Origin of the sequence: Agrobacterium sp. V1 (assembly GCF_030518355.1) — a bacterium.
In the GTDB taxonomy this organism is placed as follows: Bacteria; Pseudomonadota; Alphaproteobacteria; order Rhizobiales; family Rhizobiaceae; genus Agrobacterium; species Agrobacterium cucumeris.
The window spans coordinates 1,139,847-1,369,649 of sequence record NZ_JAULSF010000001.1 but is presented as its reverse complement, the minus strand read 5'-3'; the positions used below and the strand labels follow the sequence as shown (position 1 = coordinate 1,369,649).

General features: G+C 58.8%; 206 protein-coding genes, 6 tRNA genes, 2 pseudogenes and 2 riboswitches (2 of these 216 running past the window's edge). Of the genes and pseudogenes, 121 read left to right on the top strand and 93 right to left on the bottom strand.

The genetic code is table 11. The features are described from left to right. Positions 1-539, top strand: partial view of an aminodeoxychorismate synthase component I gene (locus QSV77_RS06640; protein ID WP_302732903.1) — the 3' portion only. Its footprint begins 619 nt before the window's first position; only the last 539 of its 1,158 coding nucleotides appear in the window; its start codon lies beyond the left edge, outside the window; the stop codon is at positions 537-539. On the opposite strand, the gene QSV77_RS06635 is transcribed toward QSV77_RS06640, so the two are convergent. From QSV77_RS06635 to QSV77_RS06615, 5 genes are all read right to left on the bottom strand, one after another. Further along, positions 540-1,817 (bottom strand): type III PLP-dependent enzyme, encoded by a 1,278-nt coding sequence (locus tag QSV77_RS06635; RefSeq protein WP_302732902.1) that lies wholly within the window; start codon positions 1,815-1,817, stop codon positions 540-542. Continuing rightward, a complete protein-coding gene (locus QSV77_RS06630; protein ID WP_302732901.1) occupies positions 1,801-3,330 on the bottom strand; it encodes an AMP-binding protein in 1,530 nt (509 codons plus the stop codon). The genes QSV77_RS06635 and QSV77_RS06630 overlap by 17 nt, the downstream gene beginning before the upstream one ends. Further along, positions 3,327-3,590, bottom strand: a complete 264-nt coding sequence (locus QSV77_RS06625; RefSeq protein WP_142839990.1) for an acyl carrier protein — start codon at positions 3,588-3,590, stop codon at positions 3,327-3,329. Before QSV77_RS06625 ends, QSV77_RS06630 begins: the two co-directional genes overlap by 4 nt. Positions 3,591-3,696: 106 nt before the next feature. Further along, positions 3,697-4,437, bottom strand: coding sequence for a hypothetical protein (locus tag QSV77_RS06620; RefSeq protein ID WP_368045858.1), 741 nt, complete (start codon positions 4,435-4,437; stop codon positions 3,697-3,699). 285 nt (positions 4,438-4,722) lie between these two features. Beyond that, positions 4,723-5,850, bottom strand: coding sequence for an S-(hydroxymethyl)glutathione dehydrogenase/class III alcohol dehydrogenase (locus QSV77_RS06615; protein WP_302732899.1), 1,128 nt, complete (start codon positions 5,848-5,850; stop codon positions 4,723-4,725). Positions 5,851-6,484: 634 nt separating this feature from the next. Between QSV77_RS06615 and QSV77_RS06610 the strand changes: the two genes are divergently transcribed. Genes QSV77_RS06610 through QSV77_RS06600 form a run of 3 tightly spaced genes read left to right on the top strand, consistent with a single transcriptional unit; the run spans position 6,485 to position 8,731 of the window. Beyond that, positions 6,485-7,648, top strand: a complete 1,164-nt coding sequence (locus QSV77_RS06610) for a pilus assembly protein (RefSeq protein ID WP_302732898.1) — start codon at positions 6,485-6,487, stop codon at positions 7,646-7,648. Then, complete coding sequence (locus QSV77_RS06605; RefSeq protein ID WP_302732897.1) at positions 7,629-8,156, top strand: TadE/TadG family type IV pilus assembly protein; 528 nt, start codon at positions 7,629-7,631, stop codon at positions 8,154-8,156. Before QSV77_RS06610 ends, QSV77_RS06605 begins: the two co-directional genes overlap by 20 nt. Continuing rightward, on the top strand, positions 8,153-8,731 hold the full coding sequence (locus QSV77_RS06600; protein ID WP_302732896.1) for a TadE/TadG family type IV pilus assembly protein: 579 nt from the start codon (positions 8,153-8,155) through the stop codon (positions 8,729-8,731). The genes QSV77_RS06605 and QSV77_RS06600 overlap by 4 nt, the downstream gene beginning before the upstream one ends. A gap of 43 nt (positions 8,732-8,774) precedes the next feature. Here QSV77_RS06600 and trmFO read toward each other — a convergent pair whose 3' ends face one another. From trmFO to QSV77_RS06585, 3 genes are all read right to left on the bottom strand, one after another. Continuing rightward, a complete protein-coding gene (trmFO, locus tag QSV77_RS06595) occupies positions 8,775-10,232 on the bottom strand; it encodes a methylenetetrahydrofolate--tRNA-(uracil(54)-C(5))-methyltransferase (FADH(2)-oxidizing) TrmFO (protein WP_302732895.1) in 1,458 nt (485 codons plus the stop codon). An 857-nt stretch (positions 10,233-11,089) separates the two neighbouring features. Continuing rightward, entirely contained in the window at positions 11,090-11,233 is a 144-nt protein-coding gene (locus QSV77_RS06590; protein ID WP_003495735.1) for a DUF1127 domain-containing protein, read from the bottom strand. Positions 11,234-11,716: 483 nt separating this feature from the next. Next, entirely contained in the window at positions 11,717-11,863 is a 147-nt protein-coding gene (locus tag QSV77_RS06585; RefSeq protein WP_013636249.1) for a DUF1127 domain-containing protein, read from the bottom strand. Positions 11,864-12,525: 662 nt separating this feature from the next. Between QSV77_RS06585 and QSV77_RS06580 the strand changes: the two genes are divergently transcribed. The 4 genes from QSV77_RS06580 to QSV77_RS06565 all read left to right on the top strand — a co-directional run bounded on the left by QSV77_RS06580 (position 12,526) and on the right by QSV77_RS06565 (position 15,980). Next, positions 12,526-12,608: transfer RNA gene (locus tag QSV77_RS06580), tRNA-Leu, on the top strand. Between the two features lie 240 nt (positions 12,609-12,848). Further along, a complete protein-coding gene (gene tig, locus QSV77_RS06575) occupies positions 12,849-14,327 on the top strand; it encodes a trigger factor (protein ID WP_046798367.1) in 1,479 nt (492 codons plus the stop codon). Between the two features lie 211 nt (positions 14,328-14,538). Beyond that, entirely contained in the window at positions 14,539-15,066 is a 528-nt protein-coding gene (locus QSV77_RS06570; RefSeq protein ID WP_302732893.1) for an AAA family ATPase, read from the top strand. A gap of 263 nt (positions 15,067-15,329) precedes the next feature. Continuing rightward, positions 15,330-15,980, top strand: a complete 651-nt coding sequence (locus tag QSV77_RS06565) for a hypothetical protein (RefSeq protein WP_302732891.1) — start codon at positions 15,330-15,332, stop codon at positions 15,978-15,980. Positions 15,981-16,271: 291 nt separating this feature from the next. Here QSV77_RS06565 and sthA read toward each other — a convergent pair whose 3' ends face one another. Continuing rightward, positions 16,272-17,675, bottom strand: a complete 1,404-nt coding sequence (sthA, locus tag QSV77_RS06560; RefSeq protein ID WP_302732890.1) for a Si-specific NAD(P)(+) transhydrogenase — start codon at positions 17,673-17,675, stop codon at positions 16,272-16,274. A gap of 240 nt (positions 17,676-17,915) precedes the next feature. On the opposite strand from sthA, the pseudogene QSV77_RS06555 reads away from it, so the two are divergent. Then, positions 17,916-18,074, top strand: a pseudogene (locus QSV77_RS06555) (riboflavin biosynthesis protein RibD); the annotation flags it as partial. Between the two features lie 354 nt (positions 18,075-18,428). Here the strand turns inward: QSV77_RS06555 and QSV77_RS06550 are convergent. Together QSV77_RS06550 and QSV77_RS06545 are read right to left on the bottom strand one after the other, a co-directional pair. Further along, complete coding sequence (locus QSV77_RS06550; RefSeq protein WP_269699672.1) at positions 18,429-18,962, bottom strand: DUF1003 domain-containing protein; 534 nt, start codon at positions 18,960-18,962, stop codon at positions 18,429-18,431. Positions 18,963-19,077: 115 nt separating this feature from the next. Then, complete coding sequence (locus QSV77_RS06545) at positions 19,078-21,018, bottom strand: LTA synthase family protein (protein WP_302732889.1); 1,941 nt, start codon at positions 21,016-21,018, stop codon at positions 19,078-19,080. 221 nt (positions 21,019-21,239) lie between these two features. Between QSV77_RS06545 and QSV77_RS06540 the strand changes: the two genes are divergently transcribed. Continuing rightward, entirely contained in the window at positions 21,240-22,919 is a 1,680-nt protein-coding gene (locus QSV77_RS06540; RefSeq protein ID WP_302732888.1) for an NAD+ synthase, read from the top strand. Between the two features lie 280 nt (positions 22,920-23,199). Here the strand turns inward: QSV77_RS06540 and QSV77_RS06535 are convergent, their stop codons facing one another. Next, positions 23,200-23,577 carry a glyoxalase superfamily protein gene (locus QSV77_RS06535; protein ID WP_142839856.1) on the bottom strand — a complete coding sequence of 126 codons (378 nt, stop codon included), beginning with the start codon at positions 23,575-23,577 and terminating at the stop codon, positions 23,200-23,202. Between the two features lie 192 nt (positions 23,578-23,769). On the opposite strand from QSV77_RS06535, the gene QSV77_RS06530 reads away from it, so the two are divergent. After that, a complete protein-coding gene (locus tag QSV77_RS06530; protein WP_302732887.1) occupies positions 23,770-24,600 on the top strand; it encodes a TolB family protein in 831 nt (276 codons plus the stop codon). Positions 24,601-24,672: 72 nt separating this feature from the next. Beyond that, positions 24,673-24,856: riboswitch (cobalamin riboswitch) on the top strand. Positions 24,857-24,952: 96 nt separating this feature from the next. After that, positions 24,953-25,669 (top strand): 5,6-dimethylbenzimidazole synthase, encoded by a 717-nt coding sequence (gene bluB, locus QSV77_RS06525; RefSeq protein WP_302732886.1) that lies wholly within the window; start codon positions 24,953-24,955, stop codon positions 25,667-25,669. Between the two features lie 705 nt (positions 25,670-26,374). Here bluB and QSV77_RS06520 read toward each other — a convergent pair. Both QSV77_RS06520 and QSV77_RS06515 read right to left on the bottom strand, forming a co-directional pair. Beyond that, complete coding sequence (locus QSV77_RS06520) at positions 26,375-27,478, bottom strand: DUF2865 domain-containing protein (protein ID WP_302732885.1); 1,104 nt, start codon at positions 27,476-27,478, stop codon at positions 26,375-26,377. 138 nt (positions 27,479-27,616) lie between these two features. Next, positions 27,617-29,932, bottom strand: coding sequence for an NADP-dependent malic enzyme (locus tag QSV77_RS06515; protein ID WP_142839854.1), 2,316 nt, complete (start codon positions 29,930-29,932; stop codon positions 27,617-27,619). 228 nt (positions 29,933-30,160) lie between these two features. Here QSV77_RS06515 and QSV77_RS06510 point away from each other — a divergent pair, with 228 nt between their 5' ends. Beyond that, positions 30,161-31,000, top strand: coding sequence for a UDP-2,3-diacylglucosamine diphosphatase (locus QSV77_RS06510; RefSeq protein WP_046798379.1), 840 nt, complete (start codon positions 30,161-30,163; stop codon positions 30,998-31,000). Between the two features lie 520 nt (positions 31,001-31,520). Here QSV77_RS06510 and dgcA read toward each other — a convergent pair. Continuing rightward, a complete protein-coding gene (gene dgcA, locus QSV77_RS06505) occupies positions 31,521-32,504 on the bottom strand; it encodes an N-acetyl-D-Glu racemase DgcA (protein ID WP_302732884.1) in 984 nt (327 codons plus the stop codon). 143 nt (positions 32,505-32,647) lie between these two features. Between dgcA and QSV77_RS06500 the strand changes: the two genes are divergently transcribed. The 5 genes from QSV77_RS06500 to QSV77_RS06480 all read left to right on the top strand — a co-directional run bounded on the left by QSV77_RS06500 (position 32,648) and on the right by QSV77_RS06480 (position 37,725). Then, positions 32,648-33,808: an ABC transporter permease gene (locus tag QSV77_RS06500; RefSeq protein WP_271361298.1), complete on the top strand. Its 1,161-nt coding sequence runs from the start codon at positions 32,648-32,650 to the stop codon at positions 33,806-33,808. Between the two features lie 10 nt (positions 33,809-33,818). Beyond that, entirely contained in the window at positions 33,819-34,655 is an 837-nt protein-coding gene (locus QSV77_RS06495) for an ABC transporter ATP-binding protein (protein WP_302732883.1), read from the top strand. A gap of 7 nt (positions 34,656-34,662) precedes the next feature. After that, positions 34,663-36,033 carry an MlaD family protein gene (locus QSV77_RS06490; protein ID WP_302732881.1) on the top strand — a complete coding sequence of 457 codons (1,371 nt, stop codon included), beginning with the start codon at positions 34,663-34,665 and terminating at the stop codon, positions 36,031-36,033. Positions 36,034-36,048: 15 nt separating this feature from the next. Further along, the gene (locus QSV77_RS06485; protein ID WP_302732880.1) at positions 36,049-36,654 is read left to right on the top strand and encodes an ABC-type transport auxiliary lipoprotein family protein; all 606 of its coding nucleotides are present in this window, start codon (positions 36,049-36,051) and stop codon (positions 36,652-36,654) included. A 102-nt stretch (positions 36,655-36,756) separates the two neighbouring features. Further along, positions 36,757-37,725 (top strand): dienelactone hydrolase family protein, encoded by a 969-nt coding sequence (locus QSV77_RS06480; RefSeq protein WP_302733896.1) that lies wholly within the window; start codon positions 36,757-36,759, stop codon positions 37,723-37,725. A gap of 33 nt (positions 37,726-37,758) precedes the next feature. On the opposite strand, the gene QSV77_RS06475 is transcribed toward QSV77_RS06480, so the two are convergent. Next, positions 37,759-38,193, bottom strand: coding sequence for a PACE efflux transporter (locus tag QSV77_RS06475; protein WP_035223198.1), 435 nt, complete (start codon positions 38,191-38,193; stop codon positions 37,759-37,761). Between the two features lie 373 nt (positions 38,194-38,566). On the opposite strand from QSV77_RS06475, the gene QSV77_RS06470 reads away from it, so the two are divergent. Together QSV77_RS06470 and QSV77_RS06465 are read left to right on the top strand one after the other, a co-directional pair. Next, positions 38,567-38,725, top strand: a complete 159-nt coding sequence (locus QSV77_RS06470; RefSeq protein ID WP_193559498.1) for a hypothetical protein — start codon at positions 38,567-38,569, stop codon at positions 38,723-38,725. A gap of 151 nt (positions 38,726-38,876) precedes the next feature. Continuing rightward, positions 38,877-39,128: a hypothetical protein gene (locus QSV77_RS06465; protein ID WP_302732879.1), complete on the top strand. Its 252-nt coding sequence runs from the start codon at positions 38,877-38,879 to the stop codon at positions 39,126-39,128. A 195-nt stretch (positions 39,129-39,323) separates the two neighbouring features. On the opposite strand, the gene QSV77_RS06460 is transcribed toward QSV77_RS06465, so the two are convergent. From QSV77_RS06460 to QSV77_RS06445, 4 genes are all read right to left on the bottom strand, one after another. Beyond that, the gene (locus tag QSV77_RS06460; RefSeq protein WP_302732878.1) at positions 39,324-39,509 is read right to left on the bottom strand and encodes a hypothetical protein; all 186 of its coding nucleotides are present in this window, start codon (positions 39,507-39,509) and stop codon (positions 39,324-39,326) included. Between the two features lie 296 nt (positions 39,510-39,805). Beyond that, a complete protein-coding gene (locus QSV77_RS06455) occupies positions 39,806-40,036 on the bottom strand; it encodes a hypothetical protein (protein ID WP_142839849.1) in 231 nt (76 codons plus the stop codon). Between the two features lie 201 nt (positions 40,037-40,237). After that, positions 40,238-40,489 (bottom strand): hypothetical protein, encoded by a 252-nt coding sequence (locus QSV77_RS06450; RefSeq protein ID WP_271361293.1) that lies wholly within the window; start codon positions 40,487-40,489, stop codon positions 40,238-40,240. A 124-nt stretch (positions 40,490-40,613) separates the two neighbouring features. After that, the gene (locus QSV77_RS06445) at positions 40,614-40,940 is read right to left on the bottom strand and encodes a hypothetical protein (protein WP_302732876.1); all 327 of its coding nucleotides are present in this window, start codon (positions 40,938-40,940) and stop codon (positions 40,614-40,616) included. 424 nt (positions 40,941-41,364) lie between these two features. Between QSV77_RS06445 and QSV77_RS06440 the strand changes: the two genes are divergently transcribed. Then, a complete protein-coding gene (locus tag QSV77_RS06440; protein ID WP_302732875.1) occupies positions 41,365-41,811 on the top strand; it encodes a hypothetical protein in 447 nt (148 codons plus the stop codon). Between the two features lie 166 nt (positions 41,812-41,977). Here the strand turns inward: QSV77_RS06440 and QSV77_RS06435 are convergent. From QSV77_RS06435 to QSV77_RS06425, 3 genes are all read right to left on the bottom strand, one after another. Then, a tRNA-Lys gene (locus QSV77_RS06435) sits at positions 41,978-42,053 on the bottom strand. Positions 42,054-42,208: 155 nt separating this feature from the next. Then, complete coding sequence (locus tag QSV77_RS06430; protein WP_302732874.1) at positions 42,209-42,463, bottom strand: GlsB/YeaQ/YmgE family stress response membrane protein; 255 nt, start codon at positions 42,461-42,463, stop codon at positions 42,209-42,211. A gap of 26 nt (positions 42,464-42,489) precedes the next feature. Continuing rightward, on the bottom strand, positions 42,490-42,717 hold the full coding sequence (locus QSV77_RS06425) for a hypothetical protein (RefSeq protein ID WP_302733952.1): 228 nt from the start codon (positions 42,715-42,717) through the stop codon (positions 42,490-42,492). Here QSV77_RS06425 and QSV77_RS06420 point away from each other — a divergent pair. The 5 genes from QSV77_RS06420 to QSV77_RS06400 all read left to right on the top strand — a co-directional run bounded on the left by QSV77_RS06420 (position 42,611) and on the right by QSV77_RS06400 (position 50,892). Further along, a complete protein-coding gene (locus QSV77_RS06420) occupies positions 42,611-45,259 on the top strand; it encodes a mechanosensitive ion channel family protein (protein WP_302732873.1) in 2,649 nt (882 codons plus the stop codon). The two genes, QSV77_RS06425 and QSV77_RS06420, sit on opposite strands and share 107 nt — an antisense overlap. A 435-nt stretch (positions 45,260-45,694) precedes the next feature. Next, a complete protein-coding gene (locus QSV77_RS06415; RefSeq protein ID WP_302732872.1) occupies positions 45,695-46,807 on the top strand; it encodes a hypothetical protein in 1,113 nt (370 codons plus the stop codon). Continuing rightward, complete coding sequence (locus QSV77_RS06410; RefSeq protein ID WP_269699653.1) at positions 46,804-47,118, top strand: hypothetical protein; 315 nt, start codon at positions 46,804-46,806, stop codon at positions 47,116-47,118. Before QSV77_RS06415 ends, QSV77_RS06410 begins: the two co-directional genes overlap by 4 nt. 268 nt (positions 47,119-47,386) lie before the next feature. After that, positions 47,387-49,900, top strand: coding sequence for an FAD-dependent oxidoreductase (locus QSV77_RS06405; RefSeq protein ID WP_142839846.1), 2,514 nt, complete (start codon positions 47,387-47,389; stop codon positions 49,898-49,900). Between the two features lie 158 nt (positions 49,901-50,058). Beyond that, positions 50,059-50,892, top strand: a complete 834-nt coding sequence (locus tag QSV77_RS06400; RefSeq protein WP_271361287.1) for a response regulator — start codon at positions 50,059-50,061, stop codon at positions 50,890-50,892. A gap of 16 nt (positions 50,893-50,908) precedes the next feature. On the opposite strand, the gene QSV77_RS06395 is transcribed toward QSV77_RS06400, so the two are convergent. Further along, positions 50,909-52,465 carry a phospholipase D family protein gene (locus QSV77_RS06395; RefSeq protein WP_302732870.1) on the bottom strand — a complete coding sequence of 519 codons (1,557 nt, stop codon included), beginning with the start codon at positions 52,463-52,465 and terminating at the stop codon, positions 50,909-50,911. 156 nt (positions 52,466-52,621) lie between these two features. Here QSV77_RS06395 and QSV77_RS06390 point away from each other — a divergent pair, with 156 nt between their 5' ends. From QSV77_RS06390 to QSV77_RS06380, 3 genes are read left to right on the top strand one after another with little or no spacing between them, the layout of a single operon-like run. Further along, positions 52,622-52,936, top strand: a complete 315-nt coding sequence (locus QSV77_RS06390) for a helix-turn-helix transcriptional regulator (RefSeq protein WP_052819817.1) — start codon at positions 52,622-52,624, stop codon at positions 52,934-52,936. Then, complete coding sequence (locus QSV77_RS06385; protein WP_302732868.1) at positions 52,933-53,289, top strand: SRPBCC domain-containing protein; 357 nt, start codon at positions 52,933-52,935, stop codon at positions 53,287-53,289. The genes QSV77_RS06390 and QSV77_RS06385 overlap by 4 nt, the downstream gene beginning before the upstream one ends. Before the next feature lie 42 nt (positions 53,290-53,331). Further along, positions 53,332-53,940 carry an ATP-dependent Clp protease proteolytic subunit gene (locus tag QSV77_RS06380; protein WP_269699648.1) on the top strand — a complete coding sequence of 203 codons (609 nt, stop codon included), beginning with the start codon at positions 53,332-53,334 and terminating at the stop codon, positions 53,938-53,940. 9 nt (positions 53,941-53,949) lie between these two features. Here the strand turns inward: QSV77_RS06380 and QSV77_RS06375 are convergent, their stop codons facing one another. The 4 genes from QSV77_RS06375 to parE form a co-directional block, all read right to left on the bottom strand. Then, positions 53,950-54,696, bottom strand: a complete 747-nt coding sequence (locus QSV77_RS06375; RefSeq protein WP_302733895.1) for an NAD(P)-dependent oxidoreductase — start codon at positions 54,694-54,696, stop codon at positions 53,950-53,952. After that, positions 54,663-56,072 carry a ThiF family adenylyltransferase gene (locus tag QSV77_RS06370; protein WP_302732867.1) on the bottom strand — a complete coding sequence of 470 codons (1,410 nt, stop codon included), beginning with the start codon at positions 56,070-56,072 and terminating at the stop codon, positions 54,663-54,665. The genes QSV77_RS06375 and QSV77_RS06370 overlap by 34 nt, the downstream gene beginning before the upstream one ends. Continuing rightward, entirely contained in the window at positions 56,069-57,298 is a 1,230-nt protein-coding gene (locus QSV77_RS06365; protein ID WP_302732866.1) for a nucleotidyltransferase, read from the bottom strand. The genes QSV77_RS06370 and QSV77_RS06365 overlap by 4 nt, the downstream gene beginning before the upstream one ends. 196 nt (positions 57,299-57,494) lie before the next feature. Further along, positions 57,495-59,615: a DNA topoisomerase IV subunit B gene (parE, locus tag QSV77_RS06360; protein ID WP_302732864.1), complete on the bottom strand. Its 2,121-nt coding sequence runs from the start codon at positions 59,613-59,615 to the stop codon at positions 57,495-57,497. Positions 59,616-59,823: 208 nt separating this feature from the next. Here parE and QSV77_RS06355 point away from each other — a divergent pair, with 208 nt between their 5' ends. The 4 genes from QSV77_RS06355 (at position 59,824) to QSV77_RS06340 (ending at position 64,048) form a co-directional block, all read left to right on the top strand. Next, complete coding sequence (locus tag QSV77_RS06355; RefSeq protein ID WP_302732863.1) at positions 59,824-60,705, top strand: alpha/beta fold hydrolase; 882 nt, start codon at positions 59,824-59,826, stop codon at positions 60,703-60,705. Positions 60,706-60,921: 216 nt separating this feature from the next. Then, the gene (gene tpiA / locus QSV77_RS06350; RefSeq protein ID WP_142839841.1) at positions 60,922-61,692 is read left to right on the top strand and encodes a triose-phosphate isomerase; all 771 of its coding nucleotides are present in this window, start codon (positions 60,922-60,924) and stop codon (positions 61,690-61,692) included. Between the two features lie 115 nt (positions 61,693-61,807). Continuing rightward, complete coding sequence (secG, locus tag QSV77_RS06345) at positions 61,808-62,260, top strand: preprotein translocase subunit SecG (protein WP_142839840.1); 453 nt, start codon at positions 61,808-61,810, stop codon at positions 62,258-62,260. A 159-nt stretch (positions 62,261-62,419) separates the two neighbouring features. Next, positions 62,420-64,048, top strand: a complete 1,629-nt coding sequence (locus QSV77_RS06340; protein ID WP_161991195.1) for a CTP synthase — start codon at positions 62,420-62,422, stop codon at positions 64,046-64,048. A 175-nt stretch (positions 64,049-64,223) separates the two neighbouring features. On the opposite strand, the gene QSV77_RS06335 is transcribed toward QSV77_RS06340, so the two are convergent. Together QSV77_RS06335 and fumC are read right to left on the bottom strand one after the other, a co-directional pair. Beyond that, positions 64,224-65,156 (bottom strand): alpha/beta hydrolase, encoded by a 933-nt coding sequence (locus QSV77_RS06335; protein WP_302733894.1) that lies wholly within the window; start codon positions 65,154-65,156, stop codon positions 64,224-64,226. Positions 65,157-65,362: 206 nt separating this feature from the next. After that, entirely contained in the window at positions 65,363-66,754 is a 1,392-nt protein-coding gene (gene fumC, locus QSV77_RS06330; RefSeq protein WP_142839837.1) for a class II fumarate hydratase, read from the bottom strand. A gap of 500 nt (positions 66,755-67,254) precedes the next feature. Between fumC and QSV77_RS06325 the strand changes: the two genes are divergently transcribed. Further along, positions 67,255-69,111, top strand: coding sequence for a murein L,D-transpeptidase (locus QSV77_RS06325; protein ID WP_161991219.1), 1,857 nt, complete (start codon positions 67,255-67,257; stop codon positions 69,109-69,111). A 54-nt stretch (positions 69,112-69,165) separates the two neighbouring features. Here QSV77_RS06325 and QSV77_RS06320 read toward each other — a convergent pair whose 3' ends face one another. After that, positions 69,166-69,741 carry a hypothetical protein gene (locus QSV77_RS06320; protein ID WP_302732862.1) on the bottom strand — a complete coding sequence of 192 codons (576 nt, stop codon included), beginning with the start codon at positions 69,739-69,741 and terminating at the stop codon, positions 69,166-69,168. A 26-nt stretch (positions 69,742-69,767) separates the two neighbouring features. Then, entirely contained in the window at positions 69,768-70,469 is a 702-nt protein-coding gene (locus QSV77_RS06315) for an HAD family hydrolase (protein ID WP_302732860.1), read from the bottom strand. A 190-nt stretch (positions 70,470-70,659) separates the two neighbouring features. Between QSV77_RS06315 and rpiA the strand changes: the two genes are divergently transcribed. The 4 genes from rpiA (at position 70,660) to QSV77_RS06295 (ending at position 75,105) form a co-directional block, all read left to right on the top strand. Further along, positions 70,660-71,355 carry a ribose-5-phosphate isomerase RpiA gene (gene rpiA, locus QSV77_RS06310; protein WP_003502924.1) on the top strand — a complete coding sequence of 232 codons (696 nt, stop codon included), beginning with the start codon at positions 70,660-70,662 and terminating at the stop codon, positions 71,353-71,355. Positions 71,356-71,371: 16 nt separating this feature from the next. After that, the gene (locus QSV77_RS06305; RefSeq protein WP_046800065.1) at positions 71,372-71,941 is read left to right on the top strand and encodes a DUF2059 domain-containing protein; all 570 of its coding nucleotides are present in this window, start codon (positions 71,372-71,374) and stop codon (positions 71,939-71,941) included. A gap of 147 nt (positions 71,942-72,088) precedes the next feature. Continuing rightward, positions 72,089-73,477 (top strand): glutathione-disulfide reductase, encoded by a 1,389-nt coding sequence (gene gor / locus QSV77_RS06300; protein WP_302732859.1) that lies wholly within the window; start codon positions 72,089-72,091, stop codon positions 73,475-73,477. Between the two features lie 251 nt (positions 73,478-73,728). Continuing rightward, entirely contained in the window at positions 73,729-75,105 is a 1,377-nt protein-coding gene (locus QSV77_RS06295; protein ID WP_142839833.1) for a class II 3-deoxy-7-phosphoheptulonate synthase, read from the top strand. 69 nt (positions 75,106-75,174) lie between these two features. Here QSV77_RS06295 and QSV77_RS06290 read toward each other — a convergent pair whose 3' ends face one another. The 6 genes from QSV77_RS06290 to phaC form a co-directional block, all read right to left on the bottom strand. Then, a complete protein-coding gene (locus QSV77_RS06290; protein ID WP_302732858.1) occupies positions 75,175-76,914 on the bottom strand; it encodes a TadG family pilus assembly protein in 1,740 nt (579 codons plus the stop codon). Position 76,915: 1 nt separating this feature from the next. After that, positions 76,916-77,338, bottom strand: a complete 423-nt coding sequence (locus QSV77_RS06285) for a TadE/TadG family type IV pilus assembly protein (protein ID WP_142839831.1) — start codon at positions 77,336-77,338, stop codon at positions 76,916-76,918. A 148-nt stretch (positions 77,339-77,486) separates the two neighbouring features. Next, the gene (radC, locus tag QSV77_RS06280) at positions 77,487-78,323 is read right to left on the bottom strand and encodes a DNA repair protein RadC (protein ID WP_271361277.1); all 837 of its coding nucleotides are present in this window, start codon (positions 78,321-78,323) and stop codon (positions 77,487-77,489) included. Positions 78,324-78,336: 13 nt separating this feature from the next. Then, positions 78,337-79,170 (bottom strand): type I methionyl aminopeptidase, encoded by an 834-nt coding sequence (gene map, locus QSV77_RS06275; RefSeq protein ID WP_302732857.1) that lies wholly within the window; start codon positions 79,168-79,170, stop codon positions 78,337-78,339. 31 nt (positions 79,171-79,201) lie between these two features. Then, positions 79,202-79,921 carry a DNA/RNA nuclease SfsA gene (gene sfsA, locus QSV77_RS06270; RefSeq protein ID WP_269699639.1) on the bottom strand — a complete coding sequence of 240 codons (720 nt, stop codon included), beginning with the start codon at positions 79,919-79,921 and terminating at the stop codon, positions 79,202-79,204. A gap of 32 nt (positions 79,922-79,953) precedes the next feature. Beyond that, positions 79,954-81,813 carry an alpha/beta hydrolase gene (gene phaC / locus QSV77_RS06265; RefSeq protein WP_302732856.1) on the bottom strand — a complete coding sequence of 620 codons (1,860 nt, stop codon included), beginning with the start codon at positions 81,811-81,813 and terminating at the stop codon, positions 79,954-79,956. Between the two features lie 140 nt (positions 81,814-81,953). Between phaC and QSV77_RS06260 the strand changes: the two genes are divergently transcribed. After that, complete coding sequence (locus QSV77_RS06260) at positions 81,954-82,379, top strand: hypothetical protein (protein ID WP_302732855.1); 426 nt, start codon at positions 81,954-81,956, stop codon at positions 82,377-82,379. Between the two features lie 505 nt (positions 82,380-82,884). On the opposite strand, the gene fnrN is transcribed toward QSV77_RS06260, so the two are convergent. Continuing rightward, positions 82,885-83,610, bottom strand: coding sequence for a transcriptional regulator FnrN (fnrN, locus tag QSV77_RS06255; RefSeq protein WP_269699636.1), 726 nt, complete (start codon positions 83,608-83,610; stop codon positions 82,885-82,887). A 213-nt stretch (positions 83,611-83,823) separates the two neighbouring features. Between fnrN and hemN the strand changes: the two genes are divergently transcribed. From hemN to QSV77_RS06210, 9 genes are all read left to right on the top strand, one after another. After that, positions 83,824-85,173 (top strand): oxygen-independent coproporphyrinogen III oxidase, encoded by a 1,350-nt coding sequence (gene hemN / locus QSV77_RS06250; protein ID WP_302732854.1) that lies wholly within the window; start codon positions 83,824-83,826, stop codon positions 85,171-85,173. A 114-nt stretch (positions 85,174-85,287) separates the two neighbouring features. After that, the gene (locus tag QSV77_RS06245; RefSeq protein ID WP_003495848.1) at positions 85,288-85,572 is read left to right on the top strand and encodes an acyl carrier protein; all 285 of its coding nucleotides are present in this window, start codon (positions 85,288-85,290) and stop codon (positions 85,570-85,572) included. Positions 85,573-85,663: 91 nt separating this feature from the next. Beyond that, a complete protein-coding gene (locus QSV77_RS06240; RefSeq protein WP_080816951.1) occupies positions 85,664-86,143 on the top strand; it encodes a 3-hydroxyacyl-ACP dehydratase FabZ family protein in 480 nt (159 codons plus the stop codon). A 51-nt stretch (positions 86,144-86,194) separates the two neighbouring features. After that, on the top strand, positions 86,195-86,356 hold the full coding sequence (locus QSV77_RS06235; protein ID WP_193559497.1) for a hypothetical protein: 162 nt from the start codon (positions 86,195-86,197) through the stop codon (positions 86,354-86,356). Then, on the top strand, positions 86,353-87,549 hold the full coding sequence (locus QSV77_RS06230) for a beta-ketoacyl-ACP synthase (protein ID WP_269699632.1): 1,197 nt from the start codon (positions 86,353-86,355) through the stop codon (positions 87,547-87,549). The genes QSV77_RS06235 and QSV77_RS06230 overlap by 4 nt, the downstream gene beginning before the upstream one ends. 12 nt (positions 87,550-87,561) lie before the next feature. After that, a complete protein-coding gene (locus tag QSV77_RS06225) occupies positions 87,562-88,845 on the top strand; it encodes a beta-ketoacyl-ACP synthase (RefSeq protein WP_142839823.1) in 1,284 nt (427 codons plus the stop codon). A gap of 152 nt (positions 88,846-88,997) precedes the next feature. Next, positions 88,998-90,026: a zinc-binding dehydrogenase gene (locus QSV77_RS06220; protein WP_302732852.1), complete on the top strand. Its 1,029-nt coding sequence runs from the start codon at positions 88,998-89,000 to the stop codon at positions 90,024-90,026. Beyond that, positions 90,023-90,961 carry a lipid A biosynthesis lauroyl acyltransferase gene (locus QSV77_RS06215; RefSeq protein ID WP_142839822.1) on the top strand — a complete coding sequence of 313 codons (939 nt, stop codon included), beginning with the start codon at positions 90,023-90,025 and terminating at the stop codon, positions 90,959-90,961. Before QSV77_RS06220 ends, QSV77_RS06215 begins: the two co-directional genes overlap by 4 nt. A 280-nt stretch (positions 90,962-91,241) precedes the next feature. Beyond that, entirely contained in the window at positions 91,242-91,940 is a 699-nt protein-coding gene (locus QSV77_RS06210; RefSeq protein ID WP_142839821.1) for a hypothetical protein, read from the top strand. A gap of 56 nt (positions 91,941-91,996) precedes the next feature. Here the strand turns inward: QSV77_RS06210 and QSV77_RS06205 are convergent, their stop codons facing one another. Further along, the gene (locus QSV77_RS06205) at positions 91,997-92,800 is read right to left on the bottom strand and encodes a TSUP family transporter (protein WP_142839820.1); all 804 of its coding nucleotides are present in this window, start codon (positions 92,798-92,800) and stop codon (positions 91,997-91,999) included. A gap of 184 nt (positions 92,801-92,984) precedes the next feature. Here QSV77_RS06205 and QSV77_RS06200 point away from each other — a divergent pair, with 184 nt between their 5' ends. The 5 genes from QSV77_RS06200 (at position 92,985) to recJ (ending at position 99,184) form a co-directional block, all read left to right on the top strand. Continuing rightward, positions 92,985-93,944, top strand: a complete 960-nt coding sequence (locus QSV77_RS06200) for a nucleoside hydrolase (RefSeq protein WP_302732850.1) — start codon at positions 92,985-92,987, stop codon at positions 93,942-93,944. A 301-nt stretch (positions 93,945-94,245) separates the two neighbouring features. Further along, positions 94,246-95,466 carry an LL-diaminopimelate aminotransferase gene (locus QSV77_RS06195; RefSeq protein WP_046800081.1) on the top strand — a complete coding sequence of 407 codons (1,221 nt, stop codon included), beginning with the start codon at positions 94,246-94,248 and terminating at the stop codon, positions 95,464-95,466. Positions 95,467-95,527: 61 nt separating this feature from the next. Further along, on the top strand, positions 95,528-96,838 hold the full coding sequence (locus QSV77_RS06190; protein WP_269699630.1) for a homoserine dehydrogenase: 1,311 nt from the start codon (positions 95,528-95,530) through the stop codon (positions 96,836-96,838). Between the two features lie 209 nt (positions 96,839-97,047). Further along, on the top strand, positions 97,048-97,272 hold the full coding sequence (locus QSV77_RS06185) for a hypothetical protein (protein ID WP_046800083.1): 225 nt from the start codon (positions 97,048-97,050) through the stop codon (positions 97,270-97,272). Positions 97,273-97,375: 103 nt separating this feature from the next. Beyond that, positions 97,376-99,184, top strand: a complete 1,809-nt coding sequence (recJ, locus tag QSV77_RS06180; protein WP_302733893.1) for a single-stranded-DNA-specific exonuclease RecJ — start codon at positions 97,376-97,378, stop codon at positions 99,182-99,184. Between the two features lie 128 nt (positions 99,185-99,312). Here recJ and QSV77_RS06175 read toward each other — a convergent pair. The 6 genes from QSV77_RS06175 to QSV77_RS06150 form a co-directional block, all read right to left on the bottom strand. After that, a tRNA-Glu gene (locus tag QSV77_RS06175) sits at positions 99,313-99,387 on the bottom strand. Between the two features lie 447 nt (positions 99,388-99,834). Beyond that, positions 99,835-99,909 (bottom strand) — tRNA-Glu (locus QSV77_RS06170). A gap of 422 nt (positions 99,910-100,331) precedes the next feature. After that, positions 100,332-101,105: an amino acid ABC transporter ATP-binding protein gene (locus tag QSV77_RS06165; protein ID WP_046800084.1), complete on the bottom strand. Its 774-nt coding sequence runs from the start codon at positions 101,103-101,105 to the stop codon at positions 100,332-100,334. Between the two features lie 12 nt (positions 101,106-101,117). Beyond that, positions 101,118-102,275 carry an amino acid ABC transporter permease gene (locus QSV77_RS06160; protein ID WP_142839816.1) on the bottom strand — a complete coding sequence of 386 codons (1,158 nt, stop codon included), beginning with the start codon at positions 102,273-102,275 and terminating at the stop codon, positions 101,118-101,120. A gap of 3 nt (positions 102,276-102,278) precedes the next feature. Further along, complete coding sequence (locus QSV77_RS06155; protein ID WP_269699627.1) at positions 102,279-103,475, bottom strand: amino acid ABC transporter permease; 1,197 nt, start codon at positions 103,473-103,475, stop codon at positions 102,279-102,281. Between the two features lie 108 nt (positions 103,476-103,583). Continuing rightward, complete coding sequence (locus QSV77_RS06150; RefSeq protein WP_161991193.1) at positions 103,584-104,606, bottom strand: amino acid ABC transporter substrate-binding protein; 1,023 nt, start codon at positions 104,604-104,606, stop codon at positions 103,584-103,586. A gap of 375 nt (positions 104,607-104,981) precedes the next feature. Between QSV77_RS06150 and QSV77_RS06145 the strand changes: the two genes are divergently transcribed. Further along, positions 104,982-106,169 (top strand): cystathionine beta-lyase, encoded by a 1,188-nt coding sequence (locus tag QSV77_RS06145; protein ID WP_302732848.1) that lies wholly within the window; start codon positions 104,982-104,984, stop codon positions 106,167-106,169. Positions 106,170-106,184: 15 nt separating this feature from the next. Here QSV77_RS06145 and QSV77_RS06140 read toward each other — a convergent pair whose 3' ends face one another. Further along, the gene (locus tag QSV77_RS06140; RefSeq protein ID WP_302732847.1) at positions 106,185-107,366 is read right to left on the bottom strand and encodes an FAD-dependent monooxygenase; all 1,182 of its coding nucleotides are present in this window, start codon (positions 107,364-107,366) and stop codon (positions 106,185-106,187) included. A gap of 28 nt (positions 107,367-107,394) precedes the next feature. Continuing rightward, on the bottom strand, positions 107,395-107,640 hold the full coding sequence (locus QSV77_RS06135) for a zinc-finger domain-containing protein (RefSeq protein ID WP_046800090.1): 246 nt from the start codon (positions 107,638-107,640) through the stop codon (positions 107,395-107,397). A gap of 170 nt (positions 107,641-107,810) precedes the next feature. On the opposite strand from QSV77_RS06135, the gene QSV77_RS06130 reads away from it, so the two are divergent. The 3 genes from QSV77_RS06130 to QSV77_RS06120 all read left to right on the top strand — a co-directional run bounded on the left by QSV77_RS06130 (position 107,811) and on the right by QSV77_RS06120 (position 109,925). Further along, positions 107,811-108,587 carry an alpha/beta fold hydrolase gene (locus QSV77_RS06130; protein WP_302732846.1) on the top strand — a complete coding sequence of 259 codons (777 nt, stop codon included), beginning with the start codon at positions 107,811-107,813 and terminating at the stop codon, positions 108,585-108,587. Between the two features lie 190 nt (positions 108,588-108,777). Further along, complete coding sequence (gene cysE / locus QSV77_RS06125; protein WP_046800091.1) at positions 108,778-109,602, top strand: serine O-acetyltransferase; 825 nt, start codon at positions 108,778-108,780, stop codon at positions 109,600-109,602. A gap of 119 nt (positions 109,603-109,721) precedes the next feature. Beyond that, positions 109,722-109,925 carry a DUF3126 family protein gene (locus tag QSV77_RS06120; protein WP_003502851.1) on the top strand — a complete coding sequence of 68 codons (204 nt, stop codon included), beginning with the start codon at positions 109,722-109,724 and terminating at the stop codon, positions 109,923-109,925. A 68-nt stretch (positions 109,926-109,993) separates the two neighbouring features. Here QSV77_RS06120 and QSV77_RS06115 read toward each other — a convergent pair whose 3' ends face one another. Beyond that, complete coding sequence (locus tag QSV77_RS06115) at positions 109,994-111,367, bottom strand: cytochrome P450 (protein WP_302732845.1); 1,374 nt, start codon at positions 111,365-111,367, stop codon at positions 109,994-109,996. A gap of 111 nt (positions 111,368-111,478) precedes the next feature. Here QSV77_RS06115 and QSV77_RS06110 point away from each other — a divergent pair, with 111 nt between their 5' ends. Further along, entirely contained in the window at positions 111,479-112,138 is a 660-nt protein-coding gene (locus tag QSV77_RS06110; protein ID WP_271361265.1) for a TetR/AcrR family transcriptional regulator, read from the top strand. A gap of 93 nt (positions 112,139-112,231) precedes the next feature. Here QSV77_RS06110 and fdhA read toward each other — a convergent pair whose 3' ends face one another. Continuing rightward, positions 112,232-113,422, bottom strand: coding sequence for a formaldehyde dehydrogenase, glutathione-independent (fdhA, locus tag QSV77_RS06105; protein WP_046800115.1), 1,191 nt, complete (start codon positions 113,420-113,422; stop codon positions 112,232-112,234). Between the two features lie 340 nt (positions 113,423-113,762). Further along, complete coding sequence (locus QSV77_RS06100) at positions 113,763-114,635, bottom strand: ATP-binding protein (RefSeq protein ID WP_142839809.1); 873 nt, start codon at positions 114,633-114,635, stop codon at positions 113,763-113,765. Between the two features lie 207 nt (positions 114,636-114,842). On the opposite strand from QSV77_RS06100, the gene yajC reads away from it, so the two are divergent. From yajC to QSV77_RS06075, 5 genes are all read left to right on the top strand, one after another. Continuing rightward, complete coding sequence (gene yajC, locus QSV77_RS06095; RefSeq protein WP_003495911.1) at positions 114,843-115,190, top strand: preprotein translocase subunit YajC; 348 nt, start codon at positions 114,843-114,845, stop codon at positions 115,188-115,190. 82 nt (positions 115,191-115,272) lie between these two features. Continuing rightward, a complete protein-coding gene (gene secDF, locus QSV77_RS06090) occupies positions 115,273-117,837 on the top strand; it encodes a protein translocase subunit SecDF (RefSeq protein WP_142839808.1) in 2,565 nt (854 codons plus the stop codon). After that, a complete protein-coding gene (locus QSV77_RS06085) occupies positions 117,837-118,229 on the top strand; it encodes an Mth938-like domain-containing protein (protein WP_269699620.1) in 393 nt (130 codons plus the stop codon). Before secDF ends, QSV77_RS06085 begins: the two co-directional genes overlap by 1 nt. Before the next feature lie 23 nt (positions 118,230-118,252). After that, positions 118,253-119,098, top strand: a complete 846-nt coding sequence (locus QSV77_RS06080; RefSeq protein ID WP_302732844.1) for a phytoene/squalene synthase family protein — start codon at positions 118,253-118,255, stop codon at positions 119,096-119,098. Positions 119,099-119,227: 129 nt separating this feature from the next. Beyond that, complete coding sequence (locus QSV77_RS06075) at positions 119,228-119,686, top strand: hypothetical protein (protein WP_302732843.1); 459 nt, start codon at positions 119,228-119,230, stop codon at positions 119,684-119,686. Positions 119,687-119,702: 16 nt separating this feature from the next. Here the strand turns inward: QSV77_RS06075 and QSV77_RS06070 are convergent, their stop codons facing one another. From QSV77_RS06070 to lipB, 3 genes are all read right to left on the bottom strand, one after another. Then, complete coding sequence (locus QSV77_RS06070; protein WP_269699618.1) at positions 119,703-120,638, bottom strand: DMT family transporter; 936 nt, start codon at positions 120,636-120,638, stop codon at positions 119,703-119,705. A gap of 71 nt (positions 120,639-120,709) precedes the next feature. Continuing rightward, positions 120,710-121,777 carry an NAD(P)-dependent alcohol dehydrogenase gene (locus QSV77_RS06065; RefSeq protein ID WP_302732842.1) on the bottom strand — a complete coding sequence of 356 codons (1,068 nt, stop codon included), beginning with the start codon at positions 121,775-121,777 and terminating at the stop codon, positions 120,710-120,712. 66 nt (positions 121,778-121,843) lie between these two features. Then, positions 121,844-122,575, bottom strand: coding sequence for a lipoyl(octanoyl) transferase LipB (lipB, locus tag QSV77_RS06060; protein ID WP_142839804.1), 732 nt, complete (start codon positions 122,573-122,575; stop codon positions 121,844-121,846). 189 nt (positions 122,576-122,764) lie between these two features. Here lipB and QSV77_RS06055 point away from each other — a divergent pair. Beyond that, positions 122,765-122,849 (top strand) — tRNA-Leu (locus QSV77_RS06055). Positions 122,850-123,047: 198 nt separating this feature from the next. On the opposite strand, the gene QSV77_RS06050 is transcribed toward QSV77_RS06055, so the two are convergent. After that, positions 123,048-123,209: a hypothetical protein gene (locus QSV77_RS06050; RefSeq protein ID WP_149897567.1), complete on the bottom strand. Its 162-nt coding sequence runs from the start codon at positions 123,207-123,209 to the stop codon at positions 123,048-123,050. A 198-nt stretch (positions 123,210-123,407) separates the two neighbouring features. Between QSV77_RS06050 and QSV77_RS06045 the strand changes: the two genes are divergently transcribed. Next, positions 123,408-123,833 (top strand): PAS domain-containing protein, encoded by a 426-nt coding sequence (locus QSV77_RS06045; protein WP_142839802.1) that lies wholly within the window; start codon positions 123,408-123,410, stop codon positions 123,831-123,833. Between the two features lie 66 nt (positions 123,834-123,899). On the opposite strand, the gene QSV77_RS06040 is transcribed toward QSV77_RS06045, so the two are convergent. Next, complete coding sequence (locus QSV77_RS06040) at positions 123,900-124,067, bottom strand: Thivi_2564 family membrane protein (RefSeq protein ID WP_003495928.1); 168 nt, start codon at positions 124,065-124,067, stop codon at positions 123,900-123,902. 123 nt (positions 124,068-124,190) lie between these two features. Between QSV77_RS06040 and QSV77_RS06035 the strand changes: the two genes are divergently transcribed. Then, positions 124,191-124,619, top strand: a complete 429-nt coding sequence (locus tag QSV77_RS06035; protein WP_302732841.1) for an OsmC family protein — start codon at positions 124,191-124,193, stop codon at positions 124,617-124,619. A gap of 3 nt (positions 124,620-124,622) precedes the next feature. On the opposite strand, the gene QSV77_RS06030 is transcribed toward QSV77_RS06035, so the two are convergent. The 3 genes from QSV77_RS06030 to QSV77_RS06020 are packed head-to-tail and all read right to left on the bottom strand — an operon-like array spanning position 124,623 to position 127,734. Continuing rightward, positions 124,623-125,117: a peptide deformylase gene (locus QSV77_RS06030; protein WP_269699615.1), complete on the bottom strand. Its 495-nt coding sequence runs from the start codon at positions 125,115-125,117 to the stop codon at positions 124,623-124,625. 17 nt (positions 125,118-125,134) lie between these two features. Continuing rightward, positions 125,135-125,434 carry a hypothetical protein gene (locus tag QSV77_RS06025; protein WP_269699614.1) on the bottom strand — a complete coding sequence of 100 codons (300 nt, stop codon included), beginning with the start codon at positions 125,432-125,434 and terminating at the stop codon, positions 125,135-125,137. After that, positions 125,434-127,734 carry an FdhF/YdeP family oxidoreductase gene (locus QSV77_RS06020; protein ID WP_302732840.1) on the bottom strand — a complete coding sequence of 767 codons (2,301 nt, stop codon included), beginning with the start codon at positions 127,732-127,734 and terminating at the stop codon, positions 125,434-125,436. Before QSV77_RS06020 ends, QSV77_RS06025 begins: the two co-directional genes overlap by 1 nt. 327 nt (positions 127,735-128,061) lie before the next feature. On the opposite strand from QSV77_RS06020, the gene mgtE reads away from it, so the two are divergent. Together mgtE and QSV77_RS06010 are read left to right on the top strand one after the other, a co-directional pair. Next, a complete protein-coding gene (gene mgtE / locus QSV77_RS06015; protein WP_269699612.1) occupies positions 128,062-129,489 on the top strand; it encodes a magnesium transporter in 1,428 nt (475 codons plus the stop codon). A 69-nt stretch (positions 129,490-129,558) separates the two neighbouring features. Then, positions 129,559-129,945, top strand: coding sequence for a MerR family DNA-binding transcriptional regulator (locus QSV77_RS06010; RefSeq protein ID WP_046800119.1), 387 nt, complete (start codon positions 129,559-129,561; stop codon positions 129,943-129,945). A 296-nt stretch (positions 129,946-130,241) separates the two neighbouring features. Here the strand turns inward: QSV77_RS06010 and QSV77_RS06005 are convergent, their stop codons facing one another. Together QSV77_RS06005 and QSV77_RS06000 are read right to left on the bottom strand one after the other, a co-directional pair. Continuing rightward, positions 130,242-131,207 (bottom strand): heparan-alpha-glucosaminide N-acetyltransferase, encoded by a 966-nt coding sequence (locus tag QSV77_RS06005; RefSeq protein ID WP_302732839.1) that lies wholly within the window; start codon positions 131,205-131,207, stop codon positions 130,242-130,244. A 60-nt stretch (positions 131,208-131,267) separates the two neighbouring features. Further along, positions 131,268-131,960 (bottom strand): DUF599 domain-containing protein, encoded by a 693-nt coding sequence (locus QSV77_RS06000; protein WP_142839970.1) that lies wholly within the window; start codon positions 131,958-131,960, stop codon positions 131,268-131,270. Positions 131,961-132,461: 501 nt separating this feature from the next. Between QSV77_RS06000 and cobU the strand changes: the two genes are divergently transcribed. From cobU to ccoP, 5 genes are all read left to right on the top strand, one after another. Further along, positions 132,462-132,983, top strand: coding sequence for a bifunctional adenosylcobinamide kinase/adenosylcobinamide-phosphate guanylyltransferase (cobU, locus tag QSV77_RS05995; protein ID WP_302732838.1), 522 nt, complete (start codon positions 132,462-132,464; stop codon positions 132,981-132,983). A gap of 239 nt (positions 132,984-133,222) precedes the next feature. Next, on the top strand, positions 133,223-134,845 hold the full coding sequence (ccoN, locus tag QSV77_RS05990) for a cytochrome-c oxidase, cbb3-type subunit I (RefSeq protein ID WP_052818410.1): 1,623 nt from the start codon (positions 133,223-133,225) through the stop codon (positions 134,843-134,845). 10 nt (positions 134,846-134,855) lie between these two features. Beyond that, positions 134,856-135,587: a cytochrome-c oxidase, cbb3-type subunit II gene (gene ccoO / locus QSV77_RS05985; RefSeq protein ID WP_137003548.1), complete on the top strand. Its 732-nt coding sequence runs from the start codon at positions 134,856-134,858 to the stop codon at positions 135,585-135,587. Between the two features lie 12 nt (positions 135,588-135,599). Beyond that, positions 135,600-135,752 carry a CcoQ/FixQ family Cbb3-type cytochrome c oxidase assembly chaperone gene (locus QSV77_RS05980; protein ID WP_003502810.1) on the top strand — a complete coding sequence of 51 codons (153 nt, stop codon included), beginning with the start codon at positions 135,600-135,602 and terminating at the stop codon, positions 135,750-135,752. Positions 135,753-135,755: 3 nt separating this feature from the next. Further along, the gene (ccoP, locus tag QSV77_RS05975; RefSeq protein WP_302732836.1) at positions 135,756-136,619 is read left to right on the top strand and encodes a cytochrome-c oxidase, cbb3-type subunit III; all 864 of its coding nucleotides are present in this window, start codon (positions 135,756-135,758) and stop codon (positions 136,617-136,619) included. Between the two features lie 55 nt (positions 136,620-136,674). Here the strand turns inward: ccoP and QSV77_RS05970 are convergent, their stop codons facing one another. The 3 genes from QSV77_RS05970 to QSV77_RS05960 are packed head-to-tail and all read right to left on the bottom strand — an operon-like array spanning position 136,675 to position 137,910. Next, positions 136,675-137,121, bottom strand: coding sequence for a VOC family protein (locus QSV77_RS05970; RefSeq protein ID WP_142839793.1), 447 nt, complete (start codon positions 137,119-137,121; stop codon positions 136,675-136,677). A 16-nt stretch (positions 137,122-137,137) separates the two neighbouring features. Next, positions 137,138-137,494, bottom strand: coding sequence for a VOC family protein (locus QSV77_RS05965; protein WP_302732835.1), 357 nt, complete (start codon positions 137,492-137,494; stop codon positions 137,138-137,140). 11 nt (positions 137,495-137,505) lie between these two features. Then, the gene (locus QSV77_RS05960; RefSeq protein WP_302732834.1) at positions 137,506-137,910 is read right to left on the bottom strand and encodes an SRPBCC family protein; all 405 of its coding nucleotides are present in this window, start codon (positions 137,908-137,910) and stop codon (positions 137,506-137,508) included. 119 nt (positions 137,911-138,029) lie between these two features. On the opposite strand from QSV77_RS05960, the gene ccoG reads away from it, so the two are divergent. The 5 genes from ccoG (at position 138,030) to gndA (ending at position 144,147) form a co-directional block, all read left to right on the top strand. Then, a complete protein-coding gene (gene ccoG / locus QSV77_RS05955) occupies positions 138,030-139,613 on the top strand; it encodes a cytochrome c oxidase accessory protein CcoG (protein WP_137003543.1) in 1,584 nt (527 codons plus the stop codon). Next, positions 139,610-140,110, top strand: a complete 501-nt coding sequence (locus tag QSV77_RS05950; RefSeq protein WP_302732833.1) for a FixH family protein — start codon at positions 139,610-139,612, stop codon at positions 140,108-140,110. Before ccoG ends, QSV77_RS05950 begins: the two co-directional genes overlap by 4 nt. Then, the gene (locus tag QSV77_RS05945; protein ID WP_302732832.1) at positions 140,107-142,398 is read left to right on the top strand and encodes a cation-translocating P-type ATPase; all 2,292 of its coding nucleotides are present in this window, start codon (positions 140,107-140,109) and stop codon (positions 142,396-142,398) included. The genes QSV77_RS05950 and QSV77_RS05945 overlap by 4 nt, the downstream gene beginning before the upstream one ends. Then, positions 142,395-142,553: a cbb3-type cytochrome oxidase assembly protein CcoS gene (gene ccoS / locus QSV77_RS05940; protein WP_035223387.1), complete on the top strand. Its 159-nt coding sequence runs from the start codon at positions 142,395-142,397 to the stop codon at positions 142,551-142,553. The genes QSV77_RS05945 and ccoS overlap by 4 nt, the downstream gene beginning before the upstream one ends. Before the next feature lie 163 nt (positions 142,554-142,716). After that, complete coding sequence (gene gndA, locus QSV77_RS05935) at positions 142,717-144,147, top strand: NADP-dependent phosphogluconate dehydrogenase (RefSeq protein ID WP_127756004.1); 1,431 nt, start codon at positions 142,717-142,719, stop codon at positions 144,145-144,147. A gap of 68 nt (positions 144,148-144,215) precedes the next feature. On the opposite strand, the gene QSV77_RS05930 is transcribed toward gndA, so the two are convergent. From QSV77_RS05930 to QSV77_RS05920, 3 genes are all read right to left on the bottom strand, one after another. Next, entirely contained in the window at positions 144,216-144,542 is a 327-nt protein-coding gene (locus tag QSV77_RS05930; RefSeq protein WP_003525025.1) for an RcnB family protein, read from the bottom strand. A gap of 190 nt (positions 144,543-144,732) precedes the next feature. Next, the gene (mgrA, locus tag QSV77_RS05925; RefSeq protein ID WP_127756005.1) at positions 144,733-145,764 is read right to left on the bottom strand and encodes an L-glyceraldehyde 3-phosphate reductase; all 1,032 of its coding nucleotides are present in this window, start codon (positions 145,762-145,764) and stop codon (positions 144,733-144,735) included. A 125-nt stretch (positions 145,765-145,889) separates the two neighbouring features. Next, entirely contained in the window at positions 145,890-148,355 is a 2,466-nt protein-coding gene (locus QSV77_RS05920; protein WP_368045850.1) for a glycoside hydrolase family 2 protein, read from the bottom strand. Positions 148,356-148,844: 489 nt separating this feature from the next. On the opposite strand from QSV77_RS05920, the gene QSV77_RS05915 reads away from it, so the two are divergent. After that, complete coding sequence (locus tag QSV77_RS05915) at positions 148,845-149,897, top strand: LacI family transcriptional regulator (protein ID WP_142839784.1); 1,053 nt, start codon at positions 148,845-148,847, stop codon at positions 149,895-149,897. 191 nt (positions 149,898-150,088) lie between these two features. On the opposite strand, the gene znuA is transcribed toward QSV77_RS05915, so the two are convergent. Continuing rightward, complete coding sequence (gene znuA, locus QSV77_RS05910; RefSeq protein WP_269699600.1) at positions 150,089-151,072, bottom strand: zinc ABC transporter substrate-binding protein ZnuA; 984 nt, start codon at positions 151,070-151,072, stop codon at positions 150,089-150,091. Between the two features lie 104 nt (positions 151,073-151,176). Here znuA and znuC point away from each other — a divergent pair, with 104 nt between their 5' ends. Genes znuC through zur form a run of 3 tightly spaced genes read left to right on the top strand, consistent with a single transcriptional unit; the run spans position 151,177 to position 153,327 of the window. Then, positions 151,177-152,106, top strand: a complete 930-nt coding sequence (znuC, locus tag QSV77_RS05905) for a zinc ABC transporter ATP-binding protein ZnuC (protein ID WP_302732829.1) — start codon at positions 151,177-151,179, stop codon at positions 152,104-152,106. Further along, complete coding sequence (gene znuB / locus QSV77_RS05900) at positions 152,099-152,917, top strand: zinc ABC transporter permease subunit ZnuB (protein ID WP_142839781.1); 819 nt, start codon at positions 152,099-152,101, stop codon at positions 152,915-152,917. The genes znuC and znuB overlap by 8 nt, the downstream gene beginning before the upstream one ends. Then, a complete protein-coding gene (zur, locus tag QSV77_RS05895) occupies positions 152,914-153,327 on the top strand; it encodes a zinc uptake transcriptional repressor Zur (RefSeq protein WP_065115613.1) in 414 nt (137 codons plus the stop codon). Before znuB ends, zur begins: the two co-directional genes overlap by 4 nt. Positions 153,328-153,365: 38 nt before the next feature. Here the strand turns inward: zur and QSV77_RS05890 are convergent, their stop codons facing one another. Both QSV77_RS05890 and QSV77_RS05885 read right to left on the bottom strand, forming a co-directional pair. Next, complete coding sequence (locus tag QSV77_RS05890; RefSeq protein ID WP_302732828.1) at positions 153,366-153,899, bottom strand: gamma carbonic anhydrase family protein; 534 nt, start codon at positions 153,897-153,899, stop codon at positions 153,366-153,368. A 35-nt stretch (positions 153,900-153,934) separates the two neighbouring features. Further along, positions 153,935-154,624, bottom strand: a complete 690-nt coding sequence (locus QSV77_RS05885) for a fumarylacetoacetate hydrolase family protein (protein ID WP_302732827.1) — start codon at positions 154,622-154,624, stop codon at positions 153,935-153,937. A 138-nt stretch (positions 154,625-154,762) separates the two neighbouring features. Between QSV77_RS05885 and dusA the strand changes: the two genes are divergently transcribed. Continuing rightward, a complete protein-coding gene (gene dusA, locus QSV77_RS05880) occupies positions 154,763-155,773 on the top strand; it encodes a tRNA dihydrouridine(20/20a) synthase DusA (protein ID WP_302732826.1) in 1,011 nt (336 codons plus the stop codon). Positions 155,774-155,945: 172 nt separating this feature from the next. On the opposite strand, the gene QSV77_RS05875 is transcribed toward dusA, so the two are convergent. From QSV77_RS05875 to uvrA, 3 genes are all read right to left on the bottom strand, one after another. Then, positions 155,946-156,485: a GNAT family N-acetyltransferase gene (locus QSV77_RS05875; RefSeq protein ID WP_302732825.1), complete on the bottom strand. Its 540-nt coding sequence runs from the start codon at positions 156,483-156,485 to the stop codon at positions 155,946-155,948. A gap of 184 nt (positions 156,486-156,669) precedes the next feature. Next, entirely contained in the window at positions 156,670-157,470 is an 801-nt protein-coding gene (locus QSV77_RS05870; protein WP_302732824.1) for a DUF72 domain-containing protein, read from the bottom strand. Positions 157,471-157,527: 57 nt separating this feature from the next. Further along, positions 157,528-160,449, bottom strand: coding sequence for an excinuclease ABC subunit UvrA (gene uvrA, locus QSV77_RS05865; protein ID WP_302732823.1), 2,922 nt, complete (start codon positions 160,447-160,449; stop codon positions 157,528-157,530). A 278-nt stretch (positions 160,450-160,727) separates the two neighbouring features. Here uvrA and QSV77_RS05860 point away from each other — a divergent pair, with 278 nt between their 5' ends. Both QSV77_RS05860 and QSV77_RS05855 read left to right on the top strand, forming a co-directional pair. Beyond that, on the top strand, positions 160,728-161,321 hold the full coding sequence (locus QSV77_RS05860; protein ID WP_052760243.1) for a single-stranded DNA-binding protein: 594 nt from the start codon (positions 160,728-160,730) through the stop codon (positions 161,319-161,321). A 39-nt stretch (positions 161,322-161,360) separates the two neighbouring features. Continuing rightward, positions 161,361-161,630, top strand: coding sequence for a hypothetical protein (locus QSV77_RS05855; protein WP_269699592.1), 270 nt, complete (start codon positions 161,361-161,363; stop codon positions 161,628-161,630). A 53-nt stretch (positions 161,631-161,683) separates the two neighbouring features. On the opposite strand, the gene QSV77_RS05850 is transcribed toward QSV77_RS05855, so the two are convergent. Together QSV77_RS05850 and QSV77_RS05845 are read right to left on the bottom strand one after the other, a co-directional pair. Next, complete coding sequence (locus QSV77_RS05850; RefSeq protein ID WP_269699591.1) at positions 161,684-162,832, bottom strand: HPP family protein; 1,149 nt, start codon at positions 162,830-162,832, stop codon at positions 161,684-161,686. Positions 162,833-162,964: 132 nt separating this feature from the next. Further along, positions 162,965-163,594 (bottom strand): MarC family protein, encoded by a 630-nt coding sequence (locus QSV77_RS05845; RefSeq protein WP_142839772.1) that lies wholly within the window; start codon positions 163,592-163,594, stop codon positions 162,965-162,967. A 217-nt stretch (positions 163,595-163,811) separates the two neighbouring features. Here QSV77_RS05845 and gyrA point away from each other — a divergent pair, with 217 nt between their 5' ends. Continuing rightward, the gene (gyrA, locus tag QSV77_RS05840) at positions 163,812-166,604 is read left to right on the top strand and encodes a DNA gyrase subunit A (protein WP_269699590.1); all 2,793 of its coding nucleotides are present in this window, start codon (positions 163,812-163,814) and stop codon (positions 166,602-166,604) included. A 96-nt stretch (positions 166,605-166,700) separates the two neighbouring features. Here gyrA and QSV77_RS05835 read toward each other — a convergent pair whose 3' ends face one another. The 3 genes from QSV77_RS05835 to QSV77_RS05825 form a co-directional block, all read right to left on the bottom strand. Then, complete coding sequence (locus QSV77_RS05835) at positions 166,701-166,961, bottom strand: hypothetical protein (RefSeq protein WP_046800148.1); 261 nt, start codon at positions 166,959-166,961, stop codon at positions 166,701-166,703. Positions 166,962-167,043: 82 nt separating this feature from the next. Next, complete coding sequence (locus QSV77_RS05830) at positions 167,044-168,525, bottom strand: D-alanyl-D-alanine carboxypeptidase family protein (protein ID WP_142839770.1); 1,482 nt, start codon at positions 168,523-168,525, stop codon at positions 167,044-167,046. Positions 168,526-168,664: 139 nt separating this feature from the next. After that, positions 168,665-169,384 carry a hypothetical protein gene (locus QSV77_RS05825; RefSeq protein ID WP_302732822.1) on the bottom strand — a complete coding sequence of 240 codons (720 nt, stop codon included), beginning with the start codon at positions 169,382-169,384 and terminating at the stop codon, positions 168,665-168,667. Positions 169,385-169,521: 137 nt separating this feature from the next. On the opposite strand from QSV77_RS05825, the gene QSV77_RS05820 reads away from it, so the two are divergent. From QSV77_RS05820 to QSV77_RS05805, 4 genes are all read left to right on the top strand, one after another. Then, positions 169,522-169,785, top strand: coding sequence for a hypothetical protein (locus QSV77_RS05820; RefSeq protein ID WP_046800151.1), 264 nt, complete (start codon positions 169,522-169,524; stop codon positions 169,783-169,785). Between the two features lie 14 nt (positions 169,786-169,799). Continuing rightward, positions 169,800-170,027: a hypothetical protein gene (locus QSV77_RS05815; protein WP_142839768.1), complete on the top strand. Its 228-nt coding sequence runs from the start codon at positions 169,800-169,802 to the stop codon at positions 170,025-170,027. 355 nt (positions 170,028-170,382) lie between these two features. Beyond that, entirely contained in the window at positions 170,383-170,535 is a 153-nt protein-coding gene (locus QSV77_RS05810) for a hypothetical protein (protein ID WP_302732821.1), read from the top strand. A gap of 90 nt (positions 170,536-170,625) precedes the next feature. After that, positions 170,626-170,715: transfer RNA gene (locus QSV77_RS05805), tRNA-Ser, on the top strand. Between the two features lie 145 nt (positions 170,716-170,860). Here QSV77_RS05805 and QSV77_RS05800 read toward each other — a convergent pair. Further along, positions 170,861-171,205, bottom strand: coding sequence for a hypothetical protein (locus tag QSV77_RS05800; protein WP_271361226.1), 345 nt, complete (start codon positions 171,203-171,205; stop codon positions 170,861-170,863). Between the two features lie 319 nt (positions 171,206-171,524). Here QSV77_RS05800 and QSV77_RS05795 point away from each other — a divergent pair, with 319 nt between their 5' ends. From QSV77_RS05795 to QSV77_RS05700, 20 genes are all read left to right on the top strand, one after another. After that, positions 171,525-172,613 carry a septal ring lytic transglycosylase RlpA family protein gene (locus tag QSV77_RS05795; protein ID WP_269699586.1) on the top strand — a complete coding sequence of 363 codons (1,089 nt, stop codon included), beginning with the start codon at positions 171,525-171,527 and terminating at the stop codon, positions 172,611-172,613. 72 nt (positions 172,614-172,685) lie between these two features. Beyond that, on the top strand, positions 172,686-173,852 hold the full coding sequence (locus QSV77_RS05790) for a D-alanyl-D-alanine carboxypeptidase family protein (RefSeq protein ID WP_302732820.1): 1,167 nt from the start codon (positions 172,686-172,688) through the stop codon (positions 173,850-173,852). 136 nt (positions 173,853-173,988) lie between these two features. After that, a complete protein-coding gene (gene tmk / locus QSV77_RS05785; RefSeq protein ID WP_302732819.1) occupies positions 173,989-174,663 on the top strand; it encodes a dTMP kinase in 675 nt (224 codons plus the stop codon). Continuing rightward, positions 174,656-175,681, top strand: coding sequence for a DNA polymerase III subunit delta' (locus QSV77_RS05780; protein WP_302732818.1), 1,026 nt, complete (start codon positions 174,656-174,658; stop codon positions 175,679-175,681). The genes tmk and QSV77_RS05780 overlap by 8 nt, the downstream gene beginning before the upstream one ends. Positions 175,682-175,986: 305 nt before the next feature. Further along, positions 175,987-177,537 carry a methionine--tRNA ligase gene (gene metG / locus QSV77_RS05775; protein WP_302732817.1) on the top strand — a complete coding sequence of 517 codons (1,551 nt, stop codon included), beginning with the start codon at positions 175,987-175,989 and terminating at the stop codon, positions 177,535-177,537. A gap of 11 nt (positions 177,538-177,548) precedes the next feature. Continuing rightward, positions 177,549-178,331, top strand: a complete 783-nt coding sequence (locus QSV77_RS05770; RefSeq protein ID WP_302732816.1) for a TatD family hydrolase — start codon at positions 177,549-177,551, stop codon at positions 178,329-178,331. A 1-nt stretch (position 178,332) separates the two neighbouring features. Then, complete coding sequence (locus QSV77_RS05765; protein WP_302732815.1) at positions 178,333-179,157, top strand: MBL fold metallo-hydrolase; 825 nt, start codon at positions 178,333-178,335, stop codon at positions 179,155-179,157. A 100-nt stretch (positions 179,158-179,257) separates the two neighbouring features. Then, positions 179,258-181,039: a chloride channel protein gene (locus QSV77_RS05760; protein ID WP_269699579.1), complete on the top strand. Its 1,782-nt coding sequence runs from the start codon at positions 179,258-179,260 to the stop codon at positions 181,037-181,039. A gap of 424 nt (positions 181,040-181,463) precedes the next feature. Beyond that, on the top strand, positions 181,464-182,765 hold the full coding sequence (locus tag QSV77_RS05755) for an MFS transporter (RefSeq protein ID WP_302732814.1): 1,302 nt from the start codon (positions 181,464-181,466) through the stop codon (positions 182,763-182,765). 59 nt (positions 182,766-182,824) lie between these two features. Beyond that, a complete protein-coding gene (locus QSV77_RS05750; RefSeq protein ID WP_302732813.1) occupies positions 182,825-184,072 on the top strand; it encodes an efflux RND transporter periplasmic adaptor subunit in 1,248 nt (415 codons plus the stop codon). Then, positions 184,072-187,191, top strand: a complete 3,120-nt coding sequence (locus QSV77_RS05745) for an efflux RND transporter permease subunit (RefSeq protein WP_302732812.1) — start codon at positions 184,072-184,074, stop codon at positions 187,189-187,191. The genes QSV77_RS05750 and QSV77_RS05745 overlap by 1 nt, the downstream gene beginning before the upstream one ends. Then, positions 187,188-187,955 carry a 4'-phosphopantetheinyl transferase gene (locus QSV77_RS05740; protein WP_302732811.1) on the top strand — a complete coding sequence of 256 codons (768 nt, stop codon included), beginning with the start codon at positions 187,188-187,190 and terminating at the stop codon, positions 187,953-187,955. The genes QSV77_RS05745 and QSV77_RS05740 overlap by 4 nt, the downstream gene beginning before the upstream one ends. A 24-nt stretch (positions 187,956-187,979) precedes the next feature. Beyond that, the gene (locus QSV77_RS05735) at positions 187,980-188,759 is read left to right on the top strand and encodes an amidohydrolase (RefSeq protein ID WP_302732809.1); all 780 of its coding nucleotides are present in this window, start codon (positions 187,980-187,982) and stop codon (positions 188,757-188,759) included. Positions 188,760-188,854: 95 nt separating this feature from the next. Continuing rightward, complete coding sequence (locus QSV77_RS05730; protein WP_302732808.1) at positions 188,855-189,511, top strand: TetR/AcrR family transcriptional regulator; 657 nt, start codon at positions 188,855-188,857, stop codon at positions 189,509-189,511. A gap of 412 nt (positions 189,512-189,923) precedes the next feature. Continuing rightward, positions 189,924-197,027, top strand: coding sequence for a type I polyketide synthase (locus QSV77_RS05725; RefSeq protein WP_302732807.1), 7,104 nt, complete (start codon positions 189,924-189,926; stop codon positions 197,025-197,027). 132 nt (positions 197,028-197,159) lie between these two features. Next, on the top strand, positions 197,160-201,323 hold the full coding sequence (locus QSV77_RS05720; protein ID WP_302732806.1) for a beta-ketoacyl synthase N-terminal-like domain-containing protein: 4,164 nt from the start codon (positions 197,160-197,162) through the stop codon (positions 201,321-201,323). Next, complete coding sequence (locus QSV77_RS05715; RefSeq protein ID WP_302732805.1) at positions 201,320-203,017, top strand: PfaD family polyunsaturated fatty acid/polyketide biosynthesis protein; 1,698 nt, start codon at positions 201,320-201,322, stop codon at positions 203,015-203,017. Before QSV77_RS05720 ends, QSV77_RS05715 begins: the two co-directional genes overlap by 4 nt. Continuing rightward, positions 203,014-204,378, top strand: coding sequence for an aspartate aminotransferase family protein (locus tag QSV77_RS05710; RefSeq protein WP_205125313.1), 1,365 nt, complete (start codon positions 203,014-203,016; stop codon positions 204,376-204,378). Before QSV77_RS05715 ends, QSV77_RS05710 begins: the two co-directional genes overlap by 4 nt. Continuing rightward, the gene (locus QSV77_RS05705; protein ID WP_269699570.1) at positions 204,375-205,142 is read left to right on the top strand and encodes an SDR family NAD(P)-dependent oxidoreductase; all 768 of its coding nucleotides are present in this window, start codon (positions 204,375-204,377) and stop codon (positions 205,140-205,142) included. The genes QSV77_RS05710 and QSV77_RS05705 overlap by 4 nt, the downstream gene beginning before the upstream one ends. Before the next feature lie 13 nt (positions 205,143-205,155). After that, a complete protein-coding gene (locus QSV77_RS05700) occupies positions 205,156-206,385 on the top strand; it encodes a thioester reductase domain-containing protein (protein WP_302732804.1) in 1,230 nt (409 codons plus the stop codon). Positions 206,386-206,422: 37 nt separating this feature from the next. Here the strand turns inward: QSV77_RS05700 and QSV77_RS05695 are convergent, their stop codons facing one another. Further along, on the bottom strand, positions 206,423-206,617 hold the full coding sequence (locus QSV77_RS05695; RefSeq protein WP_302732803.1) for a hypothetical protein: 195 nt from the start codon (positions 206,615-206,617) through the stop codon (positions 206,423-206,425). 120 nt (positions 206,618-206,737) lie between these two features. On the opposite strand from QSV77_RS05695, the gene QSV77_RS05690 reads away from it, so the two are divergent. The 6 genes from QSV77_RS05690 (at position 206,738) to QSV77_RS05665 (ending at position 212,923) form a co-directional block, all read left to right on the top strand. After that, positions 206,738-207,625, top strand: a complete 888-nt coding sequence (locus QSV77_RS05690; protein WP_302732802.1) for a LysR family transcriptional regulator — start codon at positions 206,738-206,740, stop codon at positions 207,623-207,625. A gap of 210 nt (positions 207,626-207,835) precedes the next feature. Continuing rightward, positions 207,836-208,029: riboswitch (cobalamin riboswitch) on the top strand. A gap of 89 nt (positions 208,030-208,118) precedes the next feature. Further along, entirely contained in the window at positions 208,119-208,910 is a 792-nt protein-coding gene (locus QSV77_RS05685; protein WP_302732801.1) for a (2Fe-2S) ferredoxin domain-containing protein, read from the top strand. Between the two features lie 16 nt (positions 208,911-208,926). Then, positions 208,927-210,423 carry an ABC transporter substrate-binding protein gene (locus QSV77_RS05680; protein WP_302732800.1) on the top strand — a complete coding sequence of 499 codons (1,497 nt, stop codon included), beginning with the start codon at positions 208,927-208,929 and terminating at the stop codon, positions 210,421-210,423. Between the two features lie 6 nt (positions 210,424-210,429). Beyond that, on the top strand, positions 210,430-211,344 hold the full coding sequence (locus QSV77_RS05675; protein WP_302732799.1) for an ABC transporter permease: 915 nt from the start codon (positions 210,430-210,432) through the stop codon (positions 211,342-211,344). Next, entirely contained in the window at positions 211,344-212,105 is a 762-nt protein-coding gene (locus QSV77_RS05670) for an ABC transporter permease (protein ID WP_302732798.1), read from the top strand. The genes QSV77_RS05675 and QSV77_RS05670 overlap by 1 nt, the downstream gene beginning before the upstream one ends. 44 nt (positions 212,106-212,149) lie before the next feature. Next, positions 212,150-212,923 carry a class I SAM-dependent methyltransferase gene (locus QSV77_RS05665; RefSeq protein WP_302733892.1) on the top strand — a complete coding sequence of 258 codons (774 nt, stop codon included), beginning with the start codon at positions 212,150-212,152 and terminating at the stop codon, positions 212,921-212,923. Positions 212,924-213,126: 203 nt separating this feature from the next. On the opposite strand, the gene QSV77_RS05660 is transcribed toward QSV77_RS05665, so the two are convergent. The 5 genes and pseudogenes from QSV77_RS05660 to QSV77_RS05640 all read right to left on the bottom strand — a co-directional run. Then, the gene (locus QSV77_RS05660; protein ID WP_302733891.1) at positions 213,127-214,062 is read right to left on the bottom strand and encodes a TniQ family protein; all 936 of its coding nucleotides are present in this window, start codon (positions 214,060-214,062) and stop codon (positions 213,127-213,129) included. A gap of 5 nt (positions 214,063-214,067) precedes the next feature. Further along, positions 214,068-215,120 (bottom strand): ATP-binding protein, encoded by a 1,053-nt coding sequence (locus QSV77_RS05655; protein ID WP_302732797.1) that lies wholly within the window; start codon positions 215,118-215,120, stop codon positions 214,068-214,070. A gap of 62 nt (positions 215,121-215,182) precedes the next feature. Continuing rightward, entirely contained in the window at positions 215,183-217,420 is a 2,238-nt protein-coding gene (locus tag QSV77_RS05650; RefSeq protein ID WP_302732796.1) for a Mu transposase C-terminal domain-containing protein, read from the bottom strand. Between the two features lie 186 nt (positions 217,421-217,606). Beyond that, a complete protein-coding gene (locus tag QSV77_RS05645; protein WP_302732795.1) occupies positions 217,607-218,443 on the bottom strand; it encodes a TnsA endonuclease N-terminal domain-containing protein in 837 nt (278 codons plus the stop codon). 773 nt (positions 218,444-219,216) lie between these two features. Continuing rightward, positions 219,217-219,469 (bottom strand): annotated as a pseudogene (locus QSV77_RS05640) (IS3 family transposase); the annotation flags it as partial. Positions 219,470-219,611: 142 nt separating this feature from the next. On the opposite strand from QSV77_RS05640, the gene QSV77_RS05635 reads away from it, so the two are divergent. Together QSV77_RS05635 and QSV77_RS05630 are read left to right on the top strand one after the other, a co-directional pair. Beyond that, positions 219,612-219,950 (top strand): hypothetical protein, encoded by a 339-nt coding sequence (locus tag QSV77_RS05635; RefSeq protein WP_302732794.1) that lies wholly within the window; start codon positions 219,612-219,614, stop codon positions 219,948-219,950. Continuing rightward, the gene (locus QSV77_RS05630) at positions 219,947-221,032 is read left to right on the top strand and encodes an ImmA/IrrE family metallo-endopeptidase (RefSeq protein WP_302732793.1); all 1,086 of its coding nucleotides are present in this window, start codon (positions 219,947-219,949) and stop codon (positions 221,030-221,032) included. Before QSV77_RS05635 ends, QSV77_RS05630 begins: the two co-directional genes overlap by 4 nt. A 225-nt stretch (positions 221,033-221,257) precedes the next feature. On the opposite strand, the gene QSV77_RS05625 is transcribed toward QSV77_RS05630, so the two are convergent. From QSV77_RS05625 to QSV77_RS05605, 5 genes are all read right to left on the bottom strand, one after another. Next, positions 221,258-221,962 (bottom strand): hypothetical protein, encoded by a 705-nt coding sequence (locus QSV77_RS05625; protein ID WP_302732792.1) that lies wholly within the window; start codon positions 221,960-221,962, stop codon positions 221,258-221,260. Further along, positions 221,959-222,705: a DNA-processing protein DprA gene (locus QSV77_RS05620; RefSeq protein ID WP_302732791.1), complete on the bottom strand. Its 747-nt coding sequence runs from the start codon at positions 222,703-222,705 to the stop codon at positions 221,959-221,961. The genes QSV77_RS05625 and QSV77_RS05620 overlap by 4 nt, the downstream gene beginning before the upstream one ends. A 116-nt stretch (positions 222,706-222,821) precedes the next feature. Then, positions 222,822-223,892: a CBASS cGAMP-activated phospholipase gene (locus QSV77_RS05615; RefSeq protein WP_302732790.1), complete on the bottom strand. Its 1,071-nt coding sequence runs from the start codon at positions 223,890-223,892 to the stop codon at positions 222,822-222,824. Continuing rightward, entirely contained in the window at positions 223,889-224,332 is a 444-nt protein-coding gene (locus QSV77_RS05610) for a hypothetical protein (RefSeq protein WP_302732789.1), read from the bottom strand. Before QSV77_RS05610 ends, QSV77_RS05615 begins: the two co-directional genes overlap by 4 nt. Beyond that, positions 224,329-225,579, bottom strand: coding sequence for a nucleotidyltransferase (locus QSV77_RS05605; protein WP_302732788.1), 1,251 nt, complete (start codon positions 225,577-225,579; stop codon positions 224,329-224,331). Before QSV77_RS05605 ends, QSV77_RS05610 begins: the two co-directional genes overlap by 4 nt. A 201-nt stretch (positions 225,580-225,780) precedes the next feature. Here QSV77_RS05605 and QSV77_RS05600 point away from each other — a divergent pair, with 201 nt between their 5' ends. The 3 genes from QSV77_RS05600 to QSV77_RS05590 all read left to right on the top strand — a co-directional run bounded on the left by QSV77_RS05600 (position 225,781) and on the right by QSV77_RS05590 (position 228,107). Further along, positions 225,781-226,110, top strand: a complete 330-nt coding sequence (locus QSV77_RS05600; RefSeq protein ID WP_302732787.1) for a helix-turn-helix domain-containing protein — start codon at positions 225,781-225,783, stop codon at positions 226,108-226,110. Continuing rightward, a complete protein-coding gene (locus tag QSV77_RS05595; RefSeq protein WP_302732786.1) occupies positions 226,107-227,009 on the top strand; it encodes an ImmA/IrrE family metallo-endopeptidase in 903 nt (300 codons plus the stop codon). The genes QSV77_RS05600 and QSV77_RS05595 overlap by 4 nt, the downstream gene beginning before the upstream one ends. Positions 227,010-227,768: 759 nt before the next feature. Further along, positions 227,769-228,107, top strand: coding sequence for a hypothetical protein (locus tag QSV77_RS05590; protein WP_302732785.1), 339 nt, complete (start codon positions 227,769-227,771; stop codon positions 228,105-228,107). Here QSV77_RS05590 and QSV77_RS05585 read toward each other — a convergent pair. From QSV77_RS05585 to QSV77_RS05575, 3 genes are all read right to left on the bottom strand, one after another. Next, positions 228,093-228,380 (bottom strand): hypothetical protein, encoded by a 288-nt coding sequence (locus QSV77_RS05585; RefSeq protein WP_302732784.1) that lies wholly within the window; start codon positions 228,378-228,380, stop codon positions 228,093-228,095. The genes QSV77_RS05590 and QSV77_RS05585 overlap by 15 nt on opposite strands. A gap of 144 nt (positions 228,381-228,524) precedes the next feature. Next, positions 228,525-229,556, bottom strand: a complete 1,032-nt coding sequence (locus QSV77_RS05580; protein ID WP_302732783.1) for a metallophosphoesterase family protein — start codon at positions 229,554-229,556, stop codon at positions 228,525-228,527. Between the two features lie 18 nt (positions 229,557-229,574). Beyond that, positions 229,575-229,803 carry the end of a plasmid pRiA4b ORF-3 family protein gene (locus QSV77_RS05575; RefSeq protein WP_302732782.1) on the bottom strand. It continues 1,715 nt past the right edge of the window, so only the last 229 of its 1,944 coding nucleotides appear in the window; the start codon falls outside the window, past its right edge; the stop codon is at positions 229,575-229,577.

Below are 229,803 nucleotides of genomic sequence, written 5' to 3'. Positions count from 1 at the left end.
CGCGCGGGGCGGATGCGGAGGGGGACAGGGCAATCATCGCGGCGATGCTGGCGGATGAAAAGACGCTGGCCGAAAACCGCATGATCGTCGATCTGCTGCGCAACGATATTTCCCGTATCACCGAGGTTGGCAGCCTTCATGTGCCGCGGCTGTTCGATATCGAGACCTATCCCACGGTGCACCAGATGGTCAGCCATGTCAGGGCGAAGCTTCTGCCTGACGTGACGGTGGAAGACATCTTCGCCGCGCTGTTTCCCTGCGGTTCCGTCACCGGTGCACCAAAAATGTGGGCGATGAAGATCCTGCGGGAGCTGGAAGCCGGCCCACGTAACGCCTATTGCGGCGCGATCGGCTTCATGTCTCCTCATGGTGATATGCGGTTCTCAGTAGCGATCCGCACACTCAGCCTGTTCGATGATGGCCGTGCCGTCTTTAATGTCGGCGGCGGCATCGTCTTTGATTCCGATGCGGAAGCCGAATATGACGAGTGTCTGCTGAAATCGAAATTCGTGGTGGGGGACAGGTTGTTGCGGCGGTGATCACCGCCTGATCACCTCGAACGTTCCATCCTCCACCAGCACCTCCTTCGCCACCGCGTGGCTGAGAAAACCCGCAGGGCTGGCGCTGGCGCCATAGGCGCCCGATTGCAGGATGGCGAGTAAGTCACCGGCCTTCAGTTTCGGCAGTGCCGCATTGCGGGCCAGTGTGTCGAGCGGTGTGCAGAGCGGACCGACGATGGTTGCGGTCTCGTCGTAATCTGCCAGCATCTTGGCGGGCGCGACGATGGGATAGTTGCGCTTGACGATCTGGCCAAGATTGCCTGAGGCCGCCAGATGGTGATGCATGCCGCCATCCGTCACCACGAAGGTGGTGCCGCGTGAGGTTTTTACCGAATTTACTTCCGCCACATAGATGCCGCCGGGGCCGGCGAGGAAGCGGCCGGGTTCGACGATGATATGGGCGTCGGTTATCAGCGGATGCGCTTTCACGAGCGCCTTGAGATCGGGAATGGCGGCGCTGACCGTTGCAAGATCAAGCGGCATTTCCCCGGCGAAATAGGGGATGCCGAGGCCACCGCCGAGATCGATGGTTTCAAGCGGTCTGCCCAGCATTTGCGCCATGCGTGCGGCAAGGGAAATGGCGTGTCGCCATTGGGAGACAAGCATGTCGGCGTCGAGAATCTGCGTGCCGCCATAGATGTGCACGCCGACGAGATCAATATGTCTGGCATCCCTGAAAAGCGGCAGGACGTTTTCCAGCTCTTCCTCGTCGAAACCAAAAGCGGTGGCCTTGCCGCCCATGCGCATGGCGCCGGCCTGCGCATCCGGCACGGGGTTGATGCGGATCGAGGCTTTGACCGGTTTACCGATCTCTTCGATACGGGCAATTTCCTCGGCGCTTTCAATATGGATTTCGCCGATGCCGCCCTCGATCACCTCGCGCAATTCGGCCATGCCCTTGCCGGGGCCGGCGAAGATGATGTTCTCAGCTGCGACGCCGGCCTTGATGGCAGCGCGATATTCGCCGACGGAGGCGATTTCTGCACCCGCGCCCTGCTGTCGGAAAAGCGCGATAATGGCGGGCAGGGGATTGGCCTTTACCGAATAATAGATATCGGCAAAGCCCGAGAGCGCCGTTTCAAGGCTCCGATAGGCGCGGCGCATGGCGCTGGCATCATAGAGGAAGCACGGCGTTCCGGTTTGGGCGACGATATCGCGCACCGCAAGCCCGCCGATGAGAAGATCATTGTCAGTGACCGCAAATTGCGCAGCCGCAAGGGCCGGGCCGTGGCTCTGGGTTTTATCCGTGGGCGACATTGTCCGTCCGTTCGCGCACCAGCGCGCGGTAATCCACCTTGCCATTGGCGGTGACCGGCAGCCGGTCGACCAGTTCGATGGCGCGCGGGATCATGAAGGGAGCGAGCATTTCGGCAGCTTTCTTAAGGGCAGCCGAAACGTCGATATTTTCATTGGCGGCGGTTGCCACGGCATGCACCCTTTCACCGGCAAAGGGGTCCGGCAGGCCGATGACGGCAACCTGCTGGAACAGCCCTGTCGACATCAGGCTTTCCTCCACCTCGGTCGGGCTGATGCGATAGCCTGACGATTTGATCATCGCATCGTTGCGGGCAACGAAGCTGAAGAAACCATCCTCGTCTTCCACCGCCAGATCACCGGAATAACAGACGGTTTCGCCGCCCAGCGCCGCTGGAATGAAAGGATGAGGGCGCAGCACTTTTGCCGTGTCTTCCGGCCGGTTCCAGTAGCCGAGCGATACTGTCGGGCCGCGATGGACGAGAATGCCTGGCTCGCCCGGTTTTGCCCGCTGTCCCTTGTCGGTGACGATGAAGATTTCGCATTCCGGAATGGCCTTGCCGATGGAGGTCGGGCGGCTGTCGATTTCTTCCGGCGGGAGGAAGGTGGAGCGGAAGGCCTCGGTCAGACCATACATCAGGTAGATTTTCGTGTCTGGCAGCTTTTCGCGTAGCGCTTTTACGGTTTCCTGCGGCACACGCCCGCCGGAATTGGTGATGTAGCGCAGATGCGGCAGCGGCGTCTTTGCCAGCGACGGGGCCGCTCTGGTCAGGATTGCCCAGACGGTCGGCACGCCGGCGAGACCCGTCACGGCATGGTCGCGCAGATCGCGGACGATATCGTCGCCCAGCCGGAAGGTGGAGATGATCGTGGTCGCGCCCTGTTCCACTGCCGTCAGCAGCTGGTTCAGGCCGTAGTCAAAGCTGAAGGGCAGGAGGGAAAGAATGCGGTCGCTTGCGGTAATTTCCAGATAGGTCCGCACGATACGTGCGCCTGCCAGAAGATTGCGGTGCGAGAGCATGACACCCTTGGGCGAGCCGGTGGAGCCGGATGTGTAAAGGATCGCCGCGAGGTCCTCGCCGATCGCCGCCGAAGGGCGGGCAGGCGTTGCGCGGGTTTCGATCTCTTCCGCCAGCAGCACCGTGACATCGGGAAGGTCTTCCAGCGCCGTCTTCAGCTCATCCATCATCGCCGCGCTGCTGATGACGATTTTCGCGCCGCAATCGCTGACGATATGGCGGATCTGCTGCGCCTTCAGCAGCGCATTGACGGGGACGAAAACGCCGCCGGCCATGCTCACACCAAAGATTGACCAGCATTCCTCAAGGCCGCGCGGTAGATAGATGACGACGCGGTCTCCGCGTTCCGCTCCCTTTGCCTGTAATGCTGCGGCATACCACGCAGCCGCAACGGCGAATGCGTTATAAGTCAGTGAGTGTTCTTTATAAACGAGAGCTGGATCCTGGCTTAGCGCGCGTGCGGCGAGCAGGTGGTGCAGCAGAAAATGGGGTGTCATTTCCTTCGTTCCCTGAGGACGAAGGCGATGAGATCGGCGGGTGTGCCGAGATTGTCAGGCGTGAAATGCTCGTCATCGAGAACGATGCCAAAAGTCTCGCCGAGGAAGATCATCAATTCCAGAAAACCGAGCGAATCGATCACGCCGCCTTCGAGAAGCAATGTATCGTCGGTAAAAGGTGCATAGGCGGGAAAACGGTTCGAGAGATAGGAGTAGATGGTATCAGCAACGTTGGTTTCGCTTTTCTTTGCGGCAAGCATGCTTGTTCTCCGATGTCCCGTTTGTTCCCCATAAAACCCGCCCGGAATGACGCTTTATCTATAAAGGTCGAGAACCTGTCAGGTCAGCTATGGTTCAGTAAAATACCTAGGGTGGCAATAACACCAACTCTGAGTATGTTTCGTTAATAAAATGTGGGTTCCATGCGCCTTTTACTTGTATCGGTGCGAATTTATGTGCGGCAAACCCGCCGGCATTGCGCTCACCATCAAGTGCCGACATGGTCAGGGCAAGCCTGCCGCGGCCAAGAAGATGACGGGCGATTGCGGAAATATGCCTTTGTGCGACCTTTCGGTCCTCGCAATAAATCAGCCGGGCGGAGGGCAGCTTCTTGGCCGTGGTTTTCAAGAATACCAGCGGATGGTGACGGCCATCCGCCTGCATTATGGCGACGATACAGCCGAGCCGCTGGTGATCTTCGAGCATCTCGCGCATTGCGGCCGGCAGGGTATCGGCCGACACGGCGGCAAGTGGGCTGAGCCGCGCGCCCGAGGGACGCAGAGCCTTGAGCGGCAGTGGATAAAAAAGCGTGTGTTCCGTCACCGTATGAAAACCCAGCCGCTCGTTCAGCTTGCAGGCTTCGGGAGACGGGGTGAGGTCGGTAAACAGCTCTTCCTCGGAGGAGGAGGCCATTTGCAGCATGCGCGGTGCAAACCACCGGCACGAAGGCTCGACATACCAGCTGGACAGGTTGGCGACGATCCTGCCGGTTTCGGGCAGGCGGCTTTTGATCGTCAACAGAACGCCCTCCGCGTTCTCATCCTTCATCAGCAATTGCCCGATCGGACCAAGTTCCCGACGCGCATGGTGGTCGCTGATAAGCGCCAGCCCGCGGGACCAGAAGACCTCGCTTTTTTCGGGGAAACCTTTCGCCAAAAGGGCAACGGCGGCGGCGCGGTTTCCGTTGTCAATCGGTACGATTTTCAGGGGTCGCTCTCCGCAATCTGGCGTTAACTGGCCGGGGAAAGAGATTTTTCAACTTCGCCGCGTAGTACTGGCTTACGACGATAGATTTACTGTCCCGTTAATCGCCTGGGCTGCAAGGCGGCGGAGCCGATCACGTTTGCATGAAAGCAGGCGCGCCGAACGCGCCTACCTCCTGTCATTGGCCGATCAATAGACCACAACACCACGTATGCTCTCACCCCTGTGCATCAGGTCGAAGCCCTTGTTGATGTCTTCGAGCGGCATCACGTGAGTGATCATCGGGTCGATCTGGATCTTGCCTTCCATGTACCAGTCGACGATCTTCGGCACGTCCGTGCGGCCGCGCGCGCCGCCAAAGGCGGTGCCCATCCAGTTGCGGCCGGTGACCAGCTGGAACGGGCGGGTCGAGATTTCCTGGCCGGCGCCGGCAACGCCGATGATGACCGACTTGCCCCAGCCGCGATGCGAGGCCTCCAGCGCCTGACGCATGACCTTCGTGTTGCCGGTGCAGTCGAAGGTGTAGTCAGCGCCGCCGATCAGGTCGCCATTGCGCTTCGTCATGTTGACGAGATAGGGCACGATGTCGTCACCGACGTCCTTCGGATTGACGAAGTGGGTCATGCCGAACTTCTCGCCCCAGGCCTTGCGGTCGTTATTGATATCGACGCCGATGATCATGTCGGCGCCGGCAAGGCGCAGGCCCTGCAGCACGTTGAGGCCAATGCCGCCGAGGCCGAAGACGATGGCTGTGGAACCAATCTCGACCTTGGCGGTGTTGATGACCGCACCGATGCCGGTGGTGACGCCGCAGCCGATGTAACAGACCTTGTCGAACGGCGCGTCGGGATTGATCTTGGCGAGCGCGATTTCCGGCAGGACGGTGTAGTTCGAGAAGGTCGAGCAGCCCATGTAGTGATGGATCTTGTCCTTGCCAATCGAAAAGCGCGAGGTACCGTCAGGCATGACGCCCTGACCCTGGGTGGCACGGATGGAGGTGCAGAGATTGGTCTTGCGCGAGGTGCAGGAATAACACTCGCGGCATTCCGGCGTGTAGAGCGGAATGACATGGTCACCCTTCTTGACCGAGGTGACGCCGGGGCCGACATCGACGACGATACCGGCACCCTCATGGCCGAGGATGGCCGGAAACAGACCTTCCGGATCGGCACCGGAAAGCGTGAAATCATCGGTGTGGCAGATGCCGGTCGCCTTGACCTCAACAAGCACTTCGCCGGCGCGCGGACCTTCCAGCTGAACGGTCATGACCTCGAGCGGTTTTCCTGCCTGAATGGCAACAGCGGCGCGTACGTCCATTTTCGATCTCCTGGCGTTGTCTCATGATTGGATGGGGCTGTTTTGCCCGAGCTTGTCGGCAGGGACAAGGGGCAAAAGCGACCTTCACGTCTCAGTTACGACCAAAAAAGTGAAGCTGTCTCCGCACCGGGGGAAGAGGGCGAGCCTCGGCAAGATTGTATCCGCAATCGAATATCGACCTGGCGTATTCAATTGAATATTTCGACTATAATAAATTATGAATATCTGATTTAAATATATGATTTTACATACTATTTTTGATGTTCGAGTGATCTTTAATTTACGAATCTGGTGTTTAATTCGCCATATAAAATGACGAATGAAATTGGGCTGCCATCGATCGGTGGTTCCGGAAAATACCTTTATCTCGCGAGTGCAACTGGCCTTCGCCACTTGTGTCGCGCCGCCATGATCGCGGCGAGCATCAGCGGTTTTGCTGAGTTTGTATCCTGTGGCCCCAGGGCGTTTCGCCCGGCCGCAGTCTTTGTGTGTCCGGCTGGGGAGGAGCCGGGGCGATCCGTGGCGGTTGGATGAAAAGCGATTATTGCAGATGTTTCATATTGAAAAAATCTTGAGCGCGTCGGCGCGTCATTTCCGCCTGCTTCTTCAGGATCGGCGGGGAAATTTTGCGATCATGACGGCATTGCTGATGCCGGTTTTTCTGTTCACATTCGGGCTGCTGTTCGAAGGCGGCCGGGCGCTGGCCTATTACAGCCAGTCAAAGCGGGTGATCGCGCAGGCCTGTGAGCGCTCGACGAAACCGACGCGTACGAATGTGCCTCTCGATGAAGTGCGCCGGAAAAACGTGCTGGATACCTTCGATGCGCTTATCACCTCCACCAAACAGGAGGTGGTGAGCCGCGACGTGACGATCGACTGGCTGACCACCGATATCGACGCGAAATTTACCTACAAGACGGTGTTGGGCGGCCTGTTCAATGTCGAAAAGATGGACTACGCGCTGACTTACCGTTGCGACGGTATTCCTCCCTATCCGTATGACGGCGAGGTGATCGTCAACAACACATTCGACCGGCTGAACGGTAAAGACCGGATTCTCGAAAACGGTAAAGGCCCCAACGCGATGAATGGTTGCTGGGGCGTCCTGAGCTACGAGGAGCTTGGATGGAACGGCGGTACAGGTCCAGGCATCGAGCTTCAGGACTGGAGCAATGCGGCGTGCCGCAAAAAATTCGGCTGGCAGGGTTATGACGAGCCGAAGAAGGATGCTGGACCCGCTTGCGTCAGCGTTTCGCAGCAGGACGTCGCATCGACTGACGTGAAAGATCCGAAAAACAACAAACTGAAAGAATCCGAGAAGGACGCGTCGCAATCCGCGGCAACAAATCCATGTCCGCCCGAATCGGACGAGTTGCAAAAACCTTCCATTCTGACTGCCGCGAATGGCGGGATACCGCCGACCAAATATGTGGTGGAACTGGACAGCCATTGGGAAGGGCAGAAGAGAAGAGACGCCAACAGTTCGATTTTCAAGATTGTGGAACTGCACCCCGGAAAATATGAGGTTTCGGTCTGGTATAATGGCCGCAACGACGCCTATGGCGGCACCAACGACATCGACATATTCCTGCAGCTCCAGCGTCCGCAATTGGGCCCCGAAAAGAAGATCATCGAAATGGCGCAGAAGGGCAAGGTCTTCTGGGAGCGCCGCACGTATTCGATCACGGTCGATACCTATTCCGTCTACAAGCTGACGATTGCCGCAGGCGGCAAAAGCGACAGTCTTGGCGGCATCATCACGGCTTTTGAGGTGAAGTATGTCGATTCACCGAAATAAAGGGCTCGCTCGGTTCCGCTCTTATGCGCTCGATATCCGGGCGGCCACCGCCATCGAGTTCGGTCTGCTTCTGCCGGTCTATTTTCTGCTGGTCTTCGGCATTTTCGAAGTCGGTCTGGCGCTGCTGTTCACTCTCAATCTGGCAACGGCGGCCAATGCCGGCGCGGAAATGCTGCGCAAGGCGGCGGCAAGCCATACGGCGGTTACCGAAATCGATTTCAGGCGGGCCATCGCCTCCAATTTCCTGCTCGGCACGACGGAAAGCGACATGAAGATAACGCTCGTCCCGATCCCGGATGCGGATTTCACCGCCGTGCCACTGACATTTCCCGTCGAGAACAGGTTTCAGGTGCCGGATAAAAACGCCGGGCAATATCTTCTGGCGCTTGGGTACAATTGGCCATTCATACTGCCCACGACGCGTCTGCTGATCCCCGGCGGCGGCGACAAGCAGCCGCAACTGCAGAATATCTCCCTGGCGATCACCGCCGTTCGGGTGACGGAATGATGGTGTTTCGGCTGAAATCCGTCCTCGCCGCCATGCTGCGATCGCGCTCAGGTGTCGCCGCCGTGGAATTCTCGCTGCTATTGCCGATGCTGATCATTTTTCTGGCGGTGATGATCGAGACCGGTCGTGGCTGGCTGAGTTATGACCGGTTCGTCACGGTTGTCGACAATACAGCCCGCTGGTCCGCCCGTTTCCCGGAATTCGAGGAGCGGGTGAGGACAGGGGTGAAAACCTTTGTCATCGACGCCGGGCAGCCGCTCAATCCGGAGGAGCTCGATCTGACCTTGCGGAGCGCCAGGCTGGTCGGCGGTGTCGCAACGGTCGAATTTGCGCCTTACAACTTCTTCGGCTCCGCAGAAGCCGTCACCTGGGACAGGATGCTGAAGGCGGGGAATTTCAAGGAAGAAGAAGCCGTCATCGTGATTTCGGGGCGTTATAAATATAGCCCGTTATTCTCGTTCCTGCACCCTACGACCATCGAGTTCGAATATGTCGCGACGGTCAATCCGTATTTCTCGCGGCACTACAAATACCAGAAGGGCAAGTCGGACTGGTCCTTCTGGAATGTTCGCTGACGGTATTGGCCACGGAACGCTGCCTGACCAATGCTTCGATCATTCAATGATCCTGCGCGGCACCGGCTGCCGGGGCGGTTTCGCCCGTCCCTAGCCATTCCGCACAATCCTTCAGCGCCCGCGCTGCAACCAGCTGGCGCTTCATGATCGTCTTGTCCTTGCCGCGAAAACGTTTCACGCCCTCCGGCTTGACGATGGAACCCGGCTCCAGTTCGGGGAACAGGCCGAAATTGATGTTCATCGGCTGGAAGGAACGCTTGCCCGGCTCATCATCTGAGGAAAGGTGGCCGCCGGTGATGTGGTTGAGAAGCGAACCGAGTGCCGTGGTGGCCGGCGGCAGGCTCAGGACCTCGCCCTTGCGTTCGGCGGCGGCGAAGCGGCCGGCGAGAAGGCCTACGGAGGCGCTTTCCACATAACCCTCGCAGCCGGTGATCTGGCCGGCGAAGCGCAGGTCGGGCCGCGATTTCAGCCTCAGTGACGGATCGAGCAGGACAGGGGAATCGATATAGGTGTTGCGGTGCAGGCCGCCGAGGCGGGCGAATTCCGCATTTTCGAGGCCCGGAATCATGCGGAACACATCCGCCTGCACGCCGTATTTCAGTTTCGTCTGGAAACCGACCATGTTGTAGAGCGTGCCGAGCGCATTGTCCTGGCGCAGCTGCACCACGGCATAGGCCTTGACGGTGGGGTTGTGTGAATTGGTCAGCCCCATCGGTTTCATCGGGCCATGGCGCAGCGTCTGGCGGCCACGTTCGGCCATGATTTCGATCGGCAGGCAGCCGTCGAAATAGGGCGTGCCTTCCCATTCCTTGAAACCGACCGTGTCGCCGGCAATCAGCGCGTCGATGAAGGCGTTATATTGCTCTTCGTCCATCGGGCAGTTGATGTAGTCCTTGCCCGTGCCGCCGGGGCCGACCTTGTCGTAACGCGACTGGTACCAGCAGATATCCATGTTGATGCTGTCGCGGTGGACGATCGGGGCGATGGCGTCGAAAAAGGCCAGCGCATCTTCACCCGTTTCGGCCTGGACCGCTGCCGCCAGATCCGGCGAGGTGAGCGGCCCGGTGGCGATGATGGTGCTGCCCCATTCCTTCGGCGGCAGGCCGGAAACCTCCTCGCGGACAATCGTCAACAGCGGGTGACGCTCCAGCATTTCGGTAACGGCAAGCGAAAACCCGTCGCGGTCGACGGCAAGCGCGCCGCCGGCCGGTACCTGGTGTTTGTCGGCGCAGGCCATGATCAGCGAACCGGCAAGCCGCATTTCGGCATGGATGACGCCGACCGCATTGGCCGTCGCATCGTCCGAGCGGAAGGAGTTGGAACAGACCAGTTCCGCCAAGCTATCGCCCTTATGCGCGTCCGTGCCGCGCACGCCACGCATTTCATGCAGGATGACGGGCACGCCGCTCTGCGCGATTTGCCACGCGGCTTCCGAACCGGCCAGTCCGCCGCCCACGACGTGAATGGGAGAATGGGTCTTGTCTTGCATGCTGGCGTCCATCTGGCGTCCATGGGCCGCATGCGGGGCAGAGGCTCCCGTTCGGCGGCTGTCTCTTGAGTGATTGTTTCGCACGGGTCCCAGAGGACGCGGCATTGTTGCGGGATGCACTAGCATGCATGGCCGGGGCAGCCAAATGTTTTTGGGATTGGGCGGGCGAGGAAGAGGCGCGGGGCATTGTGAAACGAGCGCGTGCCGCCTGCTTCTTCTCCCCGCCGGGGAGAAGTCCGCGGCAGTGGGATGAGGGGGCGAGAGATATTCGGAGAGCTAGCCCCCTCGTCCGACCCTTCGGGCCACCTTCTCCCCGGCGGGGAGAAGAAACAAGCGGCGATCTCGAACCCGATGTGTTTGGCGTAGCGCCCGTATGCGAGATGCGGACCAGCTCTGTCAAACCGAATAATAGCGGCCAAATGTTTTTGCGGGTGGGGGATATGAGGATAGTCAGGCTACCAAGTTCGCGGCAGGGCTAAAAAGCCCGCAAGCATCTGGGGGAGCGAGCGCCTGCCGCCTGCTTCTTCTCCCCGAGGGGGAGAAGTCCGCGGCAGCGGGATGAGGGGGAAAGGGTAGCGATATTCGGAGAGCTAGCCCCCGCATCCGACCCTTCGGGCCACCTTCTCCCCGACGGGGAGAAGAAACAAGCGGCGATCTCGAACCCAATGTGTTTGGCATAGCGCCTGTATCCGAAATGCCGACCGGCTCTGTAAAACCGAATGGTGGCGGATGCCCGGAGTGCATCTTCGGAAAAAGGCTGCTTGCAGCCGACTGCCAGAATCAAAAACGGCGCCAGAGGCGCCGCTTTCTTTACCTGTCGCTCGATCGTCGCGCCCTGGAGGTCGGGCAGCGGGACGATCGTTTACGCCTTAGCGGAACGAACGGGCTGCTACGTTACGGATGTCGTAACGGGTCAGACCGATGTCGCTCAGAGCCTGGTTGGAGAGGCTGCCGAGTTCGTTGATCGTGCGGCGGTAGGAGATCCAGTTCTTTGCAATGCGGATAGGGTTCATGGTCGTTTCCTCAATCTATCTCTGTTGATTTCGTCTGCCGGCTCAGTGTTTCTCTGTGCTCTCGGCTGTTGAGGTTTATATATAGACATTAAGCCATGTTGTGCAGTGCAGAATTTAGGCTACTGCCATGCATTTGTGCACTATGTCGGCTAAATTTGCGGCTCTGAATGGCATCTGAGCAAAATATAAGCGGAAATGCCTGTGTTTCGGGCGGTTTGGATGGGTCTGGTGACCCGTTGCGGCGATGAAGAGGCATTTTGGGGAGGTTTAGTGGAGCGAAAGCGGTTTTAGCCTTGCTCAAGCGTTGTGCGGGCATGGGGGAATAGGGCGATTTTTTCATCCGCTGCTCTTCGCATATGCAGGAGAGAGCCGCTTACGCCGTCAGAAGTGCCCAAAACGAAAAAAAGGCCAGAGGCGGGAGCCTCAGGCCTTTTTGGGAGGGTCGTCTCGCATCCGCCGCGTTTACGCGGCGGCGCGTATCTATTAGATGCCGACGGCGGTGCGGGCGACGCGGCGGATGTCCTGACGGCCAATGCCGAGGTCACTCAGTTCGCGGTCGGTCATGCGGCCAAGTTCGGTTACGGTCTGACGATACTTGCGCCAGTTGGTCAGCGAGCGGGTGATGTTCATGGTCATTTTCCTCTTCGTGCTGTTCAGTCCGCGCGGCCAGTCTTGGGAGGCTTTGGGTCCGGGGCTGAACTGATCTCTGTATGACCATGAATATAATCGGTTTAATCAAAACAAAAACAGACAAAGCAAGATGTCACCTATGCACCCAATGCACGACAGGCTGGTAAATGAGCCCGATTGCGGCGATTCATGCATAATTTGTGACCAATTTATGCGCTTTTGGTGACGCCAGATGGCCTGAAGATGTGCAGCCGTGCGGCAGGGCCGGCCATGCGTGAAGAGGCAGGTGCAGGGCAGGGGCGACGAATCTCATCGGCTGACGGTGACCCGGCTATGGGAGTTGCCGGCGATGCTATATATAATGTCAATGTAGCCGCATAAATGATGTGCGCATTTTCTGCCTGCATAAGTGTCGCTGCGGGGGCAGGGGCGGCGGGCGGGCTGAGGCTCTGGACACAAGCGTGGCCTGCCGTTTTTTAGTCCGGGATCGGTGCTGCCTTCCTTGCTGCATCACACTCCCTTATTGCCGAGGGCAAACGGTGAAAGAGGAATACTCATCCGCGCCCTTGGAGCGGAGCCAAGAAAAGTCCTGATGAAACCGGAGGCAGGGGAACGGCGTGCTTGACCCTTTCTGAACATTGTGACATACCGCCGCCCAACGTGCGGGTATGGCGGAATTGGTAGACGCATTGGTTTTAGGTACCAACGCTTCGGCGTGGGAGTTCGAGTCTCTCTACCCGCACCACAAGCAAAGCATGGCTGTGCCACGCTTGCGCCAGAGTGCATCTTTATAAGATGCGGGGAGCTTCGGGGTTCATCATCCCCTTTGCACCTTTGTCTCCGGCGCGGGCGCAATGTTGCCCGGCAGGCGCTTGTGTAAAGAAATAAGGGAAGCCACGGCCGGGGAACGATGTTTCCGGCGCAGTGCTCGAAAGTAAACCAACGGCTGTCTGAGCACCGCCGCCATGATGTGAAGGTTAGGAAAATGCAGGTTATCGAAACGCTCGCTGAAGGGCTGAAGCGCGAACTCAAGGTCGTTATTCCGGCCGCCGACATGAAGGCCCGTCTGGACGAGCGCCTGGTTGACGCCAAGGACAAGGTTCGCATCAACGGCTTCCGTCCCGGCAAAGTGCCGATGGGCCACCTGAAGAAGATGTATGGCAAGTCCATCATGGCCGACCTCGTCAACGAGCTGGTTCGTGAAAAGCCGACCGAAATCCTTTCCAGCCGCGGCGAGAAGTCTGCTACCCAGCCGGCCATCTCCATGACCGAAGACGAGCAGGAAGCCGAAAAGATCCTGTCGGCTGAATCCGATTTCGAATTCACCGTTGCCTATGAAATCATTCCGGCCATCGAACTGAAGGCCAATGACGGTATCAAGGTTACCCGCGAAGTTGTTGAAGTCTCTGAAGACGAAATCAACGAGCAGATCCTGAAGATCGCTGAGAGCGCCCGCACCTTCGAGGCCAAGAAGGGCAAGGCTGCCGATGGCGACCGCGTCACCATGAACTATCTCGGCAAGGTTGACGGCGTTGCCTTCGACGGCGGCGCTGCTGAAGATGCTGAACTGGTTCTCGGTTCGGGCCGCTTCATCCCCGGCTTCGAAGACCAGCTGGTCGGCGTCAAGGCTGGCGATGAAAAGACCATCACCGTGACCTTCCCGGCTGACTACCCGGCTGCAAACCTTGCTGGCAAGGAAGCCAACTTCGACATCACCGTCAAGGAAGTTGCCGCTGCTGCTGCCGTTGAAATCAACGACGAACTGGCTGAAAAGCTCGGTCTCGAATCGGCTGAAAAGCTGAAGGAAATCGTCAAGGGTCAGATCGAAAGCCAGTACGGCAACATCACCCGCCAGAAGGTCAAGCGTCAGATCCTCGACCAGCTGGACGAAATGTACAAGTTCGACACGCCGGCTGGCCTGGTTGACGCCGAGTTCGACAACATCTGGCGCCAGATCAACACCGATCTCGCCCAGTCCGGCAAGACCTTCGCTGACGAAGACACGACCGAAGAAGAAGCCCGCGAAGAATATCGCAAGCTTGCTGAACGCCGCGTCCGTCTCGGCCTCGTTCTCTCCGAAATCGGCGAAAAGGCCGGCGTTGAAGTGACCGAAGAAGAAATGCAGCGCGCGCTGTTCCAGCAGCTGCAGCAGTTCCCCGGCCAGCAGAAGGAAATCCTCGATTTCTTCCGCAACACGCCCGGCGCTTCCGCTTCGCTGCGCGCTCCGATCTTCGAAGAAAAGGTCATCGACAAGCTGCTCTCCGAAATCTCGGTAACGGACAAGACCGTTTCCAAGGAAGAGCTGCTGGCTGACGACGCCGAAGAAGCTACGGAAACCAAGAAGAAGGCCCCGGCCAAGAAAAAGGCTGCTGCCAAGGCTGACGACGCCGCTGAAGGCGAAGAAGCCGCTCCGAAGAAGAAGGCTCCGGCCAAGAAGAAGGCCGCTGAAGGCGACGCCGAATAATCTTCTTCAGTGCAAGCTGATTGAACAAGGGGCCGTGGCGAAAGCTGCGGCCTTTTTTGTTTGGGCTATGTATGCCTTTGAAAACATCGTCTCATGCCAAGATTTAAAGCGCCCGACATCATTGCGTCATTCTGGATTATTACAATCGAAAACCGTGGCCGCTTGATCAGGTGGTACGGACCCTATTTCAGGAATGTCGAGCGGTAGCGCGATGGGTGCCAGAAACTATTTGATTGAGGGTGTTTCCGGGGCCGGTAAGACTTCGGTTGCAACGGAATTGCAGCAGCGTGGCCATCATGTGATCCACGGCGACCGGGAACTCGCTTATGCGGGTGATCCCGAAACTGGCGACCCGCTTGATCCCCCAGTTTTTCGGAGCGGTGAGGCGGACATCGCATTCCGTCATAGGCATCATATCTGGGATATTGAAAAAGTTCGGGAGCTTGTCGCTGATCGAAGCCACGCAATCACTTTCTTCTGCGGCGGCTCGAGGAATTTTCAGCGGTTCCTCCACTTGTTCGATGAGGTCTTCGTGCTCGATGTCGATGGCGCGACGCTGCGAAAACGGTTGGCGGAGAGGCCGGCAGACGAATTCGGCAGTAACCCGGCGGAACGGGAATTTATCTTGCAACTCCATGCAACGAAAGAAGACCTTCCCGTGCATGCGACGATCCTCAGTTCATCCATGCCTTTGAAATTGGTGGTTGATGATATTCTTAGCCGCTGCGCCTGCCGGTAGCAAAAGATCGGTAAACAGGGCATCCGGCATCGTTGTTCTGATCACAATGCAGTGCAGCATGATTTTTTGCTGCATCTGCTCTTGTTCATCTCCCGTTCATCTGGCACCCTGCGCAGCATGATTTGCCCCGGCCGCCTGAGTGGCCGTTCGGGCTCTACGTGCCGCTCCTTTGTGGCCTTCATCGCTGCCAAACCATTGGCCTTTGCTTTTACCGTGCCTGCCGGCGTCTGCTGGCATGCCCTTAATTTGCCAGGGGACAAGATATGTCGCTCCAAAGGGTTTTTGCCCTTTTCATCATTCTTTATGCCCTTACGGGAACCGCTGCCCATGCCGATGAAGCCGGGCTGATCTGGAAGCCGGTCAAGAATTCCGACCGTTCCTATACGGCGCGCATCGGCGCGAAGCTGCCGGTCGATACGCCGATCCGGGCGGGGCTGGAAATGGGCATGAGTGCTTCAAAGACGGGGCAGGTGGTGGATACGCCGGTGCGGGTGTGGGGCAATGTCACGCTGCTCGCCGAGCAATTGCCCGGTGTTTCGCTTGCCCGTGATGTCGGCGTGCTGTTCAACGCGCTGACGGGCTCGAGCAGCGTTTCCGTGACTTCGCAGCAGAAGCGTATCGTCACGCCGGAACTGGATATCGAGGCGAACCGCAATTTCACCGTGCGTTATGATGGCACGGCGCAGCAATGGAACGGTCTTGATGTGTCGCAGTCGTTGCGGCTTTCCCGCTCCGAGACCGGCACGGCCTTCGTTCTGACGGGGGCCAGCCGCAACAGTTTCAATGAGTTCAGCAGCGGCGTGGCGGTGGAGCAGAAACTGGGCGATCACCTGACTGTGCGGGGGACGCTCGACCAGGGTTTTGCGGATCATTTCCGGCCGGGGGTGAGTGCGCGGTATAGCATTAGATGGTGAGCGTGGTTCCACCCATAGTGGGGTGGCTGAAAAATCGTCGTCATCCTCGGGCTTGACCCGAGGATTCATGGTGCGCCGGTTTGTGGATCCTCGGGTCAAGCCCGAGGATGACGACGGAGAAGTCTGCTATCTCTGCAGCGGGAAGAGGCTTTTCGACCCAAGGACTTGGGTTGGCTGAACCCCGGATCAAGTCCCGGGTGACGGAGTGGGGATGCTACGACCTTGCCACAAGCGCGCAAGGCAACCTGCCATGCCTCTCGGCAGCTTCGCACCCCTTCGAAAATCCATCGATCAATCCTTCTTGATCTCACCCATGCGGTTCCAAGCATCCAGCCCGGCAATCTTGTAGGCCTCAGCCAGCGTGGGGTAATTGAACGTATTCTCCACGAAATATTCCACCGTGCCTTTGAGGTTCAGCACCGCCTGGCCGATATGCACCAGTTCGGTTGCGCCTTCGCCGACGATGTGGACGCCCAGCAGGCGGCGGGTTTTCAGCGAGAAGATCATCTTCAAGAGGCCGCTGTCGAGGCCCATGATATGGCCGCGGGAGGTCTCGCGGAAATGAGCGATGCCGCATTCATAGGGAATGCTGCGTTCTATGACTTCTTCTTCCGTCAGCCCGCAGGTGGAGATTTCCGGCACGGCATAGATGCCGTAGGGGAAGAATTGCGGCGGTTCGCCGGCCGGTGCGCCGACGGCATGGCGGGCGGCGATGCGGCCCTGTTCCATTGACGTGGATGCAAGGCTCGGGAAACCGATGATATCGCCGGCGGCATAGATGTTCGGCACCGAGGTCTGGAAGGTTTCGGGATCGACCTTCAGGCGGCCACGGCTGTCGGCTTCCAGCCCGCAGGCCGAAAGGTTGAGCGTATCGGTGGCGCCGACACGGCCGGCGGCAAACAGCACCGTCTCGGTTTTGAGGACGCGGCCATTGCCGAGCGAAACGAGGCATTTGCCGCTCTCGTCGCGTTCCACCTTTTCCGCCTTCTGGCCGAAGATCAGCTTCATGTTGCGATCGCGCAGCTGATAGGTGAAGTCCTCGACGATTTCCTTGTCGATGAATTCCAGCATGGTCTCGCGCGGTTCCACCACCGTCACCTGCGTGTCGAGCGCGCTGAAGATCGTCGCATATTCGATGCCGATGACGCCGGCGCCAACCACGACCATGGAGCGCGGCAGTTCCTTGATTTCGAGAATCTCATCCGAATCGAGCACCGCCTGGCCGTCGAAGGGAATGTGCGGTGGCCGGTAGGGCCGGGTGCCGATGGTCAGCAGGATGGAGGTGCCGGTGACATTCATGATTTCGCCGTCGTTCTTCACCACCTTCATGGTGTTGGCGTCAACGAAGCTTGCCGTGCCGCGAATGTGCTGCACGCGGTTGCGGGCGAACTGGTGCTCCAGCACCTCGACCTCGTGATCCAGGGTAATGAGCAGGCGGCGGCGCAGATCGTCGGCGTCGATCTCCTGCTTGACGCGGTAGGAACGGCCGTAAAAACCGCGCTCACGCCAGCCGGTAAGGTTGAGCGCGGTTTCGCGCAGGGTCTTGGAAGGAATGGTGCCGGTGTGCACGGAAACGCCGCCGACGCGGCTGCCTTTCTCGATGACCAGAACTTTCTTTTCGAGCTTGGCGGCCTGAATGGCGGCCCGTCTTCCCGCCGGACCGCTGCCGACAACAATCAGATCGAACTGGTGCATGAAAAACCCCGGAACAGAATGCATTGCGATAACCGGATGTCGCATCCGGCACGGCGTCGTCGCGAAATGGTCGTGATGCCATTTTGACGATGGGGAGTGATTCCCCTGTCAGCCTTGCCCGCAAGAGTGCAATGCAACAAACGCCTGCGTCAATCTGTAGCGCAAGATTCTGACGGATTCGTAACTGGGGGTGAATTTTCGGGAGGTTGTTTGATTCATAGCGGAGCGGAGGCGAGCGTGGCTTTACCCCCCTCTGCCCTGCCGGGCATCTCCCCCTCAAGGGGGGAGATCGGCAAGAAGCCTTTCGTCGCTTCATTCTCAAGCTTCGAGAGGGGCGAGACCTCGCCGCAGATCGATCTCCCCCTTGAGGGGGAGATGCCCGGCAGGGCAGAGGGGGGGTAAGGCCACACGCGCCTCTGTCCACTCTGCTCCAAACCCCCAACACCTTCATCCCGCACGGCGTTGCCGGACGGGGAATAGCGGGAGCACTTCGGGCGATTGCCCGGCTGCGCTTTAGGTTGAGGTTGGTGTGGGTCGGATGCGTTGCGCAGCCGGGCCATTCCAGAGCGCCGTATCTCGCAAAGGGCTGTGCACCGCACTTTGCGAAATGGTTCTGTCGTCACGAACGCGCCACCGTTCCCATCAGAACCGTCCCTTGGTTTTTACCACGTCTGGCTTCCACCCGGCAGGACTGCTTGCAGGATAACAGCACGCAGCAGGGCGGGGAAAAGCGGGGATGAATTTTTGCCGGTATCAGCCGTCTTTGCGGGTGACGTGGTGGTGGAGTGCGGCGAGGTCCTGTCTCAGCGCCGCAAGCTCGGCCAGCACCTTAACGTCGATCTTTTCATGCAGCGACAGCACTTCCAGCTCGGCCTTCAGGTTCACCTCATAGTCCTTAGCGGCCTCGAAACGGTCGCGCGCGGCCTGGCGGTTCTGCGACATCATGATGATCGGCGCCTGAATGGCGGCCAGCATGGAAAGCAGCAGGTTGAGGAAGATGAACGGATAGGGGTCGAAGGCGCCTGTTGTCAGTATTATGGTGTTGATGATCGCCCAGAAGATCAGGAAAAAACAGAAGCCGAGGATGAAACCCCAGGAGCCGCCGATCTTGGCAATATTGTCGGCCAGCCTGTCGCCGAGACTGGCGCCGGCGGAAAATTCCGCATTGATGTCGCTCGAAACCAGCTTCTTCTGGTGCGACAGTTCCAGAATGCGGCGCTCCACCTCACCGATTTCGCGGGAGGAACGTTTGAAATGCGACGTGATGTAGTCGGAGATATCTGACACGGTGTGTCTCCGGTTTTGATGAGATGCCTGCGCTCCGTGCGAGATAAACCCGCATGGCGGCGGAATTCAAACGATTTCCGTCGCCATGCGGTTCAGGCGTCCCCGCCACACATCATCAGACGGCCGGCGCACCCTCGTGCAGCCAGTTGAAACCGGGGAAGAAGCGCTCGCGGCCATATTGGGCGCCGAACATCATGTCGAACTGCAGCAGGCGGTAATCGCGCACCACGTCGGGAACGGCGTTCGGGGCGATAGACCAGTCGGGCAGGGCCTTGCCATCGGTTGCCACCAGCATATGCCGGTCGATGACGGAAAAGGCCTGCTGCACCTCGCCGAGCGTGCCGGTATAGAAGGGATCGGAGAAGCCGGCGGTCCTCAGCACGTGATAGGGCAGAAGCGCCGGGCTGATGGTGCCGATTTTCTTGCGCACGCCCTTTTTCGAAGACCAGACAACGAGCGGCGTCTCATGCTCCTTCTTCATCACGTCAAGTGGTGCACGGCGGCTGGCGACCATGCCCGGCATATAACCGCTTTCCACGAAGGCCTGGCCAAGCGGCGGCAGGTGATCGCCAAAGAGGACGATGATGGTTTCACGGTCGCGCTTCTTTGCCCAGCGCATCATTTTTAAAAGCGCATCATCGGCTTCCACGACGCCTTGCGAATAGGTGGAGAGCGCCTGCGAGGCCGATGCGGAGAGATCGCCTTCGACGCCGATGGTGTTTTCGGCGTAACGGGTCGCCTCGTAAGGCCCATGTCCCTGCAGGGTGACGGCGAAGAGGAAGAGCGGGTTCTGCGCCTTGTCGGCCGTCGCCATGATCTCGTCCATCAGCGCATCGTCAGAGGCGAAGTTGCCGCGTTTTTCCATGGCCGGCAAAGTCTCTTCGGAGCGGAATTCCTCGAAGCCGAAATTCTGATAGACCTGCTTGCGGTTCCAGAACCATTCCTGGAACGGGTGCATGGCGATGGCCGAATAACCTTCACCGCGGAAGAAGCTGGCGAGCGAGGGCACGGGGCGGCGGATATATTGCTGATAGGGAATGCTGCCATAAGGCAGGAAGGCGTTGGAAAAGCCGGTCAGCGCCTCGAATTCCACATTCGCCGTCATGCCGCCGAACTCGGGTGAGAACACGTTGCCGGACTGCTTGGCGCGGATCGTCGGCATCGGATCGGCGGAGAGCTTCACATTTTCAAGCCGGGTCGGGTCCCACAGCGACTCGCTCATCAGCATGATGACGTCAGGATAATCGCCCTTGTTGGCGGCGAAGGCGGCAGGTTCCGAGGTCAGGTCGGCAATGCTGTTTTCACCATAACCCTGCGGCGCCGAAACATTGGCCATGGGAATATTGAAAGCGAAGGCCATCAGGAAGCCGTTGTGACGGTAATTTTCCTGCTGGTCCCACATCATCGGAATGATGTTGAGGCGATCGCGGACCCAGGAATAATGCGAATAGTCCATCAGCGAGGCGAGGCCGGCAAGAAGCGGCAGCGCCAGTGCAAGCCCCGCGGCGCGTTCACGCCAGCTCAATGACGGGGAATGCCGGCGCGCCAGCAGCCAGAGCGCCACGAGAGCGGCAATGGCGGCGCAGATGCCAAGACCGACCAGTACTGCCGTCAGCGGTTGCGCCTTCAGCATGGTGGGCAGAAGCTCGAAAATCTGGCGGCCGAACAGCAGGTCGGATGGGTAAAGCGGATCGGAGAGATAGGTCTGTTTCTGCGCGGAAATAAGCCCGGTCAGCGCGCAGAGCGGCGCAACTGCGATGAGGGACAGATAACGCCGGCCAAGGATCGCATCCAGCGCGACCAAAAGAGTGAGCACGGCGGCAATGGTGGTCATGCCCGGGCGGGCGGAGGAGGTGAGGAAAGCACCGACATCATGGAGCGAACCGCGGGCGATCCATTCCAGCGCCACGACGAGCACGATGGAGGCGACCGTCAGATTGGCAAGCGTATAGGCCGCGGCCGAAAGCTTCGAAAGGCTCCTTGTCCATGCAGGCGAAAAGACGAAACCAGCCTTTTCGGAAGCCGTTGTTTTTGGCGCCGAATCTCTCAAACTCATACTCCGGTATTGCAGGCGTCCGCCCAATCCGGGGAGATGAATCAGGCGTCGCAAAAGTGTCATGTAACTGTCACATAAGCGCGATGAACGCGACATGAACTTTGCGGAGGATGGCTGGAGCGGTGATAACCTTAGCGTGAACGCAGCCGTGGCGCATCGCCCATGCGGTGGCATGCAATTGCCGCGTTGCGGAGCGGCCACAGGCGCGGTATTGAAATGGCATGAGCGACAGACACGATATCCAGAACCATCTCCGGATTGCCGTCGGGCAGTTCAATCCCACTGTTGGCGACGTGGCGGGCAATCTCGCCAGGGCGCGTGAGGCAAGGGCCGATGCGGCAACGCAGGGCGCCGATCTTCTGCTTCTGACCGAGCTGTTCATTTCAGGTTATCCGCCTGAGGATCTGGTGCTGAAGCCGGCTTTCCTGAAGGCCTGCCTGAAGGCGGTGGAAGAACTGGCGGCAGACACCGCCGATGGCGGGCCGGGTGTCGTCATCGGTTTTCCACGCCAGGGCGAGACGGGCCGTCACAATTCGGTGGCGCTTTTGGATGGCGGCAAGATCATTGCGCTGCGCGACAAGATTGACCTGCCCAATTACGGCGAGTTCGACGAGAAGCGGGTTTTTGCCGAAGGTTCGATTTCCGGCCCCTATAATTTCCGTGGGGTCAGGATCGGCATTCCGATCTGCGAGGAAATCTGGAACGACATGGGCGTGTGCGAGACGCTGGCCGAAAGCGGCGCGGAAATCCTGCTGGTGCCGAACGGGTCGCCCTATTATCGCGGCAAGCTGGATGTGCGCCATCAGGTGGCGCTCAGGCAGGTTATCGAAAGCGGCCTGCCGCTGGTTTTCGCCAACCAGCTGGGCGGGCAGGACGAGCTGGTGTTTGACGGTGCAAGCTTTGGCTTTAATGCCGACAAGACGCTTGCTTTCCAGATGAGCCAGTTCGAGGCCACGCTTGCCGTTACCGACTGGAAACGCGCGGCCGATGGCTGGCATTGCGAGAGCGGGCCATTTTCGAAAATACCAGAGGGCGAGGAGGCGGATTACCGCGCCTGCATGCTGGGCTTTCGCGACTACGTGAACAAGAACGGCTTCAAGAGCGTGGTTCTTGGCCTTTCAGGCGGCATCGATTCGGCGATTTGCGCCGCACTGGCCGTTGACGCGCTTGGCGAGGAGCGGGTGCGCTGCATCATGCTGCCTTACCGTTATACCTCGGAAGAATCGCTGAAAGACGCCGCCGATTGCGCGAAAGCGCTGGGCTGCCGTTACGATATCGTGCCGATCGTCGAGCCGGTGGAAGGTTTCCTTTCGGCGCTTTCCGATCTCTTCGAGGGCACGGAAGAGGGCATTACCGAGGAAAACCTGCAGAGCCGCACGCGCGGCACCATTTTGATGGCCGTCTCGAACAAGTTCGGCTCCATGGTGGTGACGACGGGCAACAAGTCGGAAATGTCGGTGGGTTACGCCACGCTTTATGGCGACATGAATGGCGGTTTCAATCCCATCAAGGACCTCTACAAGATGCAGGTCTATGCCATTTCCAGCTGGCGCAACGCCCACGTGCCGCCGGGTGCGCTCGGCCCTTCCGGCGAGGTGATCCCCGCCAATATCATCGCCAAGGCCCCATCGGCCGAATTGCGCCCCAACCAGACCGACCAGGATTCGCTGCCGCCTTATCCGGTGCTGGACGATATTCTCGAATGCCTCGTCGAGAAGGAAATGTCGGTCGAGGAAATTCTGGCGCGCGGCCATGATGTGGCGACCGTGCACCGGGTGGAGCATCTGCTTTATCTCGCCGAATACAAGCGCCGGCAATCGGCGCCGGGCGTGAAGATCACCAAGAAGAACTTTGGGCGTGACCGGCGTTATCCGATCACCAACCGGTTCCGGGATCGGTGATTAAGGCGGTTTCCGGAGGGGGGCCTTTAACGCTGGTCCGGTGTCATCCAGAGTAATTGCCTGTGAGACGGTGCGGCATATTTCTTCTCCCCGCCGGGGAGAAGGTGGCCCGAAGGGTCGGATGAGGGGACACCGTTGCCGTATCTCACTACCCTTGCCCCCTCATCCCGCTGCCGCGACCTTCTCCCCCTCGGGGAGAAGAAACACGTGGCATGCGCTCGGTCCACGATGGGGGTTCATGAATGGCGCAGAGAAACCCCCGCGCCACTCTTCACTCACCTCAAATAACCTGCCCGACATCGATGCGATTGCCGTCAGGGTCTTCAAACACGAAGGCCCTGAGGCCATAATCCTTGTCCTGCAGGGCCTTGATGATGCGCAGCCCATGGCTTTTGCAAATCTCATGCAGCGTATCGACATCGCTGACCATCATATGCGCCACGTTGAAGGGCGCTGCCTTATGGGTGGGCTGCAATGTCAGGTGCAATTCGGCATTGCCCTGTTTGAGGATCATGAAGCCGACGGGAGTGCCGTTTTCGAAGGTTTTTGTGAAGCCCAGCACACCGACATAAAAGTCATGGGCCTTTTCGATATTCTTGACAGGAAGCATTGCGGCGATCCGTCCGAAGCGGATGCCGTGATCGGCGATGGTATTCATCGCGGAACCTCGGATCTGGGAGAAACGGGAAGGGTTACGGGCGGTGCCGGAACGCTGGCGTTTTTTCCGATTTGAATTTGCAGGACGGTGCCTGCGGCCATAGGATCATAATCACCATGGCGGCGAAAGCAAACGGAATGTCTGCGTCCGCCAACGATCAGAGCCAGACTATCGACAGTCCCGGGAGGCAGCATGCGCAGTTCCATCGAAATCTTCAACATCCGTACCCGGCAGATGCGGGTGGTGTGGCAGACGCCGGAACTGTTCGAAGCGCCGAACTGGTCGCCGGATGGCAAATATCTGCTGTTGAACAGCGAGGGGTTGCTCTATCGCCTGTCCCCATCCGGTGACACCTCGCCGGAGAAGGTCGATACCGGCTTTGCGACGCAATGCAACAACGACCACGGCATTTCGCCTGACGGTTCGCTTTATGCCATTTCCGACAAGGTGGAATTCGGCAAGAGCGCCATTTATCTTCTGCCATCGGCGGGCGGTGCGCCAAGGCTGATGACGAAGAACCTTCCTTCCTACTGGCATGGCTGGGCGCCGGACGGCAAGAGCTTCGCCTATTGCGGCATTCGTGATCAGGTCTTTGATATCTATTCCATGGATATAGAGAGCGGCATCGAGACGCGCCTGACCCATGGCGAGGGCCGCAATGACGGGCCGGATTATTCGCCTGACGGTGCGTGGGTCTATTTCAATTCCAGCCGCACCGGGCTGATGCAGATCTGGCGGGTGCGGGTGGATGGCTCCGCTGTGGAGCGCGTTACCGATAGTTCCTATGGTGACTGGTTTCCGCACCCGTCTCCCAAAGGTGACAAGGTGGTGTTCGTCTCCTATGACGGCGACGTTTTCGACCATCCGCGTGATCTCGATGTGCGGGTGCGGCTGATGGATATGGATGGCGGCAATGTCGAAACGCTGTTTGAGCTTTTCGGCGGGCAGGGCACGATGAACTCGCCCAACTGGTCGCCGGACGGGGATGAATTCGCTTATGTGCGTTACTTCCCTGTGGCGTAATGTGATTTGGCTTTCGTTAAGGTCACATTGCCGCACCGGCCTCGCGATACTTGCATTCGCAAGCCTTCTTGCTCATAGCTTCCTCAGTCAGGTGCCCGCCCTTGTGGCGGGAGAATCGGGAATCCGGTGAGAAACCGGAACGTGCCCAGCGCTGTGAGGCGGATGCCCTTTTTAAAAAGCCACTGAAGTCATTCGGGAAGGCGAAGAGGGCGGATGAAGCCGAGTCAGAAGACCGGCCTGGCAGGATAGACCGAACCGCGCGGACGGCGGCAGGTTGCTGAAGAGGCGCGTCGTGCATGCGAAAACCGGCATGGTTTCGGCATCCGCGCGCCCGCATTGTTGGGGTTAAACGATGCCGACCGACCCGTCCGCTGGCAATCCATTACAAAGCGATCCATTTGACCATGCGCTTTCGTCTGCCCAGCCGTTTTCCGGTGCGGAGCGCGAGGCGATCTACCGCGCCATCGAGACGCGCCGCGACGTGCGCGACCAGTTCCTGCCTGATCCGCTGCCGGATGATCTTGTCGAGCGTCTCCTGAAGGCGGCGCATTCGGCTCCCTCTGTCGGTTTCATGCAGCCGTGGAATTTCACGCTCGTCACCGATGGGGCCGTGCGCCAGGCCGCCTTTGTGGCCTTCAGCCGCGCCAATGAAGAGGCGGCGGCGATGTTTACGGGCGAGCAGCAGGCGCTCTATCGCAGTCTCAAGCTCGAAGGCATCCGCAAGGCACCGCTCAGCATCTGCGTGACCTGCGATCCCACACGCGGTGGCAAGGTGGTGCTGGGGCGCACCCACAATCCGCGCACGGATGTCTATTCCACCGTCTGCGCCATCCAGAACCTCTGGCTTGCCGCCCGCGCCGAAGGCATCGGCGTCGGCTGGGTCAGTATTTTCCACGACAGCGATATTCGCACCATTCTTGATATTCCCGAGCATATCGAAATCGTCGCCTGGCTGTGCCTTGGGCGCGTCGATACGCTTTACACCGAGCCGGAACTGGCGGTGAAGGGCTGGCGCCAGCGTGTGCCGCTGGAGGAGCTGGTGTTTCGCGACCGCTGGGGTGGGCGGTAAGGCACTGATAACGGTCTGCGGATGAAGTGAAGCGTTGCCGCTTTTTCTTCTCCCTGAGCGGGGAGAAGGTGGCGCGAAGGGTCGGATGAGGGGGCCAGCTCACCGAATATCGCTGACGTTGCCCCCTCATCCCGCTGCCGCGGACTTCTCCCCCTCGGGGAGAAGAAACTTGTGGCACCCGCCCGGTCCTAACCGCCGGCTTACTGCGCGACGGGGAACCCCGTCGCCGTTTCGATCTGCTTTGCGGCAAGCCCGGCCCCGGTTCTGGGGAAGTGCCGTCGCAAGGCGGTGCTGCGCGTTTCTTCTCCCCAAGGGGGAGAAGGTGGCCCGAAGGGTCGGATGAGGGGGCTAGCTTACCGAATATCGCTGACGTTGCCCCCTCATCCCGCTGCCGCGGACTTCTCCCCCTCGGGGAGAAGAAACTTGTGGCACCCGCCCGATCCTAACCGCCGGCTTACTGCGCAACGGGGAACCCCGTCGCCGTTTCGATCTGCTTTGCGGCAAGCCCGGCCCCGGTTCTGGGGAAGTGCCGTCGCAAGGCGGTGCTGCGCGTTTCTTCTCCCCAAGGGGGAGAAGGTGGCCCGAAGGGTCGGATGAGGGGGCTAGCTCACCGAATATCGCTGACGTTGCCCCCTCATCCCGCTGCCGCGGACTTCTCCCCTCGGGGAGAAGAAACGAGGGTCGCGCGCTCGCTCACGACACATATTACTGCTGTGGCTGAATGCCCTTCAGAGCCGGGTTCTTCAGGTCGATCCGACCGGTCTGGTCCGGCAGGAATTTCGGACCGATGACGCGGACTTTTGCGTCGTTCGGATCATAATCGCGTTCGGGAACCGGTTGCTCCGGTGGTTTTGCCGCCTGTTGCTGTTCGGCCGGTTCCTTCGGCTTGTCGCCCTGCGGTGACGGAATGGTGGTGATGCCGGAATAGGGCTTTTCGGCCTGTGGCCGGGCGGCCTCTTCCTGCTTCTGCATGTCCTCGTGATAGGCGGCCATGTTGCAGGCGCAGCCGGGCGCTTTCGTAGACGCGTTGCGATAGGCGAAGGCGGTGGGCAGGTCCCTGTAGGGTTTGCCGGTTTCGGCCGAGACCATATCGGAGGTTTCCTGATCCGTCATGGAGTGGAAATAAAGCTCGGTCTGCGTGCCCGGGCACATTTTCTGGCATTGCTCCGCCTGGGCGCGGAAATCGAGCGGCGAGGCATTGGAGGCGATCGGGAAAAACGAGCCGTCGCAGGTGCGTACGCAAAGGGTGCGCAGTCCGCCCTCGGCGGCGGCATTGGGGTAAGGCGACAGGCCCGTCCGTCCCGGCTCACGGTCGCCCTGGCGGAAAGCATCGGGATAACGGGTGACATCCGGGGCCTGCGGCGATTGCCTGTCCGTTTCCGGCATTGCGCTGCAGCCATTGGCGTCGAGTGCGGCGAGAATGCGCTGGCGCCTGATGCCGCCATCATCGCTGCGCTGAGCCGCCATCGCGTCATCACGGTCACGAATGATGGCGTCACGTTCGGCCTCGGCATCCACCAGCGCGTCGCCGATCTCGGCGCAGAGGCCGGCATTGGGGTTGCCGTAGACAATGACGCTGCCGGATGAACAGCCGTAGCTGCGCAGATCGTTCCTGATCTTGCGCACGACCATGTTCTGGCGGGCGAGCGCATTGGCGTAACGCCGCACCTCCGCCGTGTTGCCGATGACGCGTGGTGGTTCGCGTAGTTGCGCATAAAGCGTATCGCAGACCTGATCCGCGAAGGCGGCGGCCGGGGCGAGGAAAACAAGGGGAAGCAGGAGGCCGATGATGCGGCTGCGCCGGGTCAATTGTGCGATCCGTTTAATGTCCCCGGCCGGTGGCAGGGGCGTTATACTTCACGAAATCCGTGTTTCAGGAAGATAACACAAGCTGTTGCCGCAATGCGGCAACAGCTTGTTCAAAATTGCGTTAATGCGCCCGCAGCATCACACCGAAGGGTGCGAAGCCTGGACCACGGCAAAGGCCGCCATGTTGACGACGCCGCGCGAGGTGACGCTGGGCGACAGGATGTGGGCGGGCAGGGCCGTGCCGAGCAGGATCGGGCCGACATGCAGGCCTTCCGTCAGGGTGCGGGTGACGCCGAGCGTGATGTTGGCGGCATCAAGGTTCGGGAAAACCAAAAGGTTCGCTTCGCCGGTCAGCACGCTGTTCGGCATGGCGCGCTTGCGCAGCGCTTCCGAAAGGGCTGAACCGCCCTGCATTTCGCCGTCCACTTCCAGCTCGGGGGCCGCCGCCTGCACGATCTTCAGCGCGCGGCGCATCTTGCGCGCACTTTCAGAATCGCGCGAACCGAAATTGGAGTGGCTGGCGAGCGCGATCTTCGGCGTGATGCCGAAACGGCGAATTTCCTTGGCCGCAAGAATGGCCATTTCCGCCACTTCTTCTGATGTCGGATCGTTATTCACGAACGTATCGGTGAGGAAGAGCGCACCCTGCTGGGTGATGAGCAGGCTGAGGCCTGCAAAGGAGCGCACATTTTCTTGTTTGCCGATAATCTGGTTCACGTCGCGCAGATGCCGGTCATAACGGCCTTCCAGACCGCAGATCAGCGCATCGGCTTCGCCGCGCTTGACCGACAGCGCGCCGATGACGGTGGAGTTGGTGCGCACGATGGTGCGCGCCGCTTCCGGGTTGATGCCGGCGCGGCCGACCAGCGCGAAATAATCATCGACATAATCGCGGTAGCGCGGATCGTCTTCCGGATTGACCACGGCGAAATCCGTATGCGGGCGGATGCGCAGGCCGAAGCGCTTCAGGCGCGTTTCGATGATCTGCGGGCGGCCGATGAGGATCGGGATGCCGGTGCCTTCTTCCAGCAGAACCTGGGCGGCGCGCAGCACACGCTCGTCTTCGCCTTCGGCAAAGATGATGCGCTTCTTTTCGGCAGCCTTGGCGGCATTGAAGACCGGCTTCATGATGAAGCCGGAGCGCCAGACGAAACGGTTCAGCTGGTCGAAATAGGCTTCGAAATCGGTGATCGGCCGGGCTGCGACACCGCTTGCGGCGGCGGCGCGGGCAACGGCCGGCGCAATGCGCAGGATGAGGCGCGGATCGAAGGGCGAGGGGATGAGATAGGTCGGGCCGAAGACCGGGGTTTCGCCGCTATAGGCTCTGGCCGCCACTTCCGAGACTTCCTCGCGGGCAAGCTCGGCGATGGCCTGCACGGCGGCCATCTTCATTTCTTCGTTGATGGTCGTGGCACCGCAATCCAGCGCGCCGCGGAAGATATAGGGGAAGCAGAGAACGTTGTTGACCTGGTTCGGGAAATCCGAACGGCCGGTGCAGATCATCGCATCCGGGCGCGCCGCACGCGCCACTTCGGGCATGATTTCCGGATTGGGGTTGGCAAGCGCAAGAATAAGCGGATTTTCCGCCATGCGCTCCAGGAGTTCCGGCTTCAGCACGCCGGCCGCCGAAAGGCCGAGGAAGACATCGGCGCCATCGATGGAGTCAGCCAGCACGCGTTTGTCGGTCTTCTGGGCGTAGACTTCCTTCCACTCGTCCATCAGCTCGTTGCGGCCGTCATAAACCAGGCCTTCGATATCGTGGACCCAGATGTTTTCCTTTTTTGCGCCCATGGCGACAAGCAGGTTGAGGCAGGCGAGGGCTGCCGCACCGGCGCCGGAAGCGACGATCTTGACACTGGAGAGTGACTTTCCGGCCAGTTCCAGCGCGTTGGTGACGGCGGCGGCAACGATGATCGCGGTGCCATGCTGGTCATCGTGGAAGACGGGGATGTTCATCTTCTCGCGCAGCTGGCGTTCCACCTCGAAACATTCCGGCGCCTTGATGTCCTCAAGGTTGATGCCGCCGAAGGTGGGCTCCAGCGCTGCGATGGTCGACACCATGTCATTGATGCCGGGCGCGTCGATCTCGATGTCGAAGACATCGATGCCGGCGAATTTCTTGAAGAGGACGGCCTTGCCTTCCATGACAGGCTTGGAAGCAAGCGGGCCGATATTGCCAAGGCCGAGCACGGCGGTGCCGTTGGAGATGACGGCGACGAGATTGGCGCGCGCTGTATAATCTGCTGCCATTTCCGGATTTTCATGGATGGCGAGGCAGGGAGCGGCCACACCCGGCGAATAGGCGAGCGCCAGATCGCGCTGGTTGCCGAGCGGCTTGGTGGCCTGGATCTCCAGCTTGCCGGGGCGCGGATAGCGGTGGAAAAAGAGCGCCTGTTCCTCGATGTCGGCCTTTGCCGTGTTGGCGGGCGTATTGTTCTTATCGTGAGAGGTCATTCTTCCACCGTCATATCTGGTTTCATTCCGGCCCCCTGAATACAACAAACTTCCCCATGGTACAGCCGTTATTTGACGCACATTCATGCAAATACGGGCATGGCTTATTCGCGTTTTCGTGAAGCCATCAGTCATATTCCATACAAAAACCGGCCTCTGTCATGTTGCTGAAACACGAGTCTGGTTCTGAGAGGTAAGAAAGCCGCAGGGACGCAACCGAACAGGGGGATGAAATCCGTGGCCGGTCAAATCGAAACCAGACAGTTCAGAACGCTTTTCATTTCGGATGTTCATCTTGGCTCCAAGGCGGCCAAGACGGATTTCCTGCTCGACTTCCTGAAGTATCACGAAGCCGAAACGATCATCATGGTCGGCGATATCGTCGATGGCTGGCGCCTGCGCCGCAGCTGGTACTGGCCGCAGGGCTGCAACGACGTGGTGCAGAAGCTGCTGCGCAAGGCCCGCAAGGGCACGCGCATCATCTATATTCCCGGTAACCACGATGAATTCCTGCGGGAATTCCCGGGCATGCATTTCGGCGGCATCGAAGTTGCCGAGCGCATGATCCACGAGGCGGCCGACGGCAAGAAATATCTGGTCATCCATGGCGACGAGTTCGACGTGGTGGTGCGCAATGCCCGCCTGCTCGCCTATCTCGGCGACTGGGCCTATGACGCGGCGATCGCCATCAACATCGCCATTGCCGCCGTGCGCCGCCGCATCGGCCTGCCTTACTGGTCGTTCTCGGCCTGGGCGAAGCTGCAGGTCAAACACGCCGTCAACTTCATCGGCGAATTCCAGCGCGTGGTGGCCGACGAGGCGCGACGCAACAATGTCGACGGCGTGATCTGTGGGCACATCCACCATGCTGTCATGGAAGACATGGACGGCATCCGCTACATCAACACCGGCGACTGGGTGGAAAGCTGCACGGCGATTGCCGAAAATGCCGATGGCAGCTTCGAGTTGATCACCTGGATGCAGACCAGCGACGCCACCGCCGGTCAGGCATCGGACGAGATGGAGCCGGTGGATATTCCGGGGTTGATTGGCAAGCACGCGGCCTGATTGGGCCTGCGAGCTAAAGGTATACCTGGCCTTCGGTGTTTCCTTGCGATCAATGCGCGCTCGTGTGGGACGAGTGGACGCCGCTGGTTTCTTCTCCCCGCCGGGGAGAAGGTCGCGGCAGCGGGATGAGGAGGCAACCTCTCCGAATTCCTGCAACGGTGCCCCCTCATCCGACCCTTCGGGCCACCTTCTCCCCGACGGGGAGAAGAAACCAGCGGCGGCCTCGCGCCTCATCAGGCTTTAATTTCAGGGCTTACCCCTGCAATTTCGGACGGGCTGGATAACTTGCGATCTTTCATATCGGAGCACCGACTCTCGCCTGTATGGCGAGTGGATGCCGCGTGCTTCTTCTCCCCGTCGGGGAGAAGTCCGCGGCAGCGGGATGAGGGGGCAAGGGTGCGATCTATCGCTGACGTTGCCCCCTCATCCGACCCTTCGGGCCACCTTCTCCCCGGCGGGGAGAAGAAACAAGCGGCGAGGTCGCGCCTTATCGTGTTTCTCTGCCTTCAATATCCACGACTTACCCCCACAATTCCGGCCGCGCCGGATAAGCCAGCGAACCCTCATAAACCAGCCCCGGCTCACGATCCTGCGCCAACAACAGCGGCCCGTCGAGATCGGCAAATGCCGTGCCCTGCGCCGCCAGTACGGCGGGCGCCATGCCGAGCGAGGTGCCGAGCATGCAGCCGACCATGATGGTGAAACCGAGCCGTTCGGCCTCCGCCTTCATGACAAGCGCTTCGGTGAGACCGCCGGTCTTGTCGAGCTTGATGTTGATCGCATCGTAACGGTCGCGCAGGCCGGCGAGGTCCTTGGTCGAATGCACGCTTTCGTCGGCGCAGATCAGCACCGGATGATCGATGCTGGAGAGGATGTCATCCTTGCCGGCGGGCAGCGGTTGTTCGATCAGCGATATCTTCAGTTCCGCCGCAAGCCGCAGATAATATTCGATATTATAATCGTTCCAACCCTCATTGGCGTCGATGATGATGCGCGCTTCGGGTGCGGCGGCGCGCACGGCCCTTAGACGCGCCTCGTCATCCGCTGTGCCGGTCTTGATCTTCAGCAGCGGGCGGCCTGCGTTTTCCGCCGTCTTCGCGGCCATGGTCTCGGGGTCGGCAAGCGAGATGGTGTAAGCGGTGACGAGCGGCTTTGCCGCCTGTCCAAGGATGCGCTCGGCAACAGTTTTGCCGCTGATCTTGGCTTCGAGGTCCCACAGCGCGCAATCCACCGCATTGCGGGCGGCGCCGGGTTGCATCGCCTGCTGCAATTCCTGCCGCGTCAGGCCGGCGGCGATCCGCTCTGCCATCGCCTCGATATCGGCAACAACACCCTCGATGCTTTCGCCATAACGTGGATAAGGCACACATTCGCCTCTGCCGGTGAAGGAACCTTCGCGGATGATGCACGTTACGACATCCGCATGCGTGCGGGTGCCGCGTGAGATGGTGAAGCTGCCGGCGACGGGGAAGCGTTCTGTTGTGGCTTGCAGGTAACGGGGCATATTTTTTCACTTCCGATTGGGCGACAAAAGACACATGACGCCAAATTTATCACGAATTGTCAGCCGTCACTGTGGCTTGCCGGAGGCCAAAACGTTATGAAACCTTTAAGAATCTCGTGACGGCTGCACTCGCTCGGAGCATTATGCAAGAACAGGACACACGGCAACAGGCGAACCCGGCCGCAATCACCGAAGACGGTTCCGTCTCCGGCGGCGGCTTGCGTTATGTCATGAGCGGCTCCTGGCGCAACAGCAATCTCTCCGGAATTTTTGAAAGCCTCGACAGGATCGAAAAGAGCAAATCCGGCGGCTCCGTCGAGATCGATCTTTCCGCCGTCGAAGCCATCGACACGACGGGTGCGTGGATCATCCAGCGCCTGCGCAAGGATCTGGAGGCGAACGGCGCGACCGTCACGCTCACCGGCAACGACCGGATCGAGGATGTCATCGGTCAATTGCCCGACAAGGCGGAGATGCAGGGCGAGCCAGCCGCTAGGCCGGGGCTGGTGGAGCGCATCTTCGCGCCGATCGGCCAGGCCGTGGTTCAGAATGGCGCGGACTTTCTGGCGGGCATGTATATTCTTGGTTCCGCCGTGCGCGGCGCGCAGATGAAGCTCGGGCGAGGACGTGGCGTATCGCCGGCGGCGATCGTCAACCAGATCGACCATATGGGCGTGCGCGCCGTGCCGATCATCATGCTGATGTCGTTCCTGATCGGCGCGATCATCGCCCAGCAGGGCGCGTTCCAGCTCAGATATTTCGGTGCGGAAGTCTTCGTCGTCGATCTGGTCGGCATTCTGCAATTGCGTGAAATCGGCGTTCTCTTGACCGCGATCATGATCGCCGGCCGTTCCGGCAGCGCGATCACGGCGGAAATCGGCTCGATGAAGATGCGCGAGGAAATCGACGCGCTGAAGGTGATCGGCCTCAATCCGGTCGGCGTGCTGGTATTTCCGCGGCTGGTGGCGCTGACCATCGCGTTGCCGCTCTTGACCATTCTTGCCAACTTCGCAGCGCTTTTCGGTGCTGCCATCGTGGCATTGCTTTATTCCGGCATCACTTTCGAAGTGTTCCTGTCACGCCTGCATGGCGCTGTCGAGGAATCGACCATTGCCGCGGGCATGATCAAGGCGCCGTTCATGGCGCTCATCATCGGCATCGTCGCGGCGGTGGAAGGCATGAAGGTGGGCGGTTCGGCGGAATCGCTCGGCCAGCACGTCACCTCGTCGGTGGTGAAGTCGATCTTCGTCGTCATTCTGGTCGATGGTCTTTTCGCCATCTTCTACGCAGCCATCGATTTTTAGGGAGGGCGCGTTGGAGCAGCAGGACCAGACACAGCAACAGATCAAGACCGGAAAAAACGGCCGCGAGGTGGTGCTTTCCGTCGAGGGCGTGACCGTTGGTTTCAACGGCCGGAACGTGCTCGAAAATCTCGATCTCGATGTCTATCGCGGCGAAATCCTCGGCTTCATCGGTCCCTCCGGCGCGGGTAAATCCGTGTTGATGCGGGCGATCTTGCGGCTCCTGCCACGGCAGGCGGGCGCGATCCGCATTCTCGGCACCGATTACGACAAGGCGAGCGAAGACGACCGCATGATGCTTGACCAGCGGCTCGGTGTGCTGTTCCAGCAGGGCGCGCTGTTTTCCGGCCTGACGGTGAAGGAAAACATTCAGCTGCCGATGCGGGAATATCTCGACCTGCCGAAGAAGCTGATGGATGAGCTTGCTTATCTTAAGATCGAGATGGTCGGCCTGAAGCCAGATGCCGGCGACAAGTATCCGTCGGAACTGTCAGGCGGCATGATCAAGCGTGCGGCTCTTGCCCGGGCGCTGTCGCTTGATCCCGACCTCGTTTTCCTCGATGAACCGACATCCGGCCTCGATCCCATCGGGGCGGCGGAATTTGATATGCTGATCGCGCGCCTGCGTGATTCGCTCGGCCTGACCGTTTATATGGTGACGCACGACCTCGACAGCCTGTTCTCCGTCTGTGACCGCATTGCGGTTCTCGGCGACAAGCGGGTTCTGGTGGAAGGGACATTGCAGGACATGTTCGCCTGCGACGACCCGTGGGTTCAGTCCTATTTCCGCGGCAAACGGGCGCGCTCTGTCGTTCTTCCGGACGGCAAACATGAAAATCCGGTGGAGTAACAGAAGCATGGAAACCAAGGCGAACTACACCATAGTCGGAATTTTCACGCTGATCGTGATCGCCGCCGCATTCGGCTTCGTTTACTGGATGGCGGAATTCGGCCGTGGCGGCCCGACGGCGCAGCTTGTCGTGCGTATTCCCGGCTCCGCCAACGGTCTTTCCGTCGGCTCGCCGGTGCGCTTTAACGGCATTCCTGTCGGCACCGTGCGCGGGCTCGCCATCGACCGCGACGACCCCGCTTATTCCATTGCCTTTACCGAGGTGCAGGCGGATGCGCCGGTTTTCCCTTCGACCCGCGCCGTGCTTGAAATTCAGGGCCTGACGGGCGCTGCCTATATCGAGCTTTCCGGCGGCAACAAGGATGGCGAGCGCATTTTGCAGAAATCCGCAGAGACCGGCGTCCCCGCGGAACTGACGGCCGATCTTTCCAGCGTCACCAACCTGCTTGCCACCGCCGACAAGATCTTGAAGCGCGCCGATGGCGCCATCGGAGAATTGCAGGGCTTCGTGCAGGATGCGCGTGGCCCGCTGACGCAGACGGTGCGTAACGCCGAGAAATTCTCCGACGCGCTGGCGGCCAATTCCGATGGCATCAGGAATTTCATTGCAAGCCTCAGCTCGCTTTCCACCACCGTGCAGTCTGTCTCGGTGCGTCTCGACGGCACGCTGACCGCCATCGAGGATCTGGTGAAGGCGGTGGATGCCGGCAAGATCGATTCCATCCTGTCGAATGTCGACAAGGTGACGAAGGATGTAGCGTCGGCTTCCAGCGATATTCAGGGCATCATGGAGACGGTGCAGAGCACGGCGCGCAATTTCGAGGCGGCGAGCACGGAAGTGCAGACTGTCGTGAAGCGTGCGGATGAGCTTCTGGCCTCCGTCGATCCCGCCAAGGTCAGCACCGTGGTCGGCGATGTTTCCGCCGCAACCGCCGATGCGCGTGATGCCGTGGCGAATTTCAAGCGGATTGCCGATGATGTCGGTGCCCGCCGCGCCGATATCGACCAGGCGGTTTCCGACTTCACCGACATGGGCCGCAAGCTGAACCTCGCCTCCAGCCGTGTCGATGGCATTCTTGCCAAGGTGGACGGCATGCTGGGCACCGATGATGCCAATTCGCTGTTTGCCAAGGCGCGCGAGACGCTTACCTCGTTCAAGGCCGTGGCCGACAATCTCAATGCCCGGATCGGGCCGATCGCCGACAATCTGACCCGCTTCTCCAGCTCTGGCCTGAAAGATTTCCAGGCGCTGATTGGCAGCACGCGACAGACGGTCGACAATCTCAACAATGCCATCACCAATATCGACCGCGATCCGCAGCGGTTGATTTTCGGCGGTGAAACCGTGAAACAATATGATGGCAGAACAAGGCGCTAAGAGGGGTATGGGCCAATGACACGATCGATGACCGGCCATAAACGCCGTACCCTTATTCTGGCTCCGCTGCTTGCCGCGCTGCTGGCCGGCTGTGCCGGCGCGCCGAAGAACGACACGTTCGATCTTTCCGTGTCTTCGGCGACGGTGACGCAGGGACCTTCGCTGAAAGGCCGGCAATTGCTGATTGCCGATCCGACCGCCCTTAAGGCACTCGACAGCGAAAACATCGTGGTGCGCCTTTCCGGCTCGGAGGTGCAATATCTCGGCAATTCGCAATGGAGCGACCGCCTGCCGCGCATGGTGCAATCCAAGCTGGTGGAAGCCTTCGAGGATACCGGCAAGCTCGGCGGCGTCGGCCGGCCGGGGCAGGGGCTGGCGATCGACTATCAGGTCGTGACCGATATTCGCGCCTTCGAAATCGATACGGCGAAGAATATCGCCAATATCGAAATGTCGGTGAAGCTTCTGAACGACCGTAACGGCACGGTCAAGGCGCAGGACGTGTTCCGCGCCAGCGCCCGGGTCAGCGGTTCCGGCAACGCCAGTTTCGTGAAGGCGCTGGATCAGGCCTTTGCCGCCGCCACACGCGAGATCGTGGCCTGGACGCTGAAGTCACTCTAAGTCTTCGCGACGGTCATTTCCGATATAAGAAATTAGCCTGTCTTCGGGAGAGGCCGGGTGATGCCCGGCCTTGCGCGCAGTCTCTCCATCTGTGGGTTCATCATGCGATTTCCGGCGTTGCTTTGCCTCATGCTTCTTTCCGTCCTCTCGGGAACCGGTACCGCTCTTGCGGCCGGGCTGCGGTTGATCGAGGTTCCATCCGCTGATGGCAAAGCTTCCATCAGGGCTGCCGTCTGGTCGCCCTGTGCGGCAGCGCCGGTGGAGACAAGGATCGGCCCCTTCGTGCTGCCTGCGGTGCGCGATTGCCCTGTTGTCGACGGGCAATATCCGCTTGTCGTCATTTCCCATGGTTTCGCAGGCACCTATTTCAGCCATCGGGATATGGCGGCGGCGCTGGCGGATGCCGGTTTCATTGTCGCGGCTCTCAATCATCCCGGCGACAATGCGCTTGACATGAAGCGGGCAGGCGAGCTTTCCGCGCTGACCGAGCGGCCGGCGGACGTCGTTCGGTTGCTGGATCATATGCTGGCAAACTGGAAAGAGGCGCGGTTCATCGATGCCGGGCGTGTCGGTGTCTTCGGATTTTCGCGGGGCGGCTATACGGCGCTGGTGCTTGCTGGCGGCGTACCGGATTTCGCAAATGCGGGCCTGACGTGCCCCGATGAACAAGCGGCGCTGTGCGCGCAGATGCGGGACAGGGGCGCGGTTCCCGGGGATCGGGTTCACGATGCGCGGGTGAAGGCCGTGGTCGTGGCTGATCCCCTGAACGTCTTTCCGGGTTCGGACGACCTGCGGAACCTTAACATTCCCGTCCAGCTCTGGAGTTCCGAGCGCGGCGGTGATGGCGTTGCGCCGCAGGATATTGCAAGGCTGCGCGATGATCTGCCGGTGAAACCGGATTATCGGACGGTGACGGGCGCGGGACATTTCTCGTTCATCACGCCTTGCCCCGCCGAGATGGAAAAGGCCGCGCCGCAAATCTGCGGCGACATTCCAGGCTTTGACCGGGCGGAGTTTCACCGCAGCTTCAATGCCGATGTCGTCCGCTTCTTCAAGGCGTCGCTGCGCTGAAACGCAGCCTTCTCCTGCCTTCGTCCGTGCCGATCAGACGGCATCCTGCGACTGCCATTCCGGCAGCGGGAAAATCCGGTCGTAGCTCCAGTTGAAGACGAAGGCATAGACCACGTAAAACAGTGCGAAGGAAATATCCATGACCAGCGCGTGGGCGAGGCTGATGCCGAGATACCAGGCGATGAAGGGCATCAGCACGATCAGCAGCCCCAGTTCGAACAGCAGCGCGTGTGCGACCCGGATGGCGGGTGTCTTCAGCGTCGTGCCTTTCAGGCGCTGCATGGCATGGTCGAAGCCGAGATTGTAGATATAGTTCCAGGCGGTGGCGAGTGTTGCGCTGACCAGGCCGACAATGCCGATATCTTCCATCGGCATGCCGAAAATGAGCGCGCCAAGCGGCACGACCAGCAGAAGGCCGATGATTTCGAAGCTGAGAGCGTGGCGGATACGATCTTGCAGGGAGCGCAATTTATTCTCCGGTATGTGACCGGGCCGTCCCGCATGCTGTCGCCATGATGGCCGAGGTCGTCCTCGCGGTGACGCATATAGAGGCTTTGGGCGACATTTTCAAGCGTTGGGGGATTACGGAGGCAGGCGATGTCACGGGGAGGGTACCACTGGTTTCTTCTCCCCGCCGGGGAGAAGGTCGCGGCAGCGGGATGAGGGGCAAGTGTAGAGATATCCGGAGAGCTAGCCCCCTCATCCGACCCTTCGGGCCACCTTCTCCCCGGCGGGGAGAAGAAATACGCGGCGTACACTGCTTCTCCATTGGCCGCTGTTTCACGTCGATGCGGAACTAGAACGGTGTTTTTTCGTTATCGCTCATGGAAGGAGGCGCGCCATGCAGCAGAATTCCTCTGATGGAAGAACGATCAAGGCCGCCAACACGGCAAAGGTTTCGACTTACACGCCCAGCCTCATTTCCCTCAAGGGAAGTTATGTGGCGATGATATTTCGCCGGCCGCTTTGCCAAAATCCGCTGGATGTGCGGAAGAAATGACGGCGATACAGTCAGCATATCGCTGCCATGCACATCGATGACGACGACTGCCGAAATGATCTGGTGCTTTAGATGTCTCTAAAGTGTGATTTTCAATCCGGTTCGTCTCCACCTAGACTGGAGAGCGCCACAAAAGCGAAGGGAGAATGACATGAAATCAGTTCTCATTATCGCCGCTGTCTTTGGCTTTTCCGCCAGTGCAGCGCTTGCGGAATGCGCGGGTCATGAAAAGATCAACGCTTCCGCTCCTGCCGTCGACCGTGAATTTAAAACCGCAAGCATCGTTCCGCCGACGGAACCGGTGGACAAGCCCGTTGTCATCCTGAAAAAGACCGACCGCCTTCCAGCGGCAACGGTTGCGACGACCGGTGAGCCCGAAGCCGCAATGCAACGCATGCAATAAGACAAGACGATGATCTCTTCATTCTGAAAATCCCGTGTGTGAGGTGATCCGCACGGGATTTTGCTTTCGGGAGCAAGGCCGTGAGAGGAGAACTCCGTTGTGGGAGCACTGTGCCTGCCATCATTGCGTCAGAACTTCCGTAGCCACACGCCCCGTGTTTTTGCCCCAAAGCAGAGCTGATGTTCGCAGGCATGCTTAGCTGTCGAGTTTCAACAACAGCTGCTTCGGCTCGTTCTTTTTCAGCACGTAAAGCGGCCGGGTGATGATGACTTCCGTTCGCCGCTGCAACTCGCGGCGCCGTTCCAGCGCACGCTCGCGCATATCGCGGGAGCGGGCGACGACGGAGAGGGCATTTTCTATGGTTGCGTCTGCAGTGTTCATCGCTGACCTCCATAATGTTCACTTTATGTTCTCATTATTGGTGGTCTGTGTCAACACTATGGCGCGGTTTCCGACCGGCAATCGATGCGTTCTGCGGGATTGTGCTGACCCGGAATATGGTGGGGGGCCTTGCTGCGATATTGGCGTGCGAGGCAGGATTCGCCCTGGGTGAAGGCGTCCCGACGCGACCAAGGGTTCCGGCAGCGTCTATGAGGACACTCCGGGCGCGCAGGGTTGGTTTTCGTGATGATGTGTGGACACAAGGCGGGCGCTGGTTCCGCCCGCTTCGGCGGCGGTCAGGAAAGGGAACGTTGATCCAGCAATGCCGGGCCACCGGCAGACAACAGGTCGGTCAGATGTTCGCTGGCGAGTGCTACGATAGCAAGTGCAGCCTGCTGGCGGTTCCAGCCGGCGCTCTCCGCCTTTTCAATAAGGCCCTGGATGGATGGTTCCAGCGCGAACTGGCACTCGGCCTGATAGTCCATCGTGTCGATCGAAAGCGACGGGGAATTGATTGCGGCCCGCATCCTTTGGTCTCCCTGTTTTCCGTCATGCCCAGCAAACGCAAAACGCAAATCGGAACATGCACATTCAGAGGCCTGTGATATAGGGAATGCCCATCGGGCCCATATATCACTGGCAGCGAATCCCCCAGCAGGCGGAGTTAACGGTAAGTGCTTATCGCTGTCAACGAACGCGCGGTAGCGATGGCGGCGTAACGCGCTTTTTCAGAAACGTCCATTGCGGAACGGTTTTCGTCTCCAGACGAGCAAAGCCATGACATAAAGCGCAAAAAGTATGAACCATGCGACCGGAAGCACCATAAACAGCGCCGCATAAGCGCAATTTCCTTCAAAACAGGAACCCAGCAGCCCGGAATCGGCAAGCGCTGCCGATAATAAAAACGCACATATTCCGCTCCCGACCGCGCCGAGGACGAACAGCAATATGTTGATGATCAATCTCATCGTGCCAATCATAGGGATGATTGAGACAGCTTTGGGGAAAAGGGCGGTGCTGCAATGCCTATAATTGCCGTACCGACTTTTTTTCGGAGCTTGGCCGCCGCAGGCCCTGCCTTTGCCGGGCAGGGCCGTCACTGGATTATTCGGTGATGGTATATTCGCCGAGCTCGCAGAGATTCTGCGTATCCTCCAGATCCTCCAGCGCATCGCCCTGGAATTCGAAGCGCATGTCATATTTGCAGACGCTGCGGCCATCGGCGATGGTGATTTCCATCTCTTCGCCGGGGCCAAGCGCCTTCTTGCCGAATACATCGTCTTCCCAGTCATCAACGCCCACCGGTGAGGTGTAAAAGGCGTTGAGAACGGAGCCCGTGCCGTTCTTCAGCGTGAACACCAGGTCTTCCGCCTGCGCCGCACCCGCAACCGCTGTGCCGAAAAACACTGCCAATACCCATTTCGATGTCATGATATCCCCCTTTGCCCCTGTTCTGGCAGGCCATGCATACAGCCAACTCACCGGCTTGCAATGCAAACCACGGCCATTGGTTAAAATGCGAAGCCGCATTTCCTGAGAATATTTTGAGGATGTCTGTATATTCAATGATATAGGATTTACTAATTAGCATTCCGAATATTACTTTTATTTTTGTAATTTTTATGTAAATATAATTTTATATATTTTGTTGGTGTTTTCGGTTTTTAATTTATTTTTTCTGAAATACGTATTTTTATCTATTTAAGTATTGTTTTTATTGATGTGTTTGTGCTTTTGTTTATTTATGTTTACATCACGTCACATGGAGCTTTCAAGATATTTACGAAAAAACCAATTTTTTAAAATGGTTAGACCGACGGACCAGAGCAGCCGGATTGCTTCCTGATAGAGGATATTGGATTTGATCAACCATACTTCTTTGGTGTTCCGTCGTTTCAGGCTGCCCGGTCTCGTGGTGTCGAGCATCTTGGCTGGAGGCATTCTGGCGCCGGCTTGGGGTCAGTCGCGAATCTGCAATGATCCGACGCCTGCCAGTAATCTCAACGAAATGTTCGATGCGATCTATGCCTGCTGGGTGCCGCCGGAAGACACGGAGGGGCTGGTGGTGACGCTGCGGTTCATTTTGCACAAGGACGGGCAGATACGCGGCAAGGTGGTTGTCCTCGCATCGCGACCTCAGGAGGAGAGCCCGAGACGGCAGGCGTTTATCGATTCCGCAATCAATGCGGTGAAGCAGGCAGCGCCCGTTCGTTTCACGGAAGAATTCGGAAGCCGTATTGCCGGTCGGCCTTTGGAGCCGCGCTTCATCGGGACAAAAAGCGTATCTGAAACGAATTTGTAGACTTGCCGGGGAGCTGTTGCGCTAGCGGGCCTGCGCGGCTCGGCGTTATCCGTGACGGGTAACGTTTCTTTCGCTGGCATTGCTGGGAAAGGGCGATTGCAAAAGCTCAATCGCTCGGGCGATGCTTTAAGTAAGCATCGCAACATTCTGTCATTTAAAGAGAATTTGGTGGGTGATGTAGGGCTCGAACCTACGACCCGCTGATTAAGAGTCAGCTGCTCTACCAACTGAGCTAATCACCCGACCGGCACCGTGTGGCGGTGTGAGGGGGGCTATAAAGGGGAAGTTTGGGCTTGTCCAGCGCGGAAATGAAATTTCTTCGATTTTTGTGACGGAAAAATTTCAGTCGCGCTGGAAAAGGCTGGAAATCCGGGGTTTTACGGATTTTACTTTTTGCTCAGCCGCGTCTGAAGACCCGCCCGATAAGGATGAGGATGCAGGCGCCGATGAAGCCGGCGATGAGATAACCGAGCCAGCCGGTCAAAACGATTCCAAACACGGACAATATGGCGTTGGCGACGATGGCGCCGACGATTCCAAGAAGGATGTTCATGAAAACACCCATATTGCTTTTCATGAATTGTTCGGCGAGCCACCCGGCGACACCACCGATGATGATAGCTGCGATCCAGCCAATACCAGCAGATTCCATGATTTCCTCCCATGTTTGCTGCACTATCAAAGGTGATGATTCTCGTGGTGAAAAGCAAGGTAAACTCCGGAAAACCTCGCTTCATGCGGGTGGTTTTCCCCGGCGCAGGCGTTAAAAAGCCTGGGACGGCGTGAAGAGACGAAAGGCATGGATGTGCGGTTGATGTTCGGCGGATTGATGAATGGCAGACGGGTGTTCGGTGAACCGGCATCTGGTCGGGGGCGAAGCAGTGTCATGGCCATGATATTGGTCATGATGGTTTCGCTTTTCGGCGGTTTTCTGTTGCCCGCAATGCCGGCATCCGCGCAAGGGGAGACAACACCGCCGGCGCCTGCCGTGATCCAGGCCACCACAGTCGAGCAGGCGCGGGCGGAACTGGAAAAATGGAAAGCCGATGTTGCAACCATCGCCGGGCAGGTGGAGGCGGGCGGCAGCGACGACGTGCATCTGGTGGATATGAAGGGCCGTGCCGATGGTATTGCCGCCGATGCCGCAGCGGCCAACACCAAGCTGCGCACCCGGCTGGACCAGATCAAGACTCGTCTCGATGCGCTTGGCGAGCCGCCAGCCGATGGCCAGCCGCCGGAAGCGAGCATGGTGACGGAAGAGCGCGCCCGGCTGACGGCGGAGCGTGCCGAGGTGAATGCGATTGCCGGTGAGGTGGAAAGCACCGCCACCAGTGCCGCGCAGATTTCCAACAATATCACGGCGGTGCGCCGGGCGCTTTTTGCTGCCACCCTGTTTAAGCGCACGGAAGTTTCTGCCCAGACGCTGGGCGACGCCTCTTCGGCTTTCGTTACCGAGGTGACCAACCTCAACAACGCCTTCAGTAGCTGGGCGGGTTTCGTTTGGAGCTACAAGCGGTTGCCGATGTTCGGGGCCGTGATGCTGTCGATCATGGCAGGACTGCTGTTCCTCGTCGGCGGTTACCGGTTTTTCGGCAGCCGCATGGACCGGCGGGCCTTTACCGGTGAGCCATCTTATCTCAGAAGGCTCTCCGTGGCCTTCTGGTCAACCATGGTGCAATCGCTGTCGCTGTTCCTGTTTCTGGTCACCTCGGCGTTTTTCCTCGATAATTTCAACGTGCTGCGATCCGATATAGCGCCGATCCTGTTCGGGGCCATGGCCATCCTCGGCTTCGTTTATTTCGTATCGCGGCTGAGCTACGCGATCTTTGCACCCACCCAGCCGGAATGGCGTCTGTTGAAAGTATCCAATCGCGGCGCGCATACGCTGTCGTCTGCGGTGCTGTTGATGGCGCTCGTCAATGGTCTCGACTATCTGTTTGGAACGATCAGCGAGACGCTTTATTCGCCCTTGATCGTCACCGTTGCCAAGAGTTTCGTCGCCTCGATCATCATCGGCATCATCCTGCTCACCGTATCATTCCTGCGGCCGATGATTGGCGAGGGGCAGGATTATGAGACCGGCAACCAGCGGCTGCCGCGCTGGCTGGTCATCCTGCTGCGCGTTGGCGGTCTCATTCTCATCGGCGCGTGTCTGACGGGTTATGTCGGTCTTGCGCGCTTCCTTGCCACGCAGATTGTCGCCACCGGTGCCGTGCTGGCAACCATGTATATCGGCATTCTGTCCGGCAAGGCGATTTCGAGGCAGGGCGCCTTTGCCGAATCCCTTGCCGGGCGTTATCTCGCGCGGCGCTTCGGTCTCGGTCCGGTTGCGCTTGATCAGGCCGGTCTTGCCGCCGGGCTTGGCATCTATGCCGTGGCGCTTGCCTTCGGTGTGCCGCTCATCCTGTTTTCCTGGGGCTTCCAGCCGGGCGATATCGAAAGCTGGGCCTATCGTCTGCTGACGGGCATTACCGTCGGCAACGCCTCGATCTCGCTGATCGGCCTCTTCGGCGGCGTTCTGGTTTTCGCCATCGGCTACATCATCACGCGCTGGTTCCAGAAGTGGCTGGATAATAACGTCATGGCGCGGGGCCAGGTGGATGCCGGGGTGCGCAACTCGGTCAAAACCGGCATCGGTTATCTCGGCATCGCGGTTGCGGCGATCTTCGGCGTGTCTTCCGCCGGCCTCAACCTCTCCAGCCTGGCGCTGGTCGCTTCCGCCCTTTCGGTCGGTATCGGTTTTGGCCTGCAGAACATCGTCTCCAACTTCGTGTCCGGCCTCATCCTTCTGGTCGAGCGTCCCTTCAAGGTGGGCGACTGGGTGGTGACGGGTACGACCGAGGGCACCGTCAAGCGGCTGTCCGTGCGCGCAACCGAAATCGAAACCTTTCGCGGCCAGTCGATCATCGTGCCGAATTCCGAGTTCATCAATTCCTCGGTCGGTAACTGGACGCACCGAAACCGCATCATGCGTGCGGAAATTCCGGTTTCCGTGGCTTATGATTCCGATCCGCAGCGGGTCATGGATATTCTGCTGGAACTGGTGCGTGCCCAGCCGCCGGTGCTGCGCAACCCCGAGCCGCATGTTGAGTTCCTGCGCTTTGGTGATTTTTCGCTGGATTTCGAATTGCGGTTCCACCTTGCCGATCTGTCGACCGGGCTTGGTGTAAAGAACGCGCTGCGGATCGCCATCCTCCAGCGCTTCCGCGAGGAGGGCATCGCCATCCCGTTCCCGCAGCGCAATCTGAACATCCATGTGGAAGGTGACGCCAACCCGCAAATGCTGGCGGCGCTGCTTTCGGAGGAGGGTGACAAGGCGGTGGTGGCCCATACGGGTGCGGCGGCGCCTGCCGCGGCCACTGTAGCCGAAAAGGATGCGGCCAAGGCGGGTGACAAGACCGTCGTGGAGCCGAAGGCAACGCCAAAGGTGGCCGGCAAGGACAATTGAGCTGAGAGGCTAGCGCCGCTGCGGCAACGCAACCGTTATGGGGCTTTGACGGGCGCGGGGAATTATCCTCGCGCCCGATTGCATTGGTGCGGATGAGGAGCCAAGCAGGGGAGAGATTTTCCGTGGAGGGAAGCCGGTTTTTGTCAGACGTCTTCATGAAAATATAATAGAAATTCCCTTCATGACTGTATTGTTGTTTAAACTATAAGTTGATATGTTGCGTTATATTTAGATCATTTCTTTCCTGTCGGGGTTCACATGCCGGATCCAGTCGATGAAAATGCCCAGCCTGCCCAGCCTGCCCAGCCTGCCCAGCCTGCCCAGCCTGCCCAGCCTGCCCAGCCTGCCCAGCCTCCGGGCCAACTTCCCGCAAAAACGTCCCTGCGGGAAAAATTAAGGAGTGCCTGGAGGTGGCTGACACCCCATGCGGCCAGATTGTCCTTGCTGGCGGCGGGTGTCGTTATCGGTTCTGCCGGTCTGTTTTTCCTGATGGGCGAAACCGATGTGACGGATGATTACCTGCCGAAACGCTGGAATGAATCCATCCGCAGATTGGGCATCGAGCCGGTCTATCCTCCGCAGGAGGATATCTATGTCGGAGACATTATCGCCGAGGTCGTGGATTCAGGCCACAAGTTCAAGTCTTTGCCCACGGATCTCGAAAGCGAATCCTTCATCGGCCGCTACGTCAAGATTACCCAGATACCGAATTTGCGGGGATATCTGGGGGTCAAGTCGGAGGCGCCTTATTTCGGCGACAGCACCTGGTCGGAGGATAAAAAGTCTCTCTTGATTGCTCAACCGCGTACCGAGGTTGCGGTTGATGGGACGACGTCCGGCCTGGTGGTGAAGGACGCGCTGTTTCCCGTCATCAAGATAGAACGCAAGGAAGGAATGGCAGGACTTTTGCGCAATATCGCCTTCGGTGGTGCACGGGCGGATATCGAGGAAATCGAGCTTCAGAATGTGCAGACCTATGCGATCAATCCCTTCCACGCGCAAAATGCGTTGATGGGATTTTGCAATGATAGCGACACCAAGGTCTATTGCGCCGACGACTACCTTCGCGAAAAACTCTCCTACATTCTCAGTCGCGATATTTTGAGAACCGCAGAGACGGAGGATTGTGGTTCGCGCTATATTTACGACATCCGCCTGCTGGTCGTGCGTCAGGCGTTTCTGACACGCGGGGTGAAGGTCACCAACGGCCGGGCACGCGCCGCTTTCCTCGATGCGGGGGGTAACAAGGGCGACGTCCAGAAGACTGTCGATGGTGCGGCCGTTGCCGCGACCACAGGCCCGCAGGGCCAGCAGCCGGTGGCCGAAAACATGGCCGGCAATGACAACAGCATTCGCAGCACGAACAGTTCCGGCCTCTTTTCCGATAGCCAGTTTGCGAGACCGCTCGTCATTGGCTTCAACAGCGTTTCCATCGGTATGCGCAACAGCACGCCCGCATGGCTGGACGCAGCGGCAAAAGCTGCCGCCGGCAAGGACGTGAAAGACCGGGCCAAGATTTGTGCATCTTCGCAGGAGGTTGCGAAATGAGAAGGGCCATTTTTCTTTTCGGTATGTTTTTTCCGTTTCTGGCAGGGGCACAGGATGCTGTTCGCCCTTCTGTGGCCGCAGGTGGGCTTGAGCAATTCACTGGCGATTGCATCTATCGCATTCCGCCCTGTGGCAGCAGTGGCTATCCGCCGCCACCGCCACCGCCCGGTGGGGGCGGCGGAATACACAATCTGCCAGGCGGTCCTGTCCTCAAGGACTCGATCATCGTTCCCGGCAATGATGTTCTCAAGGGTTTGAAGCTGGATGGCCCGGATGTCCGGGGGCTGCAATTGCAGCTGCAGAACAGATAGCCGGTTGATCCGGTGCTTCAGCTTCAATCCGTCATTGGCTGACACCTGATCTGTCTCGGTTGGTATTTTCCGATATGTTCGCCGCCGTCGTCTTCAAAAGGCGACGGCGGTCTCAATCCTATCCCCAGCGACGGCATTTTTGCGGCTGTCGCAGCACCCTATGGCCATGTCGCAATCAGGCGGCTGAACCGCAGCGGAGCGCTTCATATTCCCCTCATCGATTTGGCAGCACGACAGTCAATGCCGGCGCTTTTTAGGGGTTCTGTAAATGAAGACACATGCACGGGCGGTGGTGATCGGTGGCGGCGTGGTCGGCGTCTCGACGCTTTATCATCTTGCCAAAAAGGGCTGGAGCGACAGCGTGCTCATCGAGCGCAAGGAGCTGACCTCGGGCTCCACCTGGCATGCGGCCGGCCTTCTGCCGTTGTTCAACATGAGCTATTCGGTGGGGCAGATCCACAAATATTCCGTGAAGTTTTATGAGGAGCTGCAGGAAGAGACCGGCATGAATGTCGGCTTTTCCAAGGTCTCGAACATCCGTCTCGCCCGCACCAAGGATCGCTGGGACGAATATATGTATTATGCCGGCATTGCCGAGACGATCGGCGTGCGCGTCAACATGCTGACGCCGGAGCAGGTGAAGGAAATCTGGCCGCTCTGTGAGACCGACGGGCTGCTCGGCGCCATCCAGCATCCCGATGATGGCTATATCCAGCCGGCAGACCTCACGCAGGCGCTGGCCAAGGGTGCGCGTGACCGTGGAGCAACGATCTATCGCAATACCACCGTCACCGCCATCGAGCAGACGGAAGACGGTCACTGGAAGGTGACGACGGATAAGGGCGAGATCATCGCCGAACATATCGTGTCCTGCACCGGCTCGTTTGCCCGCAAGACCGGCGAAATGGTCGGTATCGATATTCCGGTCATTCCGGTCGAGCATCAATATATCGTCACCGAGCCGCATCCGGCCATTCAGGAACGTCGCCGTCAAGGCCTGCCGGAAATGGGCGTTCTGCGTGAATCGGACTCGGCCTGGTACATGCGCGAGGAGGCCGGCGGCCTGATCCTCGGTCCTTATGAAGTCGGCGCGCCGGTCTGTTATGTCGATGGTCCCTCTGATGACAGCGAATATGAGCTGTTCCAGGAGGAACTGGACCGCTTGATGCCGCATATCGAAACGGCGATGGTGCGCGTTCCGGCCTTCGGCGAAGTCGGCATCAAGAAGGTTTATAATGGCGCGATCGCCTATACGCCTGACGGCAATCCAATCGTCGGTCCCGCACCCGGCCTCAAGAATTTCTGGCTGAATGAAGGCCATTCCTTCGGCATCACCGCTGCCGGCGGTGCCGGCTGGCAGCTGGCCGAATGGATCGTCGATGGCGAGCCGACACTTGATCTGATGGGCGTCGATCCGCGCCGTTTCGGGCCTCACGCGACGGAAGGTTACCTCATTGCCAAGAATGAGGAGGCCTATGCCAATGTCTTCACCATGCATTATCCCGATGAGGAGCGTTCCGCCGCCCGTCCCTTGAAGACGACGCCGGTTTACGACCGTCTGAAAAAGCTCGGCGGCGTGTTCGGCTCCGTCTACGGCTGGGAGCGCGCCAACTGGTATGCGCCGGAAGGTTATGCGCTCAAGGAAGAAGAGCTCGGCGTCGGCGCCGATGTCATCACCAGCCATAACCATGCGCCGCCGCTGGAAGATGGCCGCATCGTCGAGAAGTGGTCGTTCCGCCGCTCGAATTATTTCGAACATGTCGGCAACGAGGTGAAGAACGTCACCAACAATGTCGGCGTGCTTGATATGTCGGCCTTCGCCAAGATGGAGGTTTCCGGCCCCGGCGCGCGTGCCTGGCTGGACAGTATCCTGGCCAATATCGTGCCGAAGAAGCGCGGCCGCATCGCGCTGACGCATCTTCTGACGCCGAATGGCGGTGTGAAGGTGGAGTTCACCGTTTATGAATGGGCGCCTGGCCGGTTCTATATGGTTTCGGCAGGCGGTCTTGAGGCCCACGATCATGACGTGCTGCGCCGCCTTGCGCCGACCGACGGTTCCGTGGTGCTGCAGCCGATCACCCAGAAATACGGCGTGCTGGTGCTTGCCGGCCCGAAGTCGCGCGATCTGTTGAAGAAGCTGACCCGCACCAGCCTGGAGAACAAGGATTTCCCCTGGCTGACGGCAAAGCAGATTTCCGTCGGCGTGGCGACGGCGCATGCGCTGCGCGTCAACTTCGTGGGCGAACTGGGCTGGGAGCTGCACCATCCGATCGAGATGCAGAATTATATCTTCGATCGGCTGATGGAGGCAGGCGCGGAATTCGGCATCAAGCCATTCGGCATCCGGGCCATGGTGTCCATGTCGCTCGAAAAGTCCTATCGCAACATGGGCCGCGAGCTTTCGGTGGAATATAACGCCTATGAATCCGGTCTCGACCGCTTCCTGCGTCCGGAAAAATCCTTCATCGGCCGCGATGCGCTGGTGGCCTATAAGGAGGCCGGCCTGAAGTCTGTGTTTTCGACGCTGACCGTGTCGGGCAATACGGATGTCGATGCGCGCGGCTCGGAAGCGATCTCCGATGAGAACGGCAATCTTGCCGGCCGTGTCACCAGCGGCGGCTTCGGCTGGCGTCTTGGCAAGTCGATTGCGCTCGCCATGCTCAAGCCGGAATATGCGGCGGTTGGCACCAAGCTGAAGATCCGCATTCTCGGCACGCTCTACGATGCCGAGGTGGTGGAAGAGAGCCCCTTCGATACGGAAAATGCGCTGCTGCGCGCCTGAGACCATCCCCTCCCGAAGCTGGAATGCGGCCCCTTGTGGGCCGTATTTCCGTTTAGGTAAGCATATGCTTGCATTCCTTTCCTGCAAAAGTGCTATTAATCATTCTGAAAAATGCGCCTGATATGTTTTCCTCACATACGATGGGGGATCGGGGCAGAATGAATTTCCTGGGCATTACGGGCATGCAATATTCTGGCGTGCCTTTTACCAACAACCGCATTTTACTGGCGGAAGACAGCAATGTGTTCACCCAGATGGTGAGCATGCGGCTCAAGGAAATGCTGGGCGTTTCCGTGGAGGTATGCCGTTCTTTCGAGGAGTTGCAGGCCTGTTACGAACATTCTCCAGAACCGGTGACGCTGGCGATTTCCAACATCAACCTGCCGGGGGCGGAAAAGGGTGAGGCGCTGGAATATCTGATCGATCTTTCGATCCCGACCATCGTTTTTACCAGCACGTTTCATGAGGCGACGCGCGAGACGCTGATCGCCAAGGATGTGGTCGATTACATCCTGAAGGACAACATCTTCGCCGTGGACATGCTGACGGAATCGGTCTGCCGGTTCCTCACCAACCACCGCCACCATGTGCTAATCGTCGATGACAGCCCAACGGCGAGGGCGCTGCTGTCGAGCCGCCTCAAGCGATATAATTTCCGCGTCAGCCTTGCTGACAGCGGTGCGAAGGCGCTGGAAATCCTCAAGGCCAATCCCGATATCGGCCTTGTGGTCACAGACTACAACATGCCCGACATTGATGGTTTCGAACTGACGCGGCGCGTCCGCACCGTGCGCGGCTCGCATGAGCTGCGCATCATCGGCGTGTCGTCCTCCACCAACAGGCTTTTGTCGGCGCGGTTCCTGAAGGCGGGCGGCAATGATTTCATGCTGCGGCCCTTCATCGACGAGGAATTTTATTGTCGCGTCAACCAGAACCTCGATACGCTGGTGCAGATACAGCTGGCCAAGGCCGGGGTGAGGCCGGCGGCCTGAGCGAGGCCTTCTTTCATCAAAGCTGTGATTCAAGCGGCAGGAAACGCATGATGCCGGCGATGATCCGCCGGCTGATGGCCGCGTCCGGTTCGCGCCGGTAGGTCTTCGGCTGGCCCTGTTCTTCCGTCATCCAGACGATGCGTTTGCCGTTATCGACGTCGAGTTCGAAACTCATCGTGCGGCGGATTTCTTCGGTGAATATTTCGTCCATGCGGGCCACCAGCGGTGGCGAATTGAAAACAACGCCCATTTCCGTGTTGAGCGAGGCGGAGCGCGGGTCGAAATTGAGCGAGCCGATATAGCCGGTCTTGCCGTCGCGGGTGAAGGCCTTGGTGTGCAGGCTCGCCTGTCCCGAACCGCGCAGGGTGAAGCTGCCCTGGTCGGCCTGCGAGCGCAATTCATGCAGGCGCACCCCACCCAATAAAAGCGGCTTTCGATAACGGGCATAACCGGCGTGAACGGCGGCGACATCGGTTGCGGCCAGGGAATTGGTGAGGATGGCGAGAGACACGCCGCGTTCTGCAAGATCGAGGAAGATCTCCACGCCCTGTTTGCCGGGAATGAAATAAGGGGAGGTGATGTGCAGGCTCTCGCCTGCGGCCTGCATCAGCGGCAGCAGGCTCTCCATCAGGAAATTATGGCCCTTGCGGCGTTTCCCGGCTGCTTTCTCCGGCGGATCGGCCAGCACATCTGCGGTATCGACCCAGTGCAGGCGATCCGACATCAGGAAATGATCGCGGCCGTACTGGCTCTCGACACGCTCGAGATAGGGTCTGGCGGCTTCACTTTGCGGCAAGGCATCCAGTTCGCGCCGCAATTTGGCAAGCTTGTTCGGTCTGCGTGCCAGCAACGAGCGTACCGGCACGGAAACGGCGCTGTTCCAGTAATCGTCGAAGATTTCGGTGGCGTCGCCAACGATCCTGCCGAAACCGAGAATGTCGAAATCGTGGAAATTCGCCCGTTCGGCTGCATCGAAATAGGCATCACCGATATTGCGACCACCGACGATCACCGCCCGTCCGTCGGCAATCCATGCCTTGTTGTGCATACGCCGGTTGACACTTCGAAAGCGCAGCACCAGTTCGAGGCTGCGATGCAGGATGTTTTCCCGTGCCCTTGTGGGATTGAACAGCCTGAGTTCGATATTGGGATGGCTGTCGATGGCGTGGAAGATACGGTCGGACATGGAGACGCCGAGGTCGTCGAGAAGCAGGCGCACGCGCACGCCGCGATCAGCGGCGGTGATGACTTCACGCATCATCAATCGCCCGGTCAGGTCGGCATTCCACATGTAATACATAAGGTCGAGGCTGCGCCCGGCGGCGCGTGTCGCCGCCACGCGCACGGCAAAGGCATCGAGATTGGAATGCAGCAGGCAAAGCGCATTCTTCTCGTTCCAGCCGTTCCTGATCGACTGCCAGTGGCGGTCCAGCGCTGTTTCATCGTCGTCAACGGGAAGGGCGGTGGAGGGGCGTTTGGGAATGGCCTTTTCCCGCTGTTTACCGATGACGACAAACAGGCTCGGCCCAATGAGGATGAGAAGAATGATGATGAAGGCCGTAAATGCAGTCACTTGTTTTTATCGCTCCCGGCCCGAAGATATCAGGCGCGATGCAAACGCGCGAGGGGGTAAAGCGTTCACTGCCAGGGTAATGCGGGGACGAAAAATATGGTGCTCGTGAACGGGTGAGGCTTGCGAATCACATAAGTGCGTGCTTATGTGTTGGTCATGACTGAGAATGATATTTTCCGGGCGCTGGCTGACCCCACGCGCCGTGCCATTTTCGAAAAGCTGGCGGATGGCGCCATGAATGCTTCCGCGCTGCGCGAAGGCATCGACATCAGCCAGCCGGCCATGTCGCAGCATCTTTCGGTGCTGCGGGGGGCCGGGCTTGTGGTGGAAAGGCGACAGGGCCGTTTCGTCAATTACGAGGTCGATCCGGACGGGTTGACGCGCATTGCGGCGTGGCTTGGCAAATACCGCGCCTATTGGCCACAGCGTATCGAAGCTCTGAAGCTGCTGCTGAAGGATATGGATCAATGAACAGGCAAAAGCCCAAATCTTCTGATGCTATCGAGCTTGAATATGATCTTGACGAACCGCCGCAGAAGGTGTGGCGGGCGATCAGCATTCCGGCGTTTCGCGCCATATGGTTGCCGGCAGAGGCTCTGTCGGAACCGGAAGCAATTGACAGCAAGCCCGGCGAGGAGGTGCGCTACAGGCTGCGCGACGATAATCCGCCCTTTCTGGAAAGCACCGTCACCTTCACGATCGCATCGAATGACCGGGGCGGCACCAGCCTGCGGATCATTCATGATATGCCCGCCATCACGCCCGCACGGGTGGTAAAGGCGGCCGCCAACCACAACGGTTCGCCGATCAAGCTCGCCGCCTGACAGGCAGGTTCCTCGACATTTTCAAACGACAGGAGTTCGCCGATGCGCGAAGCGATGCAACTCGTCCCCATGGTAGTCGAACAATCCTCAAGGGGAGAACGGTCTTTCGACATCTATTCCCGCCTGTTGCGGGAGAGGATCATTTTCCTCAACGGAGAGGTCAACGATACGGTTTCCGCGCTGGTCTGCGCGCAATTGCTGTTTCTTGAGGCGGAGAACCCGAAGAAGCCGATCCATCTCTATATCAATTCACCGGGCGGCGTAGTGACCAGCGGTCTGGCAATGTATGACACCATGCATTACATCCGCGCCCCGGTTCACACACTGTGCATGGGAACGGCCCGTTCCATGGGATCGTTTCTGCTGATGGCGGGTGAACCGGGTGAGCGCACGGCGCTTCCCAATGCCAGCATCCACATTCACCAGCCGCTGGGCGGCTTTCAGGGGCAGGCTTCGGACATGCTGATCCATGCCGAGGAGATGCGGCTGACCAAGCACCGCATGACGCGGCTTTATTCCGAGCACTGCAAACACGGCTATGAAAAATTCGAAGCAGCCATGGACCGGGATTTTTTCATGACGGCGGAACAGGCTCTGGAGTGGGGATTGATCGACCGCATTCTGGGTGTTCGCGAGGATGTTGCGGCATAAGGCCGGCGCTTACTCGGATTTTCTGCTGATGCTGGCGCCTACAGGCAGGACTTCCAGGCTGCGCCGGGCAAGCCCGGCCAATACGTCCTCGAAGCCGAACCGGGATGTCCAACCAAGCCCCTTTGCGGCGCGGGCGGGTGAATAGATCCGATCGATGGTCATCGGCAGCGCCCAACCCTCCCGCGTGAACGCGTCCGCAAGGGCCGGGGTCCGCTGCCGGAAAACGGAGGGTGCATCCCTGGCGAGGGCGTCGCAATCATCAGCGGAAAACGGGGTGGCTGCCGATATGATATAGCGCTGGAAACTTTCTCCCGCGTTGCCGAGTGCCAGTGCATGAGCATCTGCGACATCACGGATGTCGACGCCGCGATGCAGCCGATAGGCGGCCATTACGTCAGCGGGCTCCGGGAAACTTCTGGACATGCGCAGCACGCGCACGGCGAGACGCGGGCTGGCCATTTCTTTGAGCAGATGCTCGGCTTCGAGCTTCGTACGGTGATAGATGCTTTTTGGCTGGGGCGGCGTATCTTCATCGATAAAGGTGCAGCACCCCGCTGAAACCGCGTGTCCGTAGAGCGCCGTCGTGCTGGTGAAGACCAGCCGCTCAACGCCTGCCGCCATTGCCGCTTCCGCGACCATGCGGGTGCCGTCGACATTGATACGCTGAAACTCGGAGTCTGGCACGCAGCCGACATGCGGGGCATGAAGGGCCGCGGTATGGATTACCGCATCAGCCCGCTCGAAAGCTCTCTGCAGAAGCGCCTTGTCGGCGAAATCGCCGACGATAGGGGAGGCGGATCTACATCCGGCCGTGATCGAGCCACAAGCCCGCCGATTCCGCCACCGAACACTTCAGCCCAGATCATCGGCTTCCGGTGCCGCCTTGCTGCGCCTGCACATAGATTGAACGAGGTTGGGTCGGCTGTTGCATCGATGATGAAATCCGCCTCGCCAATAGCTTCCAGAACCGAATCCAGCATCAAGGACGATGTCTGGCTTCCCAGTTCGACGCGGTGCACCACAATGTCGGTATTGGATGCGAGTTGTCCGATGCGGTCGGCCAATGCATCGACCTTGTGCCACCCAATCGCCCATGCATCGAGTTCATTGCGGACCAGGTTTCCGGTCAAGAATATGTCTTCGTCAACGAGGACGTATTTCTTCACACCCGCTCGTGCGAGAGAGGCGGCGATTTTCGAGCCGATCGAGCCGCAGCCGACGATGGCCACACGGTTGCTGGAGACGGACTCGCGGTTCGAAGCCGACCGTTTCGATAGCTCCTGCTCCTCGATGATCCGGTACGGGACAAAGAACGGCTGGCCGTCCTTGCGCACTATATCGAAAGCGGTACGCCGTCCACTCTGCTCGAAGAGAACGATGAACGGTAACTGCGGCCCGGCAAGGAGTGAAGCGAGTTCAGGGACCCGATTGCTGAGATCGTTGAAGTGTCCACCCGGGTGCAGCGCCAGCGAATCCATGTTCTGGGCGGTCCGCATCAGATATCCGACACGCTCCCCTGGGGCATCCGGAGCAGGCCTCGGTGTTTTCCAGATCTCGTTACCCGTCGCGCCGATGGCGGTCAGGTGAGCTACCCTCTGTGTTCTACGGACGGTCATCGTGACCGCGATCTGAAGAATAGCTTCCGGGAGCTGGCCATCGAGTGATCGCCAGGCACCTTCCGGAACCATCAGTCGCCAGGTCTCGAACCGCAGCTCTCCCGCAAGCGTCGAGCGATGCTCCGACGGGACCGTACCGGACGTACCGTCCGAAGGTCGCTCGCCAGCAATTAGGCCGTAGGCGCTCTCAAGCATCATCGCACCGGTAACCGAGGGATCCCAATTGTCCGGCCGCCATTGCAAGCAAAGTTCGCCACCGGGGCCATACTGATGGGAGGACAACCGCTTCTCGCCGTAGGGCATCACGACGGGTGGTGTGTCTGGGAACGTGCCCGGGTAGATTACGGCCAGCTTGAACGTTTCCCCAGCGTGTATGACCTCGACATCCACACAGAGCTGGAAATCGGCGAGGTGCCTCGTGCGCACGCTTGTCAGCCAATCATGTTCTTCTTGGAGAGTGACGAAAGCTGCCTTCTCAGCTTTCGCCCTCTGCTGATCGAGCCACCACCAGATCATGCATAGCCCTGGGGCTTCGATGGGCGACGCTCGGCATTTGCAAAGCTCGGGGCCGCAACCGACCCAACAGCCGCAGCCGAGGCACCAGTGGCAGCCCGAAGCAGACGAGAGCCACCCGTGAGCCGATCCATCGCCCGCATTGAAGGCGCGTAACCCATTCTCGGGATAAGTGCGTTGGCCATATCCTGGAAGGTCGCGGCCTGCGCCGCTGCATAGAAGTCTGCTCGCGCCTGGCGAAGCCAAGCATCGAAGGCTTCTTTCTTCTTAGGATCACGATTCCATTTGTCGGCGAAATTTTCCATCGGGTCAGTGGGATTCGCTACGATCCACTTGGCACCGTCATAGACGATGAACTTGTCCATGTCGTTCAGGATGGCGAAGAGCGCACCGGAAACGGTGTCCTGGTTGTTGTAGGCATGAGCCGAAAGCGTGGTGATGATGACCGAGATCGGACGGAGGTCCAGTTCCCGCGCGAACATGTTGTCGCGATGCCTCTTCAGGATCATGATGGCGGACTGAAGGGGTGTCTTGACCTTGAAAGCGGGGAGGCGTTCCACGCTTGCGGTGACGAGGCCCTGCCTTCTGAGGGATTCCAGAACTGCACGCTGCCGGCGCTCGAATACTTCGGCCTGCCGCGACGCGAACCAGTTGGCGTAGCCCTTGGGATTCGACCGAGGCCAGTCATCGGTGAGCAACGTGTAGGTCGGCTCCCGTCGGTCGGTGATCGCAATCGCCGTGGATGCCCATCGGGCATCGAGAAAGCTCGCGGTCAGGAGCCTGTGCTGCTGGTCGTGGTTCGGCACGGCAGGGACAACATCCATATGGAACTGGGCACCGTCGGCATAGTCGAGGATCCAGCAGCGGTTCCCTTCACGGACAGGTTTCACCATCGCCATGGCATCATGATAGGCCTGTATCTCGACACCGAGCATGGCCTTCAGTTGCTGCTGTGTCTTGTCGCGTTTCGTCAACAAACGAAGCTCGACGACGGAGTCGACATCGTACTCTTCGGCATCGGTGTGCGGTCGGATAGCGGTTCCGAGACGGAAGGATCCCTGGCAGTAGACCTGCGGATCGAATTGGCGAACGGTGCTCGCCTCGCGATGGAGCCACCTTCCGAGGGAGGTGTAGCTCTGCTCTGCCTGCTCGTAGCGATAGTCAGGAACCTCGAGTTCCTTACGGAGGGCTTCGAGGAATGTTTCGATGGAATTCACATGCACGTTCATGACTGGGAGACCTCATGGCTACGCGTGAATAGGGTGGCTTAACTACAACTTCTGCTTGGTTTCACTGTTTGTTCTGAGGGGCATTTTCCGGGCACTTTTCGGTGCCCGGAAGTAGTCATTTGAGGCGTTGGCCAGTTTCAGTTTCCAAAATGGCCAGTACTAAGGCTATTTGGCCAGTACTAGAGTTGGTTTCTCATCAGATATCCAGATTATCCGCAAAGGCCGCTCGTTCCTGAATGAAGCGGAAGCGGGCATCGGCCTTGGTGCCCATCAGATTGTCGACGGCCTCGCGGGTGCCTTCGAAATCCACGTCGTCGATCTCGACGCGCAGCAGGGTGCGCTTTTCGGGATCCATGGTGGTTTCCTTCAGCTGCTGCGCCATCATTTCGCCAAGGCCTTTGAAGCGGCCGATTTCGACCTTCTTGCCCTTGAAGACGGTTTCCATCAGCTCGGCGCGGTGGGCGTCGTCGCGGGCATAGGCGCTCTTGGCACCCTGACGGATGACATAGAGCGGCGGCACGGCCAGATAGAGATGGTTGCCGCGAATGAGTTCCGGCATTTCCTGGTAAAAGAAGGTGATGAGCAGCGAGGCGATATGGGCGCCGTCGACATCGGCATCGGTCATGATGATGATGCGCTCATACCGCAGGTCTTCTTCGCGATATTTCGTGCGGGTGCCGCAGCCGAGCGCCTGAATGAGATCGGCGATCTGCTGGTTGGCGGAGAGCTTTTCGCGGCTGGCGCTGCCGACGTTGAGGATCTTACCGCGCAGCGGCAGGATGGCCTGATTGGCGCGGTTGCGCGCCTGCTTGGCGGAGCCGCCAGCCGAGTCACCCTCGACGATGAAGAGTTCGGCATTTTCGGCGGTGTTCTGGGCGCAGTCCGCCAGCTTGCCGGGCAGGCGCAGCTTGCGCACGGCGGTCTTGCGGTTGACTTCCTTTTCCTTGCGACGACGAAGGCGCTCTTCCGCGCGCTCGATCACCCAGTCGAGCAGCTTGTCCGCTTCGCCCGGATTGCCGGCGAGATAATGGTCGAAGGGATCGCGCAGCGCATTTTCAACGATGCGCTGGGCCTCGACGGTTGCCAGCTTGTCCTTGGTCTGGCCGACGAATTCCGGCTCGCGGATGAAGACGGACAGCATGCCGGCCGCCGAAATCATCACGTCATCGGTGGTGATGTCCTTTGCGCGCTTGTTTTGCGTCAGCTCGGCATAATTCTTCAGGCCCTTGGTGAGCGCGATGCGGAAACCGGCCTCATGCGTGCCGCCTTCGGGTGTCGGAATGGTGTTGCAATAGGAATGGATCTGCGTGTCGCCGCCATACCAGGTGACAGCCCATTCCAGCGCGCCGTGGCCGCCGGTCTTTTCGGTGCGGCCGGAGAAAATCTCGCGGGTGACGGTGAATTCCTTGCCGAGCGTGGCGGCGAGGTAGTCCTTGAGGCCGCCGGGGAAATGGAAAACCGCCTTTTCGGGTATATCGCCATCGGCCGGCACCATGCCGGGATCACAGCTCCAGCGGATTTCAACGCCGCCGAAGAGGTAGGCCTTGGACCGGGCCATGCGGAAGATACGGGCCGGTTCGAACTTGGCATGATCACCGAAGATCTGCGGATCGGGATGGAAACGCACGCGGGTGCCGCGGCGGTTGTGCACATCGCCCAGTTCCTCAAGCCCGCCAATCGGCGCGCCGCGCGAAAAACGCTGGCGATAAAGCTTGCGGTTACGCGCCACTTCCACTTCGAGAAGATCGGACAGCGCATTGACCACGGATACGCCGACGCCGTGCAGACCGCCCGATGTCTCATAGGCCTTGCCGTCGAACTTGCCGCCGGCATGCAGCTTGGTCATGATGACTTCGAGCGTGGATTTTCCGGGAACCTGCGGATGGTTTTCCACTGGAATGCCGCGGCCGTTATCAGTGACCGTCAGAAAACCTTCGGCATCGAGATGAACCTCGATGAAATTCGCGTGGCCGGCGACGGCCTCGTCCATGGAGTTGTCGATGACTTCGGCAAACAGGTGGTGCAGCGCCTTTTCATCGGTGCCGCCAATATACATGCCGGGACGCATGCGCACCGGCTCCAGCCCTTCGAGCACGCGGATCGAGGAAGCGCCGTAGTCGTCACCGGAAGGAGACACTGGCGCGGGCGGGGCAGGCGGCGTGACGGCCGCAACGGCTGCGGGTTTCGGCTGCACGTTCACATTCGCGGCTGCGGTCGCCGGGGCCTTTACGGGTTTGCCCGCGTCCTCGTTCGTTTCCGTTTCGCTGTTTTGTGCCGCCGGAAGACCGGAGAAGAGATCGTTGCTGTCGTCCATCATGTCCAAGGTTCAAAAATAGTGTCGTCAGAATTTCGCCAGGCGAATCATTTTGTATATGAGGCGATTATAGCGCCAAACGTGTAAGCCATGTGGCCGAACGCGGCGCGCCATACGCCAAGACCCATGTCAGGGTTTCGCAACAGGAGGATTGCGCCGCCGCCTTTGTGATGGCAAGTCTCGCAGCCACGAATGAACGGTTAACCAAGTCATGTCCACAGCTCATTTCACGTTTTGTACTCTTTTCTGCCTGACTGTTGCGGTGATGCCGGGCGCTGCTTCCGCTGCCGATGGGCCGCTGCGCCCCTTCAAGGACGAGCTGTTTTCCAGCCAGACGGTGCTTTCCACCGGAGATGGCGGCGCGTCGGAAGTCATCGATTATCAGGAGATGCGCGACATCAACGGCCGCGACGAGGTGCCGGAGCGGCGGGTGAAGCGGCAATATGTGGATATGACGCCGAAGAAGACGCAGGCGCTGGAAACGGTGTCGATTGAGGGCAGGGCGCTTGAGGTCGGCCGCGTCGGGCCGGCAAGCGGGCAGGCCTTCACGGTCATCTTCATCCATGGACGCGGCGGCGACCGGCGGCTCGGCATGAACGACTATACGTTCGGCGGCAATTTCAATCGGCTGAAAAATCTCGCGGTGGCCAATGGCGGAACCTATTATGTGCCAAGCGTGCGCTCCTTCGATGAAAACGGCGTTGCCGATGTTGCGGCGCTGATTGCCGATGCGGCCAAAAAGTCGGGCGGAAAGCCTGTTGTGCTCACCTGCGCCTCGATGGGCAGTTTCATCTGTTATGGCATCAGCCGCGACAAGCTTGCGGTCGCCAATCTCAAGGGTATGGCGATCCTTGGCGGTGCGGTCGATCCCGATTTTCCGAAAAGCGCCTTTGCCAAAGCGAAGAAACCGGTCTGGTTTACCCATGGCAGTGCTGACAAGGTCTATTCGGCCGACAGCCAAGCGACGATCTTTCGTGCATTGCTGAAGGCCGGGGAGCCGGCGCGGTTTACGCGGTTCGAGACCGGCAGTCACGGAACGCCGGTGCGCATGACCGACTGGCGGGCGGTTTTGAACTGGATTTTAAGTCGCTGAGGCCGCTGTTTTGGGTCAGCGGTGGCGAATTCTCAGAAATTGGCCGTCGTTTTGAACCTTCGGACCGCTTTTTTGTACCATTTATCGCCGGGGCCGTTTAAAGGAATATCCCGGGATTTCCGGCAGTGTTTCTGTCGCGATTATGGGCCGTGAGACGGCTGAGGGAAGGGGTGCTGCCAAAGGCGGCAGCCTCGAGACAAAGGGAATGGGATACGCATGACGCCGAATGTTCGACCGCTTGTTGCCGGAAACTGGAAGATGAACGGCACGCGTGCCTCGCTCGATCAGATCAAGGCCATGGCAGAGGGCGTCAAGGGCGCGCTGTCCGAGAAGGTGGATGCGCTGATCTGCCCACCCTCGACGCTGCTTTATGTGGCAACGGCGCTGTGCGATGACAGCCCGCTGATGATCGGCGGACAGGATTGCCATCAGAATGCATCCGGCGCACATACCGGCGATATTTCCGCCGAAATGATTGCCGACTGCTTCGGCACCCATGTCATCGTCGGCCATTCCGAGCGCCGCACCGACCATGCAGAGACGGATCATCTGGTGCGCGCCAAGGCCGTGGCCGCCCATCAGGCCGATCTCATCGCCATCGTCTGCATTGGCGAGACCGCCGATGAGCGCAAGGCTGGCCAGACGCTCGATATTCTCAAGCGCCAGTTGGCCGGCTCCCTGCCGGATGAAGCGTCGGCTGAAAATACCGTCATCGCCTATGAGCCTGTCTGGGCGATCGGCACCGGTCTCACACCCACCACGCAGGACGTGCGCGAGGCCCATGCCTTCATGCGCGACGAGCTCGTCAAGCGCTTCGGTGAAGCCGGCAAGACCATGCGCATTCTCTATGGCGGTTCGGTGAAACCCGCCAATGCGCTGGAACTGATGGGCGTTGAAAACGTCGATGGCGCGCTGATCGGCGGCGCCAGCTTGAAAGCCTCGGACTTCCTTTCCATCTATGCGGCATATGAGCAACTGACGGCCTGAGACCAGCTTTCCTGTCACAGGGGTTGGAAAGGGGCTTGGAATAAACCTTCGCCTCATGTAAAGAGCCGCGAAACCTTCTTTGTAGTGCTCCGCGCGGGGCATGGAATGGATTGTCATGCAGACCGTTTTGATTGTTATTCACCTCATGATCGTGCTGGCGCTTGTCGGCGTGGTCCTGATCCAGCGTTCCGAAGGCGGCGGCCTCGGTATCGGCGGCGGTTCGGGCTTCATGTCCGCGCGCGGAACGGCCAATGCGTTGACCCGCACGACGGGGATCCTCGCCGCGCTGTTCTTCCTGACGTCGCTCGGCCTTGGTCTTATGACCCGCTACGAATCGCGCCCGACCGACATCCTGAACCGTATTCCGGCCACACAGGGCCAGGGCAACGGCATTCTCGACACGCTCGGCCCGGCAACGACGCCCGCAACACCGGCTCCGGCTGGAAATGGCGTTCCGACCAATAGTGGCGCAGCCGCACCCGCACAGACGGCTCCGGCCGCTTCCGGCACGGCCGCTCCGGCACCGGCGCAGCCCGCCGATCCGAACGCAGTTCCGACCGGTCAATAAGCCCGGTTCTGATTTAACGCTCCGGCAGGCCAAAAGCCTGCCGGTTTTCTTTTGTTCGTATTCCGGCCAGTTGAATTACACATTCGTCAACAGCGAATTTGTAACAGCATGAAATTTGGGCTGGCGGAATCAGAGGTAAAAAGGTATCCGGTGAATCCCATGGCGCGATATGTATTCATCACAGGCGGCGTGGTCTCCTCTCTCGGTAAGGGCATCGCAGCTGCGGCACTCGGAGCTTTGCTGCAATCCCGTGGTTATCGGGTGCGGCTTCGCAAACTCGACCCCTATCTGAACGTTGATCCCGGCACCATGAGCCCGACACAGCACGGCGAAGTGTTCGTGACGGATGACGGTGCCGAGACGGACCTCGACCTTGGCCACTATGAACGCTTTACCGGGCGTTCGGCCACCAAGACCGACAACATCACCACCGGTCGCATCTACAAGAACATCATCGACAAGGAACGGCGCGGCGATTATCTCGGCGCAACGGTTCAGGTCATTCCGCATGTCACCAACGAGATCAAGGATTTCGTGATCGAAGGCAATGACGATTACGACTTCGTCATCTGTGAGATCGGTGGCACGGTGGGTGACATCGAGGCGATGCCGTTCATGGAAGCGATCCGTCAGCTCGGCAACGACCTGCCGCGCGGCACGGCGATCTATCTTCACCTGACGCTGATGCCCTATATTCCGGCGGCTGGCGAATTGAAGACCAAGCCGACCCAGCATTCCGTCAAGGAACTGCAGGCACTCGGCATTCATCCCGACATCCTGCTGGTGCGCGCTGACCGGGAAATCCCGGAAGCCGAACGCCGCAAGCTTTCGCTGTTCTGCAACGTGCGTCCTTCCGCCGTCATCCAGGCGCTGGATGTGGCGAATATCTATGACGTTCCGATTGCCTACCACAAGGAAGGCCTCGATTCGGAAGTGCTGGCCGCGTTCGGCATAGAGCCGGCGCCAAAGCCGCGCCTGGAGCAGTGGGAAGAGGTTTGCAACCGTATCCGCACGCCGGAAGGCGAGGTCACGATTGCGATCGTCGGCAAATATACCGGCCTCAAGGATGCCTATAAGTCGCTGATCGAGGCGCTGCATCACGGCGGTTTTGCCAACCGCGTCAAGGTCAAGCTGGAATGGATCGAGTCGGAGGTCTTCGAAAAGGAAGATCCGACGCCCTATCTCGAAAAGGTCAACGGCATTCTGGTGCCCGGCGGCTTCGGCGAGCGCGGTTCGGAAGGCAAGATCATGGCGGCGCAGTTCGCGCGTGAGCGCAATGTGCCCTATTTCGGCATCTGCTTCGGCATGCAGATGGCGGTCGTGGAAGCGGCCCGGCATCTCGCCGGCATCGAGAATGCCTCCTCGACCGAATTTGGTCCGACGTCCGAGCCGGTTGTTGGCCTGATGACCGAATGGGTGAAGGGCAACGAGCTGGAGAAGCGTTCCTCCAAGGGCGATCTCGGTGGCACGATGCGTCTCGGCGCCTACAAGGCGGCGCTGAAGAAAGACACCAAGATCGCCGATATCTATGGCACCACGGATATTTCCGAGCGTCACCGTCACCGCTACGAGGTGAATGTGGACTACAAGGACCGGCTGGAAGAATGCGGCCTGGTCTTCTCGGGCATGTCGCCGGATGGTGTGCTGCCGGAAACGGTGGAATATCCTGACCACCCGTGGTTCATCGGTGTTCAGTATCACCCTGAACTGAAGAGCCGCCCGCTCGACCCGCATCCGCTTTTCGCCAGCTTCGTTGAAGCGGCGGTGGAGCAGAGCCGGCTGGTTTGATGGTTTGAAGAATATGAAAAGGGTCGCGACAGCGGCCCTTTTTTTCGTGCACGCACCCACCGCCAAAGTTTCGACGATGCGTCTTGCTCGGTCATCCTCGGGCTGACCCGGGGATGACGGAGGAGAGGGTACGACTAGTCCGAAGATGCACGGTGCGGTGGATCGCCGGGCTGCCTCATGCCAGAAAGTTCTGTCTCCGCAACCACGCCTCGTACCAGCTTGGCCACTTTTCCGATGGGGTGCCGGCCTTGCCCATGCCAAAGCCGTGGCCGCCGGACGCTATTGGATGAAGTTCAACATCCACACCAGCCTTTTCACAGGCCTCTCGCATGATACGGCTGTTGGCGGGATTGGAAATCCTGTCATCATCCGCCTGTGTGAGGAAGACCGGAGGGCAGTCTTTGCTCACGTGACTTTCCACCGACCATTGCCGCGTTGCTTCATCTGCCGGGTGCCCGCCGACGAGAGATCTGCGGGTTGATGTGTGGTCATAGGGAGCTGCAAGCGTAATGACCGGATAGATCAGCGCTGCGACATCCGGCCGGGCTGATTGCCTGTCGATGTCATCGACGCCTTCGTAAGACGTGAACGCCGAACGGGCGGCCGCGAGCCCCATCAAGTGCCCGCCAGCAGAAAAGCCGAGCGCGCCGACCCTGTGTGGATTGATCTGCCATTCCGGAGCGCGTGCACGCACCAGACGAAATGCCCGCTGCGCATCCTGGAGCGGTGCGAGCGGCCCGGCGGCCCATGCTTCAATTGGCAGGCGATAGCTGAGGACAAAAGCGTAAATGCCTCTGGCCGCGAGCCAGCGTGCAGCGGGATAGGATTCCTTGCCTTCCTCTATGCGTTTATATCCGCCACCACCGGCTATGATCATTGCGGCCCCATTGGGCCTGTCAGGGGCAAATATCTCAAGGCTTGGTACGGCGATATTGGTGACTGCGCCTTTTTTGCTGATTTCCGCAGGGCCGTCCGGGCCACCGCCACCGGGAGGCAGGCCGGGCCAGAGGGCAATGCGAGATCGATTGTTCTCAGCGAACAGGTTGGGGACTTTCATCGCTGTTGTGAGGAATGCGCCCGCAAGAAGCAGGCTGCGGCGGCAGATCATGACGTCATCCTCATCGCGCATTTGGATCCGGTATTCCCCCGGAAGAGCAGTGTAAGAGGCCGATATAAAAAACCAACAGGACAATATGGAGGCAACCGGATATTCCGGTTCGCGCCAGCGATGTCACGGCCGGCCTGCGGCGTGTCAATCGAACAAACAAAAACGGGCCCGAAGGCCCGTTTCCATGTCCGTTGCATGTGACCGGCTTATTTCGGGCCGATCATATTTTCCGGGCGTACAAACTGGTCGAATTCCTCGTTGGTGAGGTATCCACCACCAACGGTTTCTTCGCGCAGCGTCGTGCCGTTCTTGTGTGCGGTCTTGGCGATCTTGGCGCAGATGTCGTAGCCGAGCTTGCCGTTCAGCGCCGTCACCAGCATCAGCGAGTTTTCGACGCCCTTTCTGATATTGTCTTCGCGGGCCTCGATGCCGACGACGCAGTTGTCGGTGAAGGAGACGGCGGCATCGCCCAGAAGCTGGACCGACTGCAGGAAGTTGTAGGCCATCATCGGGTTATAGACGTTGAGCTCGAAGTGGCCCTGCGAACCGGCAAACGAGAGCGCTGCGTTGTTGCCGAAGATGTGGGCGCAGACCTGGGTCAGTGCTTCCGACTGGGTGGGGTTGACCTTGCCCGGCATGATCGACGAGCCCGGCTCGTTTTCCGGCAGCGACAATTCACCGAGACCGGCGCGCGGGCCTGAACCGAGGAAGCGGATGTCGTTGGCGATCTTGAAGAGTGCAGCGGCAGCCGCATTGATCGCGCCATGGGAGAAGACCATGGAATCATGCGAGGCGAGCGCTTCGAACTTGTTCGGCGCGGTGACGAAGGAAAGGCCGGTGATCTTGGAAATCTCGTCGGCAACCTTTTCGGCAAAACCGATGGGAGCGTTGAGGCCCGTGCCGACGGCCGTGCCGCCCTGGGCGAGCTTGGAAAGCGCGGGCAGGGTGGTTTCAATGTTGGCGATGGCGGAGGCGACCTGCGCGGCATAGCCGGAGAATTCCTGGCCGAGCGTCAGCGGGGTCGCATCCTGCGTGTGGGTACGGCCGATCTTGATGATCTTCTCGAACTGCTTGACCTTGGCTTCCAGCGCCTTGTGCAGGTGCTTGAGGGCGGGCAGCAGGTGGTGAACGATCTCTTCCACGCAGGCGATGTGCATGGCCGTCGGGTAGGTGTCGTTCGAGGACTGGCTCATATTGACGTGGTCATTGGGGTGGACGGGCTTCTTGGTGCCCATTTCGCCGCCGAGCATTTCGATTGCACGGTTGGAAATCACCTCATTGGCATTCATGTTGGACTGGGTGCCGGAGCCGGTCTGCCAGACGACGAGCGGGAAATGCTCGGTCAGCTTGCCGTCGATGACTTCCTGTGCGGCGGCAATGATGGCGTCGCCGACCTTGGGGTCGAGACCGGCCAGCGCCATGTTGGCGCGGGCGGCAGCCTGCTTGACGATGCCCAGCGCACGAACGACAGAGGCGGGCTGCTTTTCCCAGCCGATCTTGAAGTTGCCGAGCGAGCGCTGCGCCTGCGCGCCCCAATAGCGATCGGCCTGAACTTCAATGGGTCCAAATGTATCGGTTTCCGTCCGTGTGGCTGTCATCAATCTTGCCTTTTTACTCGTGTTCCTCCGCCAAAACGGCGCCTTCGCCCGCCTTGCGCGGCCGATATATAGAATCATCGCGCCGGCAATGAAAGCGCTGCAATGCGGCAGAGGCAGATATTTCCCGCCGCGTTAGGGCGATTTCGGCACGAGCGCAGGGCCGGGGTGAAAAACGAACCGGCGTGGCATTTTTACTACGTCCCGAAATGACCGGAAAACCGGGCTTTCGGTGGCATGTGGGTGGTGCTGGGAGCCACGGCAAAGTGAATGAAATAAATAGAAATTTAACCATTCTCGCCAATTCTGGAAATTACGTTTTTATGGCTTTGGCTGTATCATAAGGTTCATTTCGGCACGGTTGTGAACTTTGGGCGTTTCTTTTCAACGGGCCGTTGATCGGCTAGACAGGCATGAAACTGATGCCCGCCGTTTTCCTGGCGGTGCTGGGTGCTACGAGGATCAAATTGCAAGTCACATCTGGAAAAACATCGGCAGCGCTGGTGCTGGTTCTCGGTCTTTCCGTTTCCACCGCTCTTCCCGGCAGCGCCGGTGCGGTAACGCTGATGGACCTTCTGCGCGGCGGCCCGGGCAAGGTTGCGCGTGACCGTGGTGAATTGCCGCCGGCCGGTATCGTCACCTCGCCGTCGGTTTCAGGGCCGAGCGCCGATGCTTCCGATCCCGAGCCCCTGCCGCGCGTTTCCGGCCCGCGTTATTACGACTACAAGGCGGATACCGCCCGCGCCGTGAACACGGCCAATTTCAGTGACGATCTCGCCAATCTGAAGTTCAGCGCCACGCCGGAAATCGCCAAGGCACTGGAAGCCTATTACGGCGCCGGCGGCAAGACGCTGTGGGTTTCCGGCGGCGAGCTGACCGAGCGTGCCAACGCCGTCATCGCCTTCTTCGAGACGGTTGGCGAAAGCGGCCTTGATCCGGCCGATTACAGCATTTCCGCACCGGCAAAGGATGTGACCGCCAGCATCAGCAGCAATGCCACGGGCACGACGGCAACCGGTACACCGGTGGAAACGGCATCGGCATCGACCTCCGACGCCTATCAGCGGGCGCAGATGCGGTTCGAACTGGCGCTGTCTGCCAAGGTTCTGGCCTATGTGCAGGATACGACCCGCGGCCGTGTCGATCCGAACCGGCTCTCCGGTTACCATGATTTCAAGCGCAAGACGGTAAACCTCGCGCCGGTGCTGAAGCTTGCGGGCCTCAGCCCCGATGTCGCTGCCTATCTGCGCAGCCGCGAACCATCGAGTGCCGAATATCAGGCGCTGAAGGCTGACCTTGCCCGCCTGCGCGGTGAGGGCGATGCGGCTCATACCGTCCGCGTTCCCGCCGATCTGGTGCTGAAGCCCGGCAATAGCAGCGCCGACATGGCCAATGTGGTCAAGGCGATCGAACATCGCGCTTCGCCGGCCTTCAAGGCCGAACATGCGGCGATCATTTCCGGCTACCAGCAAACGCAGGACTATACGCCTGATCTCGTCGATCTGGTGAAGGCGTTCCAGAGCGAAAACGGCCTCAAGCCAGATGGCGTCATCGGTCGCGCCACCGTTCGCGCCATGGTTGGCGAAAGCAACGAGGCGAAGATCGCCAAGGTGCAGGTGGCCATGGAGCAGATCCGCTGGCTGCCGGCCGATCTCGGCCAGCGTTACGTCCTCATCAACCAGCCCGCTTTCATGGCCTATTACCACAATGATGGCGTGGAACAGTTCGGCATGAAGGTGGTCGTCGGCTCCAAGGCCAACCAGACCTATTTCTTCCAGGACGAAATCCAGACCGTCGAGTTCAATCCCTATTGGGGCGTGCCGCAGTCGATCATCGTCAACGAGATGCTGCCGAAGCTGCGCCGCGATCCGTCCTATCTCGACCGGCTGGGTTACGAAGTGCAGGTGGGTGGCCGTGCGGTCTCCTCCACCAGCGTCAACTGGTACGGCTCGACCAACGCCGTTTCAGTGCGCCAGCCGCCGAGTAGTGACAATGCGCTGGGCGACCTGAAAATCCTGTTCCCCAATGCGCATGCGATCTACATGCATGACACACCGGCCAAGAGCTTCTTCAACCGCGACATGCGGGCGCTGAGCCACGGCTGTATCCGTCTGGTCGATCCGCGCCGCATGGCGGCTGCGGTTCTCGGCACCAGCGTCGACAAGGTGGGCGAGCAGATTGCTTCGGGCAAGAACCGCGCCGTGCAGGTGCCGGTGAAAATCCCGGTCTATGTCGCCTATTTCACCGCCTGGCCGGACAAGGATGGCAAGGTGCAGTTCTTCGATGACGTCTATGATCGTGACAGCTATGTGCAGAAGGCGTTTGCCGTGACGACAAAGGCGCGGGCCGCGTCGATCTGATAAATCGCATTGAGAGAAAAGCGCCGGAAACGGCGCTTTTTTTGTTTCGCCCGCTTATGGTTCCGGGGTTTGTGGCTTGAAGAGTTCGAACGCCAGTTCGTCATCGCTATCAAGCAGGCTGGCGAGCCTCAGCGCTTCTTCCAGCGGCGATTTGCGGACGAGCAGTTCATAAAAGAACAGATGCACGAACAGCGGTGTCGCGGCGCCGTCTGGATAACCTGATGACGCCACATAGGCTTTTGCGCCGCCCTCGATGAAGGCTTTGGCGAAAGCCCCTGAGCCCGTGCAGCAGGCCGTGCTGAAAACCACGGTGTCGCGCAGATCGACGGTTCCGAGGAACGCTTCGGCGGGCATGCTGCCGTCCAGCAATTTCATCCGGGTCACTTCAGGGTCGAATTCGCCGACCACAAGCCCGTTTTCATCGCCATGGCCGCTGATGATGAGATAGGGCGGCGGGTTGTCGGGTTGTTTCAGGCACACCAGAATATCTTCAGGGGTGCCGGGAAGGTGCAGCCGGACCGATGCGCCAAGGCTTTCCAGCACCGCTCTCAGAAGCAGGGCTTCGCCGGTATCGCCAATGGCGATGATGCTGACGGCGGCGCGGGGAAAGAAGAATTTGTGATCGACCATGGCGAAGCTGCCGATATCACGGCGGTTTACGCCGCCGCGTCGCGTCCGGTCAGCAACCGGCCCACCAGATCGGGCGTCAGTGCTGCAAAACCATCGATCACGACGTCAGGCTCCAGCTCGGCCATCGGCACATCCGTGTAACCGAAGGTCACGCCGATCGACGGTACGCCGGCGTTCTTTGCGGCGAGAATGTCGTTGATGCTGTCGCCGACCATGATCGAGCGTCTGCTATCGCCGCCGGCCTTTTCGATGGTGCCGAGAATATGGCGGGCATCCGGTTTGCGGAAGGCGAAGGTGTCGCCGCAGGTGATGGCCGCGAAATATCGCGTCAGCCCCAGTTTTTCGAGCAGCGGCACAGCGAGGATTTCAGTCTTGTTGGTGCAGACGGCAAGCGTGATACCGGCTTCCGAGAGCGCATCCAGCGTGTTGACGATGCCGGGATAGGGGCGGCTTTCACCCGGCATTTCGGCGCGGTAATGGGTGATGAAACGCTCATAGAGCGGATCGATCTCGGCTTCCGGCAGTTCCGTCTGGCGCAATGCGAAAGCCCGCTTGATCATCACCCGCGCACCCTGGCCGACGAGGTGGGTCAGGTCGTCATAGGTGACGGGCGCAAGGCCGGCAACGGCGATGGTGTGGTTGAGGCTCGAGACCAGGTCGGCGGCGGTATCGACGAGCGTGCCGTCGAGATCGAAAATGGCAAGCGGAGAGAGCGGGCGGGATGTCACGGGAACGGGCCTCTTGGAGAATGCGGGTGTCGAGGTGTCGGTGCTTTCATTCGCGCCAAGCCTAGGCAAACGGGCCTGTCTTTGCAACCGCGTCACAACGTTCTGTTCGTTGGCTTGAAAAAGGCTTTCGTTTGGCTTTCGACCCGTGTAAACAGCACGGCGACGACAAAGCTACCGGAGTTTCAGGCACATGGATGCCCGCCAGATGAAGATCAAGGCCGCCGAGGCCGCATTGTCCCACGTGCAAGACGGGATGAGGCTTGGTATCGGCACGGGTTCGACGGCCGAGGAATTCGTCAGGCTTCTGGCCGAGAAGGTTGCTGCCGGCCTGAAGGTCGAGGGCGTTCCGACATCCGAGCGCACCGCGCGTCTCTGCGTCGAGCTTGGCGTGCCACTGAAATCTCTCGATGAATTGCCGGAACTGGATTTGACCATCGACGGCGCTGATGAAGTCGATCATGCGCTGCGCCTCGTCAAGGGCGGCGGTGGTGCTCTTCTGCGCGAAAAGATCGTTGCGGCGGCATCTGCGCGCGTGATCGTCATTGCCGACCAGAGCAAGGTCGTCGAGACGCTGGGCGCCTTTCCGCTTCCCATCGAAATCAACCCGTTCGGCCAGGTGGCGACACGCATCGCCATTGAAAAGCTGGCGGCTCGATCCGGTCTTTCGGGCGCACTGACAATGCGTTCATCCGGCGACGGCGCCTTCATGACGGATGGCGGACACCTTATCCTCGACGCATCTTTTGGCCGTATTCCTGATGCAGAAGCGCTAGCACGCGAGCTGAACACGATTCCCGGTGTCGTCGAGCACGGACTTTTCATAAATTTGGCATCGCTTGCCATTATCGCGGGTCCTGAAGGCGCCCGCGTGATGCAGGCAGTATAACAGGAGCGAGATTTTCATGATCAAACTAGCGGGACTGGGCAAAGCTGCCGCTGCTTCGATCCTCATTTCCGGCGTTGTGTTCGGTACTGCCGTACGCGCTCAGGAAATTTCGGAAGCGCATGTTGCTGCCGCACGGCAGGCAATCGCCTCTCTTGGCGTTACCGACCGTTTTGACGACATTCTGCCTGGACTGGCCGAGCGTCTGAAGGCCGAACTCATTCAGGCCTCGCCGAACGTCGAAGACGCCATCACCGAGACCGTCGATGCCAAGGCTCTCGAGCTTGCGCCGCGCCGCGCCGATCTGGAGCGCGAGGCTGCACTCACCTATGCGCGCGCCTTCAGCGTTGAAGAGCTGAACGCCATTTCCGCCTTCTACAGCAGCGAGGCGGGCAAGAAGCTTCTGAAGGATGGCCCGATCGCCACGCGCGAACTGATGAAGGCCGCCGATATCTGGGCTGCCGGCATCAACCGCGATCTCAACGCGTCCAGCATGTCTGAACTGCAGAAGGTTGCCGGCGCTGATCTGAAGCCGCTTCCGGCCGACCAGAACGCCACGGGCGGCGCTCCGGCTGCTCCCAAGCCCTGATTGAATGAACAGACAATTCAGAAATATTCAAAGCCCGGTCGCAAGACCGGGCTTTTCATTTGTGCGTCGCAGCACCTATATGTGCCGTGAAGACGCCACCATTCGCCTTGAGGGCTGATGGCGTGGTTTTGATCAGGGGTTTTGACTATGACAGCTTATGACTACGATCTTTTCGTCATCGGTGGCGGCTCGGGCGGCGTGAGAAGCGGCCGCGTGGCGGCCTCGCTCGGCAAGCGCGTGGGGATTGCTGAAGAATATCGTTATGGCGGCACCTGCGTCATTCGCGGCTGCGTGCCGAAGAAGCTGTTCGTCTACGCCTCGCAGTTCCCCGAACATTTCGAGGACGCCGAAGGTTTCGGCTGGAGCGTCGGTGAGCGCAGCTTCGACTGGAAAAAGCTAATCGCGGCGAAGGACAAGGAAATCACCCGTCTCGAGGGGCTGTATCGCAAGGGGTTGGAAAACGCCAAGGCCGATATTTTCGACAGCCGCGCCGAACTGGTCGATGCCCATACCGTGAAGCTGACAAAAACCGGTGAGACCTTCACGGCCGAGCGTATCGTTATTGCCGTCGGCGGCACGCCGAACGAGCACAGGGCGTTGCCCGGCCATGAGCTGACGATTTCGTCCAACGAGGCGTTTAATCTGGAAGAACTGCCGAAATCGATCCTGATTGCCGGCGGCGGTTACATCGCTGTTGAATTCGCCAATATCTTCCACGGGCTCGGTGTTGAAACGACGCTGATCTATCGCGGCAAGGAAATCCTCTCACGGTTCGATCACGACATGCGCAAGGGCCTGCATGAGGCGATGGAGGCCAAGGGCATCCGCATCATTCTCGAAGATATCATCGAGGAAGTCAGCAAGGATGGTGCCGATGGTTTCGTGGCGCGCACCAAGCAGGGCAGCTCGCTGCATGTCGGCCTGGTCATGCTGGCGCTCGGCCGTGATCCGAATACCAAGGGTCTGGGTCTGGAAAATGCCGGTGTGAAGCTGGATGCGCGCGGCGCGATCATCGTTGATGATTATTCGCGCACCAACGTGCCGAGCATTTTCGCGCTGGGCGACGTCACCGACCGGGTACAACTGACGCCGGTGGCGATCCATGAGGCCATGTGCTTCATCGAGACCGAATACAAGAACAACCCGACCAAGCCGGATCACGAGCTGATTGCAACGGCGGTGTTCTCGCAGCCGGAAATCGGCACCGTCGGTCTTTCGGAAGAGGAAGCGGGCAAGAAATATCCGGAGCTGGAAGTCTATCGCGCTCAGTTCCGGCCGATGAAGGCAACGTTGTCCGGCCGCCAGGAAAAGACGATCATGAAGCTGATCGTCAATGCCGCCGACCGCAAGGTTGTTGGCGTGCATATTCTCGGCCACGAAGCGGGTGAGATGGCGCAGCTTCTCGGCATCACGCTGAAAGCCGGCTGCACCAAGGATGATTTCGACCGCACCATGGCGGTTCATCCGACGGCCGCTGAAGAGCTGGTGACGATGTATTCGCCGAGCTACCGCGTGGTGAATGGCGAGCGCGTGTAGCGCTGACACAAGCGTGATATGATCGCTGTCCGAATTCGCCCGCCGCCCTTCGAAAACGGATGTTTTCTGGATGGCGGCGGGTCGGTTAAATCGTTTGAATTGACTTTTGTGCATCTGGAGTGCCCAAAAGGGGCAGATTGAGCCCGATAGCCCTGACATCGGCTATGCAAAGCCGATGCTTGGAGCTATAAGCCGCTCAATTTTTCGAGGCGGTCGCGCGACAGTCGCGCGGGCGAAAAAAGGGTAAGAACATGGCACAGAATTGGACACCCGGCAGTTGGCGGCAGAAACCGATCCAGCAGGTTCCCGAATATCCTGACGCAGCAGCGCTTGCTGCAACGGAAGCCACACTTGCGACCTATCCGCCGCTGGTTTTTGCCGGTGAGGCCCGCCGCCTGAAGAAACAGCTCGCCAATGTGGCTGAAGGCAACGCCTTCCTGCTGCAGGGCGGCGATTGCGCCGAAAGCTTCCTCGAGCATGGCGCGGACAATATCCGCGACTTCTTCCGCGCTTTCCTGCAGATGGCCGTTGTGCTCACCTATGGCGCGCAGCTGCCTGTCGTGAAGGTGGGGCGTATTGCCGGCCAGTTCGCCAAGCCGCGCTCTTCCAACGTGGAAGTGCTCGATGGCGTGACGCTGCCGTCCTACCGCGGTGACATCATCAACGGTATCGAATTCAACGAAGGTTCGCGCATACCGAGCCCGGAGCGCCAGCTCGACGCCTACCGCCAGTCGGCCGCGACGCTGAACCTGCTGCGCGCTTTCGCGATGGGTGGTTACGCCAACCTTGAAAACGTTCACCAGTGGATGCTCGGCTTCATCAAGGACAGCCCGCAGGCGGATCGCTACCGCAAGCTGGCCGACCGGATTTCCGAAACCATGGACTTCATGAAGGCGATCGGCATCAGCGCGGACAATAATCCGAGCCTGCGCGAAACCGACTTCTTCACCAGCCACGAGGCCCTGCTGCTTGGCTATGAAGAGGCGCTGACCCGCATCGATTCGACCTCCGGTGACTGGTACGCGACATCAGGCCACATGATCTGGATCGGCGACCGCACGCGTCAGCTTGACCATGCGCATGTGGAATATTTCCGCGGCATCAAGAACCCGATCGGCCTGAAATGCGGTCCGTCGCTGACGCCCGACAATCTGATCGAGCTGATCGATGCGCTGAACCCGGCAAACGAGGCCGGCCGCCTGACGCTGATTTGCCGTTTCGGCCATGACAAGGTGGCGGACAGCCTGCCGAAGCTCATTCGCGCCGTCGAGAAGGAAGGCCGTAAGGTCGTCTGGTCCTGCGATCCGATGCATGGCAACACGATCACGCTCAACCACTACAAGACGCGTCCGTTCGAGCGCATCCTGTCGGAAGTCGAAAGCTTCTTCCAGATCCACCGCGCCGAAGGCACGCATCCGGGCGGCATCCACATTGAGATGACCGGCAAGGACGTGACGGAATGCACGGGTGGTGCACGGGCCGTGACGGCGGATTCGCTGTCGGACCGTTACCACACCCATTGCGATCCGCGCCTCAATGCCGATCAGGCACTGGAGCTGGCGTTCCTTCTCTCCGAGCGCATGAAGAGCGGCCGGGACGAGAAGCGTCTGGCGATTGCCAACGCCTGATACAAAGAGCGATCAAATGAAAAGCCGCCGGGATATTTCCCGGCGGCTTTTTTATGTCTATCTGCGGGGTTATTGCACCAGCGCCGGCTGCTGGCAGCGCACATCGGTGACGCGCACATCGGCTTCGCCGATCTTTACGCCGAGAACCAGAAGCACGTTGTAGAGCAGCTGATCGACCGGAGCGGTAACCACCGCAAGCGTGTTGGCAAGCGCTGCCTGAATGCCCGCCAGGCCTCCCAGATCAAGGTTGAGGAAGAGCAGCCTGATATCCAGATTGAGGTTCTTCAGCAGCGAGCTGACAAGAGTGGTGACGGTGTCCTTGGTGGATACGCTCTTGATCTTGGCCTGGGTGATATCCGACTGCGTGAAGGTCAGCTTGGTCTTCGTCATGTTGGTGGCATTGATGAGGGCACTGCCATTGATGGCAAGCAGCGCTGAATCGACGATTGCCGCCTTGGTGACACGCGGGTCCTTGCCGAAATTGGCAAAAGCGGAGGTATCGACATTGCCGAGCGCGATTTCCGCGACGCCGGGAACGACCTCTACATCGACCGTTCCCTGTCCGCCGCCCGTGCAGCGAATATCGGCAAGCCGTGCTTCGGCATGGGCGACTTCCACATAAAGCGGGATATTGACCTTGAGGCCGGCAATGGCCTGAAGCCCGTCCACCACGACACTGACGGCCAGCCGGGTCTGTGCGGTGCGGACGATGGTGCCCTGACCACCAACGGCGAGCGACGGGGTTTCGACCGGCGGCTCACCTATGGCAAGCGTTGCCTTGACGGAGGCGAGACCGAGAACGTTGGCGTTGAGATTGAGCGCCAGCTGGTTGCCGCCATTGCCGGCAACGGCTGCGGCATTGAGGAGATCGAAGACGCCGGCGGTGACCTTGAGGTTTTCACCACTACCGATCAGCTTGTCCGAGAAAGGTCCGAGATTGAGGATTTCCTCCAGCTTGAGCTTGATATTGCTCTTGTTGGCGGTTTTTTCCAGTGTCTTCAGAATGTTGGCGACAGCCGGCTGCAGGCCGGTGGTTTTGGTCAACGCATTGAGGAACTGACCGTAGGTGATTTCCGTCTTCAAAACATCCTTGTAGGTGCCGGCGGTGAGCTTGAGATCGATGGCAAGCGCCTCGACGACATGCAGCGCGTTGACATCGGCGGCAACCAGCCCCTGGTAATCCATGAGTTTGAGCGATACCGTGGTGCCGAGCAGGCCGCCGAGCAGGCTGTTCAAGATGCCTTCATCGAGACTTGCCAGTCGCGAGCCTACCGAAAATGCCGCGATCTTCTGGGACGAGGCCGTTCCGACCGCAGAAATCTTGGGCGGGGTGGTGAAGGCGGCAGCGAAGAATATCTGGCCCTTTTCGACGATGTTTACTTTCACCGCATTGGTGGGCAGGGCGTTGTCCACGAACCGTGCGCCGACAGGAATGGTTGCATCCGGCTCATAATGGCCCTTGATGACCTCGGCGTAACCGTTGCTGCTTGCAAATTCGTTTGCGGGATCGAAGGGTTGAAGACCGTTTGGAGTGAGCAGGCCCTGCGGCGTCTTGACGCCGAGATCCATGCCGTTGAGGGCGAAATATTGCTGGACCGCCTTTTCCGGATCAGCGGCATTTGCGGCCGCCGATATGGCTGCGAGATCTGCGGTCTGCTGCAACTGCCGTTTCTGCAGGGTCAGATAACCGTAGTCGACGCCAAGCGCCAGGACGCCGATGAAAAGCGGCGCGGTAAGCCCGGCCGAGATGGCGATGTTGCCGGCCCGATCCTTCAGGAAAGCGGGGAGCAGGGAAGGAATAGTCCGCATGTCATGCTCCTCCGATCCGGATAGTGGAAAAACGCCGGATGACCGGCTCTGGCATGGTGTAGCTGTAGAGGCTCCAGATCGGCAGATCGCGGGCGTCATATTCGACCTTGACCGTGAACTGGTTGGCATTGGCGGGATCTGTGGCGACATCGACGGTGAAACGTGCCTTGTCCATGAAAGCGTAACTGAGATCGCTTTTGGTGACGAAATCCCGGGCAAGCTGCTGGCGCTCGGTTGTATTGAGGCCGGCAACCGCCGTTCTCGCCGCATCTGCGGCGATCTGCTGCACCGAATAGGCCGCCATCAGGTAGATGCCGTAGGCGATCATGGTCAGAAGGACGAGAAAGAAGATCGGCGCGACGATGGCGAACTCGACAGCGTTCGAGCCGGACCGATCGCGAAGGAAACGCACTGCATTACGCATAAAGCACCCCCGTTCCTCAAGGCACCAAGGTTCGATGCCTTGTTTTATTATTTTCGGAAATGCTAATTTATAGGTGTTAATTTTTTGTTGATGCCGCCCTTATGGGTTGCATGCGCGTTAAAGCCTTCGCGTCAGTACCAGTTGATTTTCAAATAAGCCGAAGCCCTTTGAAGCTGGCATGGCCATCCTTGCCGATGATGATGTGGTCGTGGACGGTGATGCCGAGCGGCTTGGCCGTATCGATGATGGTTTTGGTCATCTCGATATCCGCCCGCGAGGGGGTGGGGTCTCCACTTGGGTGATTGTGAATTAAAATCAAGGCCGTAGATGATAGTTCAAGGGCGCGGCGCACCACTTCACGCGGGTAGACCGGCGTGTGGTCCACGGTTCCCTGACCCTGTACCTCGTCGGCGATCAGGACATTGCGCTTGTCGAGGAACAGGATGCGGAACTGTTCGCGCGTTTCATGGGCCATGGCGGCATGACAATAATCAATGACCGATGACCAGGAGCCGAGAACCTGCTTGTTGCGGATTTCGCTTTTCAGCATGCGCTGGGAAACGGACGCAACGAGTTTGAGATCGAGCGCCACGGCCTCGCCGACGCCCTTCACCTCCTGCAACAGTGGCAAAGGTGCGCCGAGGACACCGCCGAGCGTTCCGAAACGGGCAATCAGCGCCTTGGCGATCGGTTTGGTATCGCGCCTCGGGATCAGCCGGAACAGCAGGAGTTCCAGCAATTCATAGTCGGCAAGCGCGGCGTCGCCGCCATCGCGGTAACGTGCCCGCAACCGGTCCCGATGGCCGTGATAATGCGCGGTCTCCGCTTCCTGTTCGGCAATGGCGACGGTGGGTTTTTTCGGAGCGCTTCGCGGTTCGGCAAAAAAGCCTCGCTCATCCACCGCATCGAACAGGTCGCCTTCGCCCGCCTCAAAGCCTGACGTCGGGGAAAGATCGGCGGGAGGCGGGGCAGGGCGTTTTGCCATAGGCGGTCTGGCCTTATGCGAGTGGCGGCAGGCCCGGGCGATCAAAGCCGCCCGGTGACAGCGTGAAGATTTCGCAGCCGGTGGCCGTGACGCCGACGGCATGTTCATATTGCGCGGAGAGAGAACGGTCACGCGTCACCGCGGTCCAGCCATCCGAGAGCACCTTCACATGCGGCTTGCCGAGATTGATCATCGGCTCGATGGTGAAGATCATGCCCTCGCGGATCTCCGGCCCTTCCTCCGACTGGCCGTAATGCAGGATGTTCGGCGTGTCGTGGAACAGGCGTCCGACGCCATGGCCGCAGAAATCACGCACTACCGAGCAGCGCTCGGCTTCCGCATAGGCCTGGATTGCCGCGCCGATTGCACCGGTGCGCGCACCGGGCTTGACCGCCGCGATGCCGCGCATCAAGCATTCATAGGTCACTTCCATCAGCCGCTCGGCGGCGCGCTTGATCTGGCCGACCGGATACATGCGGCTCGAATCGCCATGCCAGCCGTCAAGCACATAGGTCACGTCGATATTGACGATATCGCCGTCACGCAGCGGCTTTTCATCCGGAATGCCGTGGCAGACCACATGGTTGATCGAGGTGCAGACGGATTTCGTATAACCGCGATAATTCAGCGTCGCCGGCAGCGCTCCATTGTCCGCGCCGAATTCGAAGACGAAACGGTCGATGGCGTCAGTCGTCACGCCGGGCTTGACGATCGCCGCCAGCTCATCGAGGCAACGCGCCGTCAGCTGGCACGCCTTGCGCATCCCGTCAAAATCCTCAGGCGTATAAAGGCGGATGACGCCGGTATTCTTGAGGGGGGCGGAGGCTGCGTCGATATAGGTAACCATCTTGGTGCTTTCTGTCTCTTTACGTCCCTGTTCATAAAACAGCGGGACGCCATTCGTCCATCTTAACCGTTCCGCTGACCGAAATTTGTGTCGGGGAGACCGCGCATTTCACCGCATAGGCCTCGACACCACGCGCCATTGCCCGCTGAAACGCCAGCGCGTAGACGGGATCGAGATCATCGCAGATGCGCATCCGCTCGCAATCGTCGCGCTGAATGAGATAGAGCATCACCGAGCGGTAACCGGCTTCCGCTGCGTCACCCAACTCCTCCAGGTGCTTGGCACCGCGTTTGGTGGCGGTATCGGGGAATTCGGCCAGACCCCTTTCGCGCATGAAATGCACGTTCTTCACCTCAACATAGGCATCCGGCCGGCCGGGTTCGGACAACAGGAAATCGATGCGGGAATTGCGGCCGTATTTCTGTTCGCGCCGGATCGTCGAATAGCCGGCAAGTTCAGGGATACGGCCGTTCAGGATCGCCTCTTCTGCCAGCCGGTTCGGCATGCCGGTATTGATGCCGACCACGGTGCCATCGGCCTCGACCATTTCAAACATGTGTCGGTATTTGCGGGTGGGGCTGTCATGTTCGGATAGCCAGATACGCGAGCCCGGTGTCGTCAGCCCGCGCATGGAGCCGGTATTGGGGCAGGAACCGGTAATCGCCGTGCCGTCATCGAGGACGGCATCGAAGAGGAAACGCTTGTAGCGGGAAATCAGCGTGGCGGGAACGAGTGGGGGCGTGAAGAGCATGTGGCCTGAAAGATGTGAGGTGATGGAACTGGTCAGGAAAGGACGTAGGTTCCCGGCGCATCGCCGAGCACGGGCCGCTTGCCGTCTTCCGGCTTGCGCGCCTTTACCTTTTCAGCGTTCTGGCTTTCGATCCAGTTCTGCCAGTGCACCCACCAGGAGCCCTTGTGGGCGGTGGCGGCAGCCTGCCATGCATCTAAGTCTCCAGCCGGTGATGACCCCGTCCAATATTGGTATTTTTCAAGCTGCGGCGGATTGACGACGCCGGCAATGTGGCCGGAAGCGCCAAGCACGAATTCCACCGGTCCGCCGAACAGCGCAGCACCCGTGAAAACCGATTTCGCCGGCGCGATATGGTCGTCGCGGGTGGCGAGATCATAGACGGGTATCTTGATATCGCCGAGATTGATACGCTTGCCGGCAACACGCATCAGCCCGCGGGCGAGATTGTTCTCGAGGTAACAATTGCGGAGATAGAAGGAATGGCTGGCGGCCGTCACCCGGGTCGAATCGGAATTCCAGTAGAGCAGATCGAAGGGCAGGGGCTCGGTGCCGCGCAGGTAATTATCGACCATGTAGGGCCAGATGAGATCGGAAGCGCGCAGCATGTTGAAGACGGTGGCCATGATCGAGCCATCGAGGTAACCGACCGCCTGCATGTGCCTGTCGAGTGCGGCAAGCTGGCCCTCATCGATGAAGACCTTGAGATCGCCGGCATGGATGAAATCTGTCTGGGCGGCCAGCAGCGTGGCGCTTCGTATGCGCTCATCGCCCTGCTGCGCATGCAATGCCAGCGCCGAGGATAAAAGCGTACCGCCGACGCAATAACCGATGGCGTTGATTTCCTTCTCACCGGTCCGTTCCTCGATGGTGTCGAGGGCGAAATCGATACCTTCGCGGATGTAGTCGTCCCAGCCCTTGTCGGCGAGGCTGGCATCCGGGTTGATCCAGGAAACCATGAAGACGCTGTGGCCCTGCTCAAGGCACCAGCCGACGAAGGATTTTTGCGGATTAAGATCGAGAATGTAGAATTTGTTGATCCATGGCGGCACGATCAGCAGCGGCCGTTTGAAGGCCTTTTGCGTTGTCGGCGCATAATGGATGATTTCGCACAGCGGACTTTTCGCCACCACCTTGCCTGAGGTCACCGCGATATTCTGGCCGATGACGAATTTGCTGTAATCCGTCTGGCGCAGTTTCAGGTGGCCATTGCCGGCCGCGACATCTTCCGCCAGCTGCGCCATGCCCTTGACAAGATTGGCGCCGCTGGAAGCCACCGTCTCGCGAAAGACCTGCGGATTGGTGAAGACGAAATTGGCGGGCGAAAGCGCCTCAGTTACCTGCCGCATGTAAAACAGCGCCTTGGTGCGGGTATGTTCGTCCAGCCCTTCGGCTTCGGTCACCATCCGGTCGGCGAAGCCCACGGTGGTCTGGTAGGCTTTCAGGAGAAAATCAAAAAACGGATTGGCCTGCCAGTCGGCATCGGCAAAACGCCGGTTGCGGCGTTCCGCTGAGCCGGTCTCATTGGGTTTTTCCGAGGCCGAATCGGCATCGCCGGAAAACTGCGCCACCGATTTTGCCCAGAGATCGTAATAGCTGGAGAGCAGATGGGTCTGTGCCTCGAGTGAACGCTTCGGTTCGGCCATCCAATATTCCGCGACATCGGACAGCGTCTTGACGAGGTCGGTCATGGGGTCGGCGCTGTTTTCGGGGATTTCACCGCGTTCGCGCGGCGCCAGCCATTCGGAAGCGGCCTTGCCGAGATTTTCAAGCGCGCGGGCAATGTTGACCGCGAAGGCTTCAGGGTCGCGGATCAGGTAGGCTTCGGCGGATCCGGCGTCGAAACCGGGCGTTTTGCCGCCCTTTTTCTTCTGCCCGCCGTCAACACCCGCCATGCGCTGTCCTCCGCCAAATTTGTGTTTGCACATTCTGCATGAAAACGAATACAAGTTCCACCAGCAAGGGGAGGCCGCAAAGGGCCGAACCGCAGTCGAATTCGATATCGGCAGATATCCTTTACAGGCGGAACATGACGATGGGCAAGCACGTGGGCACATGGGGAACATACGCGGAAAATACTGCGAGAATCGCCGTGCTTTCCCTGTCCGGCGTCCTAGTTGTTACCGGGCTCGCCGCCTGCAAGGCTCCCGAACCAATCGTGGCACCGGCCCATATGCGCCGCCCGACAGCCGAAATCGTCGGTCCGCGCCCCGTCAGCGACAATGCGGTGAGCCAGAAGCGCGACACCGGCACCTATCCGACCTTCTCGGCGCCCATGACGGCGGCCGGCACCCAGATGGGCGACGATGAGGCCTCCACCATGGAAACCAGCCTGTCGCGCCTTGGCGCGGCACGCCGCAACGGCCAGATTTCTGAAGCCGAATACAAGCGCCGGGTCGCCGAACTGCGGGCGCTTGGCGAAAACCAGAAGCCGGTTGCGACGCCTGCTGCTTCGCAGTGAGATCATACCGCGCGTTATGCGTGATATAATGCTTGAGATGGAGCGAGCGCATGCCGCTGGTTTCTTCTCCCCGCCGGGGAGAAGTCCGCGGCAGCGGGATGAGGGGGCAAGCTCTCCGCATATCGCTAGCGTTTCCCCCTCATCCGACCCTTCGGGCCACCTTCTCCCCGGCGGGGAGAAGAAACAAGCGGCGATGCCGAGCCCGGGATGGTGGCACTTACCGCTAACGGGTCAGGCCGTCGCGACATCATAACCCCTTCTTTACCCTGCCTTTGAACCATCCGCTTACCGAAGATTTTAAGCGGATGGATGCGGTTTGGCGCTTATGATGCAGCCATAACAAACAGGCTGCTGAAACAGCGGCATACAGGGTGAATCATCATGAAATGCATCGCCGCTTTGCTGGTTCTTGCCGGGTTTGCGCTCGCCCCCGCTCAGGCGCGGGCGCCGCACATCAATATTGGAGCACCCGCGCTTCAGGGTCGATGAAAATTGCGGATGCCGGTCAGTCGTTGCCGGCAGCTTCGTTCAAGACGTCGAGATCGGGCACCGTGATATGGCGGTTGTTCTCGATGCGGATAATGCCTTCCTTGCGCAGCTTGGTCATTTGCCGGCTCACCGTTTCGATGGTGAGGCCGAGAAAATCGGCGATGTCGGCGCGTGAAAGCGGCAGGTCGAACGCGGATTTGTCGTCGTTTTCCGGGTCGATATGGGTGGCGATCATATAAAGGAAGCTGGCAACCTTCTCCTGCGCCGATTTACGGCCAAGCGTCAGCATCCAGTCGCGCGCCTCATCCAGTTCCTTCAGGGACTGGTTATGTAGCTTGCGCTCCATATCAGGGACTTCCGAGACCATGCGGTCGACGATACGGCGCGGGAAAAGGCAGATTTCGACATCCGTTGCCGCTTCCGCCGTCATCTTGCTTTCCGCCATGAACGGGCGGCCGAGAAAATCCGGTGCGAATTGCAGGCCGACGATCTGCTGGCGGCCATCCGACATCATTTTCGAAAGCTTCACCACGCCGTTGAGGATGTTGCCATAGGAGGTGACAAGTTCCCCCTGGCCGAGCAGCTCATTGCCGGCCTCCAGCTTTTTGCGGCTGGAGTAACGGTTGAGATCGCAAAGCTGCTGTGGCGTCAGCGTGCTGCAAAGACCGCCGTGACGCGCCTCGCAGGAGCGACAGACAACGGGCTCTTCCGAATTGTGGATGGTCTTCTGCAGCGTATCCATAAGCCTTTTCCAATGCTGGCTTTTTCGGGACGATTGCGACCTTGGGTATCAAATCCGGTCTCTTTAAAGGCTTGCGCCGCGTAGCCGTCGTCCCCGCGTCTACTTTAGGAAGAACTTATGGCGCAATTTGATTGAAGTCAAAGTTGCAAACTGTCGCAGCCGTTACTGAAAGGGAGGAAATCGACATTTTCTTGATAAAAGGCAAAACCGGTGATGAATACCGAACTTCTTCGCAAATATTCTGGCGCCGTACCCCGTTACACGAGCTATCCGACCGCGCCACATTTCCACGAGAGAATCGATAATGCGACCTATCGGCAATGGCTGAGCGAGCTCAATCACAGGAACCGGATATCGCTTTACCTGCACATTCCCTATTGCGACCGGTTGTGCTGGTTCTGTGCCTGTCACACCAAGCACACGCTGAAATACGAGCCGATTGCCGTTTATCTGGAAGCACTTAAGCAGGAGATCGAAGCGGTCGGCGCACTCGTTTCCCCTGATGCGGTGGTGAGTGCCGTGCATTTCGGCGGTGGTTCTCCCACCATGCTGAAACCGGAGGATATGGTCAGTTTGATGGACTGTCTGAGGCGTCATTTCACCTTCGGGCTTGCGCCGGAAATCAGCGTGGAAATGGACCCCAACGATCTGGATGACAGCCGTTACGACGCCCTTGCCGCCGTCGGCATGTCGCGGGCAAGCCTTGGCGTGCAGGACTTCGATGACAAAGTGCAAAAAACCATCAACCGCATCCAGTCTTTCGAACAGACGAAGTCGGTTGTGGATGCGGTGCGGGCGAGGGGCGTTCACTCGGTCAATTGCGACATTCTCTACGGCCTGCCGTTCCAGACCTGCGAGACGCTGAAGAAGACGGTGGATCAGATCGTCTCGCTCGATCCGGACCGGGTGGCGCTTTTCGGCTATGCCCATGTTCCGTGGATGAAAAAACACCAGTCGCTGATCCCCGAACATGCGCTTCCGGATATTGCCGAGCGGTATCGCCAGATGACGATGGCGGGCGAGATGCTGCAAAAGGCGGGTTACAAAGCGATCGGCATCGATCATTTCGCCAAGCCGGCCGATACCTTATGCCAGGCGGCCGAAGCGGGCGCGCTGCGGCGGAATTTCCAGGGCTATACCACCGATACGGCCGATGCGCTGATCGGGCTTGGCGCTTCTTCCATCGGCAGGCTGCCGCAGGGTTATGTGCAGAACATGGTGGCGACCGGAGAATATCAGCGGATGACCGGCGAGGGCGGCCTTGCCGTCGTCAAGGGAATAGAACTGTCGGAAGAGGACCATCTGCGCTCACATGTCATCGAGCGGCTGATGTGCGATTTCGCGCTCGATTTTTCGGATCTCGACCGGCGCTTCGGCAAGGCAAGCCATTCCGTGCGGACACAGGCACAGCATTTTGCCGCCGGCAACAGCGATGGCGTGGTGCGCATGGATGCCGATATTTTTGCGCTCACGGAGCTCGGAAAGCCCTTCGTGCGTAATATCGCGGCAATCTTCGACACTTATCTCGGCAATGGACGCGGCCGCCATTCGGTTGCTGTTTAGGCAACAGTTTTGGGGCAAATTTCAAAGTTACGTCACGAAACCATTGGCTTTTTTGTGCGACTTGCCTATGTGGTGCGTCAGACAGGATAATTCATACGAACGACAATAAGGATTATGGGCGTGACAGCTACATTCGACAAGGTTGCCGACATCATCGCCGAAACCAGCGAAATCGACCGCGAAACCATTACGCCGGAAAGCCACACGATCGACGATCTGGGCATCGACAGCCTCGACTTTCTGGATATCGTTTTCGCGATCGACAAGGAATTCGGCATCAAGATTCCGCTCGAGCAGTGGACGCAGGAAGTCAACGAAGGCAAGGTTTCCACCGAAGAATACTTCGTGCTGAAGAACCTCTGCGCCAAGATCGACGAACTGCGCGCAGCCAAGGGCTGAGATGATGATGCCCGCTTCAGGCGGGCATTTCTCTTTCTGGACCCGGCCTTTCATTGGGCGGGTCGCAACCGACCAGAGACGGGCCGGACGGATGTTGCTTGAATATTTTCAGATGATCGACAAGGTCGAAGCCGTGGATATGGCGACGCGCACGTTGAAGGCGCAGTCCGTCGTTCCCGACAAGAGCCCGGTTTTCGAAGGCCACTTTCCCGGCATGCCGCTGGTTCCGGGTGTCCTCCTGATCGAGACCATGGCGCAGGCTTCAGGCATGCTGGTTCTGGCATTCAGCGATTTTGCCTCCATGCCGTTCCTGATGTCGGTCGATGGCGCCAAGATGCGCACCTTCGTTGAGCCGGGCGCGGTTCTCGACATCGAGGCCGTGCTCGAGCATGACGGTTCGGGCTTTGCGGTCACCAAGGCGAAGATTACCAGCGATGGCAAGAAGGTCTGCGATGCGCAGCTGAAACTGCGCACCATGCCGTTCAGTGAAATTCCGCTCGGTCCCATCGTCAAGAAGCGGGCCGAAGAAGTCGGCCTGATGGCGGCCATTGCCGCGGATGCGCAGAAATAAGCGCTTCCGCCCGTTTCGAAAGAGGGCGTTTTTCCCGTCGGCCCGGTTTCGATGCATGAAAATCGTGGGCTGGCGATGGCCGAACGGGCCTTCACCATTGCCAATCCGCACCGCGCGCTTTATTCCGCAACGCATGAAGTGGTTGTTCGCAACCGCTGTTGGATAGCCGTGACCGTTTCGGCGGGGCCGGCTGCAAAGGATGACAGACGATGAAATCTGACAATGATGTGGTGATAACAGGGGTCGGCATCGTGACCTGTCACGGCGTCGGCAGCCAGGCGCATGTGGCGCTTCTTTCTGGAGCAGCCGCGCCGGCGACGATTGTCGAGACCGAAAAATTCAAACCCTATCCGGTCCATCCCATGCCTGAGATCGACTGGTCCGCGCAGATCGCCAAGCGCGGTGACCAGCGCCAGATGGAAAACTGGCAGCGGCTCGGCGTGTTCGCCGCCGGCCTCGCGCTCGATGATGCCGGGCTGAAGGAAAATGCCGAGGCCTGCGCCACCATGGACATGATCGTGGCGGCCGGAGGCGGTGAGCGTGACATCAATGTCGATACGCTGATCGTCGATGAAGCGCTGAAGCGCAACGACCGCGAAGTGCTGCTCAATGAGAAGCTGACCACGGAGCTGCGCCCGACGCTGTTTCTCGCCCAGCTTTCCAATCTGATGGCCGGCAACATCTCCATCGTGCACAAGGTCACCGGTTCGTCCCGCACGTTCATGGGCGAGGAAGCGGCAGGTATCTCCGCCGTCGAAACCGCCTTTCACCGCATCCGTTCCGGCGAATCGAGCCATGCGCTGGTTGGCGGCGCCTTTTCGGCTGAACGTCCCGACATGATCCTGCTGTTCGAGGCGATCGGCGCGCATGCGCAGGGTGGCTGGCAGCCGTTGTGGTCGCGTGGCGACCAGGACGGCGGCGGCATGATTTCCGGTTCGCTCGGTGCATTCCTGGTGCTGGAATCACGCAAGCACGCCAGCGAGCGCGGCGCGCGCATCTATGCCCGCATCGACGCCATAGAGGGCGACCGCGGCAGCCGTGATGACGGCCGCATGGAAAAGCGCATGGAGCGGCTGCTTGCGCCTGCAAAGGACAGCGCTGCGACCGTCGTGTTTTCCGGCGCGAGCGGTTATGACGAGGTGACCCGGCGCGAGAAGGATATTCTCGAAAAGGCGCTGCCAAAGGCCGTCATTCGCGGTTTTGGCGGTATCACCGGCCATGGACTTGAAGCGCAGTTTCCGCTCGGACTGGCGCTGGCGGCGCTGACGCTTGAAAGCGGCGCGAAGGTTCCTGCCTTCGACGCGGCTGCGGAAAAGCAGATGGGCGAGGCGGCTAGTGAAGCCGTCGTCACCACTGTCGGCCATGTGCGTGGCGAAGGTGTCGCCGTTCTGTCCCGCGACGTTTGAGGAGAATAGACCATGACTTCCAATTTCAAGGATCATCTCGGTCGCCCGATCGTCGCCGTGACCGGCATGGGTATCATCACCTCGCTGGGACAGGGGCTTGCCGATAACTGGGCGGCGCTGACATCTGGCAAGTCGGGCATCCACAAGATCACCCGTTTCCCGACCGAGGGGCTTTCCACCCGCATCAGCGGCACGGTGGATTTCATCGATATCCCGGTTCCGAACTCCGTTGAGCGTTCCTATGCCTTCGCCCGCGAAACCACCATCGAGGCTCTGGCGCAGGCCGGTATATCCGGTGATTTCGATGGGCCGCTGTTTCTCGCAGCACCGCCGATCGAGCCGGAATGGAGCGCCCGTTTCGAGCTTGCCGATCGTTCGCCGCCGGCCGCACAGCCGGGCGACGCCTATGAGCGGTTCATGACGGCGTTGCGCCAGCGTCCCGATCCGGCGTTCCAGGAAGCGGCGCTTTTCGGTGCTATTTCCGAGCGTCTTTCCGACCGCTTTGGCACACGCGGCCTGCCGGTCACGCTGTCGACGGCCTGTGCATCTGGTGCGACTGCGATCCAGCTCGGCGTTGAGGCTATCCGCCAGGGCCGCACCGAGCGGGCACTGACGGTTGCGACCGACGGTTCGGTCAGCGCCGAGGCACTGATCCGCTTCTCGCTTCTCTCCGCGCTTTCGACCCAGAATGATCCGCCGGAAAAGGCCTCCAAGCCGTTCAGCAAGGATCGCGACGGTTTCGTTATCGCTGAAGGTGCCGCAACGCTGGTATTGGAATCGCTCGAAGCCGCGGTTGCACGTGGCGCGAAGGTTCTTGGCATCATCAAGGGTGCCGGTGAAAAAGCCGACAGCTTCCACCGCACGCGGTCTTCGCCTGACGGCGGCCCGGCGATTGCGACGATCCGTGCGGCACTGGCCGATGCGGGCGTGGCCGAAAGCGATATCGGCTATATCAATGCCCATGGCACCTCGACGCCTGAGAACGACAAGATGGAATATGGCTCGATGCTCGCCGTCTTCGGCGAAGGCCTGAAGAATATTCCGCTGTCTTCCAACAAGTCGATGATCGGCCATACGCTGACAGCGGCAGGTGCCGTGGAGGCCGTGTTCTCGCTGCAGACGATGCTGACCGGCACGCTGCCGCCGACGATCAACTACAACAATCCCGATCCGACCATTTCGCTCGACGTGGTGCCGAATGTGAAACGGGATGCCGAGGTGAGTGCGGTTCTGTCCAACTCCTTCGGATTTGGCGGGCAGAATGCAAGCCTTGTCATGACGCGGGAACCGGCTTAACCAGTTCCGCCACAAACAGAAGCGTTTCCAGGCCTGAACAGAACTCTGGAAACGCTCTCGCTTCTTTGATTACGCATTCCGGCCGCAAAACCGTTACAGAGGTTTGCTGGAATAGCCCTTTAGATAGACGCCCTCGGGCGAAGGACTGAAATATGCGCGCTCTTCAACTCGTGGACGACCGGAAGCTCGAAAAAGTGGACCTGCCTGAACCGGATGCACCGGGCCCGGGCGAGGTGACGCTGCGCGTCAAGGCCGTGGCGCTCAACCACATCGACGTGTGGGGCTGGCGCGGCATGGCTTTCGCCAAGCGCAAGATGCCGCTCACCATTGGTGCCGAGGCTTCCGGCGTGGTGGAAGCCATCGGCCCGGGTGTTTCGAATGTGCTGCCTAGTCAGCTCGTCGCGGTTTATGGCGCGCGCACCTGTGGGCTGTGCAAGCCCTGCCGCGAAGGCCGTGACAATCTGTGCGAACACGTCCAGGGCGTACACGGTTTCCATCTCGACGGTTTTGCGCAGGAAAAGATCAATATTCCCGCTCGCCAGCTCGTGCCGGCGCCGCATGGCATTGACGCCGTCGCTGCAGCGCTTGCGCCGGTGACCTTCGGCACGGTCGAGCACATGCTGTTCGACAATGCCAAGCTTGAGCCGGGCGAAACAATCCTTGTGCATGCCGGCGGTTCCGGCATCGGCACGGCGGCGATCCAGCTTGCCAAGAAGATGGGCTGCACCGTCATCACGACAGTCGGCTCCGATGACAAGATCGAGCGGGCAAAGGCGCTCGGCGCCGATCACGTCATCAACTACCGCACCGACCGTTTCGAAGGTGTCGTGCGCAAGCTGACGAAAAAGAAGGGTGTCGACGTGGTGTTCGAACATGTCGGCAAGGACACGTTCGTGGCCTCGATGTTCTCGCTGAAACGCGGCGGCCGCCTCGTCACCTGCGGCTCCACCTCTGGCGTGTCCACCGACATCAACCTGATGATGCTGTTCCAGCAGCAGCTGAAGCTGCTCGGCTCCTTCGGCTGCCGCATGGAAAACATGGCCAATGCCATGCAGAAGATGGCGCGCGGCATCGTTCATCCCGTCATCGACACGGAAGTGACCTTCGATGATATCGATCGGGCACTGGAGCGCATGGAAACGCGCCAGGTGTTCGGCAAGATCGTTCTGCGGATGGACTGACCAACGTGAAGCTGTTCCTGACGCGGATCGTCCTTAAACTGGACCACTTCCGGCAGTGGCTGATTGCGACATTCGCCTTCGGCCTTCTCAACCTGCTGAAGCTTTTCCCTGCCGATGCGGGCATTCGCGCCGCCGACCGGCTGGCGCGCTTCGTGGGGCCGAAAACCGGCCGCCACAAGCTGATGCTCTACAATCTGGCCCGTGCCTTTCCGGAAAAGTCCGAGGAGGAGCGGCTGGCGATCGCCATGGACAGCTGGGCCAATATGGGCCGGCTTGCGGCGGAATACGTGTTTCTCGACCGGCTGTTCGATTTCGATCCGGAGAAGAACGAGCCCGGCCGCATTCAGGTTGAGGGCATTCCGACATTCCTTGAGCTGCGCGACAATCCGCGACCCTTCATCGTCTTTACCGCCCATAGCGGTAATTTCGAGCTGCTGCCGGTGGCGAGTTCTGCCTTCGGTCTTGATGTCACGGTGCTGTTCCGTCCGCCCAACAATCCTTACGTCGCCGACAAGGTGTTCAATTTCCGCAAGGAGCGCATGGGCAATCTCGTGCCGTCGCATGCCGGCTCGTCCTTTGCGCTGGCGCGGCAGCTGGAAAGGGGCGGCGGTGTCGGCGTTCTCGTTGACCAGAAGTTCAGCAAGGGGCTGACGACCAGGTTCTTCGGTCTTGAGGTTCGCACCAATCCGCTGCTGGCCAAACTTGTGCGGCAGTTCAACTGCGATGTTTATCCCGCCCGCTGCGTGCGTCTGCCGGATAATCGTTACCGGCTGGAGATCGAACCGAAGGTCGAGATTCCGCGCGATGAAAAAGGCAATGTCGACATTCAGGCGACGGCGCAGCTTTTGAACGACAAGGTGGAAAGCTGGGTGCGCGAATATCCCGGACAATGGTTGTGGTATCACGACCGCTGGGACGTAAAGCACCAGATCTGAGGTATTTGCCGCCGGGTTCGATTGCGCCTGATTTTTACAAAATCAGGCTGTGAATTTGTGCGTTTTGATATTTTTTCATATTAGTGGAACCTCATTTCTCGTTCATGGATTATCGAAATTGAAAAAATAGCGGCGGCTGTGATATTTTGAACAATAATCCCTGCGGCGTTTCTGTGTTTCGTTACGTCATTTTTAAGCGCGCAGACGTTATGATTGAGGGATATAGGGTCTATCCTTTTGGATTGGGAGCGGGGTGTTTGCCCGTTCAGGGAGAGTTGGGTTGAAAGATTTGATTGAGCTGTTCTGGCTGCGTTACACGGAACTGCAATCTGCCGTTGGTAAAAACGAGACCGACAAGATTGCGGTACTGGAGCGTGAACTGGAGCAGCTGCTCGACCGGGTCATCGGGCGTCAGACCGGCAGTTCCGAGGACATTCGCGAGCAGTTCCGTTTCGCCATCGATCTCCTCAACCATGAGGCGGAAGACCTTGGTTGCGTGCAGCGTAATTCCGAGCTTTTGCGAACGCTTGTCGATCGTTATGTCGGCATGCCTCTCAAGGCTAAAGTCATCGGCGACGAGGACCAGGACAGTCTGGAGTGGCATCACCGCCATCTGATCCTCGATGAGGATATGCTGAACGACCTCGACGAACCCGTGATGGTGGTTTCGCCCGGCTACCGCGTGTCCTTCGCGAACGGGCTGGATGCGTTTCCGCACAACAGACCTGATGGGCTTATGGGGTGCCATATCGCCGAGCTTGTCGGGGTGCACCGCTTCCAGAACGACCTGCGAGAACGGCTCGACAATTGTTTCAAGGGCGGTACCTCGAAATATACCTATGCCGAAGATCACGACGGACAGACGATCGTGAAGTCGCTCGAAATGTCACCCTGCTACTCCTCCAGCTACAAGCTTGTCGGCGCCATGGTGGTCATCAGGGAAATCGCCGATCGCAGGCGCGGTCGCGCCACCGGGTGAACCAGCGGATAATTTTATCAGCGTTTCCGTTTTCAACGGAGCGTTTCGCCTGAGGCTTACGTCGGGAAGATGGTTTCCCAGATCGTGGCGATGGACCAGGCGGATGATGCATCGACAAGAAGCTTCGTTGCCATTGCCAGACACGAAAGCACCAGAAGCGGGCGGATGATCTTCGCGCCGTTTTTCATCGCGAAACGTGAGCCGATCTGCGCGCCGACGAATTGGCCGAGACCCATGGCGAGCCCGAGTTTCCACAGCACCGCGCCGCCAATGGCGAAGACAATGAAACCGCCGAAATTCGAGCCGAGGTTCAGAAGTTTGGTATGAGCGGTTGCCTTCAACATGCCGAAGCCGGCAAGCGCTACGAAGGCCAGCATGTAAAACGAACCTGCGCCGGGACCGAAAACCCCGTCATAAAAGCCCACCAGCGGCGCGACCGTAAGGCCGAAGACGAAGGGGGTGATGCGACGATGGCTGTCGATATCGCTGAGCTGCGGTTTAAAGGCGAAATAAAGCGCGATGGCGATCAGCAGGAACGGCATGATGGTGCGCAGCAGATCGGCCGGCACGAAAGCGGCGGTAACGGCCCCCAGCATTCCGCCGGCCATGGCCATCAACCCCATCGGTAATTGCTCTTTCAGATTGACGTGGCCGCGTCTGGCGTAAGCAAGGGTGGCGGAGGCCGAACCGAACTGCGCCTGCAGCTTGTTGGTGCCAAGTGTGTCGAGCGGTGCAATGCCCATGATCAGCATGGCCGGAATGGTGATGAGCCCACCGCCACCGGCAATGGAATCGATAAATCCGGCAAAGATGGCGACGCAGAAAAGAACGACGAAAACGTTGAGAGCGATGTCTTGCACTTGGGATGTCCGGGCAGGCGGAAGGGAGAGAGCCCCTTCTTTCACCGAAAACAACGCCGCGCAATATTTTTCTCTCCGATCTGCGACGGGCAGGGGGATTGCGGTGTTGCCGCTTATGGGTATGTTTCCGTGGCGCGTCGGCAATAGAGGCCGATGACGCTCAGGACATACGGATGAGGGCATTATGCATAAAGTGATTTTCGATACGGATCCCGGTGTAGATGACGCCATGGCGCTGCTGTTCCTGCATCGCCATCCCGATATCGATCTGATCGGCGTCACCACGGTTTTCGGTAATGCCCCCATCGATATTACCACACGCAATGCGCTGTTCCTGAAGCGGGAATGGCAGATGACAGCGCCGGTTGCGAAAGGCGCCGGTGTAACGTTCGATCCCGCCCGCAAGGAAGGCCACTGGCCGACCTTCATCCACGGAGAAAACGGTCTCGGCGATATCGACATTCCAGAGACCATCGATCTGCCGCTCGATTCGCGTCCGGCGCATCGTTTCATCATCGAGACCGTGAAGGCCAATCCGGGTGAGGTGACGCTGATTGCCGTCGGCCGCATGACCAATCTGGCGCTTGCGCTGCGCGAAGAGCCGGATTTTGCGGCGCTGGTGAAGGACGTCATCGTCATGGGCGGCGCCTTCGACATGAACGGCAATGTGTCGCCGGCGGCCGAGGCCAATATTCACGGTGACCCGGAGGCGGCCGATCTCGTCTTCACGGCACCCTGGCGCGTCGTCGTTGTCGGTCTCGACGTAACGACGAAAACGGTAATGACCAGCGCCTTCATGGCTGAGATGGCAAAGGCCGGCGGCAAGCCGGTGCAGCTCTTGTCCGACCTGTCGCAATTCTACATCGATTTCTACAAGACCCGCACCGGCGACGGCATGGTGGTGCATGACAGCTGCGCCTGCGTCTATCTCGTCGCGCCTGAGCTTTTCGAGACCCGCAGCGGCCCGGTGCGCGTCGTCTGCGGCGGCCTTGCTGACGGCCAGACCATTCAGAAGCCGGACGGACGTGCCTTCCCGCCGGGTGACTGGGACGGGCATCCAAGCCAGCTTGTGTGCACGGATATCAAGCCGGAGCGCGTGCTTTCGGTCATCCGCGCGGCAATTGTGACGGGTGAGCGCGGCTGAACGACAGGAATGGCCGTTCTTGAGCATGGCTTGCCTTGCATTTTCCAAGAATCTGGCGTTATGCAAGTTCCTTGATCCTATTGCGCGATCCGCCTTGCCAAAGGGGCCGAAAAGGCTGTTCCGAAGCACAGGCGGATGATCGCGATGGCGTGTGGGCCGAGAAAAGCCTTGTAGGTTTTCCCGTGCTTTGCGCTACAATGAATAACGCCTGCCGGATCGGTTCGTGTCGGCGGCGTTTAAAAACAAAAAACGAACCTTCGTTATGGGCCGGCAGAACCGGTCCATTCCCATGAGGAAAGTGATGGAAGAGTTTCACAAGGTCCGGCGTCTGCCGCAATACGTCTTCGAACAGGTCAACCGTTTGAAAGCGAGCGCGCGAGCGGCCGGGGCCGATATCATCGATCTCGGCATGGGCAATCCCGACCTTCCGACCCCCAAGGCGATCGTCGACAAGCTTTGCGAAGTCGTTCAGGACCCGCGCACCCATCGTTACTCCTCGTCCAAGGGCATTCCCGGTCTTCGCCGCGCGCAGGCCGCCTATTATGCCCGTCGTTTCGGCGTGAAGCTGAACCCCGATACCCAAGTTGTTGCCACGCTCGGCTCCAAGGAAGGTTTCGCCAATATGGCGCAGGCCATCACGGCACCTGGTGACGTGATCCTGTGTCCGAACCCTACCTATCCGATCCATGCCTTCGGCTTCCTGATGGCGGGCGGCGTTATCCGCTCGATGAATGTCGAGCCGGATGAGAGCTTCTTCGGGCCACTGGAGCGTGCGGTGCGCCACTCCATTCCCAAGCCGCTGGCGCTGATCATCAACTACCCGTCGAACCCGACGGCACATGTGGCTTCGCTGGATTTCTACAAGGACGTCATCGCCTTTGCGAAGAAACACGAGATCATCGTGCTCTCCGACCTTGCCTATTCGGAAATCTATTTCGACGACAACAACCCGCCGCCTTCAGTTCTTGAGGTTCCCGGCGCAATCGACGTTGCGGTGGAATTCACTTCCATGTCGAAGACCTTCTCCATGCCCGGCTGGCGCATGGGCTTTGCCGTTGGCAACGAGCGGCTGATCGCGGCCCTGACCCGCGTGAAGTCCTATCTCGATTACGGCGCCTTCACGCCGATCCAGGTTGCGGCCACCCATGCCCTCAACGGCGACGGTTCCGACATCGCCGAAGTGCGCAGCGTTTATCGCCGCCGCCGTGATGTCATGGTCGACACCTTCGGCAAGGCCGGTTTCGAGGTTCCGCCGCCGGCGGCGACGATGTTCGCCTGGGCTAAAATCCCGGAAAAATTCCGCCATCTCGGCAGCCTGGAATTCTCCAAGCTTCTGGTCGAGAAGGCTGATATTGCCGTTGCTCCCGGCATCGGCTTTGGCGAGATGGGCGATGATTACGTCCGCCTTGCGCTCGTGGAAAACGAGCATCGAATTCGTCAGGCAGCGCGCAATCTGAAGCGTTTCCTGTCGAGCGCAGACGAAACGATGCACAATGTCGTTTCGCTTAACGCCCACAGATAAGGGCAACCGAAGGCGGCCGGGCCTCGGCCGCCACCATCACCAGCAAATCAGGAACATACCCATGGCAGATTCATTGAGAATCGGCATAGCGGGGCTCGGCACTGTCGGCGCTTCGCTCGTGCGCATCCTCCAGCAGAGAAGCAACGAACTTGCGATTACCTGCGGACGCGCGATTGAGATTATTGCGGTGAGCGCGCGCGACCGTTCGCGCGACCGCGGCATCGATCTCAAGGGTATTACCTGGTTCGACACGCCGGAACAGCTGGCGAGCGAAGCCGATATCGACGTGTTCGTCGAACTGGTCGGTGGCGCTTCCGGCCAGGCGGAAAATGCAGTGCGAGCCGCACTTGCACGTGGTCTCCATGTGGTGACAGCCAACAAGGCACTGCTGGCCAAGCATGGCGTGGAACTTGCGACGATTGCCGAAGACAAGGGCGCGCTTCTCAATTTCGAAGCGGCGGTGGCCGGCGGTATTCCCGTTATCAAGGCGCTGCGTGAGTCTCTCACCGGTAACCATGTGTCGCGCATCTACGGCATCATGAACGGCACCTGCAACTACATCCTCACCAAGATGGAGAAGGAAGGGCTGTCCTTCGAGGCCTGTCTGAAGGAAGCACAGCGGCTCGGTTACGCCGAAGCCGATCCGGCTTTCGATATTGAGGGCAACGACACCGCTCACAAGCTCGCCATTTTGACGACGCTTGCCTTCGGCAACAAGATTTCGGCCGATGACATCTATCTCGAAGGCATCACCAATATTTCGAGCGAGGATATTCAGGCGGCCGCCGAACTCGGTTATCGCATCAAGCTTCTCGGCGTGGCGCAGGTCACTGAATCCGGTATCGAACAGCGGGTGCATCCAACCATGGTGCCGCTCGATTCCGTCATCGCCCAGGTCGATGGCGTCACCAATGCGGTGGCGATCGAATCCGATATTCTCGGTGAGTTGCTGATGGTCGGTCCGGGTGCCGGCGGTAACGCCACGGCGTCGGCCGTGCTGGGTGACATCGCCGATATCGCCAAGAGCCGCCCCGGCGCCCAGCAGGTGCCGGTTCTCGGCCGTCCGGCAAAATCGCTGGCCGATTATCGCCGCGCCAAGATGAAGAGCCATGAGGGCGGTTATTTCATCCGTCTGACGGTGAAGGATCAGGCCGGTGTCTTCGCCTCCATCGCCGGCCGTATGGCCGACAATAACATCTCGCTGGAATCCATCGTGCAGCGCCAGCGCGTGCATGTGGAAGGCGCGCCGCAGACAATCATCCTCGTGACCCATGCGACGATGGAAGATGCGATCCGCAAGGCCGTGAAGGCGATCAAGAACGAGAAATATCTGGTCAGCGAACCGCAGGTCATCCGCATCGAGCGGACCTGAGACAATCCACGATTTTTCTGAAATTGAGGACCGCGCCTCCACATGGAAGCGCGGTCTTTTTTGTCATGGGGAGACCTTGGGGGGTGTAAAAAACGCCCCCGAAACACCGGCTTTCAGCCGTCATAAAATTTTAGAAAACGGCTGCGGAACCGCTGGAATGCGACACGATTCGGCCCTATGGTTAATCCTGTTCACCAAGCGAGGGAGGCGTGGCCGTGACATCGATCATCCTGTTCAAGGACAATAAGCGCGCAGACGTTCCGGTCGCCCATCATCGGGCACGGCCTCACACTGCCAACGACAATATTCGCAGCATGGAATTCGATATGGCCGAACACGAGCGCAACTGGTGTTCGCTTGCCGTGTTCTCGCTGCTGCTGCTGGTCGGTGCGGTATCGATCGTCAGCCCGTTTTTCTCGATATTTGCAGTGTGAAAGCCGGAACAGGCGTTTTTGCTTGAAAAACGCGCCATCGCCATTTAGCCCGTTCTAAGCATTAAAGCGCCGATATACGCGCATGACAGGACGAATGGACAGGATGGCAATGATGGAGCCGGCCGACACCGTGGCCCGCGCATTTTTGAGCGTGGAGCGGTCGGCGACAGAGCAGCGCTGGGTATCACGGCTGGATCAGGCCGGACAGAACCGCGCGCTGGCCATGTCCCAGATTCATGCCATTCCCGAGCTGATTGCCCGCGTGCTGGCCGGACGCGGAGTAGGCGTGGATGACGCGCTGGCTTTTCTTGATCCGACCATCCGTTCGCTGATGCCCGATCCGCATATGTTGACCGATTGCGAAAAGGCGGCCGAGCGGCTGGTGCGCGCCATCGAGACCGGCGAGAAGGTGGCGATCTTCGGCGACTATGATGTCGACGGGGCTGCCTCTTCCGCCTTGATGTACCGGTTTTTCGCGCATTTCGGGCTGACACCGGAGATCTATATTCCTGACCGTATTTTCGAAGGCTATGGCCCGAACCCGGCGGCGATGCAGCAGCTTGCCGCCAATGGCGCGACCCTGATCGTGACGGTCGATTGCGGTTCCACCAGCCATGAATCGCTGCAGGCCGCCAGGGATGCAGGAACGGATGTGGTCGTCATCGATCACCACCAGGTGGGTTCGGAACTGCCGCCGGCTGCCGCACTGGTCAATCCCAACCGGGAAGACGATCTGTCAGGGCAGGGGCATCTGTGCGCCGCCGGCGTGGTGTTTCTCGTGCTGGTCGCCACGCTGCGGCTGCTGAAGGACCGACGCAACCGGCAGGCCTTCACGCTCGATCTGCTGTCGCTGCTCGATATCGTCGCCCTTGCCACGGTATGCGATGTGGTGCCGCTGAAGGGGCTGAACCGCGCTTATGTGGTGAAGGGGCTGATCGCCGCGCGCCATATGAACAATGCTGGCCTCGCCGCCCTGTTCAAGAAGGCTGGATTGGGCGGACCTGTCACGCCCTATCATTTCGGTTTCCTGATCGGGCCGCGCATCAATGCCGGCGGCCGCATCGGCGATGCCGCTCTCGGCAGTCGTCTGCTGACCATAGAGGATCCTTCGCAGGCAGAAGTGATCGCGGAACGGCTGGATGAGCTGAATCGTGAGCGGCAGGCGATGGAAGCGGTGATGCTGGCGGAAGCCGAGGCGGAGGCGTTGTTTGAATATGGTGATGGGTCTGGCGCCGGTGTCATCGTTACCGCCCGGGAAAACTGGCATCCGGGTATTGTCGGCCTGCTTGCATCGCGGCTGAAGGATCGCTTCCGTCGTCCGGCCTTTGCCATCGCTTTCGATCCTTCCGGCAAGGGCACCGGTTCTGGCCGTTCGATCAATGGTTTCGATATGGGCCGCATGGTGCGCGCCGCCGTGGATGCGGGTTTGCTGGTCAAGGGTGGCGGTCACGCGATGGCGGCCGGGTTGACGGTGGAGCGTGCCAATCTCGGCAAGCTCAGGACGTTCTTTGAAGAAGCGGCCGTCAAGACGGTGAGCGAACTGGTGGAAAGCAGCGTGCTGAAGATCGACGGCGCCATAGGCGCGTCGGGCGCGACATTGCAGCTTGTCGACCAGCTGGAGCAGGCCGGTCCTTACGGATCAGGTCACTCACAGCCGATCTTTGCCGTCCCGGCGCATCGTCTGCGTGATGTGCGCCTCGTCGGCACCGCGCATGTGAAGATCACGCTCGAGGCCATGGACGGCTCTCGGCTGGAGGGCATCGCATTCCGGGCCGCAGAAGCGCCTCTGGGGCAGATGCTGCTGAATGCGCGCGGCAGGTCCATCCATGTTGCAGGCACCGTGGGTGCCGATCTCTGGCAGGGCCAGAGGCGTGTGCAGCTGCGCGTTCTGGATGCGGCTTTCGCGCCCTGACGGGGTTGCCAATCTGTCTGAATTTTCGGGGAACAGCTGGTAGACGAGCCATAAACGGCAATCGTCACCACATTCACGTGCTACGTGAAGTTTTTTATGCAGAGTGCTGATTTTTAAGGAGAAGCAAGTGGCACGCCCTAGGGGAGTCGAACCCCTCTTTTCAGAATGAAAATCTGACGTCCTAACCGATAGACGAAGGGCGCGTGCGCTTGTGGTGTGGCGCCCTTATAGTCAGGCTCCCGTTGGTCCGCAAGCGTAAAAATTGATTTTTTTCGCTTCGGGACGAGATTTTTTGAGGAAATCCGAAGGGCTGTGGAAAACCATGCACGATCTGGCCAAAGCCTTGAAATATCGCCCCTATCACTTGCCGGAAGTATTGTCATTTTGCCTCGTAAGAGGTCGGAGACGCCGTTTTTATCCCTTAGCTGGCATCTCTGCCGGGGGAATCGGAAAGGCGCTGTCATCGGATCAAGGGGGAAAGGCAAGCCGGTCGATCTGCCCGTTGGCGTTTCCCCCGGCTTGCCTTCCATCGGGGGGACAGCATTCTAACGTGCCGATCGGGAATCGGTTCCGACGCATCGGTTTCCCACGGCAAATTTGCCGGCATGAAGGATATCTGTGTATTTTTTTGAGGGTAACACAAAGGCAAGTGGCACGCCCTAGGGGAGTCGAACCCCTCTTTTCAGAATGAAAATCTGACGTCCTAACCGATAGACGAAGGGCGCGTGCGCTTGTGGTGTGGCGCCCTTATAGTCAGGCTCCCGAAGGTCTGCAAGCGGAAAAATGCATGATTTGACAAAAAAATGACATGGGCGGCCAGAAGGCTTGGAAAACAAGGATTCTTGTTTCGTAACAAATGGTTAAAGCGTCTGAGTATTGCTGTTTTCGAGGCCTTTCGCTCGGGAGGCAGCACAAGTGATGACGACTCAGCACGATTGTTGGCTGGATTGGAACCCTACCGTGACGCAGTCATGAGGGAGAACACGTTTACCGTCATCCTTGCCCTTGAGGCGAGGGATCCACTCTTCAGCCGCCCATGGATCCTCGCCTCAAGGGCGAGGATGATGGGGTGTGTGGCGAATTGTCCCTGCAACAAAAAACGGGGCCGAAACGGCCCCGTTCGATGATGCATTGATGGTAAAAGGTCTCAGTGCAAAATCTGGCTGAGGAACAGACGTGTACGTTCGTGCTGCGGATTGTCGAAGAATTCGGCGGGCGAATTCTGTTCGACGATCTGGCCCTGATCCATGAAGATGACGCGGTTGGCGACCTGGCGGGCGAAACCCATTTCGTGGGTCACGCACAGCATCGTCATGCCGTCTTCGGCAAGGCCCACCATGGTGTCGAGCACTTCTTTCACCATTTCCGGATCGAGCGCCGAGGTCGGCTCGTCGAACAGCATGATCTTCGGCTTCATGCACAGCGAGCGGGCAATCGCCACGCGCTGCTGCTGGCCGCCGGAAAGCTGGCCCGGGTATTTGTGGGCCTGCTCGGGGATCTTCACGCGCTTCAGATAGTGCATCGCCACTTCTTCGGCTTCCTTCTTGGGCATCTTGCGAACCCAGATCGGTGCCAGCGTGCAGTTTTCGAGGATGGTCAGATGCGGGAAGAGGTTGAAGTGCTGGAACACCATGCCAACTTCACGACGGACTTCATCGATCTTCTTCAGGTCGTTGGTCAGTTCGATGCCATCCACCTGGATCGAACCGGACTGATGTTCTTCCAGCCGGTTGATGCAGCGGATCATGGTCGATTTTCCCGATCCCGAAGGACCGGCGATGACAATGCGCTCGCCCTTCATCACTTTCAGGTTGATGTCGCGCAGCACGTGGAAATCGCCATACCACTTGTTCATGCCGGTGATTTCAATTGCCACGTCCGTTGTCGAGACGGCCAGTTTTTTTGCTTGGTTTTCTGCCATTTTGAGCGTCCCTTATCGTTTATGCCCGGTGTCGAGGTGCCGTTCCATGAACAGCGAATAACGCGACATGCCGAAGCAGAATATCCAGAATACGAAGCCTGCGAAAATATATCCAGTCATGGCGGTGACGGGTGTCGCCCAGTTCGCATCCGATTGGTTGAGTGTGACAATGCCGAGCAGGTCGAACATGCCGATGATCGAGACCAGCGACGTGTCCTTGAACAGCCCGATGAAGGTGTTGACGATGCCCGGAATGACCAGCTTCAGCGCCTGCGGCAGCACGATCAGCCGTGTTTTCTGCCAGTAGTTCAACCCGAGCGAATCCGCCCCTTCATATTGTCCCTTCGGAATGGCCTGCAGGCCGCCGCGGATCACCTCCGCCATATAGGCCGAGGAGAACAGCGAGACACCGACCAGTGCGCGCAGGAATTTGTCGAAGGTCCAGCCGTCAGGCAGGAACAGCGGCAGCATGATGCTGGCGAAGAACAGCACGGTGATCAGCGGAATGCCTCTGATGACTTCGATGAAGAGCACGCAGAGCATCTTGATGACCGGCATGTTCGACCGGCGGCCGAGCGCCAGAAGAATGCCGAAGGGCAGGGATACCGTTATTCCGAAGAATGACAGGATCAACGTGACCATCAGGCCGCCCCAGAGCTGTGTTTCTACCTTCGGCAGGCCGAAGACGCCGCCGATGAGCAGAAAAAACGCAATGAAGGGCAGGATGATGAACAGCACCAGAGCGTTGAGGCGCTTGAACGGCGCTTTCGGGATGAGCATCGGTATCAGCAGGATGGCGAACGTCACCATCACGAGAATGGGACGCCAGCGTTCATCAAGCGGATAACGGCCAAAGACGAATTGTCCGAGCTTGGCCGAGACGAACGCCCAGCATGCCCCGGACTGACCGTCCGGAAGCGCGCCGCCCTGCGAGGCGGTTAGGCAGGCGATACGATCGCTGCCGGTCCATACGGCATCGATGAACAGCCACTTCACCACCGGTGGCAGAATATAAGCCAGAAAGGCGATGGCGAGAACCGTGAGAATGGTGTCCTTCGGTGTGGCGAAAAGTTTGGTGCGCAGCCAGTGGCTGAAACCAACGGCACTGGAAGGGGCGGGTTTCGCCTCTTCGATGGTGTGTCGCACGAATGCGGGATTGCTTGATGTCATCGATTATCTCTCCACCAGCGCCATTTTCGCGTTGAACCAGTTCATGACCACGGCCGTGAGCAGGGACAGCGAGAGATAGATGACCAGCCAGATCGCGACGACTTCGACTGCCTGACCCGTCTGGTTGAGGATCGTGCCGCCGACGGAGACGATATCGGCAAAGCCGACCGCGACCGCAAGCGAGGAGTTTTTGGTCAGGTTGAGATACTGGCTCGTCAGCGGCGGGATGATGATGCGCATCGCCTGCGGCACGACGATCAGACGTGTCGTCGTGCTGGAGCGAAGCCCCAGTGCTTCCGCAGCTTCCGTCTGGCCCTTCGCCACGGCCTTGATGCCGCCGCGAACGATTTCGGCGATGAAGGAGGCTGTGTAGAAGGACAGCGCAAGAAACAGCGACATGAATTCAGGTGCGACGACTGCGCCGCCCGACAGGTTGAACCGCCCGGCAATCGGGAAGTCGAATGTCAGCGGTGAGCCGAGCGCCAGAAATGTCACGGCGGGAAGGCCGATGAGGAGGATGGTAAGGGTGATCCCGGTGCGAAACTGCTTGCCGGTCTGCTCCTGTCTGGCCTTCGCCCAGCGATAGACAAAAAAGCTGATGACGATGGCGACCAGGAAGGAAAGCGGTATCAACCACGTGCCGTCTCCCCAAAGCGGCTTCGGAAAAAAGAAGCCGCGATTGTTGAGGTAGCTTCCGAGCGGAAGCTCCAGCGAATCGCGCGCCTGCGGCAGGACGGAGATAACCCCCTTGTACCAGAAGAAGAGAACAAGCAGCGGCGGGAGGTTGCGGAAGATTTCCACATAGGCCTGCGCCAGCTTGGCGATGAGCCAGTTGTTGGACAGCCGCGCGATACCGACTAGGAATCCGATGATCGAGGCGGCGATGATGCCGAAAAATGCAACCTGAAGCGTGTTGAGAATACCAACGAGCAATGCCCGGCCATAGGTCGCGTCGCTGGTATAAGCGATCAGCGACTGGCCGATATCGAAACCGGCGCGTCCATTGAGGAAGCCGAAGCCGGATGAAATGTTTGACCGTTGAAGATTGGTGATCGTATTCGTCACGATGATCCAGACGAAGGCGGTCAGGATGACGACTGTCAGGACCTGATAGAAAATTCCGCGTATGCGTGGATCGTTGATAAGTGACGACGCGCTTTGCGCGCGCGATCGTTGCGAACTGACCGCGTTGCCTGCCATAGGCACCTTTCCCTTTTATATGCTCTTTGCGAGCTTATTTATATAATTTTAAATGGAGGCCGGGCGTTGCCCAGCCTCCTGTCATGATCTAGCCGATGATGGGGTCGATCAACGGACCGGCGGTGCGTATTGCAGGCCGCCCTTGGTCCAAAGCGCGTTCTGGCCACGCTCGATCTTCAGCGGCGAGCCCGCACCGACGTTGCGGTCGAAGACTTCGCCGTAGTTACCCACCAGCTTGACGATGTTGTAGGCCCAGTCGTTGGTTACGCCGAGGTCGGTACCGATCTTGGTGCCTTCTTCGGTGCCGAGCAGACGCTTGATATCCGGATTGGCGCTGGACTTCTGCTCATCGACGTTCTTGGAGGTGATGCCCAGTTCTTCGGCATTGACCATGGCGTAGTGAACCCAGGTCACGATGTCGAACCACTGGTCGTCACCCTGTCGAACGGCCGGTCCAAGCGGCTCCTTGGAGATGACTTCCGGAAGAACGATGTTGTCGTCCGGGTTCTTCAGCTTCAGGCGGATGGCATAAAGGCCGGACTGGTCGGTGGTGTAGACGTCGCAACGGCCCGAATCATAGGCGGAGGTTGCGTCGGCTTCCTTTTCGAAGACGACCGGGTTGTACTGCAGATTGTTGGTCTTGAAATAGTCGGCGAGATTGAGCTCGGTGGTCGTGCCGGTCTGAACGCAGACGGCGGCGCCGGAAAGCTCAAGCGCGGACTTCACGTTGAGGCCCTTCTTGGCGATGAAGCCCTGGCCGTCATAATAGTTGACGGTACGGAAGTTGAAGCCGAGCGACGTGTCGCGGCTGATCGTCCAGGTGGTGTTACGGGTCAGAACGTCGACTTCGCCGGACTGGAGAGCCGGAAAGCGGTCCTTGCTCGAAAGAGCGACAAACTTCGCCTTGGAAGGGTCACCGAAAACCGCTGTGGCAATACCACGGCAATAGTCCACGTCGATGCCGGACCATTCGCCCTTGTCATCGGGATTGGAAAATCCCGGAATGCCGGCGCTTACGCCGCAGGTGACGAAACCTTTTCCCTTCACGTCCTGAAGCGTCGCAGCCGAAGCGACCGAGGCTCCTCCCAAAACTGCTGCGCCGATAGCGGCTGACAGAATTGCCTTTTTCATTTTTCCCAACCTTTGTTTGTTATCGTCAATAGCAAGGGGACCGGCATGTTTGTTTTACCCCAGCTCCCCCCTCGGCGAGATCTTTTCGATCCGCTTTTTCTATCACAATCGCAATTGGCAGCGGGGTCAAGACATGCCGGCGATAATTGTGCCTATAAAACGGAATTTTCGGAATTTTGGTCGGGAAGTGTGCAAAGGGTGAAAATATAAGCATATTTTTGCGGAAATTTGCACTTGCACGATTTTTGTATACTTCTTGTATGCTGTTTTACGATGGATCAATCGAGCCATCCCGCGTCGCCTTACGGGGCTTGACCTTGCCCCTGGCTCTCAGCATTGTCGCACGCGTCAATATTCTTCGAAAGCTGATCTGAAATGACCAAGACAAATGACCTGCTTTCCACCGCAGGTGTGAATACGCGCCTGACCCATGGCGGCAACGATCCCGCGGACTGTTTCGGTTTCGTCAATCCGCCCATCGTGCGCGGCTCGACCGTGCTTTTTCCCGACGCGGAAACGCTTTCGACTGAAAACCAGAAATACACCTATGGCACCCATGGCACGCCGACGACGGACGCGCTGTGCAACCTCGTCAACGAGCTGGAAGGTTCGTTCGGAACTATCCTCGTGCCGTCGGGCCTTGCGGCGATCACCGTGCCGTTCCTTGCCTATCTCGGTGCGGGCGATCATGCGCTTGTCGTCGATTCCGTCTATTTCCCCACACGCCGCTTCTGCAACACGATGCTGAAGAAACTCGGCGTGGAGATCGAATATTACGATCCGGCGATCGGGGCCGGCATCGAGGCACTGATCCGGCCGAATACAAAACTCGTGCATCTGGAAGCGCCGGGGTCCAACACGTTCGAGATTCAGGATGTCCGGGTAATCACGGAGATCGCCCACGGGCATGACTGCGTGGTCACGATGGACAATACCTGGGCGACACCGCTCTATTTCAAGCCGCTTGATTTCGGCGTCGATATTTCCATTCACGCCGCCACCAAATATCCCTCGGGGCATTCCGATGTGCTGATGGGCTTCGTCTCGGCCAATGAAAAGCACTGGAAAGCGCTTTATCAGGCCAATACCAATCTCGGCATCTGCGTTACCTCCGATGACGCCTACCAGATCCTGCGCGGCATGCGCACCATGGGCATCAGGCTGGAACACCATCAGAAAAGCGCGCTCGATATTGCCCAGTGGCTGGAAGGCCGTGACGATGTCGTGCGTGTTCTGCATCCGGCCTTGCCGAGCTTTGTCGGGCATGAAATGTGGAAGCGCGATTTCAAGGGCGCGAGCGGCGTGTTCTCCTTTGTCTTGAAGGCGGAAGAGGGCAAATACAAACAGGCGGCGTCGGCCTTCCTCGATGCCTTGACCTTCTTCGGGCTTGGCTATTCCTGGGGCGGATACGAATCGCTTGCGGTTTCCGTGTCGCTCATCGACAGGACCATTGCGAAGGGGCCTTCGGAGGGACCGGTCATCCGCCTGCAGATCGGGCTTGAAGACATAGCCGATCTGAAAAAGGACCTCGAAGTCGGCTTCGCAGCCGCGGCTGGGGTCTAATCAGCACCCAGTTGCTCAGCCCTTTGCGTGATAGTCGTAGAGCCAGTCGAAATCGCCAAGGAAGGCCTCTGAGGGACGTGTGGAAAATACGAAGTCCCTGGCAATACGAACCGGGCCTTTTGCGTGATAGGCAAAACGATTGAGAGAGGCCCGCTTGCGGGCCTTTTCTATTCGCGGCAGGCGCAGAGCCTCAAAGGCGGCAAGGGCTTGCGGCACGGGCAGGGAGGCTGCGCCACCGCTGCCTGCCATTGTTCCCGCAAGTTCAAATGCATCCTCTATTGCCATGGCGGCCCCCTGTGCCGCGAAAGGCATCATGGCGTGGGCCGCGTCGCCGATCAGTACCGTGTCGCGGCCATTGTGCCAGCGTCCGGGGCCGGCCTGATAGAGCGGCCAGAAGGTGGGGTTCTCAGCCTTTTCCAGCAGCCGCAGCAGATCAGGGCTCCAGCCGCGAAACTGCTCGAGCAGCATGGTTTTCTGCCGTCCACTCGATTCGGCCCGCCATGTGGCGCCGGGATCGGCGCCAAGCGCGATTGCGACGATGTTGAAACCGCCGACTTCCTTCAGCGGATAGGCGACGATATGGCCGCCCGAGCCGAGATAGGCCGTGACGGCGCTTTTATTGATGGCCGGTGGAACGTCGTTTTCGCTGACGGTGAAGCGCCAGGCGATATTGCCGGAAAAGGTGGCTGTCGGCGCGGAAGGCACGGCAAAGCGGGCCGCCGACCAGACGCCGTCGGCACCAACGATCAGATCGTGATCGCGAAAGGTGGTTGCGGCGATGACATCGACTGTCGCGTTTTCGATGCGCTTGCCGAGATGCAGCCGGCAGAGCGGATTATCCTTGACCGCATTCAGAAGTGCGCTTTGCAGCGTCGAACGATGCAGCACGCCATAGGGTGCGCCCCAGCGGGTGCGGGCCACCGCGCCCATTGGCAGCGACAATAGCGTGGCCAGTGACTTGCCGGAGGCGAGATCGACGCTGACCGGTTCGGTCCAGCGCGCCTCGATCTCGGGCAGCACACCGAGTTCGGCGAGAATGCGGGCGGCGTTGGGGGAGAGCTGCAGGCCGGCACCGACCTCCGTCAGCTCGCCTGCCTGCTCGATGATGTCACAGTCGATACCGTGCCGGGCAAAGGAAAGGGCAGCGGTGAGACCGGCGATGCCGGCACCGACAATGGCTACGGATTTTATGGGCATGATGCGGCCCGATCAGCAAAAGTGGAGGTCAGGCGGCCTTCACATGGAAGACGCAACCCGGAGGATTGGTCTGCTCGGCCTTCAGCGACGGATTGTAGCGGAAAAGGGTGGAGCAGTAGGAACAGACCTTCTCGTTGTCGTCGCCCATGTCGATGAAGATATGCGGGTGATCGTAAGGCACGGAAGCGCCGGTGCACATGAATTCCTTGACGCCGATCTCGATTACGCTGTGTCCGCCATCGTTCTGGAAGTGGGGAATGGAATGCCCGGCCATGTTCGTCTCCAAATGCAATATCGTTATCGAGCCGCAATCCATCGTCGCGCAGCGGCTCTTCGTTGCGGATATGTAGCCTCAAACGCATTGCATCTCCATAAAAATCGTCAGGAAAACATGTTCAATCTTGTGCTTTCCTGCCATATGGTCCGGCAAAAAGGATGTCCTTGATGAATCTCAACGTGCCGCAATTTTCAGATTTTTCCCATGACGGCCTGCGCCTTGCTTATTTCGACGAGGGCGATCCGGCGGGTGATCCGGTTTTGCTGATCCACGGCTTTGCCTCCAGCGCCAATGTCAACTGGGTGCATCCCGGCTGGCTGAAGACGCTGGGCGATGCGGGTTACCGGGTGATCGCCATCGATAATCGCGGCCATGGCGCAAGCGACAAGCCGCACGATTCTGAAGCCTATTATCCGCCGGTGATGGCCGGGGACGCGGTGGCGCTGCTCAATCATCTCGGCATCGCGGAAGCGCATGTGATGGGTTACTCCATGGGTGCGCGGATTTCGGCCTTCCTCGCCATGGCCCATCCGGAGCGTGTGCGTTCGCTGGTCTTCGGCGGGCTCGGCATCGGCATGGTAGAAGGCGTGGGCGACTGGGATCCGATCGCCGAGGCGCTTCTTGCGCCCTCGCTCGATGTCGTCACCCATGAGCGCGGCCGCATGTTCCGGGCCTTTGCCGACCAGACGAAGAGCGACCGGCTGGCGCTTGCCGCCTGTATCGAAACGTCGCGGGTTCTCGTCACGCCTGAACAGGCGGCAAAGATCGATGCGCCGACATTGATTGCGGTCGGAACGAATGACGATATTGCCGGATCGGGCGCGGAACTTGCCGCGATCATGCCGCATGCGCGGGCAATCGACATTCCCGGCCGTGACCATATGCTGGCCGTTGGCGACCGGGTGTTCAAGGCGGCTGTGCTGGAATTTTACCGCTCGCTTTGATCCGGAGCATTTCCGGGAAAGCGGAACCGGTTTTCCGTGCGGAAATGCTCGAGGCGGCAAGAAACGGTTTTTCATGCTGCATGAAGAAAAACTGAAGCTTTGCCGTCTTTAAAGTCGTCATTCGAATCCCATTTCTTATGCACGTCTTTTTCTGTATAAAGAACGACCACTGCAAACGAGGAGACCGTTCATGGTCGCACGTACCGAGGCCCGTCAGCCCGAACAGCTGGCGATCGTCGATCCGATCTGGGGCAGCCTGCTGCATGAAGCGCGTAGCGCCGCAGCTCAGGACCCGCTGCTTTCCGCTTTTCTTTATTCGACGATCCTCAATCACCGGTCTCTCGAAGAATGTGTGATCTATCGTATCTGCGAACTCCTCGATCATCCCGATATGCAGGCCGTGCTTCTGCGCCAGACCTTTCAGGACATGCTGGATGACTGGCCGGAATGGGGCAGCGTGCTGCGCGTCGATATTCAGGCCGTTTACGACCGCGACCCGGCCTGCACGCGTTTCATGGAGCCGCTGCTTTATTTCAAGGGCTTCCACGCCATCCAGACCCATCGCCTCGCGCACTGGCTGCTTGCGAAGGGCCGACGGGATTTTGCGTTTTACCTGCAAAGCCGCTCATCGAGCATCTTCCAGACGGATATCAACCCCGCCGCACGCATCGGCAAGGGCATCTTCCTCGACCATGCCACCGGACTGGTGGTTGGTGAAACCGCCGTTATCGGTGACAACGTTTCCATCCTGCATGGCGTGACGCTTGGCGGCACCGGCAAGGAGGGGGCAGATCGCCATCCGAAGATCGCCAATGGCGTGATGATCGGGGCAGGCGCCAAAATCCTCGGCAATATCGAGATCGGCAGCTGCTCGCGCATTGCCGCCGGTTCGGTGGTGTTGAAACCGGTTCCGCCGAAGACCACCGTGGCCGGTGTGCCGGCGCGCGTGGTAGGAGAGGCAGGGTGTTCGGAACCCTCGCGTCTGATGGACCAGGTTATCGGGGCCGATATTTGACAGGTCGTGAATATTGCGCTCGTCCGTGTGGAAGACATGGATGATGCGCCGCTTTCACTTTACTTTGGCCTTTGTCCCATGCCAAAAGCGGCCAACCCGAACCGCACAGGAGAATACTGGTGAAAGCCGACGAAATCAAAAAACTCGACGCCTATTTCAAGCGCACCTTCAACGAGAAGATGATTGTCAAGGCGCGTCCGCGCAAAGACGATTCCGCCGAAGTGTATCTTGGCGAAGAGTTTCTCGGCGTCGTCTACATCGATGACGAAGACGGCGACCGCTCGTACAACTTCTCCATGGCGATCCTCGACGTCGATCTGTGATCGTCACCTTCAGGTGATATATTCAGCAATCATAGTCGCCCGCGGTATCACACCGCGGGCGATTTGTTTTAGCGCTGGGTGATCTTCATCATCAGCCGGTCCTGCGGCCGCAATGTCACCCGCATCAGCGGCTCCGCCGCAGTCGTGGACCTGTTTTCGAGATGGAGGGTCTGCAGAAGAACGGCAAGGATCGCCACGGCCTCCATCATGGCAAAGGCATTGCCGATGCAGACGCGCGGGCCGGCGCCGAAGGGCATATAGGCATAACGGTGGCGGGTCTTGACCCTGTCGGGCTCGAAACGGGACGGGTCGAAGCGTTCGGGTTCATCCCACAATGCGGCGTGTCGGTGCACGGCATAGATCGGCACATAAAGAACCGTTCCGGCCGCAATATCATGCTCTCCGAGCCTGAAATCCTGCAGCGCCGTGCGCGTGATGACCGGGGCAGGCGGGTAAAGCCGCATCGCCTCCGAAAACACCTGTCTCGTATAGGTGAGATTGGCGATATGTTCGGCCGCGACAGGCTCGCCGCCGGTGACGGCCTCAATCTCCTCGACAACTTTTCTTTCCGTTTCCCTGTTCTGCGACAGAAGGTGGAAGGTCCAGGCTAGGCCGAGTGCCGTCGTTTCATGGCCGGCGGTGATGAAGGTCAGAAGATTGTCGATGATTTCCTCATCGCTCATCATGCGTCCGGTCTCCGGGTCTTTGGCTTCCAGCAGCATGGAGACGAGATCGGTTCGGTCGGTGGGGTTTTGCCGCCGGCCGGCGATCACCGTTGCAAGGCTGGCGCGCAGATAATCCACGGCGGCGCGGGATTTGCGCCGGCCGGGATGGGGCAGCCATTCCGGTGCGCCCAGCATCGCGAGCGCGAAGGTCCAGCCCGTCGGCTTCAGATAATCGGTGATGCTCTGTTCGACACGCGCGATATCGATGCCGTATCCGCCGGACATCATGGTTTCGACGATGATGTCGAAGGTGGTGCGCATCATTTCATGGCCGATATCGATGTCGCCGATTGAAGGGGAGCGCCAGCGCGCTTGCGTGCGCCGCGCCGTCTCGATCATGGCCGGCAGCAATTCCAGCAGCTTTTCATGCCGGAAGGCGGCCGCGACGGATTGCCTTTGCCATTTCCAGTGGTCGCCATCGGCGGTCAGCAGACCCTGCCCAAGCGCGGGCCCGAGCACCCGGCGGACATCTTCGCCCTTGCCAAGCAGATTGGCATTCTTGACCAGAGCTTCGTGGATCAGCACGGGATCGGCGAGATGAACGCGCATCGTGCCGCCCAGCCGGGTGAAGACGGCGGGTTGGCTGAAAATATCCGGCGGCAAGGCTTTTAACGGGTTACGGACAAGCGAGATTGCAAGACGCGCCGTGGCCAGTTTTGACAGGGGCGCCGCCCCGGTCTTATCCATGGGCGGGGTGTGAAGGCCGGTTCCGATCATCGACAGCTCCTTATTCGCGTTTGAACAATGGGGTTTTGCTGTTAAGGTGCATACCTTATTTTAGGTATTTAAGGTGTATGCCTTAGGTTTCAATGGCGGGACAGGATTTTGATGAAGAGCAATGAGCCGGAGCGACCACGCAGAGCACGTACGCGCGACAGAATTCTGGACGCCGCCCTCGAACTGTTCAACGGGCGCGGGCCTGATCGCGTAACGACGGCGGAGATCGCCCTTGCGGTCGATATTAACGAGGGCAATCTTTATTATCATTTCCGCACCAAGGAAGCGCTGGTTCTCGCGCTGTTTGCGCGGTTCGAAGCCGATGCGATGATGCTGGTCACAACCGTTGACGGGGCAGACGAGGGGGCGGCGGCCACCTATGCCGGTTTTCTTCGGCAATGGTTCTCGCTGGTGTGGAATTACCGCTTTCTGTTTCGCGATCTGGTCGGCTTGATCGCGCTGGCACCCTCACTGGTGGAGCCGGTGAGAACCATAAGCGCCGCAATGCGACTGGCAGTTGGCGACATTGTCGGCCGCATGCAGAAAGCGGGTCTGGTGACTATTCCCGAGAGCGAGCGCGACGCGGTTTTGACCAATCTATGGATCGTCTCGACCTATTGGGCGGCCTATCTCAATCTGCAGGAAGGCGTCAGCGAATTCGGGCAGCAGCAGCTGGATTGGGGGCTGCAGCAGGTCTCCAGCCTGTTCAGGCCTTATCTTTCCGCTGAGGCGGTGGCCGAGCTTGAAGCGCTTGCCGAGAGCGAAGCCTAATATCTCCGGCCGGAGACATGCCTGGCCATGCAAAAACGCCCGCGACGGGATGTGTCGCGGGCGTTCTATTATTCTTGCCTGTTGATCGAGGCGTCAGGCCGCTTTCAACAGATCACCGTGCGGGTCGAGCACGAACTTGGTTGCCGCGCCCTGATCAAAGCTTTCATAACCCTGCACGGCATCGTCGAGCGCGATGATCTTGGCATTGACGATGTCGGCGATGGGCAGGCGGTCATGCAGGATCGCCTGCATGAGCTGGCGGTTATATTTCAACACTGGCGTCTGGCCGGTGTGGAAGGATTGCGCCTTGGCCCAACCGAGGCCGAAACGCAGCGACAGGGCGCCCTGTTTCGCCGCATTGTCAACCGCGCCGGGATCCTCGGTGACGTAGAGGCCGGGAATGCCGATGGAGCCGGCGGCGCGGGTGATTTCCATCATCTGGTTGAGAACGATGGCCGGCTGTTCGCCGCCGGAATGGCCGCGTGCCTCGAAACCGACGGCGTCGATGGCGCTGTCGACCTCGTTGGTGCCGACGATCTCGGCAATCATGTCGCCCAGGCGGTCACCCTTGGAAAGATCGACGGGCTCGAAACCGACGCGGGCGGCGTGGGCGAGGCGATCCTTGTTGAAATCACCGACCATGACGACGGCTGCACCCAGAATGCGGGCGGAGGCGGCTGCGGCAAGACCGACCGGGCCGGCGCCCGCGACATAGACCGTGGAACCGACACCGACGCCCGCCTTGACGGCGCCGTGGAAGCCGGTCGGCAGGATATCTGACAGCATGGTGAGGTCGCGGATCTTCGACATCGCCTTGTCGCGATCGGGGAATTTCAGAAGGTTGAAATCGGCATAGGGGATGGTGACATAACGGGCCTGTCCGCCAATCCAGCCACCCATATCGACGTAACCGTAGGCGCCACCGGCGCGTGACGGGTTCACCGTCAGGCAGACGCCGGTATCCTGCGACTTGCAACAACGGCAACGGCCGCAGGCAACGTTGAACGGCACCGAAACGATGTCGCCGATTTCGAGCATTTCGACATCGACGCCTTTTTCGATGACTTCGCCGGTAATTTCATGGCCAAGGACGAGACCCGGCATGGCGGTGGTGCGGCCGCGCACCATATGCTGGTCGGAGCCGCAGATGTTGGTGGAAATCACCTTGAGAATAACGCCGTGTTCGATACGGCGGCCATCCGGTGCCTCAAGCTTGGGGTCGTCGATGTCGCGGACCTCGACCTGTCCGGGCTTCAGGTAAACGACGCCTCTGTTCCTGCTCATATCCATCTCCTCCTCGGGTTGAACGCCAATGCCGGCCCGCTCCTCCGCGGACAGGATATCGTCGAAATACGCGCCTGAACCGATGTCCGGTTCGAGCGGAATTTTTCGGCGAAGGGATGGAAAGGGGAATGGTCATATGTCCATAAAGGACGCAGCCTGCCTCCGATCACCGCCCGCCGCAGCCACCGGCATTTCGCCGGTGTTCCGACTGTTCCGCCTTGAAATTCAAAGCGGAACCGGATGGCTGCAGCAAACCATGCGGGACGCGGCTTGTCGTTCGGAAATACGACACGCTTTGTGGCCGTAACGACACCGGCTTTCGCCAGCCGTCACTGTCGCGTTATCGGTCGATGGATTTCCTCAAGCGGCCGGCGGCGTCCTGAATATATTGCCAGGCAACGCGGCCAGAGCGGCCGCCGCGGGTGGTTGCCCATTCCAGCGCTTCGTGATGCAGGGTTTCGCGGTCCACACCCAGATCGAAGTGTTCGGCATAGCTGTCGATCATCGTCAGATAGTCTTCCTGGCCGCATTTATGGAAGCCGAGCCACAGGCCGAAGCGATCGGACAGGGAGACTTTTTCTTCGACTGCTTCCGACGGGTTGATGGCGGTCGATTGTTCGTTTTCCATCATGTGGCGTGGCAGCAGATGGCGGCGGTTGGAGGTCGCATAGAAGAGCACATTATCCGGCCGCCCTTCGATACCACCATCGAGCGCCGCCTTCAGCGATTTGTAGGCCGTGTCGTCGTGATCGAAAGAGAGGTCGTCGCAGAACAGGATGACGCGCTGATCCGAGGTTTTCAGTATGTCGAGCAAAGCGGGCAGGGTGTGGATATCCTCACGGTGCACTTCCACCAGTTTCAGGGGAACGCCGCTTGCGGTGCGCACATCTTCGTGAACCGCCTTGACCAGCGAGGACTTGCCCATGCCGCGCGCGCCCCACAAGAGCACGTTGTTGGCAGGAAAACCATCGGCGAAACGCAGGGTGTTTTCATGCAGGATGTCACGCACATGATCGACGCCGCGAATGAGTTTGAGTGCGATGCGGTTGGGGCGGGGGACCGGCTGCAAAAAGGAGTTGACCGGCGACCAGACGAAACAATCGGCTGCATTCCAGTCGTTTACCGCGGGGGCCGGGCCGGCCAGCCGCTCCACGGCAACGTTCAGCCGGCGCAGTTCGGCAAGAAGCAGGGTGGCCGTTTCTTCTCGAATCATGGTGTTTCTTCCGCTTGTCTGGTGTTCAAAACTCTGTTTTGCGACCGGCCTAGCATGGCGTTTCCGGCCCATAAAGGTTAAGAGGTCCGGAATCGGTACGGCGTGGGCCTTGCATCTGTTGCAATCCCGGCGTTCCCCACTATATTCCGGCGGCTTGAAAGCTGGGGCGGCATACGAGGTCGTGCCGTAATCGTTGAGGAGTTTTATATGTTCATTAGTCAAGCTTTTGCCCAGGACGCAACGGGCGGCGCATCGGCCTTCGGTTCCGGCCTGGAAATGCTTTTCCTGTTTGCGCCCCTTATGGTCGTCTGGTACTTTTTCCTCATCCGCCCGCAGCGCGCGCAGATGAAGAAGCGCCAGGAAACACTGACCAGCATTCGCCGTGGCGATCAGGTCGTTCTTGGTGGCGGCATCGTTGGCAAGGTGACCAAGGTCATTGACGACAATGAACTCGAAGTCGAAATCGCCGAAGGCGTGAAAATCCGCGCTGCCCGCGCTTATATCGCCGAAGTGCGTGTGAAGGGTGAAGTGGTCAAGACGGAAGCCGCTTCCTGATCCTGCCGGATAACCGGACGCCCGATTGCGAATTTTGACGGGTTGCGCTGTCCGCGCAACCCCAACCCTGACCGAGATCGAAATGCTTCATTTTTCCCGTTGGAAAACAGTCTTCATCTGGCTGCTTGTGCTGGCAAGCGTCTTTATCGCCTCTCCTAACCTGTTTTCGGAAAAACAGCTGGAGAGCATGCCTGCCTGGTACAAGGACAACAAGGTAACGCTCGGTCTCGACCTTCAGGGCGGCTCGCACATCATGCTCAAGATCGAGCGTTCCGACATTGTCAAGGAACGGCTTGAGACGATTGTCGGCGATGTGCGCACGCAGCTTCGCGACGCCAATATCCGCTATTCCGGGCTTGCCGGTAACGGCCAGCAGATTCAGGTTCGCATCAGCGATCCCGCCCAGCTGGAAGCCGCCAAGACGGCGCTTCGCGATCTGACGCAGCCGGTTTCCGCCGGAACGCTGGTCGGCGGCTCCATCACCGAAGTGACGATGAGCGACGGTGGCGACAACCTGCTGCGGCTCAACCTCACCGACGAAGGCGTTGATTACCGCCTGTCATCGGCCGTATCGCAGTCGATTGAAGTCGTGCGCCGCCGCGTCGACGAAGTCGGCACCACCGAGCCGCTCATTCAGCGTCAGGGTTCCGACCGCATCATCGTGCAGGTGCCGGGCCTTCAGGATCCGCAGCGCCTGAAATCGCTTCTCAACCAGACGGCAAAGCTGTCCTTCCGCATGGTGGACACCACCATGCCGGTGCAGGAAGCGATGAATGGCCGTCCGCCCGCTACCTCCGAAGTTCTCTATTCGCAGGACGATCCGCCGGTTCCTTATCTGGTGGAGCGCCGTGCTCTCGTTTCCGGCGACAACCTCGTGGATTCGCAGGCGAGCTTCAATCAGCAGACCAACGAGCCGGTCGTCACCTTCCGCTTCGACAGCCGCGGCGCGCAGCGCTTTGCGCAGGCGACGCAGCAGAATGTCGGCAAGCCTTTCGCCATCGTGCTGGATAACCAGGTCATTTCCGCACCTGTCATCCGCGAGCCGATCATCGGCGGTTCGGGACAGATTTCCGGTAACTTCTCGGTGCAGGGTGCAAACGACCTCGCGGTTCTGCTGCGTGCCGGCGCACTTCCGGCCACGCTGACCGTCGTTGAAGAACGCACCGTCGGCCCGAGCCTTGGTAACGACTCCATCACCGCCGGCCTGACGGCAAGCGCCATCGGCGCCGTCGGCGTTCTCATCTTCATGTTCGTCTTCTACGGCTTCTTCGGCCTGCTGGCGAATATCGCCCTTGTCGTCAACGTCGTGATGCTGCTGGCGGTCCTCAGTGTGATCGGATCAACGCTGACATTGCCAGGTATCGCCGGTATCGTTCTGACGATCGGTATGGCGGTGGATTCCAACGTTCTGATCTATGAGCGAATACGCGAAGAGGTGAAAAGCGGCAAACCGCTGATCCAGTCATTGGATAACGGCTTCACCCGCGCCTTTGCGACCATTATCGACGCCAACCTGACGACGCTGATCGTGGCGAGCGTGCTGTTCTACATGGGCACCGGTCCGGTCAAGGGTTTTGCGGTGACGCTGGCTGTCGGTATCATCACCACCGTCTTTACCGCCTATACGCTGACGGCGTGGATGTTCGGCTACTGGGTTCGCCGCAGCCGTCCGAAACACCTGCCGAAGGGTGTCCGCACCGCCATGTTCGATGGCCGCGACATTCCCTTCATGCGTTATCGTCGCGTGGTGTTCATGATCACCGGCGCCATCATGCTGGCCTGCATCGGCGGTTTCGTTGGCAAGGGCCTGAACCTCGGCATCGACTTCCAGGGCGGTTCGGTCATCGAAGTGCGCGCCAAGCAGGGTGAGGCAGATCTCGCAGAAATCCGCGATCGTCTGAACCAGCTGAACCTTGGTGAAATCCAGGCGCAGAACTTCGGTACGCCGCAGGATGTTCTCATCCGCATTCAGGCGCAGGAAGGCGGCGAGAATGCCGAACAGTCCGCCATCACCATGGTGCGTGGCGAGCTTGAGGACAAATACGATTTCCGCCGCGTTGAAGTCGTCGGTCCGGCCGTGTCGGGTGACCTTACCTTCACCTCGACGATCGGCATCCTGCTCGCGATGACGGCGATCATGGTCTATATCTGGGTTCGCTTCGAATGGCAGTTCGCGCTCGGTGCGGTCATCTCGATGGTGCACGACGTGGTCTTCACCATAGGCCTCTTCGTCTTCCTTGGGCTTGAATTCAACCTGACGAGTATCGCGGCGATCCTGACGATCATCGGTTATTCGCTGAACGATACCGTCGTCATCTATGACCGTATCCGCGAAAACCTCCGGCGTTACAAAAAGATGCCGCTGTCGATGGTCATCGACGTGTCGCTGAACCAGACGCTGTCGCGTACGATCCTTACCGGTCTGACCGTGCTTCTGGCATTGCTCGCGCTTTACCTCTTCGGTGGCGAGGTTATTCGCTCCTTCACCTTCGCCATGCTGTTCGGTGTCGGTATCGGCGTGTTCTCCTCGCTCTATATTGCCGCGCCCGTGCTGATCGCCTTCAAGCTGCGTCCCGATAACAAGGATGCGGAAGACGAGAAGGATGAAAAGCCCGGCAATGCCATCGGCGGCAAGCCTGCCGTCTGATGGCCGGCGGGATAGAAATACGCCCGGCCCATTTTCCCGGCCGGGCGCCCATCGATGCCTATGGCAATGGCGGTTTCCGTTTTGCCGAGATGTCGCATCGCGGCTCGCTTCTGCTTCTGCCGTCCGGCATTCATGGCTGGGAGCCGGTCGATGCGAAAGAGTTGACCATCGGGCATTTCGAAAAGGTTCTGGCGGAAGCGCAAGACATCGAGGTGCTGTTGATCGGTACGGGTGACGGCATGCGTGTTCTGCCGAAGGAACTGCGCGCGGCCTTCAAGGAAGCGGGCATTTCGGTCGACCCGATGAGCACGGGTGCTGCCGTGCGCACCTATAATATCATGCTTTCGGAATCGCGCGCCGTCGCTGCGGCGCTGATTGCCGTCGAAGGCTGACAGGACGTTTCGCGCGGGGAACCATGGCACCCACAGAAAATCTCGACGTCTGCCTCGCGACGCTGCGCGACACCGATCGTGACCGCTATCTCGCCTGTCTTCTGTCGCCTGCCGATAAACGCAATTCTCTGGCGGCGCTTTACGCTTTTAATGCCGAGATCGCCCGTATTCGCGATTCCGTGCGTGAGGCGCTGCCTGGCGAAGTGCGCATGCAATGGTGGCGGGATCTGCTTGAGGGCAATGCGCATGGCGACAGTCTGTCCCATCCCGTTGCTGCGGCTCTCTTGACCGCTATCGAGCAATATCGTCTGCCGCGCCCGGTGCTGGCCAATATGATTGAGGCGCGTATTTTCGATCTCTATGACGATCTGTTCGAGGATCGAAACGCGCTTGAAGGTTATGCCGGGGAGACCGCCTCGGCGCTGATCCAGCTGGCGAGCCTCGTGCTCTCGGCGGAAGACGCGACCGCAAGTGCGGAGGCGGCCGGACATGCGGGCGTCGCGCAGGCCATGGCCGGCATTCTGCTGCTGATGCCGCTGCATCGCCGTCGCGGACAGGTCTATATTCCCGCCGATATGCTCGCGGCCGCCGGGCTCGATCGCGAGACCTTTCTTGAAGGCGATGACCGACAACGCATCGGCATCGCCATAGAGCTATTTGCCGCCCATGCGCTCGATCATCTGGAAAAGGCAAGACGCGCGAAAATCCCAAGGTCCGTCTTTGCCGCCTATCTGCCCGTTGCCCTGTCCGGACCGGTCATCCTCGCTGCAAGAAAGGCCGGGGTGGGCGTGTTCGAGGGCGAGTTGCAGCTCTCGCAGCTTCGCCGGCAATGGGCTCTTGCAAAGGCATCGTTCCTGAAGCGGTTCTGATTTTCCATCCGTCCCGGGTCTTCGGACAAGCCACACTTCACACAAGCCTCGATCTCTATGAAGCTGAATCAGGTTCGCGTCGTTTCGATTCGCGAGTCGTGATGTTTCAGTGCTGAGGGAGCGTCCCCGATGAATATGGCGATCTGGATTATCGTCTTCGTGCTGCTGTCGGTCTTTGCCGTTTATGCCTGGCGCATGACGCGGGCAACGGATGAGGACAACAGCCATGATGTGGGGCAGGCGATCATGGATTTCGCCCGGGCTTTTCCCAATGAGGCGATCCGAAGCCTGCATATGACGGTGGATGGCGGTGCGGCCTTCGTGCGGCTGCACGACAACAAGGCCGGCTTCATGCGCAATATGGGATCGCACTATGTCTGCGTGATGATCGACCCTGAGCGGATCAGGGTCGAGAGCCTGGAAAGCGGCGACGGCTTTGTCGTCACCTTCTTTGACATGCCGAAATATAGCGGCTCATATCGCTTCAAATCCGCCGGTGAAGCGGCCGAGGTTTCCCTCTGGCTGCTTGGCAGCCTCGTGGAGGCGCAGGATCATCACGACGAAGGACCGCTGTCCTCGGGCACTTGAACGCGGGCTTGGCGTCTCATTGCCCGTCAAGCGGCGGGGTGGCATGCGCCTGCTTGCTTTCCCGCCAGATGATGAACAGGCCGGATGCGACGATGATGAGGATGCCGAGCCATTTTGACGGCGTCGGGAAGTCCGAAAACAGCGCATAACCGAGAACCGTCGCCGAGATGATCTCGAAATACTGGAACGGCGCCAGAAGCGATAGCGGCGCGAGCCTAAAAGCCCTGACGATCAGCAGGTGCATGTAGCCGGATATCGATCCCAACAGGATGAGCAGGACAAGCGCAAAGCCGGATTGCGGAAGCGACATGGTGAAATCCTTGTCGCCCAGCGCATCGCCGGCCAGAAGCACCACACCCATGAATATCGTGCCGGCAATGCCGGACATGGTCTGCATGACAAGCGGGCTGTCGGCGTCACCAATGGCACGGTTCAGGAACAGGTAAAGCGTATATAGAAAGGCGCAAGCGACCGGCAGCAGTGAAGTCCAGCCGAAGATTTCGAAACTCGGCTGAATGACGATCAGCGCGCCGCCGAAACCGACGACGATCGCCGTCCAGCGCTTCCAGCCGACTTTGTCACCCAGGAAGAGGGCCGACATCATCGTCAGCATGAAGGGCTCGACGAAATAGATGGCAAAGACATCGGCAAGCGGCATGTATTTGACGGCGGCGAAGAACATCAGGCTGGCCGAGGCATGCAGCACGCCACGCAGGCAGTTCATCCACGGCCGTTTGGCGCTGAACAGGGCTTTCGGCGAGACCAGGAGCAACAGCGGCAGGGTGCACACCACCTGAAAGAAGAAGCGGTAAAAGGTCACCTGCGCCGGCGACATGCCGCCGCTGACCGCCATGTATTTGGCAATCGCATCCATGACCGGCAGCACGAACATGCAGCCCGCCATGATGGTCATGCCCTTGGCGACATCGCTGAAACCGGTCTGGCTGGTCATGGTTCGGGCTGCGCTTTCGACCGGAAGGTCCAATGAGGAAGGGGACGCCCACAAGGCCGCCCCTCTCAGGATCAGGCGGCTTTCTGGCGTGGCAGGCTCTTCATATCAATGACGAAACGATAACGCACATCGCTTTTTATCATGCGTTCATAAGCGTCATTGATCTGACCGATATCGATCATTTCGATTTCGGCGGCTATGCCTTTTTCGGCGCAGAAATCCAGCATTTCCTGTGTTTCCGGAATGCCGCCGATCATCGAACCGGCAAAGGTCTTGCGGCCGGGGATAAGGCTGAAGGCGTGAACGGAGAGCGGCTTTTCCGGCGCGCCGACCTGCACCAGGGCGCCATCGCGCTTCAGCAGTGCAAGATAAGAATCGATGTCGTGATCGGCCGCAACCGCGTCGATGATGAGATCGAGGCTGGAAGCGGCTTTCTTCATCTGTTCGGCGTCGCGCGAAACGATAACCTCGTGGGCACCCAGCTTCTTTGCGTCTTCCGCCTTGCCGGGCGAGGTGGTGATCATCACCACCGTTGCGCCCATGGCGTTGGCGATCTTGACGGCCATGTGGCCAAGACCGCCGAGACCAACGACGCCGACACGTTTGCCGGGGCCGGCATTCCAGTGTCGTAGCGGGGAATAGGTGGTTATCCCGGCGCAGAGCAGGGGTGCCGCGGCTGCCGGATCGAGCCCTTCTGGAATATTGAGCACGTAGCGGTCATCCACCACCACATGGGCGGAATAACCACCCAGCGTATGCGCGCCGCCGCCCATGGCCTTGTCAGGCGAGTTATAGGTGCCGGTCATGCCATTTTCGCAATATTGTTCGAGCCCCTCGGTGCAGCTTGCGCATTCACGACAGCTATCGACGATACAGCCGACGCCGACCCGGTCGCCTGCCTTGAACTTCGTGACGTCCGAACCCAGCCGGGCGACGCGGCCGATGATTTCATGGCCGGGAACGCAGGGGTAGAGAGACCCCGGCCATTCGCTGCGGGCCGTGTGGATATCCGAGTGGCAGACGCCACAGAATTCAATCTCGATTTCGACATCGCGGGGACCTGGATCGCGACGTTTGATCGTCGCGAGCTTCATCGGTGAAGAACCGTCATCGCAGGCATAAGCGGACGTTGTGAACATGGTCGTTCCTCCTCTTGTGGTGATCGATGCATCAAACACCGGCCTGCGACAAAGGTTGCGGTGGGATTAGCCGCCTGCGCCGGTTTCGGGCGCTGCCGGTCCGAAAACCTCCTCGAAGGCCTCACGCAGCAGAACGTCGACATCGCCGATCATAACCGGCAATCCGAGATCGACAAGGCTGGTGACGCCATAGGCGCTGATGCCGCAGGGAACGATGCCGGAGAAATGCCCGAGGTCAGGGTCGACATTGATCGATAGCCCGTGGAAGCTCACCCATTTGCGCAGCCTGATGCCGAGGGCGGCGATCTTGTCCTCGGCCATGCCGCCGCCCGGCAGTAACGGTTTTTCAGGCCGCCTGACCCAGACGCCGACCCGATCTTCGCGCCGCTCGCCGCGAACATTCATCTTGTCCAGCGTGCGGATGATCACGTCTTCCAGCGCCGCCACATAGGCGCGGACATCCTGCCGGCGTCGTTTCAGGTCCAGCATGACGTAAACGACCCGCTGCCCCGGGCCATGATAGGTATATTCGCCGCCACGACCGGTGGCGAATACGGGAAAACGGTCCGGCTCGATGAGATCGGCGGCATCGGCGCTGGTGCCGGCGGTATAAAGCGGCGGATGCTCCAGAAGCCAGACAAGTTCGTCCGCCTCGCCGCTGGCGATGGCTGCAACTTCGCGCTCCATTTCCTCGATCGCCTGTCCGTAAGGGACGAGACCTTCCGAGATTCGCCAGCGAACGGGCGGCGAACCGGCGAGGGGGAACATATTTGTCTCGATATCCGTGCGTGTGAGCATGAAAAAGTCCTTTCCACAGCCTTCTCGCAAAATGGCGACAAGGCGGCAACCCCAGCATTTCCGGGCTTCCTGCATATAGGGTGGGTCGGGGCGATTTTTAATTTCAAAAAACTGTCACGACGCTCTTGTGCACCGAAAATCCTTTTGCTACATGCACCCCCGTCGGCGCAAGTTGACATCTACCACGATGCGGTCGTGGCGGAATTGGTAGACGCGCAGCGTTGAGGTCGCTGTGGGGCAACCCGTGGAAGTTCGAGTCTTCTCGACCGCACCAAAGAAACCCGCTTCGGCGGGTTTTTTCTTTTTTAGCCAATTGGTTAGCTTCACGTCCTGCGAAACAGCGAGGTCCGTCGGCGCGCGTTGCGGGCACCCCTAGCAGCATGAATGTTTTTCTTTCAGCCACCTCGTGCTATAATCTGGAGGCGGCAAAACATGGAATTGCCGCCGTCCGGATCGAATGAATGGGACGGTCTTAGCGTCGGTTTCGCTGTCCGTCGCCGACACGGTAGGGGTCGCCATCCATGACCTGATCCATCCGCCACTCATTTCCACGATATGGGCTGTGCCACGTCTGGCAACCGGTAAGAACGACGGTCACCGTCAGCAATCCAAAAGTAAGAGCGGTCCGCAGCATATTCACCTCCTTCGAAATATCATCGAAAGGCTATTTAGGTGCAGGCAGTTGGCTTTGCGATGTCTATTCAGGATTTATCGTGGGTTTGAGAACGATATATGGATTCACTCATTATAAAATTTCGGTGGATATCGATGCACGCTGCAGTAGCTGGGCGGTTACCCCTACAAAAACGAGGGGTGGAATATTAGAGGTCTGGTGTTAGCTTTTGTCAGAAAAAAATGTCCGGGGGTTTTCGTGCTGGGAGACAAGACGGATTCGGACGATGCGCTCGGTTATTACATGTGGAGCATTTCCGATAACAGGCTGATCATGGATGCGGTGACTGCGGAATGCCACGGTTTTTCCGAACCGGCGGCGTCGCGCGGGGTTACGATCGAAGAAGTCCTTGAAAAAATTGATGTGGAAATGCGTGATCGGGTGGCCCAGGCCATTTTCGACAGCATAACCACTGGTGTGTTCTTCGATCAGCGTTACAAGGTCAATTTGCCAGATGGTTCAGTCCGCTGGATTTTGGCGAAGGGCAGGGCGATTTTTGATGCCGACAATACGCCGTTTCTGGGTATTGGCAGCGTTCGGGATATTACGCTCAAGAAACCCTATCAGTTCGAGCCTCGACAGTAGGTCGAGAGTCTCCAACAAAAAGAGGCGGCTTTCGCCGCCTTTTTCCGTTCGCGCTTCACCGGGACATCAGAAGACCGCGAGATATTTCAGCAGTGAAATAATGCCGATGATGATGACGATGATCTGCGCGATCTGTTTCGCGCCGCCGCCGACTGGCAGTCGTGCGATGAGCCACAATACGAGCACGATCACCAGGAAGGTGATCAGAATGCTGACGAGCGTAGATGTAACCATATGTCCCAGCTCCCTGTAAAATAAAGGTTTCAACGGTCGTTCACCGTTGTGTGAGTAAAAAGCGCCAGATAGATTTTTGTTCCATGCGTTCAGTTGCACGCGATTAAATTAGGATTTGTTTGAATGGCTGATAGTGCGAAGGTGAGGTCGAGACCGGTAGGCGCTGCCGCCAAACTCGGGCGGCTTGGTCGCCCGGTTATTTCGACGGTGACCGGCGGCGCGCTGGAGATCGTCACCGGTGTCTCGGAACCGGGGTTTAACCCGATCGATCTCCTCTACTCCTCACTCGCCGCCTGTCTGGCGCTCAGCGCCCGAATCGCGGCAAGCCAAATGGGATTGCTTGATCGTTTCGAGGGTGTCGTCGTTGAGGTCTCCGGTGAAAAATCCGCCGCGGAGCCCTATCGCATCATCCGTTTCGATATCAAGGTCGAGTTTGCCGGGGATTTCGACGACGCGACCCGCAACGCGCTCGCCCATGCGGCCGAGGATATCTGCACCGTCAGCAACACATTGAAGGGTGACGCTGAATTCGTGCTGTCGATTGCCGACTGATCATCACGGCTTGCGAGACTTTTCCCATTTTTTCACCAGCCGGTCGCGCTTCAGCTTCGAAAGGCGTTTAAGCCAGAAAATGCCATCCAGCTGGTCGATTTCATGCTGAATGCAGATGGCGTGAAATCCTTCGGCGGTCTGCCGGTGCTCCGCACCTGATATATCCTGAAACCGTACCTCGACCTTATCCGGCCGCTCCACCTCATCCGTAAAACCGGGCATGGAAACGCTGCCCTCCATATGGCGCATGGTCTGGGTGGACCGGGTTATGATTTCAGGATTGACGTAGGTCAGAACGGTACCCGGCGTCAGTTCCAGCACGAAAACGCGTTGTTTTATGCCGATATGGGCCGCGGTGATGCCGACACCGGGGGCGGCGCGCATGGTGTCGATCAGATCCGTCACCAGATTTTGCAGATGATCATCAAAAGCGGTGACCGGCGCGCAGATTTCGGACAGGCCGGCATGAGGATAGGGCAGGATTGGCCTGATTGCCAAGGGATGCTCCGTTCGTTTCAAATCCGGGAGGAGGACGCGGCCAGTGCCTGTCCTTCCGCCGTTGCCTGCAAGAAGCTGCGCTGCGTGCGGGCATCGCGTTTCGTGACCCGCACAAAGCGGGGTGACAGGGCAGTGATTTCGCGCAGAACGAGGGCATGCGCAAGCCCCAGCCGGTTGGCGATGCTGCGGCTGTCGGTGGCAATATCGAGATGGATTGCCAGAAGGATTGCGGCACCCGTGGCCGTCATTTCCTGCGATTGCCCTTTAATCTGTTCCACCGCCGCCATGAAGGCGGCAGCGGATTGCTCGTCATCCATCAGGAAGCATCCGGTCGCAGGCGGATGGAGACCAGCACCGATTTCGATGTTGGTGTGAAGCTGCCATCACCATAACTCGACAGCGGCACCAGCACGTTCAGTTCCGGATAATAGCCGCCGACGCTGCCCTGCGGGATATTATAGGGCACCAGCCGGAAATTCTCGGCTATGCGCTCGACGCCGTCGCCATATTCGCCGATGACATCCACACGCTGGCGGGAATGGGCGCCGAGCGTCTCCATGTCCTTCGTGTTCATGAAGATGACGTGGCGTTCGCCATAGACGCCGCGATAGCGATCATCCATGCCGTAGATGGTGGTGTTGTACTGATCGTGGCTGCGGAAGGTCTGCAGCACGAAGAGGTCGTCGCGCGTCAGCGCCTGCTGGTGTTCGGTCTTTTCGGGCAGTGGGCCGCTATAGAAGGTCGCCTTTTTCGCCGGCGTGTTCCATTCCCGTTCAGACGCCGTGTTGCGCAGACGAAAACCGCGCGGCACGCGGACGCGTTCGTTGAAATTGTCGAAACCGGGAATGACCCGCTCGATCATGTCGCGAATGAGATCGTAGTCATCGGCGAGTGCCTTCCAGTTCACATGGACATTGCCGAGGGTTGCCTGTGCAATGCCTGCGACGATGGCGACTTCGGAACGCAGTTCGTTCGAAGCGGGCGGGTTGATGCCGCCGGAACCATGCACCATGCTCATGGAATCTTCGACGGTGACGATCTGCGGACGGCCCAATGAATTCAGATCGATTTCCGTTCGCCCGAGACAGGGCAGGACGAAGGAGGTTTCGCCCGGCACCAGATGCGAATGGTTGAGCTTGGTGGCGATATTGACCGTCAGCTTCTGCTTTTCGAACGCCTTGACGATCAGCGGGCTGTCGGGTGTCGCCCGCATGAAATTACCGCCAAGCGCGATAAAGGTCTGAGCCTCGCCATCCAGCATGGCGGCCACGGCCTCGACGGTGTTGTGGCCGGGCTTGCGTGGCATGGGAATGCCGAGTTCCTTCTCCAGCGCATCGAGAAGGGCAGGTGGGGCTTTTTCATCGATGCCGACGGTACGGTCGCCCTGCACGTTGGAGTGGCCGCGCACCGGGCAGAGGCCGGCGCCGGGACGGCCGATATTGCCGCGCAGCAACATGAAATTGGTGATTTCGCGGACAATGATGACCGAGTGGCGGTGCTGGGTGACGCCCATGGCCCATGTGGCGATGACGGAACCGGCATTCATGTAGATGCGTGCTGCTTCCTCGATTTCCGCGCGGGTGAGGCCCGACTGGTCGAGAATGGTTTCCCAGCTTGTCGCCTCCACGGCAGCGCGGTAGGCCTCGAACTCCACCGCATGTTCGGCGATGAAATCGTAATCGATGATGGCGTCTTCACCCGCAGCCCTTGCGGCATCGTCGGCGGCGAAGACCGCCTTGCTCATGCCGCGCACGGCCGCCATGTCGCCGCCCTGTCGCGGCTGGTAATAGTTGGTAGCGATCCTGGTGTTGCTGCCGGTGATCATCTCGATCTTGTCCTGCGGATCGGCAAAACGCTCCAGACCTTTTTCGCGAATGGGATTGAAGACAGCAATCCTCGCGCCACGAAGGGCTGCCCGGCGCAGATCACCCAGCATGCGCGGGTGGTTGGTGCCGGGGTTCTGGCCGATGACGAAAATCGCATCGGCGTGCTCGAAATCCTCCAGCAGCACCGTGCCCTTGCCGACACCGATCGAGGCTTTCAGGCCAACACCGCTTGCCTCGTGGCACATGTTGGAACAATCGGGGAAATTGTTGGTGCCGAAAAGCCGGACCATCAATTGATAAATGAAGGCGGCCTCGTTGGAGGCGCGGCCGGATGTATAAAATTCCGCCCGGTTCGGATTGTCGAGGCTGTTGAGAATCCGGCCGATTTCGGCAAAGGCGTCGTCCCAGGAGACAGGCAGATATTTGTCGGTCGCCCGGTCGTAACGCATCGGGTGGGTTAGGCGACCCTGTTTTTCCAGCTCATAGTCGGACCAGCCGCGCAATTCGGAGACGGTGCGGGTGGCGAAGAAATCCGGCGGCACCCGGGCTTCCGTCGCTTCCCATGCCACCGCCTTGACGCCGTTTTCGCAGAATTCGAAGGAAGATCCGTGTTCGGGATCGCCCCATGCGCAACCGGGGCAATCGAAACCATCAGGCTGGTTTGCCTTCAACAGCGCACGCGCGCCAGAAAGCGGCGCACCGGATTCCATAAGCCGTTTGCCCACGCTTTTCAGCGCGCCCCAGCCGCCTGCGGCCGAAGATGCCTTGCCGATGAAATCCGTCTTGCTCATTGCTGTATTTTTCCTGAAATCTGCGTGATCGGCCATGTGGCGAATGAGGCCGATCATATGTAAAGAAGCTTTTTCAGAATCGTCTTTAGGCGACATATGTCAATCTTTAACTTGCCGTTTTCTGCGGAACAGTCGGGCATTGCGGGGCGTTGTGCGAAGTGCGGCGCTCGTGGATTATTGTCGCGCGAAAGGGCGGTTCATGACATTTTCGTCGCAGTTGCGAGGCTTGTTGTTTTCCGCCTATCCGGTTGTTGACAATGCGCTTTTTAACGCCATTCTGCCTGCGCATTCGTGCACTGCGGCATTTTAAGAACAGGGGGACGCCAGATGACAGACCGTGACGACGATCTTGCCGCTCCCGAAGAGTTGAGGCCGACAGAAGCACCCTCCGACATCTATGCCGAGGACGGGTCCGTCCGTTCGGATTTTCTGGCGATGGTGGGGGCGGCGATTGCCGATCGCGACCTGCTTTTCCTGCGCAAGAATGTGGCGCGGCTGCATGAGTCCGAACTCGGCGACGTGCTGGAATCCATTCTGCCCGAACAGCGCCACGCACTCGTGCGGCTTCTCGGTTCCGATTTCGACATGACGGCGCTGACCGAGGTGGATGAAGGCATCCGCCTCGATATCGTCGACCAGATGTCGAACGAACAGATCGCCGCCGGTATCGGCGAGCTGGATTCGGACGACGCCGTTTACATTCTCGAAGATCTCGATGATGACGATCGCGAGGATATTCTCTCGCAGCTGCCGTTTACCGAGCGGGTGCGACTGATGCGGGCGCTGGATTATCCGGAAAGCTCGGCCGGTCGCCGCATGCAGACGGAATTCGTCGCCGTGCCGCCGTTCTGGACCGTCGGCCAGACCATCGATTATCTGCGCGAGGAGGAGGAACTCCCGGAATCTTTCTCGCAGATATTTGTCATCGATCCCACCTTCAAGCTGGTCGGCGCGCTCGATCTCGACAAGGTGCTGCGCGCCAAGCGGCAGGTGAAGATCGAAACGATCATGCACGAGACCAACCACTCCATTCCGGCCGAAATGGACCAGGAAGAGGCGGCGCAGCTTTTCGAGCAATATGACCTTCTGTCCGCCGCCGTGGTCGACAATAACGGCCGGCTGGTCGGCGTGCTGACCATCGATGATGTGGTCGACGTCATTCAGGAAGAGGCTGAAGAGGACTTGCTGCGCCTCGGCGGTGTGGGTGATGAAGAGCTGTCGGATAGTATCGTCAGCACCTCGCGCTCGCGTGTGCCGTGGCTTGCGGTCAACCTGCTCACCGCCTTTCTGTCCGCCTCGGTCATCAGCCTGTTCGATGCGACGATCCAGCAGATCATTGCACTGGCAATCCTGATGCCGGCGGTGGCCGGTATGGGCGGCAATGCGGGATCGCAGACCATGACGGTGTCGGTGCGGGCGCTGGCCACCAAAAGCCTCGATATTCACAACGCCGCGCGCATCATCCGGCGCGAAGCGGGTGTCGGTATCCTGAACGGCATGTTGTTCGGCTGCGCCATTGGCATCGTTGCCGGAATCTGGTTTCAGGATATCCATATTGGCGGCATCATTGCCACGGCCATGTGCCTCAACATGCTGGCGGCGGCGCTGGCCGGCATTCTCATTCCGCTGGTTCTGGACAAGTTCGGGGCTGATCCTGCCGTTTCTTCGGCGGTGTTCGTGACTGCTGTGACCGATATCGTCGGCTTTTTTGCCTTTCTGGGCATCGCAACCTGGTGGTATGGTATTTCCGGGTAGGCGGATGGCAAAAATTGACTTTTACGTGAAGGTCAAATAACATTATCCGGTGATGAATCGGATAGGCCCTTGGACAAGTATTATAGCATAACCGAACTGACACGCGAATTCGGTGTTTCCACCCGCACCTTGCGTTTTTACGAGGATGAGGGCCTCATTCACCCTGAGCGCCGCGGTCGCACACGGCTTTTCAGGGCCGCCGACCGTCGTCTCATTCAGGAAATCCTGCGCGGCCGCCGTATTGGATTTACGATCGCCGAAATTCGCGAGATCATTCACGTCTACAAGGAGCCGCCAGGCGAATCGGGTCAGCTTGTGCTTTTGATGAAAAAGGTCGACGAAAAGCGCGCCGATCTCAGGCAGAAGCGCAAGGACATTGAGGAGACGCTGGCGGAACTCGACAATGTCGAAGAGGCCTGTCTGACGCGGCTTGCCGAAATCGGCGTCGGGACGTGAGCATAGCTCGATAGCTCCCGCTTCATAAAAGATAAAACATCTGCGCCTCTGATTTCACTTCTGAGACAGCAAATTGTGATGTGATATCTGGAGCGGGCGATAGCCGCTTGTTTCTTCTCACCGCCGGGGAGAAGTCCGCGGCAGCGGGATGAGGGAGCAAGCTCTCCGAAATCCGGCAACGTTTCCCTATCATCCGACCCTTCGGACCACCTTCTCCCGGCGGGGAGAAGAAACGAGGGGCAATGTCGCCGCCCTTATCGTGCGTCCGGTAAAGCGGCGGCGGCCCTGACTCCTTTTTACTGCGCCTCAACCGTACACTGCTGTGCCAGTTCGCTGACCTTCGTCTGCTGATCGGCGCTGAGCTTGCCTTCCATCATGATGTCAAACAGGCTTTCCGCCTGCAGTTTTTCCAGCGTGCAGCCGCAGAAACGTTGGCACAGCTCCACCCCGTTCGCCTGTTCGACACAGCTTTTTTCGCAGCTGGATTTGTAAAGCTCCACCTGATCCACGGGAGGAGGCGGTGCCACGACCGACAGGACATAAACGAGGCCGATCAGTACCGGCTGATGGATGAGGTAGAAGGCCAGGCTGTGCCGGCCGGCGCTGGCAACCAGATTGCGTGGTGAGCTGGGGTTGCGAAAGCGATCCAGCCAGCCGCGAGGGGTAACAAATTGCGAAACGCCAAGTCCGGCGAGGAATGGGGCGAGCCAGGGCAGCAACGGCACATAGTCGTTGGAGCGGGGCGGCATGGTGGAAAAGCCGATCCAGGCCAGCCATTTCGCATTAAAGAGATCGGATTGCAGATATTGCGGCAACGCGAAGGCGATCACCGCGAAAAGCAGCGTCACCAGCGCTGGTGCGCGCAGGAACAGCAGCCCGACGAGGCTTGCGGCGGCGATATTATGCAGGATGCCGAAGAAGATGAAACTGTCGGGAAAGGCGAAATAGGTGGCGGCGGTAATCAGCAGCGCCGAACCTGCCACCATGGCGAAACGCTTGCCGAAGGACGGCCAGTTCAGACCTTTGCCATGGGCGAGAAACAGGCTGAAACCGGCCAGAAACAGGAATGAAGTGGCGATGCCGCGGGCATAGAGCTTCCACAGGCCCGTGGTTGCCGTGCCGGGTTCGAGATAACCGAAATATTCCAGGTTCCACGTGAAGTGGTAGGATGCCATGGCGAGAAGCGCCAGCCCGCGCAGGGTATCAAGACCGCCTATGCGGCCCCTGCGGCTGGTTTCGGTGATGGCTGCGTTTTTATCCATGTTTTCCGCTTTTCACGAGACCGGTATTCATTCGGGCTTGGCCCTTGAAGTGCGGCTATTTCAAGGCCTGCTGTCTTCCATGATGGCGCGACGCGCCTCGGAAAAGAACTGCCGGCGCAAGAGCGCCACGATGATGATGACGGTGCTGGCAATGAAGACATAGGGGCTGATGAACCAGCCGAGATAACCGATGGACAGAAAGATCGTCCGCAGGCCATCATTGAAATTCTTAGCAGCGATGATGTTCATCTTTATGACGTTTTCGGCGGCGCGCTCGGCCGCCTCGCGGTCGGAACTCGCATCATGGACCATCGGAATGGCGCCGAACAGGATCGTGCAATAGTTGAACAGTCGGTAGGACCAGCCGAATTTGAAGAAGGAATAACCGAACAGACAGGTCAGCCCGATGACCTTCAGCTCGAAAGCCGTGCGTCCGGAATAATGCACGAAAGGCATGTCGCGAAACACCGATTCGACCTGCTCGGTGGCGCCGAGCAGGGCAAAACAGCCGCCGATTGCGAAGATGGAGGTGGAGGCGAAGAAGGCCGTGCCGTTCTGCAGACCGGCCATGATCTGGGTGTCGATCATCTTCAGATCGCGTTTGAGCGAATTCATGATCCAGTCACGCCGGCGTTCGGCCATGGCCTGGTTGAGGCTGGCGCGCGAAAACAGCCGCGATCCCGTCGTGATATGGGTATAGGCAGCCCACAGCACGACGAAAATGACGATCGATATATAGTCCATGACGGTCATCACGGGCAGGTCACCTTGCTGTTTGCGAATCTTCGAAAGCATATTGATTTGAAGGTCATGGCAAGGCAATGGCGGCCGCCCCGTCGCGAGAATATTCTGCGGCCGCGTTGCAGCTTCGTCATGGCGCGATTTCGCTAACCTTCCGGTAACCCTATGGCTTTATCAATCGCTTCGCGGACGGAAGGTCTGCCGGTTCCGGGTGAGGTTTTGCGTACCGGTTCCGTGTAAATTCCCGGCACTATCCCCGGCCGATTGACAGAACAGCCATTCGCACCTAGCCTTTCATGAGGACCGGTGTTTCCGGTATCCGGAGTTGCCAAGGCTGATATGTCCCGCATCCCGCAGGCAGGTTTTGTCTCTCCGGTCCGGTATCAGCGGCAGTCCGGCATGAACAACCGGGGGACGCCTTTTTCTACGAATCGTTCCCTTCATGGCCGCCTGTTTCTGGCTTGCGACATCGCAAAGACGCCGGTCCGTTTATTTTCCTCATTCAGGTTTCCGATGACAGATAAAAACCGCTCCGTTTTCATTCTTGGCGGCGCGCGCTCCGGCAAGTCGCGTTTTGCGGAAGAGCTCGCGGTAAATGCCGGCGGAAGCCTGCATTATCTGGCCACCGGCAGGCCATGGGATGAGGAGATGCGTGACCGCATCGGCCATCATCAGGCGCGGCGTGGCGGCGAGTGGACGACCCATGAAGCGCCGGTCGACGTAGTTTCGGTGCTCGCGCGCCTCGACCGGCCGGAGAATGTCATCCTCATTGACTGCCTGACATTGTGGCTCACCAATCTGATGATGGAAAATGCCGATATCGAGGCCGCCTTCGACGTTCTGGCGGCGGCGGTGGCGTCGGCAAAAGCGAAACTGATTCTCGTCTCCAACGAAGTCGGTCTTGGCATCGTGCCTGAAAATCGCATGGCGCGTGAATTCCGCGATCATGCCGGCCGGCTGCACCAGCGTATCGCGGCCATTGCCGACGACGTCTTTTTTGTCGCCGCCGGGCTGCCCCTCAAGATGAAGGGCTGACGCGATACCTGCAAAAGCAGGATCGCCATCACCGCGCACTTTTGCTCTTCCGCAAATTCCCTCCATAAAGCCGCGCCCTGTTTTACCGGGGCTGCGACAGCTTTGCTTTCTTGATCTGGATCAAGGTGGCGTTGCCCTGCCGGTGGCAATGCTCCAACCGACGCAAAGGCGCGTTTTCGCTCTCCCAGGCGCACAACCTGCCTTTCGTCGGTCGGCTTGCACGTTGGGGGAAACCAACAATGAATTACACGTTAGAAACCGCGATCGTGGCCCTTGGGGCCTTTCTCGCGTTGCTTGGGGCAGCTTTTGCCCATGACAGTCTTTTCGCCGCCCATATGTGGGTGCTGTTCTTTACACTGCTGGTCAGCACGGTGCTTCTGTTGCGCCGTGTCTCCTTCGCGCCTGTCGATCCGGCCGCGCTCGCCCGCCGCAAGTCGGAATATTTCGACGAGGTGGTGAAATACGGCGTCATCGCCACCGTGTTCTGGGGTGTCGTCGGTTTTCTGGTCGGGGTCGTGGTGGCGCTTCAGCTTGCCTTTCCCGATCTCAACATCGCACCCTATTTCAATTTCGGCCGCATGCGGCCGCTGCACACCTCGGCGGTGATCTTCGCTTTCGGCGGAAATGCGCTGATCGCCACGTCTTTTTACGTGGTGCAGAGAACCTGTCGCGCGCGCCTGTTCGGCGGCAATCTCGGCTGGTTCGTGTTCTGGGGTTATAATCTCTTCATCATCATGGCCGCCACCGGTTACCTGCTCGGCATCACCCAGGGCCGCGAATATGCGGAGCCGGAATGGTATGTCGATATCTGGCTGACCATCGTCTGGGTCGCCTATCTCGTGACCTTCCTCGGCACGATCTTCATGCGCAAGGAGCCACATATCTATGTGGCGAACTGGTTCTATCTCGGCTTCATCGTCACCATCGCCATGTTGCACATCGTCAATAATCTGGCGGTGCCCGTGTCGTTCCTGGGCGTCAAGAGCTATTCGGCGTTCTCCGGCGTGCAGGATGCGCTGACGCAATGGTGGTACGGCCATAACGCCGTCGGCTTCTTCCTGACGGCCGGCTTCCTCGGCATGATGTATTATTTCATTCCGAAGCAGGTGAACCGCCCGGTCTATTCCTACCGCCTGTCGATCATCCACTTCTGGGCGCTGATCTTCATGTATATCTGGGCCGGCCCGCATCACCTGCACTATACCGCGCTGCCCGACTGGGCGCAGACACTCGGCATGGTGTTCTCGGTCATGCTGTGGATGCCCTCGTGGGGCGGCATGATCAACGGCCTGATGACGCTTTCGGGCGCATGGGACAAGATCCGCACCGATCCCGTCGTGCGCATGATGGTGATGGCGGTGGCCTTCTACGGCATGGCGACCTTCGAAGGTCCGATGATGTCGATCAAGGCCGTCAACTCGCTCAGCCACTATACCGACTGGACCATCGGCCATGTTCATTCCGGCGCGCTTGGCTGGAACGGCATGATCACCTTCGGCGCGATCTATTACCTGACGCCGAAACTCTGGGGCAGGGACCGTCTCTACAGCCTGCAACTGGTCAACTGGCACTTCTGGCTCGCCACGCTCGGCATCGTCGTTTACGCCGCCGTCATGTGGGTGGCCGGTATCCAGCAGGCTCTGATGTGGCGCGAATATGATAGCCAGGGCTTCCTCGTCTATTCCTTTGCGGAATCGGTCGCGGCCTTGTTCCCCTATTACGTGATGCGTGCCCTGGGCGGTCTGATGTTCCTCAGCGGAGCGCTGATCATGGCCTACAATGTCACGATGACCATCCTCGGTCATCAACGCGAGGAGGGCGCCCGCAAGGACGCGGCTCCTTCGCTGCAGCCTGCTGAATAAGGAGAGGCCGATGTCCATACTTGACAAACACGGCGTCATCGAACGCAACGCCACGCTGCTTCTGGTCGGCTCGCTGCTGGTCGTCTCCATCGGCGGTATCGTGGAAATCGCACCGCTCTTTTATCTCGAAAACACCATCGAGAAGGTGGAGGGCATGCGACCCTACACGCCGCTGGAACTGGCCGGGCGCAACATCTACATCCGCGAGGGATGTTACGTCTGCCACAGCCAGATGATCCGGCCGTTCCGCGACGAGGTGGAACGTTACGGGCATTACAGCCTGGCGGCGGAATCCATGTACGACCATCCGTTCCAATGGGGTTCCAAGCGCACGGGGCCGGACCTCGCGCGCGTCGGCGATCGCTATTCGAACGAATGGCACGTGCAGCATCTGGCCGATCCGCGCTCCGTGGTGCCGGAATCGATCATGCCGTCATACGCCTTCCTCAAGACGACGCCGCTGAAGATCACCGACATCTCGATGGAGCTGAAGGCCAACCGCGCCGTTGGTGTGCCCTATAGCGATGAGATGATTGAGAAGTCCGCGGCTGATCTTGTCGCCCAGGCCGATCCGAATGCGGATTCGTCGGAACTTCTGGCGCGTTACCCGAAGGCGAAGGTCGGCGATTTCGACGGCGATCCGGCCAAGCTTACCGAAATGGATGCTCTGGTCGCCTATCTGCAGATGCTCGGCACGCTGGTCGATTTCTCGACCTATGACGATGCCGCCGGATACCGGTGAGGAGGCGAAACGATGGAAACCTATACGGCCATGCGCCACTTCGCCGACAGCTGGGGCCTGCTTGCCATGACCCTGTTCTTCGCCGGCGTCGTCGTTTTTACCCTTCGCCCCGGCTCCAAGAAGGCCGCGGACGATGCCGCCAGCATTCCGCTCAAGGAGGACTAGGATATGTCCGAAAAACACATTGATGACATCAGCGGCGTCGAAACCACCGGCCACGAATGGGACGGTATCCGCGAGCTGAACAATCCCATGCCGCGCTGGTGGGTCTGGACCTTTTATTTCACGATCCTCTGGGCCATCGGTTATACCATCGCCTATCCGGCTTACCCGCTGATATCAGGCGCAACAAAAGGGCTGCTCGGCTGGAGCAGCCGCGGCGAAATCGCCGCCGAAATCGCGGATGCGAAACAGGCGCAGAGCGTTTATGTCGACAGAATCGCCAATTCCTCGCTTGCCGAAATTCAGGCGGACCCGACCCTGATGCAGTTTGCGCTTTCCGGCGGTGCAGCCGCGTTCAAGGTCAATTGCATTCAGTGTCACGGTTCAGGCGCGGAAGGCGGGCAGGGTTATCCCAACCTCAATGACGATGACTGGATGTGGGGCGGCAGTGCCGACGATATCTACACGACGGTGAAGCACGGCATCCGTTTTGCCGATGATCCTGATACGCGCGCTTCGGAAATGCCGGCCTTCGGCGACATCCTCCAGTCGAATGAAATCCGCGAGGTCGCCGCCTATGTCGTCAGCCTTACCGGCACGCCTTCCAACCCGGCGCTGGTGGAACCCGGCAAGCAGCTCTTTGCCGATAATTGCGTCTCGTGCCACGGGGAAGACGCCAAGGGTAATCGCGAATTCGGCGCACCCAATCTGGCCGACGCGATCTGGCTGAAGTCGCATGGGGAGGAGGGGATCGTCTCGCAGATCCGTTCGCCGAAGCACGGCGTCATGCCCGCCTGGGGTGAGCGTCTCGGTGACACGACCGTCAAGCAGCTGGCGATCTTCGTGCATTCGCTTGGTGGGGGCGAATGAGGCAACTAGAATGCAAAGAAGGGCGCCGGGGAGGCGCCCTTTTTTATTGTTCAGATCAGGCGCTTTCCGACCGTCCATCCGGATATTCGGCCGGTCCCTTCAGCTCGATCTTGTTGCCGAAGGGATCACGGAAATAGAACGAATGTCCCATCCCTCTCGCGCCGCCGTGAAAGGCTTCCTGTTCTATCATGACGTTAAATTTCGCCAGATGGGTGCGAAGCGCATCATGGTTCAGGGGACCGGTCGCTATGCAGATGTGATCGACATTACGACCTCCGGAGACGGGCGGAGCGGCCTTTGTGCCACCGGGGTGCGTGACATCCCACAGCACGATCAGGGCATTTCCGCACCAGACTTGTTCCATCCCAAGAGCAGGGTAAGAGTAACCATCCCTGCATCCCAGCACGTTCCGGTAAAAATCGAGCGCCCGCGTCATGTCGTCGACGATGAAGACGATATGATCGATACCGACCAACGAAAAAGGCGGTGTTGTCAAAGTCATGGCGAGCTCCTGCCGATCAGCTTTTCGACCAGACGGCCAGTTCATATCCGTCCGGATCGGTGAAGTGAAAACGCCGTCCGCCCGGAAACTCGAAAAGTGCTACGCTGATCTGACCGCCGGCGGCTTCGACACGCCGCTGCACACCCTCGATATCGGCGGCGTAGAGAATGACGAGCGGTCCGCCCCTGGCCGAAACCGGCGCCGTGGTGGTGAAACCGCCGGTCAGCCGGCCATCGGAAAACTCGCAATATTGCGGACCGTAATCCTTGAAGGTCCAACCGAATGCGCCGCCGTAAAATTCCTTGCTGCGTTCGATGTCGGCGACGTTGAATTCGACATAGTCGATGCGCCGGTCATTGGCATTTTCTGTCATCATTTACTCCATCAATCCGCTTCGAGCAGCGACTTCAGCGTTTCGAGATCGGCCGTGATCGCGCTCGCGTCCTGCTCGAACTCCTCGTCCGTCATGCCGTCAAGCCGAAGCAGCGTGAAGCTCACTTCCGCGCCGCTGCCATTCGGCGTTACCCGAAGCGCGTTATAGACCTTCAGGCCGTCAGGCAATGTGACGACATGATCTATGACGCCGAATTCGTTGGCGGGCGCGAAATTCACCCGCACCTCGCCAAGCGGTCCGCCATCGGCGATCCAGTCGTTGCCATCCGGCTTCAGGCCGCCGCCCAGACCTGCCGCCCAGCGCGGCATGTTCTGCGGGTCGGAGACGAAACCATAGACCTGTGCCCACGGCTTTTCGACTGACAGGTGAATGATTCTCGACTGCATGACAGGCATCTCGTCCTCCCTCTGCGGCGCGGTCCCTCCCTGCGCCACTTTGTCGTCACTTGATGTAAGTCAAGGATGTTTCCCCGCTGAGATGGGAGAAAGCAAGGAGATAAAAATGGACTCCTATCATGAACATCTATCGCGCCGGACAGGATCGCCCGCAGCAGCCCGTCGAAAGGCTGGAGGCGGAAGCCGTCAATTCTGCAAAAACGCGCAAACCGCTTTACGAAGCGCGCAAGAAGATTTTTCCGAAGCGCGCCGAGGGCAGGTTCCGGCGGTTCAAATGGCTGGTGATGCTGGTCACGCTCGGCATTTATTATCTGACGCCGTTCCTGCGCTGGGACCGCGGTCCCTATGCGCCCGATCAGGCGGTATTGATCGATATCGCCAACCGGCGCTTTTATTTCTTCTTCATCGAAATCTGGCCGCAGGAGTTCTTTTTTGTTGCCGGCCTGCTGGTCATGGCGGGGCTGGGGCTGTTTCTCGTCACATCAGCCGTCGGGCGCGCATGGTGCGGTTACACCTGTCCGCAGACCGTCTGGGTCGACCTGTTTCTGGTGGTCGAACGGGCGATCGAGGGCGACAGGAACGCCCGCATGAAGCTGGATGCGGCGCCCTTCACATTTGGCAAATTGCGCAAGCGGGTGCTGAAACATGCGATCTGGCTGGTGATTGGCGTTCTGACCGGCGGCGCCTGGATTTTCTATTTCGCCGATGCGCCGACGCTGGCGATGCAGTTCATGACCGGGCAGGCGCCGATGATCGCCTACTCGACCGTCGCCACGCTGACCGCCACTACCTATGTCTTCGGCGGGCTGATGCGGGAACAGGTGTGCACCTACATGTGTCCCTGGCCGCGCATCCAGGCGGCGATGCTGGATGAGAATTCGCTTGTCGTCACCTATAATGACTGGCGCGGTGAGCCGCGCTCGCGGCACGCCAAGAAGGCTGCGGCAGCTGGGGAGAGCATCGGCGATTGTGTCGATTGCAATGCCTGTGTCGCGGTCTGTCCCATGGGCATCGACATCAGGGACGGGCAGCAGCTGGAATGCATCACCTGCGCGCTCTGCATCGATGCCTGTGACGGGGTGATGGACAAGATCGGCAAGCCGCGCGGGCTGATCGCCTATGCGACGCTGTCCGAATATCAGTCCAACATGGCGCTGGCGACCGGCAATGGCGAATATGCCATCCGCCCCGCCAATGTGCGTGAAGAGGACGGCAGTTTCAGCAAGCGTGTCCGCCACTTCAACTGGCGCATCATCTTCCGGCCGCGCACGCTGCTTTATACCGCCATCTGGGCTGCCGTTGGCATCGGCATGCTGTTTGCGCTGGTGACGCGCGAGCGGCTGGCGCTCAATGTCCTGCACGACCGCAATCCGCAATATGTGCTGGAATCGAACGGGTCGATCCGCAACGGCTATACCGTGCGCATTCTCAACATGGTGCCGCAGCCGCGCATAATGAGCCTGACGATAGAAGGCCTTCCCAATGCGGTGATGAAGATAAACGGCATGCCGGATACGGCCGCGCGCGCCTTCGAGGTGACGGTGGAGCCGGATGAGGCGACGACGCTGAAGGTCTTTGTCACCCTGCCTGGCAAGGATATCGCGCGGACGGCGGAAAACTTCGAATTCATCGTCAGCGATACGGCCGGCCACGAAACGGCCCGCTACGATGCGGTCTTTAATGCTCCGGGAGTGAAAAAATGACAGTCAACAATCGCCAGACATCCGGCTTCGTTTTCACCGGCTGGCATATGCTCGGCGTCATGGTGCTGTTCTTCGGCACCATCATCACCGTCAACATGATCATGGCCTGGAATGCGGTCCACAGCTGGAGCGGGCTCGTCGTGCCCAACACCTATGTCGCCAGTCAGCAGTTCAATGCCAAGGCGGAAGCCGCCAAGGCACGGGCCGCAACCGGCATCAAGGGCAGGCTCGTGGTGGATGAGAAGACCGTGCGTTACGAGGTTTTCCATCCGGAAAAAGGTCCGATCGATACGGATACGGTGACGGCGCATTTTCGTCGGCCTGTGGGTGAAAGCCAGAATTTCGACATGGAACTCACCCCGGCCACCACCGGCGTCTTTACCGGCGCACGTGACATGCTGCCGGGGCAATGGATCGTCGAGGTTACCGCCGTCAAGGACGGCCGGATCATCGTGCATGAGGGCACGCGGATCGCCGTTATCAGGGGACGTCAATGAGCTGCTGTGCACCGGGAACGGAAGGCTCGCTTCAACTCGGCGAGCCGGTCAATCCACCATCGTCGGAGGAATTGCTGCTGGCGAGCCGCGATCTGGGGCAGGGGCTGCGTCAGACCGATCTCAGCGTGCCGGATGTTTATTGCGGCGCCTGCATCACAACCATCGAGACTGCGCTTAACCGTTTGCCACAGGTGGAACGCGCGCGGGTGAACCTGTCATCCAAACGTGTGGCGGTTGTCTGGAGGGAAGAGGTCAATGGCGTCAGGACCGATCCCGCCGAGATTGCCCGTGCAATTCTGTCGACGGGATACCGCACTCATCTTTTCGCCAGCGGGCAGGATGCTTCCGACGCGTTGCGCTCGCAGCTGATCAGGGCGGTGGCGCTGTGCGGTTTTGCCTCCGCCAATATCATGCTTCTGTCCGTCTCCGTCTGGTCGGGGGCGGATGCGGCGACGCGCGACATGTTCCACTGGATTTCGGCGATGATTGCCGCGCCGGCGCTGATCTATGGCGGGCGTTTCTTCTATCAATCTGCCTGGAACGCGCTGAAACACGGCCGCACCAACATGGATGTGCCGATCGCGCTTGCCATCACGCTCTCTTATGCCGTTTCGCTGTGGGAAACGATCCATCACGGTGAACATGCCTGGTTCGACGCGACCGTATCGCTGCTGTTCTTCCTGCTGATCGGCCGCACGCTGGACCATATCATGCGCGACAAGGCGCGCTCGGCCATTGCCGGATTGGCCCGGCTGTCGCCGCGCGGCGCGACCGTCATCGGTGAGGATGGAACGCGGGAATATCGCCAGCTTGCCGATGTCCAACCCGGAATGTCGATTGCGATTGCGGCAGGTGATCGTGTGGCGGTGGATGCCGTGGTCGTCTCCGGCAGCAGCGATCTCGACATGTCCATCGTCAATGGTGAAAGCGCGCCGCGTCGCGTTGCGGCAGGCGACAGCCTGCAGGCCGGCACGCTCAACCTCACCGGTTCGCTCACCGCTCGGGTGACCGCCTCGGCCAGGGACTCCTTCCTGTCGGAAGTGATCGGGTTGATGGAGGCGGCCGAAGGCGGGCGGGCGCGTTACCGCCGTATCGCCGACCGCGCCGCAAGCTATTATTCACCCGTGGTGCATCTTCTCGCGCTGGTTACATTCCTCGGCTGGGGCATTTTTGGCGGGGACTGGAAACAGGCGATGCTGATTGCCATTGCGGTTCTCATCATTACCTGCCCCTGTGCGCTGGGCCTTGCCGTTCCCGTCGTGCAGGTGGTGGCCGCTGGACGGCTCTTCCGGCACGGCATCATGGTCAAGGAAGGCTCGGCCATGGAGCGGCTGGCCGAAATCGACACAGTGCTGTTCGACAAGACCGGCACGCTGACCGTTGGTAAACCGAGACTGGTCGAGACAGGGGATGTGAAGCCGGCCACCATGGCAATTGCGGCGGGACTTGCTGCCCATTCGCGTCATCCTCTCTCGAAAGCCCTACATGCCGCCTATAACGGTGCCTTGCCGGCCTATGAGTTGGTGCGGGAAATTCCAGGCTCGGGCGTCGAGGCCGAGACGGAAGCCGGCATCTACCGGCTCGGCAATCGCCGTTTCGCCTGCCCGGATGAGGCACGGACCGACAATGGCGATGCGCGGTCGGAAGTGGTGCTGTCGCTCGATGGCCATCAACTGGCGAGCTTCGGTTTCGAGGATAATCCGCGCGCGGGTGCGGTTGCGGCTTTGCGTAATCTCTCAGTGCGGGGCCTGATGCAGGAAATCGTTTCGGGTGACCGGGCCGCCGCCGTCAGCGCCATGGCGCAGCGGCTGGGGATCGGCAACTGGCGTGCGGACCTGTCGCCGAAGGAAAAGGCGGCGCGCTGCGCCGAACTTGCCAGCGAGGGTCGCAGGGTGCTGATGGTAGGAGACGGTATCAACGATGCGCCGGCGCTCGCCGCCGCCCATGTTTCCATGGCGCCCGCCACCGCCGCCGATATTGGCCGTCAGGCCGCCGATTTCGTGTTCATGCAGGAGGATCTCGATGCCGTGCCTTTTGCGATCGAGACATCTCAGCGGGCCGGAAGGCTTATCCGGCAGAACTTCGCGCTTGCCATCGGCTATAATATCATCGCCGTGCCGATTGCGATTGCCGGTTATGCGACGCCGATGATTGCGGCCATTGCGATGTCGACATCTTCACTGATCGTCGTTGCCAATGCGTTGCGCCTTGCCGGTGCGGCGGAAACCATCCGTCGCCGGAACGACGTAAAAACAGGATTTGCGGGCGAGGGGGCACAACTGGCATGAACATGCTGATCTATCTCATTCCCGTCGCGCTGTTTCTGGGCGCGCTCGGCCTTTTCGCCTTCCTCTGGTCGGTTCGATCAGGGCAGTATGACGATATGGACGGGGCCGCCTGGCGGGTAATCGATGATGGTGACGACCGGCCACGGCCCTCTTGAGGGGGAAGCAAAAGGTCAGTTTTGAACTGGTCTTGACCTGTCGCAAATATGCAAAGCTGACTTGCGTCATCAAAATTTAATCGTTTCAGTCCCGGCTAGCCTTGCCGTTTGTCCATTACAGTGCCACAACACGACCACCTAAAAGCAAGATGGAGGCACATCCGTGGAACAGGCAGAAATCGGTTTGATCGGTCTCGGCGTCATGGGCTCGAACCTGGCGTTGAACATCGCGGAAAAGGGCAACAAGATTGCCGTATTCAACCGAACCCCGGAAGTTACACGAAAATTCTACGCCGATGCGGGCGAACTGCAGGGCCAGATCATTCCCTGCGAAACCATCGAGGAATTCGTCGCTGCAATTCGTCCTCCGCGCCCGATCATCATCATGATCAAGGCCGGCGATCCGGTTGACCAGCAGATGGAAATCCTGAAGCCCCATCTCGCCAATGGCGACATCATGATCGATGCCGGCAATGCCAATTTCCGCGATACGATCCGCCGTTTCGACAATCTGAAGGATAGCGGCCTGACCTTTATCGGCATGGGCGTTTCCGGCGGTGAAGAAGGCGCGCGTCACGGACCGTCGATCATGGTCGGCGGTACCGAAGACAGCTGGAAGCGTGTCGAGAAGGTGCTGACCTCCATTTCCGCCAAATATAATGACGATCCGTGCGTGGCATGGCTCGGCAATGACGGCGCCGGCCACTTCGTCAAGACCATCCATAACGGCATCGAATATGCCGACATGCAGATGATTGCCGAAATCTACGGCATCCTGCGTGATGGCCTTGGCATGAGCGCCGTCGAAATCGCCGATGTCTTCGCCGAATGGAACAAGGGCCGCCTGAATTCCTACCTGATCGAAATCACCGAGAAGGTTCTGCGTGCCGCCGATCCGATCACCGGCAAGCCGATGGTCGATCTGATCCTCGACAAGGCCGGCCAGAAGGGCACCGGCAAGTGGTCGGTCATCGAGGCGCAGAACATGGGCGTCGCCGCAACCGCCATCGAGGCGGCCGTGGCTGCCCGTATCCTGTCGTCGCAGAAGGATGAGCGCGAAGCTGCCGAGAAGATCTTCGGCCTGCCGACCCTCGCGGCGGCACCGGCTGACAAAAAGGCCTTCATCGCCGATCTGGAAAGCGCGCTTCTGGCCGCCAAGGTCGGCGCTTATGCGCAGGGCTTCGCCATCATGTCGGCCGCTTCGAAGGAGTTCAACTGGAACCTGCCGATGCCGACGATCGCCCGCATCTGGCGCGCTGGCTGCATCATCCGCTCGGAATTCCTCGATGAGATCACCTCGGCCTTCACCAAGGATCCGCATGTGGCCAACCTCATCGTGACGCCTGCCTTCGCCGCCATCGTCAAGGATACCGATGCGCCGCTGCGCCGCGTGGTTTCCTACGCCGTGCTCTCCGGCCTGCCGGTTTCGGCGCTGGCTTCGGCACTCGGCTATTTCGATGCCTATCGCCGCGGTCGCGGCAGCGCCAACCTCATTCAGGCGCAGCGCGACTTCTTCGGCGCGCATGGTTTCGAACGCACCGACGGTGTGGACAAGCCGCACGGCCCATGGGGCAGCGGCGCCGACATTTTCTGATCGGCTGAAACGATAAACGACAAAAGGCCCGCGCAAGCGGGCCTTTTTCATTTCGTTGCTGCTTCAACTCAGCGGGCAGCGGCGAGGCCGACGATGAGGCCGCTGACGGCGTTGATCAGCAGGAACTGGTTGTCGACGCGGACCCAGCGCTGGTCGCGGCGCGGCTCTGCAAGGTGGTAACGGCGGTAGTCACGGCGGTCCACCATGTTGCGGCGCTCACGGGCCGAGAGGCGCTGGCCGCGATCCCAGCGGTGCTTCTTGACGATGACTTTCTTGGTGGTGACCTGACGCTCGACGGTGACGCCGCGATGGCGATCGTCGTGGCGGCTTTGGGCCTGTGCCATCGGAGCTGCAAGAACGGTGGCTGCCAGAAGAATGGTGACGAACTTTTTCATGGAAGTTTCCTCTCGGGTTTCGATGAGAAGAACTTACGAATAAACGAATGAACGGAAACTGAATTTAAAATTACATTTATGTAATGGTTGTTAATGCTTAGGGGCGGGAGTTAATCTTTTGTTTTGAGTTTCTTGGCGCAAGTTTCGGAGCGTGCAGGCCGCCCGGTGTAACCGGGCGACCCTTTCTGTATCAGACCCGTTCGGCGGATTTTGCCCAGAGGTTGATATCCGCATCCCTGGCGTAACGATCGATTTCCGCCAGCTCCTCGGTGGAGAACTCGGCATTGTCGAGCGCCTTGACGCAATCCTCGACCTGTTCGACACGGCTTGCGCCGATCAGCGCCGAGGTGATGCGGCCGCCACGCAGAACCCAGGCAATCGCCATCTGCGCCAGCGTCTGGCCGCGGCGTTCGGCAATGCTGTTGAGGGAGCGGATGTTTTCAACATTGCGCTCGTTGAGGAAGGCCGGGTTCAGCGACTTGCTCTGCGATGCACGGCTGCCATCCGGCACGCCGCCGAGATATTTCGTCGTCAGCATGCCCTGCGCCAACGGCGAAAAGACGATGGAGCCGATGCCCAGTTCTTCCAGCGTATCGACGAGACCGTCTTCCTCGATCCAGCGGTTGATCATCGAATAGCTCGGCTGATGGATGATGCAGGGCGTGCCGAGGTCCTTGAGGATGGCGGCGGCCTCACGGGTGCGCTTCGAATTATAGGAGGAAATGCCGACATAAAGCGCCTTGCCCGAGCGCACGATCTGGTCCAGCGCGCCGCAGGTTTCCTCAAGCGGCGTGTTGGGGTCGAAACGGTGGGAATAGAAAATATCGACGTAGTCCAGCCCCATGCGCTTCAGGCTCTGGTCGCAGGAAGAGATCAGATATTTGCGGCTGCCCCATTCGCCATAGGGGCCGGGCCACATGTTGTAACCGGCCTTGGAAGAGATGATCATTTCGTCGCGATAGCCGGCGAAATCCGTCTTCAGGATTTCACCGAAGGCGGTTTCGGCGCTGCCGGGCGGCGGGCCGTAATTGTTGGCGAGATCGAAATGGGTGATGCCGAGATCAAATGCGCGGCGGCAAATGGCCTGTTTCGTCTGATGCGGCGTATCGTTGCCGAAATTGTGCCAGAGCCCCAGCGAAATCGCCGGCAATTTCAGGCCGGTCTTGCCGCAATGATTGTATTTCATGGACGCGTATCGGTTTTCGGCCGGTTGCCAAACCATGGGTCTTCCTCCACTTGCTGATGACTGGCTGCCGGAGAACCCGGCAACCCTTTGAACCGATGAAAACAGGTGCGGGCGCACCTGTCATTCCCGAGAGGGATGGTTATGCCTTTCTCCGCATGGTTTCAATGCCGGGATTGGCAGGTATGAAGATCGAAGATGCGGAAATGCGGCTGGGGGCCATCCGCCTTCGGGGTGAAGATGATGCGGCGTGTTTCACCGGCGGAAAGATCGAACAGATTGTCCGAATATCGTCCCGGCTGGTCCGCCTCCAGCATGACGAAGAGGGCGAGACCGGCGGCGGTGACATCGATTTCAAACTGACCGTTCTTCAGCGGGCCGACTGACAGATCCAACCCGGCGGGCTGAAGCTCCAACGCCTTGTAGGTGTCGCGCACGTGATGGCCTTCGCCGGTCATGCCGTTGGAGGCAATGAAGCTCCACGCAAGGATGGCGCCATCCGGCAGGCTGTCCATGTCGATTTCGGTCAGCGTCGCGGCCTTATCCGTCGCGCATGTGCCGTTGGCGGATTTCAGCGGCACGCGGTTGCCGTCCATGGTCAGCGCAACGATGTTCATGTCTATCTCGACATCTTCCGCCGTGTCGTTGACCATGGAAAAGCTCACCTGTCGTCCATCCCTGGAGGGAATGGCTGAGACCGTGACCGGCTGGAAAAAGCGGCGGGCAGCATAATGCAGCGCCTTCCAGCCGCCGCCATAATCGAGGCTCGACCATGAGGCGACCGGCCATGTGTCGTTCAACTGCCAATAAAGCGTGCCCATGCAATGGGGTTTCAGCGAGCGCCAGTAATCGACAGCCGTGCGGATGGCCAGCGCCTGCTGGACCTGGCTCAGATAGACGAAGTTCTCGAAATCCCTGGGGAAGCGGAAATAACGGAACATGGTGCCGGCGATCCGCTCATTGCCGCCGACATTCTTCTGGTGCAGTTCGATGACCGGGGAGGCGATGTTCATGTCCCTGTCTTCGGCATAGGTGCGGATGACGGGCATTGATGTATAGGACTGGAAACCGAATTCGGAGCAGAAACGCGGTTTGACCGACCGGTAATTGTCGAACGACTTATTCTCGTGCCAGACGGACCAGTAATGCATGTCGCCGGAGCCATCCGCGTGCCATGCATCGCCGTAATCGAGATAACCCGACGCGGGACTCGATGGCCACCAGAGCGCTTCGGGGGCGGCTTTTTTCAGGGCCCGTTCGATGGTGCGGTTCAGACGATCATAGGCGACGAGATAGCGGTCGCGATTGTTGCGGGATTCATCGAACCAGGTCAGCGCGCCCACCAGCTCGTTATCGCCGCACCACAGAGCGATGGAGGCATGCGAGGACAGGCGTTTCACCTGGTAATCGACCTCGTGTTCGACATTGTCGAGAAAGTCCTCGTTGCAGGGATAAAGATTGCAGGCGAACATGAAGTCCTGCCAGACCAGAAGGCCAAGGCGATCACAGAGATCGTAGAACCAGTCCTCTTCATAAAATCCGCCGCCCCAGACGCGGATCATGTTCATGTTGGCCTCGACCGCGGAGCAGAGGAGGTCTTCGGTCTTTTCCCGGCTGGTCAGCGAATGGAGCGCATCTGCCGGAATCCAGTTGGCGCCGCGGCAGAAAATTTCCCGGCCGTTGATGCGGAAAGCGAAACGGCTGCCCGCTTCATCCTTGTCGGTCAGTAGTTCGATGGTCCTGAAGCCGATCTGGCGGGTGACGATCTCGTCGGGCAGTTCCACCGTCAGCCGGTAGAGCGTCTGCTCACCACTGCCGGCCGGCCACCAGAGTTGCGGATTTTCCACGAAGAAGACGTGGCGCACCACCGTCTCGCCCGCGCCGACGCCGCAATCGAGCCGCAGTCTTTCATCGTTGAGGGAGAGGTAGACCGGCAGGCTTGCCGGACCTTCGGCAAACAGCGTCACGGCCACATGCAATTCAACGCCGCCTTCGACATGATGCTGCGAGGTGACGACATGCTCGATGCGGGCCGTATCGAGGCGTTTCAGCAGGATTTTGCCGTAAAGCCCAAGCGGCGCAATGGCGATGTTCCAGTCCCAGCCGAAATGGCATTGCGGCTTGCGCAACATGTTGCCATTGGCGATCGGCGAATTTCCGGGGTGATAGGGAATATAAAAGGGCTGCCGCGCCTGACGCTCCGCACCGGCCACGATGTTGGAATGGAAATGGATGCGGATGGTGTTTTCACCCGGTCGCACGGCGCGCGAAATATCGGGGCGGTAACGGCGGAAGCAATTGTAGGCGCTCAGGACGGGGACATCGTTGACGAAGACGATGGCGACGGTGTCGAGATAATCGATATCGAGATACCAGCTGGCATCGGCCTCATCGAGGATGAATGTGCGCTCAATGATCCAGTCCCGCTGCGCCACCCATTGCACCGCGTTTTCATTGGCGCCGTGATAGGGGTCGGGAATGATGTCCGCATTTTTGAGCGCGGTGTGAATGTCGCCGGGGACGGAAAGCTCGGTGGCATGGTCTCCCTCCACCGAGCTCAGGCGCCAGAGCCCGGCCAGATCGATGGTGGTTTCGGGCGTGGAAGAAGAGATCATGGTGGGACCCTGCATAATATGAATTCAACAAAGACGGCCCGGCATTATGAAGCAGGCTTGTGTCAGAATCTGGGGGAACCGCATGCCGGCAAAACGGCTTTTGCCGGTTCACTCCACGTCACGATCTTCTCCCTTCGGCAACGTTACCGTAAAACAAACGTGCCGTCATGCCTTTGATCGCCAACTGGCGAGGTTAAATGCATCTGCCATCAACGTCACGCGGTGAAGAGGTAGTCTTATTCTAATTCTTCGATAATTGATTTATATATATCAATAAGTTATTTTTGTTTTTTAATTTAAATAATTAATTTCTGTATGTTTTCGAGGCTTGGGTTTCATGGCTGCGGGAACAGTTTCATGGGAGGAAATATTTTCTGCACCTGCATCGTTATAGCTGAATTGAGGCGTGATGGGATGAGGCCGAGCGGTGCGAGGGGACGTTTGCCTTTGCAACAGCGCAAAAGCTATCTATGATTATCGTTCGGTAAAGCGTGGCGAAATGACATGAACGATACTGGTAAATCCGGCGGGGGCGAAGCACCCGCGACGACGGGCGAGCGCCCGACCTTGAAGACCATCGCCTATATGACAGGTCTTGGCATCACCACAGTCTCGCGTGCATTGAAGGATGCGCCCGATATCGGCGCGGAGACCAAGGAGCGCGTGCGGCTGATCGCCCGGCAGATCGGCTACCAGCCCAACCGGGCCGGCGTGCGGCTTCGCACCGGCAAGACCAATGTCATCGCGCTGGTGCTGAGTGTCGACGAAGAGCTGATGGGTTTCACCAGCCAGATGGTGTTCGGCATCACCGAGATACTCTCCACCACGCAATATCACCTCGTTGTCACGCCACATATCCACGCCAAGGATTCCATGGTGCCGATCCGCTACATTCTCGAGACCGGCTCGGCGGATGGGGTCATCATTTCGAAGATCGAGCCGAACGATCCGCGCGTCCGTTTCATGACCGAGCGCAACATGCCCTTCGTCACCCATGGGCGGTCCGATATGGGCATCGAACATGCCTTTCATGATTTCGACAATGAGGCCTATGCTTACGAGGCAGTCGAGCGTCTGGCGCAATGCGGGCGCAAACGGATTGCCGTGATCATGCCGCCATCGCGATTTTCCTACCACGATCATGCGCGCAAGGGGTTCAATCGCGGGATCAGGGATTTCGGCCTTACCGAATTTCCCATCGATGTCGTCACCATCGAGACGCCGCTCGACAAAATCCGCGATTACGGCCAGAGGCTGATGCAATCGGATGATCGCCCCGATGGCATCGTCTCTATCAGCGGTAGCAGCACCATCGCGCTGCTGGCGGGCTTCGAAGCGGCGGGTGTGAAGATCGGCAAGGATATCGATATTGTCTCGAAACAGTCGGCCGAGTTCCTGAACTGGATCAAGCCGCAAATCCATACCGTCAACGAGGATATCAAGCTGGCGGGCAGGGAGCTTGCGAAAGCCCTTCTGGCACGTATCAACGGCGCTCCGCCGGAAACCCTGCAGAGCGTCAGCGAGCCGGTCTGGTCTTCCATGGCGCCGAAGCCGTAAAGAGCAGCGTCGGAATCGATGCTTTGCACCCGACTCTGTTGCGGGTTGCCACTTACTCGCCGTCATGCCGGCCTCGAGCGGGCATCCAGCCAGCCCAAGTCCTTGGGCTGAAAGGAGGCTTCCCGTCGCGCGGACGCGCGTCGGCTGGATTCCGGCTCAAGGCCGGAATGACGGAAAAGAAGCGTTATCGCTTACGGCTGGGCCAGGCAATCCTTCAGCGAGCCGGCAATACCGCGCATCAGCTTGAAATAGAGGTCTGGACCAGGCTCCAGCGTGGCCGCTTCCGGATCGAGCGTCGCGGACTTTGCGGCCGTGCCTTCAGTGATGACCGAGATCAGTTTCGGCTCGAATTGCGGTTCGGCGAAAACGCAGGTTGCGCCCAGTTGACGAACCTTCTCCTGCATCTGCTTGACGCGGTCCGCACCGGGCAGGGTCTCGGGGCTGACGGTGATCGACCCAGCCGTCTTCACGCCATAACGATGCTCGAAATATTGATAGGCGTCGTGAAAGACGATGAAAGGCTTGTCCTTGATCGGCTTGACCGTTTCAGCCAGTTCCGTGTCGAGTGCATCGAGATCGTCGATCAGCTTTTTGGTGTTGGCCTGATAGGTCGCGGCATTTCCGGCATCGGCCGCAATCAGTGCGGTTTCGATCGTCTGCGCCATGGCCTTGGCATTGGCGGGATCAAGCCAGAGATGGGTATCATAGGCGCCGTGCCCATGGTCATGGTCACCGTGGTCATGGCCATGATCGTGTGCCGCCTCGCCATCCGCATGGTCTTCATGACCTTCTTCGCCGTGGTCATGCGCCTCGAAGGGGCCGCCTTCACGGAAAGGCAGCTTTTCCAGCCCCTTGGCGTCTTCCAGTTCCACCACCGTCGCTTTGCTGGCCAGTGCCTCCAGCGGCTTTTCCAGGAAAGCTTCCAGCCCGGGCCCAACCCAGAACACCACATCCGCCTTTTCCAGCTTTCGGGCATTGGAGGGCCGCAGATTATAGGTATGTGGCGAGGCGGCACCCTCAACGATGAGCTGCGGTTCACCAACACCGCGCATGATGGCCGCCACGAGCGAGTGTATGGGCTTGATCGAGACCACGACATCGGGCGCGGCTGTGGCGCCCGAAGCGGCGGCCGCGATTGCCACCGACGCCATGAGCGGGATCAGGATCGATTTCATGCAATGCACTCCACTTGAAGAAGTATAGTTATGTTATTACATTTATTGCGTAACTCTATAACGTATGCAATAGCGGTAGGCAACATCGCCGAACGGACAATCCCATGCTTCATTCCACCCGTCAGGGTAACGATATACTGGTTTCCCTTGCCAATGCCGGCGTGCAGCGCAATGGCCGCTGGCTGGTGCGCGGCGTGGAGTTTTCCGTCAGCAAGGGCGAGATCGTGACGCTGATCGGCCCGAATGGCTCCGGCAAATCCACAAGCGCGAAAATGGCGATCGGCGTAATGAAACCAACCGAGGGTGAAGTCTCGCGCATTGCCGGCCTGCGCGTCGGTTATGTGCCGCAGAAGCTTTCGGTGGACTGGACCATGCCACTTTCGGTACGGCGGCTGATGACGCTGACCGGGCCGCTGCCCGCCCGCGAGATTGATGCGGCGTTGAATGCGACAGGCATCGCACATCTGGCGAACGCCGAAGTTCAACACCTTTCCGGCGGCGAGTTCCAGCGTGCGCTTCTGGCTCGCGCCATCGCCCGCAAGCCCGATCTTCTGGTTCTTGACGAGCCCGTGCAGGGTGTGGATTTCTCCGGCGAGATCGCACTTTACGATCTGATAAAAAATATCAGGAATTCAAGTGATTGCGGGATTCTGTTAATCTCCCATGACCTGCATGTGGTGATGGCGGAAACCGATACCGTGATCTGCCTGAACGGCCATGTCTGCTGCCGGGGAACACCGCAGGCGGTAAGCCAGAGCCCGGAATATATGCGGCTGTTCGGCGGTTCTGCCGCAAAGGCGCTTGCCGTCTATAGCCACCACCACGACCACACCCATCTGCCCGATGGCCGGGTGCAGCACGCGGATGGTTCGGTGACGGATCATTGCCACCCTGAAGACGGCCACCACCATGCCCATGCCCATGATCATGGCCACCATCATGATGACCATGGCGACGAATGCGGTTGCGGCCATGAACATGAACATGGGGACCATGCGCCCTCGAAACACGCGCAGGGAGAACGGCATGTTTGACGATTTCTTCGTTCGCGCCATGGTCGCCGGCATCGGCGTTGCCCTTACCGCCGGACCTCTCGGCTGTTTCGTGGTCTGGCGGCGCATGGCCTATTTCGGGGATACGATGGCCCATTCGGCACTGCTTGGCGTCGCGCTCTCGCTGCTGTTGCAGCTCAACCTCATCATCAGCGTCTTTCTGGTGGCGTCCGCCGTTTCGATCCTGCTGATTTTTCTGCAGCGGCGGCAGGCACTATCGTCCGACGCATTGCTTGGCATCCTGTCCCATTCAGCTCTCGCCATTGGCCTCGTCATCGTCGCCTTCATGAGCTGGGTGCGTATCGATCTCGTCTCGTTCCTGTTCGGCGATATTCTCGCTGTCACCCGCAGCGATATCGCGCTGATCTGGGGCGGCGGGCTGGTGGTCATCGTCTCCATGGTGTTCCTGTGGCGGTCGCTGCTCGCCTCCACCGTCAATACCGAACTGGCTGAAGCCGAGGGGCTGAACCCGGAGCGGGCGAAGCTCATTTTCACGCTGTTGATGGCGCTGGTGATTGCCATTGCGATGAAGGTGGTCGGCATCATGCTCATCACCTCGCTGCTGATCATCCCGGCTGCCACCGCCAGACGTTTTTCCGCCACGCCGGAGGTGATGGCCGTGGTCGCGTCGCTGATTGGCGCCATTGCCGTTATCGGCGGCCTGTTCGGCTCGCTGACCTATGATACGCCGTCCGGCCCCTCCATCGTGGTTGCCGCGGTGATCCTGTTCGTTATAAGCCTGTTGCCGGCGCCGGGTTTTTCCCGCTCCGCGGATGAAGGAGGCAAGTCATGAATGCTCAAACCCAGCAGAACCTCACCAAGAACCAGTCGCTGGTCATGAATGCCCTGTCAAACGCGCATCAGCCGCTCAGCGCCTATATGATCCTCGACAAGCTGCGGGATGACGGGTTCCGCGCGCCGCTGCAGGTGTACCGGGCGCTGGAAAAGCTGGTGGAATTCGGTCTCGTGCATCGGCTGGAAAGCCTCAACGCCTTCGTTGCCTGCACGCATACGCAGGCCGAGTGCTGCTCGCACCACCATGGCACCGTGGCGTTCGCCATCTGCGAATCCTGTGGGCAGGTGACCGAGTTTCATGATCACGAAATCGACCACCGTCTTGAGCGCTGGGTGAAGGACAGCAAGTTCAAGGCGGAAAAGACCACCATCGAGATTCGTGGTCTCTGCGCAAACTGCGCGTCATAGGCTTTGTTTGCGGGGTGGGCATGGCTGCCCACCGTTGCTCAGCCGTCGACAATCGCCAGATCTTTCGAAAAACGCTTCCAGTTCTCAATGTATTTTTCCGCGGAACGGCGCAGGCCGGCGACGGCTTCGTCATCCAGCGTTCGGATGGTCCGCGCCGGCGAGCCGACGATCAGCGAATTATCCGGAAATTCCTTGCCTTCCGTCACCAGCGCATTGGCGCCGACGAGGCAGTTGCGGCCGATCTTTGCGCCGTTCAGGATCGTTGCGCCCATGCCGATCAGCGAATTGTCGCCGATGCTGCAGCCATGCACGATGGCGTGGTGGCCGATGGTGCACATTTCGCCGATGGTTGCGGCAAAGCCGGGATCGCTGTGCACCATCGCGCCTTCCTGAATATTGGTGCCGCGCCCGACGCTGATCGGCTCGTTATCACCGCGCAATGTCGCGCCGAACCAGATGCCGACATCTTCGCCGAGCGTTACCGAACCGATGACATTGGCATCGGGGGCGACCCAGTAACGATCCGGGGCAGGGGTTTGCGGCACCCGTTCGGCGAGGCGGTAAAGCGGCATTCGGTTTCTCCCTCTGGATTATGCGCCGGCAGCGATCAGGCGACCGTGACGGACAGCGTACCGACACCATCGACGCCGCAGTCGATGCGGTCACCGCGCACGATCGGGCCAACCCCGGCCGGCGTGCCGGTCATGATCACGTCGCCGGCGGCAAGCGTGAAGAGCTTGGAAAGCTCGGCGATCACTTCCGGTACCTTCCAGATCATCTGTGCGAGATCGCCCGTCTGCTTGCGCTCGCCATTGACATCAAGCCAGATCGCGCCGGTCGCGGGATGGCCGATCTTGTCCGAGGGAACGATGGCGGAAACCGGGGCGGAATATTCAAACGCCTTGGCGCCTTCCCAGGAACGGCCCATCTTCTTCAGCCCGTCCTGCAGGTCGCGGCGGGTCATGTCGATGCCGACGGCATAACCCCAGACATGGTTCAGGGCCTCGTCCGCTGGAATATCCGCGCCGCCGCTTTTCAGCACCACGACGCATTCAACCTCGTAATGCACGTTCGAGGACAGCGACGGATAGGGGAAATCATTGCCGGCGGGCAGAAGATTGTCCGGGTTTTTCTGGAAATAAAAGGGCGGCTCGCGCGAGGGATCGTGACCCATCTCGATGGCGTGATCCGCATAATTTCGACCGACGCAATAGACCCGCCGCACGGGGAACATGTCGCCTGTGCCTTCAACGGGCAGGAGAACGGGTTTCGGGGCGGGAATGACTGTGGCGGCCATGGGAATTTCCTGTCGTCTCTTTAAGGTGCAATTCTTGTCCCGCGATTCCGGGCTGATTTCCAGTTGAAAATGCTGTCGAGTGCAAAACTGGCTTTTTCCGGTCCTTTGCTGTAGAAGCCGGCGCAAAGAGGTTAATCCATGTACAGACAAGCGCTTGAAAACGGCGAAAAAATCTTCGCCGTGGCCCCCATGATCGACTGGACCGACACGAGGTGCAGATTTCTGCACCGGCAATTGTCGAAGCGCGCGCTACTGTTTACCGAAATGATCGTTGCCGACGCCATCATCCATGGCCAGCGCGACAGGCTGCTCGGTTATCATCCGCAGGAACATCCCGTCGCGCTGCAGCTTGGCGGATCGGACCCGGCCAAGCTTGCCGAGGCGGTTCGTATTGCCGGCGATTACCGCTATGACGAAATCAACCTCAATGTCGGCTGTCCATCGGATCGGGTGCAATCCGGCACCTTCGGCGCCTGCCTGATGCGCGAGCCCGAAGTCGTGGCGCAGTGCGTTTCGGCGATGAAGGCGGTTGCGGCTGTGCCGGTGACTGTCAAATGTCGCATCGGGGTGGATGATCAGGAGCCGGAAACCGTGTTGCCGGATTTTCTGGCGCGTGTTGTCGCGGCCGGCGCGGATGCCGTGTGGATCCATGCGCGTAAAGCCTGGCTACAGGGGCTCTCGCCGAAGGAAAACCGCGAGGTGCCGCCGCTCGATTATGATCTCGTCCATCGTATGAAGCGGGAAAATCCCGATGTCTTCGTCGGCATCAATGGCGGTATCGCCGATCTCGATCAGGCGTGTGACCATCTGCAACATATGGATGGCGTGATGCTCGGCCGCGCCGCCTATCACAACACCTCCATTCTCGCCGATGTCGATCACCGCATCTACGGTGACGAGGCCCGGCAAGCCGACTGGATGGGGTTGCGCGACGCGATGATGGCCTATGCCGCCGATTATATTGCTGCTGGTGGGCGTCTCAACCACGTCACCCGCCATATGGTCGGTCTGTTTCAGGGCATGCCGGGCGCGCGCCGTTTCCGGCAAATCCTCTCCAGCGATGCCACACGGCCGGGGGCAGGGACTGAGGTGATCGAGGCGGCTTTCGCAGCGATCGATTTCAACCCGACGAAGGAGCTGGCGGGCTGAAGACTGGAAACGGCATTCTTGCGATCTTATGCCGTCGGCGACCAGGGCGTTGCGAAGAGTTCCGCGGCCTCAATCGGGAGATATCCTGGAGCATTTTGAGTAAAACTGTGTAGTGGTTTTACGTCCGGAAAGTGCCCGAAAACAAGGGTTGGAGCAGATCCGGTTGTTCCATTTAGACCGGACTGCTCCAGGGAGCGACCCAGACGAGCCCGCGCCATTCCCTGTCCGTATGACCGGGCATGGAGAAATCGCGCGTTGGTTCGCGGATCAGGCCAAGGCGCGACATGACGGCTTGGGAGCGAAAATTATCGGGGCTGGTATAGGCGATGATCCCAGCTATTCCCGCGTATCCGGTAGCATGGGTCAGCGCGGCTTTTGCGCTTTCAGTCGCATACCCTTTTCCCCAGGCCTGTCTTATGAAACGCCAGCCGATTTCGTGGTGCCGGCCGAGTGGATGATCTTCGGACAGGCGCGGCATGACACCGGCATAACCGAGAAACAGGCCATCGGGATTTTCAATAGCCCAGCGGGCGATGCCCTGTTCGCGCTCTGCCATGCGGTAGCGCTCGAATTTTTCCCGGCTCCGCGCCTCGTCCGCCGGGCCGCCCTGATCGGCCATCACCTCCGGATCGGACTGCATCGCGGCGAAGGCTTCAAAATGGTCGTCCCGCCAAAGGCGCAGGCGCAAACGTTCCGTCTCGATCATATTCATTCCGGCCAGCCCTCTGATAACGACAGCCTTTTGCCGGCGAAGCGCCTTGTGCCGTCATTGGCATTCTTGCCGGCGTGGGATGACGGGAGTGCGACGTGGGTTGTTTATTCTGCGGATACCGTTTTCCGACACGATGATTTATCGGTGACGCCGCAACATCCGGTGTTCGGCGTCAACGTGTCACTCAGACAGCCTTTTGCAATTCCTGTGCACCGTTGGGCGCATTGACCTTGCCACCGGTGATGAAGAAGGCGAAAACGTCACGCGGCGTTTTTTCCGCTTTCCGGTCGGGCGCGATCAGCGGCAGGTCGTCGGGTACGCCACCCGCCGCATAGGTCTTGACCCGTTTTGACCAGTGGCCGATCTCCGCCTTCGGGTAACAGGTTGCGATGTCGTCTTCGCCCTTTTGCAGGCGGCAATAGACGAAATCGGCCGTGACGTCAGGCAGCATCGGATAATCGTGGTGATCGGCGCAGACGACGGCGACCTTGTGTCTGGCGAGAAGATCGATGAATTCCGGCACTTGGAATGTTGGGTTGCGCACCTCGACCACATGGCGAAGGCGGATACCATCCTGCTTTTCAGGCAGGAGCGCCAGAAAGGCGCCGAAATCATCCGCGTCGAATTTCTTCGTGGGGGCGAACTGCCAGAGGATGGGGCCGAGATGGGAGCCGAGTTCCGTCAACCCTTGAGTCAAAAACTTCGTCATGGATTCCCCGGCTTCGGCCAGAACCTTGCGGTTGGTGACGAAGCGGCTGGCCTTCAGGGAGAAGATGAAATCCTCAGGCACTTCGGATGCCCATTTGGCGAAGGTCTCGGGCTTCTGGCTGCTGTAATAGGTGCCATTCACCTCAATGGCCGTCAATTGCCGGCTGGCATGTTCGAGCTGGCGCCTCTTCGGCAGCTTTTCCGGATAAAACGTGCCTTCCCATGGCTCGAATGTCCAGCCGCCGATACCGGTGCGGATCGTGCCTGATGTCGACATATGCTGTTCCTCCTTCGGCCTTTGGCCCATTCGACCTTTGCTGTGAAAGACTGCGGATTACTCCGCAGCCTCGCGTTTGCCGGCCGGCCGGCGTTCCAGAAGTTCCTTGAGGAAATGACCGGTGTAGGAGCGCTCGACCTTGACGATGTCTTCCGGCGTGCCGGTCGCCACAATTTCGCCGCCGCCCGTGCCGCCTTCGGGGCCGATGTCGATGATCCAGTCAGCCGTCTTGATGACTTCGAGATTGTGTTCGATCACCACGACGGAATTGCCTTGGTCCACCAGCGCCTGCAGCATTTCCAGCAGCTTGTTGACGTCGTGGAAGTGAAGGCCGGTCGTCGGCTCGTCGAGGATATAAAGCGTGCGGCCCGTCGAGCGTTTTGACAGTTCCTTGGCAAGCTTGACGCGTTGCGCCTCGCCGCCGGATAGCGTGTTGGCCTGCTGGCCGACCTTGATATAACCGAGGCCGACATCGAACAAAGCCTGCAGCTTGTCACGCACCGCCGGCACGGCAGCGAAGAATTCCACGCCTTCCTCCACCGTCATATCCAGCACGTCGGCAATGGACTTGCCCTTGAAAGTCACGTCCAGCGTCTCGCGATTGTAACGCTTGCCGTGGCACACGTCGCAGGTGACATAGACGTCAGGCAGGAAGTGCATTTCGATCTTGATGACGCCATCGCCCTGGCAGGCCTCGCAGCGGCCGCCCTTGACGTTGAAGGAGAAACGGCCGGGCGCATAACCGCGCGCCTTCGCTTCCGGCAGGCCGGCGAACCAGTCACGGATCGGTGTAAAGGCGCCGGTATAGGTGGCCGGGTTGGAGCGCGGCGTGCGGCCAATCGGCGACTGATCGATATCGATCACCTTGTCGATGAATTCGAAACCGTCGATGCGATCATGTTCGGCCGGAATTTCGCGCGCGCCCATCACCCGGCGTGCCGCTGATTTATAAAGCGTCTCGATCAGGAAGGTGGATTTGCCACCGCCTGAAACGCCGGTAACCGCAGTGAAAACGCCAAGCGGGACCGCCGCCGTGACATTCTGGAGATTATTGCCGCGTGCGCCATGGACCTTGATCTCGCGGCCCTTCTTGGGCTTGCGGCGCTCTGCCGGCACGGCGACCCCGAGTTCGCCGGAGAGATATTTGCCGGTTAGCGATTTCGGATTGGCCATTACGTCCTGCGGCGTACCTTCGGCGATCACCTGACCGCCGTGAATGCCGGCGGCGGGGCCAATATCGACCACATAATCCGCCGTCAGGATGGCGTCCTCGTCATGTTCGACAACGATGACAGTATTGCCGATATCGCGCAGATGCTTCAGTGTCTCGAGCAGGCGGGCATTGTCGCGCTGATGCAGGCCGATCGACGGCTCGTCCAGAACGTAGAGAACGCCCGTCAGGCCTGAGCCAATCTGCGAAGCGAGGCGAATGCGCTGGCTTTCGCCGCCGGACAACGTGCCGGAGTTACGCGACAGGCTGAGATAATCCAGTCCGACATCATTGAGGAAACGCAGGCGTTCGCGGATTTCCTTGAGAATGCGGACGGCGATCTCATTCTGCTTGGCGTTGAGACTTTCCGGCAGCACCTCGAACCAGTCGCGTGCCTTGCGGATCGACATCTGGGTGACTTCACCGATATGCAGCTTGTTGATCTTGACGGCAAGGGCTTCGGGTTTCAGGCGATAGCCGGCGCAGGCCGGGCAGGGCGCTGCCGACATATAACGCTCGATTTCCTCGCGCGCCCAGGCGCTGTCGGTCTCTTTCCAGCGGCGCTCCAGATTGGGAACGATGCCTTCGAAATTTTTCACCGTCTTGTAGGCGCGGGCGCCGTCCTGATAGTTGAATTCTATCTTGTCATCGGTGCCCTGAAGAATGGCGTGCTGCGCTTCCTTCGAAAGCTCCGACCATTTGCTGGACAGTTTAAAACCGAAGGCCTTGCCGAGCGCTTCCAGCGTCTGGTTGTAATAGGGAGAAGACGACTTGGCCCAAGGCGCGATGGCACCGTCGCGCAGCGTGCGCGCCGGTTCAGGAACAATCAGGTTTTCATCCACCTTCTGCTGCGAGCCGAGGCCATCGCAGCTGGGGCAGGCGCCGAAGGGATTGTTGAAGGAAAACAGCCGCGGCTCAATCTCCGGAATGGTGAAACCGGAGATGGGGCAGGCGAATTTTTCCGAAAACAGCACACGCTCATGGGTTTCATTGAGCGACTTGTTGGCGGAGCCGCCGGCGGCGGTTTCTTCCGGCGGCAGAGGCTTGTCGGCGAATTCGGCGATAGCCAGCCCATCGGCGAGCTTGAGGCAGGTCTCGAGACTGTCGGCAAGGCGTGCGGCCATATCCGGGCGCACCACCGCACGGTCGACGACCACATCGATGTCGTGTTTGTATTTCTTGTCGAGCGCCGGCACATCGGCGATTTCGTAGAACTGGCCATCCACCTTGACGCGCTGGAAGCCCTTCTTCATCAGCTCGGCAAGTTCCTTCTTATATTCGCCTTTGCGGCCACGCACGATCGGCGCAAGAATATAAAGACGCGTGCCTTCCTCAAAAGCGAGGATGCGGTCCACCATCTGGCTGATGGTCTGGCTTTCGATCGGCAGGCCCGTGGCCGGCGAATAGGGCACGCCAACACGCGCAAACAGCAGGCGCATGTAGTCGTAGATTTCCGTGACCGTGCCCACCGTGGAACGCGGGTTCTTCGAGGTGGTCTTCTGCTCGATGGAAATGGCCGGCGACAGACCCTCGATACGGTCGACATCCGGTTTCTGCATCATTTCCAGGAACTGGCGCGCATAGGCCGAAAGGCTTTCGACATAACGGCGCTGACCCTCTGCATAGATCGTGTCGAAGGCAAGCGACGACTTGCCCGAGCCGGAAAGCCCGGTCATGACAATCAGCTTGTTGCGTGGCAGATCGAGGTCGATACCCTTGAGATTATGCTCACGGGCACCACGGATGGAAATCGTCTTCAGTTCACTCATGACAAGGCTCGTGGCAAGGCTCGGACAAAAATAACAGGCTTGATGGCGGCGTGTCCTTATGTAGTGACGCAGCCGGAGGTGTCGAGGTCTATTCCCCATCGGTCGGAGCTTTTCAGCCCACTTGACTCGAATTTCGCGATTAAATAGAACAAAAAAGGAACAAATAGCAAGTGCGAATATCCGCTGTTCGAAGCTCTGGATTATTCGTTGTGGATAGTTCCACGCCTGCGGTGCCCTTTGCGGGCCGTGATGGTTATTGTGTGTGGAATTTTTTTGAAATGCAATTGCCGGTCATGATGGCCGGCGGACAGGATGACGAGATGGCTGGTAGCGTAAACAAGGTAATTCTGATCGGGAATGTCGGCGCAGATCCCGAAATCCGCCGTACGCAGGATGGCCGCCCCATCGCCAACCTGCGTATCGCCACCTCGGAAACCTGGCGGGACCGCAATAGCGGCGAGCGCAAGGAAAAGACCGAATGGCACACGGTCGTGGTTTTCAACGAAGGCCTGTGCAAGGTCGTCGAGCAATATGTCAAGAAGGGCGCCAAGCTCTATATTGAAGGCCAGCTGCAGACGCGCAAATGGCAGGACCAGACCGGGAACGACCGCTACTCCACCGAAATCGTGTTGCAGGGCTTCAACTCCACGCTCACCATGCTCGATGGTCGCGGTGAGGGTGGCGGCGGTGGCCGTAGCGGCGGTGGTGATTTTGGCGGTGGCGGAGATTACGGCAGCAGCGGTGGCGGCTCCAGCTCCGGTTATGGCGGCGGTTACGACCAGCAGTCGTCATCGCGCGGCGGCTCTTCACGCGGCGGCGGCCAGCCTTCCGGCGGCTTCTCCAACGATATGGACGACGATATTCCGTTCTGAGCCGACGACGAATGATGTTATGCGTCACAGGAGGCGGGCATGAGTGATGATACGGCACCGAAACAGCCGATCTCAAAACAACCGGCTTCCTGGCGCATCATTCTCGCTTTTTTCCTCGATTTCTGGACAGCGTTTTTCGCCGCCGGATTTCTCGTCGCAGCGGTCGCAGGCGGGCGCACGCCACATGGTTTCGCGCTGAGCGGCCTGCCTGCCTTTATCGCCTTAGTGCTGATCATCGCCTATTTCATCGTGCTCGGCCGGTTTTTCGGCGGCACGCTGTGGCAGCGGCTTTTGAAGGCTAAACGTTAGCCAAACGGCTTTGCCGGTTTTTACGGGAGCCGGTTATTTCGATGTCGCGGTGGTTACGCCGCGACTTTGTCGGCCAGCATCGCCACCATGACGTCGGATTGTGAGACAATCCCCACCATCTTGCCATTGGCGTCGATCACCGGCAGGTAATGCAACCCTTCTTCCGCAAAACGGATGATGGCTTCTTCGATCGAGGTTTCCGGTTGCACGGTTCTGACCGGCGATGTCATGATGTCCTTGACGGTATCGTTGGGGGCACTTGCACCGGAAAGAATGAGGCGCAGACGCTGCAGGAAACCGATGGAGGGGCGGCCGTTTCTCCAGCTTGCCTTTTCCAGAAAATCCGTCTGGGTGACGATGCCGACGATTTCCGCCCTGTCATTGGTGACGGGCAGGGCCTTGAAATGGTGGCTGTGCATCAGCGCATGGGCATGGCGCAGGCTGTCGTCAGGGGCAACGCCGACCACATCGCGCGACATGACGCTGGCGCAATCGAGATGCAGCGCGCGGCGGCGATAGGAGCGCAGCTCGGTCTTGCGCAGGATGGTCTCCAGTTCCTCGCGATCGATATCGAGAACTTCGTCATATTCCTTCAGCACCTCGTCGAGGTCGGTGGAGGAGAAGCCGATTTTCTGGATGGGGGTCGGATCCGTCGTGCCGTGGGCGGCCTTTCCGAGCTTCAGACCATGCGGATAGGCGCGGCCGGTGGCATTGTTATAGGCGAGCGCCAGCGCAAGAAGGATCAGCGAATTTCCAGCGACCGGCCATAGAAGGAAACCATATCCGAGGCTGTGAACGGCGGGACCGCCGAGAACTGCCGTCAGCGCTACAGCACCGCTTGGCGGGTGCAGGCAGCGCAGCGCCATCATGGCGGCGATGGCAAGGCTGATGGCGAGCGCGCTGGCGAGGAATAGATCCGGAACCAGCAGCGCCACCGTGACACCCACGAAAGCCGATACCAGATTGCCGCACATGATGGACCAGGGCTGCGCCAGCGGGCTCGAGGGCACCGCGAATAAAAGCACGGCCGATGCGCCCATCGGTGCGATCATGGCGGGCAGGGTGGGGTCGAAGCTGAGTGCGAGACTGCCCAGAAATCCGGTCAGGAGAATGCCCACGAAGGCGCCGGTCGCGGAACGCAGCCTTTCCCTGATACTGACAGGTGCGGCATCCGGGATGAGGCGACGCAGCGTGGAGCGCATGAAGAGAACTTTCGAATCCGGAAAAGATGCGCGTCTTTTAACCGAAACGATGGCCGGATTTAAAGGATGGATTTTTTACAGTTTCAGCGGGATGCGGGATTTTGTTGCGAGATATCGCCACCATGCCGCGTTTCAGAAGGCAAAGGCCGATTTTATGCCGTCGACCACGAATTGCACCGAAAGGGCTGCAAGCAGCACGCCAAGCAGCCGGGTGAGGATCGCCCGGCCGGTATTGCCGAGAAAACGGTCCATGCGTTCCGCAACGATCAGGGCCGCGTAGACAAGGGCCATGGCGAAAGCGAGGATCAGGATCAGTACGACCATCTCGATGGTGGTCTTCATCGTGCCGGCAAGAAGCACGGTGGCGGAAATGGCGCCCGGCCCGGCAATCAGCGGCAAGGCCAGCGGAAAGACCGCCAGATTGTGCAGATGGTCCTTGGTTATGGCGATTTCGGAGGTCTTTTCCTTGCGCTCCTGACGCTTCTCGAAAATCATCTCGAAAGAAATCCAGAACAGCAGAAGGCCACCGGCGATGCGGAAGGCGCCAAGCGAAATGCCGAGCAGGTTGAGGATGGTAAGGCCGAACAGGGCGAAGACGGCGAGAATGCCGAAAGCAATCAGCGAGCCGCGCAGGGCAACCTGACTGCGCTGGCTGCGCGTCATCCCTGCGGTAAGCGCAAGGAATACGGGCGCAAGACCGGGCGGATCGAGCGTGACCAAAAGTGTGGTAAGCGCGTTGATGAGCGTTTCGCTGCTGGCCATTCTTTCCCCGCTTATTGCCTTTTTGTGCGCGAGCCTACGCAAGTCGCGGCTGCTTTGAAAGGGAGCGGCGTTGCTTTTGCCGGGCTAAATCGCGAAAAGCGGTGTTCGTCTTGCAAATGACGCAAAAGACTGTTCAAAACTCGCCGGGAAATTGGCTTAACGTGGCTGTTTCCGCTATAAAAATCCATCCGATTCTTAACAGAGAATGTGATCCGTTTTGACTGACCAGAGCCCCCCCGGCGGCGGAAAACTTCCGCCAGGCATTGAACCGATTTCCATCATGGAGGAAATGCAGCGGTCCTATCTCGATTACGCCATGAGCGTCATCGTGTCCCGCGCGCTTCCCGATGTCCGTGATGGTCTGAAGCCGGTTCACCGCCGTATTCTTTACGGCATGTCCGAACTCGGCATCGACTGGAACAAGAAATACGTCAAATGCGCCCGCGTCACCGGTGACGTCATGGGTAAATTCCACCCGCACGGCAATTCGGCGATCTATGATGCGCTGGCGCGCATGGCGCAGGACTGGTCGCTCCGCCTGCCGCTGATCGACGGCCAGGGCAATTTCGGCTCCATCGACGGCGATCCGCCGGCGGCCGAACGTTATACCGAATGCCGCCTGGAAAAGGCCGCGCATTCGCTGCTCGACGATCTCGACAAGGAAACCGTCGATTTCCGTGACAACTATGATGGCACGTTGCAGGAACCGGTGGTTATTCCGGCGAAGTTCCCGAACCTGCTGGTCAACGGGGCAGGTGGCATTGCGGTGGGCATGGCCACCAATATTCCGCCGCACAATCTGTCCGAGGTCATTGACGGCTGTATTGCGCTGATCGAGAACCCGGCGATCGAGCTGCCTGAACTGATGCAGATCATTCCCGGCCCGGATTTCCCGACCGGTGCTCTGATCATGGGCCGCTCCGGCATCCGCTCGGCTTACGAGACGGGTCGCGGGTCGGTCATCATGCGCGGCCGCGCCACCATCGAGCCGATGCGCGGCGACCGCGAGCAGATCATCATCACCGAAGTTCCCTACCAGGTGAACAAGGCCTCGATGATCGAGAAGATGGCCGAACTGGTCAAGGAAAAGCGCATCGAGGGCATTTCCGACCTGCGCGACGAATCCGACCGTCAGGGTTATCGCGTCGTCGTCGAGCTGAAGCGCGATGCCAATGCCGACGTCATCCTGAACCAGATTTATCGCTACACGCCGCTGCAGACCTCGTTTGGCTGCAACATGGTGGCGCTGAACGGCGGCAAGCCGGAACAGATGACGCTGCTCGACATGCTGCGCGCCTTCGTCGCGTTCCGCGAGGATGTCGTCAGCCGCCGCACCAAGTACCTGCTGCGCAAGGCGCGCGACCGCGCGCATGTGTTGGTGGGTCTGGCGATTGCGGTTGCCAATATCGACGAGGTCATCCGCGTTATCCGTCACGCGCCCGATCCGGCTTCGGCCCGCGAGGAGTTGATGACGCGGCGCTGGCCGGCGCGGGATGTGGAAAGCCTGATCCTGCTCATCGACGATCCACGCCATCGCATCAACGAAGACGGCACCTACAATCTGTCCGAAGAGCAGGCGCGTGCCATTCTCGAATTGCGTCTTGCCCGTCTGACGGCGCTGGGTCGCGATGAAATCGGCGACGAACTGAACAAGATCGGCGCGGAAATCAGCGAATATCTCGACATCCTGTCTTCACGCCTGCGCATCATGCAGATCGTCACCGAGGAGCTCATCGCCATCCGTGACGAGTTCGGCACGCCGCGTCGGTCCGAGATCGTCGAGGGCGGTCCCGACATGGACGATGAAGACCTCATCGCCCGGGAAGACATGGTCGTCACCGTTTCGCATCTCGGCTATATCAAGCGCGTGCCGCTCACCACCTACCGGGCGCAGCGTCGTGGTGGCAAGGGTCGTTCCGGCATGGCGACGCGCGACGAGGATTTCGTCAACCGTCTCTTTGTTGCCAACACCCATACGCCGGTGCTGTTCTTCTCCTCGCGCGGCATCGTCTACAAGGAAAAGGTCTGGCGCCTGCCCATCGGCACGCCGCAGTCCAAGGGCAAGGCCCTTATCAACATGCTGCCGCTGGAACCCGGCGAACGCATCACCACCATCATGCCGTTGCCCGAGGATGAAACCACCTGGGAAACGCTTGATGTGATGTTCTCGACGACTCGCGGTACGGTTCGCCGTAACAAGCTCGGCGATTTCGTCCAGGTCAACCGCAATGGCAAGATAGCCATGAAGCTCGATGAAGAGGGTGATGAAATCCTCTCCGTTGAAACCTGTACGGATCGGGACGACGTGCTTCTGACCACGGCGCTTGGCCAGTGCATTCGCTTCCCCGTGGACGATGTGCGCGTCTTTGCCGGCCGTAACTCGGTCGGCGTGCGTGGCATCAACATGGCCGAAGGCGACCGCATTATCTCCATGACCATTGTCGGCCATGTGGACGCTGAACCGTGGGAGCGTGCCGCTTACCTCAAGCGCTCGGCAGCCGAACGGCGTGCCGCAGGCGTTGATGAAGACGACATCGCGCTCGTTGGTGAAGAAGTGACGGAAGAGGGCGAACTCAGCGAAGAGCGTTATCAGGAGCTGAAGGCACGCGAAGAATTCGTGCTGACGGTATCCGTGAAGGGCTACGGCAAGCGCTCGTCCTCCTACGACTTCCGCACATCGGGCCGCGGCGGCAAGGGCATCCGCGCCACCGATACCTCGAAAACGGCGGAGATCGGTGAACTCGTCGCGGCTTTCCCCGTGGACGAAGGCGACCAGATCATGCTGGTTTCTGATGGCGGCCAGCTTATCCGCGTGCCGGTCAACGGCATCCGCATCGCCAGCCGCGCCACCAAGGGCGTGACGATCTTCTCCACCGCCAAGGATGAGAAGGTGGTTTCCGTGGAACGCATCAACGAGCCGGAAGGCGACGAAGAGGCGGAAAACGGCAATGGCGACGAGGCGGAAGACAATCTGCCGGATACGCCTGAGGCACCGGAGAGCGAGGCGTAAGCCGCCTCGTTTCCCTTTCGTCAATCAACGGAAAACCCCGCGGCGCTCAGGCACCGCGGGGTTTTTCTTTGGGTCTTATCTGGCCAGTTCGGTTTGTTAGCGAATTCGGATATGGATCGGCGCACGTCCGGAACGGCGGGCCACGTGAAGGTGGATGCTGGCTTCCGGCTGGTTGGCGCGCCAGGCGCGGGCGCCATGCGACAGGAGCAGGCTGACCAGATCGCGCGTCTTTGCCTTGGAACGGTTGAGACCGAGATCGGCGATCCGCATCGCCGCTTCATGAATGGGATGCAGAACCGACAGACTGCTTTGCCCGTTGCCAGACGCAATGTCCGAATAATTCTCGTTAACTGCCATCTTGGAAAGCCTCGCTACACATTACACAATTCGAGGAGACAGGCGATGTTGCGACAATGAACACCGCCTGCGGAAACGTCGGTTACTGGAGTGACGCCCAGCAGCTGACGCCTTTCTTTTTCAATGCATTGCATGCATTTACCGCGGCGTTCTGGCCATCAAAGCCGCCGAAACGGGCGCGGTAGATCTGGGAGCCGTCCTTGCTGAAGGCGACCGTGAAGGGCTTTGCGGAACGCAGGGCCGCACCACCTTTTTCCTGTGCGTTCTGCAACAGGCCGCGGGCGGAGTTTTCGTCCGGCGATGCGCCGATCTGGATTACCCAGCCACCCTGAGGTGCGGCAGACGTAGCCGACGCCGAAGGGGCAGGGGCGACGGAGGCGGTAACGATATTATCCACCTTGGTCGAGTTGGTGATCATGCTGCGATCCGGAGCGATCGGCGCCCGAACAATCGGATCCTTGCCCTTCTGCCAGGTAGCGGCTTCCATGGCCTTGACGGCGGCATTGGAAGAGGAACCTGCAAAGGCGGTGACCGGCGCTTCTTCATAACGGGCCTGCGGTACAGGGCCGGCATTGGGCAGGCCGGCATTGGTAGCCGCAACCGCAACGGAAGGAACAGCTGCCGCCACGGCGACGGGCTCTTCGACGGGTGCAGACCGCGTCTGGGCGATCAGGTTGCTGTTACCGCCACGCGATGCCTGCGGCAGATAGGTTGCGACAAGCTTGCGCATGGTGGCGTCACGGGCGGCGCTGGAGCGACCGCCGAGAACGACGGCAACGATGGAACGACCATCGATCTGCGCCGAAGTGGCAAGATTGCTGCCGGCTGCACGGGTGTAACCGGTCTTGATGCCATCCACGCCCTTGACGGTTCCGACAAGACGATTGTGGTTGCCGATGACCTGCTTGCCAAAATTGAAGGTGCGGGTGGAGAAGTAACCGTAATATTGCGGATAATGCTGGCGAAGGGCGATGCCGAGGCGGGCCTGATCGCGTGCCGTCGTCATCTGCGCCGTGTTGGGCAGGCCGTTGGCATTGCGGTAGGTCGTGCGGGTCATGCCGAGCGCACGGGCCTTGGCGGTCATCATTCTGGCGAAACGGTCTTCCGAGCCGCCGAGATATTCGCCGAGCGCCGTCGCCATGTCATTGGCGGAGCGGGTGACGAGAGCCAGAATGGCCTGTTCGACCGTAATGGCACCGCCGGCGCGCACGCCAAGCTTGGATGGCGGCTCCTTGGCGGCATTGGCCGAGACCGGCACCTTGGAATCAAGTGAGATGCGTCCGGAATTAAGTGCCTCGAACGTCAGATAAAGCGTCATCATCTTTGTCAGAGAGGCGGGATAACGCAAACCGTCCGGATCCTCGCCGTAGAGAACCTTGCCGGTCTTAGCGTCGATGACGATGCCCGCATATTTCGGTTCCGCCTGCGCGGTGCCCACGGATGTTGCGGTTATGAACGCCGCAGCAAGGGTCAACGCCAGAAACCTTACAAAAGACGTCGCACCCGCTTTGCGCGAATGTGCCCATGATACACTTTTCAACACTGCTGAACTCTTCAATCGCATATTTCTGTTCCGCTCGGACACGCCCCGCCCGATAGCTCCGGGGAGAAACTTTATCGGGATGGCGTTACCAAGTGGTTTATGAAAGGTATCCACCCTCCATAAAATGCGACTTTTCGCACGCAATCTGTGCCATGCCGTGTCACGGATTTCCGTCTTTTGCGAGCCGCTGCTCAATATAATGTTTCACATCGGTGTCGAGCTTTTGCCATTGCGGCAGCAGGCCGGAGGAGAATCGGTAAAAAAGACTGAGATCCTGCCCGACGTGGATATCCCTCTGGCAGTCGCTGCCCGTGGCCTCCTGGGGTGTCTGCGGCAGAAGGCAGCGCACAACATAGTCGCTTTCGCCTTCGCGCCGTCCAGTCAGGATAACTTCCTTGCCGTAACCGGAATCGGCACGCAGGCGGTGTAGCAACAATCCGTGCTTCAGCTGTACGGGGTCTCCTTCCGTCAGCCGTGTATAGATCGGCCCGAACCGGCCGGACATGTCCTGTGACATGGTGCTTTGCGACAGCTGAATATAAATCAGCCCCGTTGCCTCAGCCGGATCGTCGAATATTGCGCGATTCCCTTCCTCGTATCCCTTGAGGCCAGGCCAGGTCAGATAAAGATCGACCCGCTCCTGTTCGCCGCCCTCACGACCGGAGGGCAGGCGCAGCGTGTTCTTCGCGAGCTTCAGCCGGTCGTTGCCGATTACTATCTGCACCTCGTCGGTCGCCGTCGTGTGGCCCGCCTTCAGTATGCGTTCGCCATATAATTTGACGCCGAAATTAAGAGCGACGACTAAAACGAGAAGGATACCGGCGATGATGGCGGCGCGGCGCATCAGCGACGATGAAAGCAGGGGTGTTCCGTTCTGCATGGGCGTCCAGATTCGTTCTTGTCGCGGGCGGGATTTCCAGGCCGAAAATTGGCTGACAAAGCTTTAACCTGCGGCGATCGCCATTGAAATGCTGTTTTGCCGCTGCTACCTGATAGGGCGCAAGCAAAGGACGGCATATGGCAGCGCGCGACAGATATTCCCGGAAACTCGAATGTTCCAAATGTGGTCATCAGGGTTTTGCCGAAGTGTCGGAATCAGACGAGAAGAGCCGCGCCGATGTCGATTTTCGCGTCGATGAAATGCCGCGGGGGTTTCGCACCGAACGCGCCTCGGGAGATCCGACCGATTTCATGATCCGTTGTGGCCAGTGCGGCAACATATTTCGTTTCCTGCAGAAAACCGCCTATGCGCCCGGAGGCGAACCGCGCGTGAAGGCCTGAACGGGAGGTGCCGGATGACCATGCCGCAACAACCGAACGGAGCGCCGCCAAGGCGCAAGCCAATCTGGCCGTGGATCGTGCTTCTGGTGCTGACGCTCTGCGCCATCTACTCCTATAATCGCGCCAACGAAATCCTTGCCGAATTGTCTGACACGTTGCCGCCAGCGGTGCTGAACCTGTTCGAGGATATTCTCCGGGGTGGCGGACGACACGGTGATGGCGGCCCCAGCATCGGGGTCTGAATAGACAAACCGACAATAGGGTTTGCCTGCAGGCTGGGCCTCTCGCACACAGACGTTTTTTAGAGGCTCATTAAAGAAAAAAAGCCCCGCAAACGGGCGGGGCAGGTTGATCGCTCGGGGAAAGTTGGGCAATGCCCGGGAGCGATGTGACTATATAAGCGACAATATTGCTGACGCGATAGGCCACTTCCGTCCCAAACAGTACGCCGGCGCATAAAATTTGCTCAAGTGAGGGGGATTTAAAGAGATGAACTCGCTAAATCTGTCAGGCAACTTGACAGCAAGCCATCCTATTCTTTCGCTTGCCTCGAATTGCACATATTTGCTCCTAACATAAAGAGACATGAGCAGACGCATGGATAAATCCGGAATCTTCTTCGTGGCGCTTTTGCTGGTGCTTGTTGCAATCGTTCTCAGCCTGACGCTGTTTGATTCGGCCGAGCAAGGTCCAACGGTTCCCGCGGGCGAGGGGTCTCTGCTGCCGCCGGCGACAACGCCCAGCCAATGACCGTGTGACTGCGAGACAAGGGACGGCAACGGTGTGCGCCTGCCGGGATTGACGGCCCTTTTCAAACCGCTATAAAGCCTCACCACCGAAGGATGGGTGTCCGAGTGGTTTAAGGAACCGGTCTTGAAAACCGGCGTGCGTGAGAGCGTACCGTGGGTTCGAATCCCACCCCATCTGCCATTCAGCTCAAAAGTGCCCCTTTAAAACGCGCAACGATTGCCGATCCTTGTCGCGTCGTCTCGCCGGTGCTGCTTTAATCTTATTCACAACGAAGAAACCCGCCTTTCGGCGGGCTCCAGATTTCACATTGAAACAGATTTCGTCATCAGATTTCGGGGCAACCCCGTTCGTTGGCGAAGGTGATGCGATCCGGGCCGCGGCGGGTGAAACCCTGAACAACGACGCGGCCGGGGGTGACACGCACGACTTCAGGATCTCGAAGGCCAGCCTCACGGGCGGCGGCGCGGGCTTCGCGTTCGCTGCAGCCGCGCATGCGGGGCGGGCCACGGCGGTCAACGTCTCTGTCGCGATCTCGATCGCGGATGACGGGGCGGACGCCATCGGGACCGATCCTCAATTCCATGTCCTGTGCCCCGGCCGGGACCGGCGCTGCGATGGATACCAGGGCGATGCCAAGCGCCAGACCCGTAGCTTTTATTGACTTGATCATGGTTTCCTCCCTCAGCCGAAAACCGGCGGAAGCTTGTTTGTTTGCGGGGAAGAAACGCGGTCGCACTGCCTTTGTTCCGTAATGACGGATGCCGGGTAAGGTGCAGATGAGCGTCAACGGCAGATTTCAGGCACCCAAAAAAGAGATAAATCATTAACCACGTTCATTACAATTTTATCGAATTTGCAGAAGTCGTTCGCATTTTCGCCACGTTATGCACAAGATTAAGCGACTGTTAGGTGCTTCGATGGCAGGGGCAATTAATCGAGGCAAGTGAGGGTGCGGTTCTCCGAGCCAATAGCAGCGTGGGGCAGACGATTTGAATTCTACGGTCAAGAAACTCGGCATCAGCACCAGATCGGGTGCGAAGTGGCTTGCAATTTCCGTGCTTTGCGCTGCGACAGCGTCGTGTTCCACCACGACCGAGACCAAGCCTAAGCCCAAGCGCAGCAAGGAATATTTCTCTGAATCGGAATATGGCGTCAAAGCCAGCCCGCGCGTTGCCGATGGCAAGAGCATTCCCAAGGGCGGCGGGCGAGAGCTGATCGGCAACGCCTATACCGTCAAGGGCCGTCGTTATTTTCCGAAAGAAGAGCCGGGTTATAACAAGACCGGTCTTGCCTCCTGGTACGGTTCCGCCTTCCATGGCCGCCTGACGGCGAATGGCGAAGTGTACGATAAAGAACATCTTTCTGCCGCACATCCGACATTTCCCCTGCCGAGCTATGCGCGCATTACCAATACGGAAAATGGCGCTTCGGTTCTGGTGCGCGTCAACGATCGCGGACCTTTCCATGAAGGCCGCCTGATCGACGTTTCCAGCAAGACAGCTGATCTTCTCGACATGAAGGCGACAGGTACGGCGAATGTGCGTGTGCAATATGCCGGCCGTGCCCCGCTTGACGGTCACGACATGCCCTATCTGATGGCGTCTTATATTCCGAAGGGCTCGCGCTCGCCGGGTGTGGCGCCGGAAGGGCAGATCGCAACGGGCGTGATGGTGGCTTCGGCCTCTCCGAATTTCGTTCCGGCTCCTGCCTCCAATCCGAATTATAGCGGGTCGACGCAGACGGCGCTGGTCGGTTCCAAGAAGAATGCGGCCCTGCAGGCCATGCCGCTGGTCAATGGTCCGGCACCGGTATTCGAGCAATTTGCGATCCTGCCGGAAATCGGTCCGTTCCTGGCCGAGCGTCCCGAAGGAAACTTCATGCGTGAGCCGGCAGCACCCGGCGGCAATTATCTGCGCGTGCCGACACCATCGTCCAAATATGCGGCGGCTTATTCGGAAGAATCTGCTACGGTTTCCCGGACCGCACGTGCCTTCGACAGCGTGCTGGTCGATCGTGGCGCGCTCAACGAGCAATCGATACTCGCCCATGTGAAGCGTCAGCAGGCGAAGTCTCGCTGACGGATTGAAGGGTAGGGCTGCATCCGTTTCATTTCGGGCGGCCGGTTGCGGCAGGCAGGACTGGGCGGTTTCATGCGCAAGGCCATTTATCGCTCCTATTGTTCGGTCGTCGTCGCGGCCGGACTGGCGTTTTTCAGTGCGGGTGCGGCGCAATCGCAGACTGCACCCTTCATCGCCAAGGCCGAACAGGCCTATATGATCGATGCCGAAACCGGCACCGTGCTTCTCTCGCAAAATGAGGATCAGTCGTTTCCACCGGCTTCGCTTGCCAAGCTGATGACGGTGGAGGTGGTGCTGGATGCGCTTTCCAAGGCGCAGGTGACACCGGAGACCGCTTATCCCGTCTCTGAATATGCCTGGCGCACGGGCGGTGCGCCGTCACGAACCTCGACCATGTTCGCGGCGCTGAAATCTTCCGTCAGCATCAACGATCTCCTGACCGGCATCATCGTGCAGAACGCCAATGATGGCTGCATCATCATCGCCGAAGGCATGGCGGGGTCGGACCCGGCATTTGCCAAGCGCATGACCGCGCGGGCGGGTGAACTCGGCATGAACCGCAGCAGGTTCACCAATTCCACGGGGCTTCCTGATCCGGGCAACCAGACGACGGCCAGGGATATGGTGCGTCTTGCCCAGCATCTGCACGATACCTATCCGGATCGTTACGGGCTTTTCACCAAGCCGGATTTCGAATGGAACCGGATATTCCAGCGCAACAAGAACACATTGCTTGGGAGCGGCATAGATGGGCTCGGGCTTGGCTTTGCGGAGGGCAGCGGCTTTGCGGCCGTGGTTTCGGCTGAGCGGGAGGGTCGGCGGGTCTATCTAGCGCTGTCAGGCATAACAGACGACAAGACGCGGCAGGAAGAAGCCCGCCGTGTAGTCGAGTGGGGCCTCACAGCCTTCGAAAAGCGCCATCTTTTCAGCAAGGATGAAGTGGTGGGGTCGGTCAGCGTCTATGGCGGTGATGCGTCCTATGTCGATCTCTCGCCGAAGGAAGATGTCAGCGTGCTGGTGCCGGTCAACAATCCGGAGCGAATTTCCGGACGGATTGTCTATCGCTGGCCATTGAACGCGCCGCTGGACGTGGGCGCCATTGCGGGAACGCTCAAGGTCTTTTCCGGTGAGCGGCTGCTGCGCGAAGTGCCGCTTTATACCAAGGGTTCGGTCGGCAAGGGCTCGTTGACCCAGAATGCAGCGGGTGCGTTGAAAGAACTGCTGCTGTTCTGGCTCTGAAAATCCGCGCTTTGCGCCACTTTCCTCTATGCTTTTGTTCAGGCACCGGATTTTCTGAAAAGCGCTTCACACTTTTTGGTTCGATGCTGTAAACAGGCATTTCAATATTTCCGGGAATTCCTCGCAGGACGTGACATTGGCCGAAAAGACTGGATTGTTCATCAGCTTCGAAGGCGGCGAGGGCGCCGGCAAGTCCACGCAGATTCGCACACTTGCCGAGGCGCTTCGTGGTCGGGGCTTCGAGGTGGTAGTGACGCGTGAGCCGGGAGGCTCGCCGGGTGCGGAGGCCGTGCGGCATGTGATTTTGTCGGGTGCGGCGGAATCCTTCGGTGTGCGCATGGAAGCAATCCTGTTTGCGGCGGCGCGCAACGATCATGTCGAAGAGGTCATTCGCCCGGCGCTGGCGCGTGGCGAGATCGTGCTCTGCGACCGGTTCCTTGATTCCTCCCGTGTCTATCAGGGCGCGACCGGCAATCTGGAGCCGGATTTCATCGAGACGCTGCAACGCATTGCCATCGATGGTGTGGTACCGGAACTGACGCTGATCTTCGACATTGCCGCCGAAAAGGGGCTCGCCCGCGCCAGAAAACGGGCGGATGAGGGGGCTGCGCCTGACCGGTTCGAAAAAGAGGAAATCGAAACCCACGAGAAGCGGCGGGAAGCCTATCTTGATATAGCGCTTGCCGAGCCGCGTCGCTGCCGTATCGTCAATGCCGACCAGCCGGAGGAGAAGGTAGCGGAGGATGTGAGGTCCTTTGTCGAGCCCTTGCTCGAACAACTGGGAACTGCGGCGGGCGCGGCGCATGAGTGAGGTTCAGGGCGTTCTCGACGGCGCGATTGCGCCGCAGCAGAACACGAAGCTTTTCGGGCATGAGGAAGTCGAAGCGTTCCTCGCCCAATCCTATCGTTCCGGCAAGGGCCATCACGCCATTCTCATCGAGGGGCCGGAAGGGATCGGCAAGGCAACACTCGCCTTCCGTTTCGCCAATCATGTCCTCAACCATCCCGATCCGTCTTCGGCACCGGATGTCCTTGCCGATCCCGATCCGCAATCGCTTGTCAGCCGGCAGATCACGGCCGGGGCGTCGCACAACCTGTTGCATCTGACCCGTCCGGTGGATGAAAAGACCGGCCGCGTGAAATCCGCCATCACCGTGGATGAGGTGCGGCGGGCCGGGCATTTCTTCTCACAAACCTCGGGCACCGGCAACTGGCGCATCGTCATCATCGATCCGGCCGATGATCTCAACCGCAATGCCGCGAATGCGATCCTGAAAATACTGGAGGAGCCGCCGAAGCGGGCGATGTTCCTCGTCCTGTCGCACGCGCCGGGCAAGTTACTGCCGACCATCCGCTCGCGCTGCATGCCGCTTCGTCTGCTACCGCTTTCCGATGCGGATATGGTGCAATCACTCGACCATCTCGGCATCGGCTCCGCCGGCGAAAAGCGCGATGCCCTGATTGCCGCCTCGAAGGGCAGCGTGGCGCAGGCGCTCAAGCTGATGAATTACGGCGGCTCCGACATTGTCGAGGCCTTCGCCGAGGTCATGGCTGCCGAGGGGCCGGGCGCACGCAAGAAGATGCACAAGCTGGCCGAGGTTCTGGCGCAGAAGGATGGCGATATCGTTCTCGGCTTCTTCATGGAGCATGTGACGGAAGAGTTGATGGAGCGGGCCCGGGCGGCCGCCATGGCGGGCGACATCGCGGCGGCGGAAAGACATGCGCGGCTATCTTCGATGCTTGCGGAGCGCATCAGCGTGGCGCAGGCCTATAATCTCGACAAGAAGCAGATGGTGCTTTCCATTCTTGAAGATGTTCGGGGTGTTTGACGGGCGAGGGATCGTATGGAACGTACGATTTCGATGGCGTATAAACCTCTTCCGTCATGCCGGCCTTGAGCCGGCATCCAGCCACGGCGCGTCTGCGCCGTGAGATGAGTCTTTTGCGATCAAGGACTTGATCGCGCTGGACCCCGGATCTCGTCCGGGGTGACGGAGTGCGGAGCCGAGCGTTCGCCAAAATCCACTTTGTCTGCAAGCTGTCGTACAAAACGTACGCTTTTTCTTTCGCTGCTGCGAACAATGGTTTAAGAGCGGTCTATCCAAAAAACAGCCTGTAAAGTCGATAGACCGTCATGACAGACAAGACACCATTCTACATCACCACTGCGATCTCCTATCCCAACGGCAAGCCGCATATCGGCCATGCCTATGAGTTGATCGCGACGGACGCCATGGCACGTTTCCAGCGCCTGGATGGAATGGATGTTTTCTTCCTGACAGGCACCGATGAACACGGCCAGAAGATGCAGCAGACGGCGCGGGCGGAAGGCATTTCGCCGGAAGAGCTGGCGCAGCGCAATTCCGACCAGTTCCGCGCGATGGGCAAGCTGCTCAACGCCTCGAATGACGATTTCATCCGCACCACGGAAGAGCGTCACCACGAGACCTCGCGCAATATCTGGAACCTGATGGCCGATAGCGGCGACATCTACAAGGACAGCTATGCCGGCTGGTATTCCGTGCGCGACGAGGCCTATTACGGCGAAGACGAAACGGAAGTGCGCGCTGACGGCGTCCGTTATGGGCCGCAGGGCACACCGGTGGAATGGGTGGAAGAGGAAAGCTACTTCTTCAAGCTCTCCGAATACCAGGACCGGCTGCTGAAGCTCTACGAGGAAAACCCTGAATTCATCGGCCCGGCCGAGCGGCGCAACGAGATCATCTCCTTCGTCAAATCCGGTCTGAAAGACCTGTCGATTTCCCGCACCACTTTCGACTGGGGCATCAAGGTTCCAAACGACCCCAAGCACGTCATGTATGTCTGGGTCGATGCTCTGACCAACTACATCACCGCCACGGGTTACATCGAAGACAGGAACGGTCCGCGTGCGAAATATTGGCCCGCTGACGTGCACATCATCGGCAAGGATATCATCCGCTTCCACGCCGTTTACTGGCCTGCCTTCCTGATGAGCGCCAAGCTGCCGCTTCCCAAGCGCGTTTATGCGCATGGCTTCCTGCTCAACAAGGGCGAGAAGATGTCGAAGTCGCTCGGCAATGTCGTTGATCCCGCCAATCTGGTTGCTCACTTCGGCCTTGATCAGGTGCGGTATTTCTTCCTGCGTGAAGTTTCCTTTGGCCAGGACGGCAGCTACAGCGAAGAAGGCATCGCCACCCGCATCAATGCCGATCTTGCCAACGGCATCGGCAATCTCGCCAGCCGTTCGCTATCGATGATCGTCAAGAATTGCGATGGCCAGATCCCGGCACCCGGCGCGTTTACCGACGAAGACAGGGCGATGCTCGCTTCGGCCGATGGCCTGCTGGCGGTGTGCCGTGAGGAAATGGGCAAGCAGCTCATCCATCGCGCGCTCGCTGCCATTATCGCCGTCGTTTCGGAAACCGACCGTTATTTCGCATCGCAGGAGCCATGGGCTCTGAAGAAGACCGATCCGGAGCGCATGGGCACCGTACTTTACGTCACGGCGGAAGTGGTGCGCCAGATCGGCATTCTCCTGCAGCCCTTCATGCCGGAATCCTGCGACAAGCTGCTTGATCTTGTGGCAGCGGCCGCTGGCAAACGCGATTTCACAGCGCTCGGCGAGGCTGGTCGTCTGGTTCCGGGCACGCCGCTCGAAGCACCGAAGCCGGTCTTCCCGCGTTACGTTGCGCCGGAAGCGTGAAGGCGAGACCGATGCTGATCGATACCCATTGCCATCTGGATTTTCCTGACTTCGATGCTGAGCGCGACGATATCATCGCCCGTGCGCATGCTTCAGGTGTCAGCCAGATGGTGACGATCTCGACCCGGGTGCGCCGTCTGCCCGAGCTATTGAAGATCACGGAGAAATACCCGTCGGTCTTCTGCTCGGTCGGCACGCATCCCAACAGCGCAGCCGAGGAACTGGATATCTCGGCTGACGATCTGGTGCGGCTGGCGGAAAGCCACGACAAGATCGTGGCGATCGGCGAGGCGGGACTGGATTATTTCTACGATACGCAGAAGCCGGAAGACCAGAAGACCGGCCTCATTCGCCATATCGAGGCGGCAAGACGGACGAAGCTGCCGCTCGTCATTCACAGCCGCAGCGCCGATGACGACATGGCCGCTATTTTGCGCGCGGAAAGCGACAAGGGAGCATTCCCCTTCATCCTGCACTGCTTCTCCGCTGGTCCTGAGCTGGCGAAAACCGGTGTCGAACTGGGCGGTTATGTTTCCTTTTCGGGCATTCTCACATTCCCGAAATCACAGGATATCCGCGATATTGCCGCAACCGTCCCGCTTGACCGGCTGCTTGTCGAAACCGACGCGCCTTATCTTGCCCCCAAGCGCTGGCGGGGAAAACGCAACGAGCCTTCCTACGTGGTCAATACGGCGGAAGTTCTGGCCGAAGTGCATGGTGTTTCTTTCGAGCGCATGGCCGAAATCACCACCGAGAACGCCTTCCGCTGCTTTTCGAAGATGACAAGGGTGTAGCGTGGCAATCTACCGTCGTCGCTTCACGGTTCTCGGCTGCGCGTCTTCGCCCGGTGTGCCGCGCATCAACGGCGACTGGGGTGCCTGCGATCCCGAAAATCCGAAGAACCGGCGCACGCGCACGGCCTTCATGGTGGAGCAGATCGGCCCGGATGGCGGCAAGACAACTGTCGTCATCGATACTGGCCCGGATTTTCGCGAACAGATGATTGCCGCCAAGGTGGAGGCCGTCGATGCGGTGCTTTACACCCACGCCCATGCCGATCACCTGCATGGCATCGACGATCTGCGCATCTATTTCGCCATCCAGCAAAATCGCATTCCGATCTATGCCGATCCTGTCACCATGGCGCGCATATGGGATGGTTTTGCCTATTGCCTGGAGACCCCGCCGGGCAGCAGTTATCCGCCAATCGTTGAACCGCGGATCATCGCCGACATCAACGCGCCGGTGACTATTAACGGGGCAGGTGGGCCGATAGCTTTCAATGTGCATATGCAGCAGCATGGTGATGTACATTCGCTCGGCTTCCGCATCGGTGACGTTGCCTATTGCACTGACGTCAGCGATTTTCCGGCTGAAAGCCTGCCCAAGCTTGCCGGCCTTGATATTCTCGTCATCGACGCGCTGCAGCACCGTTACCACCCCAGCCATCTTTCGCTGGAACAGGCGCTTGGCTGGATCGAAAGATTCGCACCCAAACGGGCGATCTTGACCCATATGCATATTCCGCTCGATTATGAGACGGTAATGCGTGAAACGCCCGATCACGTCGAACCGGCTTACGACCAGATGCGTTTTGAAGTGGAGTTCGAAGCGCCCTGAGCAAGTCTCTCAAAACCGGTTGCCGGTTCTGGAACAGAGACGTGCTTTGAAACACTAGTACAGGCGCGTCGCGCTTTGACGTTGCCTGAGAAGGAACAGCATGTCGACCCGGCCTTTCCGTGCACCCAGTATGGCGAGCTTTTTCGACAATCTGCGCGCCAGCCGGTTGCGGGCAATGTTCCGTCGCGGCGAACTGGGGCTGGTGGCTCTTGCCGCTCTCATCGGCATTGCAGCGGGCCTTCTGGTAGCGCTGATCGGCGCGTTGAGCACGGCGCTGCATGTGCTGGTGTTCGGTACCGAGCGGCTGAGCAGCAGCGATCTCTCAGGCCCCGTCGTGCTTGCCGGACCGATCGTCGGCGGCATCGTGCTTGGCGTGATTATCTTCATTCTTTCAAAGACCCGCAAGAAACCGATGGTCGACCCGATCGAGGCAAATGCCCTGCATGGCGGCCGCCTGTCGCTGACGGACAGCATCATCGTTTGCGTGCAGAACATCGTCTCCAACGGTTTCGGCGCGTCCGTCGGGCTTGAAGCCGGTTATACGCAGATTGCCAGCGGTGTGGCCTCGAAGATCGGCATCAAGCTGAAACTGCGGCGAGGGGATATGCGCATCCTCGTCGGCTGTGGTGCTGCGGGTGCGATTGCGGCGGCCTTCAATGCGCCTCTGACGGGGGCGTTTTACGCCATCGAACTCATTATCGGCACCTACACCGTCGTGACGCTTGCGCCGCTCATTGTGTCGGCGCTGGTGGCCACCACCGTTATCGGAATTATCGGCGGTCATGGCCTGTCGATCGATATTGTCGATGCCAGCCGCGTGACGCCTGCGGATTATGTGCCCGCCATCTTTCTGGGAGTCGTGTGCGCGGCGATCGGTATCGTGCTGATGCAGACGGTTTCCTTCATTGAGGAGACGGCCCGCAAAAGCGCCATTCCCGGCTGGCTGCGTCCGGCGATTGGCGGCATGGCGGTCGGCGCTCTTGCGCTGATTTCACCGCAGGTCCTGTCGAGCGGCCACGGCGCGCTGCATCTCAATATTGATGCCGAACTGACGATTTACGGGCTGGTCGGGCTCTTCCTGCTGAAAGCGGCGGCCAGCGCCATTTCCATCGGTTCCAATTTTCGCGGCGGCCTGTTTTTCGCCTCGCTGTTCATGGGGTCGCTTCTGGGTAAAGTTTTTGCGCTCTGCGCCCCCTATATCGGCTATGGCTCGACAGCGCCCATCGTTTATGCGGTGATCGGTATGAGCGCCTTTGCCGCCGCCATCATCGGTGGCCCTTTGACGATGACGTTCCTGGCGCTGGAACTGACGGGTGACTTCCAGATCACGGCTCTGGTGCTCGCCGCCGTCATCACAACGTCGCTGGTGGTGCGCACGACCTTCGGTTATTCCTTCGCCACGTGGCGTTTTCACCTGCGCGGAGAGAGTATTCGCAGCGCCCATGATATTGGCTGGATCCGCGACCTGACGGTCGGCAAGATGATGCGTGCCGATATCCGCAAGGCCAATGTCAGCATGGGGCTCCCGGCCTTCAAGGAGAAGTTCCCGCTCGGTTCGACGCAGCGGGTGATCATGACCCATGATGACGGGCGTTATGCCGGCATCGTCCTCGTGCCGGAAATTTACGCCGACCCGATGGATCGTGATCCAAGCAAGATCAGCCTTGAGACCTATCTGCAATATAAGAACGACGTGCTGTTGCCGACCATGAATGCGCGTCAGGCAGCAGCCGCCTTTGATGCCACGGAAAGCGAAGCGCTGGTTGTCGTTAACGACAAGATAGAGAACCGCCCGGTTGGTCTGCTTACCGAGAGCCATACGCTCAGGCGCTACAGCGAAGAGCTGGAACTGAGACGCCGGGAGGCATCCGGAGAACTATAAATTTGGATTAGAAAATTCTTTTTATATATTGATATAATTCGCATTTCTTTACGAATACGGAAATTAGCACGGCTTGATATGTTCACGCGTGAAAACCATGCAAGCGCAAGTGTCGAACCTGTGACGCCCTGACCTTCAAGCCATCTCAACGTCCTGCATTCATGCACGGTCCAATGTCTGGAGCGCGCTAGCCCGCACGGCGTTCTCGCTGCCTTCCTGATTTTTCTCGTGCCAGCTTGACAAAAAAGACTTCTCCATAATAAATAGACTGACTACTTAATTAATGAAACATTTGATGCTTGTGAGTGGGCGAGCGGGGTTGCTGACGTGACCTGTCGCGCGCCTTGGCGCAGCCGTGCGCTCAAGTCATTTGCCGCCGTCATCATCGCCCGCAGCACTGGTTCGGTGAAATTTGGAGATCGTAATGCCTTCAGACAGCAGCCCTGCCGAGACGATGCGCCTTGCGGCGGCATATGCTGATCTCGACGCCGGCTCCGAGGCGGGGCCTCGCGGACTTGGTCTTCCGCACAGCCGCATTCCGCTCTATGGCATCATCCTTGCCGGCGCCCTGTCGCTTTTCGGGAATGCGGTGGCCGGCGTCGTGCTGCCATGGATCGTGCTTTCCCTGACAGGCAATGCCGCATGGACCGGGATTGCGGCGGCGGCCGGCATGATGCCGCTGGTGATCGGCGCTTTTTTCGGCGGGCCGATCGTTGACCGTTTCGGTTCGCGTGTCGTTGCCGTTACTGCCGATCTTGCCAGCGCATTGAGCGTTGCAGCCATTCCGTTGCTGATGATGACCGGACAGCTGGATATCGGCCTGCTGATCGGCCTGATCGTGATCGGCGCGCTTCTCGATGGGCCGGGCATGATCGCCCATGATGCAAGGGTGCCGGAACTCGCCCGTGTTGCACGCATGCCGATCGAGCGGGTGACGTCGATTGATGAACTGCTGGAAAACACTGCGCTGATCTTCGGCCCGCCGGTCGCCGGCATCGCAATCGCCGCTTTCGGCATTGAATATGCCCTGCTGATCACGGCCGGCTGCTCGCTGCTTGCCGCCGTCATCGGCGCGATCTGCCTGCCGCGTCATCGCCGCAGGATCACCGATCCGGACAAGGGCGGTGCGGCGCTTGCGGGCCTGCGCTTCCTGCTGACCGAACCGCTGCTGCGTCTCATGCTTGTCGTCGCCATGGTGATGCTGGCGGTTTTCGGTGCGCTCAACGCCGTTGTTCTACCGGTCCTGTTCAAGGCAAGCGGGGCGGATGTTCTCGACCTCGGGCTGTTCCTCGCGGTTTCCGGGGCAGGGGCGGCCTTTTCGGCTGTCACCTTTGCCATATGGGGCCATGGCTGGAACGGACGCTTTGTGCTTCTGGCGGGCATATCCGGCGCCACGCTGGCGATCGGCCTGATAGCCTTCATTGAGACCGGTCCATATCTATTTTTCGCGGCTGCCTTGATCGGCTTGTCGACCGGGGCGCTTGGCCCGCTCGCCAATGCGATGTTCCTGAAACGCGCACCGGCCTCGATCCGGGGCAGCGTGCTTGGGACGACCGCGGCAATTGCCATGATGGCGACGCCGCTCGCCGTGCTGATCGCCGGTTTCGGCATGGAGGCTGTCGGTCCCGCATTGTTCCTGTGGGGGCTGACGGCGACCCTCTGTTTGCTGGTGCTCTGGGTGCTCCTCAGCCGGGCGGCGCGGATGCTCGGCAAATCGCCGCCATGATCGGAGAGCCGTCGCAATCCTCCCATCTCCTTCAATTTCCCATCCGGACAGCTTCCATCATGACCGAACCGAACTCTATCGCTGAAAATTCCACCGGATATACCGAGCCCACATCTGCCGAAAAACGCAGGCGGGGTTCCACCACCAGACTGTTTTGGTGGGGGGCAGCAGCTGCCGCTTTTTTGGGTGTCACTGTGTGGCTGATGCTGGCTGGCGAAGAAACACCGGCAGCGGCGCAGAATGCGCAGGCCGCCAAAGTGTTGCCGCATGTGTCCGTCGTTGCGGCAGCGTCCTATGACTTCAACGCCAGCCAGGATGTTGCCGGTCTTCTGGCCGCCCGCAATGATATCTCGATTGGAACGGCCGTGACCGGTCAACGCATTGTCGAGGTTTCTGTTGATGTCGGCGATACCGTCGCCGCCGGGCAGCTGCTGGCGCGGCTGGAGAGCAAGACGCTCGCCGCACAGGTCCAGCAGACCGAGGCCAATGTTGCCCGTTCGCGTGCTGCGCTTGCGGAAGCCGAGGCCGCCGAGATCGAGGCAAGCGAAAACCTGCGTCGCGCCGAAGGGCTTTCCGGCTCCAGCGTCAGCAAGGAGCAGCTTGGCCAGCGTCGCGCCGCGGCGGCCATGGCGACGGCGAAAATCGAAGGCGCGCGGGCGGAACTTGCCGGCACGCAGGCGCAGCTTATCCAGAACCGTCTTGAACTGGAACGTACCGAAATCCTGTCGCCCAAACCCGGCGTCATCACCCAGCGCCACGCCCGCATCGGCGCGATGCCCGATAGCACCGAACCGTTGTTTCGTCTGTTGCAGGATGGAGAGTTGGAGTTTCTGGCCGAAGCGCCGGAACGGGTGCTGCCGTCGCTGCAGGCCGGCCAGTCGGTGACGATCACCGTCAATGGTGTCAGCCGGCCCATTCAGGGCACCATCCGTGTCGTCGAACCGGCGGTCAACACCCAGAGCCGCCTCGGTATCGTGCGGATCGCCGTTCCTCCGTTCGCCGATCTGCGCGCCGGCGCATTTGCCCGTGGCAAGGTCGATCTTGGTGAGCGCCGGTTCCGTGTCGCCGTGCCGGAGGCGGCCCTGCGGCTTCGCCGTGAAGGCACCGCACAGCTCGTCGTGGTTGATCACAATGACAGGGTGGCGCGACGCACCGTTCGCCTGGGACAGGCACAGAATGGCATCATCGAAATCCTTGAGGGGCTGGAGCCGGCCGAACGCCTCGTTGAAAGCGCCAGTGCTTTTCTGCGTGACGGCGACCAGATCGTCGGCGTGGATGAGATGGCGCAGAAAGGGGAGGGTCGTTGATGACCAATATTTCGTCCTGGGCCATCCGCCGTCCGATCCCCACTCTCGTTCTCTTCCTGCTGTTGACGATCGTCGGCATTCAGTCCTTTTTGAAGCTGCCGGTCAACGCCAATCCCCGCGTCGATTTTCCGATCGTCACGGTGTCCATCGCCCAGGCCGGTGCTGCCCCGGCCGAACTGAAAACACAGGTGACCCGGCGTGTCGAAGGCGCGATTTCAGGCCTTGCCGGCATCCGGCATATCCAGTCGACCATCGGTGACGGCCTGTCGACCACGACGGTGGAGTTCCAGCTCGGCATTGACACCGCCCGCGCCACCAATGATGTGCGCCAGGCAGTCTTGCAAATCCGTACCGAAATGCCGCGCGACATCGAGGAGCCGATCATTGCCAGCCTGGATGTCGAGGGTGGGGCGATCCTCTATTTCGCCGTTCGTGCACCGCAGATGTCGCCTGTCGATCTCTCATGGTTCGTTGACGAGACGATTGCGCGGGAACTCCTGACAACCAAGGGCGTGCAGCGCGTGCAAAGGCTTGGCGGCGTCAGCCGCGAAATCACGGTGCAGCTTGACCCCGACCAGCTCATTGCCTTCGGCATTACCGCCGAGGATATCAACAATCAGGTTCAGGCGTTCAACACCAATGTGCCCGGCGGCAGAAGCCGGCTCAATGAAAAGGAACAGTCGATCCGCGCCGTCGGCGGCGCGATTACCGCCGGCGAGCTTGCGGAACGGCCGATCAGCCTTCCCAACGGCCAATGGACGACACTCGCCACGCTTGGCAAGGTAACGGACGGATCGGCCGAACCGCGCGAGTTGTCGCGCCTTGATGGTGAACCGGTGGTCGGCTTTTCGGTGTTCCGGACCAAGGGTTCGAGCGATACGGCCGTCGAAAATGGCGTGAACGCCACCATCGCACGGCTGATCGACACTTATCCGGGCGTCGAAATCGATCGGGTGCTTTCGACGGTCGATTATACGAGGGCGAGCTACGAGGTTGCCATGGAAACCCTGATCGAGGGCGCGGTGCTGACGGTCGTGGTGGTGTTTTTCTTCCTGCGCGACTGGCGTGCAACGCTGATCGCCGCCGTTGCCATGCCGTTATCGATCCTGCCTACGTTTGCGGTGATGCTGTGGCTTGATTTCACGCTCAACAGCATCACCCTTCTGGCGCTGACGCTGGTGATCGGCATTCTCGTTGATGACGCCATCGTTGAGGTGGAGAATATCGACCGCCACCTCCATATGGGCAAGCGGCCGTTTCAGGCGTCGATCGATGCGGCGGACCAGATCGGTTTTGCGGTTCTGGCAATCACCGCCACCATTGTTGCAGTGTTTCTGCCGGTCAGCTTTATCGGTGGGGTGATCGGGCAATATTTCAAGCAGTTCGGGCTTACCGTTTCGGTCGCAGTCCTTGCCAGCATGCTGGTTGCGCGTCTCGTCACCCCGCTGATGGCCGCCTATCTTCTGGCGCCGAAGGCGGTGAAAGTGGAGGAGCATGGAGCGCCGAAATCACGCCTTGGCCGGGCTTATGTTGCGCTTCTCGAGCTTGCGCTGCGCCACCGGTTGAAAACCTGTGGCATTGGCGTTCTGGTGCTGGTGGGTTCCTTCCTTCTCGTTCCACTCCTGCCATCGGGCTTCCTGCCGAGCGACGACCGCAGCCTGTCGCGAATCCAGATCGAACTGCCGCCGGAATCGACGTTGCGCGATACGGATGATGCCGTGCAGTCGGTAACGGCGGCGCTCCGGCAAATGCCGGAGGCCAAAAGCATCTTCGCCTCTGTCGGCCGCACTGATGACGGGCCGGATGTTGCTCGCGCTTCGCTGCTGGTCAATCTGGTGCCTTCGTCCGAGCGGACGCTTTCCCAGCGCCAGTTCGAACTGGCTGCCGCAAACGTCATAGCCCGCACGCCGAATATTCGCTTTGCATTCCAGAACGAAAATGCGGCGCGCGATATTTCCATCATTCTCGTCGGCGATGCGCCGGAGAAGCTCGCGGCCGCGGCGTTTGCCGTCGAAACAGGAATGCGCGGCCTTGCCGGCATTGCCAATGTGCAGACCATCGAACCCCTGCCACGCGCCGAATTGCAGATAAGGCCACGTTTCGATGAAGCGGCCCGGCTTGGCATTTCCACGCAGTCCATCGCCGCCGTCATGCGCATTGCAACCACGGGCGATACCGACGCCAACTCCGCCAAGTTCAACATTGGCGACCGGCAGGTGCCGATCCGCGTGATGATCGACAGGGATGCGCAGAGCAATCTCGATACGCTCGGCATGCTCAGGGTGTCGGGAGCAAATGGCAGCGTGCCGCTGATGTCCATCGCCGATCTTTCAGTTTCGGAAGGGCCGGGACAACTCAACCGCTTTGACCGTCAGCGCCGTGTGACAATCAGTGCCGATCTTGCCGGCATTCCGCTGGGCGTGGCGCTGGAGCGCATTCACGCCTTGCCTGCCATGGCGTCGCTTCCTGCGGGGGTGCGGGAGGTGCAATATGGCGATGCGGAATATATTGGCGAGATGTTCCAGAGTTTTAGCGCGGCCATGCTGTTCGGCCTGCTGATGGTGCTCGCCGTACTGGTCGTTCTGTTCAAGGACTTTCTCCAGCCGATCACCATTCTCGTGGCGCTGCCGCTTTCGGTGGGGGGAGCGATCGTCGGCCTCATGCTCTACGGCGGCGCCCTCGATCTGCCGGCCGTCATTGGCCTGTTGATGCTGATGGGCATCGTTACCAAGAACTCCATCCTGCTGGTGGAATTCGCCATCGAGAAGCGAAATAGCGGCCTTGACCGCCATCGGGCGCTGGTCGAATCCGGGGTTGAACGTGCCCGGCCGATCATCATGACCACGCTTGCCATGGTTGCCGGCATGATGCCGGCGGCGCTGGGCGTGGGGGCGGATGCCGGTTTTCGCGCGCCGATGGCGATTGCCGTCATTGGTGGCCTTATCACCTCCACCCTGTTGAGCCTCGTTTTCGTGCCTGTCGTCTTCACCTATATGGACGACCTGCGCGGCTGGCTGGGCTGCAGATTGCAGCGCCTCACTTCCGTCACGGCCGCTGACCGGGCAGGGGCGGAACAGCTGATGACCGGCGGGGCTGAAACGTTGCGGGGGCAGGGATGATGCCCGGCCACCAGATTTCAGGCACCAACGCACCCGTCATGCGAGACGATATTGCCGCCGCCGTTTGCCGTTCGGACGGTTTCCTGTCCGGCCCGGTTTTTCTCGATACCGGCTCGGAAAATGTCGTCGCGCTCGAAGCGCAATATCATCTGCCCTGCTATCGGCCGGCGCTGTTCGACAGGCTGGAGGTGGTGATGCCAACGCTGCTTGCCGAGGCTGTTCCCAAACGGCAGGCCGAGTTTCTCGCAGGGCGTTTTCTGGGGCAGGCGGCGATGAAGCTTCTGGGCAGACCTTCCGTTCCGATCGGCATCGGCAACAAGCGCGAGCCTGTGTGGCCGCCGGGCATATCCGGTTCCATCAGCCATTCCCACGGCATATGCGTCAGCATGGCGACGCTGGACGGTGAAGCGATGGTCGGCGTTGACATCGAGAAAATAGAACCTGGCGCGGTTACCGAGATCATCCTGAAACGCGCCCTCGACACGCTGGAGCGAGAGCTGATTGCCGATCGGGAACAATGCGACGGTCGGGTGCTGCCTTTTCTGGTGTTTTCCGCCAAGGAGACGCTGTTCAAAGCACTTTATCCGATCGTTGGACGTCACTTCGATTTCCATGCCGCACGTCTTTTCGAGAGGCCCGACCGTGACGAATTGCGGCTGGAGTTGACACGCCCGCTGCATCGGTCGCTTCCGGCCGGCAGCCGTTTCCATATTCGTTTTTCAGTGACAGGCAGTTTCGTCCGCACCTGGCTGATTTGTCGTTAAAACCATGTTTTCAAGGAGATATTCATGAGTGACAGGGATCTTCGCATAACGCTGGTGCAGGCGGATCTGGCCTGGGAAAATGCCGTGCAGAACCTGCAGCAATTCGACCGTCATCTGGATGAGATCGGTGCGACGGACCTGATCGTTTTACCGGAAATGTTTACAACCGGCTTCAGCATGAATCCGCAGGCTGTCGCGGAACCCATGGACGGGCCAGCGGTGGAATGGATGCGGGAGACTGCCCGTCAGCACGATGCCGACATCGTCGGGAGTGTGGCGATTAGAGAGGACGGCCGTTATTTCAATCGGCTGCTCTGGGCCCGCCCGGATGGTGCGCTCATTCATTATGACAAACGGCATCTCTTCACCTATGCCGGGGAGCATGAGCACTATACGCCGGGGCAGGCGCAACAGGTAGTGCATTTGAAGGGCTGGAACATCGCGCCCTTCATCTGCTTCGACCTCAGGTTTCCGGTCTGGTCGCGCAATCGCGGTCAATATGACGCGGCGCTTTATATTGCGAGCTGGCCCGCCCGCCGGGCTGCGCATTGGAAAAGCCTGCTGCCCGCACGCGCCATTGAGAACCAGGCCTATGTCATAGGGGTGAACCGCGTCGGCATTGACGGCAACGACCTTGCTTATGACGGCGACAGCATGGTCATCGATCCCCTGGGAGACATATGTTTTCACGCCAATGTGAATGCTGTCGTGCACCAACAGCAGCTTTCGCGCCGGATGCTCGACGATACAAGGGCGAAATTGCCGTTCCTGCGTGAATGCGAGCAGTTTGAGTTGACCGTTTAACGTGTAATCGGCGCGCAGGTCCAGTCGGGGCGGGTTGACAGTTCGCCTCGATATAATTAATGGACTAAGCGCTCAGTTAATTTATGGGAGCAATCATGGCCCGCAAGCTCGATCCGGCAAAGCATGAAGCCAAGCGGCAGCAGATACTTGAAGCTGCCATAAGCTGCTTTGCGCAAAACGGGTTTCACCAGACCACCACGGCGCAGATATGCGCGGCGGTCGGCATGAGCTCCGGCAATCTTTTCCATTATTTCGCCAGCAAGGAAGCGATCATCGAAACGATCGTTGCCGAAGAGCGGCGGGAAACCGCCGCCTATTTTGCCGAACTTGGCGCGGCGGATAATCAGTTCGGTGCGGTTCTGGGCTTTGTCGATGCATCGCTGGAACTTGCCACCGACCCCACCTATGCCCGGCTGGTGCTGGAGATCGCCTCAGAAGCGATCCGCAACCCGGCTATTCATGCGCTTGTCAGGGCAGCCGATCAGGAAATCCGGGCAGGGATCACCGATCTTTTGCGCAAGGGAATGGAGCGTGGCCAGATTGACGCCAATCTCGACGCCGAGCGTGCTGCGACATGGATCGCGGCGCTGATAGACGGCGTTTTCTCACGCCTGGCGGTCGATCCCGATTTCCGGCCACTCGAAGAAGCCGACATGATGCATTTGATTATCAGCCGCTTTCTGGCTGCGAGACAATCTGCCGGTGAAATGGCTGAGATCGGGCAAAATCCGATGCCGGCAACGGCTGGTTGATAGGCCTGCAGGGAATGCCCAGGGAAAACCGGTCCGCGGTTTTCTGTTCCTTTGCTTCCGGCAGTCGCTGACAGGCGGCTCCGGGTTCGCGGATATTTACGAGAAAATCCGAGATTTAAAGCGGGGCTTTTGACAGCCAGTTTTCACTAATTCAACTGAAGATGTCGGATTTATGAAAACTTCAACGCAAAGTATATTAATGCTTTTCAAATGAATGAATGTATGTTTTATACAGCCTCAGACGCATAAAGGCGAAATGAACTGAGAAAACTCTCATATTAATATTCCGAACTCGGAGTATTAATAATATTTTTTGCATGCGATACGGCCTCCATTTCTGAATTACATCGTAATTTTTCTTGTCTCTGACGGGAGCGTTGCTTCTCGTCCCCAGGGAAGGACTATTCCTGTGATGCTGCAAAACCGTAATTCCGCACCGCCACCTCTCGATATCGCCATTGTCGGCATGGCCAGCCATTTTCCCGATGCGGCCGATCTCTATGATTTCTGGTCCAATATCGTGAACGGTCATGATGCGATCCGCGACATAGGCACGGTCGATCCTGTGGAATATTGGCGGCCGGAGGACTTCTACGATCCTGATCCGCGCGCCGCTGACAAGGTCTATGGCCGCAAGGCCGGCTTTGTGCCGCCGATCGATTTCGATCCCGCCGGTTTCAAGCTGCCGCCGCTGATGCTTCAATCAATCAGTACGGCGCAGCTTTTCGCGCTGCATGTTGCAAAACAGGCGATGGCGGATGCCGGTCTGCTCGGCGCGGGCGCTGAAAAGACCGACCGTGACCGCATCGGTGTCATTCTGGGTGGCTCCGGCAACGGCAATACGGCGTTCTCGCTCGCCGTGCGGCAGCAGGTTCCGTTCCTGCGCCAGATTCTCGTAAATAGCGGCCTGTCCGCCGAAGTGGCGGAAGAAACGATTGAACGCTTGCAGGGGCTGTCGCTGGAATGGAACGAGGATAGTTTTCCTGGCTTTCTCGGTAACGTGGCCTGTGGCCGTATCGCCAGTTACTTCGATCTCGGCGGCACGTCCTATATGGTGGATGCCGCCTGCGCGAGCAGTCTCGCCGCCATCAAGGCCGCCATTGGTGAACTGACGGATGGCAGCTGCGACGCTGTTCTGACCGGCGGCGTCAATCTCGAGAACTCGATTTTCTCGTTCCTGTGCTTCAGCAAGACGCCGGCTTTGTCGAAAAGCAACCGTTCGCGGCCATTCGACAAGCAGTCGGACGGCATGATGCTGGGTGATGGCGTCGGTTATCTGGTGCTGAAGCGGCTTGCGGATGCCGAGCGTGATGGCGACCGCATTTATGCGGTGATCCGCGCGCTTGGCGCCTCCAGCGACGGTCGTGCCAAAAGCATCTTTGCGCCGCGTTCCGAGGGGCAGGTGAAGGCTTTGAAGCGCGCCTATAGCCAGGCCGGGCTAACGCTTGCCGATATTCAGCTGATCGAAGCGCATGGCACCGGCACGGAATCCGGTGACGAGACCGAGATTAAAAGCCTTATCAGACTGTCTGAGGAACAGGGCATCGATGCGGGTCATGCCATTGCGATTGGCAGCATCAAATCGCAGATCGGGCATACGCGCTGCGCGGCAGGTGCGGTGGCAATGATGAAAGTGGCGCTTGGCCTCTATCACAAGGTCCTGCCGCCAACCATCAATGTGGAAGACCCCACCGATGTTCTCGCAAAACCCTTTTACGTCAACAGCCTCGCACGGCCATGGATGCGCCCGGCTGGCGGCGAGCTGCGGCGCGGCGCCCTTAGCGCCTTCGGTTTCGGCGGCACCAATTTTCACGTCATTCTCGAGGAATACGAACAGGAAACGCGGGAACAGACATACCGGCTGAACCGCACCGCTGAGGTCTTCGTGTTTCATGCGGCAAACCCGGCTTTGCTGGAGGCGACCTGCCGTGATGCGCTTTCGCAGCTTTCCGGCGAGGGCAGGGCGGCGTTCTTCGACGCACATCTGGCCGATGGTGGCAGGCTTTCTCCACCTGCGGCATCCGCTCGCCTCGGTTTTGCGGCCGCGACGCCCGAACAGGCGCGCGCGTTGCTGACGGAAGCTCTGGCGCTGTTGCAATCCAGTCCCGATCAGGGTTTCGATCATCCGGCCGGAATTTACTACAAGCCTGAGGCCGCCCCAGTGGCAGGCCGTGTCGTCGCGCTTTTCCCCGGGCAGGGCGCGCAATATGTCAATATGGGGTCTGGGGTCGCGGTCGATTACCCGGAGTTGCGCCATGCCGTGGAAACCGCGGATGCCGTGGCTGTAGAGGCAGGCCTGCCAGCCCTTTCGGGTGTGATCTATCCGCCGCCGGCCTTTTCCGACGAAGAGACCATGCGGCAGGCCCGTGAACTTACCCGCACCGCCAATGCGCAGCCGGCTATCGGTGCGGTAAGCGCCGGTTATTTCCAATTGTTGAAACGGCTTGGTTTCACTCCGGATTTTGTTGCCGGACACAGCTATGGCGAGCTTACAGCCCTGTGGGCGGCAGGCGTGCTTTCGGATGGGGATTTTCACCGGGCCTCGCTTGCCCGTGGTCGGGCTGTCGAAACTCCGAGCGGGCTTGACGATCCCGGTGCGATGCTTGCGGCACAGATGCGCCGGGAGGAAGCGGCGGAATTGCTGGCGGCCGTGCCGGATATCGTAATCGCCAATGATAATGCGCCGGAGCAGCTGGTATTCGGCGGCGCCACCGAGGCGATTGCCCGCGCCCAGGCCTGGCTAACCGAACGGGGCCGCCGTTGCCAGACGCTTCCGGTTTCGACGGCCTTTCACACATCTTACGTCAGACATGCGGCGGATCCGTTCCGGGATGGAATTGCCGGAATTGAATTCTCGCATCCAAGCTGCGCGCTTTATTCAAGCGCGACGGCGGAGCCCTACGGCAGCGACCCCGCGCTTTATGGTGATGCGCTTGTCCAGCAACTGGTGCAGCCCGTGCGGTTCCGGGACATGATCGAGCGACTGCACGCCGATGGCGGTTATCTGTTCGTCGAGATCGGGCCGAAAGGCATTCTCGGTAAACTGACCGGTGACATACTGAAGGGCAAACCGCATGCGGTGGTTTCGCTCAACCCGAGCGCCAATGGCGAGGAAGCATTGCAATTCCGCCGGGCACTGGCAAAACTGGTGGTGGAAGGTGTGGCTCTTGCCGAAGCCGACCCCTATGCCCGCCCGCGCCCGCCGGAGGATCGATCGGTGAAGCCGGCAACCAGTTTCAGGCTGCAGGGCGGCTTTTATCTGACCGACAAAAACCGCGCGCGGCGCGAACACGCGCTGCGGCATGATACGGCCGTGGTGGAAAAGTTCATCGCCGAGCGTGCTGCAGGCTCGCCTGAACCGGCCACTTCTCCGGTCGTTCAGGCTGTGCCTCAACCTGTTGCGCCGATTGCGAAAACTCTTCCTTCCTTTCCCCCTTTGTCCTCCTCCATTCAGCCCTCCCATGACACTGACAGGATCGAGATAGCGATGACCAGCCAATCCGAAAATATGTCGAAGCCGGACCAGATGGACAGGCAGATCGAAAGCCAGAATCTGCTCAGCCAGCTTCACCAGCAGTTTCAGACCAACCAGAGCGAATATATCAATATGCTGGGATCTCTGGTCAGCAAGCAGCATAACCTTCTGGAAAAATTCCAAGGTCATCCGCAGATGGAAAGCATGACCGCGAGCCTTGCGCGCAGCCTGCAATTGCTGGAGCGCAATCAGGAACTCTACCATCTCAATCACGAGCGCTATTTCGACAACCAGATGTCCCTGATCAGCGGCGAGGTGGTTCGTAGCCTGCCGCATTCCCCCGCCTATATTCCCAATATGCTGGACATGCCGAAACCGGCGCAGCCGGTTACGGTAACGCGGCAGGAGAGTTTCGCGCCGGCGCCATTGGCTGCCCCCAGGGCTGCCGATAGGGCGGTTTCTGCACCGATCGCCTCCATAGCTGCACCGAAACCGGTGATGCCGGTGATGGCTGCACCGCAGATAACCGTGCCTCTGACGCCGGCACCCGCCACACCGGCTCCTGCTCTCAGTGACGAGGACCAGGCGAGGATCGCGGTTCTCGAAGGCATTACCGAAGAGCGGCTGATCCGCGAGTTGACGGATATCGTCAGCGAGCGCACGGGTTATCCGGTCGATATGATTGGCGACCAGATGGACCTTGAGGCCGATCTCGGCATCGACTCCATCAAGCGGCTGGAGATTTTCGGCGCGATGTTCGACCGGCTGTCGAACGGCACCCGGCTTCTTGAAGATGCGGACAAGAACCGCAACGACGAGAATTTCGACATCGAAACCATGAGCAATATCCGCAAGATGACGCAATTCTTCCTGCGTACGGTCGATGAGTTGCTTGTGGCCGTGAAAGGCAGTTCAGCCGTTGCTGCTGCCCCAGCACCGGTTATCTCGGCCCCGGCACTCAACGCCGAGGATCAGGCAAGAATTGCGGTGCTTGAAGGGATCACCGAGGAGCGGCTGATCCGCGAACTGACTGACATCGTCAGCGAGCGCACGGGTTATCCGGTCGACATGATCGGCGACCAGATGGATCTCGAGGCCGATCTCGGCATCGACTCCATCAAGCGGCTGGAGATTTTCGGGGCCATGTTCGACCGGCTCTCGAGCGGCACCCGGCTTCTTGAAGATGCGGACAAGAACCGCAACGACGAGAATTTCGATATCGAAACCATGAGCAATATTCACAAGATGACGCAGTTCTTCCTGCGCACTATCGGTGAGTTGCTGGCCGATATCAAAGGGGCCACTCCAATGGCTGCGGCCGTCGCCAAAACCGCGGCGTCGACTGCACCCGCCAGCGCCCCGGCTTCAACCGGCGCCTCCGTTGTGACCCTGCAACGTCTCGGCGTGGTGACATCAACGAAACTGTCGGACATCGGCGATGGGGAGATATCACAGCCAAAAAAAGCTTCGGCTGAGCAGGATGCATCCGCGTTTCCTGCTCAGCCACTCAATGCCGCCCCTTCCGTCTATCGTCAGCGAGTGGTTCCTCAGGACCTTGCCCGGCCCGACCGGACATCGCTGACCCTTGGTGCGGGACGGATCTGGCTGCTTGTTGATGATGGCAAGGGACTGAGTGAGGCGGTGGCCTCCCGCCTCGTTACCCTGGGCGAGAAGGTCGCACGCCTTCAGATATCCGCGCCGGTCAAACCGGCAAAGGGCAAGAGAACCGCAAAACAGTCATCGTCCATGCCGACGATGGAAGGTGTGCGGGATTACGGTCTCCAGGATCGCGGCAGGGTGGCTATAGAGGCCATGATCGCTGAAATCGAACAGACGGAAGGCCCGATTGGCGGCTTCATCCATCTGCAGCCATCAACGGCTGCGGCATCGATCGGCGAGGTGTTTACGGAAACGGGTTACGAGGCGGCGGAAATACTCTTCACGCTGGCTGGAGTGCTTCAGCCACGCCTGACGGGGACGGGAGCACGCAGTTCCTTCTTCATCGCCAGCCGATGCGACGGTGCTCTTGGAACATCGGGCAGGGGATTGTTCAACGCCATCGGTGCAAGTTTCGGCGGATTGTCGAAATCACTTGCCGTTGAGTGGGACGATGTTTTCTGCCGCTTTGTGGATATCGATCCGGCACTGCCCGACGAGGAAGCAGCCGGCATCCTGATCGAAGAGCTGGAAGACCCGCAAACCGCACTGGCGGAGGTGGGGCGTGGTCCTGACGGGTCCCGCATGACCCTGACCAACCAGGCCGAACCGGTGGTCGACCAGCCGGAAACTGTACTCGATACGGATAGCGTGCTTCTCGTCAGTGGCGGCGCGCGCGGCATCACCGCCGATTGCGTGATCGCTCTTGCGGAGCGCTATCCCGTTCGTTTCGCTCTCCTCGGACGAACCGATATCGACGCGCCATTGCCCAGCTGGGCAGAAGGCATCGAGGGAGATGAGGCGCTGAAGGCAGCCGCGATTGCGGCGATGCAGGCCGAAGGTGAACAGCCGACACCGGTGAAGGTCGAAAAAATGCTGAATGGTGTACGCCATGCGGTGCAAATTCGGCAGACGCTGGCGAAGATCGAAGAGCTTGGCGGCAAGGCGGCCTATTTCGCCTGCGATATCGCCGATGCGAAGGATGTCGAACGCACCGTGACTGCGGTGGAGGAGACCTTTGGCAAGATAACCGGCATCATTCACGGTGCGGGCCTGCTTGCGGACAAGCGTATCGAGAAAAAGACGGCGGAGGATTTCCGCGCGGTCTTCCATACCAAGGTGCGGGGTCTGCAAAATCTGATGCGGGCAATGCAGCCGGATACCATCAGGCAGCTTATGCTCTTTTCATCCGTATCGGGCTTCTTCGGCAATGCCGGACAGACCGACTATGCGATGGCGAACGAGGTGCTGAACAAGTTCGCGCATATGTTCAAGGCGCATTATCCGGGCGCCTTTGTGCGCAGCATAGGCTGGGGTCCCTGGGACAGCGGCATGGTCAATGACGTGCTCAAGAAGGCCTATGGTGAACGCGGGCTGGCGATCATTCCGGTGGAAACGGGGACACGGTTCTTCGCTGAAGAATTCGGTTCCGGTCATGGTCCACAAATTCTCGTCGGCGGCGACAGCTACAGGGTCGCAAAAACGGTCAAGACGAAGGTCGCACCGCGTGTCGTGGAGCGCAGGGTCGATCTCACTACTGCGCCCTTCCTGGCCGACCATGTGGTCGACGGACGTTACGTCCTGCCTGCCACGGCCGCGGCCAGCTGGCTGGTCAAGCTGGTGGAAGATATGCTGCCTGGCTACCGTTTTGAAACCCTGCTCGGTTTCAAGGTTCTGAAGGGTGTCACGCTGGAGGCGGGAGAATCCTGCCTGCTGGAAGCGCAGATAGAACCGGCGGTGGATGTGTCAGGCCCATTGGCTGGTGACAGGCATCCCCTGACGATCTCGGTCTATAGCCGGACCGGCTCCGAGCGTCAGAACCGCTATATGGGCACCGTGGTGTTGAGCCGCGAGCTGAGCCTTCGCCCACGTCTCGGGGCCTTTGATCTGGGCAAGGATGATGAGCCGCTGGGTTACCCGCTTTACGGCACGCCGCAGGAAGGTCCGCTTCTGTTCCATGGCCCGAGCTTCCGGGGGCTGCGGGAGGTGCTGAACGGTGGCGATCACGGCCTCACACTCGCTTGCGAGCTGACGCCGGTGGAAGAAGCAATGCAGGGGCAGTTTCGCACCACCTCGTTTAATGCCTATCTCGGCGATGTATTCATGCAGGCGCCGTGGTTATGGCTGATCCTCGGCAGTGACTATGCCGGACTTCCTTCCGCCATCGGCCGCGTCGACCAGTTTGCAGAGCTCGGTTTCGGCCAGCCGTTCTTCCTCTCCATGACGATAAAATCCCTGACGCAGGCGAGCCTTCTGGTGGATATCGCCGTGCATGACGAGGCGGGACAACTTTATTTCCGGCTCTCGGATGTCCAGTTCACCGTTTCCCGGCAATTGCGAGAGCGGCTGGTCGGGCGCGAAGACAAGGTCGAGGCGGCAGAATAGCCGCCCCGATCAAGGCCCGGAAAAGCGAAGGCTTTCCATAAACTCATAACGACAGGCAGTGAGAAGCGTTTCCGTATTCCGGTTCAGGCCGGAGACGCTCTCCCTCTGCGCGCCATTTGAAGGATGATCGCGATGGGACAGATAGCAATTACGGGGCTCGGATGCGTCTTTCCGGGCGCGGATACCCCGGATCGTTACTGGCGCAATCTGGTCGAGGGCAGGGACAGCACGTCGCCGCTCTCCGTTGCTGAACTGGGTATCGATCCAGCGCTTTATTATCATCCCGAGCCGGGTACGGCCGATCATATCTGCTACAACCGGAATGGCCACGTGCGTGACTTCCGTTTCGAGGCCGAAGGTTATCGTCTGCCGGCGAAGGACCTCGCCACACTCGACCCGCTGTTTCACTGGACCATGCATGCGGCGCGTCAGGCGCTTAAAGACAGCGGCGCATCACCACAGCGTTGCGGCCTGATCGCCGGCAATATCGGCATGCCGACTCATTCCGGCAAACGTCTGATGTCGGGTTTTTATCACCGGATTCTCGAGCCCTATCTGCGGGAACTGCTGGACCGGCCGGATTTTTCTTTCCCCGCCTATTGGGATACCAGCGGCCTGTCCGGGCTCAATCTCATGACCGGCAGTCACAATGCCACGATCGCGGCGCTGGCACTTGGTCTTTCAGGGCCGACCTATGCCATTGACGCGGCCTGCTCCTCGGCGCTTTACGCCATCCGCGTGGCCAGTTCCTATCTTCTCGACGGCAGCGCCGACATGATGCTGGCGGGCGCGGTCTGCCATGCGGACCATATCTATCTCGACCATGGTTTCAACGTTCTGCAGGCTTTTCCGACCGATGGCCGCTCGGTCCCCTTCGACCGGTCCTCGCAAGGATTGAAGGCCGGGGAAGGCGCCGGCATCGTGGCGCTGAAACGTTACGAAGACGCGCTGCGCGACGGCGACCGGATTTACGGTGTCATCGAGGCGATCGGCGTTTCCAATGATGGCGGCGCCAAGCACATGCTGCTGCCTGATCCGCACGGGCAGATGCTGGCGCTGCAACGCGCCTATGCCAGCATTTCGCCTGATATCGATTATCTGGAATGCCATGCGACGGGCACACCGGCGGGTGATCAGGTGGAGCTTTCGACCATTGAGCGCTTCTTTGGCGAAACGTCGATACCGCTTCTTGGCGCCAACAAGGCCAATAACGGCCACAGCCTCACCGCATCGGGCATGGCAAGCCTGCTGAAGGTGCTGCTGGCGATGCAGCATGACCTGATACCGGCGACGCTGCAAATAGAAAACCTTGTGACGACGCCCAAAGGGCTTGTGAAGCGCGATCATATCGTTCGCGAAAACAAACCCTGGGCGAGGGGTGAAAAACCGCGCCGTGCCGGCATCAATGCCTTCGGTTTCGGTGGCGTCAACGGCCACATGGTGCTGCGCGAGCATGTTGCGGGCGCGATGGTGCCGACGATTACAACCCCACCTACCACCACTCCGGCCGGAATTGATATTGTCGGCATCGCCATGGCCCTGCCGGGAACCGATAATGTCGAGACGTTTCGCGAGACGATAACGACCGGACGTCAATGGTTTCAGCCATTGCCACGCACGCGCGGGCTGGGTCTCGAAAAGCGCGCCGATATTCTGGCGCTGGGTGGGATCGGAGAAGCGCCGGCCGGCGGCTATATCGAGAGTTTCGATTTCGATTGCCGCCATTTCAAGCTGCCGCCGAAAGTCATCGGCAATCACCTTCTGGCCCACGCCTTTCTGCTGCCGGTGGCCGAGCGGGCATTTCTGGATGCGGGTTATGCGCTGGACGGGCAGAGGCGTAACATCGCGGTCATCGTCGCACGGGATGTCGATCATAGCTGCCTGCGTTATCAGGCGCGCAACGAGATCGGCTGGCAATTGCGCGACAGCCTCGACAGGGCGGGCATAAAACTTTCGGCAGAGCAGCTCGTCGGTCTGCAAGGAATCGTCAAGGACAGTCTGTTTCCCGAACCCTTCGCCGAAGGCATTACCGGTGGGGTGGGCAACATCGTCGCAAGCCGTGTGGCCGCGCATCTGCGGCTGGACGGACCGGCTTTTGCCCTGTGCGCGCATGAAAGCTCGGCTTTCAAGGGGCTGCAACTGGCGCGCTACATGCTTTCCGAGAATATGGTCGATGCGGTCATTCTGGCCAGCAGCGCCTGCGATGGCGGGCTGGAAAACATGATCTATGCCAACCCAAATCGCAGCCAGCCCGTGGGGGAAGGCTGCGGCGTGCTTATGCTCGAAAAAGCGGATGGCGGGCCGGCCGGACGCGCCTATGCCCGCCTTCGTGGCCTTGAAATCCGCCATGACACAACGCCGGGCACCACCTTCCAGCCATCGGCGGATGCCGTGGCCAATGTGGCGGAGGCCTGCCTGCAAAAAACAGGCGTTGCGCCGCAAGAGATAAGTTATCTCGAACGCTACAGCATGGCGGATGATGTGGAAGCCCGCATCGAGGCGGAGGGGCTTGCCAGGGTCTATGGCGCCACCGTTGCTGCGGACAGTTCAAAGCGTCACTACGGCCATCTTGGTGCGGCTTCCGGCATGCTGAGCCTCATCCATACCGCGCTGGTCCTGCATTACGGCCTGTCACCGCAGCGTTCGACGGGGCCGCAACTGGCGGCAATCAGTGGTATGGGGGTCGATCGGGCCTATACGCATATATTGCTGGAAAGCCCGACAGTGGCGCGGCCTCAGGCGGTCAGCGCTCCCGCGGGTGTTTCGGCGACCGATCCTTTGCTCGTAAGGGTCTTTACCGGGCGGGAGCGGACCATGGCCGAGATCATTCTCGATCCCACCAATTTTGCCCTGTTTGGAAAATCTCCACCTGCAATGCGGCCACAGATGTCCCCGGCAGTGGTGACCGAAGCTTTCGATGGCCCGGTCTCCGGCTGCTTCCCACGCCTGCCGCTGACCTGGCAGCAGCGGCAGGCGATCCGGAACGCGCAGACGAACCTGCGCTTCATGCAGACCGAGCAGGCGTTCTATCGTCGCTTGAGCCATATGATGTCCGGTGAGACGGTTAGTCCAGCGCGTGCCGCATTGTTCGATGAAGCGCAGTTGATCGAGCTGACGGATGGTGCGGTCAGCCGCGTGCTCGGGCCGGATTATGCGCTGGCCGATACCTATGCGGTGCGCACGCGCATGCCATCGCCGCCCTATATGTTCGCCTCGCGCATTACCAGCACGACGGCCAAGGCCGGTGCGCTGGAGCCCTGCCGCATCGAATGGGAACTCGATCTGCCCGCCGATGCCTGGTTCATGTGCGAGGACAAGGTTCCAGCTTTCGTGGCGCTGGAATCTTCACATGCGATGATCGTCGCCTTCACGCTTATCGGCTGCGATCAATTGTTCCGGGGTGAATTGCGCTATCGGGCGGTGGACAGCCGCACCTTCGTTTATGGCGAAATGCCGCGCGCCGGCGAATTGCTGCGCGGTCGGGTGGATATCAAATCCTTCCTCAAGGTCGGCCGTAATATTCTGGTTTCCTACGAATATTGGTGCCTTGCCGATGAGCGGCCCGTTTTCCGGCTGGAGGCGAATTCCGGCTTTTTCCTGCCGCGCGATCTGGAACGCTCAAAGGGTGTCGATCCGGCTCCCTTCCTGAAAAATGACGGTGCTGTGCGGCAACCCTTCACACCGCTGCTGAACTGCACGAAGGATCGTTTCAGCGAAGACGATATCGAGGCACTGGGCAACGGTGATCCGGCAAGCTGCTTTGGTCTTGACTACAGAACTGAAACTGCCGCGCCAAAGCTGTGGACACCGATGGCCAGAATGCTCGACCGGGTGGTGGATGTCGACCCCAAAGGCGGCGCGTTCGGCCTCGGCGTGGTGGTCGGCGAGCGCGACATCGATGCTGATCACTGGGCTTTCAAGGCGCATTTCAAGAACGACCCCTGTGTGCCGGGAACATTGCTGGTGGAAGGCTGCGAACAGCTTCTGAAATTCTACCTGGCCTATCTCGGGCTTTATTCGGTGCCTCACCTGAGCGGACATACGCTGACCGACCATCAATACAGCGCCAAGTTCCGGGGGGAGGTGAAGCCACAGCGCGATACGCTGAGGTATCGCCTGACCTGCAAGTCGATCGACCTCGCTTATGGCGAGGACGGTGTGACGCTGGAGACCGCATCCTTCGTCTTCGTCGCCGAGATCATCCACAAAGGCAATGTCATCGGCATTTGCGACAATCTCGGCGCCGGTTTTGCCCGTCGCCGCACCGACCAATCATCATGGGTGGCCGCAGCATGAATGAAAATCCGCACATCAATTCCACACCGCTTTTCCGGACATGGAAAAAACAGGCGGGTATTGACCCCACGACCATCGAGGCAATGGGTGGGCTTGTCGCTGATCTCGATAAACGCCTCTATGTACTCGAATTTGGTGGCCAGCGGTCGCTCGAAACTTCCTGTACCGACGTGGAAAAATGCCGGGGAATTGTACCCGTGCTGACACCCAGCCAACTCGGCGATCCGGGTTTCCTGCGCGATTACGGCGTGCGCATGGCTTATTATGCCGGGGCGATGGCCAATGGCATTCACTCCGAAGAAATGGTGATCGCACTTGGCAAGGAACGGCTTCTGGGTTTTTTCGGTGCGGGTGGGCTTGGCAGGGAGCGTGTCGCCTCGGCGCTGGCGCGCATAAGCGCCGCCCTGCCGCACGGGCCTTGCGGCGTCAATCTGCTGCATAATCCCGGCGATGCCGAATGGGAAATGGATGTGGTGCGTCTGTGCATCCGCCATGGCGTGAAGGTGGTAGAGGCTTCTGCCTATATGAACCTTTCGCCGGCCATCGTTTATTGGCGTGCGGCCGGGCTCGTTCGTAACGGGCAGGGGACTGTCGAAGCACGCCATCGCATCATCGCCAAGGTTTCGCGCCGCGAAGTGGCACAGCATTTCATCAATCCGGCTCCGGAAAAAATCCTTTCAAGGCTGGTCGAGGACGGTCTGATTTCCGCCGAACAGGCGGCGATGGCGGGCGAGCTGCCGATGGCCGACGACATCACCGTCGAGGCCAATTCCGGTGGCCATACCGATAATGGCGTGCTGAATTGCGCCTTTCCTTCCGTTGCGGCGCTAAAAGACGAAATAGCCGACCTCAGGGGAGAGGCATTCCGCATCCGCATCGGCGCAGCTGGCGGCATCGGCAATCCGCAGGCGGTCTATGCGGCTTTCGCCATGGGCGCGGCCTATGTCTGCACGGGGTCGATCAATCAGGCCTGCATCGAGGCCGGCACGTCGCCGCAGGTGAAGACCCTGCTGGGGCGGGCGAAGATGGACGACATGGCGATGGCGCCATCCGCCGACATGTTCGAGATCGGCTCCAAGGTGCAGGTGCTGAAGGGCGGCACCATGTATGCCATGCGCGCCCAGAAGCTTTACAATCTCTACAAGCAATATGACGGTCTCGAAGACATTCCGGCAGCGGAAATCGCCAGCCTGGAAAGCGGATTCTTCCAACGCTCCTTGCCGCAGGTCTGGGAAGAGACCCGGCAGTTCTTTCAGGCGCGCGGCAACCCCAGAATTATCGAGGCGGCGGAAACGCATCCGAAAAAGCGCATGGCGCTGGTCTTCCAGTGGTATCTCGGCCAATCCTCCCGCTGGGCGATTGCCGGAGAGAAATCCCGCGCGGTCGACTACCAGATCTGGTGCGGCCCGGCCATGGGCGCGATCAATGAATGGTTGCGTGGCAGCCCTTACGAGCCGGTCGAGCACCGCTCCGTCGTCGTTATCGCCGATCTTCTGATGCGCAACGCGGCCTATCTTGCAAGGCTCGAAGCGCTGAAAAACGCTGGCCTACCGGTGCCAGACGCACTCTACCGCTACCGGCCCTGGACGGAAAATCCGTTCGATCCTTCAACGCCGCCGACACGGCATCCATCCCCGTCAATCGGAACCGCCCCGGCAGCATCGCCGGCCAAACTGGAGAACGCACAGCCATGATCACAGATACGGACAGCAAGCTGACGCTGAAGATTTCGCGCGATTTCTACAAACGGCTCTGGGAACTGATGCCGGGCGGCACCCACTATAATTTCGGCGACGCCGAGCGCGCCTTCGTGGTGCCCTTCAACAAGGGCCGCAATTCCCGCGTATGGGATCTCGACGGCAATGAACATCTGGATCTCTTCTGCAAATTCGGCGCACTTTTCGTCGGCCATCACAATGAGGCCTATAATGAAGCGCTGATCCGCTACATGGAGAAGGTCACCTCCGTCGATACCTGCGATCTGGAGATCGAGGTGGCGGAACTGATGATCAAGCATATTCCCTGCGCCGAGATGGTGCGGTTTTGCCTGAGCGGTACCGAGGCGGTGCAGAATGCGCTGCGGCTGGCGCGCGGCTTTACCGGCAAGAACCGCTTCATCCGCTTCCATGGCCATTATCACGGCAATGCCGACAACGTCATGGGCTTCCGCAAGAAGGACAATCTCGATTTCCCCGTGCCGGAAAAATACCAGGGCGACATGCTCGATACGCTCGGCCGCGCCGAGGGCGTGCTGGAAAGCCAGAGCTTCATGCTGCCGTGGAACGACATCAACGCGCTGGAAGCCACCATCCGCCGCTACGGTAACGAGATCGCCGCCGTGCTGATGGAACCGATCTGCATCAATGGCGGCGGTATCTTCCCGGTCGAAGGTTATCTGGAGCGCACCAAGGAACTGTGCGAAGAGCACAATATCGTGCTGATCTTCGACGAGATCATCACCGGCGTGCGTCTTGGGCTCGGCGGCGCTCAGGATATTCTCGGCGTCACGCCGCATCTCGCCACCTTCGGCAAGGCGCTGGGCGGCGGATCGATGCCGATTTCCGCCATTGCCGGCCGGCGCGACATCATGGATCTCTATACGCGCGGCAAAGTCATCCATGCCGGCACTTTTAACGGTTACCCGCTGGGTCTCGCCGCCATCAAGGCCACCTTCGATATCGTCGAGAAGGATCCGGGTTGCTATGACCGGATGCGCCGCTACACCGAACAGATTTCGGGCGTCTTCACCAAAGCGGCGAAGGCTGCCGGAATGCCGCTCGTCATTCAGGGCATGCCGACGGCGCTGGTCTACCATTCGCAGGAAGAGCCGGTGGATCGCTCCGAGGGCTATTCGCACAAGGTGAAATTCTGCGACATCATCATCCGCGAGGTGAGCAAGCGCCACGGCATCCAGTTCTCACCGCTGTCGCGCATCTATTCCAACCTCTTGATGAACCAGGACGACGTGCATTTCTTCGAGGAACGCATCTCCGATGCGCTCGTCAATGCCCGCAAGGTCATGGAAATCGCCTTCAAGGACGAGGAAGTCGCGTGAGCCAGCAAATTGCGGTCGTGACCGGTGCTTCAGGCGGCTTCGGCGCCGCCATTACCCTTGCGTTGCTCGATGTTGGTTATGCGGTAGCGGCTGTTGATATCGACGTTACCGCGCTGCAACGCCTTGAACAGGAGATCGGAAAACCCGGGCACCTTGGCGTTTTCGCCATGGATGTCACCGATCATGGCAGCGTCGAGCAGGCATCGGGTGCCATTGCCGAGAAAATGGGTTTGCCGGTGACCGTACTGGTCAACAATGCCGGCATTCTTGATCGCACCTATTGCGTCAACGACCGCAGCCAGACGCAGTCCCGCAAGGTCATCGACGTCAACCTTGCGGGTGCGTTCAACTGCACGGGTGTCTTTACGCGCTCGATGGTCCGCCAGCGTTACGGGCGGGTCATCAATATCGCCTCGATTGCCGGCATCTGGGGGGCAGGGGGTGGGGCGGCTTATGCCGCCTCCAAGGCCGGTCTCATCAAGGCTTCGGAATCCTGGGCGCAGGAACTCGGACAGTTCAACATCAGCGTCACGGCGATTGCGCCGGGCATCTGCAAGACCAACATGTCCAAACCCTTCGAACAGGAAGGCATCAACGACACGGTGGCCGATGAACGTCTGGTGCGCTCGATCGTCCCGGTCGGACGCTGGGGCACGCCTGATGATGTGGCGGAAGTGGTGACGTTTCTGGCCACCTGCAAAACCAATTACCTCAATGCCGCAGTGATCCCGATGGATGGCGGCATGCGGGTCGGAACGCTCTAAACGGAGATCGGCGATGACTTACGATAACGGCGTGGACAATATTCTGCTGACCGGCGCCACCGGCGTCATGGGCGGACGCATGCTGCAGGAACTGCTCAACACAACAAAAGCCACGGTCTATTGCCTGGTGCGCGCCGCCGACATGGCGGAAGCGATGGGCAAGATCGAGAGCATCCTCTTCTGCTATGACGAGGAACGCAGCCTCAAGGGGGAGGCCGCCGCCCGCATCGTGCCTGTTCTCGGCGATGTTTCCAGATCGCATCTCGGCCTGCAAAGGCATGTATGGCGTGACCTTGCCGAAAGGATCGATCTTGCGCTGCATTGCGCGGCCAATGTCAATCTCATCGCATCCTACAGCAAGATTGCGCCGGTCAACGTCGGCGGTTCGGCCAATATGGTGGAGTTTTGCCTCGAGGGTAAAATCCCGTTGATGCATACATCGAGCTTCAGCGTCATCGGCGACAAGCTCTACGAGGAGTTTACGCTCTATGAGGATGCGCTCGACGTCGGCCAGCGTTTTCCCGACATGGATTACGAACGTTCCAAGTTCGAGTCGGAAAAGCTGATGCACGCCGCCGGGCAAAAGGGTCTCGATTTCATCATCGTACGCCCGGGGAACATCTGGGGTGACAGCCGTACCGGTCGTTATCCGCTGACGCAGACCAAGGTGAAGGGTATCTATTACGAAGCGGTGCGCGCCATTGTGGAAACCGGCTTCACTTTCGCATCGGATGAAGATTTCGATATCACGCCGGTCGATTACGTGGCACGGGCGAGCCTGCATCTCGCCATGAACTGGCGCGCGCACAACCGCCGCACCTTCAATCTCGTCAATCCGAAACCGATCGACTGGAACACGCTGGTGGAACAGGTGCGCGATTGCGGCTATGTGGTGCGCGAATTGTCACGCGACAATTACTTCGATGCGCTCAATCAGGGCCGGATGCTGCGGGAGGGTAAAGCCTACAGCTCGGTCTTCACCGATCTTCTGTCGATGCTGGGCAATGCCGATTACGTGCGTGACAGCGCCAGATACGACACCGGCAAAGCGCGGCAGGCGCTTGCCGGAACCGGGATCAACTGCCACGAATGCGATGTGATGCTGATGATGCGTTATCTCGACTACGCCTTCGAAAAAGGTTTCCTGCCGCTGGCCGGAAGTGGCTTTCCACTGGCGGAAATTTCGAGGACGGTTGCGCCGCGCGGTTTCATGGAGCGGCTTTACGACGCGAAGCTGGTTTAGATGCGAGTGCTTCCGTGTCTATCGGGTGCCCGGCTCCCTAGTCATGCAAAGCCGTGTCGCGCATGAGAGCGCTGTCCTTGTCCGAATGCGGTGATCCGTAGGCGACGGATGCGGTAACTGTTGCGTCGATTGCCGGCCTGTTGTCGGGGAGCGTCCTTGCAGCGAACACAGCAAGGACGAGCAGCGCCAGTCTGAAGGCGATGGCGCGGAGGAGGGCTTCTGAGGCGTCCATGAATTGTCGTTCCGGATCAATAAACTACGGCGACAATGATCGTTGTCCGTGACTTCGCACAATGCGGAAGATACAAGGAAACCCTTCGGATTATCCGAAGGGTCCGGACCGGAGGGGCAAATGCGCTTCGATTTGACCGACCTCCGCCTGTTTCTTCACGTGGTCGAGGCGGAAAGTATTACGCAGGGAGCAGACCGCACGGGCATGGCCTTGCCATCGGCGAGCGCGCGTATTCGCGGTATGGAGGAAATGAGCGGCGTGTCGCTTCTCGATCGTGGCGCCCGCGGGGTCAAAGCGACGCCGGCGGGGGATGCTCTGGCCCACCATGCCCGTATCGTGCTTGGGCAGATGGAGCAGATGAGGGGTGATCTGCAGCTTTATGCGCGGGGTCTGCGGGGGCAAGTCCGGATATTTTCGGGGCGGGCGGCAATGGCGCATCTTCCCGGCGCCCTTCGCCGATATCTCGTGGATCACCCGACCATCGACATAGACCTTGAAGAGCGCCAGAGCCCCGATGTGGTTGCAGCCGTTGCCGCCGGGCAAGCGGATCTCGGCATTGCGGCGGACACGACCGATACGGGAACGCTGGAAACACGGCCTTTCGAGATCGACAGGCTTGTTCTGATCACACCTGCCAGCCATCCACTCGCGGACCGGAATATGGTAACGTTCGCGGAGCTTCTCGACGAACCCTTTGTCGGCCTTCCGGCGGAAAGTGCGCTTCAGGGGCATCTGGCAACCCATGCGGCGCGCGAGGGCCGGCCGTTCAAATTGCGTATCCGTCTGGATAGTTTCGAAGATATCTGCGCCATGGTCAGCAGCGGTGTCGGGCTTGCCATCGTGCCGGAGGTCTATGCCTTGAGGTATCAGGCCGAATTGCCCTTCAGGACAGTCTCGATCTCTGATGTCTGGGCGCGCCGTCATCTGCTTATCTGTGCTCGAAGTTTTGCGGGACTTCCCGTGCATGCCCGCGCCGTGATCGATTATCTGACGGCGTTGAAAGGCTAGGTCGCCTGTCTTTCGTCGATTTGACCCACAGACATCAAACATTGTGGTTTCGCGTCCCGCCAGTCTCTCAGCCAATTCCTTAGAGGAGAGCCTTGACGGCCAGGTATTTGTCATGCTTAACGTTATTTTATAACGTAACACATCTATGAAGCTTTGTTGCGTGGAAATCAGACTACCCGTGCAGGCCGGTTGACAGTGACCGGCGGCAGTGTAGGGTCGCTCCGTCATGGTTCTTTCGCCGCCCGGCGGAAGCTAAGAGGGAATCCGGTTAAATTCCGGAGCTGTCCCGCAACTGTAAGCGGTGAGCCGATCGCCCACGATGTCACTGGCAGCGATGCCGGGAAGACAGGTGAGACGGCCTCGACCCGCAAGCCAGGAGACCTGCCTGACATCATGTAATTCCGTGGTCGGGGGGTGCCATGGGAATGATGGCTGTTTCCGGTCTTCTGCCGGAGACCCGTCATTTTCGACGCCGCCTCGTGAATGAGGCAATGTGACAGATAGTACCCATCCCACCCATCGCGAGCCTTCCGTGCCGGACGCGGTGCTGCTTGTCGCCAAGTCGGCCTTTGCCGCCGCGCCTCATCAGGACATGCAGCGGCTGGCAATGCAGGCCGAAGGGCTTTGCGGCGCTCAGACCGTTCGCATCGCCTTCACGGAGCAGGGAACACCGTCACTCCATGAAGCGCTGTTCGAGCTGATCGATGAGGATGTCGGCCATGTCCTGATCGTTCCGCTGATGCTGCCGCTCGAGCCCAGTTTTCACAACTGGATGACCAAGACATTGAAACGATGGCGGGCAGGCGACCTCCGGCCATGGCCGTCCCTTTCCATAACAGCAAGCCCCACATCGAGCAGCCTGATGGCACGCCTGCTCGAAGATCTGGCCGCAACGGCGCAGGCGCTTGACCTTTCAGGGCCTGTTCGCCCGGCAGGCGAAGGATCGCTGGTCCCGGCGCAGAAGCGTCGTGTGCTAGTCTGCCAGGGGGCGCCATGCAACTCGGCAGGTGCGGATGTGATCTGGGGTCATCTGCGCAACCAGCAGGAACGGCAGAAGCTTCGGATTGCAGGTGACGGCACCATGACTGCCAAGTCAACCTGTCTTGGCCCCTGCAACCTTGCGCCTGTCCTGCAGGTCTTTCCCGAGGGCACTTATTATGGTGGCGTCACGGAAGAGGCGGTCGATCGCATCATTGCCGAACATCTGCTGGGTGGCAGCATCGTTGACGATTTCGCCTACCACCCGACCGGCCGCAAACAGCGGCTTCGTAATCTGTCCGAATAGCATGAGAGGAAATAGAATGTCGGCAAAGAGCTTTTCACGTCTGGCCGCGGCCGGACTTGCGGCCTTGATCACGGGTGTGGGCGCCAGCGCTCTCGCCACCGAGCCATTGCGCGTTGGCGCCACCTACATCACGAGCGGTCTCGACCCGGCAAAGGGATCGAACGGCTGGGCGCTTGTCAGCCATGGCGTGGGTGAAAACCTCTTCACCGTCGATCGGGAAGGGCGGCTTGTGCCCGGTCTCGCCGAAAAAGCGGAACGCACCGGCGATCTCAGCTGGAAAGTGACGCTGAAACCGGGCCGCGCCTTTTCCGATGGTTCCCCTGTGACGGCGGCTGCGCTTGCCGCCGGTTTCGACCACACATTTGCGACTAACAAGGCGGCGCTGGCAACGGGTGGAAAGCTGGATTTCAAGGCTGCCGACGACCTGACGCTGATGATCACCACGGAAAAGCCGGTGGCTTTTCTTCAGGCGCTTTTCGCCGAATGGCCGCTAATCGCCTACAAGCCTGCAACCGACGGGAAGGCGCTGTTCACCGGGCCGTATCAGATTGCGGATTTCAAGGCGGATACATCACTGACGCTTACGCCGAACACCCATTTTGCCAATGCGGATGCCCGTTCCCCGGTTGATTTCCGCAGGTTCGGCGATGCGCAGAGCATGACACTGGCGCTGGAGGCGGGTGAACTGGACCTTGCTTTCGGATTGCCTTCGGAAGTCGTAAGCCGTCTGAAAACCAATCCGGATCTGACAATCAAGTCTTTCCCTGTCGGTTATCAATATCTCGCTTTCCTGAACACAACGAGGCCGGTTACCGCCGATATTAAAGTACGCCAGGCGCTCGATCTCGGCTTCGATCGCAGGGAACTGGCCGCCGCCATCAATGGTGGTGAACCCGCGACCGGCGCTTATGCCGCCTATTTCCCCTTTGCCGGGAAAGAGCAGCGACAGACCGATCTCGCGAAGGCCGAAGCGCTTCTCGACGAAGCCGGCTGGACGAAGAACGGGGCAGGGAAGCGTGAAAAGGACGGCACGCCGCTGCGCCTTCTCGCCATTACCTATCCGCAGCGTCCGGACCTCGTCACCATGCTGCCGGTGGTGAAGGCGCAGCTTGCCAGAATAGGCATCGAACTCGACACGAAGGTCGTTGAAAATATCCAGGACGTGGCTGCTGCCGGTGAATTCGACATAGCGCTCTGGGCGCAGCATACCGCACCGAACGGAGACCCGGCCTTTTTCCTCAATTCGATGCTGCGCAGCGGCGCCTCGCTCAATTATGCGAAATACGCCTCACCTGAATTCGATGCCATTCTCGATCGTTTCGCGACGGCTGGCGAGGCCGGCGAACGCGCCACGATCGCGCTTGATGCGCAGGCAAAGCTGTTTACCGACGTTCCCGCATCCTTCCTGGTTTCGCCAGTCTGGTATGTCGGCCTTTCGAAGCGGCTGCAGAACTACGAGCCGTGGGGTTCCGACTATTATGTCCTGCGCGGCGATATAGGCGAAGCGCGGTAAGGTCAGATGCAATTGCTCCGGTTCGGCATATATTCCGTGGTGGGAATGGTTGCGCTTTCATTCGCATCCTTCACGCTCATCGCATGGATGCCCGCCGATCCGGTGCAGATTGCCATTCGGGTGTGGAACCTGACGGCCACGAGTGAAACCGTTGCAGCGCTGCGGGAAGGGTGGGGCCTCGATCGCCCGCTCATCCTGCGTTATCTGCACTGGCTCGCGGATTTCGTGACCGGTGACTGGGGGCGATCCTTCCGCACCGGCGAATCCGTCTTTGCGGAATTTATCGAGCGTCTGCCTCTCTCGCTCATGCTCGGTATTTCCGGCCTTTTCCTCGCCATTGCCGTCGCCGTACCGCTCGGTTTCAGCGCTGCGGCGCGGCCGGGCGGCATTGCCGATCGTGCCAGCCGGGCATTTTCGGTCTTTGTGCAGGCTGTTCCCGGTTTCTGGCTGGGGCTTGTCCTGCTCTGGGTTCTCGGCGTCCAGCTGCGCTGGATCCGTCCGTTCGGAACCGACATCACGGCAATCGTTCTGCCCGTCATCCTGATCGCCTGCCATTCGGCCGCCGTTTTTGCTCGCATCTACCGCCGCGACATGATCGAGACCACCCGACAGCCGTATTTTCGCACCGCTCTCGCCAAGGGGCTTTCGCACCGGCAGGCGCTCTGGCGTCACGCGCACCGTGGCGCGTTTTATGCCCTGCTTTCGGCGGTGCGCTCGGAGGCGGGGTGGGTGATCGGTTCGACGGCGACCATGGAAATCCTCTTCAATCTTCCCGGCATCAGCCAGTTTCTCGTGCAAAGCATCGCGGTGCGCGACCAGATGGTGCTGCAGGCCTATGTGATGGTCATCGCGCTTTGGCTGCTCTTCATGAACCTGATCGTGCAGCTGTTTCAACGTCTTCTGGATCCGCGGCTCGCCTGATGCTCCGGTATATCGCACTTGCCGTTCTGGCCCTTTTCCTGCTTCTGAGCGCCATCTGGCAGCCATATGATCCTGACGCCGTGGATATCCTGGCCCGCCATTCCGGTATGACGGCGCAGCACCTGCTGGGTACCGATCATCTCGGCCGTGATCTTCTTTCGCGCCTCATGGCGGGCGGATGGCGCACCGCGCTTGTGCTGTTATCGGTCGGCACCATCGCCTTTACCGGCGGCACCTTGCTCGGCGCCGGCGCCGCGGTGCTGGGCGGCTGGCAGGAGAGGGTGGTGCTGCGCTGTTGCGAATTCTTCATCACCGTTCCGACGCTCATCATCGCCCTGACGGCGGCGGCTATTTTTGGGCTTACACCGATGACGGCCGGGCTGGCGCTTGGTCTTGCCGGCATTGGCCCGACGGCTCTGCTTGCCCATTCCCTCAGCCGGCGCGTGCTTGGGCAACCCTTTGTCCACGCGGCACAGGCTTTGGGCGTTCCGCCCTTGCGGATGGTCCTGCGCCATCTTCTGCCGAATATCCTGCCGCTGATGATAACCCATACCGGAAATCAGGCGGGTTTTGCCGTCACCGCCTATGCCTCGCTGGCCTTTATCGGGCTTGGCGCGGACCCTTCCAAACCGGACTGGGGCTCGATGTTGTTCGAGTATCGCGTTTTCATCTTCGATCATCCAAGCCTGATGATCTGGCCCGGCGTCGCAATCGCCATCACGGTTGCGACGCTCAATACCGTATTCGACACATCCGACTGATCATTTCGCCGGATCTCACAGTGCAACACACAAAGGACGACACGATGGATGGCGGCAATTTCGATCTCAAGGAGGAAATCCGCGACTATTGGTCCAAAAGATCTGAGACCTTCGATCTCGCCTTTGGACATAAAATCTCAGCCGGTCCGGAAGCCGAGGCATGGCAGAAACCGATCCGCGAGCTGATCGGCGCGGAACCGAAACGGGTCCTTGAACTGGCCTGCGGCACCGGCGAGGTGACGCGGCTGATCCATGATCTCGGCCACGATGTTACGGCGCTCGATTTTTCAGAGGCGATGCTGGCTGTGGCACGCGCCAAACATGCCGGTAAACCGAGGTTGCGGTTCATCATGGCGGATGCCGAAAACACCATGGAGCCCGACGCATCCTATGACGCGATCATCTGCCGGCATCTGGTCTGGACTTTGACGCAACCCGAACAGACGTTCCACGAATGGTTCAGGCTTCTCCGTCCGGGCGGCCGGCTTCTGTTTTTCGACGGCGATTGGGCGACGCCGAAACCGACCGGACGCATTGCTAGACTGCTTATTGCGCTCATCGATCGTGTCGTGGGCGAAGACAGGCATTATGACGGCGCTCTGGGCAGCCGCCACGCCGCCATCATGAAGGGACTTCCATTCGGTGGAGGGCTGCGGCCTTACATGTTGATGCCGTTGCTGACCGGCGCTGGCTTCGCGGAGATAAAACTTCATTCCCACGACCCAATCGCCAAAGCGCAGCGTAAAAAAGCCGACCTGCGCAACCGGCTGCGCACCTTCGTTTATCGACGCTTTATCCTGACCTGCCAACGTCCGTGACGTTGTCGCGAAGGCGTTTTCTGGTCCGGATGTAAAAACGGAACCACGTATGGCCCAAACTTCTCTTAAAAAGGCTTGATTTCCAAGGAAAACGGAAGGTTCGCGGCCCAAAACGGAACGTAGCGTGGCCTAATTTTCACTAAAATCCAGGCACAAAAAAACCGGGTCGAAACCCGGTTTTCCTCAAAGCGCAACGTCAAATCTCAGGCAGGCAAGTCGGACACAAGTTTTGGATATCGTTCACATACAACGCTTTCCAGGAATTTTGTCAAATCCAGATATCCTGGCTGGTCAAAGCGGTCGAGAAGTTCCCACGACAATCGGCCGAAGAACATAGAAGCTCGAATTCGATGACTTATAGGTTTTGGGGCGATAAATTTGCGGAGGACAGCTTTTACTGTACGTGACCCCTTTTCCACAATTCCAAACCCAATATCCGCGACTTCCATCCAGTCATCGGAATTATAACTCTCCAGATCAGGCTCGGAACCGTCCCGGATCACCGCTCCAAGAAGTTCGGTAAAATGTGCCGCTGCCTGGATGGCGAAACCGTCCAACCAGATACCTTGCAGCTTACCTCCACGGACACGGTTGATGACGTAGTTCTGGAGACCAGTGGGTGAGTTCGACAGGGGTTCATTCGCATGAAACTCAATGGTACGAATTATCGCACGCAATTGTGTCGCGAAGTCGGATGCAATCCTCCGGTCACTGGCGAGCCTGATCAAAGGAATTCCATGATCAGGGCAGGTGTGGACAAACTTCAGCATCCACTCGGCCCGACCGTAGGCCCGATGAAATGCGTATTTCGGGCCAATGTCATTGAGGACGCACGCCGGGCAGATGCGACACCGGTCGGTGTCGATAAACTCACGTGTGAATACTCCGCCATAAGTTTCGACGGTCTTTCTGAATTGTGCGAGCTGACTCAAATGCAATTGATCAGGCCGTTTACCGACAAGGTCTGCGAAGACTTCCATATCTGCGTGCCAACCTTTCGCAAGGCGGTCGAAGCTAAAGCCGAAATGCGAGGAGAATTCCGATGCAGACCCGATACCGTTCACAGCAGCAATGCGCGAGCAGTAGCTTGGCAGCGTCTCACTGGGCTGAATAGGCAGTGTCAAAGAGAGTTTGGCCATCGTATTCACCGCGCTCTCCTCCGCGACCCGCGCTGCTGATTATACCGCGCGGTGACCTGATTTTCCGATGCGTTGTAAGGCTTGATGTCCTCCCAATCCTTGGCCACAAACACATTCTCGACGTCATCACGACCGGTGTTGGTTTCGAAGCAGTCTGCAAAATGTTTGATAGTGATCACCTTTTCGTCTGCGTATATCGCAAGCTCAACGGCACCCCGGATCATTTGAACGATTGTGCCGAAATCCCTATCGCAGCCATGCATCAATCGTTGAATGAACTCCTCGTCCTTATGCAGAGATGTCTTCATCTCGGCATGCTCGAAGATGATCAGGCGTGTCACAACGGCCATCGTCGATGCCCCGGTAGAACCCTTCATTTTACCAAACGGAATCTTCGTGCAACGATTTGCCAACTGTTTCCTTGAGAGAAACTCTTCAAGCGGTGCGACACCAGCCAGGACAATACGGACTGGCCAGTCCGGCATCTGCACAAGGTTTTTGAGAGCGTTACCAATTTTGGTGATTTCGACCGCATTAGATGCATCCACCGCGTGTTGGGCTTCGTCGATCACAAGCCACATGACGCCATGCGCTTTCAACACATCACGAAACAGCTTCCACATCTCGTTTTCCTTGAGGCTTTGGCGAACCGGGTAACCCATCGCATGAAGGCCTTCGTACGCCAGCAGCCTTGGAGTGCATGGACTGGGCGCGGTCATCATAAGGAGAGGCCGGATCGTATTGCCATCTTCGTTCACGTAAGGCTGCATCATCGCACACTCAGCGGTATGCGTCAGAAGGGCAGTCGTTTTCCCTGCTCCGGATTCACCACACAGCGCCACAATACGACGCTTGTCTGGCTTTGCCATGTCGGAAATGCCGATAACTGCAATGCTCGCGATCATGGCGTCGAACGCTTTCTTGAGCGTCGCATCCCGTGCAAGTCCAATGTATCGGCCATTGATCTTCGCGATACGGTCTGCCTTCGCGAGCATGTCTGGCGGCATCATTGCGCGGATACGAGCGATTTCGGCGTTCGGGATTTGGGCAATATTCATGGAATTCTCCTTTCAAAGAGACAGGACTTCACGCTTCACAAGATGTTTTGCGAAAATCGTTCTCAGCGGTTGAAATCGGGGTTGAGGGTGTTCAGCCTGGAGGAAGTCGAATGACTCAAAGGTGCAGGTTCCGGTGCCGGTTCCGCTTTAGGGTCTTGGTTGATGCCGGACATGTCCCACTCGCGGAGGACAGTGGAGATGTCGGCCTCCTCAGCAATGGTATTCTCGTTGGCACGCGTTTCTTCAACGATGTCGATGGAATAGGCGACCTTCTTCTCAAAACGCAGGATGTCACGCTCTGTCAGAATGGCACTGCCAAGCTCAGCCTCGGCTCTTGCGATTTGCGCCTGATTGTGGAGCCACTCTTTTGTTCTGCTCACGATTGCCTGAGAGACCTGGGCATTCTTGCGATTGGTGAGACGCAGCCGGTCATTGAAGGCAAGCCACTTCCAGATACTCATTCCGATGAGATCGTCATGGACTGCCGGAACGGTAAGCCAGCCTTCCGGATGCCGTACTGAAATCGCACCGAGGTCGAAGCGATCAATGCGTACTTCGACCTCCAGATCGTCCTCACGGAACAGCTTCTGGAGCTTGCTGGAGGAATATTGAATCCCGAGAACACGAATACCTGAACGGGAGATTTTTCGGCGAACCGTGATCCCAAAAATGCTACGGCGCAGACGGGAAGAAAGAGGAGGCGCAGGTTTGTAGAATTTGTTCAGTCGCTCCCACGCCTGTCGTGGCGTTTCGCCATTCAATCCGGCATGCGGAGTATTATGGAAGACATCCACAACGAAGCGCATCAGAAGTTCTGCGGCTTGGTGGAATACAACACTGGCTTCCCCCTCGGCGTCATAATCTCCTTTTTCTGCAGGGGAGCCCCAGGTGCGACCCGTGAAAAAGAGCAAGGCTTGACGGTTCATGGTGCGGAAAAAACGCTCCAGAGTTCCACGAGCAGCAGCATCACCTGATTTCGGCTGAAAGAGGATGCCGCCCAAGTCATTTACAGCGATCCTGACTTCGTTACTGGCGTTCCAACTCGCGGAGTCCAGAGAGACTTCGCCGAACACCCCATGCTGATCCCAAGGAGTTTCGCATCCAATGCTTTTCGCGAGTTCAGTTTTGTCGCGCGTTACCATCTCCAGAGTGGATACTGCACTGGCAGTGTTGGGCGATGTATGGTGAATGCGCATGCCAACAATGGATTTCGTAGCCACGTCCTTCGCCGCAGTTACGTAAAGCCTGACACGGGCTACGAGTTTCTTTTCTTTTGGGCTGAGGTTCTCCCACTCTTCGGCCTGGATAAGAAGCGTTTGAAGGTCGATCCAGCATTCATCAAGCTGAATTTGTTCGAGCGGCCTGAGCACGTCGATACCTGACATAATCGAACGGTACTTTGCGGTGGCGTAGTCTACGCCGTGCTGACCCAGGTCGACATACGACGAGGGAAGTTCATGGATGCGTGCGCTGAACGTATCGATGTTCGGCACGCGCAATGTTACCATTACCTGGGCTCCCATCTCCGCATTTTTCTGCTCACGTTTCGCATTTTCTGCCTCGATTGCACGCGTGAGCAACTGGTGCAACTCTTTGATCGGGAGGCGATCTGGCGACGCGTACATCCACACGTATTCATTGATGTACTTCAGCTCCTCCGGAGTGAAATGGTCACGGCGGTGCTTTGCGCTACTATCGTTGCAGAGGGCTACCGGGTCGAAGTTCGATTTTTCCAAAGTCTCCACCCACCGGCGCAAAGTACGAGGTGCGGGCGGTGCATTAAGCTTTGGGGCCGTGCGATGGGTACGTCCGGCCGCTTTATGAGCTTCGTCGGATGCTTTCTGCAGGGCCTCTTGAGTGTCTTTCAGGTATTTCGTGAGTTTGGCCTCAGAACGGGTCACTCGCAGGGCCATTTCAAGGTCCTTTGTATCGTCTTCCGTTTTCAGGAAACGCAGACACCAGGCGTGCTTGAACAGGACGTCCTGCTGCTCATCAGGCAGGAGATTACTGAGAAGTTCCGTTCCTCCAGAGACTGTCTCGTTTTCGGGACGACGACGGTGAGGGAGATATCCCATGGGATCGCGCTTTTGCTGGAAAGCACGTGAGACCTCTTCAAATGTATAGAATTCGGGTGGGAGATCGTCATCAATGCGCTGAAACCAGTACCCAGAATTCGTGGTGCTCAGCCAGTTGTAGACGGAATGTTTGTATTCAATACGATCACCGCGATGGAAGTCATAGAGCTTTGTTTCATGAGCATCTGGGGCGTGCAAATGAGGGTGCCGGAGCATCATATTCATCGTTGAATTCCTGTCGGACACAGCGGTCCGTTTCCGCGTGTGGCGGATTAAAATTGTTTAAAAAATGGGAAGCAGTGATTACTGGATATTGGCCAGCATCATATGGTTGGCGACCACCATAGCGGTGGTTTCCAGTATCCAGAAACGATGAGCATTGAGGACAAGGTGTCGGCAGGTTTCATGGTGTCAGCTCCTGCCGTGACGGCTTTTCACCCATGGTGCGTCTACCAGCTTTTTACCAGGCTCAGCCAACTCCAGGACACCATCATAGACGAGGCACCAGATTGCATTCAGCCCGTCAGCAAACCGCTCGAATTTACGGGCAAGCTCGTAGGCACTGACAATTCCATTGATGTCAGAAACGAGGGTGCGCATTTTTTCGCAGTCAGCTTCATCCCGGATTTTCAATGCGCGCAGGGTCCACTTTGCGTTCCATGCACGCTCACGCGTGAGAGTCCGATCCGTAATCAGGACTGCGGCATCAGCAAATCCACGAAGGTTGGGTTTGATCCGCAAGATAACATCTTCGATGCCGGACGACTTCACCTGGTCCCTTGGCTTAACGGCGAATGCGATCCGCACTCCATCACGCAGGGTCGCACGATAATCGAACGTGTGTTTGTGCTCGGTCCCATCAGCTGCGATATAATGAAGGGCTGGAGGTTGATCCTCGATATCGACAACTGAAGAGTTCGTAAGCAGCATCAGCGCGCAGGTCATCTCGTATGTGCTGGCAAAACTTACAGCACGGTTCGTTCTGGTGTCGACGAGATAACCACGACTGTGCCCTTTGGTGCGGGCAGGGGGCAGCCTTGTGGCCGTCGACTTTCCAGGTGGAGCCCAGAGTTCGACCTCCTCGATTACACCGTCATCGTCAACCGTCGATACCAGGACGATCTGGCCTGCGGGAACGAACTCGGTCGTGACTTTGATGTTGTCATTTGTGTACGGCAAGTCATCGACGTAGTTATCGATTGCGTGTTCAACTTCCGTGAGATAACGGATTACTCGTTGTGCTGGCATAGCACACTACCTCTCTAAACGCTTCCAAAAGCGCTGATAACTCTTTGCTAAAACTTACAAATACAGCCCGGAAATCAGGGGCAGCGACGTAGGAGGCAACGAGATATTGAGAGGTAAGAGACGGCCATGACGACGCGAACGCGCTTCGCGACAGACATGAGGGAGGGAACGGAAGTGAGGGCGGTGCTTACCATTGGGCCGCGCTCGCACCGATGATTACGTCCGTGTCCGGTCCTGTGTTACATGACACAGGAAAGCGGGAAGTGACGGCCGCCCCGTGAGCAGAACGCAATTTGTTCGAAATGGCGAAACCCATCAACAGATGATGGCATTCAGTTTGGGATGGGCGCATGGAAACCTCCTAGGGCGCACAAGGGTGGCAGCCCATCCGGAGGTGAGGACGTGTGTCCTTACTTCAGATGGAGCTGAGGAAGGTCTTTCCTAGAATGACGATGCGTATCATCGTGGGGCTCCGTGTTTGAAACTGGGACGGAAGATAGTCAAAGGTGGTACCGGGAGTCTAGCGGAGAAATTGCGAGTGTGGAATTATGGTTAATCTCGCTGGAAAGTCCGGGCTTTGCCAGTACGATGGAAGGGAAAAAACCTTGTTTGACGTACTGGTGTGAGACGTTATTTTGCTCCGCAGTGGTAGTGCTTATGTGTGGGCGTGAATCAATTATAGAATCCGAAATCTTAAGTAAATCGTGCCAAAGGTTAGTTGGGAAATAGCACGATTTCTGTTGAAAGGGATAGGCTAATCCCACCATATTTGCAAAATCCATGGGGCTGAGATGGCACAGTGTCGAATGGCGACGCATCGGATTGTGTAATCGCTCAATGTAATCGAACACGTCCGCCTTTGCATCGTCCCTTGGTCCTGCAAACCTTGCGAGCTGTTCTTTAAGTTTTGAGTGATGAGGAAAAGCTTTCCATCGCGGCACTGTCTCAGACATTACCAGATCGGCTGATCGAGCAAGTGATCCCGAGATCGGCCATGAGACGCGGGAACTGCTCGCTTGTATATTGTCAACTGAGGACAAAGCGATGTGTTTACCGCTCTTCCAAAAGCGACCTTGAGTGGCAGAGGATTATGGGAGATTATTTTATAATCGAATCTCGGCCTTGATGTCGTTTGATTTTCTTTACGTAATAGGTTAAGGAAAAAGCATTGCAGCTTGCATACAGCACCAGCAAGATACAGAAGCTGGCTACAACCGAGAAGGAACTGGTGAAAGCTTTTGGTGCCAATGTAGCAAAGGCCATTCAAATGAGGATTGCGGTGTTGTTGGCGGTTCCGTCGCTGATTGACGTACCGTCCGAGCCACCAGAGAGGCGTCATTTGCTTATTGGTAAGCGGAATGGTCAATGGTCGATAGCTGCTCGCAACGGTATATGTATCTGCGTAGTACCCAACCAAGTGCCACTTCCGTTGAATGACGATGGAAGCATCGATTTGACCAAAGTTGTATCTGTCGAAATTGTATACATAGGGGATTATCACAAATGAGTTACGGACATACCGAAACCGACTACATAGTTTCTCCTGGCGACGTGCTGGAGGACTACCTAGATTCTCGTGAAATCTCGAAACAAGAATTTGCGACCCGCTGTGACCGCTCTGCCAAATTTATCAGTGAGATAATCGCAGGTAAGGCTACGCTCACCGAGGAAACGGCGATTCAGTTTGGTCGCGTATTGAACACTAATCCAATTATGTGGGTTGAGCTTGAGAGTAGTTACCGGCTTAAACTTGCTCAAAAGAGGGATGCGGAAGACCTCGCGGCAAATAAGAAGTGGCTAGCTGAATTTCCTGTAAAAGATATGCAGAAGTTTGGTGTCATTGAGAAGGGTTTACCTCTCTCAGAGGTGGCGCAGGCGGTGCTGGCCTTTTTTAAAGTTGCCTCACCTAGCGCTCTCCAGAACGTGTTTGCCAAGCAGACCGAGACGCTTGCATTTAGGCGATCCAAATCACTAGAAAGCCACCCCCATGCCGTGATGACTTGGTTACAATGGGGCGAAGCTATAGCTCGCACAATTGAAGTGAAAGATTACAGCGCATCACAGTTCAAATCGCTTCTAAAAGAAATTCGAGCGCTGACTGTTGATGAGTCGCCGGACTTTGCTGACCGAATGACAGCGTTATGCGCAGAGGCTGGCGTTCGTTTAGTTTTCACGCCGGAATTGAAAGGGACATGTCTGAGCGGTGCAACTAGGTGGGTTGGTGACAATCCGATCATTCAGTTGAGTCTACGCCACAAAAGTGATGATCATCTTTGGTTCACGTTCTTTCATGAAGCTGGCCATGTACTTCTCCATGGAAAAAAGGCGGTTTTCCTAGATGAGGGTAAAGCTAATTTCAAAGACGATAAAGAGAATGAGGCGGATGAGTTCGCACAGGACTTTTTGATCCCGAGAAATGCCTGGGAAGCGTTTATTGCGGTGAGGCCTTTTACTGAAGCTAGAATGATAAAGCTCGCAAATGACCACAAGATCGCGCCAGGCATCGTATTAGGTCGATTGCAGCACGTTGGGCTTTTCCCTCACCCGACAAAGCTGAATTATCTCAAGAAACGGCTTACTTGGGAATAAAATCGCGCCTGGAATGTTGCCGTCGTGAGACCAAACCCGACACTAAATCCAAGAACCTTTATGACCGCCATCTTTACTTGTCTTTGCCGCGTTGTCGGTCGTGTGATTATGACATCGAGTAAAGGATAGAAACGATGGGTATGGAAGACGTTGCCATAAACTACCAAAATCCAGCTGGAATGTGTTCTCGGAATGATTGGAAAGTAGGCTTCAATAGTCTCCGAATTATACGACAATAGCCCCCGGCGGTATAATTGGTGGTATATGCGAAAAAAGATCAGCGATCCTCTGTGGGTTCCGCTCAACGACCCGCCACCCTGGAGCATCCGGTCGAACGCCATTTTCAACCACATCAAAGATCGAGTAAACGCCGACAACGTTGTATCCCGCTTCGGTGAGCTTGATCTTCGAGGCTGCCAATTGAGACCCGGTCGTTACAAAATCGTCAAACAGAACAATTGGCTTATCGCATCCACATGTCACCCGTAGCGCGTCAACATGATTGTCGATCATACGCGCTCGCTGATTTAGATGAGCTTTTCCCATCTCCTCGTGCCAACGCAGCATGTCTTTTGCCTCCGAGCCGAGGAAGCCTCTTGCTGCTACCGAACTTGCAATTTGAAAAGTACGGAAAACGTTATTCTGCCCGATGACGCCATTTCCGTTCGGCACTGGAACCACTGTGACGGGGTAGGGGTGGTCAGCAGTAATGCGGGCTCCAAAAAGGCGGTCAATTTCGCGGCGAAAATAGACAACATTCGCGGCGTCAATCTTGCTGGGTACGCCATTGATCGGAAACATGAAGCGGCCATTGAGGTCTTCGCCTTTCACCACCTTCTTCATGTGGATCGCGTCCCACTCAACCTGATTTCTGTCTGGCCGTTTTTCGGCACTATAAGGTATGAAGCAGGTCACGAAAATCTGGGTCATCTGGCTATTGCCTCAAGGATTTCATTAGTATCCGTCAGCACCCTAGTTTTGGGGTGTTTCAGGAATTTCGCAGGCCATGTGAGTGTTGGATCATCCACGACTGATTTCATAATAAAGAGCCAACGGTTGTTTCGTTGGCATTCGACCGCCTGGTGCAGTGTGCCGGAAGTGTCCGAGGCTTCGACGATCACAGTCGCGTCGCTGAGTACGGCCATCACTTTGTTACGGGCGGGAAAATTCGACTTGTAAACCTGTTCGCCCACATTGAAGGGAGAAATCAGAAGATGGTGGCTATAGATGTCGACCTGCAGTTCTGCGTTCTCGGCCGGATACGCTTTATCCAGCGGCGTCCCGATCACTGCGGCTGTTGACCCTCCTGCAGCAATCGCGCTTGTATGCGCTACTGTGTCAACGCCCTTCGCCAACCCACTCATGACCAGGGCCCCGGCCTCACCTAGTTGGGTAGCCAACTTCTTAGCACGTCTGGTGCCCTCGGCGCTGATTTGTCTTGTTCCTACAATTGAGACGGTTGGCCGAGCAAGCAGATTCAGGTTCCCGGCATAGTATACGAACGTATCCCGTTCTCCGTATTCACGTAGGAGGTCGGCTTGGCCAAGGTCGTTCGCAGATCGCCCAAACTGATGCAGCACTGACTGAAGAGTTGCCGTGCGGATGTATTCGGGACGAATGTACCTCGGCCCACGCCTGGTTCGATTTAATGATCCTTCGGCCTGCGTTTTCATGGCACGGATGATACCTGTGAAGAGGTCGATTCGGTAGCGCCACCCGATGCTGATGGTAATCTCGCAGCGCCGATGATGGTGGGCTCATTGAAAAGCCAACGTTTACAATGAATAAATCATGCACCTCGCTGTGAAACTGTCGATTTCATTGGGCTTGGAATGAAAAGGTCTGCCTCATCCTGAAGAAACATCACATCGATCAATTGGCCGGTACTTTCTGCCGAGTTCCGTGCCAAGCGAGGAAGTTCCTTTTTTGACTGGGCGACATCATCCAAGGCGATCTGCCGATCTCTTTCGTCAACGTCGATGCGGATAATGTTACGCCTTTGGATGAGGAGACCCGCCTGGCCGATAGCATTCTTCGACTGGCCACGAGAAGCCATCTTGTAAAGGGGAGGAACACCTACAGATATACCCCAGCCGTTTATCCCGCCTGTCAACTGCGCTTGCTTTAGGTTCAAGGCCTCTTCGCCGGTGCCCAAAGAGAGTATTCGGATATTTTCAAGGGGCACATCGTAGCATGCGATGACGTCGATCAGCGCGTTCATGACCGGATTGTTGGCCCAAACACCACCATCAATCATGATGTGCCCGTTGTTATCGACTGCTGCAAAATAGGCCGGTGCCGCCGTCGTATGCAAGGCGGCGTCAACAAACGTCTTGTGGCGATCTAACTGATAGTCCGGATGATGAGGCGTTTTATAGATGTAGGGCTCGCCGTGCACCGCCTCGAAGGTTGGAATGACCAGCCTCGTTGAAGCGTCGTTCAGGACTTTGCCGCCGAAAATCCTTAGCAGTTCATTCTTCAGTATGCGCTGGTCGTGCTTCGGCTTGGTGAGAAACCGTATTGATTTCATCAGGCCTCCAAGCCCCTTTGGTGCCGGAAAGATTGTGTCACCGCGCTCGGTGTAGATTTCGAGTACCTGCTTGGCTGTCATACCATGTGCGAGACCCAGTGCAACGATGCCTCCGGTCGAGGTTCCTGCGATCATATCGAAGTATGATGTGATGGCTTTCCCGTTCAGGAAGCGATTTTCGATTTCCGCCAGGTAGGCGGCCGGGAAAATGCCCCTTATGCCACCACCATCGACAGAGAGAATCCGAAATAACCGATCCTTGGGCCACGATTGTTTTTGACGTCCACGGTGATTGGTGCCGTCAGATCGAGGTGGTGCAATATAGTTCATGTCGAGGTTTCCTCAGACAGTGGGGTCGGATGGCGGCCCCCGCCAGACCAGACACCTGTCATTAGCCAGAATTCGTAAAAGGTAAGCCACTCAATTGTCCACGGGATGATCTTTTCAGCGATCAGCATCGTGGAATTCCATTCATCGGCTTTAGGATCGAACAGGCAAAGCGTCGGGTCGCTGGAGGGGCCATACACATGAGGAAGAGAGCCTTCCTCATTTCCAGGCAAACGCTCAAGCTCCGGCGACAGAACCCGGACCTGTGGGTAAGTTCCCACTACGTATCGGACCTCGACTCGATACGTAGTGAATTGCGGTTTCAAAATACCGGACCAGATAACACAATGGTTGACGCGATCACGCTTGCTGAGGCGAAACATCGGCCAGGCAGAAGCCATTGCATCGATCTGTTGCGCGAGTGTTTTGCGACGGCCGCTCATACCGTTCCGTCCCCGAAGTAAGTGTGTGGAGATGCTCGAACAGGAGAGGTGTACGCCGTCGTGAGAGGTACACCTGCTGCCGCAGGAACGAGAATTCCGCCACGCTTGGTATAGCCCTGAGTGCCAACCGCTGCTGCCGCCTGTGCGTCCCGGGCCATCATATCAACCGCCTTGGTCACAACACGGTCACCAAACATATCGCGTAGCCAATCCTGAAGCTTGTTCGCCAACATGTCGCCAGATAGGGCGGCTTCTAGGCCTCTGATCAATTCCTTAAGATCATTGGCGAAGCGGTTTTGCTGGTCAACGTTTTCGGGCCATCTATCCGTGAACACGTCATCGGCATAAACCGGATTTGCAAAATGAACCAGACGGCCATAAAGCGAGGCGTTCGCGATATCCCTAACAATGTTGCGGGACACGCGAAGTAGCATTTCGGTCAACGAACTTCCCGACGATGCTGACATAGCGCAGTAATATGACAGCAAGACACTGGGCGGCATCCTGCCCGAACGGTCGGCATACCGGATGTTGCGATACCGCTTCAGCAATTGAAGGGCCAAGGTCGCAGTGTTCTTTACGACGAATTGCGTTTGAACAGGTACGGGGTCAACATCAGCGTCGGCTCTTGCGCGATTCTGAGCCGCCCACTTCCTGGAGAAAGCTGCAACGACCCGCCGTTCGATAGGCGTCTTCTTCTTGTACCATTCGACAAAGCCATAGGCGTTCATCGGCACCTCGAAGTCTTCGTCGGACACATTCGGGCCACGGGCATGCATGATGACGCTCTGGCGCTCAGTCGTCCCCCAATCACGGAGCGAAGGCGTGATGTCCAGATGCATGTTGTCGGCGTAGTAGATTGTAACGCAGCGCGTTTGGCGGACGACGGTTAGCCCTCGATACCCGATCAGAGCTTTCTCAAGTTCGGTGAGAATGTAATTCGGCGACTTCGAATGGAATTCGTCGCCTAACTGAGCAACGATATCGAGATCGTATTCGTCATCGGTACCACGGTTTGAAATAGTGGCATCAATCGCCATCGAACCCTGGGGATAGAAATGCTCTACCTGACCGCAGAAAGATGAGCTGGTAGATTCAAGGTATTTTCGTACAGCGTCGTAACGGCCGACAGCCTTATCGTGAAGCGATGGTGGCAGCTGCACGCTAAATGCGATCTCCGCGAGGATTGCGTCAACGCGGTTTGAAAAAGGATCAATTCCGTCGATAGTCGTGATATATTGGTTCAATTGTCTTCTCCAGTTGTTTTGTGTGATGCGCGTCTTTGTTTGTCATCGTGTGCTCCCCTTGCATGATGTGCGAGTTCGCTAAAACTTAATTAAAAAGTTCGCTACTCCGAACTAGATGTATGACTCTTGATTTCCGAAGTCAAGGGCCATAAAGTACGTCTACTCCGAACGTGTGGAAAAACTAAAAAAAGAGAGAATCGGATGGTACAGAATACTTTTGGAGCGCGGATCAAAGCGCTGCGTACAGAAAAGAAGCTGACGTTGGACCAACTCGGCGAGTTGTCCGGCACATCAAAGAGCTACGTCTGGGAATTGGAAAACAAAGCTCCGCCCAGGCCATCAGCAGAGAAATTGTCAGAAATCGCAAAGGCGCTCGGAGTCACAGCGGACTATCTGATTGGAAGCGATGATACGACCCGCAAAGAGGCCGAGGATGTTGCATTTTTCCGCCAGTACAGTGGTTTGCCCGACGAGACCAGAAAGCACCTCCGCGATATGGCTGACTCCTTGGCGAAGATGACCAAGAAATGAGCATTCCCATTTCTCCGAAGCCGTTGGTCGAGGCGAACCGCATCACAAAGATGCTCGATATGGTCTTTGGTGACGACAGATTTGACCGCCATCCGGTCGATGTCGAGAATCTGTCTGTTGAATACTCAAGGCAGATCGCACCGCATTCACCGATCCATCAAGTTGTAGGACGAGATTTGCCTGGCTGTGTAGGTGCGTTGGTATACAGCGATACCTCTCCCCGGCAGTGGGGTATTCTTTATGACAACGGTCAGCCAGAAACCCGCCGGGCTTTTACCATCGCGCATGAGTTCGGGCACTACGTCCTTCACCGGGGACTCGTCGAACAAGATGAGCGCTTCGATGGAGGGATTTATTGTGACGAGAACAGTGTTGATCGTCGTGCTGGGGAAGGCATCGAAAAGGAAGCAGATCAGTTCGCTGCTGCACTATTGATGCCGTTTCACGATTTCAGAAGACAAATTTCATCGAAAGAACAACCGAGCCTTGAACGGCTGGGGGAGGTGGCCAAGCGATACGGCGTGTCGTTGACTGCTGCGATACTGCGATGGTTGGAATACACGGAATCGCGCTCAATGCTCATCCTATCCAATGAGGGTTTCGCCCTCTGGGCAAAATCAAGCGAGCCAGCATTAAAATCAGGCCGCTACATTCGCACCAAGAATGACATGTTCGAGTTGCCGCAACTGTCTGCCACCGTCCGGCAGGATTTTGGTCTCAGCATTGGCGTTAAGCATCCTGTAGGTGTCTGGTTCAATGAGCCCGCAACAGAGATGTGCTTTCGGTCAGATCGTTACGATCAGGAAATCACCTTACTGCATTTCGAAGGCCTTGGGCCGCGATTTCAGTCCGAGGAGGTGATTGAGGATGTGTTCGACCGGTTCAATTCGAGGCAATGACCGCTCCACCGACAAAAGATGCTAACATTTGCTGAGATTACGCCGCTTTCTCATGATCGGTTCTCTTCATTCTCCGCCCGTTTCTTACCCTATGTCGCTCTGTTTCTTACCCTATGTCGCTCTATAGCATGAGTGTCAGGACACCTCTTTCGGCATCTTCAGCAAAACCAAACTGCTCGATGAGTATTTTGTCATAAATGGTGCCGTGCCAATCCCCTTTTCGGCCAGACCCATCTTATGACACCAGCTTCTCGTAGGCCAGCTTCAACAATCCGTACCGTATCCTAGAAGTACCCTATTCTTACGGCAAGTTCCTCGTCAGGATCGATGGCATTCCAATCTCTAACTCCAGTAGAACGCTCTATACCGTTATTACGGCATTCCACGCCTCAACTTTGATGTCGTTATTGCTGAAGAAGAGCTTGAAGCCACCTACATCAACCGACCTGTTGCATTCGCGAAAATATGAGCTGTGGTCTTTCGCGTATATGATTTAGGATTGGCAGCAGGGGATGCTGCAAACGACACGAAAAAACCAACCCACAATGCTTTGACGGCGCAGGTTCAGGCTGTACTCTTTTCCCATCGGAATTGGCTGCTCAAACGTATGTGGCGACGGGACCTTGTTTGCTCAGGGGTATGAGGCGACTCCATCGAAAGACGTTGACGCTGCCTGCTGAAGTAAGCCAGCCAATTCCGATGAAATTAACCCGAAGTTCATCGACATAGCCGAGGTTGCCGCAAAATCGGAGAAATCACGTGTCGATAACGATTGAATTCCTTAAAAACGAATCGGGTGTGGCCGAGTATTCGGTGGCAATTAACGGCTTCAGCCCAACGAAATGTGGACTAGGTTCGGTTGGCCGGGCGAAGGCCTTGAGTGTTCTGGAATTTGCCACACTAGAAGATGAAATACGGGCTGCAATCGAAGAGGGTTTGCAAAGGCTTGAAGAAGAAGCTGAGCACAAAGCGGCTATGTTGCTTCAGACTTCAGGTGGAGAATTCTCAATAACTGTAACACGTGACTCCGAAGTGGAAGAGCCTGAGGATATTTGGGATTACACCCATAGAGTTGTGAAGGTTTCAAGCGGCCCTTGATGTTTCATTTTCCCTCATCCAAATTCCTAACTTAGCGGCCTCAACGTAAACCCAATCAAAAAGACGGGGGTCAATGTCTCTATTATAGGCCGTTTTTTGCCTAATCCTCTCCTGCCAATATTCGAGCGACCACAGATCACGCTTTTCAATAGATACAAGTAGCATATGTATTGCAAATGGCGCTGACCACCTACCTGTTGCTTTCACTGAAGCGCGTCTCTCGCGGATTAAATCTTCAAGTCTTTTAAACTCGCTCGGAAATTCAATTTGCATTTAATTCTCCCCATTTAGAAGAATTTTGAGCTTGTTTTCCCGTCGGCGCAACGTTGTTCAAACGCTTTAGAGATGACGCATTGTATTGATCCTGGATGATTTCCGTCCAGTCTGACCAAGGCCAATTCAAGCGAGAAGTTTAGTTTAGAATAGGAAGGGAGCGCCCGGCATATGAAAACCCGTCTCAAGTTCCCAGTTTTCTTGCCAATTATGGTCTAGTTCCAGATCGAGACTTTTTACGGAAAAACCAGTACCCTCGGACCATTGCATAATGGCATAATTGCCAACGTTTAGATTTCGAAACTGTTTGAAATGATCGCCTGGCAAAAACGTTTTGGGCCGAATTAGCCTTCGCCTATCGAGTACAGAAACATTGACGTACTGCGTCCCTTTGAACTTGGTTTCAGTGAAGCCGTGTCGATGACCAAATAAGAAAATCGGTAGACCTTCAAAATCGACATTCGTTTTGGAAAGTCGTTCATGAGTAACAACAACTATCCGACTTTTGGATGTGTTCAGGTTTCTAATGGCATCGCTGAGGGCTTGACGATTCCGGCGGAGGGACTCGTCGAACACCATTGATTGATCATGGCGATACAAGTGATATGCCTCGGAGCTTTCTATTTCAGCGACTGCACTCGAAAGTGCTCCGAGGTTTCTGCGACGCTCGGCATCTAAAGCATCAAGCTTTCTCTGAGAGGGCTTCCGCCGTGAAGTTGCAATCAGCTCTTGCTTTGAAACAGCATACGTCAATTCGATATCGGATTTTACCTGTTCTTCCGTTGCCCGCGCAGCATTCATCTCTTTGATAATGGTGCAATGGGCGTCGTCTACATCTTTCTGCAGCAATTGCCACTCTGGGTTCCGTCCCCAGTGTGTCGGGCATCCGCTAAAACCAGCGAATGTAATTTGCCCTACCTTGAAAGGTGCCAGGTGCAAGTGATGACAACCACTACCAAACGAAGCAAAGTAATCGAGTTTGTAGTCCCAATTCCCATACACATACAACACCGGGCATCCGAACGTGGCGAAGACATCGAAAATCTCCCGGGTCCTATTGGAGCCGATGTCACCGGCGATGATGAGGGCATCAAACCCGTTTGCTTCCTGCGACCGCATTTTCTGGACGGCTGCAAGGTTGTCATGAATGTCGGAAACGAGCAGAAACCTCACCATAGACCGTAACAAACACCTTCAGACTCGATATAATTCCGCGATACTCCAGAATTGGCATGTCTCTGTAGTCAAGCTTGGTTCACCAATTCTGGTGATATCGAATGGTGCTGTCATATTGATTCCGATTGCCTTTTGGGTGACCGCACTTGCGATGCGGGCTTTGGCTCGGCGCTCCGGACTTCCGCCAGTGAATCCAGATAATTCTGTGATGCCCTTGCTGATGAGCAGTTGCACAGCTTTTGTCATA

What these genes read in the sequence shown, in the direction of transcription:
- QSV77_RS05845 (WP_142839772.1), bottom strand. Translation starts at nt 163,594, where the DNA reads ATGGCCAGCAGCGAAACGCTCATCAACGCGCTTACCACACTTTTGGTC.
- QSV77_RS06585 (WP_013636249.1), bottom strand. Translation starts at nt 11,863, where the DNA reads ATGAACATCACCCGCTCGCTGACCAACTGGCGCAAGTATCGTCAGACC.
- QSV77_RS05580 (WP_302732783.1), bottom strand. Translation starts at nt 229,556, where the DNA reads ATGGTGAGGTTTCTGCTCGTTTCCGACATTCATGACAACCTTGCAGCC.
- QSV77_RS05960 (WP_302732834.1), bottom strand. Translation starts at nt 137,910, where the DNA reads ATGCCTGTCATGCAGTCGAGAATCATTCACCTGTCAGTCGAAAAGCCG.
- QSV77_RS06040 (WP_003495928.1), bottom strand. Translation starts at nt 124,067, where the DNA reads ATGGTTACATCTACGCTCGTCAGCATTCTGATCACCTTCCTGGTGATC.
- QSV77_RS05760 (WP_269699579.1), top strand. Translation starts at nt 179,258, where the DNA reads ATGTCGACCCGGCCTTTCCGTGCACCCAGTATGGCGAGCTTTTTCGAC.
- znuA (WP_269699600.1), bottom strand. Translation starts at nt 151,072, where the DNA reads ATGAAATCGATCCTGATCCCGCTCATGGCGTCGGTGGCAATCGCGGCC.
- QSV77_RS05830 (WP_142839770.1), bottom strand. Translation starts at nt 168,525, where the DNA reads ATGCGATTGAAGAGTTCAGCAGTGTTGAAAAGTGTATCATGGGCACAT.
- sfsA (WP_269699639.1), bottom strand. Translation starts at nt 79,921, where the DNA reads ATGCTCTTCACGCCCCCACTCGTTCCCGCCACGCTGATTTCCCGCTAC.
- secG (WP_142839840.1), top strand. Translation starts at nt 61,808, where the DNA reads ATGCAGACCGTTTTGATTGTTATTCACCTCATGATCGTGCTGGCGCTT.
- sthA (WP_302732890.1), bottom strand. Translation starts at nt 17,675, where the DNA reads ATGCACCAGTTCGATCTGATTGTTGTCGGCAGCGGTCCGGCGGGAAGA.
- lipB (WP_142839804.1), bottom strand. Translation starts at nt 122,575, where the DNA reads ATGCTCACACGCACGGATATCGAGACAAATATGTTCCCCCTCGCCGGT.
- dusA (WP_302732826.1), top strand. Translation starts at nt 154,763, where the DNA reads ATGTACAGACAAGCGCTTGAAAACGGCGAAAAAATCTTCGCCGTGGCC.
- QSV77_RS05665 (WP_302733892.1), top strand. Translation starts at nt 212,150, where the DNA reads ATGGATGGCGGCAATTTCGATCTCAAGGAGGAAATCCGCGACTATTGG.
- ccoP (WP_302732836.1), top strand. Translation starts at nt 135,756, where the DNA reads ATGTCCGAAAAACACATTGATGACATCAGCGGCGTCGAAACCACCGGC.
- rpiA (WP_003502924.1), top strand. Translation starts at nt 70,660, where the DNA reads ATGGATGCCCGCCAGATGAAGATCAAGGCCGCCGAGGCCGCATTGTCC.
- QSV77_RS05855 (WP_269699592.1), top strand. Translation starts at nt 161,361, where the DNA reads ATGAGTGATGATACGGCACCGAAACAGCCGATCTCAAAACAACCGGCT.
- QSV77_RS06150 (WP_161991193.1), bottom strand. Translation starts at nt 104,606, where the DNA reads ATGAAAAAGGCAATTCTGTCAGCCGCTATCGGCGCAGCAGTTTTGGGA.
- trmFO (WP_302732895.1), bottom strand. Translation starts at nt 10,232, where the DNA reads ATGGACGCCAGCATGCAAGACAAGACCCATTCTCCCATTCACGTCGTG.
- QSV77_RS05600 (WP_302732787.1), top strand. Translation starts at nt 225,781, where the DNA reads ATGGTACAGAATACTTTTGGAGCGCGGATCAAAGCGCTGCGTACAGAA.
- ccoS (WP_035223387.1), top strand. Translation starts at nt 142,395, where the DNA reads ATGAACATGCTGATCTATCTCATTCCCGTCGCGCTGTTTCTGGGCGCG.
- znuC (WP_302732829.1), top strand. Translation starts at nt 151,177, where the DNA reads ATGCTTCATTCCACCCGTCAGGGTAACGATATACTGGTTTCCCTTGCC.
- QSV77_RS06465 (WP_302732879.1), top strand. Translation starts at nt 38,877, where the DNA reads ATGAAATCAGTTCTCATTATCGCCGCTGTCTTTGGCTTTTCCGCCAGT.
- QSV77_RS05870 (WP_302732824.1), bottom strand. Translation starts at nt 157,470, where the DNA reads ATGTCGACATCAGGCACGATCCGCACCGGTATCGGCGGCTGGACATTC.
- QSV77_RS05655 (WP_302732797.1), bottom strand. Translation starts at nt 215,120, where the DNA reads ATGAATATTGCCCAAATCCCGAACGCCGAAATCGCTCGTATCCGCGCA.
- QSV77_RS06605 (WP_302732897.1), top strand. Translation starts at nt 7,629, where the DNA reads ATGTCGATTCACCGAAATAAAGGGCTCGCTCGGTTCCGCTCTTATGCG.
- QSV77_RS06070 (WP_269699618.1), bottom strand. Translation starts at nt 120,638, where the DNA reads ATGACCAGCCAGACCGGTTTCAGCGATGTCGCCAAGGGCATGACCATC.
- QSV77_RS06230 (WP_269699632.1), top strand. Translation starts at nt 86,353, where the DNA reads ATGAAATCTGACAATGATGTGGTGATAACAGGGGTCGGCATCGTGACC.
- QSV77_RS06110 (WP_271361265.1), top strand. Translation starts at nt 111,479, where the DNA reads ATGAAGAGCAATGAGCCGGAGCGACCACGCAGAGCACGTACGCGCGAC.
- QSV77_RS05750 (WP_302732813.1), top strand. Translation starts at nt 182,825, where the DNA reads ATGACCGAACCGAACTCTATCGCTGAAAATTCCACCGGATATACCGAG.
- QSV77_RS06405 (WP_142839846.1), top strand. Translation starts at nt 47,387, where the DNA reads ATGAAGACACATGCACGGGCGGTGGTGATCGGTGGCGGCGTGGTCGGC.
- QSV77_RS06390 (WP_052819817.1), top strand. Translation starts at nt 52,622, where the DNA reads ATGACTGAGAATGATATTTTCCGGGCGCTGGCTGACCCCACGCGCCGT.
- QSV77_RS06590 (WP_003495735.1), bottom strand. Translation starts at nt 11,233, where the DNA reads ATGAACCCTATCCGCATTGCAAAGAACTGGATCTCCTACCGCCGCACG.
- QSV77_RS05920 (WP_368045850.1), bottom strand. Translation starts at nt 148,355, where the DNA reads ATGCAGGGTCCCACCATGATCTCTTCTTCCACGCCCGAAACCACCATC.
- hemN (WP_302732854.1), top strand. Translation starts at nt 83,824, where the DNA reads ATGAATACCGAACTTCTTCGCAAATATTCTGGCGCCGTACCCCGTTAC.
- QSV77_RS06425 (WP_302733952.1), bottom strand. Translation starts at nt 42,717, where the DNA reads ATGACCAATATCATGGCCATGACACTGCTTCGCCCCCGACCAGATGCC.
- QSV77_RS06400 (WP_271361287.1), top strand. Translation starts at nt 50,059, where the DNA reads ATGAATTTCCTGGGCATTACGGGCATGCAATATTCTGGCGTGCCTTTT.
- QSV77_RS05620 (WP_302732791.1), bottom strand. Translation starts at nt 222,705, where the DNA reads ATGAAAACGCAGGCCGAAGGATCATTAAATCGAACCAGGCGTGGGCCG.
- QSV77_RS06020 (WP_302732840.1), bottom strand. Translation starts at nt 127,734, where the DNA reads ATGAGCAAGACGGATTTCATCGGCAAGGCATCTTCGGCCGCAGGCGGC.
- QSV77_RS05875 (WP_302732825.1), bottom strand. Translation starts at nt 156,485, where the DNA reads ATGAATATGATCGAGACGGAACGTTTGCGCCTGCGCCTTTGGCGGGAC.
- QSV77_RS06165 (WP_046800084.1), bottom strand. Translation starts at nt 101,105, where the DNA reads ATGGCAGAAAACCAAGCAAAAAAACTGGCCGTCTCGACAACGGACGTG.
- QSV77_RS05945 (WP_302732832.1), top strand. Translation starts at nt 140,107, where the DNA reads ATGAGCTGCTGTGCACCGGGAACGGAAGGCTCGCTTCAACTCGGCGAG.
- QSV77_RS05890 (WP_302732828.1), bottom strand. Translation starts at nt 153,899, where the DNA reads ATGCCGCTTTACCGCCTCGCCGAACGGGTGCCGCAAACCCCTGCCCCG.
- QSV77_RS05860 (WP_052760243.1), top strand. Translation starts at nt 160,728, where the DNA reads ATGCAATTGCCGGTCATGATGGCCGGCGGACAGGATGACGAGATGGCT.
- fumC (WP_142839837.1), bottom strand. Translation starts at nt 66,754, where the DNA reads ATGACAGCCACACGGACGGAAACCGATACATTTGGACCCATTGAAGTT.
- QSV77_RS05675 (WP_302732799.1), top strand. Translation starts at nt 210,430, where the DNA reads ATGCAATTGCTCCGGTTCGGCATATATTCCGTGGTGGGAATGGTTGCG.
- QSV77_RS06365 (WP_302732866.1), bottom strand. Translation starts at nt 57,298, where the DNA reads ATGAACGTGCATGTGAATTCCATCGAAACATTCCTCGAAGCCCTCCGT.
- QSV77_RS05720 (WP_302732806.1), top strand. Translation starts at nt 197,160, where the DNA reads ATGGGACAGATAGCAATTACGGGGCTCGGATGCGTCTTTCCGGGCGCG.
- QSV77_RS06035 (WP_302732841.1), top strand. Translation starts at nt 124,191, where the DNA reads ATGGCTGATAGTGCGAAGGTGAGGTCGAGACCGGTAGGCGCTGCCGCC.
- QSV77_RS06285 (WP_142839831.1), bottom strand. Translation starts at nt 77,338, where the DNA reads ATGCGTAATGCAGTGCGTTTCCTTCGCGATCGGTCCGGCTCGAACGCT.
- QSV77_RS05755 (WP_302732814.1), top strand. Translation starts at nt 181,464, where the DNA reads ATGCCTTCAGACAGCAGCCCTGCCGAGACGATGCGCCTTGCGGCGGCA.
- QSV77_RS06480 (WP_302733896.1), top strand. Translation starts at nt 36,757, where the DNA reads ATGCGATTTCCGGCGTTGCTTTGCCTCATGCTTCTTTCCGTCCTCTCG.
- QSV77_RS06335 (WP_302733894.1), bottom strand. Translation starts at nt 65,156, where the DNA reads ATGATCTGCCGCCGCAGCCTGCTTCTTGCGGGCGCATTCCTCACAACA.
- QSV77_RS06140 (WP_302732847.1), bottom strand. Translation starts at nt 107,366, where the DNA reads ATGCCCATAAAATCCGTAGCCATTGTCGGTGCCGGCATCGCCGGTCTC.
- QSV77_RS05825 (WP_302732822.1), bottom strand. Translation starts at nt 169,384, where the DNA reads ATGCAGAACGGAACACCCCTGCTTTCATCGTCGCTGATGCGCCGCGCC.
- QSV77_RS06235 (WP_193559497.1), top strand. Translation starts at nt 86,195, where the DNA reads ATGCATGAAAATCGTGGGCTGGCGATGGCCGAACGGGCCTTCACCATT.
- gor (WP_302732859.1), top strand. Translation starts at nt 72,089, where the DNA reads ATGACAGCTTATGACTACGATCTTTTCGTCATCGGTGGCGGCTCGGGC.
- QSV77_RS06565 (WP_302732891.1), top strand. Translation starts at nt 15,330, where the DNA reads ATGTCGCTCCAAAGGGTTTTTGCCCTTTTCATCATTCTTTATGCCCTT.
- QSV77_RS06545 (WP_302732889.1), bottom strand. Translation starts at nt 21,018, where the DNA reads ATGAGTTTGAGAGATTCGGCGCCAAAAACAACGGCTTCCGAAAAGGCT.
- ccoG (WP_137003543.1), top strand. Translation starts at nt 138,030, where the DNA reads ATGAACATCTATCGCGCCGGACAGGATCGCCCGCAGCAGCCCGTCGAA.
- QSV77_RS06080 (WP_302732844.1), top strand. Translation starts at nt 118,253, where the DNA reads ATGGCACCCACAGAAAATCTCGACGTCTGCCTCGCGACGCTGCGCGAC.
- QSV77_RS06320 (WP_302732862.1), bottom strand. Translation starts at nt 69,741, where the DNA reads ATGGTCGATCACAAATTCTTCTTTCCCCGCGCCGCCGTCAGCATCATC.
- QSV77_RS06155 (WP_269699627.1), bottom strand. Translation starts at nt 103,475, where the DNA reads ATGGCAGGCAACGCGGTCAGTTCGCAACGATCGCGCGCGCAAAGCGCG.
- QSV77_RS06240 (WP_080816951.1), top strand. Translation starts at nt 85,664, where the DNA reads ATGTTGCTTGAATATTTTCAGATGATCGACAAGGTCGAAGCCGTGGAT.
- QSV77_RS06085 (WP_269699620.1), top strand. Translation starts at nt 117,837, where the DNA reads ATGGCCGGCGGGATAGAAATACGCCCGGCCCATTTTCCCGGCCGGGCG.
- QSV77_RS06380 (WP_269699648.1), top strand. Translation starts at nt 53,332, where the DNA reads ATGCGCGAAGCGATGCAACTCGTCCCCATGGTAGTCGAACAATCCTCA.
- QSV77_RS05965 (WP_302732835.1), bottom strand. Translation starts at nt 137,494, where the DNA reads ATGACAGAAAATGCCAATGACCGGCGCATCGACTATGTCGAATTCAAC.
- QSV77_RS05970 (WP_142839793.1), bottom strand. Translation starts at nt 137,121, where the DNA reads ATGACTTTGACAACACCGCCTTTTTCGTTGGTCGGTATCGATCATATC.
- QSV77_RS06600 (WP_302732896.1), top strand. Translation starts at nt 8,153, where the DNA reads ATGATGGTGTTTCGGCTGAAATCCGTCCTCGCCGCCATGCTGCGATCG.
- QSV77_RS06470 (WP_193559498.1), top strand. Translation starts at nt 38,567, where the DNA reads ATGCAGCAGAATTCCTCTGATGGAAGAACGATCAAGGCCGCCAACACG.
- QSV77_RS05670 (WP_302732798.1), top strand. Translation starts at nt 211,344, where the DNA reads ATGCTCCGGTATATCGCACTTGCCGTTCTGGCCCTTTTCCTGCTTCTG.
- QSV77_RS05645 (WP_302732795.1), bottom strand. Translation starts at nt 218,443, where the DNA reads ATGCCAGCACAACGAGTAATCCGTTATCTCACGGAAGTTGAACACGCA.
- QSV77_RS06305 (WP_046800065.1), top strand. Translation starts at nt 71,372, where the DNA reads ATGATCAAACTAGCGGGACTGGGCAAAGCTGCCGCTGCTTCGATCCTC.
- QSV77_RS05650 (WP_302732796.1), bottom strand. Translation starts at nt 217,420, where the DNA reads ATGAATATGATGCTCCGGCACCCTCATTTGCACGCCCCAGATGCTCAT.
- QSV77_RS06115 (WP_302732845.1), bottom strand. Translation starts at nt 111,367, where the DNA reads ATGATCGGAACCGGCCTTCACACCCCGCCCATGGATAAGACCGGGGCG.
- metG (WP_302732817.1), top strand. Translation starts at nt 175,987, where the DNA reads ATGACAGACAAGACACCATTCTACATCACCACTGCGATCTCCTATCCC.
- QSV77_RS05790 (WP_302732820.1), top strand. Translation starts at nt 172,686, where the DNA reads ATGCGCAAGGCCATTTATCGCTCCTATTGTTCGGTCGTCGTCGCGGCC.
- QSV77_RS05625 (WP_302732792.1), bottom strand. Translation starts at nt 221,962, where the DNA reads ATGACCCAGATTTTCGTGACCTGCTTCATACCTTATAGTGCCGAAAAA.
- QSV77_RS06530 (WP_302732887.1), top strand. Translation starts at nt 23,770, where the DNA reads ATGCGCAGTTCCATCGAAATCTTCAACATCCGTACCCGGCAGATGCGG.
- QSV77_RS06005 (WP_302732839.1), bottom strand. Translation starts at nt 131,207, where the DNA reads ATGGATAAAAACGCAGCCATCACCGAAACCAGCCGCAGGGGCCGCATA.
- QSV77_RS05835 (WP_046800148.1), bottom strand. Translation starts at nt 166,961, where the DNA reads ATGGCAGTTAACGAGAATTATTCGGACATTGCGTCTGGCAACGGGCAA.
- QSV77_RS06455 (WP_142839849.1), bottom strand. Translation starts at nt 40,036, where the DNA reads ATGCGGGCCGCAATCAATTCCCCGTCGCTTTCGATCGACACGATGGAC.
- QSV77_RS05710 (WP_205125313.1), top strand. Translation starts at nt 203,014, where the DNA reads ATGATCACAGATACGGACAGCAAGCTGACGCTGAAGATTTCGCGCGAT.
- QSV77_RS05695 (WP_302732803.1), bottom strand. Translation starts at nt 206,617, where the DNA reads ATGGACGCCTCAGAAGCCCTCCTCCGCGCCATCGCCTTCAGACTGGCG.
- QSV77_RS06630 (WP_302732901.1), bottom strand. Translation starts at nt 3,330, where the DNA reads ATGACACCCCATTTTCTGCTGCACCACCTGCTCGCCGCACGCGCGCTA.
- QSV77_RS06445 (WP_302732876.1), bottom strand. Translation starts at nt 40,940, where the DNA reads ATGACATCGAAATGGGTATTGGCAGTGTTTTTCGGCACAGCGGTTGCG.
- QSV77_RS05815 (WP_142839768.1), top strand. Translation starts at nt 169,800, where the DNA reads ATGACCATGCCGCAACAACCGAACGGAGCGCCGCCAAGGCGCAAGCCA.
- QSV77_RS06225 (WP_142839823.1), top strand. Translation starts at nt 87,562, where the DNA reads ATGACTTCCAATTTCAAGGATCATCTCGGTCGCCCGATCGTCGCCGTG.
- QSV77_RS05770 (WP_302732816.1), top strand. Translation starts at nt 177,549, where the DNA reads ATGCTGATCGATACCCATTGCCATCTGGATTTTCCTGACTTCGATGCT.
- QSV77_RS05780 (WP_302732818.1), top strand. Translation starts at nt 174,656, where the DNA reads ATGAGTGAGGTTCAGGGCGTTCTCGACGGCGCGATTGCGCCGCAGCAG.
- QSV77_RS05950 (WP_302732833.1), top strand. Translation starts at nt 139,610, where the DNA reads ATGACAGTCAACAATCGCCAGACATCCGGCTTCGTTTTCACCGGCTGG.
- QSV77_RS06190 (WP_269699630.1), top strand. Translation starts at nt 95,528, where the DNA reads ATGGCAGATTCATTGAGAATCGGCATAGCGGGGCTCGGCACTGTCGGC.
- QSV77_RS06450 (WP_271361293.1), bottom strand. Translation starts at nt 40,489, where the DNA reads ATGATTGGCACGATGAGATTGATCATCAACATATTGCTGTTCGTCCTC.
- mgtE (WP_269699612.1), top strand. Translation starts at nt 128,062, where the DNA reads ATGACAGACCGTGACGACGATCTTGCCGCTCCCGAAGAGTTGAGGCCG.
- QSV77_RS06260 (WP_302732855.1), top strand. Translation starts at nt 81,954, where the DNA reads ATGGGCAAGCACGTGGGCACATGGGGAACATACGCGGAAAATACTGCG.
- tpiA (WP_142839841.1), top strand. Translation starts at nt 60,922, where the DNA reads ATGACGCCGAATGTTCGACCGCTTGTTGCCGGAAACTGGAAGATGAAC.
- QSV77_RS06535 (WP_142839856.1), bottom strand. Translation starts at nt 23,577, where the DNA reads ATGAATACCATCGCCGATCACGGCATCCGCTTCGGACGGATCGCCGCA.
- QSV77_RS05850 (WP_269699591.1), bottom strand. Translation starts at nt 162,832, where the DNA reads ATGCGCTCCACGCTGCGTCGCCTCATCCCGGATGCCGCACCTGTCAGT.
- yajC (WP_003495911.1), top strand. Translation starts at nt 114,843, where the DNA reads ATGTTCATTAGTCAAGCTTTTGCCCAGGACGCAACGGGCGGCGCATCG.
- ccoO (WP_137003548.1), top strand. Translation starts at nt 134,856, where the DNA reads ATGTCCATACTTGACAAACACGGCGTCATCGAACGCAACGCCACGCTG.
- QSV77_RS06355 (WP_302732863.1), top strand. Translation starts at nt 59,824, where the DNA reads ATGTCCACAGCTCATTTCACGTTTTGTACTCTTTTCTGCCTGACTGTT.
- QSV77_RS06485 (WP_302732880.1), top strand. Translation starts at nt 36,049, where the DNA reads ATGACACGATCGATGACCGGCCATAAACGCCGTACCCTTATTCTGGCT.
- QSV77_RS05585 (WP_302732784.1), bottom strand. Translation starts at nt 228,380, where the DNA reads ATGCAAATTGAATTTCCGAGCGAGTTTAAAAGACTTGAAGATTTAATC.
- fnrN (WP_269699636.1), bottom strand. Translation starts at nt 83,610, where the DNA reads ATGGATACGCTGCAGAAGACCATCCACAATTCGGAAGAGCCCGTTGTC.
- QSV77_RS05715 (WP_302732805.1), top strand. Translation starts at nt 201,320, where the DNA reads ATGAATGAAAATCCGCACATCAATTCCACACCGCTTTTCCGGACATGG.
- QSV77_RS06135 (WP_046800090.1), bottom strand. Translation starts at nt 107,640, where the DNA reads ATGGCCGGGCATTCCATTCCCCACTTCCAGAACGATGGCGGACACAGC.
- QSV77_RS05930 (WP_003525025.1), bottom strand. Translation starts at nt 144,542, where the DNA reads ATGAAAAAGTTCGTCACCATTCTTCTGGCAGCCACCGTTCTTGCAGCT.
- QSV77_RS05810 (WP_302732821.1), top strand. Translation starts at nt 170,383, where the DNA reads ATGGATAAATCCGGAATCTTCTTCGTGGCGCTTTTGCTGGTGCTTGTT.
- QSV77_RS06050 (WP_149897567.1), bottom strand. Translation starts at nt 123,209, where the DNA reads ATGCTGCGGACCGCTCTTACTTTTGGATTGCTGACGGTGACCGTCGTT.
- parE (WP_302732864.1), bottom strand. Translation starts at nt 59,615, where the DNA reads ATGATGGACGACAGCAACGATCTCTTCTCCGGTCTTCCGGCGGCACAA.
- QSV77_RS06420 (WP_302732873.1), top strand. Translation starts at nt 42,611, where the DNA reads ATGGATGTGCGGTTGATGTTCGGCGGATTGATGAATGGCAGACGGGTG.
- secDF (WP_142839808.1), top strand. Translation starts at nt 115,273, where the DNA reads ATGCTTCATTTTTCCCGTTGGAAAACAGTCTTCATCTGGCTGCTTGTG.
- QSV77_RS06510 (WP_046798379.1), top strand. Translation starts at nt 30,161, where the DNA reads ATGAAATCCGTGGCCGGTCAAATCGAAACCAGACAGTTCAGAACGCTT.
- QSV77_RS05740 (WP_302732811.1), top strand. Translation starts at nt 187,188, where the DNA reads ATGATGCCCGGCCACCAGATTTCAGGCACCAACGCACCCGTCATGCGA.
- QSV77_RS05915 (WP_142839784.1), top strand. Translation starts at nt 148,845, where the DNA reads ATGAACGATACTGGTAAATCCGGCGGGGGCGAAGCACCCGCGACGACG.
- QSV77_RS05610 (WP_302732789.1), bottom strand. Translation starts at nt 224,332, where the DNA reads ATGAGCGGCCGTCGCAAAACACTCGCGCAACAGATCGATGCAATGGCT.
- QSV77_RS06295 (WP_142839833.1), top strand. Translation starts at nt 73,729, where the DNA reads ATGGCACAGAATTGGACACCCGGCAGTTGGCGGCAGAAACCGATCCAG.
- zur (WP_065115613.1), top strand. Translation starts at nt 152,914, where the DNA reads ATGAATGCTCAAACCCAGCAGAACCTCACCAAGAACCAGTCGCTGGTC.
- QSV77_RS06635 (WP_302732902.1), bottom strand. Translation starts at nt 1,817, where the DNA reads ATGTCGCCCACGGATAAAACCCAGAGCCACGGCCCGGCCCTTGCGGCT.
- QSV77_RS06200 (WP_302732850.1), top strand. Translation starts at nt 92,985, where the DNA reads ATGCATAAAGTGATTTTCGATACGGATCCCGGTGTAGATGACGCCATG.
- QSV77_RS06000 (WP_142839970.1), bottom strand. Translation starts at nt 131,960, where the DNA reads ATGACCGTCATGGACTATATATCGATCGTCATTTTCGTCGTGCTGTGG.
- QSV77_RS06490 (WP_302732881.1), top strand. Translation starts at nt 34,663, where the DNA reads ATGGAAACCAAGGCGAACTACACCATAGTCGGAATTTTCACGCTGATC.
- QSV77_RS05980 (WP_003502810.1), top strand. Translation starts at nt 135,600, where the DNA reads ATGGAAACCTATACGGCCATGCGCCACTTCGCCGACAGCTGGGGCCTG.
- znuB (WP_142839781.1), top strand. Translation starts at nt 152,099, where the DNA reads ATGTTTGACGATTTCTTCGTTCGCGCCATGGTCGCCGGCATCGGCGTT.
- uvrA (WP_302732823.1), bottom strand. Translation starts at nt 160,449, where the DNA reads ATGAGTGAACTGAAGACGATTTCCATCCGTGGTGCCCGTGAGCATAAT.
- QSV77_RS06625 (WP_142839990.1), bottom strand. Translation starts at nt 3,590, where the DNA reads ATGCTTGCCGCAAAGAAAAGCGAAACCAACGTTGCTGATACCATCTAC.
- QSV77_RS06540 (WP_302732888.1), top strand. Translation starts at nt 21,240, where the DNA reads ATGAGCGACAGACACGATATCCAGAACCATCTCCGGATTGCCGTCGGG.
- mgrA (WP_127756005.1), bottom strand. Translation starts at nt 145,764, where the DNA reads ATGGTTTGGCAACCGGCCGAAAACCGATACGCGTCCATGAAATACAAT.
- QSV77_RS06340 (WP_161991195.1), top strand. Translation starts at nt 62,420, where the DNA reads ATGGCGCGATATGTATTCATCACAGGCGGCGTGGTCTCCTCTCTCGGT.
- QSV77_RS05730 (WP_302732808.1), top strand. Translation starts at nt 188,855, where the DNA reads ATGGCCCGCAAGCTCGATCCGGCAAAGCATGAAGCCAAGCGGCAGCAG.
- map (WP_302732857.1), bottom strand. Translation starts at nt 79,170, where the DNA reads ATGGTTACCTATATCGACGCAGCCTCCGCCCCCCTCAAGAATACCGGC.
- QSV77_RS06385 (WP_302732868.1), top strand. Translation starts at nt 52,933, where the DNA reads ATGAACAGGCAAAAGCCCAAATCTTCTGATGCTATCGAGCTTGAATAT.
- QSV77_RS06570 (WP_302732893.1), top strand. Translation starts at nt 14,539, where the DNA reads ATGGGTGCCAGAAACTATTTGATTGAGGGTGTTTCCGGGGCCGGTAAG.
- QSV77_RS05725 (WP_302732807.1), top strand. Translation starts at nt 189,924, where the DNA reads ATGCTGCAAAACCGTAATTCCGCACCGCCACCTCTCGATATCGCCATT.
- phaC (WP_302732856.1), bottom strand. Translation starts at nt 81,813, where the DNA reads ATGGCGGGTGTTGACGGCGGGCAGAAGAAAAAGGGCGGCAAAACGCCC.
- QSV77_RS05660 (WP_302733891.1), bottom strand. Translation starts at nt 214,062, where the DNA reads ATGGCCAAACTCTCTTTGACACTGCCTATTCAGCCCAGTGAGACGCTG.
- QSV77_RS06160 (WP_142839816.1), bottom strand. Translation starts at nt 102,275, where the DNA reads ATGACATCAAGCAATCCCGCATTCGTGCGACACACCATCGAAGAGGCG.
- QSV77_RS06615 (WP_302732899.1), bottom strand. Translation starts at nt 5,850, where the DNA reads ATGGACGTACGCGCCGCTGTTGCCATTCAGGCAGGAAAACCGCTCGAG.
- QSV77_RS06025 (WP_269699614.1), bottom strand. Translation starts at nt 125,434, where the DNA reads ATGGATGACGAGCAATCCGCTGCCGCCTTCATGGCGGCGGTGGAACAG.
- dgcA (WP_302732884.1), bottom strand. Translation starts at nt 32,504, where the DNA reads ATGCCCCGTTACCTGCAAGCCACAACAGAACGCTTCCCCGTCGCCGGC.
- QSV77_RS05885 (WP_302732827.1), bottom strand. Translation starts at nt 154,624, where the DNA reads ATGGCCGCCACAGTCATTCCCGCCCCGAAACCCGTTCTCCTGCCCGTT.
- QSV77_RS06075 (WP_302732843.1), top strand. Translation starts at nt 119,228, where the DNA reads ATGAATATGGCGATCTGGATTATCGTCTTCGTGCTGCTGTCGGTCTTT.
- QSV77_RS06145 (WP_302732848.1), top strand. Translation starts at nt 104,982, where the DNA reads ATGACCAAGACAAATGACCTGCTTTCCACCGCAGGTGTGAATACGCGC.
- QSV77_RS06100 (WP_142839809.1), bottom strand. Translation starts at nt 114,635, where the DNA reads ATGATTCGAGAAGAAACGGCCACCCTGCTTCTTGCCGAACTGCGCCGG.
- QSV77_RS06500 (WP_271361298.1), top strand. Translation starts at nt 32,648, where the DNA reads ATGCAAGAACAGGACACACGGCAACAGGCGAACCCGGCCGCAATCACC.
- QSV77_RS05615 (WP_302732790.1), bottom strand. Translation starts at nt 223,892, where the DNA reads ATGAACTATATTGCACCACCTCGATCTGACGGCACCAATCACCGTGGA.
- cysE (WP_046800091.1), top strand. Translation starts at nt 108,778, where the DNA reads ATGGTCGCACGTACCGAGGCCCGTCAGCCCGAACAGCTGGCGATCGTC.
- QSV77_RS05690 (WP_302732802.1), top strand. Translation starts at nt 206,738, where the DNA reads ATGCGCTTCGATTTGACCGACCTCCGCCTGTTTCTTCACGTGGTCGAG.
- QSV77_RS06610 (WP_302732898.1), top strand. Translation starts at nt 6,485, where the DNA reads ATGACGGCATTGCTGATGCCGGTTTTTCTGTTCACATTCGGGCTGCTG.
- QSV77_RS06430 (WP_302732874.1), bottom strand. Translation starts at nt 42,463, where the DNA reads ATGGAATCTGCTGGTATTGGCTGGATCGCAGCTATCATCATCGGTGGT.
- QSV77_RS06515 (WP_142839854.1), bottom strand. Translation starts at nt 29,932, where the DNA reads ATGACCTCTCACGATAAGAACAATACGCCCGCCAACACGGCAAAGGCC.
- recJ (WP_302733893.1), top strand. Translation starts at nt 97,376, where the DNA reads ATGGCAATGATGGAGCCGGCCGACACCGTGGCCCGCGCATTTTTGAGC.
- QSV77_RS05745 (WP_302732812.1), top strand. Translation starts at nt 184,072, where the DNA reads ATGACCAATATTTCGTCCTGGGCCATCCGCCGTCCGATCCCCACTCTC.
- tig (WP_046798367.1), top strand. Translation starts at nt 12,849, where the DNA reads ATGCAGGTTATCGAAACGCTCGCTGAAGGGCTGAAGCGCGAACTCAAG.
- QSV77_RS06410 (WP_269699653.1), top strand. Translation starts at nt 46,804, where the DNA reads ATGAGAAGGGCCATTTTTCTTTTCGGTATGTTTTTTCCGTTTCTGGCA.
- fdhA (WP_046800115.1), bottom strand. Translation starts at nt 113,422, where the DNA reads ATGAGCAGGAACAGAGGCGTCGTTTACCTGAAGCCCGGACAGGTCGAG.
- bluB (WP_302732886.1), top strand. Translation starts at nt 24,953, where the DNA reads ATGCCGACCGACCCGTCCGCTGGCAATCCATTACAAAGCGATCCATTT.
- QSV77_RS05735 (WP_302732809.1), top strand. Translation starts at nt 187,980, where the DNA reads ATGAGTGACAGGGATCTTCGCATAACGCTGGTGCAGGCGGATCTGGCC.
- cobU (WP_302732838.1), top strand. Translation starts at nt 132,462, where the DNA reads ATGACAGATAAAAACCGCTCCGTTTTCATTCTTGGCGGCGCGCGCTCC.
- QSV77_RS06130 (WP_302732846.1), top strand. Translation starts at nt 107,811, where the DNA reads ATGAATCTCAACGTGCCGCAATTTTCAGATTTTTCCCATGACGGCCTG.
- QSV77_RS06220 (WP_302732852.1), top strand. Translation starts at nt 88,998, where the DNA reads ATGCGCGCTCTTCAACTCGTGGACGACCGGAAGCTCGAAAAAGTGGAC.
- QSV77_RS05700 (WP_302732804.1), top strand. Translation starts at nt 205,156, where the DNA reads ATGACTTACGATAACGGCGTGGACAATATTCTGCTGACCGGCGCCACC.
- QSV77_RS06195 (WP_046800081.1), top strand. Translation starts at nt 94,246, where the DNA reads ATGGAAGAGTTTCACAAGGTCCGGCGTCTGCCGCAATACGTCTTCGAA.
- QSV77_RS06245 (WP_003495848.1), top strand. Translation starts at nt 85,288, where the DNA reads ATGGGCGTGACAGCTACATTCGACAAGGTTGCCGACATCATCGCCGAA.
- radC (WP_271361277.1), bottom strand. Translation starts at nt 78,323, where the DNA reads ATGGCAAAACGCCCTGCCCCGCCTCCCGCCGATCTTTCCCCGACGTCA.
- ccoN (WP_052818410.1), top strand. Translation starts at nt 133,223, where the DNA reads ATGAATTACACGTTAGAAACCGCGATCGTGGCCCTTGGGGCCTTTCTC.
- QSV77_RS05595 (WP_302732786.1), top strand. Translation starts at nt 226,107, where the DNA reads ATGAGCATTCCCATTTCTCCGAAGCCGTTGGTCGAGGCGAACCGCATC.
- QSV77_RS06065 (WP_302732842.1), bottom strand. Translation starts at nt 121,777, where the DNA reads ATGTTCACAACGTCCGCTTATGCCTGCGATGACGGTTCTTCACCGATG.
- QSV77_RS06370 (WP_302732867.1), bottom strand. Translation starts at nt 56,072, where the DNA reads ATGATCTGGTGGTGGCTCGATCAGCAGAGGGCGAAAGCTGAGAAGGCA.
- QSV77_RS06460 (WP_302732878.1), bottom strand. Translation starts at nt 39,509, where the DNA reads ATGAACACTGCAGACGCAACCATAGAAAATGCCCTCTCCGTCGTCGCC.
- QSV77_RS05630 (WP_302732793.1), top strand. Translation starts at nt 219,947, where the DNA reads ATGAGTTACGGACATACCGAAACCGACTACATAGTTTCTCCTGGCGAC.
- QSV77_RS05800 (WP_271361226.1), bottom strand. Translation starts at nt 171,205, where the DNA reads ATGATCAAGTCAATAAAAGCTACGGGTCTGGCGCTTGGCATCGCCCTG.
- QSV77_RS05680 (WP_302732800.1), top strand. Translation starts at nt 208,927, where the DNA reads ATGTCGGCAAAGAGCTTTTCACGTCTGGCCGCGGCCGGACTTGCGGCC.
- QSV77_RS05820 (WP_046800151.1), top strand. Translation starts at nt 169,522, where the DNA reads ATGGCAGCGCGCGACAGATATTCCCGGAAACTCGAATGTTCCAAATGT.
- QSV77_RS06290 (WP_302732858.1), bottom strand. Translation starts at nt 76,914, where the DNA reads ATGCGGACTATTCCTTCCCTGCTCCCCGCTTTCCTGAAGGATCGGGCC.